171 protein-coding genes, 3 tRNA genes, 3 rRNA genes, 2 pseudogenes and 1 riboswitch (2 of these 180 cut by a window edge) are annotated in these 230,686 nt (G+C 69.1%); of the genes and pseudogenes, 73 read left to right on the plus strand and 106 right to left on the minus strand.

The window, feature by feature from the left end; translation table 11 throughout:
- From HW274_RS11165 to HW274_RS11175, 3 genes and pseudogenes are all read left to right on the plus strand, one after another.
- Positions 1-71, plus strand: a pseudogene (locus HW274_RS11165) (IS110 family transposase); it begins 1,150 nt to the left of the window's first position.
- A 362-nt stretch (positions 72-433) separates the two neighbouring features.
- Positions 434-2,545: a protease PrsW gene (locus HW274_RS11170; protein ID WP_185988820.1), complete on the plus strand. Its 2,112-nt coding sequence runs from the start codon at positions 434-436 to the stop codon at positions 2,543-2,545.
- Positions 2,542-2,913: a hypothetical protein gene (locus HW274_RS11175; protein ID WP_144020856.1), complete on the plus strand. Its 372-nt coding sequence runs from the start codon at positions 2,542-2,544 to the stop codon at positions 2,911-2,913. Before HW274_RS11170 ends, HW274_RS11175 begins: the two co-directional genes overlap by 4 nt.
- Positions 2,914-3,061: 148 nt before the next feature.
- Here the strand turns inward: HW274_RS11175 and HW274_RS11180 are convergent, their stop codons facing one another.
- Positions 3,062-4,114 carry a glycosyltransferase family 2 protein gene (locus tag HW274_RS11180; RefSeq protein WP_075255302.1) on the minus strand — a complete coding sequence of 351 codons (1,053 nt, stop codon included), beginning with the start codon at positions 4,112-4,114 and terminating at the stop codon, positions 3,062-3,064.
- A complete protein-coding gene (locus HW274_RS11185) occupies positions 4,111-5,166 on the minus strand; it encodes a glycosyltransferase family 2 protein (RefSeq protein ID WP_075255303.1) in 1,056 nt (351 codons plus the stop codon). The genes HW274_RS11180 and HW274_RS11185 overlap by 4 nt, the downstream gene beginning before the upstream one ends.
- Before the next feature lie 142 nt (positions 5,167-5,308).
- On the opposite strand from HW274_RS11185, the gene HW274_RS11190 reads away from it, so the two are divergent.
- Positions 5,309-6,388: a glycosyltransferase family 2 protein gene (locus HW274_RS11190; RefSeq protein WP_075255304.1), complete on the plus strand. Its 1,080-nt coding sequence runs from the start codon at positions 5,309-5,311 to the stop codon at positions 6,386-6,388.
- Between the two features lie 72 nt (positions 6,389-6,460).
- Here HW274_RS11190 and HW274_RS11195 read toward each other — a convergent pair whose 3' ends face one another.
- From HW274_RS11195 to HW274_RS11210, 4 genes are all read right to left on the minus strand, one after another.
- Positions 6,461-7,432 (minus strand): diaminopimelate dehydrogenase, encoded by a 972-nt coding sequence (locus HW274_RS11195; RefSeq protein WP_075255305.1) that lies wholly within the window; start codon positions 7,430-7,432, stop codon positions 6,461-6,463.
- A gap of 182 nt (positions 7,433-7,614) precedes the next feature.
- Positions 7,615-10,701, minus strand: a complete 3,087-nt coding sequence (locus HW274_RS11200) for a LamG domain-containing protein (protein WP_075255306.1) — start codon at positions 10,699-10,701, stop codon at positions 7,615-7,617.
- 453 nt (positions 10,702-11,154) lie between these two features.
- Complete coding sequence (locus HW274_RS11205; protein ID WP_256692578.1) at positions 11,155-11,838, minus strand: hypothetical protein; 684 nt, start codon at positions 11,836-11,838, stop codon at positions 11,155-11,157.
- Positions 11,839-11,984: 146 nt separating this feature from the next.
- The gene (locus HW274_RS11210; protein WP_185988821.1) at positions 11,985-13,526 is read right to left on the minus strand and encodes a hypothetical protein; all 1,542 of its coding nucleotides are present in this window, start codon (positions 13,524-13,526) and stop codon (positions 11,985-11,987) included.
- Positions 13,527-14,233: 707 nt separating this feature from the next.
- On the opposite strand from HW274_RS11210, the gene HW274_RS11215 reads away from it, so the two are divergent.
- The gene (locus HW274_RS11215; protein ID WP_075255310.1) at positions 14,234-15,367 is read left to right on the plus strand and encodes a DUF1972 domain-containing protein; all 1,134 of its coding nucleotides are present in this window, start codon (positions 14,234-14,236) and stop codon (positions 15,365-15,367) included.
- Positions 15,364-16,539, plus strand: coding sequence for a glycosyltransferase family 4 protein (locus HW274_RS11220; protein WP_075255309.1), 1,176 nt, complete (start codon positions 15,364-15,366; stop codon positions 16,537-16,539). Before HW274_RS11215 ends, HW274_RS11220 begins: the two co-directional genes overlap by 4 nt.
- A gap of 72 nt (positions 16,540-16,611) precedes the next feature.
- Here the strand turns inward: HW274_RS11220 and HW274_RS11225 are convergent, their stop codons facing one another.
- The 3 genes from HW274_RS11225 to HW274_RS11235 all read right to left on the minus strand — a co-directional run bounded on the left by HW274_RS11225 (position 16,612) and on the right by HW274_RS11235 (position 19,804).
- Complete coding sequence (locus HW274_RS11225; RefSeq protein WP_075255000.1) at positions 16,612-17,517, minus strand: NodZ family protein; 906 nt, start codon at positions 17,515-17,517, stop codon at positions 16,612-16,614.
- 123 nt (positions 17,518-17,640) lie between these two features.
- Complete coding sequence (locus HW274_RS11230; protein ID WP_065362626.1) at positions 17,641-18,375, minus strand: CDP-alcohol phosphatidyltransferase family protein; 735 nt, start codon at positions 18,373-18,375, stop codon at positions 17,641-17,643.
- A 169-nt stretch (positions 18,376-18,544) separates the two neighbouring features.
- Positions 18,545-19,804, minus strand: coding sequence for an oligosaccharide flippase family protein (locus tag HW274_RS11235; protein WP_075255001.1), 1,260 nt, complete (start codon positions 19,802-19,804; stop codon positions 18,545-18,547).
- Positions 19,805-20,522: 718 nt separating this feature from the next.
- On the opposite strand from HW274_RS11235, the gene HW274_RS11240 reads away from it, so the two are divergent.
- The 7 genes from HW274_RS11240 to HW274_RS11270 all read left to right on the plus strand — a co-directional run bounded on the left by HW274_RS11240 (position 20,523) and on the right by HW274_RS11270 (position 37,082).
- Positions 20,523-21,977, plus strand: coding sequence for a sugar transferase (locus HW274_RS11240; RefSeq protein ID WP_003787575.1), 1,455 nt, complete (start codon positions 20,523-20,525; stop codon positions 21,975-21,977).
- Positions 21,977-22,417 (plus strand): adenylyltransferase/cytidyltransferase family protein, encoded by a 441-nt coding sequence (locus HW274_RS11245; protein ID WP_021606967.1) that lies wholly within the window; start codon positions 21,977-21,979, stop codon positions 22,415-22,417. Before HW274_RS11240 ends, HW274_RS11245 begins: the two co-directional genes overlap by 1 nt.
- The gene (locus HW274_RS11250; RefSeq protein WP_081376294.1) at positions 22,414-28,701 is read left to right on the plus strand and encodes an Ig-like domain-containing protein; all 6,288 of its coding nucleotides are present in this window, start codon (positions 22,414-22,416) and stop codon (positions 28,699-28,701) included. The genes HW274_RS11245 and HW274_RS11250 overlap by 4 nt, the downstream gene beginning before the upstream one ends.
- 80 nt (positions 28,702-28,781) lie before the next feature.
- Positions 28,782-29,747 (plus strand): MoxR family ATPase, encoded by a 966-nt coding sequence (locus tag HW274_RS11255; protein ID WP_075254965.1) that lies wholly within the window; start codon positions 28,782-28,784, stop codon positions 29,745-29,747.
- 5 nt (positions 29,748-29,752) lie between these two features.
- Entirely contained in the window at positions 29,753-31,132 is a 1,380-nt protein-coding gene (locus tag HW274_RS11260) for a DUF58 domain-containing protein (RefSeq protein WP_075254964.1), read from the plus strand.
- Complete coding sequence (locus tag HW274_RS11265; RefSeq protein WP_185988822.1) at positions 31,129-33,714, plus strand: transglutaminase family protein; 2,586 nt, start codon at positions 31,129-31,131, stop codon at positions 33,712-33,714. Before HW274_RS11260 ends, HW274_RS11265 begins: the two co-directional genes overlap by 4 nt.
- Complete coding sequence (locus tag HW274_RS11270) at positions 33,711-37,082, plus strand: RDD family protein (RefSeq protein WP_185988823.1); 3,372 nt, start codon at positions 33,711-33,713, stop codon at positions 37,080-37,082. The genes HW274_RS11265 and HW274_RS11270 overlap by 4 nt, the downstream gene beginning before the upstream one ends.
- 129 nt (positions 37,083-37,211) lie before the next feature.
- On the opposite strand, the gene HW274_RS11275 is transcribed toward HW274_RS11270, so the two are convergent.
- The 3 genes from HW274_RS11275 to HW274_RS11285 are packed head-to-tail and all read right to left on the minus strand — an operon-like array spanning position 37,212 to position 41,703.
- Positions 37,212-38,678: a serine/threonine-protein kinase gene (locus tag HW274_RS11275; RefSeq protein ID WP_185988824.1), complete on the minus strand. Its 1,467-nt coding sequence runs from the start codon at positions 38,676-38,678 to the stop codon at positions 37,212-37,214.
- Positions 38,678-40,840: an FHA domain-containing protein gene (locus tag HW274_RS11280; RefSeq protein WP_185988825.1), complete on the minus strand. Its 2,163-nt coding sequence runs from the start codon at positions 40,838-40,840 to the stop codon at positions 38,678-38,680. The genes HW274_RS11275 and HW274_RS11280 overlap by 1 nt, the downstream gene beginning before the upstream one ends.
- Positions 40,841-40,848: 8 nt before the next feature.
- Positions 40,849-41,703 (minus strand): FHA domain-containing protein, encoded by an 855-nt coding sequence (locus HW274_RS11285; protein ID WP_313902159.1) that lies wholly within the window; start codon positions 41,701-41,703, stop codon positions 40,849-40,851.
- Here HW274_RS11285 and HW274_RS11290 point away from each other — a divergent pair.
- Positions 41,660-42,205, plus strand: a complete 546-nt coding sequence (locus HW274_RS11290) for a hypothetical protein (RefSeq protein ID WP_003780678.1) — start codon at positions 41,660-41,662, stop codon at positions 42,203-42,205. The two genes, HW274_RS11285 and HW274_RS11290, sit on opposite strands and share 44 nt — an antisense overlap.
- 132 nt (positions 42,206-42,337) lie before the next feature.
- Here the strand turns inward: HW274_RS11290 and HW274_RS11295 are convergent, their stop codons facing one another.
- From HW274_RS11295 to metG, 7 genes are all read right to left on the minus strand, one after another.
- Entirely contained in the window at positions 42,338-44,245 is a 1,908-nt protein-coding gene (locus tag HW274_RS11295) for an ABC-F family ATP-binding cassette domain-containing protein (protein ID WP_185988826.1), read from the minus strand.
- Positions 44,245-45,231: a 4-(cytidine 5'-diphospho)-2-C-methyl-D-erythritol kinase gene (locus HW274_RS11300; RefSeq protein WP_075254957.1), complete on the minus strand. Its 987-nt coding sequence runs from the start codon at positions 45,229-45,231 to the stop codon at positions 44,245-44,247. Before HW274_RS11300 ends, HW274_RS11295 begins: the two co-directional genes overlap by 1 nt.
- A complete protein-coding gene (gene rsmA / locus HW274_RS11305; protein ID WP_075254956.1) occupies positions 45,228-46,322 on the minus strand; it encodes a 16S rRNA (adenine(1518)-N(6)/adenine(1519)-N(6))-dimethyltransferase RsmA in 1,095 nt (364 codons plus the stop codon). The genes HW274_RS11300 and rsmA overlap by 4 nt, the downstream gene beginning before the upstream one ends.
- 118 nt (positions 46,323-46,440) lie before the next feature.
- Positions 46,441-47,385: a resuscitation-promoting factor gene (locus HW274_RS11310; RefSeq protein ID WP_075254955.1), complete on the minus strand. Its 945-nt coding sequence runs from the start codon at positions 47,383-47,385 to the stop codon at positions 46,441-46,443.
- Between the two features lie 169 nt (positions 47,386-47,554).
- Positions 47,555-48,568: a G5 domain-containing protein gene (locus HW274_RS11315; RefSeq protein WP_185988827.1), complete on the minus strand. Its 1,014-nt coding sequence runs from the start codon at positions 48,566-48,568 to the stop codon at positions 47,555-47,557.
- A gap of 320 nt (positions 48,569-48,888) precedes the next feature.
- On the minus strand, positions 48,889-49,815 hold the full coding sequence (locus HW274_RS11320) for a TatD family hydrolase (protein ID WP_075254953.1): 927 nt from the start codon (positions 49,813-49,815) through the stop codon (positions 48,889-48,891).
- Positions 49,816-49,821: 6 nt separating this feature from the next.
- A complete protein-coding gene (gene metG / locus HW274_RS11325; protein ID WP_075254952.1) occupies positions 49,822-51,669 on the minus strand; it encodes a methionine--tRNA ligase in 1,848 nt (615 codons plus the stop codon).
- Between the two features lie 258 nt (positions 51,670-51,927).
- On the opposite strand from metG, the gene HW274_RS11330 reads away from it, so the two are divergent.
- Positions 51,928-52,998 carry a hypothetical protein gene (locus tag HW274_RS11330; RefSeq protein ID WP_075254951.1) on the plus strand — a complete coding sequence of 357 codons (1,071 nt, stop codon included), beginning with the start codon at positions 51,928-51,930 and terminating at the stop codon, positions 52,996-52,998.
- A gap of 120 nt (positions 52,999-53,118) precedes the next feature.
- On the opposite strand, the gene HW274_RS11335 is transcribed toward HW274_RS11330, so the two are convergent.
- Together HW274_RS11335 and rsmI are read right to left on the minus strand one after the other, a co-directional pair.
- Entirely contained in the window at positions 53,119-53,721 is a 603-nt protein-coding gene (locus HW274_RS11335; protein ID WP_185988828.1) for an isochorismatase family protein, read from the minus strand.
- A 44-nt stretch (positions 53,722-53,765) separates the two neighbouring features.
- Positions 53,766-54,707 carry a 16S rRNA (cytidine(1402)-2'-O)-methyltransferase gene (rsmI, locus tag HW274_RS11340; RefSeq protein ID WP_185988829.1) on the minus strand — a complete coding sequence of 314 codons (942 nt, stop codon included), beginning with the start codon at positions 54,705-54,707 and terminating at the stop codon, positions 53,766-53,768.
- A 53-nt stretch (positions 54,708-54,760) separates the two neighbouring features.
- On the opposite strand from rsmI, the gene HW274_RS11345 reads away from it, so the two are divergent.
- A complete protein-coding gene (locus HW274_RS11345; protein WP_185988830.1) occupies positions 54,761-56,956 on the plus strand; it encodes a dolichyl-phosphate-mannose--protein mannosyltransferase in 2,196 nt (731 codons plus the stop codon).
- Here HW274_RS11345 and HW274_RS11350 read toward each other — a convergent pair.
- Both HW274_RS11350 and HW274_RS11355 read right to left on the minus strand, forming a co-directional pair.
- A complete protein-coding gene (locus tag HW274_RS11350) occupies positions 56,942-57,601 on the minus strand; it encodes an NAD(P)-dependent oxidoreductase (RefSeq protein ID WP_185988831.1) in 660 nt (219 codons plus the stop codon). The two genes, HW274_RS11345 and HW274_RS11350, sit on opposite strands and share 15 nt — an antisense overlap.
- Entirely contained in the window at positions 57,598-58,560 is a 963-nt protein-coding gene (locus HW274_RS11355) for an EamA family transporter (protein ID WP_185988832.1), read from the minus strand. Before HW274_RS11355 ends, HW274_RS11350 begins: the two co-directional genes overlap by 4 nt.
- Before the next feature lie 78 nt (positions 58,561-58,638).
- Between HW274_RS11355 and HW274_RS11360 the strand changes: the two genes are divergently transcribed.
- Positions 58,639-59,526 carry a LysR family transcriptional regulator gene (locus tag HW274_RS11360; RefSeq protein WP_185988833.1) on the plus strand — a complete coding sequence of 296 codons (888 nt, stop codon included), beginning with the start codon at positions 58,639-58,641 and terminating at the stop codon, positions 59,524-59,526.
- Between the two features lie 145 nt (positions 59,527-59,671).
- Here HW274_RS11360 and rrf read toward each other — a convergent pair.
- From rrf to HW274_RS11410, 10 genes are all read right to left on the minus strand, one after another.
- Positions 59,672-59,788: ribosomal RNA gene (gene rrf / locus HW274_RS11365) — 5S ribosomal RNA — on the minus strand.
- A 202-nt stretch (positions 59,789-59,990) separates the two neighbouring features.
- A 23S ribosomal RNA gene (locus tag HW274_RS11370) occupies positions 59,991-63,172 on the minus strand.
- A gap of 425 nt (positions 63,173-63,597) precedes the next feature.
- Positions 63,598-65,139, minus strand: a 16S ribosomal RNA gene (locus HW274_RS11375).
- The 16S, 23S and 5S rRNA genes sit together here, the layout of an rRNA operon.
- 582 nt (positions 65,140-65,721) lie before the next feature.
- Positions 65,722-66,462, minus strand: a complete 741-nt coding sequence (locus tag HW274_RS11380; protein WP_185988834.1) for a response regulator transcription factor — start codon at positions 66,460-66,462, stop codon at positions 65,722-65,724.
- The gene (locus tag HW274_RS11385; RefSeq protein ID WP_003788996.1) at positions 66,459-67,868 is read right to left on the minus strand and encodes a sensor histidine kinase; all 1,410 of its coding nucleotides are present in this window, start codon (positions 67,866-67,868) and stop codon (positions 66,459-66,461) included. Before HW274_RS11385 ends, HW274_RS11380 begins: the two co-directional genes overlap by 4 nt.
- 56 nt (positions 67,869-67,924) lie before the next feature.
- Complete coding sequence (locus HW274_RS11390; RefSeq protein ID WP_260679081.1) at positions 67,925-69,202, minus strand: serine hydrolase; 1,278 nt, start codon at positions 69,200-69,202, stop codon at positions 67,925-67,927.
- A 260-nt stretch (positions 69,203-69,462) separates the two neighbouring features.
- Positions 69,463-70,773, minus strand: coding sequence for a serine hydrolase (locus HW274_RS11395; RefSeq protein ID WP_003788995.1), 1,311 nt, complete (start codon positions 70,771-70,773; stop codon positions 69,463-69,465).
- Between the two features lie 56 nt (positions 70,774-70,829).
- Positions 70,830-71,603 (minus strand): polyphosphate--glucose phosphotransferase, encoded by a 774-nt coding sequence (gene ppgK, locus HW274_RS11400; RefSeq protein ID WP_003788994.1) that lies wholly within the window; start codon positions 71,601-71,603, stop codon positions 70,830-70,832.
- A 114-nt stretch (positions 71,604-71,717) separates the two neighbouring features.
- On the minus strand, positions 71,718-73,712 hold the full coding sequence (locus tag HW274_RS11405) for an OPT family oligopeptide transporter (protein WP_185988835.1): 1,995 nt from the start codon (positions 73,710-73,712) through the stop codon (positions 71,718-71,720).
- Between the two features lie 209 nt (positions 73,713-73,921).
- Entirely contained in the window at positions 73,922-75,151 is a 1,230-nt protein-coding gene (locus HW274_RS11410; RefSeq protein WP_185988836.1) for an MFS transporter, read from the minus strand.
- Positions 75,152-75,278: 127 nt separating this feature from the next.
- Between HW274_RS11410 and HW274_RS11415 the strand changes: the two genes are divergently transcribed.
- The gene (locus tag HW274_RS11415; protein WP_075405664.1) at positions 75,279-75,605 is read left to right on the plus strand and encodes a helix-turn-helix transcriptional regulator; all 327 of its coding nucleotides are present in this window, start codon (positions 75,279-75,281) and stop codon (positions 75,603-75,605) included.
- 176 nt (positions 75,606-75,781) lie between these two features.
- On the opposite strand, the gene HW274_RS11420 is transcribed toward HW274_RS11415, so the two are convergent.
- From HW274_RS11420 to glp, 6 genes are all read right to left on the minus strand, one after another.
- Positions 75,782-77,317, minus strand: a complete 1,536-nt coding sequence (locus tag HW274_RS11420; RefSeq protein WP_185988837.1) for a glycosyltransferase — start codon at positions 77,315-77,317, stop codon at positions 75,782-75,784.
- 55 nt (positions 77,318-77,372) lie between these two features.
- On the minus strand, positions 77,373-78,638 hold the full coding sequence (locus HW274_RS11425; RefSeq protein ID WP_185988838.1) for a polysaccharide deacetylase family protein: 1,266 nt from the start codon (positions 78,636-78,638) through the stop codon (positions 77,373-77,375).
- 298 nt (positions 78,639-78,936) lie between these two features.
- Positions 78,937-79,012, minus strand: a tRNA-Ala gene (locus tag HW274_RS11430).
- A 110-nt stretch (positions 79,013-79,122) separates the two neighbouring features.
- The gene (locus HW274_RS11435; RefSeq protein WP_260679082.1) at positions 79,123-80,739 is read right to left on the minus strand and encodes a hypothetical protein; all 1,617 of its coding nucleotides are present in this window, start codon (positions 80,737-80,739) and stop codon (positions 79,123-79,125) included.
- 252 nt (positions 80,740-80,991) lie between these two features.
- The gene (locus HW274_RS11440; protein WP_075254885.1) at positions 80,992-81,738 is read right to left on the minus strand and encodes a GNAT family N-acetyltransferase; all 747 of its coding nucleotides are present in this window, start codon (positions 81,736-81,738) and stop codon (positions 80,992-80,994) included.
- A complete protein-coding gene (gene glp / locus HW274_RS11445; RefSeq protein WP_185988840.1) occupies positions 81,738-82,949 on the minus strand; it encodes a gephyrin-like molybdotransferase Glp in 1,212 nt (403 codons plus the stop codon). Before glp ends, HW274_RS11440 begins: the two co-directional genes overlap by 1 nt.
- A gap of 95 nt (positions 82,950-83,044) precedes the next feature.
- On the opposite strand from glp, the gene HW274_RS11450 reads away from it, so the two are divergent.
- The 3 genes from HW274_RS11450 (at position 83,045) to mscL (ending at position 85,336) form a co-directional block, all read left to right on the plus strand.
- Positions 83,045-83,707 carry a 5-formyltetrahydrofolate cyclo-ligase gene (locus tag HW274_RS11450; RefSeq protein WP_185988841.1) on the plus strand — a complete coding sequence of 221 codons (663 nt, stop codon included), beginning with the start codon at positions 83,045-83,047 and terminating at the stop codon, positions 83,705-83,707.
- Between the two features lie 300 nt (positions 83,708-84,007).
- Entirely contained in the window at positions 84,008-84,793 is a 786-nt protein-coding gene (locus HW274_RS11455; protein ID WP_185989617.1) for an SAF domain-containing protein, read from the plus strand.
- 102 nt (positions 84,794-84,895) lie between these two features.
- Complete coding sequence (gene mscL / locus HW274_RS11460) at positions 84,896-85,336, plus strand: large conductance mechanosensitive channel protein MscL (protein ID WP_185988842.1); 441 nt, start codon at positions 84,896-84,898, stop codon at positions 85,334-85,336.
- Between the two features lie 693 nt (positions 85,337-86,029).
- On the opposite strand, the gene HW274_RS11465 is transcribed toward mscL, so the two are convergent.
- From HW274_RS11465 to HW274_RS11495, 7 genes are all read right to left on the minus strand, one after another.
- Positions 86,030-86,356 carry a hypothetical protein gene (locus tag HW274_RS11465; RefSeq protein ID WP_260679083.1) on the minus strand — a complete coding sequence of 109 codons (327 nt, stop codon included), beginning with the start codon at positions 86,354-86,356 and terminating at the stop codon, positions 86,030-86,032.
- A gap of 70 nt (positions 86,357-86,426) precedes the next feature.
- Positions 86,427-90,740: a DNA helicase gene (locus HW274_RS11470; RefSeq protein ID WP_185988844.1), complete on the minus strand. Its 4,314-nt coding sequence runs from the start codon at positions 90,738-90,740 to the stop codon at positions 86,427-86,429.
- Positions 90,741-90,959: 219 nt separating this feature from the next.
- A tRNA-Arg gene (locus HW274_RS11475) sits at positions 90,960-91,032 on the minus strand.
- A 101-nt stretch (positions 91,033-91,133) separates the two neighbouring features.
- The gene (locus HW274_RS11480; RefSeq protein ID WP_009407622.1) at positions 91,134-92,072 is read right to left on the minus strand and encodes a universal stress protein; all 939 of its coding nucleotides are present in this window, start codon (positions 92,070-92,072) and stop codon (positions 91,134-91,136) included.
- 226 nt (positions 92,073-92,298) lie between these two features.
- Complete coding sequence (locus HW274_RS11485) at positions 92,299-93,117, minus strand: C40 family peptidase (RefSeq protein ID WP_185988845.1); 819 nt, start codon at positions 93,115-93,117, stop codon at positions 92,299-92,301.
- Between the two features lie 3 nt (positions 93,118-93,120).
- Positions 93,121-93,283: riboswitch (cyclic di-AMP (ydaO/yuaA leader) on the minus strand.
- Positions 93,284-93,732: 449 nt separating this feature from the next.
- Positions 93,733-94,404: a metal-dependent transcriptional regulator gene (locus HW274_RS11490; RefSeq protein ID WP_075254892.1), complete on the minus strand. Its 672-nt coding sequence runs from the start codon at positions 94,402-94,404 to the stop codon at positions 93,733-93,735.
- A 222-nt stretch (positions 94,405-94,626) separates the two neighbouring features.
- The gene (locus HW274_RS11495; protein ID WP_396027377.1) at positions 94,627-96,012 is read right to left on the minus strand and encodes an MFS transporter; all 1,386 of its coding nucleotides are present in this window, start codon (positions 96,010-96,012) and stop codon (positions 94,627-94,629) included.
- 776 nt (positions 96,013-96,788) lie between these two features.
- Between HW274_RS11495 and HW274_RS11500 the strand changes: the two genes are divergently transcribed.
- The gene (locus HW274_RS11500; RefSeq protein ID WP_260679085.1) at positions 96,789-99,047 is read left to right on the plus strand and encodes a restriction endonuclease fold toxin 5 domain-containing protein; all 2,259 of its coding nucleotides are present in this window, start codon (positions 96,789-96,791) and stop codon (positions 99,045-99,047) included.
- A gap of 52 nt (positions 99,048-99,099) precedes the next feature.
- Positions 99,100-99,729: a hypothetical protein gene (locus HW274_RS11505; protein ID WP_075253992.1), complete on the plus strand. Its 630-nt coding sequence runs from the start codon at positions 99,100-99,102 to the stop codon at positions 99,727-99,729.
- Positions 99,730-99,868: 139 nt separating this feature from the next.
- On the opposite strand, the gene HW274_RS11510 is transcribed toward HW274_RS11505, so the two are convergent.
- On the minus strand, positions 99,869-101,077 hold the full coding sequence (locus tag HW274_RS11510) for an IS110 family transposase (RefSeq protein ID WP_185988432.1): 1,209 nt from the start codon (positions 101,075-101,077) through the stop codon (positions 99,869-99,871).
- Positions 101,078-101,437: 360 nt separating this feature from the next.
- On the opposite strand from HW274_RS11510, the gene HW274_RS11515 reads away from it, so the two are divergent.
- The 4 genes and pseudogenes from HW274_RS11515 (at position 101,438) to HW274_RS11530 (ending at position 103,749) form a co-directional block, all read left to right on the plus strand.
- The gene (locus HW274_RS11515; RefSeq protein ID WP_256692461.1) at positions 101,438-101,788 is read left to right on the plus strand and encodes a Tox-REase-5 domain-containing protein; all 351 of its coding nucleotides are present in this window, start codon (positions 101,438-101,440) and stop codon (positions 101,786-101,788) included.
- A 41-nt stretch (positions 101,789-101,829) separates the two neighbouring features.
- Positions 101,830-102,459: a hypothetical protein gene (locus HW274_RS11520; RefSeq protein ID WP_075253993.1), complete on the plus strand. Its 630-nt coding sequence runs from the start codon at positions 101,830-101,832 to the stop codon at positions 102,457-102,459.
- Between the two features lie 241 nt (positions 102,460-102,700).
- Positions 102,701-103,066 (plus strand): annotated as a pseudogene (locus tag HW274_RS11525) (Tox-REase-5 domain-containing protein); the annotation flags it as partial.
- A gap of 41 nt (positions 103,067-103,107) precedes the next feature.
- Positions 103,108-103,749 (plus strand): hypothetical protein, encoded by a 642-nt coding sequence (locus HW274_RS11530; RefSeq protein ID WP_075253994.1) that lies wholly within the window; start codon positions 103,108-103,110, stop codon positions 103,747-103,749.
- Between the two features lie 337 nt (positions 103,750-104,086).
- On the opposite strand, the gene HW274_RS11535 is transcribed toward HW274_RS11530, so the two are convergent.
- On the minus strand, positions 104,087-105,577 hold the full coding sequence (locus HW274_RS11535; RefSeq protein ID WP_178384998.1) for an NCS2 family permease: 1,491 nt from the start codon (positions 105,575-105,577) through the stop codon (positions 104,087-104,089).
- A gap of 155 nt (positions 105,578-105,732) precedes the next feature.
- Here HW274_RS11535 and HW274_RS11540 point away from each other — a divergent pair, with 155 nt between their 5' ends.
- Entirely contained in the window at positions 105,733-106,569 is an 837-nt protein-coding gene (locus HW274_RS11540) for a uracil-DNA glycosylase (protein WP_075253995.1), read from the plus strand.
- A 24-nt stretch (positions 106,570-106,593) separates the two neighbouring features.
- On the opposite strand, the gene HW274_RS11545 is transcribed toward HW274_RS11540, so the two are convergent.
- The 3 genes from HW274_RS11545 to HW274_RS11555 all read right to left on the minus strand — a co-directional run bounded on the left by HW274_RS11545 (position 106,594) and on the right by HW274_RS11555 (position 111,386).
- Positions 106,594-108,291: a DUF3027 domain-containing protein gene (locus HW274_RS11545; protein ID WP_260679086.1), complete on the minus strand. Its 1,698-nt coding sequence runs from the start codon at positions 108,289-108,291 to the stop codon at positions 106,594-106,596.
- 152 nt (positions 108,292-108,443) lie between these two features.
- A complete protein-coding gene (locus HW274_RS11550; RefSeq protein WP_260679087.1) occupies positions 108,444-111,002 on the minus strand; it encodes a helicase-associated domain-containing protein in 2,559 nt (852 codons plus the stop codon).
- Positions 111,003-111,086: 84 nt separating this feature from the next.
- Positions 111,087-111,386, minus strand: a complete 300-nt coding sequence (locus tag HW274_RS11555) for a hypothetical protein (protein WP_075377911.1) — start codon at positions 111,384-111,386, stop codon at positions 111,087-111,089.
- 483 nt (positions 111,387-111,869) lie between these two features.
- Here HW274_RS11555 and HW274_RS11560 point away from each other — a divergent pair, with 483 nt between their 5' ends.
- On the plus strand, positions 111,870-113,564 hold the full coding sequence (locus HW274_RS11560) for a DNA repair helicase XPB (RefSeq protein WP_185988848.1): 1,695 nt from the start codon (positions 111,870-111,872) through the stop codon (positions 113,562-113,564).
- A gap of 77 nt (positions 113,565-113,641) precedes the next feature.
- Here HW274_RS11560 and HW274_RS11565 read toward each other — a convergent pair whose 3' ends face one another.
- The gene (locus tag HW274_RS11565) at positions 113,642-114,550 is read right to left on the minus strand and encodes a type 1 glutamine amidotransferase (RefSeq protein ID WP_185988849.1); all 909 of its coding nucleotides are present in this window, start codon (positions 114,548-114,550) and stop codon (positions 113,642-113,644) included.
- Positions 114,551-114,661: 111 nt separating this feature from the next.
- Between HW274_RS11565 and HW274_RS11570 the strand changes: the two genes are divergently transcribed.
- From HW274_RS11570 to HW274_RS11600, 7 genes are all read left to right on the plus strand, one after another.
- Positions 114,662-116,872, plus strand: a complete 2,211-nt coding sequence (locus HW274_RS11570; RefSeq protein WP_185988850.1) for a TPM domain-containing protein — start codon at positions 114,662-114,664, stop codon at positions 116,870-116,872.
- 220 nt (positions 116,873-117,092) lie between these two features.
- Positions 117,093-117,941 (plus strand): PspA/IM30 family protein, encoded by an 849-nt coding sequence (locus HW274_RS11575; protein ID WP_081093096.1) that lies wholly within the window; start codon positions 117,093-117,095, stop codon positions 117,939-117,941.
- A 384-nt stretch (positions 117,942-118,325) separates the two neighbouring features.
- Entirely contained in the window at positions 118,326-118,928 is a 603-nt protein-coding gene (locus tag HW274_RS11580) for an NYN domain-containing protein (protein ID WP_185988851.1), read from the plus strand.
- A 252-nt stretch (positions 118,929-119,180) separates the two neighbouring features.
- Entirely contained in the window at positions 119,181-119,918 is a 738-nt protein-coding gene (locus tag HW274_RS11585) for a response regulator transcription factor (protein ID WP_009407606.1), read from the plus strand.
- Positions 119,918-121,516 (plus strand): cell wall metabolism sensor histidine kinase WalK, encoded by a 1,599-nt coding sequence (locus tag HW274_RS11590; RefSeq protein WP_185988852.1) that lies wholly within the window; start codon positions 119,918-119,920, stop codon positions 121,514-121,516. Before HW274_RS11585 ends, HW274_RS11590 begins: the two co-directional genes overlap by 1 nt.
- Before the next feature lie 141 nt (positions 121,517-121,657).
- Positions 121,658-123,067 (plus strand): hypothetical protein, encoded by a 1,410-nt coding sequence (locus HW274_RS11595; protein ID WP_185988853.1) that lies wholly within the window; start codon positions 121,658-121,660, stop codon positions 123,065-123,067.
- 205 nt (positions 123,068-123,272) lie between these two features.
- A complete protein-coding gene (locus HW274_RS11600) occupies positions 123,273-123,632 on the plus strand; it encodes a WXG100 family type VII secretion target (RefSeq protein ID WP_020992166.1) in 360 nt (119 codons plus the stop codon).
- Positions 123,633-123,862: 230 nt separating this feature from the next.
- On the opposite strand, the gene groL is transcribed toward HW274_RS11600, so the two are convergent.
- The 3 genes from groL to HW274_RS11615 form a co-directional block, all read right to left on the minus strand.
- Positions 123,863-125,485 carry a chaperonin GroEL gene (gene groL, locus HW274_RS11605; RefSeq protein ID WP_065361822.1) on the minus strand — a complete coding sequence of 541 codons (1,623 nt, stop codon included), beginning with the start codon at positions 125,483-125,485 and terminating at the stop codon, positions 123,863-123,865.
- A 316-nt stretch (positions 125,486-125,801) separates the two neighbouring features.
- A complete protein-coding gene (locus tag HW274_RS11610; RefSeq protein WP_075254005.1) occupies positions 125,802-127,289 on the minus strand; it encodes a glycoside hydrolase family 15 in 1,488 nt (495 codons plus the stop codon).
- 6 nt (positions 127,290-127,295) lie between these two features.
- Positions 127,296-127,934 carry a LytR C-terminal domain-containing protein gene (locus tag HW274_RS11615; RefSeq protein WP_081376212.1) on the minus strand — a complete coding sequence of 213 codons (639 nt, stop codon included), beginning with the start codon at positions 127,932-127,934 and terminating at the stop codon, positions 127,296-127,298.
- 118 nt (positions 127,935-128,052) lie between these two features.
- On the opposite strand from HW274_RS11615, the gene HW274_RS11620 reads away from it, so the two are divergent.
- From HW274_RS11620 to HW274_RS11640, 5 genes are all read left to right on the plus strand, one after another.
- The gene (locus tag HW274_RS11620) at positions 128,053-128,730 is read left to right on the plus strand and encodes a uracil-DNA glycosylase (protein WP_075254006.1); all 678 of its coding nucleotides are present in this window, start codon (positions 128,053-128,055) and stop codon (positions 128,728-128,730) included.
- Positions 128,731-129,143: 413 nt separating this feature from the next.
- The gene (ispF, locus tag HW274_RS11625; RefSeq protein WP_260679233.1) at positions 129,144-129,782 is read left to right on the plus strand and encodes a 2-C-methyl-D-erythritol 2,4-cyclodiphosphate synthase; all 639 of its coding nucleotides are present in this window, start codon (positions 129,144-129,146) and stop codon (positions 129,780-129,782) included.
- A gap of 125 nt (positions 129,783-129,907) precedes the next feature.
- Complete coding sequence (gene cysS, locus HW274_RS11630; protein WP_185988854.1) at positions 129,908-131,491, plus strand: cysteine--tRNA ligase; 1,584 nt, start codon at positions 129,908-129,910, stop codon at positions 131,489-131,491.
- A 63-nt stretch (positions 131,492-131,554) separates the two neighbouring features.
- Positions 131,555-132,553 carry a 23S rRNA (guanosine(2251)-2'-O)-methyltransferase RlmB gene (rlmB, locus tag HW274_RS11635; RefSeq protein WP_185988855.1) on the plus strand — a complete coding sequence of 333 codons (999 nt, stop codon included), beginning with the start codon at positions 131,555-131,557 and terminating at the stop codon, positions 132,551-132,553.
- A gap of 160 nt (positions 132,554-132,713) precedes the next feature.
- Positions 132,714-133,955 carry a hypothetical protein gene (locus HW274_RS11640; RefSeq protein WP_075254008.1) on the plus strand — a complete coding sequence of 414 codons (1,242 nt, stop codon included), beginning with the start codon at positions 132,714-132,716 and terminating at the stop codon, positions 133,953-133,955.
- A 26-nt stretch (positions 133,956-133,981) separates the two neighbouring features.
- Here HW274_RS11640 and HW274_RS11645 read toward each other — a convergent pair whose 3' ends face one another.
- Positions 133,982-134,530 (minus strand): TetR/AcrR family transcriptional regulator, encoded by a 549-nt coding sequence (locus HW274_RS11645; protein WP_185988856.1) that lies wholly within the window; start codon positions 134,528-134,530, stop codon positions 133,982-133,984.
- Between the two features lie 55 nt (positions 134,531-134,585).
- Between HW274_RS11645 and HW274_RS11650 the strand changes: the two genes are divergently transcribed.
- Complete coding sequence (locus HW274_RS11650) at positions 134,586-135,380, plus strand: SDR family oxidoreductase (protein WP_260679088.1); 795 nt, start codon at positions 134,586-134,588, stop codon at positions 135,378-135,380.
- A 310-nt stretch (positions 135,381-135,690) separates the two neighbouring features.
- On the opposite strand, the gene HW274_RS11655 is transcribed toward HW274_RS11650, so the two are convergent.
- From HW274_RS11655 to HW274_RS11665, 3 genes are all read right to left on the minus strand, one after another.
- Positions 135,691-136,146: a hypothetical protein gene (locus tag HW274_RS11655; protein WP_185988857.1), complete on the minus strand. Its 456-nt coding sequence runs from the start codon at positions 136,144-136,146 to the stop codon at positions 135,691-135,693.
- A gap of 111 nt (positions 136,147-136,257) precedes the next feature.
- A complete protein-coding gene (locus HW274_RS11660; RefSeq protein WP_185988858.1) occupies positions 136,258-137,634 on the minus strand; it encodes a DUF4032 domain-containing protein in 1,377 nt (458 codons plus the stop codon).
- 179 nt (positions 137,635-137,813) lie between these two features.
- Positions 137,814-138,941: an ABC transporter ATP-binding protein gene (locus HW274_RS11665; RefSeq protein WP_003788927.1), complete on the minus strand. Its 1,128-nt coding sequence runs from the start codon at positions 138,939-138,941 to the stop codon at positions 137,814-137,816.
- A 354-nt stretch (positions 138,942-139,295) separates the two neighbouring features.
- On the opposite strand from HW274_RS11665, the gene HW274_RS11670 reads away from it, so the two are divergent.
- On the plus strand, positions 139,296-141,347 hold the full coding sequence (locus tag HW274_RS11670; RefSeq protein ID WP_185988859.1) for a serine/threonine-protein kinase: 2,052 nt from the start codon (positions 139,296-139,298) through the stop codon (positions 141,345-141,347).
- 101 nt (positions 141,348-141,448) lie between these two features.
- Here the strand turns inward: HW274_RS11670 and HW274_RS11675 are convergent, their stop codons facing one another.
- The gene (locus HW274_RS11675; protein WP_260679089.1) at positions 141,449-141,847 is read right to left on the minus strand and encodes a hypothetical protein; all 399 of its coding nucleotides are present in this window, start codon (positions 141,845-141,847) and stop codon (positions 141,449-141,451) included.
- Between the two features lie 434 nt (positions 141,848-142,281).
- A complete protein-coding gene (locus HW274_RS11680) occupies positions 142,282-142,737 on the minus strand; it encodes a hypothetical protein (protein WP_185989623.1) in 456 nt (151 codons plus the stop codon).
- Positions 142,738-142,978: 241 nt separating this feature from the next.
- Between HW274_RS11680 and HW274_RS11685 the strand changes: the two genes are divergently transcribed.
- The 3 genes from HW274_RS11685 (at position 142,979) to HW274_RS11695 (ending at position 145,420) form a co-directional block, all read left to right on the plus strand.
- The gene (locus HW274_RS11685) at positions 142,979-143,908 is read left to right on the plus strand and encodes a thioredoxin domain-containing protein (protein ID WP_185988860.1); all 930 of its coding nucleotides are present in this window, start codon (positions 142,979-142,981) and stop codon (positions 143,906-143,908) included.
- A 121-nt stretch (positions 143,909-144,029) separates the two neighbouring features.
- Positions 144,030-144,105: transfer RNA gene (locus HW274_RS11690), tRNA-Thr, on the plus strand.
- Positions 144,106-144,193: 88 nt separating this feature from the next.
- The gene (locus HW274_RS11695; RefSeq protein ID WP_185988861.1) at positions 144,194-145,420 is read left to right on the plus strand and encodes a methyltransferase domain-containing protein; all 1,227 of its coding nucleotides are present in this window, start codon (positions 144,194-144,196) and stop codon (positions 145,418-145,420) included.
- 8 nt (positions 145,421-145,428) lie between these two features.
- Here HW274_RS11695 and HW274_RS11700 read toward each other — a convergent pair whose 3' ends face one another.
- Positions 145,429-146,793, minus strand: coding sequence for a chemotaxis protein (locus HW274_RS11700; protein ID WP_185988862.1), 1,365 nt, complete (start codon positions 146,791-146,793; stop codon positions 145,429-145,431).
- Positions 146,794-147,115: 322 nt separating this feature from the next.
- On the opposite strand from HW274_RS11700, the gene HW274_RS11705 reads away from it, so the two are divergent.
- Complete coding sequence (locus HW274_RS11705) at positions 147,116-148,459, plus strand: serpin family protein (protein ID WP_185989624.1); 1,344 nt, start codon at positions 147,116-147,118, stop codon at positions 148,457-148,459.
- A 170-nt stretch (positions 148,460-148,629) separates the two neighbouring features.
- Complete coding sequence (locus HW274_RS11710) at positions 148,630-149,076, plus strand: N-acetyltransferase (RefSeq protein ID WP_075405701.1); 447 nt, start codon at positions 148,630-148,632, stop codon at positions 149,074-149,076.
- A 214-nt stretch (positions 149,077-149,290) separates the two neighbouring features.
- On the opposite strand, the gene HW274_RS11715 is transcribed toward HW274_RS11710, so the two are convergent.
- From HW274_RS11715 to HW274_RS11760, 10 genes are all read right to left on the minus strand, one after another.
- Positions 149,291-150,094, minus strand: coding sequence for an HAD family hydrolase (locus tag HW274_RS11715; RefSeq protein ID WP_260679091.1), 804 nt, complete (start codon positions 150,092-150,094; stop codon positions 149,291-149,293).
- A gap of 174 nt (positions 150,095-150,268) precedes the next feature.
- Positions 150,269-151,180: an HAD-IIB family hydrolase gene (locus HW274_RS11720; protein ID WP_185988864.1), complete on the minus strand. Its 912-nt coding sequence runs from the start codon at positions 151,178-151,180 to the stop codon at positions 150,269-150,271.
- An 82-nt stretch (positions 151,181-151,262) separates the two neighbouring features.
- The gene (locus tag HW274_RS11725; protein ID WP_185988865.1) at positions 151,263-151,862 is read right to left on the minus strand and encodes a hypothetical protein; all 600 of its coding nucleotides are present in this window, start codon (positions 151,860-151,862) and stop codon (positions 151,263-151,265) included.
- A complete protein-coding gene (locus tag HW274_RS11730; protein ID WP_185988866.1) occupies positions 151,855-152,637 on the minus strand; it encodes an HAD family hydrolase in 783 nt (260 codons plus the stop codon). The genes HW274_RS11725 and HW274_RS11730 overlap by 8 nt, the downstream gene beginning before the upstream one ends.
- Positions 152,638-152,860: 223 nt before the next feature.
- A complete protein-coding gene (locus tag HW274_RS11735) occupies positions 152,861-153,718 on the minus strand; it encodes a PTS system mannose/fructose/sorbose family transporter subunit IID (protein WP_185988867.1) in 858 nt (285 codons plus the stop codon).
- Between the two features lie 21 nt (positions 153,719-153,739).
- Positions 153,740-154,672 carry a PTS mannose/fructose/sorbose transporter subunit IIC gene (locus HW274_RS11740; RefSeq protein ID WP_075254025.1) on the minus strand — a complete coding sequence of 311 codons (933 nt, stop codon included), beginning with the start codon at positions 154,670-154,672 and terminating at the stop codon, positions 153,740-153,742.
- A gap of 109 nt (positions 154,673-154,781) precedes the next feature.
- The gene (locus HW274_RS11745; RefSeq protein WP_009407462.1) at positions 154,782-155,273 is read right to left on the minus strand and encodes a PTS sugar transporter subunit IIB; all 492 of its coding nucleotides are present in this window, start codon (positions 155,271-155,273) and stop codon (positions 154,782-154,784) included.
- Complete coding sequence (locus HW274_RS11750; RefSeq protein WP_009407652.1) at positions 155,273-155,713, minus strand: PTS sugar transporter subunit IIA; 441 nt, start codon at positions 155,711-155,713, stop codon at positions 155,273-155,275. The genes HW274_RS11745 and HW274_RS11750 overlap by 1 nt, the downstream gene beginning before the upstream one ends.
- Positions 155,714-156,015: 302 nt before the next feature.
- Positions 156,016-158,250: an NAD(+) synthase gene (locus HW274_RS11755; protein ID WP_075254027.1), complete on the minus strand. Its 2,235-nt coding sequence runs from the start codon at positions 158,248-158,250 to the stop codon at positions 156,016-156,018.
- Between the two features lie 470 nt (positions 158,251-158,720).
- Entirely contained in the window at positions 158,721-159,017 is a 297-nt protein-coding gene (locus HW274_RS11760; protein WP_075254028.1) for a PspC domain-containing protein, read from the minus strand.
- A gap of 246 nt (positions 159,018-159,263) precedes the next feature.
- Here HW274_RS11760 and HW274_RS11765 point away from each other — a divergent pair, with 246 nt between their 5' ends.
- Positions 159,264-162,095: a GH32 C-terminal domain-containing protein gene (locus HW274_RS11765; protein ID WP_221935775.1), complete on the plus strand. Its 2,832-nt coding sequence runs from the start codon at positions 159,264-159,266 to the stop codon at positions 162,093-162,095.
- Between the two features lie 251 nt (positions 162,096-162,346).
- Here HW274_RS11765 and HW274_RS11770 read toward each other — a convergent pair whose 3' ends face one another.
- Positions 162,347-163,357: a LacI family DNA-binding transcriptional regulator gene (locus HW274_RS11770; RefSeq protein WP_081376213.1), complete on the minus strand. Its 1,011-nt coding sequence runs from the start codon at positions 163,355-163,357 to the stop codon at positions 162,347-162,349.
- A 198-nt stretch (positions 163,358-163,555) separates the two neighbouring features.
- On the opposite strand from HW274_RS11770, the gene HW274_RS11775 reads away from it, so the two are divergent.
- Positions 163,556-164,236 (plus strand): HAD family phosphatase, encoded by a 681-nt coding sequence (locus HW274_RS11775; protein ID WP_075254030.1) that lies wholly within the window; start codon positions 163,556-163,558, stop codon positions 164,234-164,236.
- A gap of 155 nt (positions 164,237-164,391) precedes the next feature.
- Here HW274_RS11775 and HW274_RS11780 read toward each other — a convergent pair whose 3' ends face one another.
- Positions 164,392-165,195 (minus strand): TetR/AcrR family transcriptional regulator, encoded by an 804-nt coding sequence (locus tag HW274_RS11780; RefSeq protein ID WP_239653355.1) that lies wholly within the window; start codon positions 165,193-165,195, stop codon positions 164,392-164,394.
- A gap of 532 nt (positions 165,196-165,727) precedes the next feature.
- Here HW274_RS11780 and HW274_RS11785 point away from each other — a divergent pair.
- On the plus strand, positions 165,728-166,747 hold the full coding sequence (locus HW274_RS11785) for a DUF3152 domain-containing protein (protein WP_075254032.1): 1,020 nt from the start codon (positions 165,728-165,730) through the stop codon (positions 166,745-166,747).
- A 150-nt stretch (positions 166,748-166,897) separates the two neighbouring features.
- Here the strand turns inward: HW274_RS11785 and clpB are convergent, their stop codons facing one another.
- Complete coding sequence (gene clpB, locus HW274_RS11790) at positions 166,898-169,579, minus strand: ATP-dependent chaperone ClpB (protein ID WP_185988868.1); 2,682 nt, start codon at positions 169,577-169,579, stop codon at positions 166,898-166,900.
- 245 nt (positions 169,580-169,824) lie between these two features.
- On the opposite strand from clpB, the gene HW274_RS11795 reads away from it, so the two are divergent.
- From HW274_RS11795 to HW274_RS11810, 4 genes are all read left to right on the plus strand, one after another.
- Positions 169,825-170,511 (plus strand): hypothetical protein, encoded by a 687-nt coding sequence (locus HW274_RS11795; RefSeq protein ID WP_075254034.1) that lies wholly within the window; start codon positions 169,825-169,827, stop codon positions 170,509-170,511.
- A 142-nt stretch (positions 170,512-170,653) separates the two neighbouring features.
- A complete protein-coding gene (locus HW274_RS11800; RefSeq protein ID WP_075254035.1) occupies positions 170,654-171,358 on the plus strand; it encodes a hypothetical protein in 705 nt (234 codons plus the stop codon).
- Positions 171,359-171,529: 171 nt separating this feature from the next.
- Positions 171,530-172,003, plus strand: coding sequence for an MmcQ/YjbR family DNA-binding protein (locus tag HW274_RS11805; RefSeq protein ID WP_075254036.1), 474 nt, complete (start codon positions 171,530-171,532; stop codon positions 172,001-172,003).
- Between the two features lie 245 nt (positions 172,004-172,248).
- Positions 172,249-172,431, plus strand: a complete 183-nt coding sequence (locus HW274_RS11810) for an Rv0909 family putative TA system antitoxin (RefSeq protein WP_009407609.1) — start codon at positions 172,249-172,251, stop codon at positions 172,429-172,431.
- 220 nt (positions 172,432-172,651) lie between these two features.
- Here HW274_RS11810 and HW274_RS11815 read toward each other — a convergent pair whose 3' ends face one another.
- The 4 genes from HW274_RS11815 to HW274_RS11830 form a co-directional block, all read right to left on the minus strand.
- Positions 172,652-173,905 carry an ABC transporter permease gene (locus tag HW274_RS11815; RefSeq protein ID WP_081376215.1) on the minus strand — a complete coding sequence of 418 codons (1,254 nt, stop codon included), beginning with the start codon at positions 173,903-173,905 and terminating at the stop codon, positions 172,652-172,654.
- Positions 173,880-174,593: an ABC transporter ATP-binding protein gene (locus HW274_RS11820; protein WP_075254037.1), complete on the minus strand. Its 714-nt coding sequence runs from the start codon at positions 174,591-174,593 to the stop codon at positions 173,880-173,882. Before HW274_RS11820 ends, HW274_RS11815 begins: the two co-directional genes overlap by 26 nt.
- Positions 174,590-175,765, minus strand: a complete 1,176-nt coding sequence (locus HW274_RS11825) for a peptidoglycan-binding protein (protein ID WP_075254038.1) — start codon at positions 175,763-175,765, stop codon at positions 174,590-174,592. The genes HW274_RS11820 and HW274_RS11825 overlap by 4 nt, the downstream gene beginning before the upstream one ends.
- Before the next feature lie 83 nt (positions 175,766-175,848).
- Complete coding sequence (locus tag HW274_RS11830) at positions 175,849-176,316, minus strand: hypothetical protein (protein WP_075254039.1); 468 nt, start codon at positions 176,314-176,316, stop codon at positions 175,849-175,851.
- A 178-nt stretch (positions 176,317-176,494) separates the two neighbouring features.
- On the opposite strand from HW274_RS11830, the gene HW274_RS11835 reads away from it, so the two are divergent.
- Together HW274_RS11835 and HW274_RS11840 are read left to right on the plus strand one after the other, a co-directional pair.
- On the plus strand, positions 176,495-177,154 hold the full coding sequence (locus HW274_RS11835; RefSeq protein ID WP_003788865.1) for a response regulator transcription factor: 660 nt from the start codon (positions 176,495-176,497) through the stop codon (positions 177,152-177,154).
- Entirely contained in the window at positions 177,151-178,434 is a 1,284-nt protein-coding gene (locus tag HW274_RS11840) for a cell wall metabolism sensor histidine kinase WalK (RefSeq protein ID WP_260679093.1), read from the plus strand. The genes HW274_RS11835 and HW274_RS11840 overlap by 4 nt, the downstream gene beginning before the upstream one ends.
- Positions 178,435-178,514: 80 nt before the next feature.
- Here the strand turns inward: HW274_RS11840 and HW274_RS11845 are convergent, their stop codons facing one another.
- The 8 genes from HW274_RS11845 to dnaK form a co-directional block, all read right to left on the minus strand.
- A complete protein-coding gene (locus tag HW274_RS11845; protein WP_075254040.1) occupies positions 178,515-178,979 on the minus strand; it encodes a hypothetical protein in 465 nt (154 codons plus the stop codon).
- Positions 178,980-179,237: 258 nt separating this feature from the next.
- Entirely contained in the window at positions 179,238-180,566 is a 1,329-nt protein-coding gene (locus tag HW274_RS11850; protein ID WP_075254041.1) for a DUF418 domain-containing protein, read from the minus strand.
- A 160-nt stretch (positions 180,567-180,726) separates the two neighbouring features.
- Positions 180,727-182,097 carry a DUF418 domain-containing protein gene (locus HW274_RS11855; protein ID WP_185988869.1) on the minus strand — a complete coding sequence of 457 codons (1,371 nt, stop codon included), beginning with the start codon at positions 182,095-182,097 and terminating at the stop codon, positions 180,727-180,729.
- Between the two features lie 124 nt (positions 182,098-182,221).
- On the minus strand, positions 182,222-183,556 hold the full coding sequence (locus HW274_RS11860) for a DUF418 domain-containing protein (protein WP_185988870.1): 1,335 nt from the start codon (positions 183,554-183,556) through the stop codon (positions 182,222-182,224).
- Between the two features lie 206 nt (positions 183,557-183,762).
- Positions 183,763-184,260 carry a heat shock protein transcriptional repressor HspR gene (locus tag HW274_RS11865; protein ID WP_075254044.1) on the minus strand — a complete coding sequence of 166 codons (498 nt, stop codon included), beginning with the start codon at positions 184,258-184,260 and terminating at the stop codon, positions 183,763-183,765.
- Entirely contained in the window at positions 184,257-185,300 is a 1,044-nt protein-coding gene (locus HW274_RS11870) for a DnaJ C-terminal domain-containing protein (protein ID WP_075254045.1), read from the minus strand. Before HW274_RS11870 ends, HW274_RS11865 begins: the two co-directional genes overlap by 4 nt.
- Before the next feature lie 192 nt (positions 185,301-185,492).
- A complete protein-coding gene (locus HW274_RS11875; protein WP_075254046.1) occupies positions 185,493-186,122 on the minus strand; it encodes a nucleotide exchange factor GrpE in 630 nt (209 codons plus the stop codon).
- On the minus strand, positions 186,119-187,978 hold the full coding sequence (gene dnaK, locus HW274_RS11880; RefSeq protein ID WP_075254047.1) for a molecular chaperone DnaK: 1,860 nt from the start codon (positions 187,976-187,978) through the stop codon (positions 186,119-186,121). Before dnaK ends, HW274_RS11875 begins: the two co-directional genes overlap by 4 nt.
- Positions 187,979-188,657: 679 nt before the next feature.
- Here dnaK and HW274_RS11885 point away from each other — a divergent pair.
- A complete protein-coding gene (locus HW274_RS11885) occupies positions 188,658-189,071 on the plus strand; it encodes a serine/threonine protein phosphatase (RefSeq protein ID WP_075254048.1) in 414 nt (137 codons plus the stop codon).
- Positions 189,072-189,145: 74 nt separating this feature from the next.
- Here HW274_RS11885 and HW274_RS11890 read toward each other — a convergent pair whose 3' ends face one another.
- Complete coding sequence (locus HW274_RS11890) at positions 189,146-190,402, minus strand: multidrug effflux MFS transporter (protein WP_075254049.1); 1,257 nt, start codon at positions 190,400-190,402, stop codon at positions 189,146-189,148.
- Positions 190,403-190,531: 129 nt separating this feature from the next.
- On the opposite strand from HW274_RS11890, the gene HW274_RS11895 reads away from it, so the two are divergent.
- A complete protein-coding gene (locus HW274_RS11895) occupies positions 190,532-191,932 on the plus strand; it encodes a 26S protease regulatory subunit (protein ID WP_075254050.1) in 1,401 nt (466 codons plus the stop codon).
- A gap of 5 nt (positions 191,933-191,937) precedes the next feature.
- Positions 191,938-193,035, plus strand: coding sequence for a tetratricopeptide repeat protein (locus tag HW274_RS11900; RefSeq protein WP_178384997.1), 1,098 nt, complete (start codon positions 191,938-191,940; stop codon positions 193,033-193,035).
- A 13-nt stretch (positions 193,036-193,048) separates the two neighbouring features.
- On the opposite strand, the gene HW274_RS11905 is transcribed toward HW274_RS11900, so the two are convergent.
- From HW274_RS11905 to HW274_RS11930, 6 genes are all read right to left on the minus strand, one after another.
- Complete coding sequence (locus tag HW274_RS11905) at positions 193,049-193,807, minus strand: ABC transporter ATP-binding protein (RefSeq protein WP_075254052.1); 759 nt, start codon at positions 193,805-193,807, stop codon at positions 193,049-193,051.
- Complete coding sequence (locus tag HW274_RS11910) at positions 193,804-194,979, minus strand: iron ABC transporter permease (RefSeq protein WP_081376216.1); 1,176 nt, start codon at positions 194,977-194,979, stop codon at positions 193,804-193,806. The genes HW274_RS11905 and HW274_RS11910 overlap by 4 nt, the downstream gene beginning before the upstream one ends.
- Positions 194,979-196,151 carry an ABC transporter substrate-binding protein gene (locus tag HW274_RS11915; protein ID WP_075254053.1) on the minus strand — a complete coding sequence of 391 codons (1,173 nt, stop codon included), beginning with the start codon at positions 196,149-196,151 and terminating at the stop codon, positions 194,979-194,981. The genes HW274_RS11910 and HW274_RS11915 overlap by 1 nt, the downstream gene beginning before the upstream one ends.
- Positions 196,152-196,331: 180 nt before the next feature.
- Positions 196,332-197,471, minus strand: coding sequence for a hypothetical protein (locus HW274_RS11920; protein ID WP_185988871.1), 1,140 nt, complete (start codon positions 197,469-197,471; stop codon positions 196,332-196,334).
- A complete protein-coding gene (locus tag HW274_RS11925) occupies positions 197,446-198,162 on the minus strand; it encodes an ATP-binding cassette domain-containing protein (protein ID WP_185988872.1) in 717 nt (238 codons plus the stop codon). The genes HW274_RS11920 and HW274_RS11925 overlap by 26 nt, the downstream gene beginning before the upstream one ends.
- Complete coding sequence (locus tag HW274_RS11930) at positions 198,159-198,362, minus strand: hypothetical protein (RefSeq protein WP_185988873.1); 204 nt, start codon at positions 198,360-198,362, stop codon at positions 198,159-198,161. Before HW274_RS11930 ends, HW274_RS11925 begins: the two co-directional genes overlap by 4 nt.
- A 247-nt stretch (positions 198,363-198,609) precedes the next feature.
- Here HW274_RS11930 and HW274_RS11935 point away from each other — a divergent pair, with 247 nt between their 5' ends.
- The gene (locus HW274_RS11935; protein WP_185988874.1) at positions 198,610-199,641 is read left to right on the plus strand and encodes a phosphodiester glycosidase family protein; all 1,032 of its coding nucleotides are present in this window, start codon (positions 198,610-198,612) and stop codon (positions 199,639-199,641) included.
- 1 nt (position 199,642) lies between these two features.
- On the plus strand, positions 199,643-200,821 hold the full coding sequence (locus HW274_RS11940; RefSeq protein WP_185988875.1) for a bifunctional glycosyltransferase family 2/GtrA family protein: 1,179 nt from the start codon (positions 199,643-199,645) through the stop codon (positions 200,819-200,821).
- 138 nt (positions 200,822-200,959) lie between these two features.
- Here HW274_RS11940 and HW274_RS11945 read toward each other — a convergent pair whose 3' ends face one another.
- Together HW274_RS11945 and HW274_RS11950 are read right to left on the minus strand one after the other, a co-directional pair.
- Positions 200,960-201,691 carry a response regulator transcription factor gene (locus tag HW274_RS11945; RefSeq protein ID WP_185988876.1) on the minus strand — a complete coding sequence of 244 codons (732 nt, stop codon included), beginning with the start codon at positions 201,689-201,691 and terminating at the stop codon, positions 200,960-200,962.
- Positions 201,688-202,749 (minus strand): sensor histidine kinase, encoded by a 1,062-nt coding sequence (locus tag HW274_RS11950; protein WP_185988877.1) that lies wholly within the window; start codon positions 202,747-202,749, stop codon positions 201,688-201,690. The genes HW274_RS11945 and HW274_RS11950 overlap by 4 nt, the downstream gene beginning before the upstream one ends.
- A 130-nt stretch (positions 202,750-202,879) precedes the next feature.
- Between HW274_RS11950 and HW274_RS11955 the strand changes: the two genes are divergently transcribed.
- The 3 genes from HW274_RS11955 to HW274_RS11965 are packed head-to-tail and all read left to right on the plus strand — an operon-like array spanning position 202,880 to position 205,226.
- Positions 202,880-203,680: an ABC transporter ATP-binding protein gene (locus HW274_RS11955; RefSeq protein ID WP_185988878.1), complete on the plus strand. Its 801-nt coding sequence runs from the start codon at positions 202,880-202,882 to the stop codon at positions 203,678-203,680.
- Complete coding sequence (locus HW274_RS11960) at positions 203,677-204,486, plus strand: ABC transporter (protein ID WP_185988879.1); 810 nt, start codon at positions 203,677-203,679, stop codon at positions 204,484-204,486. The genes HW274_RS11955 and HW274_RS11960 overlap by 4 nt, the downstream gene beginning before the upstream one ends.
- A complete protein-coding gene (locus HW274_RS11965) occupies positions 204,483-205,226 on the plus strand; it encodes a cupin (RefSeq protein ID WP_185988880.1) in 744 nt (247 codons plus the stop codon). The genes HW274_RS11960 and HW274_RS11965 overlap by 4 nt, the downstream gene beginning before the upstream one ends.
- A 17-nt stretch (positions 205,227-205,243) precedes the next feature.
- Here the strand turns inward: HW274_RS11965 and HW274_RS11970 are convergent, their stop codons facing one another.
- The 3 genes from HW274_RS11970 to HW274_RS12880 form a co-directional block, all read right to left on the minus strand.
- The gene (locus HW274_RS11970; RefSeq protein ID WP_221935776.1) at positions 205,244-208,360 is read right to left on the minus strand and encodes a DUF3427 domain-containing protein; all 3,117 of its coding nucleotides are present in this window, start codon (positions 208,358-208,360) and stop codon (positions 205,244-205,246) included.
- A gap of 87 nt (positions 208,361-208,447) precedes the next feature.
- Entirely contained in the window at positions 208,448-208,690 is a 243-nt protein-coding gene (locus HW274_RS12685) for a hypothetical protein (protein WP_221935777.1), read from the minus strand.
- Between the two features lie 335 nt (positions 208,691-209,025).
- Positions 209,026-209,148 (minus strand): excalibur calcium-binding domain-containing protein, encoded by a 123-nt coding sequence (locus HW274_RS12880; protein WP_233431648.1) that lies wholly within the window; start codon positions 209,146-209,148, stop codon positions 209,026-209,028.
- A gap of 830 nt (positions 209,149-209,978) precedes the next feature.
- On the opposite strand from HW274_RS12880, the gene HW274_RS11985 reads away from it, so the two are divergent.
- Both HW274_RS11985 and HW274_RS11990 read left to right on the plus strand, forming a co-directional pair.
- Positions 209,979-210,764, plus strand: a complete 786-nt coding sequence (locus HW274_RS11985; protein ID WP_185988882.1) for a CPBP family intramembrane glutamic endopeptidase — start codon at positions 209,979-209,981, stop codon at positions 210,762-210,764.
- Between the two features lie 457 nt (positions 210,765-211,221).
- Positions 211,222-211,860 carry a malonic semialdehyde reductase gene (locus HW274_RS11990; protein WP_185988883.1) on the plus strand — a complete coding sequence of 213 codons (639 nt, stop codon included), beginning with the start codon at positions 211,222-211,224 and terminating at the stop codon, positions 211,858-211,860.
- On the opposite strand, the gene HW274_RS11995 is transcribed toward HW274_RS11990, so the two are convergent.
- The 7 genes from HW274_RS11995 to HW274_RS12025 all read right to left on the minus strand — a co-directional run bounded on the left by HW274_RS11995 (position 211,855) and on the right by HW274_RS12025 (position 219,799).
- Positions 211,855-212,256: a PIN domain-containing protein gene (locus HW274_RS11995; RefSeq protein ID WP_185988884.1), complete on the minus strand. Its 402-nt coding sequence runs from the start codon at positions 212,254-212,256 to the stop codon at positions 211,855-211,857. The genes HW274_RS11990 and HW274_RS11995 overlap by 6 nt on opposite strands.
- Positions 212,253-212,564, minus strand: coding sequence for a type II toxin-antitoxin system Phd/YefM family antitoxin (locus HW274_RS12000; RefSeq protein WP_185988885.1), 312 nt, complete (start codon positions 212,562-212,564; stop codon positions 212,253-212,255). Before HW274_RS12000 ends, HW274_RS11995 begins: the two co-directional genes overlap by 4 nt.
- Before the next feature lie 111 nt (positions 212,565-212,675).
- On the minus strand, positions 212,676-213,062 hold the full coding sequence (locus tag HW274_RS12005) for a hypothetical protein (RefSeq protein ID WP_003788794.1): 387 nt from the start codon (positions 213,060-213,062) through the stop codon (positions 212,676-212,678).
- Positions 213,063-213,187: 125 nt separating this feature from the next.
- Entirely contained in the window at positions 213,188-214,819 is a 1,632-nt protein-coding gene (locus HW274_RS12010; protein WP_185989628.1) for a catalase, read from the minus strand.
- A 416-nt stretch (positions 214,820-215,235) separates the two neighbouring features.
- Entirely contained in the window at positions 215,236-215,946 is a 711-nt protein-coding gene (locus HW274_RS12015; protein WP_185989629.1) for an anaerobic ribonucleoside-triphosphate reductase activating protein, read from the minus strand.
- 366 nt (positions 215,947-216,312) lie between these two features.
- Positions 216,313-218,226, minus strand: a complete 1,914-nt coding sequence (locus tag HW274_RS12020; protein ID WP_396027395.1) for a ribonucleoside triphosphate reductase — start codon at positions 218,224-218,226, stop codon at positions 216,313-216,315.
- Positions 218,227-218,896: 670 nt separating this feature from the next.
- Entirely contained in the window at positions 218,897-219,799 is a 903-nt protein-coding gene (locus HW274_RS12025; RefSeq protein ID WP_185988886.1) for a hypothetical protein, read from the minus strand.
- A 506-nt stretch (positions 219,800-220,305) separates the two neighbouring features.
- Here HW274_RS12025 and HW274_RS12030 point away from each other — a divergent pair.
- From HW274_RS12030 to HW274_RS12055, 6 genes are all read left to right on the plus strand, one after another.
- A complete protein-coding gene (locus HW274_RS12030) occupies positions 220,306-221,898 on the plus strand; it encodes a serine hydrolase (protein ID WP_185988887.1) in 1,593 nt (530 codons plus the stop codon).
- A gap of 143 nt (positions 221,899-222,041) precedes the next feature.
- Entirely contained in the window at positions 222,042-223,832 is a 1,791-nt protein-coding gene (locus HW274_RS12035; protein WP_185988888.1) for a M20/M25/M40 family metallo-hydrolase, read from the plus strand.
- A gap of 791 nt (positions 223,833-224,623) precedes the next feature.
- Complete coding sequence (locus HW274_RS12040) at positions 224,624-225,262, plus strand: DUF6318 family protein (protein ID WP_185989631.1); 639 nt, start codon at positions 224,624-224,626, stop codon at positions 225,260-225,262.
- A gap of 200 nt (positions 225,263-225,462) precedes the next feature.
- Complete coding sequence (locus tag HW274_RS12045; protein WP_260679096.1) at positions 225,463-226,080, plus strand: zinc transporter; 618 nt, start codon at positions 225,463-225,465, stop codon at positions 226,078-226,080.
- A gap of 402 nt (positions 226,081-226,482) precedes the next feature.
- Positions 226,483-229,284 carry a DEAD/DEAH box helicase gene (locus HW274_RS12050; RefSeq protein ID WP_075254773.1) on the plus strand — a complete coding sequence of 934 codons (2,802 nt, stop codon included), beginning with the start codon at positions 226,483-226,485 and terminating at the stop codon, positions 229,282-229,284.
- A gap of 18 nt (positions 229,285-229,302) precedes the next feature.
- A protein-coding gene (locus tag HW274_RS12055) for an ABC transporter ATP-binding protein (protein ID WP_075254774.1) crosses the window boundary here: on the plus strand, positions 229,303-230,686 show its 5' portion. It continues 350 nt past the right edge of the window; 1,384 of the gene's 1,734 nt are visible here — the first part of the coding sequence; its start codon is at positions 229,303-229,305; its stop codon lies beyond the right edge, outside the window.

Raw genomic sequence — 230,686 nt, forward strand, 5'->3', positions numbered from 1 at the left:
TGCACGCCATGATCCGAGATGGAGCCCTCTACGACCCACAACCAGCCACGAAACTACCTGCCGCCGCTTGACACACCACATAGGGGCACCCCCCTGATCCCCTGGCTGAGACTGAGACTCGGCGGGGCAATGAGCCCTTTCGCTACTTCTGTAGCACATCTACGGCTCAAGCCTCGTTTCCACGGCTCGCCCCTGCGCCACTGACGTTGGTCAGGGTGGTGACGCGGGGTCGTAGATAACAGGATGATTACGTTCTTGTGGCTTTGGGTGGGTGTTTGCTCACTATTGGTGGTGTGAGAGGGTTTTGGTGGGTTTTCATAGTGCTCCGGGTGCTTTTGGTGTTGTCTCCCCGTTGGTGTGGGGGCGGCCGGCGGGGTCCTTACAGTTTCCGCCGGAGGCCTGGCAGCGGGTGCAGTGGGCCTGGCAGAGGTGGTTGAGCCGTCACGAGGGGCTGGCCCGGGGGCTGTTACGGCTGTCTCGGATCAGTCAGCGCATCACGATCGTGTTGCTGGTGGTGGCTGTGCTGGTGGTGCCGCGCCTGGCTGCTGCGATGGTGCCGACGCTCTGGATGCTGGCCTGTCTGGGGGTGATGGTGCTGCTGTCACGCACTCGCACCATCTCGTGGCGGGCGGTGAGTGTCATGTTCTCGGTGAGTGTGCCGTGGGCGCTGGTGGTGGCTAAGGCTACGGAGCTGGTTGCCGCCAGTGGCGGGATGTCGACGAGTGACGACGGAACGAGCATTGCTCTGGCGGCCTTTGTGGAGGAGCCGGGCAAGCTGGTGCCGCTGGTGGTGGTGGCTTTGGTGGCACCGGGGCGGGCGCGGCGCCTGGCGGCGGTGGACTGGGCGTTGCTGGGTTACGCGGCCGGGGCGGGTTTCACTGCGGCTGAGGACGGCGCCAGGCGTCTAGCGCCTCAGGGGATGCTGGCTTCTTTGCTGGGTGGTGATAAGGGTCTGGACTACTCGCTCAACGCCTGGACGGCCGGGTCCTTCCGCCTGTGGAACAGTGACGGCCTGTTAGGTCGGTTCATGGCCGGCGGGGGGCCGAGCCCGCTGGCGGTGGGTCATCACGTGTCCACGATGACGGTGGCGATGGCGGTCGGCTTGGGGATCGTCCTGTGGCGCACCGGCAGGCCGTTGGGGCGGGTGGTGGCCTGGGTGCTGCCTGCCGTAGCGCTGGTGCAGGTGGTGGTGGATCACGCGGCCTACAACGCCTCGGTGGCCTCCTTGACCTCGGTGTCCTGGCTGGACTCGGACGACCCGGCCGTCTACTGGCTGGGTGCGGTGTGGCAGGTCTCGGGGCGGGGCAACAATGCGATCGCCTACTCGGTGGTGCTGTTCGGCCTGTGCCTGCTGGCCGATGCCCGCAGGCGCCTGCGCACCGGAGCCCTGGGGGTCACTGCTGGCGAGGCGCCCAGGGCGCCCTCCGTGACGGCGATCGGGGGACCGGCTTTTGTGCGGGCTCCGATCGAGGCCGTCGCGGCGCTGGTGGCCTACTCCTACAGCGATCTGGTCGTTATCGCCCGTGGCTACGCCGACCGGCGCATGACCCGCTCCCAGCGCATGATCGAGGGCCGTCTGACCGCTGCCCAGGTGATGGAAACGCGCCGTGACGCCATGGCGGCCACCACCCCCGGGTTCGAACCCGCGGCACGCCGCGTCTTCGCTCTCATCACAATCGTGGTCTCGGCCCTCATAGGGCTGGTGTGTCTGTGGTGCGGTGTGGTGGTTGCTCAGGCGATTGGCTCGTCGCTGCTGTTCGGCGGCAGTGACTCTGGGTTCTTCGCCGGCCTGCTCGACGAGCTGGCGACGTGGTGGGACTCCCTGGGCCCCATGGGTCAGCTCCTGGTCACGGCGCTGGGTGTGATGCTGCTGATGTCAGCCGGTTCCACCTTCGCCCTGGCTATGGGAGCCGTCGGAGTCCTGACCTGGGCCGCGGCCCACGGCCACGGCCTAGCCTCCTTCATCCACAACCCTGCAGCGGCGACCTCCTCATACCTCAGCAACGTCACCGCAGGCCAGCTAGCCTGGGACCTGTTCGACTTCGCTCTGACCTTCATCCCAGGCTCAGTACTCGGGGCCGGCGCCCACACCATCGCCCGCACCACCGCCAGGGACATGGCCGCCACCCGCACCGCCCTGAGACAAGGAGGCAAGAAAACAGCCCAAGCCACCGAACAAGCAACAGCCAGAACCGAAGCCAGATCAGCCGCCGCAGGCAGTAGAGGCACCCCACCAAAGAGAAACGGAAGACAAGGTAGCGGCGGAAAGCCACGCCCCGGAGGCCCGTTCCCCGACGTTCAGAGCGTTCGGGGACTTTCAAAGGAGGAGGCACTCAAAATCATTCCTGAGGACTGGATCAGAGATATACCGCGAAAGGAACCCAATGGAATGAGATTCAGAAACCCTCACGTCAAGGGAGAAGTGATTATATATGAACCAGGCAGCCCAACAGCGAGGGACCCACTTCACGGAGGCCCCTACCTCCGCGTATCGGAAAGTGGAGAAACTTACAGAATTCCCCTGAAAGGAAATCCAGCACTATGATTGATCCTACTGTTCTAGAAGTGCTTTTTATGGGATTCGAAGGGGAAACGAGCGCTTTTGAGGCATTCAATGCAGTACGAAAAATGGAGAACCTCGACACCAACTCGGCTACCATAAGAACCTGCGAAATCCTAACGCAACTAACCGCGCTCAACTGGATTAACCTATGGCTAGGAAATCCCTACACAAGGGCCCCAGAGCCTCATCCTGGCGACCCAAACGGGACCGACATAGTCACCAGCGAGAGAGTGCGTTCCATGGACGACCCAGATGGCCGCATGCTGGTGTATGACATTACTGCTGACGGCGAAGTTATCATTGGAGAAGAAATGGGCGTTAAACGCAGCCGCACAACCCCCTCCGAATAAACCGTCTTTTAGGTTGACAATTTAACGGAAAGAGATTTTTCGACACGGACCGCCATCCCTAAAAGCTTCACTCACTCCAATTCACCTTCATCCGTTGGCTTTGCCGCCCCTTGATTCACCTTTCGACACCGATTCACTCGGCACCGCCTCAGTGGTCGTACTCGCGGTGGACGCCGCCTCCGACGCTGGCCGCCAGGATGCCGCGGCCACGGGCCAACAGCCGAGCTCCCTTAGCAGCATGCTGAGGACTGCCGATGAGGGTTCCGCCGGCGGTTCGCAGGCCGCCGACGACGATGCGCACCAGGCCACCGGCCGCGGCCTTGGCCCGGATGGCCGGCTGAGCCCCGCCACCGGCCAGCGCCAGCTCCACGCGCACCGAGGTGGCGGCATGGGAGCGCTGCCGTCGCAGGATCCAGGGGCGGGTGAGGCGCGAGGCCGGCACGTGGTCGCGCACGCGCGCCTCATCGCACCAGCGGATGACTCCGCCGGCGGCGCTCAGCCGGCGGGTGAAGAGCGTGTCCTCTCCCCCAGTGGCGCCGAAGGCCTCATCGAAGCGCAGCCCGGCCCGGCGCACGAAACCCAGGTCCAGCAGCAGGCAGTTGGAGGCCGCCACTGGGCGGACCGTGCCGGTGGGCCAGGTCCTGCGCACGAAGAACTCGCCCTGACGCACCCACGCCTCGGGCTCGACCTCGTAGGCGGGGATGACGGGTCCGGCCACCGCCTGGCAGCCGGTCGAGGCCCACAGCCCCACGAGGGCGGCGAGCCAGCCGGGCTCGGGCTCCTCGTCGTCGTCGATGAAGACGAGCAGGTCGCGCCCACCGGTCTCGTCCAGGGCGCGGTTGCGCACCGCCGCCACACCGGGCCTCTCCTCGATGACGTAGCGCAGGCCCACGCCCCCGGGCTCCTCCGAGCCCTCCGCTGAGGAACGCACCGGTACCCCGGCGTCGGCCGCTGCGGCGAGGGCGGCCTCGTGCCCGGTGCCCTGGGCGTCGTTGTCGATGACGAGGACCTCGACGTCGCTCACGCCCCTCCCGGCTCCTCCATCCACGTCCGCCGCACCCGCGGCATCGCCCTCGGGTTCTCGGGCCTCGGCACCCACGCCGCCGACCAGCGCACCGGCCTGCTCCAGGACCCCGCTGACGGCCCGTTTGAGGTCCTGCGGGCGGCGGAAGGTGGGGATGGCGATCGTCAGCCGGTTCATGCGCTCCTCCTGCCGGGGCGTGCTGTGCTCCTCCGGCGCCGGGGGCGTCCGTACTCGCGCACGTGGACACCCAGAGCGCCCACCACCATGCCCAGTCCCCCGCGCGAGGAGACCTCGTAGCGGGCCTGGGCGGGCACGTCACCGCGGATGCGGGCCACGCCGGCCCGTGCCCCGTCGATTCCGGCCTTGGCCAGCCCCTTGGCGCCGTAGCCCAGGCGCAGCCTGAGGCGCGCGAGCCTGCCAGAGGCACCGCCGTCGGCGGGCCCGGCCGTGTCGATGCGCACCCGGGCCCAGGACGAGCCCGAGCGCAGGGAGCGCTCCAGCACCCAGGTGCGCCGGGCGCGGGCCGCGGGCACGCGCTTGGTGACCACCGCCCCGGCCGCGAAGCGGATGACGCCGCCGGCGCGGGTGAGCTGGCGGGTGAACAGGGAGTCCTCACCGCCGGTGAGCCCGTAGCGCGGGTCGAAGCGCAGCCCCAGGTTTTCGACGACGGCCAGATCCAGGAGCAGGTTGCCGGTGTCGGCGCTGCGGACCTGGGCCCCGTCGGCGGCCTCCCAGGAGTCGAAGGCGCCTGAGGCGACCACCCACGCCGAGGGGTCGACCTCGAAGGTCGGCGGCGTGGGGCCGGTGACGGCGGCGCAGCCCTGGGCGCGCCAGGTGCTCACGAGGGCCTTGAGCCAGCCCGGTGAGGGGATCTCGTCGTCGTCGATGAAGACGAGGGCGTCAGAGCCGTGGGCCTGGCTGAGGGCCCGGTTGCGGCCGGCCACGATGCCCGGCTCGGGCTCGTGAACGTAGACCAGCCGCGACGTCACCGCCGCGTCCAAGTCAGCCGCCCCAGACGATTCCACCGCCTCCGACTGCTCGCCAGCCAGCGCCGCCCGGGCGGCCTCGACGACGGCCCTCGCCCCGGCCTGCGGGTCGTTGTCCACAATGAGCACGCTCGCCGTCGTCTGCGCATCACAGACGTCGTCGGTCTGCGCCAGCAGCTCGGGGATCACCTGCGCGAGGTAGTCGTTGCGGCGGTAGGTGAGCATCGCGATGGTCAGGTGCACGTCCAGCCCGTCCTTCCTCCCGCCTGCCGGCGGATCGCGGCCTCATATCAGGGTCTAACGGTACTATCACGAAGCGGGTGCGCCCCACGGTGGGAGCACCCGAGCCACGACGTCGTCCCGCACCCGGAAGGCTCCTGCTCCGATGACCTCCACCCCTGACCCCGCCCAGGGCGCCGAGACCCCCGAGGCCGCCGATCCGACCGGCCCCGCCACCGGCGCCCCCGCCCAGGCCGTCGAGATCACCGAGGCCTCCGAGGCTCTCTCCGGCGGCGAACTGCTTTCGCGCACGGCGGTCATCGTCGTCAGCTACGACTCGGCGGCGCTGCTGGAGCGCACGCTGGCGCGTGTGGTCGAGGACTCCCCCGAGGCCCGCATCATCGTCGTCGACAACTACTCCACGCCCGCCGCCCGCGAAGAACTGGTGGCACTGGCCTCCTCGCGGGGCTGGGAGGCGGTCCTGCCGGAGACGAACACCGGCTTCGGCGGCGGCATGAACCTGGGGGCGGCCCGGGCGCGCGAGCTCGGCGCCGACCTGCTGGTCCTGCTCAATCCCGACGCCGTCATCGCCCGGGCCGACCTCATCCGCCTGGCGGCCAGGGCGCACGCGGACCGGCTCGCCCTGGTGGCACCGGTGCTCAAGGACTCCAGTGGCCGCATCGTCTCCGACGGGATCGTCGTGTGCCTGGCCGACGGCTCGATGCGCTCGCGCCGCTCACCGCGCCCGATTCCCCCCGGCGGCACCCAGCCGTGGCTCTCGGGGGCCTGCCTGGCGCTGTCGGCGGACCTGTTCGAGGCCGCCGGCGGCCTGGACGCGCGCTACTTCCTGTACTGGGAGGACGTGGACTTCTCCGCCCGGGTGCTGGCGGCCGGGGGCAGCCTGGCCCTGGTGCGCGACGCCGTGGCCGTCCACGATGAGGGCGGCACCCACTCCGAGGACGACCAGTCCGACCGCGCCAAGTCGGACATCTACTACTACTACAACGTGCGCAACCGGCTGCTGTACGCGGGGCTGCACCTGGATCGGGCCACGCAACGCCGGTGGGTGGCCACGGCGGGCCGGGCCGCCCGAGAGATCGTCCTGCGCGGCGGCAGGCGCCAGCTCCTGAGTACTCGCCGCCCGCTCATCACAGCGGCGCAGGCCACCCGTGACGGGATGAGGCTCCTGCGTGCCGCCCGCCGCGGAGAGCTGCCCGACGTCGATGTCCCCCTCATCCGCGACTGACTCAGCCGGAGCCGAGGCGTCCCGCTGCCGGCGCGATGCCGACGGCGGGAGGCCTCGGTCTGTCCGCCCGCCTCACAGGTAGTGGGCGCGCAGCTCCTCAGGGCTCGTCGGGGACAGGTCGGCGAGCGTCACGTCGAAGACGGTGCGCGCACCGGTCTCACCGCGGGCGGCCATCCTGGCCACCGCTCGCGCCGTGGCGACCAGGACCGAGCCGGTGAACTCCGGGTTGGAGTCGAGCTGGAGCTCGAAGCTCACGGTCTCGGCCACGCCCTCGGAGGTGTGCCCGCGGCGGATGACGGAGCCGCCGTGCGGGATCCCGGCGTGCTCGGCTGCCAGCTCCTCGGCGGTGATGAAGGTGACGGTGGTGTCGTAGTCGGCGAAGTAGTTGGGCATCTCCACGATCTCCCGCTCGATGCGGGCCCGGTCGGCACCCTCCTCGGCCACCACGTAGCAGTCGCGCGTGTGCATGGAGCGGGTGGTCAGCTCGACGTCGTCGCCGGCCTTGACGGCGGCAACGGTGGCCTCCACCGGGCGGGTGTATTGCTTGGCGTCGACGACGCCCTCGATGCGGCGCAGGGCATCGGAGTGCCCCTGGGAGACACCGGGCCCCCAGAAGGTGGTGGTGGCGCCGTCGGGCAGGACGGCCTCGCCCAGGACCCGCAGCATGGAGAACAGGCCCGGGTCCCAGCCGGCGGAGATCAGGGCGACGTGGCCCGAGGCCTTGGCGGCGGCGTCGACAGCGGCGAAGTGCTCGGGGATGCGGGCGTGGGTGTCGAAGGAGTCGACCGTGTTGAACAGGGTGGCGGCGGCCGGGGTCTGCTCGATCAGGTCAGTGGCCGAGCCTCCGCAGTTCAGGCAGACATCGACCTTGTCGGCCCAGGCGGCCATGTCGTCGACGTGGGCGACGGGCGCCCCCTGGGTGGTGACGCTGTCCGGGTCACGCCGGGTGAAGACGACGGCGACCTCCATGTCCGCGTTCTTGGTGATGGCCTGCTCGACACCGCGGCCGAGGTTGCCGTATCCGTTGATCGCTACCCTGAGCATGGTTCCTCCTAGTGGGTTCTCACTACAAGGATGATCCTAGGGACGCTCCGTGTTGCCTGCGTGTGACATGTCGGGAAGTGGCCGTCTCCTGGACGCCTCCTCGCGGCAGGCAGCGAAACGGGGCGGGCCGGGAAGATCAGCTCTTCCCGGCCCGCCCCGTATGCGCGCTGCGCTCGACGGCGTCAGTGCTGCTTGATGGTGACCTTGTCGACCGACAGGGTGACGGTCTCAGGCCCGGCCGAGCCGGACATGTAGGTGGTCAGCCCCACGGTTCCGGCCTCGTTGAGGGTCTTGTCGTTGTCGACGGCCTCGATCCCCCACTCGGCGGGCTCGGCATCTCCGGCCCAGAGCTTGGTCTGGATGTTGGTCGACTCCGCGCCGTCAACCACCATGCGCAGGTGGAGCGGCTGACCGGCCGTGTAGGGCTGCTTCATCACGTAGGAGCCCAGGGAGGTCTCCTTGCCCTTGACCACGCGCGAGACCGTGACCACCGGGTTGCCGGTGCTGCCGATGCGGACCGTGGCCTGGTACTGGCCGGCCTTGGTGGTGCGGGCGGCGTAGGAGATGAAGGCTCCGTTTCCGGTGGGCACCGCGTCCAGGGAGAAGTCCACGACGGCGTCGGTGGAGGTCGACTTGACCGGGTCGGAGATGATGGAGGCCGAGGAGCGCGGACCGGCCATGGCGATGCGGCCGCTGGTGCCGTCGACGGAGAATGCCGCGGCGTTCCAGGTGGTCTTCCACTCACCGCCGGCCTGGGCCTTGCCCCAGCCGCCGTTCACACTGCGCTCGAAGGAGTCGTCCAGCAGGGCCTTGCCCTCGGGCTGCTTGCCCTTGTCCTTACCGGCGTTGTCCTTGCCGTTGCCCTTGTCCTTGCCGGCGTTGTCCTTACCCTTGTCGTCGCCCTTGTCCGGCTCGACCTGCTTGCCGGTGGCGGCGGTGTAGTGCTCGCCGATCTGGCGCGCCGACAGCGGGGTGCTGTAGACGGCGGCCTCGTCGATGTCGGCCTGGATGTTGGTGTTGGAGGGCTGGCCGTTGACACCGCTGAGGGCGTCCCCGCCGATGCGCCAGTAACCGGAGTAGCTCTGCCCCGCGGTCATGGCGCCGTCGAAGGCGGCAAGGTTGCCGTCCACGTAGAGCATGGCGCCGGCGGTCGGGCTCAGAGAGGCCACGATGTGGTGCCACTGCCCGTCGTTGTAGCTCTTGGGAGTGGTGATGGTGGTCAGCTTGCCCGGGTAGAGCATGAAGCTGAGCGTGCCGTCATTGCGCATGTACACCATGCGGTCACGGCTCCACGACTGGTTGGCCGCGGAGGAGCCGTAGCCCATGATCTCTCCGCCCGAGGTCGAGGTCGTGCGGACCCATGCCTCCATGGAGAAGGCGGTGGGGGCCTGGGAGGCGACGCGCGTCGCGGCGTGCGACTTGTTGGCGCTGTCCGAGGTCAGGCCGAGCGAGGCGCCCGAGCCCAGGACGGACCCGGCTCCGCGCTTGTAGGCCTTGCCGCGAATCGTCAGGTTGCGCTGGGCCACGAAGTCCTCGGCCTTGTCGCCGCTGGTCTCGTCGAAGGACCAGTAGTGGGCGGCGCCGTCGGCCAGGACACGGGCGCCGTACTTGCTCAGCCCCTGGCCCTCAGCGGCCTTGACCGTCACCCAGTCCGAGACGGTGGAGGCCCCCCACTGGTCGGTCACCTGGACCCGGTAGCGGTGCGTGCTTCCGGGCTCGACGACGTCGGTGGCGCTCAGGTCGGAGCGCTCCCAGAAGCCGGCGGTCGCGGTCTGACTGGTGACCGGCTGACCGTTCATGGCGTCACGGTAGACGTTGTAGGTCAGGGTCTTGTCGTCCCGGTCCCAGTTGGCCTTGAAGGACAGGGAGACGACCCCGGCGCGCGGCGAAGTGCCGGAGACCTTGAAGGCACCGCCCTTGTCCATGGGCCCCTGCTTGTTCGGGGCGATGTCGCGGCGGGCGAAGCGCACCAGTCCCTGCTGGGCGGTGCCATTGACGGCCAGGAACTCGCCGCCGTAGACGACGTACTTGTCGTTGCCCTCAACGGTCCAGGTCGCCTGGATGGCGCCGGAGATCTTGCCCGGCGTGAAGTCGGGGTAGAAGTTGAGGTTCGTGGTGGCGTTCTGGCCGGCGTAGTTCTTGTAGCCCGCGCCGTGGTTGTCCTCCACGGTTCCAGTGGCGGCGTTCGTATAGGCCACCGCGTTGTGGTAGTGGTACGAGACGTCCGGGAAGCCACCGATGTTGGAGCAGTCGTGGGAGTGGCTGGCGGCGTAGACGACGTCGCCGGCGGGCAGGACGTCATAGGAGTCGCCGTGGCAGTCGGCCATGTAGTCGATGTCGCCGGTGACCCAGTTCAGGCGCATGACGCCCTCGAAGGTGCCCAGCCGGGAGTAGCTCGCCGCGTACAGGCCGTGCTCATCGGCCTTGACGCTCATGACGGAGGCCTCGGCGCCGGCGCCGCGAACCACGCTGGAGGCGTTGTTCTTGCGCAGGCTGCCGTCCTTCTCGAAGATGGCGATCCCGTGACCGGGCTTGTCGCTGCCACCGACGGACTCGAAGGCGCCACCGATGGCCACGGCCGAGCCGTCAACAGCCTCGACGATGCTGCGCACGTAGTAGTTGTCGATCTTCGGTGCGAAGTTCGTCAGCTGCTGGCTGCCCAGGTTGAGTGCCGCGACGCGCTGACGGGCCGAGGAGTTGATCTGGGTGAAGGCGCCACCGATGTAGAGGGTCTGTCCGTCGGGGGAGACGCTCAGGGCCTTGACGCTGCCGTTGGCCGCGGCGCCCAGCGGGGCGCGCTGACCGTCGGAGGCCCTGACCGCGCCAACGCGCCATGCGGTCTGGTTGTTCAGTGTGGTGAACTCCCCGCCCAGGTAGAGGGTCTGGCCGTCAGCGGAGGCGGCAATGGCGTTGATGGTGCCGTTGGTGGTGGGGGCCCAGTTGAGGATCTCACCGGTGTTGATGTTGTAGGCCATCGCGTTGCTGCGCGGGGACTCGTTCTGGCCGGCCGGCGATCCTGCCGGCCTGACCGCGGAGAACTTCCCGACGGCGTAGACGATGTCGCCGACCACGACCTGGTCCCAGACGATGCCATTGATCTGGGCGGTGGGCAGGGCGTCGGCGGAGACGGTGCTGGGAGTACCGGCGGCGCCGGCTGGGGCAGGGGCCGGGTCCGCGGCGGCAGGGGAGGCCGGAGCGAGCGTAACGGCACCGAGGGGAACGAGAGCCGCGGCCAGCAGGCCGCTCAGGAGTCGGCGGGGGAGCTTCACAGGTATTCCATTCAGAACATACTCAGATCACGGACACGCAACCTTACGAATGGCTGGTATTCCGCGCCCGGCACGGGTCGACGGGCGCGCTCATCGTACACCGTCGACAACTTACGCACCCCCGTTTTGGTGCACACCACAGAGCAGAACAAATCCGCCAGACACTGACCCTTCGTTCAAATCCCGCCACACTCCGAGCATTTCAAGGACTGCGGGGCACTCATAAGTACCCACCATTGGAGTCACCTTCTATATAGACGCGACTCAGGTTGCCTTCGGCGCCAGCTCGTCTCATGTCACAGCGAAGCAACGACGCAGACCCCAGAGCCGAGCCGCCCGAACGGACCATCCCGCACGCCGAGGCGCCGTCCGGCACTCACTTTCATGAGTGCCGGACGGCGCCTGGAGCAGACCCGTGGAAGAGGAGTCAAGCCTTCGAGGGCCTACCCCCGATCAGCCAGCGGACCCCCGGAAGGTGGCGGCCCCACGGCCCGCCCCCAGGTCCACGACGACCTTGACATTTCCGCGCCCATCCGCCGGAATGACGAAGGCTCGATTAACAGTCACCGTCTGACCGGCCGCGAGCGTGGCAGGGACCGCGTCCGAGGCCGATACGATCTCACTGGCGGGCGTACCAGCACCCTCACCGTAGTTGACGGTAGTGGACAGCACACTGGCCAGCGGCAGGTCCTGGCCGGACTTGTTCGTCACCGTCACCGGAACCAGGACTCCAGCACCTCCCACCTCGCCGGGCCCGCTGGCGAAGTCCTTCGCCTGCATCTGCCCCAGGGAGATCACCAGGTCTCCGTCAACACGGACGGACTTGTCCAGGCCCACCTCGGGGTACTCATCCTTCGACAGATCACCGGTCTCGACGGCCTTGGGGTCGATCGAGGATGCGTCCGGAGTGGAGACATCCTCCGAGGGGGAGGCAGGCGCCGCCGTCGGCTTCGCGGTCTGGACCGTCGGGGTGGCGACGTTCGTGGGGGCGGCCTCAGCGGAGGCCGAGCCACTGGCAGAGGCTGCGGCCGAGGCGGAGGGACTGGCAGTGCTCTGAGACTTTCCGCCTCCGCAGGCGGCCAGTCCCAGACCCAGCACCAGGACAGCGGGAAGGATCAGCATTCGAGTTCGTGACACGTGCCGAAGCGTACGACCTCCGTCGCGCGCTGCAACGCCCTCAGGGGCCACTGAGTTGGGAAGCACACCACCACCGACGATAGAACCGGAGGATTCAGGAGATACGCCGTGCGGGTCCGCAGACCGAACGGTTCTCATGGCCATCATCACCACTCATCGTCCTGGTTGTCCCAGCCGCCCTGGCCCCAGCCGCGCTGGTTGTTGCCCCAGCCGCCCTGGCCCCAGCCGTCCTGGTTGTCCCAGTCGTCCTGGTTGTCCCAGTCGTCCTGCTTCTTCTTGTCCTTCTTGTCCTTGCCGTTGTCACCGTCATCGTTGTTGCCGTTGTTACCGTTATTGCCGTTGTTGGCATCCTCGTTACCGGGCTCAGCGGCGTTGGCGTCGCCCCCACTAGCGGCGAAGCGCACGAGCCCCTGCTGCTTGGTGCCGCTGACCGCGAGGAACTCACCGCCGTAGACGATGTACTGGCTGTTGCCCTCAACGGTCCACACGGCCTGGCTCAGACCGCTGTACTCGCCGATCTGGAACCCGGGCAGGAAGCCGCTGTACTGCGTGGGGGCGGGCATTCCCGAGTAGTCGCTGTAGCCGCGAGCCGTGTTGGAGCGCACGGTACCCGTCGCCGTGCTTGAGAAGCCGACGGCGTGATGGTAGGTACCACTCTGCTCCCCATCGGAGAAGCCACCGATGTTGCTGCAGTCGTGAGTGTGGCTGGCGATGTAGACGACGTCGTTGGTGGGCAGCACGTCATAGGTGTCGCCGTGGCAGTCGGCCATGAGGTCGATGTCCCCGGTGGTCCAGCTGGCGCGGAACATCCCCTCGAAGGTCCCCTCCTGGGAGTATCCGGTGCCGTAAAGGCCTCGGGAGTCCGACTTGAGGCTCATGATGCCGGAGTTCGAACCCGCGTTGCGGATGACGCTGGAGATGTTGGTGTGCCGCAGAGAACCATCCTTCTCCAGAACGGCGATTCCATAGGCGTCGGACGATCCGTCCACCGAGGTGAAGGAGCCGCCGATCGCCACAGCGGAGTTGTCAGCGGCCACCGTGATGGAACGAACCAGGGAGTCGTCGACCTGGGGGGCGAAGCTGGTGACCTTGTTCGTCTTGAGATCCACAGCGCCGGCGCGCTGTCTCGCCGAGGAGTTGATCTGGGTGAAGGAACCGCCCAGGTACAGGGTGGAACCGTCGGGAGACAGCTCCAGATCCATGACCGTACCGTTGGCCGAGGCCCCCAGCGGCTTGCGCTTGCCTGCAGCGTCCACCGCCGCCACCCGGTAGACGGACTCATCGTTGACGGAGGTGAAGTTGCCGCCGAGGTAGATGGTGGAGCCGTCGGCCGAGGCCTCGACCGCATTGATCTTGCCATTGACCTTGGGCGCCCAGTCCAGCAGCGCACCGGTCGTGATGTCGAAGGCCATGGCGTTGTAACGAGGAGACTCGTTCTCGCCGGCTGCCGCCCCTGCCGGGCGGGCGTTCTTGAACTCCCCGACGACGTAGACGGTATTGCCCACCACCGCCTGGTCCAGAACGATGCCGTCCATCTGAGCCGTGGGCAGAGGCTGCGGGGAGGCGAGAGCGACCTGCCCCGCGGCAGCGGCCGGGGGCGCAACAGTAGGGGCGACGAGCGCACCAAGGGCGAGGGGGAGGGCGGTCAGGACCGCCCCCACACTGGAGGCAGCACGGAAAGGATGCACGAGTGCTCCGTTCTTAAGACGTGAGGGAACGTGGGTAAGTGGCGCGGACAGACGGGGCGGCCTCACCGCAGCGAGGCCGGCGCCGGTCACGAGAGTATTACAGCGATAACGCTTTGATAACGACTCCGGGATCCTTTCTTCCAGGTCCCGTTGTGCAATCAATCACTCCTCGCGCGAGGGGGTGCGCCCCACCCACCTTTCTCACAGATAGACTCTCATTAACCGCCGCGCGGTTCCACACCCGATTCTTGGCTGGAATGCTCAGCGCTTGCCCAGGTGGTGTGGACCAGTCGAAGGCGATCCCTCCACCATGGTTCTAGCGCATCACCAGCGCGGCACCCCGAACCCGCACTCCAGGGCACCAGAGGTATTCACGTGACGCCCCTTCGGCGCATGCCGGCGGTCGCCTGCCCCTAGACTGCTGACAGGGTGTACCGGGCAGGCGCGGTACCACGAGCCCGTAGGCGCTCCGCGGGAACCCCTGCGAACTCAAGGGCAAGAGCCCAAGCCCGCCTCCTCGCCCATTGCCTCATCGCCATCACCACCACCATCACCGCCTCCCCATCCGCCTCGTCGATGATCCTCCGCCGTCACCGTGACCGGCAGTCGCATCGAAGAGGACCTTTAGTTCCCATCCCTGAGCGGCCCCGCCGCCCTTCGAAAGGACTCCGTTGACTGCTGTGAACCCGGACAGGCTCCGTATCGCCATGATCGGGACGCGAGGCGTCCCCGCCCGCTACGGAGGTTTCGAGACCGCCATCGAGGAGGTCGGCCGGCGCCTGGCCGACCGCGGCCACCAGGTCCTCGTCTACTGCCGCAACCCCGAGCCGGACACCCCGCTGCCCAACACCTACCTGGGGATGCGACTGGTTGAGCTGCCCTCGGTGAAGAACCGCAGCCTGGAGACCCTGTCACACACGGCCCTGTCAGTGGCCCACATGCTGCGCCGCACCCACCCGGACGCGGCCTTCGTCTTCAACGCCGCCAACTCCCCCTTCCTGCCGGCTCTGCGCGCCGCACGCATTCCGGTGGCCACGCATGTCGACGGTCTGGAGTGGCGCCGCGGCAAGTGGGGCCCCACCGGCAAGCGCTACTACCGCGCCGCCGAGGCCCTGGCGGTGCGTTACTCCGACGCACTCATCGCCGACGCCCAGGGCATCGCCGACTACTACACCGAGGAGTTCAACGCCCCCACCGACCTTCTCGCCTACGGGGCGCCCCGCATCAGCGCCGACACCTCGCGCCTGGCCGAGCTGGACCTGAACCCCAAGGGCTTCCACCTGGTGGTGGCCCGCTTCGAGGTGGAGAACCACGTCGACGTCATCGTGGAGGGCTACGTGCGCTCCGGGGCGACGCTGCCCCTGGTTGTCGTCGGCTCGGCCCCCTACGCCGACGACTACACCACCCGCATCGAGTCCCTGGCCGACGGCCGGGTTCGCCTGCTCGGCGGCCTGTGGGACCAGGATCTGCTCGACGCCCTCTACTCCGGCGCCCTGGTCTACTACCACGGCCACTCCGTGGGCGGCACGAACCCATCCCTCCTGCGCGCCATCGGCGCCGGGGCCGCGGTGGACGCCTTCGACGTCTCCTTCAACCGCGAGGTCCTGGGCGAGGCCGGCCGCTACTGGACCACGCCCGACGACGTGGCCGCCCTGGTCGTCTCCGCCGAGTCCGACGTGGAGGCCCAAACCGCGCGCGGCGAGGAGTCCCGCAAGCGTGCGGCCCTCTACGACTGGGACGAGGTGGCCTCCGGCTATGAGGCCCTTGCCCGACGCCTCGCGCTCGAGGGCCCGGTCCGCCGTCGTCCCTCCGGACGCCGCACCGGGAAGGCGGGCTGGTGAGCCGGGGCGGGGCGGCCAGCGCCCGCAGCAGTGCCGCCCGAGTCCTCGTGGCCCATCCCTCCCCCGACCTGTACGGCTCGGACTGGCAGCTGGTGGAGACCATTCACGGACTCATCGAGACCGGCCACGAGGTCCTCGTGGCCCTGCCCCAGGACGGCCCCCTGGTGGCAGTGCTGCGCAACGCCGGCGCCCGCGTGGCCGTCATGCCCTTCACGGTCCTGCGCAAGGCCCTGCTGAGCCCCACCGGTCTGGCGAGGCTCTCCGCTCAGGCCGCCCCGGAGATCGCCCGCCTGCGGTCGGTCATCCGTGCCAGCCGCGCCGACGTGGTTCTCAGCAACACGGTGACCATCCCCTGGTGGCCAGTGGCCGCGAGCGCAGCCGGCGTGCCGGTGCTGGCCCACGTGCATGAGGCCGAGGACACCCAGCGCCGGATCATCCGCGCCGGGCTCAACGCCCCGCTGCTGGCGGCCTCCCGAATCGTGGCGAACTCCGGGGCGGCCCGCGACGCACTCCTGGACGCCCAGCCGCGACTGGCCTCACGCACGGAAGTGGTCCACAACGGGGTCGCCGGACCCGACCGGCCTCTGGAGCCCCTGCGCCCCAGGCAGCCCGGGGACTCATTCCGGGTCGCCATGGTAGGGCGCCTGTCCCCGCGCAAGGGTGTGGACGTGGCTCTCGACGCCGTCGGGCTGCTGCGCAGCTCTGGAGTGGATGCCTCCTTGAGCGTGTGCGGCTCGGTCTTCCCCGGTTACGAGTGGTACGAGGCCGAGCTGCGTGAGCGCGCCGGTCGGGCGGACCTGGAGGGGCACGTCGAGCTGCTGGGTTACGTGCACCCCACCTGGCCGGTGCTGGAGGCCGCCGACGCCGTCGTCGTGCCCTCCCGGGCGGAGCCCTTCGGGAACACGGCAGTCGAGGCGATGCACGCGGCCCGGCCGCTGGTGGCCTCCCGGGTCCAGGGTCTGGCCGAGGTCGTCACCGATTCGGCCACCGGCCTGCTCGTGCCCGCCGACGACGCTCAGGCCCTGGCTGATGCCCTGGGCTCCCTGGCGGCCGACCCGAACCTGGCGGCCCGGCTCGCCGAACAGGGTGAGCGCGAGGCCGCCGAGCGCTTTTCCGTGGCCGGGTATCGCGCCACGATGACGCGGATCGTTGACGATCTCGTCAGGCGCTGAGTCCCTGGTTCGCCGGGTCGGGCGGGAGCACCCATCCCGCCCGACCCCGCCGGCTGACCGACCGGAGGGCCGTCAGCGCTGGGCGGGGCGCAGCGGGTCCTCGGCCAGCCCCAGGGAGAGGCTGAACTCGCCGTCGAGGGGCTGGTCGGGCCGTTCGAAGGGGACGACGCCGTTGCACAGGAAGACGGCCATCTCCACGAAGCTGGAGAAGGAGGCCCCGATGAGGTGCTGGGAGCTGGCCAGCAGGTAGAGGTCGACCAGGCCCGAGCGCACGCCCTTGACGGTGTTGTATCCGCCTTTGTCTGTCAGGAAGACGCAGCCGTCGAACTCTCCGGCCAGCTGCTTCTGGGCCTCGGGGGTGTCGCAGGACAGGAAGAAGGGGACGTCGGGGTGGTCGGCGCGGATCTGGCGCATCCGGTTGGCGAACCACTCCACCGGTGAGGACTCGATGGTCTTGGCGTGGGAGACCGCGTGGGTGCGCACCTGGATGCCGACGTAGGGGCGTCCCCGCAGGTGGGCGTCGTAGAGGGAGCGGACTTCATCGGCGATCTCGTCGACGGGGGTGAGCTCGCGCAGCCGCTCGGTCCAGGGGCGCGGCCCGGCGGACGCCGTCCCCTCCGAAGCGCTCCCCTTCCAGGCCGGGTCCTCCCAGGTGACGGGCAGGCCGTGGGAGTGGATCTGCCACAGGTGGCGGCGGCGCAGGTCGGAAGTGATCCGAACGCCCTTGGGCTGGCGGTACCGGGCCACGGGCAGGAGCGCCCGGGAGGTCAGGCGCGATGCGGAACTGCCCCCTTCGAATCGCCACAGCTCATCCATCCGAGGGCCGAAGTACTCATCGGTGCTCCACACGTAGTAGAGGTCGCGGTCCTCGACCCGGGCGAGCTCCTGGGCAGACAGCAGCGCACGCACACGGTTGCCCAACCCGTCCTTGCGTCCCGTATAGACCAGTAGCGCCTTGCGGCCGGTTAGCAGAGCCATAAGATTCCTTAACAGATATGAGGGGGAATAGATGGAGATCTCAGCGGGAGTGCCGGTGATCGGTTCGCCGTAGTCCGTCACGGGCCGACCGCACCAGGCCCGATGAGGGCCGACGACGAAGGGCTACTGGAGGTCGTTGCGCAGGTCGCGGTACCACTTGGGCAGGGCCAGCGCCACGTAGCCCGCGTAGCCCAGGAGCATGATGCCGTACACCCACAGGAAGACCGTGGGCGCGAAGCGGGTCATGAGCACGAAGCACATGAGGCCGTAGTCCGTCGGAGCCGACAGAACCGACTTGAGGATGCCCGGTCGGGACTCATCCTTGGCCAAGGGAGTCCCGCCGTGATAACGCAGCTGATACGTCAGGATGTAACTGAAGAAGTGAATATTTTGAACCGCCCCGAATGCCAGCGGAATAAGCAGGACCGAGGGAGGCAATTCCGCAAAACGGAACAGCGAGATCGCAATAGCGCCGTGAATTGTCGAGAGCTTAATAACGTCAGCGACATGGTCGAGCCATTCACCGGCTTTGGATCCGCCGTTGCGCAGTCTCGCCAGCTGTCCGTCAGCGGCGTCGAGGGCGTATCCGAACATGAGCAGCAGGGCGGTCGCCACGGCGGACACGACTGTGGGACGCCACAGGGCGATGAGGGCGATGCCACTGTAGGTGCACAGCGCCGACAGGACCGTCACCTGGTCCGGGGTCGCGCCCAGCCGGTGGGCGATCGCGGCCAGAACCCGCCCCGCGGGACGGTTGATGATGCGGGAGTAGAGGGGGGCACCGGCCTTGGACTTCTGAGCCCGGGACAGGGCCCTGATGTTCTCGGCAATGGTGGGGGAACCAGCAGGGGAGCTCATGAGGCTTCTCCTTGAGCGGGGCCCGGGGAACCGGGCCGGGTGTTGGACAGATGAGGAACGGCGAGATGAGGGAGTCGGGGGACGTGGGGCAGCGGTCGGGCGTGGGGGCGCGGCGCCGGCTCCCGGGCTGCGCGAGCCGGCTCAGCACCGGCGGCCGACGAGGAGGGGCTCACTGCTGGGCCAGTTCTCGACGACGCCTGGCCACGTCCCGGCGCACCCACCAGGCATACGGGAGGATCTGGCACAGGACCACCGAGATCACCGAGCCCAGGATAGGCCCGGCGGCGTCGAAGGGCCCAATGAGGACCCAGGAGATGGCGAGATTCATCGGCACCAGGATGAGCACCGGAATGACCTGGAACTGCAGGCCGCGCGGGTCGGTCATGTACATGCCCAGCGGCTGCTTGCCAGCCTCGACGGCGACGTAGGCGGCGAAGGCCCACACGAGCACGGAGGGCAGAACGACCTCTCCTCCAGACATGACCCGAGCGGCCCAGGGCGTGATGGCGACGAGGACAAGAGCCAGGAGGAAGCCACCCCCGCTGAAGGCGATGGCCGGTTTGAAGGGACTCTCGACGCGCTTGTCAGCCCGGGCTCTGGCGAACATGGGCCACATGGCGACACCGGCCGCCATGACGGTCTGGGTGAGCATGTTGAACAGCCTGTTGGCCAGGCCGTACTCAGCCAGGGCCTGGGATTGCCCCAGGTGGGACAGAAGGAGCTGGTCGGTCTGGAAGGCGATCGGGATGGCCAGGGACTGCAGCAGCTGGGGGCCCGCGGTGTTGACGATGCGCACGCCGCGCACGCTGCGCAGCCGCGGCACATCCTTGAGAGCCTCCCTGAACAGGGGGCGGGTGGCACGCCAGGCGACGACGATGCAGATGACCGACACCAGGGCGTTGGCGATGTAGGAGTAAATGGACACGGCGTTGCCGCGCCCCAGGCCGGTGACAATGGCCAGCAGCAGGAAGCAGGACATGGCCGGCGAGACGACCCCCTGACTGATGACCTGCGTGGCCGAGCGCCCCAGCCCGATGATGACCCGCTGCCCCACGGACAGCGGCAGGGCCGCGGCGTAGATGATGAGACAGACGGTGGCGGTGGGCCCGCCACCCTCCATGAGCTTGCCCCCCAGCAGCCCGGGCCAGGCACCCAGCAGCATGACAACGATGCCGACGGTGCTGATGACCAGGGCGGAGCCGAGCAGTACCCGGACGGCGGTGGTGATCGTGCGCCGCACGGTCGAGTCGTGGGCCGGGTCGTTCGAGCTCGCCACCGTGTTGAGGATGACCGCGCCGATGCCCAGGTCGGTGAAGGGCATGAGGGTGGGGAAGGTGGCCAGCAGGTTGTACTGGGCGAAGGCGTCGGCCCCGAAGTGCCTGATGATGAGGCTGCTGTTGACCAGGCCGAAGACGCCGGACACCCCCATGACCACCACCTTGGCCACGGCTGTGGTTCCCACAGACGACCAGCTGGCGCCCGACGACGACCCCCGCCTGAGGACCCCGCCGAGCCGCCGCAGCGGAAAACACCGAGAGCCGCGGGACACGGCCGCTCCATCACTCACCTCGACCGCCGAGATGCCTGCGGCGACTGAGCTATCGGCAGGTCGCCCACACTCAGCGGCGCCCGTCGGGGCAGCACCGTCCGCCGACTGCGCCTCGGCCGGCCCGGAAGCCGACCGGGGTGCCGAAGAACTCGACTGGGTCACGTAGCACTCCTGATGTTGTAGGAAGGTCACAATCCGGCATCGGAAAGACACCTGAAGACAGGCACGAGAGTAGACGCATCAAGGCCGGCGACCTGGTATCTTTTGTTTATCGTCTTGTGACATAGACGGTCCCCCACCCACCCCCCTTGGCACAACCCCAGCATACCGGCCCTGACCTGCAACAACGCTGCCTGCTGGAAGAACCCTGAAAGGTCCCTCAGAGGCGCATTGACACCTCCATATCGTTGCGCACCTGTAACATACAGACATCTCAGAAACCTCTCGACTCCTCATCTTGCCCCTGCGATCTTGGCCACTTCCCACAAATAACGTCCGCAAGACTTAGTAGCATTCTAAAACGCTGCTGTTCACGACGTCCCGTCAGCACTAGCCGACCAGTTATTGCCCACCCACGATCATCCCTGCGGAGTCCACCTTGTCTAGTTCGACCCTGACACTGCCCCAGCGCGAGCAGCACCGGCGTCCCTCGACAGCAGCAGCCGACGCCACCTCCCCCACCGCTCCGCGCAGTCCTTGGGCACGCACGCGCCATGACCTCGTCATCTGGCTCGTCCTGTCCGACCTCTTCGCCGTCGCCGTCCCCTTCTGGCTCGCCCTCCTGGGCGGCCACCTGCCACTGGTCTGGTCCGCGACCACCGTGGGCATCACGATGGTGCTCATCGCCTGGTTCCTGGGAGCGCTCGGTATCGACGCCGTCGAGCAGGCCGGCCCCGGTACGGGCCGCTTCGTCGCCGCGGCCGCCGTGAGCGTCCCGGTGGCCCTGCTGCTGGCCGACCTGTCCGGAGTCGCCCGGACCACCCTGCTGGCCACTCTGGCGGCTCAGCTCCTCCTGGCCGTCACCGGACGCTCCATCGAGGCCGGGTGGCTGCGTCGCCGCCGCCTCGAGGGGCACGCCCTGCGTCGCACCCTCATCGTCATGGGCTCGGGCTCCCAGCCCATGCTCACCCAGCTGCGCCGCCACCCCATGGACGGCTTCCTCATCGTGGGCTACCTGTCCTCCGGGCAGGACCGGGCCTTCCACTCCGCTGAGCCCGTGCGCAGCCCCCAGCACATCGCCCAGACCCTGCACGCCGAGCGCATCGACGCCGTCATGACGGTCGGCTCGGTCATCCCCGAGGACCTGGTCACCCTCATGCGCGGACTGGAGGGCACCCAGGTGCGCCTCGTCGTCGCCCCCGGGCTGCAGGACGTCGTGCCCGGGCGCATGCGGGCCCTGACCGTCACGCACGGCTGGACCGGTCTCATCGCTGTCAAGACCCGCCGCACCCGCGCCGCGGGCAAGGCCCTGTTCGACCGGCTCGCCGGTGCCATCGGGCTGGCCCTCATCTCGCCGCTGCTGGCGGCCACCGCGCTCGCCATCCGCCTCGACTCCCCCGGTCCGGTCTTCTACACCCAGACCCGCGTGGGCCAGGACGGCAAGCCCTTCACCATGTGGAAGTTCCGCTCCATGTACATCGACTCCGACGCGCGCCGCGCCTCGGTGGTCAAGGCCGGCGGCGACGCCGGCAACGAGGTCATGTTCAAGGACCGTCAGGACCCGCGCATCACCCGCGTGGGCCGCTGGATCCGCCGCCTGTCGATTGACGAGCTCCCCCAGCTCATCAACGTCGTGCGCGGGGACATGAGCCTGGTGGGGCCCCGCCCCGCACTTCCCGTCGAGGTCGCCAAGTACGACGCCGAGGCACTGCGTCGTCTCCTGGTCAAGCCCGGGCTGACCGGCCTGTGGCAGATCTCCGGACGCTCGGACCTGTCCTGGGCCTCGACCGTGGCCCTCGACCGTCACTACGTGGAGAACCGGGGCGGAGCCCTGGACGCGAAGATCTTCGCCGGAACGCTGCGCGCGGTCATCGGCGGAAAGGGAGCCTACTGATGATTACCGGCTACGTCCCCGGCGGCTTCGACATGCTGCATGTGGGGCACCTCAACATCCTCACCGAGGCCGCCAAGCGCTGCGACCGCCTCATCGCGGGCGTCGCCACCGACGAGTCGCTGGAGCGGATGAAGGGACGCGGACCCATCGTGCCCCTGGCCGAGCGCATGGCCATGGTGGCCGCCCTGCGCATGGTGGACTCCGTGGTCCCCGACTATGACCAGGACAAGCGCCTGGCCTGGAAGCGCTCCCCCTTCGACGTGCTGTTCAAGGGCACTGACTGGGAGGGCACCGACAAGGGCCGCCGTCTGGAGGCCGAGATGGCCGAGGTCGGGGCCTCGGTGATCTACCTGCCCTACACACCCACCACCTCCTCGACGATGCTGCGCCGCACCCTCGTCCAGGAGGTCGCATCCCGTAGTCCCCAAGGGGCCAAGTGACCACTTCACGTAACGACTTCGAGACGCCCGACACCCCGTCGAGCGGCATCGACTCCGCCGCAGCCACCTCCGGTGCCGGTGACGGCGGAAGCAACCGATCCGACTCCGGCACCGCTCAGACCGAACCGTCCACCGCGGACCGTCCCGGTCTGCTCACCCGTGCCGCCGGTGCCCTGCGCCCCCGGCGGCGCAGCCGGGCCTCCCGGTCCGACGACGTCCAGGACGTCGGCTCGGGCCTGACCTCCGGCACCACCACCTCCCGGCTGGCCGCGACCTTCCGCATCCCCCAGTCGCGCGCCCAGCGGGTGCGGCTGCGCAAGCGCCTGTCGACGCTGGCCGCCGTCGTCTGCGTCATCGCCCTGGGAACGGCCGCCTGGCTCCACGAGGGCGTGGCCCAGGCCGACCTGCATCTCAATGACGGCGGCGTGTGGGTCACCTCCACCTCCAAGCACCTGGTGGCCCGCCTCAACTACCCCTCCCGCGAGGTCGACGGCGCGATCCGCACCTCCTCGTCCTCCTTCGACGTCACCCAGAACGCCGAGGACGTCCTGGTCCCCGACTCCGGCGACGCCTCCGTCTCCTCGGTCGACCCCTCCCAGGTCGCCTTCTCCGGGCGAACCCAGCTCACCAAGGGCGTGACCATCGCCCAGGGCGGGGACCGGGTCATGGCGGTCGACAAGGTCCAGGGCACCATCCGCGCCGCCAAGACCAAGGAGGCCGGCTCCCTGACCGCGGCCGCCCCCGTGGTCACCGGCATGCCCGACGTCGTGGCCGCCATCGGCAAGGACGGCGCCATCCACGCCGTCTCGGCCACCAGCAAGTCGCTGGTCTCCCTGGAGACCAGCGACAAGGGCTGGAAGGAGGCCACGAACACCTCCCTGAAGCTGACCGCCGGCACCGATCTGGCCATCACCGCCGTCGGCGACCAGCCCGTGGTCCTGGAGCGCGGCACCGGCATCCTCCACCTGCCCGAGGGCAAGTCCATCAGCCTGGGGACCTCGGGCCTGGTGCTCCAGCAGCCCGGCCCCGATGCCGACTCGGTCCTGGTCGCCTCCCGCAACGAGCTCATCTCCGTCCCCCTGGACGGGGGCAAGGTCACCAGGACGCCGTCGGCCAAGGAGGGCTCCGCCCCCGAGGGCGTGCCCGCCCAGCCGGTGCGCCTGGGCAAGTGCGTCTACGCGGCCTGGTCCGGCTCGGGCCAGTTCGTGCGCAGCTGCTCGGGACTGTTCGGCGGCGGCACCGACACCGCCCACGACGACAAGCTCGCCGCCTCCTCCGCCCCGGTCTTCAGGGTCAACCGCGATGCCATCGTGCTCAACGACCTGGACACAGGCTCGGTGTGGCTGCCCAACGAGGACCTCGTCCTCATCGACGACTGGACGGACAAGACCGCCCAGACCGACGACAACGCCGATCAGAAGGACGACTCGGCCAACACCTCGGACTCCCAGACCCCGCCGGAGCGCACCGAGGAGAACCATCCCCCCAAGGCGGTCGACGACAGCTTCGGCGTGCGCCCGGGCCGTTCCGCCCTCCTGCCGGTGCTGGCCAACGACTCCGATCCCGACGGCGACGTCCTCACCGCCACCCCCCAGGACAACGGAGGCTCGCTCAAGGCCACCAAGGCCCAGGGCGGACTGGCTCTGCGCATGGACGTTCCGGACAACGCCTCCGGCAGTTTCTCCGTGCCCTACACGGCCGACGACGGCCGCGGTATGAGCGACTCCGCCGTCGCCACCGTTGACGTCCACGGCTGGGACGTCAACGGCGCCCCGAAGCAGATCACCACCCCCACCCTGACCGTTGCCGAGAAGGCCTCCGGCTCCCTGGACGTGCTGGGCCACTGGCTGGACCCCGACGGGGACGACCTCTACCTGGTCTCCGCCCAGGGTGAGGGTCTGGACACCAAGGTCTCCAACGAGGGCACCGTCACGGTGCGCGAGCTGGGCGCCGGCACCGGTACCCGCGACCTGACCGTCACCGTCTCCGACGGCCGGGAGACCACCTCCGGCGTGGTCAAGGTCGACGTGCAGCCGGCCCAGTCGGCCAAGCCGATCGCCAATGCCGACCACGTGCGTGTCGTCGCCGGCTCCAAGGCCGTCGTCTCACCACTGGACAACGACACCTCCCCCTCCGGGGGGACCCTGCGCCTGGCCGCGGTGCAGGAGGCCCCGGCCGGGACCTCGATCAGCGTCGACCAGCAGGCCGGTGTCTTCACCTTCTCCACCGAGCCCAACGCCCAGGCCCAGACCTACTACCTCACCTACGACGTCATGGACGGGGCCAACACGGCCCAGGGCATCGTGCGCGTGGACGTCACGCCCAAGGCCGACGCCACCGTGCCCCCCGAGGTCGAGAACGACACCGCCCTGCTGCGCAACGGCGGCTCGACGACCATCGCCCCGCTCACCAACGACTTCGACCCCTCCGGGGGGATCCTGGTCCTGCAGTCGGTCAAGACCCCGCCGGACTCCGGGGTCACTGTCACGGTCGTGGACCACTCCCTGCTGCAGATCAGCGCGGCCAGCACCGTGCCGGCCAACCTGACGGTGGAGTACACGGTCACCAACGGCACCTCCAGCGCCACCGGGAAGGTCGCCATCGTCCCGGTGACCCAGTCCCAGCCCCAGCCGCCGGTGGTCACCAACGACACCGCCGTCGTGCGAGCCGGCGACGTCGTCACCGCCTCCGTCCTGGACAACGACTCCTCCCCCGCCGGTCTCAACCTGTCGGTGGACTCCCAGGTCAGCCTGGTGGGCGACGAGCTGGGCACCGCCTGGGTCAGCGAGAACACCGTGCGCTTCCGCGCCGGCAACCGGCCCGGCCGCACCTCCTACGCCTACACGGCCAAGGACGACCAGGGCCAGACCGCCTCGGGCGTCCTCACCGTGGAGGTGCGCGCCCAGGACGCCGAGCACAACTCCGCGCCCTCACCGCGCAACCTGGAGGCCCGCACCCTGGCCGGCTCGGCCACGAACATCACCGTGCCCCTGGACGGCATCGACCCCGACGGCGACTCGGTGAGCCTCGTGGGCCTCAATCAGGCTCCCTCCCTGGGCTCGGTGGAGATCAACTCCTCGTGGCTGACCTACACGCCCTCCGAGGGGGCCACCGGCACCGACACCTTCACCTACGTCGTCGAGGACCGCTTCGGGGCCCAGGCCACCGGCACGGTCCGGGTGGGCGTGGCCCAGGCATCACCGCTCAACGTGGCCCCGGTGGCCACCGACGACCTGGTCGTGGCCAAGCCCGGGCGCACCGTGGCCGTGGACGTGCTGTCCAACGACCTGGACACCGACGGCGACAGCCTGTCCCTGGAGGGCGACCCGGTCTCCAGCGACCCCTCCCTGGGCGTGTCCACCCGCGCCGGCCGCCTGGTGCTCGACCTGCCGGAGAAGGAGGGCAACCACTCGGTCACCTACACCGTCTCCGACGGACGCGGCGGCACCGACACCGGCACCGTCACCGTCCAGGTCTCGAGCAACGCCCCCCTGGCCAACCCGGTGGGCGTGGACGACTACGTCACCGTCGACCAGGTCGACGCCAACGGCAAGGTCACCGTCCCGGTCCTGGACAACGACAAGGACACCGACGGCTCGCCGTGGGACCTCAAGCTGTCCTCCTCCGACCCCGACGTCGAGGTGGGCAAGGACTCCCTGAGCCTCACGGTGGGCGAGACCCAGCGGCTCGTGCTCTACACGATCACCGACGCCGACGGGCTGACCGGCCACGCCGTCGTCGTGGTGCCGGCCCGCTCGGCCCTGCGGCCCCGCATCAACCCCTCGGCCGTGCCCGCCCGGGTGCTAGCGGACAAGACCACCGACATCAACCTGTCCTCCTACATCCTCACCCGTGAGGGCACCAAGCCCGTCATCACGGACACCTCCTCCATCCACATGGCCAAGGGCACTAAGGACGCCAAGGTCGCCTCGGGCGGGTCGGCGCTGTCCTTCACCCCCGACTCGGGCTTCACCGGGCAGACCTCGGTGACCTTCACCGTGGCCGACGGCACCGGCTCCGACGCCCTGAGCTCGACGCTCACGCTGCCGATCATCGTGGACTCCTCGACGAACCGGCCGCCGACCTTCACCCCCACCGAGATGACGGTTGCCCCCGGCGAGGGGGCCGTGACGGCCAACCTGGCCGCCATGGCCACCGACCCCGACCCGAGTGACAAGCTCTCCTTCCAGGCCGGTCCCGCCCCCGCGGGATTCGAGATCTCCCTGAGCGGCTCGACGCTGTCGGTCAAGGCCTCCGACAAGACCGCCGAGGGCACCACGGGCTCCATCCCGATCACGGTCTCCGACGGCGTCAACCCGCCGGTGAGCGCCTCCCTGCCGGTGCGGGTCAGTGCCTCCAACAAGCCCCTCATGACCACCGCCCCGATCAACCTGGAGTCCCGCAACGGCGAGGCGGTCAGCACCGACGTGTCCAAGGCGGTGAGCAACCCCTTCCCGGACAAGCCGATCACCCTGTCCGGCACCCCGACGATCACCTCCGGCCAAGGCTCGATCAGCGCCTCGGGAACGACCGTGACGATCACGCCCAACAACGGGTTCCACGGCACCATCACCGCGCAGTACAAGGTGCTGGACTCCACCGGCTCGGAGTCCCGGGCCGTCACCGGCACCATCACCGTCCAGGTCGGTGGGGTGGCGCCCGCAGCCCCCTCCGGGGTGAGCGTGACCCCCGTGGACGCCGACTCGGCGCGCGTGTCCTGGACCGACGGCTCCGCCAACGGCTCCCCCATCACCGGCTACAAGGTCAGTGTCAACGGCTCCGAGCAGTCCTGCTCGACCTCGAACTGCCTCATCAGTGGTCTGGCGCCCGGTCAGAGCTACAGCATCCAGGTCGTATCCACCAACAAGTACGGCGACTCCGAGGCCACGACGGTGTCCTACCAGCACAACGCCACCGCCAAGACCCCGGCTGCGCCCACGCTGACGGCCGGCTCGGGCAAGGTCACCGCCGCCTGGACCGAGGTGGACGACCCCTTCGGGGGCACGGCGACCTATGACGTGCGCCTTTCCGACGGCACCGTGCAGTCGGGCATCTCCGGGGGCTCGGCCTCCTTCGACGTCTCCCCGGGACGCGCCTACACCGCTCAGGTGCGCGCCAGGTCCAGCCAGGGGACGGTCTCGGAGTGGTCCTCCCCGTCCAACTCGGTGACGCCCTACGGCGAGCCCGGCACCCCCGGGACCCCCGTCATCACCCCCAACGGGGACACGGTCACCATCGGCTGGCAGGCCGCCAACGGCAACGGCAGCCCCGTGAGCTACACGCTGCACTACTCCAACGGGCACACCAGCGACTCCAAGAACGTGGGAGGGGCCACCTCCACCACGGTGTCGGTCTCGCGCGGAACCTGGACCTTCTGGGTCGAGGCCGACAACGGTCACGGCTCCAAGACCTCGGGCCAGGCCAGCTACACCTACAAGCCGACCCCGCTGACGCCGTCGACCCCCGCGGTCAAGGCCACCGGCAACAGCGGCGAGCTGTCCGTGAGCTCCTCACCCCGGGCCGGCAACGGCTGGAGCGTGGGCGAGCTGACGGTGGAGTACTCCGTGGACCAGGTCACCTGGACCAGCTCCTCGACCATCCGGGGACTGAACGACGGGCAGGCCTACACCGTCTACGCCCGCGCCAACGGCGGCGGGCAGTACTCCGACGTCGTCGCCTCCTCGCCGGTGGCGCCCTACGGTCCGCCGTCGGCTCCCTCGGTCAGCTGCGAGCTCACCGGGAAGAAGCAGAAGAAGGTCTCCTGCTCCTGGAGCCCCGGGGCCAACAACGGCGCCAGCGCCGAGTACGAGCAGACCGACGACGGCGGCAAGTCCGTGGAGGACGTCGAGATCGGTGACACCTATGACGGCAAGCTCAAGCGCGGCGAGTCGCTCACCTGGTGCGTGCGGGCCAGGACCAACGCCGGCACCTCCGAGTGGGGCTGCGACACCGTCACCCGGCCGTCCAAGCCCGACAACGATGATGACGACGACGATGACAAGAAGCAGGCCTACCCGGTCGGCACCGAGCAGCGGTTCTACGTGGACTACACGCAGAGGTGTCACCCCTTTGGCCCCTGGGGCACCTGCTTCCAGATGGTCTTCGACATCACCGGAAACCCCAACAGCACCGTCTCCTGCGGCTACTGGTACTGGGACACCTGGAACTGGCAGCCCGCCTGGAACGAGGAGGAGATCGCCCTCGATAAGAACGGCTACGCCCGGCACAAGTTCCCCCACAGGACGCCGAACTGGGACCAGACCATCACCTGCACCCAGCAATAACCGGTTCATTAACCGGATCGATGCCCAGTACGCAACATGTCACACACCCACTTCTCTCCACCCGAAGGATCATTGATTCCATGCCGATGACTCCCGAGAACGCGACATGGTTCGCTGACGCCTTCTCCACCATTGTCAACAACGTCAGTCAGGCGCTGCTCGACAAGGAGGACGTAATCAAGCTGGCCCTGACCACCATGCTCTCCGAGGGCCACCTCCTGCTCGAGGACGCCCCCGGCACCGGCAAGACCGCCCTGGCCCGGGCCCTGGCGGCCTCGGTGCAGGGGACGCACTCGCGCATCCAGTTCACCCCCGACCTGCTGCCCAGCGACATCACGGGCGTGACGATCTACGACCAGAAGACCGGCACCTGGGACTTCCACGCCGGCCCGATCTTCTCCTCCATCGTCCTGGCCGACGAGATCAACCGGGCCAGCCCCAAGACCCAGTCGGCCCTCCTGGAGGTCATGGAGGAGTCCCAGGTGACGGTCGACGGCGTGCGCCACACGACCGAGCGTCCCTTCATGGTCATCGCCACCCAGAACCCCATCGAGCAGGCCGGCACCTACCGCCTGCCCGAGGCCCAGCTCGACCGCTTCCTGATGAAGACCTCCGTGGGCTACCCCAACCGGGAGGCGCTCACCCGGATCCTGTCGAGCTCGGCCCATCCGGATCGCTCCAAGAGCCTGTCCGCGGTCGTGGCCTCCTCCGTGGTGGCCTCCATGGCCGACCTGGCCGCGGAGAACCACATCGAGAACTCGGTGCTGGACTACATCGGGGCGCTGGTGGAGGCCACGCGTGCAGCCGACGAGACCCGCATGGGCGTGTCCACCCGTGGCGCCATCGGCATGGCTCGGGCCGCCCGGGTGTGGGCGGCCTCCCAGGGCCGCAGTTACGTCCTGCCCGACGACGTCAAGGACCTCGCCGAGGTCGTGTGGGCCCACCGCCTGGTCATGGACCCCGACGCCGAGTTCACCGGCGCCACCGCCTCCGGCGTCATCACCGCCGCCCTGGCGCAGGTCCCCGCCCCCACGACGCGCGACTGAGCCGCATGACGCCTCAGACGACGTCGCAGAAACCTGCCCGCCAGGCCCGTCCGGGCTCGGCGGGCGGGTCCGGCGCATCCGCCTCCTCCACCGCAGCCCCCACGTCCTCGGGGGCGCCGGCCTCCGCGCAGCCCGCGGCACCGGCTGCGTCGTCGACCTCCACGAACGAGTCCCTGACCGCCAGGCCCTCGCAGTCCCGACTGGCCGCAGCGGCCGCGGTGGCGCTGCGGCCGCTGCGCTGGCTGCTGCACACCGTGACCCCGATCGGATGGGGCAGCCTGGTGCTGCTGGCGGCCTGCGGACTGACCGGGGCCGTCATGGGCTGGCAGGAGGCGTGGAGCGCCGCGGCCGCCGTCGGCATCGTCGCGGTGAGCGCATGGCTGTGGCTCATCCCCCGCCGCGGCTACTCGGTCAACCACAACCTGCTCGAGTCCCGCGTCACCGTGGGCGACCACGCCCTCATCCGCCTGACCGTCACCAACCCCCGTACCCGGCCGCTGCTGCCCTCGCGCATGGAGATGCCGGTGGGGCCGGGGCGCGCCGTCTTCGTCGTCCCCACCCTGACCCCCGGGGCCGTCCACGAGCGCGGCTTCGTCCTGCCCACGCAGCGCCGCGGCATCGTCACCGTCGGTCCGGTCCTGGCGGTCCAGCGCGACCCGGTGGGGCTGCTCCAGCGCGAGCGCTCCCTGAGCACCCCGCAGCACATCCACATCCACCCGCGCACCGTGCGCCTGGGCACAGTCCTGCACGGTGTCCTGCGGGACATCGAGGGCGCCGTCACCCAGGACCTGTCCAGCTCCGACGTCGCCTTCCACGCCCTGCGCGAGTACGTCCCCGGCGATGACCGGCGCAACGTCCACTGGCGCACCACGGCCCGCACCGGCCGGCTCATGGTGCGGCAGTTCGAGGAGACCCGCCGCTCCAGCCTGCTCGTCCTGCTGTCCACCCGCCACGACGACTACGCCGGTGAGGAGGACTTCGAGACCGCGGTGTCCATCGCCTGCTCGCTGGCCATGGACGCGATCCAGGACGGGCGCGAGGTCCGCTTCATCACCCAGATCGGGGCCCTGCCCACCTCCTCCGCCCTGCGGATGCTGGACACGTCCTGCCTGCTGAGCACCGGTGAGGACGACTACGGCTGCGACCTCCTGGTGCGACACGCCTGCACGGCGCACCCCGATGCCTCTATCGTCGTCCTCGTCACCGGCCAGCAGGTCGACCGCGCCGTGCTGGCCCGGGCCCGCGGCTTCGCCCCGCTGCCCATGGTGACCGTTGCCCTGCGCGCCGGCCAGCGCGGTCTGTCGCGCCACCACGCCGGAACGATGCCGGTCGTGGACATGGACCGTCTTGAGCAGCTTCCCACCGCCCTGAGGCGAGCACTATGACCCCCACGACAACCCTCACCACCACATCCCCCCGCACCGCGGGCTCCCCGATCTCGGGCGCCTCGCCGGCCGGGGCGCCCTCTCCGGCCGAGGCCCCCTCGCAGGTCACCGCTGCGCCCTCCGGAGGCTCGGACGGGTCGCCCTCCTCCTGGTCGACGGCGACGTCGTCGCGCACGCGCAGCCTCTACAGCAACGAGACGACTCGTCAGGCCCGCTCGATCACCGGCGCCGGACCGCTCCTGTCGCGCCCCTCTCGGCCGGCGCTCTCCGCCCGCCGCTTCCTGCCTCCCCGGCGCGGCGCCAAGCCGCCCACGCCGGCGGCCGCCGCCCTCGAGCTGGTCCTCATGGCCGGGATCCTCGCCATCGGCGCGGTCCCCTTCCTGCCGATCTTCGCCTCCGTGGTCGGTTGCCTCGCCGTCGGCTACGGCGCGCTCATCGGCGCCCTGACCTCCATGCTCTGCTCGCGCCTGCGCCTGTCGGTGCTGCCGAGCATGGCGGCCCTGGCGCTGGTCCACGTCCTGGTGGCCCCGTGGCTGCTGACCGACGTCGGCTCCGGGACCGCGGCGATCAAGACGGTGCTGGGCTCCACGATCACCGTGTGGCGCGACGCCTTGACCGTGCCGATGCCGCTGAGCTCCTTCAGCGGCATGACGGTGCTGCCCTGGATGACCGGGCTGGTGGTCTCGGCGCTGGCGACCCGCCTCATCCTGGCGGGCCGTGAGGTCCTGGCCGGCCTGACCCTGACCTGCCTGCCCGCCGTCGGCATCGGCTGGGGCGGGCAGGAGACCGTGCGCCCGACCGTGCTGGGCGTCCTGTTCGTCGTCGGGATCCTGGCCCTGTGGACCTGCGGCTCCCTGCGGCAGCGGCGCAGCCACGTCGTCGAGGCCCTGGACCTGAGCTCCTTCTCGACAACCTCGGGCGCCACGAGCGCCCGCTCCACCGGGGACCTGGGGCGGGCGGCCCTGCGCGGAACGGTCATCGCCGCCGTGCTGCTGCTGGTCACCTCCCTGGCCGCCATGGTCCTCACCCCCGCCGCCCCCGCCTCCCGGACGGTGGTGCGCGACCTGTTCCAGCCGCCGCTGGACGTGACCGAGTACGCCAGCCCCCTGTCCCTGGTGCGCACCCTGGAGACGGACAAGGCCCACACCCGGCTCATGAAGCCGATCAATCTGCCCTCGGGGGGACGCATCCGCATCGCCGCCCTGGACTCCTACGACGGTCTGTCGGCCCACATCGGTCAGAACGAGAACGGCCAGTCGCGCTTCGAGCGCATCGGCGACAAGACCCAGCTGACGGCCAACCGGCTCGACGGACGCAAGCAGACCTCCTCCCTGACCATCGAGGACTACAGCTTCCCCTGGGTGCCCACCATGCCCGAGACGATCCGCATCGAGTCCTCCGGGCCGCGTCAGTCGGCCCTGCGCGAGGGCATGTACTACGACAAGTTCTCCTCCACCGGGATCGCCACCAGCGGCCTGGCCTCGGGTGACGTCCTCACCGAGCGGGTCGCCCCCTACACCGCGCCCTCCGAGGCCGCCCTCAACAAGGCCTCGCTGGCGCAGACCTCGCTGGGACCGGTCGAGCAGGTACCGTCGTCAGTGGCCTCCCTGGCCAAGGAGATCGTCGGGGCCGAGTCCAACCCCATCGCGCAGGTCCGGGCGCTTCAGCAGCGCCTGCGCACGAGCTACTACTCCGACGGCACCAAGAGCCCCTCCCAGCCCGGGCACGGGGCCGCCCGCATCGCCTCCATGGTGGAGGCCGACTCCCTCATCGGCGACGACGAGCAGTACTCGGTGCTCATGATGCTCATGTGCCGCTCGCTCAACATCCCGGCCCGCGTCGTCATGGGCTTCGACCCGGCCACTGACGGCGACGCCAAGACCGTCACCGGCGAGGACGTCAAGGCCTGGGTGGAGATCCCCTTCGAGGGACTGGGCTGGGTGTCCTTCGACGTCACGCCGGACCGCGACCAGGTTCCCCAGCAGCAGACCACCCAGAAGGTCTCCAACCCCGAGCCCAACGTCCTCCAGCCCCCGCTGCCCAATGAGGACCCGGCCCAGCTGCCCCCCAACTACGAGGACCCGCAGCGCGACGACCCCCAGGACAAGGACAAGGGCGGTCTGCCGACGGCGGTCATCGCCGTCGGAGGCTCCGTCCTGGCGATCGCGATGATCGTGGGCTCGGTCCTGGGGTGGAAGGCCTGGCGGCGCCGACGCCGACGCGCACGCACCGGCGTCGGCAAGGCCCTGGGAGCCTGGGAGGAGATTCTTGACCGGGCCCGCGACCTGGGGCGCTACCCCGGGTGGGGGGCCACTCGGAGGGAGGCAGCCGCGCAGCTGGCCCCTCACTTCCCGCAGGTCGATCTGCCTCGATTCGCCGGAGCAGTTGACACCCAGGTCTTCAGCTCCGGGGAGCCGCCATCGTACGCTCTAGGGGAGTTGTGGGAATCCTCAGATGCGATCGTCCGCTGCATGGGGGCGGACCGCTCGCGCCTGGGACGGGTATGGGCCCGTTTGTCCCCGCGCTCCCTCGTCCATCCCGCCGACAGGCGGTCACGTCGACCCAGGAGGTTGCGGTCATGACGATCACTGCTGACGCCCGTAGCAGCGCCTCGACCGCTGCGGGCCGACCGACGTCCTCCCGTCCGTCCGATGACGCGCCGCGCACCGACGTCGTCAGTCCGTACGGCATGGCGCCGAGCGCCCCCGGTGATCCGCACGGCGGAGCGCAGACGGCCGACTCCCGGGGCCCGGAGCCCAACGCGGCCCGGGCCGGCGCGCACACGCCCTCAGCTGTGCATCGCCGCCTCCCCCCGGCCCTGGTGCGGGCACGTGTCGTCGCCGGGGTCATCGACCTCGTCATCGGTTCGCTTCTGGTCGGGGGCCTGACCACGGTCATCTGGCAGGTGGGCGGCCGCCCGGCCCTGACCAGCGGGCTCATCGCCTTCGGTCTGGTCGTCGGGGCACGCTGGCTGGCCATCGCCGCCACCGGCTGGTCCCTGGGCGGGCGCCTGCTCAGGATCCGCATGCTGGGGGCCCGCAACCAGACCCCCTCACCACTGGGCTCGTTCCTCCACGCCGATCTCATCCTGGCCGTCAGCATCACCACGCTCGGCCTGGGCACCATCGCGCTCATGCGCACGGCGGCCGCCGACCCCGAGGGGCGCGGCTGGCACGACAAGCTCTCCGGGATGGCGCTGCTCAACGCCCGCAGGCCGAGGCGTCCCGCACGACCTGCTCCCTCAGAGGCCGGGTCGGCACACCGCCCAGCCACCGAGCCCGCCTCCCTCGGCCCCCGGGCCGACGCCGGTGCCGTGGCGCCGGAGGAGCCCGAGACGTCCTCCGCTCAGGACATCGGTGAGGCCTGGGACGCCGCCAGGCGCGCGTCTCTCTCCTCCCCCGCCGAGCGCAGCGCCGCGGGCCAGGAACCCGCCGCGGAACTGTCCACTCAGGCCCCCGAGGAGTCAGGCGAGTCCGCCCCCCGCACTCGGCCCTCCGAGCGAGCCGAGCGCAAAACCGAGAAGAAGGCGGGCAAGACGGCACGGGGCAAGAAGCCCAGGAAACGCGGCCCCCGTCCGGGCTCGACGCGCGCCAGGGCCGGCCAGGAGACGGCACAGGAGACCCAGCAGGCCGCCACCGCGGGCGCCCAGAGCGCCACCGAGGCCGGCATCACCGACTCCTCCGGCAGGAACGCGCACCCGACGACGTCGGATCCGGTCTCCTCCTCGATCCGTCGGCCCCGTCCGGCCCGGCCCGCGCGCCATGCCGGTCGCGCCCTGAAGGCCGGTTCCCCCGATGGCTACGCGCCTGTGGTCTCAGGAGGCTCCGCCGCGGGCCAGGCCGCGAGCACGGATGCCGCAACGATCGCAGCCGCGCCTCAGGTCAGCGTCAAGGCCACCAAGGCGGCGACCGTGTCATCGTCCGCCTCCGCGAAGTCGGCGGCGGAGGCCGGTCCGGCCATTGTGGACACCGACGCCGAGGCCGTCGCCGTCGCTTCGGCCACCCCCATGGATCCTCAGGCATCCGCTGCCATGGCCGCGGCCCGGGCCGACTCACGGCCGGCCGTGGCAGGAGCATCGATACCCTCGACGGGGCCGGCCGACGAGGACACCGTCTCAACCGCCCCCGAGGCAGCGGAGGACGCCGCTCCCCCGGCTCACCAGCACACGGAGCCGGCACCGCTCGCCCCCGCCGAGGCCACCGAGCCGGAGGCGGACGACGCCGCCCCGGCCGCATCATCGCAGCCGGCCGGCCCAGCACCGACCGAGGAGACGGCCGAAGAAACGGCAGGGGAAGCTGAGGAGGCGGTTGACGAGCACGCCGTGGAACCGGTCGAGGAACCGGCTGCGGACGTCGAGGAACCATCCGGCGAGCCGTCCGAGGCGGACGCCGAGGAGCCGCCGGCGGCCGCATCGTCCGACTCCGACGACGCCCCGACGCAGCAGCCCTCGCAGACGGAATCCGAAACCGCTACGCTCGACATCGTGGAGGACGCGCCGTCTCAGTCCACGGATGCCACCGACGGCCAGGGTGACGAGGCCGAGAAGCCCTCGTCCCACGCGCCGCCCTCATATCAGCACCCGGCCGATCAGCAGCAGTCCGAAGCGACGACGCCCTCAGCGGAATCCTCCAAAACTGCTGCCGATTCCGAGGCATCAGAGTCCTCCACGTCGCACGATGCGACTTCCACACCACAAGTCCCGCGCTCGAAAGCCACAAAACCCGTAACATCACAAACGATGGAACCACGACACGCCCACGCCCAGCGCTGGAGGATTCAGCCCGGTCACACCGGCAAGAAGACCTCCGGCTCGTCTGCTGCACCCGCCGAGGATCAGCGAGAGTCGGTGTCACAGCCCGGCGTTCCTCGTCGCGAGAGCCTCTTCGCCTCCGATCGGCAGCGCTTCGCTGCCGGAGCAGGCCCCGTCCCGGAGGTGGCGCACACCTTCGACACCTCCAGCATCCTGCCCTCAGGGGACCGCAACACGCAGGCCCTCATCGACTCGGTGCCCTGGTCCTCGGTTCCCACCTCGGTCGATGCCGCCACGGTGGACTCCCTGCCGGAAGGAGTCATCGTCTCCGACGACGGCCTGCCGCAGCAGCCGAAGACGGTTTCGGCGCCTGCGCAGCACGCGTCCCCGATGGACCTGACCAACCCGGCCACCGTTCCCGGTGGTGTGCCGGCATCCTCCGAGGGGAACACACACCCGACCGTGCGCAGTCACCGCAGCCACGCTCGGACCTCTGCCGGCAGCGCGGCGAGCGCGGCCGCCTCCGAGGCGAGCTCCGCACGCCGGTCCCACGCCTCGCACCGCTTCTCGGGGCCGGGTATCCCCTCGCCCGCGGATGAACGCGCCGTCCCCGGTGAGTCCCGCAGCGATGCCCCCGCCGCGGAGGCCGGCGCCACTCGTCACGAGCGCTCCGCCTCCGTCCAGGCGCCGGCGCAGCCTCACACCGGCACGTCCAGGCACGGTGCCGGCAGCAAGCCGGGGGCGGCCGCACCTGCCTCCGCTGCCCCCGCTGCGGGCGTCTCTCTGCCCCCACTCACCCCGGTTCCCGCCGCAAGCGCCCAGACCGCCACACCGTCGCTGCCGTCGGCCTCCTCGGCCACCCCGGCCCTATCGGTGCGTCTTGTCCCGCTGCTGGGCGGCAACCCGATCGTTATCCACGAGCCCACGGTGGTGGGCCGCGACCCCGACAACATCTCGGCCTACCCCGGGGCGGAGCGCGTGGCTCTCGACGATCCCACACGCTCGGTGTCCAAGACGCACGCGGCGATCTTCCCGCTGCTGGACGGGGTGTGGGTCACCGACCTGCACTCCACCAACGGGACGCGGGTGGAGTACCGCGACGGGCGCACCGTCGAGGCCGTACCGGACAAGGCACTGTCCGCCCTGGAGGGCAGCACGATCTTCTTCGGCCGCATCGCCTTCAAGGTGGAGGTCGTCTGAGCTCTGTACCGGTTCCCTCAAGCGCTGGGGCCCGAACTCCTGTCCAGGAGTGCGGGCCCCAGTGGTTATGGGTCTCGACGGCGCTCACTCAACGACGCCTCGAGCGTGATCCTCTCTCGGGGCGTGACCTCAGGGAGTGTCAACGCAGGCGGTCTTGGCCGGCGATGCCTTACCGTCCGAGCGCACCGCGGTGACCTCCAGGCAGGTGCGCGCCGGCTGGGCGTTGACGGTGACCTCGTTGGTGCGGGTGGAGTCCACCTCGGTCTCCTCGTCAGGCAGCTTGACCCGGTAGAGGTAGCTGCCGGACCAGTTCGTCTCCGGCTCACCCCAGCTGAACTTCACCGTGCCGTCTCCCTGAGCCTCACCGACGATGTCGCCCACCATGGGCACCGAGGCCTGCAGGGGGTTGGCATCGGGCTGCGGGGCGATCGTGGCAATGGGGTTGTTGGGCTTCTTCTGCTTGTCCTGGTTCTGGGAGACGACGATCGCGGCGACGACGGCGGCGACCATGGCCACGACCAGCAGACCGGTCAGTACGGCCCGCATGCGGTTGGGGCGGCTCGACTCACCGGCCTCCGAGTCCGACGACGAGCCCTTGTCCTCGCTGTCGGGCTCCACCCGCATAGCGATGTGCTCGCTGGTGACGTCGACCTGGTTGAAGACCCCCATCTTCGTGGCGGTATCGGCCTCGTCGGGGTTGGGGCGCCGGGCGGACTTCGCGGCCTTGTCCGGCTCCTGGAACAGGTCGACCGTCGTGATCGGCAGGTCGAGCTCGGCCTGGACCTGCTGGAGTGCCCGGGCGAAGGCCAGCGCCGTCGGGTAGCGCGAGTCCGGGTTCTTGTCCATCGCCACCGACAGCACGCGGTGCAATGACGGCGGGGCGTCCTGACGCCCCAGCGGCGGCAGGGGGTCCTTGACGATACGGCGCGAGAGTTCGTAGACGTCCGGGATGCCGTCGGTCTCGAAGGGGCTGCGCCCCGTGAGCATCGCGAAGGTGGTCGCGCCCAGGGAGTAGATGTCGGAGGCCGGATTGGCCGAGCGCATCCCCACCAGCTGCTCGGGGGGAGCCCAGGGCACGCTCATCCCCCGCAGCTCCTCGGCCCCCTCCGGGCCGCTCATGGCGGAGATGCCGAAGTCGGAGAGCACCGGACGGCGGTAGGTGGTGAACAGGATGTTGGCGGGCTTGATGTCCCGGTGGACGATGCCGGCCCGGTGAGCGGTCTCCACCGCTCCGGCGATCTGAATCGCCGTGGACAGGGTCTCAGCGACATTGAGGGGACCCTGGCGCAAGATGGCGCCCAGCTGCGGCGGCGGGCAGTACTCCATGACCAGGAAGGGGTGGCCATCGGCGGAGACGCCCGCGCCGTAGATGGACAGGATGGCCGGGTGGGAGGAGACCCGCGCCATGAGGTTCGCCTCCGACTCGAAGCGGGAGGCGGTCTTGTCCTCCACGTCAGCGTTCATGACCTTGACCGCGACCTCGCGGCGGGGCATGTGCTGCTCGAAGAGGTAGACCGTGGAGTAGCCTCCCGCTCCGAGTCTCTCCAGGTACGTGAACCCGGAGATGACCGGAGGCGGTCCCTTGTGATCCAGCATCAGGGGAGGTTCTCAAAGGCGAGGGTCTGGCCATCGCCGAGGTCGAGGACGTCTCCACTGCGCAGGAGCACCGGATTCGCCGAGGACAGGCGCACGGGCGCCTCGTTCTGGCGGTTGAGAACAGTGCCATTGCAGTTGCCCAGGTCCTGGGCCAGAACGCTCCACGCATCCAGGTCGATGAGGATGTGGTTGCGGGAGACGAGCTGGTTGGGGCTGGCGACAGTCAGCGGACGGAGGGGGACCTCCGCGACGCTGGCGATGTCGTCGGCCACAGGGTTGCGACCCACCAGGAGGGGACGGTTGAGCTCGATGCTCTCGCCGCCGGAGGTGACCACGCGCCCCAGAGGAGGGCAGGCCACCGACTTGGCCGGACGGTTGAGCTCAGCTCCGCAGACGCGGCACACGGTGTAGTTCGTGGGGTTGGGGTGGCCCTGGGGGCACACCGCCGACAGCACGATCCGGATGGCGTCGGGTTCGCTGGGAGAGCTCGCCGAGACCGGGGACGCCGGGCTGGTGGGCCCGGTTCCCACGAGGGAGACGAGCTCGCCGACCAGGTCCTCGGGCAGACCGTTGATGGTCTGTCCGTCGTGGTCCCCGCGACCGAGCTCGGCAGTCGCCGGCTCGCCGCCGGAGGGCTGCACGAACTCGACCATTGCGGCATCCACGGCCGCGGATTCGGGCGACTCGACAACCTCCGCCGACTGGCTCGGCTCCAGGGGACCGAGCCCCTGGTTGAGCAGCTCGGCGCGCAGCTCCTGGGAGAGGTCGTCGGGCAGACTGTTGATGGTCTGTCCGTCGTGGTCCCCGGAGCGTACGGGCTCTTCCTCGGCGTGCGCCTGCGCGGCGGCCTCGGCAACAGCAGTGGCCTCCGCGACCACGGCGGCCTCGGCGGCCTCAACGGGCACGAAGTCGGCCGGGGTCTGGGCGACCTCGGTGACCTCGGCGGCAGCGTCCTTGATACCAGCAGCCTCAAGATCCTCGCTCGACGGGGGCGGAGGGGGCGGGATCATGGCCTCTGCCTCCTGAGCGGAGGGGATCGGCAGGGCCGGGATATCGAAGACGGGGGCGATCAGCAGATCCTCATCGGAGGTCTCCGGTGAGGACTCTGTGGCGACCTCGACGGCCTCAGGGGTCTGGGCGTCCGGGGTCTCGTCGGGAGTCTCGGAGGACTCGGGCAGCTCGGGCGACGGCGTCACCTCAGTCGCCTCAGGGGCCTCGGAGATGCCGGCCACGACGGCCAGCAGGTCAGCGGGTCCCTCGGAGTCGGCGATCAGGGCCGACTCCTCAGCAGCATCGGAGTCCTCAGCGGAGTCCTCCGACTGACCGGCAGCTTCAGCGGCCTCGGCGCTCTCGAGGGACGCGGCGAGCTCGGCACCATCGAGGGCCTGCTGCTCGGCGTTGTCCTGCGCGATCTCGATGAGGTCGTCGACGGCGTCGGCGGATTCAGCGGCCTCGGCAGGCGCCCCTTCAGACGAGTCGTCCTGCTCCGAGTGGTCCGACGAGGCGGACTGACGGTGCGAGGCGCGACGCGATGCCCGACGGGAGGACCGAGAGGTCCTCACGGCAGCAGCGGGGGTTCCGGCGGAACCGGCAGAAGCGGTGGAGTAGTCAGGACCAGCCGGGTCAGGGTCATCGTCGTCGGAGTCACCGGACCCCTTCGACGATGCACGGCTGGGGGACGGGGTCCCGCTCGACTTCTCCGATCCACGGAGCACCAGGTGGCCGGTGCTCACGACGGCGTCGACCGCCGGGCGGCGCACCTGTCCGGCGCCGTCGGGCGCGCTGACGATGACCGAGTTGGGGGCGGTCACCGTCGTCTCGAACCAGGTGGTGACCGCGGAGGCGTCCAGCGCCTTGCCGTCGACCTCCATCTGCGGGGCACCGCGCAGCGCCACATGGAAGACGTCCTCGGGCGCCGAGACGGCGAGCACGAAGTCCGGGATCGCACCCAGACGTCCGCCCATCCCCATCACGAGCTCATCCAGGGCCCGCGTCAGCGAGGCCTCCTCACTGCGCAGCAGCCGCCACAGGCGCTCGGTGAGGTCCTGCGGCACCGACGGGGGCAGGATCATCACAGCACGTGGCGTGACCACGCCTGTCCACGAACCCTCGGTCCACCAGACCTCGTTGTTCGCGCTGCTGTTCGGGCTGTTTGTCATCATTTTTCTCCTCAACGGACGATACAGACACCGTCACCCAAGTATGCCTGCCGTCCCCGGTGCACGTACTCCGGTCGGCCGGGTGAGAGTCGGTGAACGCCCTCCTCGTCCTCGATGTGGGTTCCGTTCGTCGAGCCCAGATCTGTGACGAGTACCCCATCCGAAGCGGGCACGAACAGGGCGTGCGTCTTGGACACGGAGTCCTCCGAACGGAGCACCGCGACGAGCTGCGCATCGGGGTGGGACTCGATCGGGGCCGGCCGGCGCCCGAGAACAATCGGCCCCAGAACTGGGATTACTGAGCCCTCAACCACCAGGGAGCAGGCCGTCACCGAGGTCGGCCTGGCGCTGAGAAGAACCGTTCCGGCCAGTCGGTCGAACCAGGTGCGCTGTTCAGCACGCCATAGTGAGAGGATCCACAACACCAGGGGGGCCAGACCTGCGGTTGCCACCAAAGAGAGGCCTAAAAATGCGACGTAAATCACCGCAGAGCGTCCAGGGGGACCGTTGGTGTCCGCTACCCTCCGCAGCCGGACCCCCGTCACCAGCCCGCCGGGTGTGGCGCCTGTCATTGCCATCATGGCAGTCATCACAGCAATAAGCAGCACAACCGCCCCGACAGCGAATAAGATTCCACAGCAGCGCTCCGTGACGGCACACAGTGCGATGATGAGCCCCGCATCCACCAGCACGCGGACCACACGTCGGCGTGCGGATGCAGGCATAATTGTCGTATGTCGCTCTCGGGTCCTCATAGGACAGACATGGTAGGCGCCCGGCCCACTGCCTCGCAGTCGGACGAGGTCTCGGAAGGAACACACAGTGCAGATCGCGGTCACTCCTGATCCCCAGCGATGGGTGATCATCCCGCCCTTCCCACCGCCGGGATGGGCGCGGGAGGAGGCCAGGCACCGCAGCGCCCACCTGGGAGTGACCGGGCCGCAGTGGCGCTCCGAGCTGGAGTCCCTGCTCAACGAGCTGCAGGCCATGGAGCGCCAGGGCCGCTTCGCCCGTCTCATGCATATCGACGACGTCGCCCACCCGCCCTTCGTCATCGACCTCAGCCTGGAGATCGCCAAGGATGACGGCTCCAAGGAGGGACGCCGCGCCACCCAGCGCCAGATCGTCGCTGCGCTCCTGCCCGAGGCCGAGCTGGTGCGCCTGCGGCCGGGCCCGGACATGGTGGGGTTCTCCGCCTTCTACGAGTCCAACGGCCCCACCCAGGGCGTCGTCGTCCTGAGGCTGGCGGGACTGCCCACGGTCCCGGTGGACCTGGTCATGCGCCTGTGGGGCGCCGCCGCTGAGGATATCGCCCCCAACCTGGATCATCTCGTCGAGCTGGCCCGCCAGGTCGCCCCCGTCGTCTGATCGGCGCAGACGGCCCGGGCGTTCGTGCGCAACGACGTCACCGCTGACCTCCCCGATCCCTCTCCCCGAGCCCCGTTCTCTCCCCACCGCTTCCAGCGACGAGGCACCGCCAGGGCGCGGAGGCACCGTCCCTCAGGCCTCCAGCGCCTCCGCTACCTCGAGCCACTGCTCCTCCAGATCGGCGTGGGTCGCCTCGGCGGCCACGAGCTCACGACCGAGCTCGGCCAGCTCCCCCACCCGGTTCGGATCGGCCGAGACCTCCTCCATGCGCGCGTGCAGAGCGGCGAGAGACTGAGCCGCCCGCTCCATCTTCCGCTCAATGCGCCCCAGGGCCTTGCGAGCCTCGTGCCGACGGGCCCCGCTGGTGGCGCTGCGCTCAGACGTGGGCTCTGCCGCCCGCGTCGCCGCGGATGCCGCAGCGCCCGCTGAGGCTCTGGGACTCCCGGCGGCGCCCATGGCCTCGCGGCGCATCTGGAGGTACTGCTCGACCCCGCCGGGCAGATCACGCACACTGCCGCCGCCCAGCAGCGCCACCTGGTGGTCGGTCACCCGTTCCAGGAGGTAGCGGTCGTGGGAGACGACCACGAGGGTGCCGGGGAAGGAGTCGAGGATGTCCTCGACGGCGGCCAGGGTGTCGGTGTCCAGGTCGTTGGTGGGCTCGTCGAGCAGGAGCACATTGGGCTCGGTCATGAGCAGGCGCAGGAGCTGGAGCCGGCGGCGCTCCCCGCCGCTGACCTCCCCCACCCGGGTCCAGGCCCGCTGACGGGTGAAGCCCAGGCGCTCGACGAGCTGGGCCGCGGTCATCTCCTTGTCCCCGACGACGACCCTCTCCCCCACCATGGCCACGGCCTCGACGACGCGCAGGTCCGCGAGCGCGTCGAGCTCGTGGGTGGACTGGGACAGGGTGGCCACCTGGACGGTCTTGCCACGGGCGACGCGGCCTTCAGTTGGCTCCTGGACGCCTTCGAGCAGGCGCAGCAGGGTGGTCTTGCCGGCTCCGTTGACGCCGACGACGCCGACGCGCTCACCGGGGGCGAGCCGCCAGGTGACTCGGCGCAGGACCTCCCGCTGGGTCGCCTCGCCGGTGTCGGTGGGCGGCCCGGGGTAGCGCACGGTGACGTCCTCCAGGTCGAGGACCTTCTTGCCCAGGCGGGCCGTGGCCATGGCGGTCAGGGCCACGGTGTCGCGCGGGGGCGGCACGTCGGCGATGAGGGCCTCGGCGGCATCGATGCGGAAGCGGGGCTTAGAGGTTCGGGCGGGGGCGCCGCGGCGCAGCCAGGCCAGCTCCTTGCGCAGGAGGTTCTCCCGCTTGACGGCGGCCACGGCGGCCTGGCGGGCGCGCTCGGCCCGAGCCAGGACATAGGCGGCGTAGCCGCCGTCGTAGGTCTCGATGCGGCCGGCCACCTGGGGGCGCCCGCCGCCGGGATCGACACCGGGGACGACCTCCCACACGTTGGTGCAGATGGCGTCCAGGAACCAGCGGTCGTGGGTGACGGTCACCAGGGCGCCGGAGGCCCGGCCACCCGGGCCGTTGAAGCGGGCCCGCAGGTGACGGGCGAGCCAGTCCACGCCCTCGACATCGAGGTGGTTGGTGGGCTCATCGAGGATGACGACGTCGGCGCGGCGGGTGAGGACCGCGGCCAGGGCGACGCGGCGGCGCTGGCCCCCGGAGAGGGTGGCGACGTCGGCGGACAGGTCGAGGTCGGCGATGAGTCCGGCGTGGATGTCACGCACGGCCGGGTCGGAGGCCCACTCGTGCTCGGGGGCCCGGCCGTGGACGGCGGTGCGCACGGTGGCGCCCGGCGGCAGGTCGTCAGCCTGGCTCAGGACCGCCACGCTCACGCCGCCGGTGCGGGTGACGCGGCCGCCGTCGGGCTCGCGCCGACCGGCCAGGGCCGCCAGGAAGGTGGACTTGCCGGCGCCGTTGGGGCCCAGGACGCCGACGCGGGTGCCGTCCTCCAGCCCGAGGGTGACCTCGTCCAGGAGCAGGCGGGAGCCGACCGTCAGGCGCAGGTTCTCCACGCCGAGCAGGTGCGCCATCAGCCCACCACCCGGGCGCCGGCCACGGGGGCGTCGGCGCGCAGGACGTCGGCGACCTGGCCCGAGGCCTTCAGTGCGCGCGAGACCCGTTGGGCACTGCCGGGGTCCTCGACGAGGGCGGCGATGGTGGGGCCGGAGCCGGAGACGATGGCGCGCAGGGCCCCGGCCTCCTCGGCCACGGCGATGACCTCGGCCAGCTCGGGGCGCAGGTCGAGGGCGGCGGCCTGGAGGTCGTTGTGGAGGGAGGCGGCCAGGGCGCGGGCGTCCCCGGCGCGCAGGGCGGCGGTGAGGGCCTCGGGCACGTCGCGCACGGCGGGCTGCCCGCCACCGGTCAGCTCATCGAAGCGCCGGAAGACCGCCGGGGTGGACAGGCCCTCCTCGGCCAGGGCGAAGACCCAGTGGTAGACGCCCCGGGTCATGATCGGGGTGACCAGGTCGCCGCGGCCGCTCCCGACGGCGGTGGCCCCGGTCAGGGGAAAGGGGACGTCGGCCCCCAGGCGCGCGGCCAGGGCGGACAGCTCGGGCAGGGACAGGCCCGTGCCCCACAGGGCGTTGCAGGCCACGAGGGCGGCGGCGGCGTCGGCGGATCCTCCGGCCATCCCGCCGGCGACGGGGACGCGCTTGCGCAGCAGGAGGTCGACGCCCTCGCTGACGCCGGTGGTCTGCGCCAGGAGCGTGGCGGCCCGCACGGCCAGGTTGGACTCGTCCACCGGCACGTCGGCGTCGGGCTCCTCAAGGGTGAGGGTGACGGTGCCGTGGTCCTGGGCGGACTGCCTGCGGGCAGTGACGGTCTCGATGAGGCGGACCGCCTGGAAGACCGTGGTGAGCGGGTGGTAGCCGTCTGGGCCGGGGGCGCCGACGGACAGGAAGAGGTTGACCTTGCCGGGGGCCTCGACGCGCACCGAGCTGGCCGAGCCGCTGCGGGGCGGCGCGGCGGACTCGCGCGGACCGGTGGGGCCGTCGGGGACGGCACGCAGATGGCTCATGACTGCTCCTGTGAGGTGGGAGGCGTTGGCGCAGCGGTCTCATCGGCGACGACGGGCTGCAGCACCTCGGCCAGGGCGGCGAAGGCGGTGATGTCGAGGGTCTCGCCGCGCCGGGTCGGGTCGATGCCGGCGGCGCGCAGGGCGGACTCGGCTGCGTCGGCCCCTCCGGCGAGCCTGGCCAGGGCTTTGCGCAGGGTCTTGCGGCGCTGGGCGAAGGCGGCATCGACCACGGCGAAGACCTGCTCGCGGGTGGCGCGCGTGGTGGGGGGCCGGCGGCGCACGAGCTCGACGAGGGCGGAGTCGACGTTGGGCACGGGCCAGAAGACGTGCCGGGAGATGGTCAGGGTGCGACGGGCCTCGGCGTACCAGGCGGCCTTGACGCTGGGGACGCCGTAGGTCCGCGAGCCGGGTTCGGCGGCGAGGCGGTCGGCGACCTCGGCCTGGACCATGACGGTGACGCTCTCCAGGCTGGGCAGGGCCTCCAGCGCGGTGAGCAGGACGGGGACGGCCACGTTGTAGGGCAGGTTCGCCACGAGGCGGGTGGGCGGAGGCTCGGCCTCGCCCAGCGAGTCCGGGCCGGTGATACTCAGCGCGTCGGCCTGGATGAGCGTCAGGCGGCCGGCGGCCTGCGGCATGCGGTCGGCGACGGTGACGGGCAGTGCCCGGGCCAGGGCGGGGTCGATCTCGACGGCGATCACTCGCGCCCCGGTCTCCAGCAGGGCCAGGGTCAGGGAGCCCAGGCCCGGCCCGATCTCCAGGACCGTGTCCTGGGGACGCACGCCCGCACTCCTGACGATGCGGCGCACCGTGCCCGCGTCGTGGACGAAGTTCTGCCCCAGCGTCTTGGTGGGGCGGATGCCCAGCGCCTGGCACAGGCCACGGACCTCCGTGGGGCCCAGGAGACCGGCGGCACGGGAGCCCGGAGAGGCGCCATGATCCTGAGGATCCCGGGGGCCCGAGTGGGGGTGCTCCGCGCGGGCCGCATCGGCGGGGGTCTCAGAGGTGGCCTCACAGGCTCCTGCAGGGTCGGGCCCGTCGGTGGGGGCGGCTCCTGCCGGGGGCACCTGTGAATCGGGGACCGGCAACGTCATGAGGACACAGTAACCGGCGCCCGCCTTTTGTCACTGTGAGATATCTGGGAACATGCCGCACGGTCTCTGCATCATCCACTCCGGGATCTGCGCGGCACCCCGGTGCGGCTCGGGCCGCTCAGCGCAGGCCGAGCTTGTCGGCGCAGCCGGGCCACTGCCCCCAGCCGGCCTGGGCCTGAAGCTTCTTGGCCATGGCGGTCTGGGTGGCGGCGTCGGCCTCGTAGGGGTAGCCGGTTCCACCCAGGGACTGCCAGGTCTCCAGGGTGAACTGGTACATGCCGTAAAAGCCGTTGCCGGTGTTGGTGGCCGGGTTGCCGCCGGACTCGCACTGGGCGAGCTTGGCCCAGACGTCGTCCCCGACCGAACCGTCATTCCCGCCGGCACTGCCGCCCGACGCCGAACCGCCAGAACCTCCGGCGGACTCCGACGACGCCGACGGAGCGGGAGCCTGCCCCTGAGACTGGGACTGGCCTTGAGACTGTCCCTGCCCCCGGGACTGAGACTGTTCCGGCTTGTTCTCCTGCTTCTTGGCCGCACCGGTGCCGACCAGGACGACCTCATCGACCTTCTGGGTAACGACGACCTGAGCGACGGGAGTGCGGGAGACCTCCTTGCCGCCCACGGTGGTGACTTCGTAGGTGGTGCGCACGACGCCGTCGACGCCGGCCATGGCCACCTTGGTCTCGCCTTCGGACAGATCGCCGCTCTCCTGCTGGACCGAGCCGTGGGGATCGGTGGCGTCGACCGTCTCGGTGGTCACCTTCTGGGTGCTCGGCGTGACCGAGACCCGGCTGCGACCGCCTTCAGCCCCCAGGCCATCGGTGCCCTTCGCGGCCGCCTCGACACCGGAGGTGCGTGAGGGCTCCCCCGCGCGAACAGCGGCGTACGCAGCCCCGGAGACCGCGACTGACAGGGCCAGGGCCGCCACACCGGCGCGCAGCGCGATGGTGCGCATGCTGCGCTGCCCATGTTGCCCGTGTTCCCCATGGGCCGTCTCCTGCGGGACCGGCGCCTGCGGCTCCTCCGGCAGGGCGTGGGCGTGGGAACGGGCGAGGGGAGTCATGGGGAGACGTCCTTCCAGTTGACGGCGAGTGCCACGGTAGTGGAAGCGTCACGGCGGCGACAATTAGCCACCTCACTCCTGCGTGACCTGCGTCCCATGACAATGGCGACGGCGCCAGTCTCGCTGAGAGACGGGCGCCGTCGACGACGTTCCGGGCGGCTGCTTCGGCTCAGTACCAGCCGACGGACTCGGAGTGGGCCCAGGCCGAGCAGGGGGTGCCGTAGCGGCCCGAGATGTAGTTCAAGCCCCAGGTGATCTGGGTGCTGGGGTTGGTGGCCCAATCGTCGGCGACCTCGCTCATCTTGGTGCCGGGCAGCGCCTGGGGGATGCCGTAGGCGCCCGAGGAGGCGTTCTCGGCCTGGTAGTTCCAGCTGGACTCACGGGTCCACAGGCTCTCCAGGCAGGAGAACTCGGAGTCCCCCCAGCCGTGGCTGGCCATCATGGAGCGGGCAATGGCCTTGGCGCTGTCGGGGTCGGTCCCCGCGCCGGGGTTGGCCGCAGGAGCCGGAGTGCTGCTGTTCGAGCCCTCACTGCCCCCGTTGGCCTGGGCGGCCTGCCCATCACCGGCGGACTGGGCCTGCTGAGCGGCCTCCTGCTGGGCCTGCTGCGCCTGCTGCTCCCCAGTACCCACCAGGACGACCTCGTCCACCTTCTTGGTGACGACGACCTGCGCGACCGGGGTGCGGGAGACCTCCTTGCCGTCCTGGGTGGTCACCTCGTAGGTGGTGCGCACGAGACCGTCAACGCCGGCGGTCTCAACCTTGGTCTCACCCTTGGGCAGGGAGTCGGTCTCCTTCTTCACCGTGCTGTGAACCTGCGGCTCGTCGACGGTGGTGGTGGAGGTCTGGGCGCTGGCGATCTTGCCGGAACCGGCCTTCGGGGTGGCAGCCGCCTTGGCCTGCCCGTCCGACTCACCACCGATCAGCCCGAAGGAACCGCCCGAGGAGGAACTCCCCTCGTCATCCCCCGCGGAGATGGCCGCGTAGGCGGCACCGGAGACCGCCAGGGAGAAGGCCGCGGCAGCGCCCCCCGCCTTGAACAGCATGGGGGTCAGGGAGGTCTTGGCAGGCCCCTCGGCGCGACGACGGCCGTGGCTTGCCGAGTCGGCCCGCTTCTTGGAGGCCAAGGACCCGAGGCCGGCGAGTGTAGTACTCAGGGAGCTGGTCTGGGAGTGACGACCCACGATAGAACTTCCTTCGTTTTGACGACTGCGTGTCACCGTAACCGATGACCCAGGGGCGTGCCAATGCACCTGCTCACACCCTGTGGGCTTGTGATGGAACCGTGCAGACAGGCCCTGATTCCAACCTGTCTCCCACCTGGGACACCCCTGGACGAACGGTGGCAACCTGGGAGGCATCGTCCGGACAAAATCGGCCATACCGGGACCGCCTCGGGGTCTTTTCCTTTCCCTCCGATGGCGGGCATCCTCCCCGCAGGACGTCAGGGTCCATAGGTCTGAGTCTCAGACGGATCCCGTCGGCCCTCGGCGGCCGACGGCGATCACCAGCTCCCGTAGACCGCCTCGGTGGTGGCCTGCAGACGCCGGCAGAGGTCTTCCTCACTCAGGCCCCGCTGCTCAGCCAGGAAGCGGACCGTGTCGCCCAGCAGGTAGGAGGCGTTGGGGCGGCCGCGCCAGCGCTTGGGCGGGAGGTAGGGGGCGTCGGTCTCCACCAGGAGCAGCGACTCGGGCAGGGTGGCGACCGCCTCCCGCAGGGTGTCGTTGGCTGGGTAGGTCAGCGGGCCGGCGATGGAGGCATACCAGCCGTGCTCGGCGCAGGCGGCGGCCAGCTGCGGCCCGCCTGAGAAGCAGTGGAAGACGGTGCGCGCGGGGGCGCCGTCGGCCTTGAGGACCTCCACGCAGGCGGCGTGCGCGTCACGGTCGTGGATCTGCAGGGGCAGGTCGAGGTCCTTGGCCAGGGCGATGTGCGCCCGGAAGGCCTCACGCTGGGCGACGGCCCCCTTTTCACCGGTGCGGAAGAAATCCAGGCCGCTCTCCCCGACGGCGACGACGACGTCGGCGTTCGCCCTGAGCGTCTCCTCGAGGCGGACCATGACCTCCTCGAGCGGCTCGGCATGATGCTCCTGAGCCCGAGGTGCGAGCCCGTCGGGGCCGGTCTCGCGCACCCCGGCGTGGAGGACGGCCTCGTTGGGGTGCACGGCCAGGGCCACACGCACGCCAGGCAGCTCTCGGGCCAGGGCCAGGCTCTCCTGCCAGGTGGTGACCTCGCAGGCGGAGGTCACCATGCGGGTCACGCCCACGGCGGCGGCGCGCTCGACCAGCTCGGCGGCACTCAGCGGCGCCTCGGAGCCGGGGCCGCCGGCGTCCGCCGCGACCGGCAGGTGCGTGTGGTTGTCGGTGACCGGGGCCGCCAGGGGGGCGACGGCGTCGGCCGGCGGCCAGGAGCGGTCCCGCTTCCTCGATCCCATGCGCCCTCAGGAGCCGGTGACGTCGTCGGGCACGGAGCCGGCGTAACGGGCCAGCTCGGCGTCGACGATCGACTCGTCCAGCTTGGTGAACACCGGGGTCGGCTTGGCCACGGGAGTGCCGACGGTCACCGGGTGGCGTCCCCAGGTCGGGGCGTCCTGGTAGTCGCCGGTGATGATCGGGTAGCCGGTGCGGCCGTCGAAGGCCTCGGGCAGGTACTCGGGGTCGAGCTCGGCGACCTCCTCGATGCGGGGCATCGGGGCGATCCGGCCGGACCCGCCCAGGACCCGGTCGACGTCGTTGGCGGCGTGCGGCAGGAAGGGCGAGAGCATGAGGTTGAGGTCGGTGACCGCCTGGGCCAGTGTGTGCAGGACCGTGGCCAGGCGGGCCTGGGTGGCGGGGTCCTCGCCCTTGAGCTTGAAGGGCTGGGTGTCGGCGACGTACTTGTTGGCCTCGCCGACCAGGCGCATCGCCTCCCCCAGGGCGGCCTTCTGGCGGTGCTGGGCGATGAGGTCGCCCACGGAGGCGAAGCCGGCCTCGACGGCGTCGAGCAGGGCCCGGTCGATGTCCTCCAGCTCGGCGGGCTGGGGGATCTGCCCGAAGCGCTTGTGGATCATGGAGGCGGTGCGGTTGACCAGGTTGCCCCAGCCGGCCACGAGCTCGCCGTTGGTGCGCCGCACGAACTCCGCCCAGGTGAAGTCCGCGTCCGCGGTCTCCGGGCCGGCCGCGCAGATGAAGTAGCGCAGGGCGTCGGCCTGGTAGCGCTCGAGGAAGTCGCGCACGTAGATGACGATGCCGTGGGAGGAGGAGAACTTCTTGCCCTCCATGGTGAGGAACTCGCTGGAGACGACCTCGGTGGGCAGGTTGAGCACGCCCAGGCACCCGGGCTCGCCGCCGGCCGCGCCCTGACCGTTGTAGCCCAGGAGCTCGGCGGGCCAGATCTGGGAGTGGAAGACGATGTTGTCCTTGCCCATGAAGTAGTAGGACAGGGCCTGCGGGTCGTTCCACCAGGCACGCCACGCCTCGGGGTCGCCGCTGCGGCGCGCCCACTCCACGGAGGCGGACAGGTAGCCGATGACGGCGTCGAACCAGACGTAGAGCCGCTTGGTGGGCTGGTCCTCCCAGCCGGGAACCGGGATGCCCCAGTCGATGTCCCGGGTCATGGCGCGCGGGCGGATGTCCCCCAGGAGGTTCTGGGAGAACTTGATGACGTTGGGCCGCCAGGTACCGGAGGCCTCGCGCTCGTCGAGCCAGGCGCCCAGGGCCTGAGCCAGTGCGGGCAGGTCCAGGAACCAGTGGGTGGTCTCCACGAACTCGGGGGTCTCGCCGTTGATCCGCGAGCGCGGGTTGATGAGGTCGGTGGGGTCGAGCTGATTGCCGCAGGTGTCGCACTGGTCCCCGCGGGCACCCTCGGCGCCGCAGATCGGGCAGGTGCCCTCGATGTAGCGGTCGGGCAGGGTGCGCCCGGTGGAGGGGGAGATCGCCGAGCGGGTCACCTGCTGAACCATGTAGCCGTTGTCCCGCACGGTGGTGAACATGTCCTGGACCACGTGGTAGTGGTTGCCGGCGGTGGTGCGGGTGAACAGGTCGTAGGACAAACCCAGGGCCACGAGGTCCTCGACAATGAGCCGATTGTTGCGGTCGGCGAGCTCACGGGCGCTGAGACCCTCCTCGTCGGCGGCGACGAGGATCGGGGTGCCGTGCTCATCGGTGCCCGAGACCATGAGGACGTCATGACCGGCCATGCGCATGTAGCGCGAGAAGACGTCAGAGGGGACACCGAAGCCGGCGACGTGGCCGATGTGACGCGGGCCGTTGGCGTACGGCCAGGCGACTGCGGACAGGATGTGGGTCATGGAGGTCAGCCTATCGGGTTCCCGACCGATTCAGTCCACGGCCACGGATCTGGTCCACCGCCTGCGGGGATGCACCGCCACCCGGTAGTCTGTCCGAGTCGTGCGGCTCCCGCCCGGTGATTGTTCCGACATATCGACACCTCCTGTGAGGTCTCGGGTGCGCTGCGGGCTTCCGGCATCACCATGCTGCCGTGCACGCCGTCATGACGTGTTCCCACGCGCCTCTCACACGGACACGATGGACCAGAAAGGCCAGTTATGTCCCAGTACCCCGGCTCCCAGTACCCAGCGAGCCCAGCCGGCTGGTCGGCCAATGGCTACGACCCGGCTCTAGCCGGTGCTCAGTCGTCGCAGTACCCGCCGGCCGCACCGTTCCAGACGCCTCAGGGTGGATACTCAGGTGCCGCGAGCCAGCCGGCGACGTCCAGGAGCCTGGCCGCCCCGACGGCCTTGGCGGTGGCCGGCCTGGCCATCCTCCTGATCGCCATCATCGGCGGAATCGGCTCGGCAGTCACCCGCGGCCAGTTCAACGCCACCGTCTCCAACCTGCCGGATGACCAGGCCGCCACGGTGGAGCTGGACAAGGGCAGCACCTACGGGCTGTTCTACAGCGACGGCGACGACGCGCCGGAGTGCTCGGTGACCTCTCCCGATGGCGACGACGTCGACACGAAGTCCAGCTCGTCGTCCACGAAGGTCAAGGGCGGCAAACTCTTCTCGACCTTCTCCTCCAAGAAGTCGGGCGCCTACACCGTTGACTGCAACAGCACTGCGGGAGTCTCCGTCGGTGAGATCGTCGCCCCCTCGTCGGCGACGGCCACCCTGCTGTCACTGTTCGGGGCCGTCGGCGCGATCATCATGGCGGTCGTGGGTCTGGCGATGGGCGCCGGCGGCATGGCCTGGCGCTCCAAGCTGGCCGCCGCCGGTAGCGCTCCGGCGGCGACGGGTGAGGCCTTCAGCACAACGGCCGGCGCAGCGCCCGGCACCCCAACCGTCTACACCCAGGGGGCCTGGCAGTCCGACCAGCAGCCGCAGGCGGCGCAGTACGCCCAGCAGCCCCAGTACCAGCAGCCGGAGCCGGCCCCCCAGCAGGCGCCTTACGCGGCTTCGGCCGCGGGGGCGGGAGCCCAGCCCCAGTACTCACAGGTCGCCCCGACCGCCCAGTTCGGGTGGACGGGTCAGCAACCGGCTCAACAACCTGCGCAGCAGCAGGCTCAGCAGCCCGCGCAGCCCTCGGTGTTCACCCAGCCCGTGCAGCAGGGGCAGCAGCAGGCTCAGCCCGGGCAGCCGGGCCCGTACCAGCAGCCCGGCGGCTGGCCGGCCCAGTAGCCCTCCTCAGGCAACGCATGGGTGCCCTCACCGAGGCGATCGGTGAGGGCACCCATGGTGTTCGGGGCGATTCGGGCCCGACCCCGGTGACCGGCCCGGCTGGCCGGTGCGAGCAGACCTTCAGTGGGAGGGCACCAGCTCAATGCCGGCGGCACTCATGTCGGCGCGGGCGGCGCGGCCCAGCTCGGGGCTGACCGGTTCGGTCAGATCGGTCAGGACCCGCACCCGGTAGCCCTGCCGGACCGCGTCTAGGGCAGTGTCCTTGACGCAGTGGGACTCGGCCAGGCCGACGACGTCGACGCCCTCGATTCCAGCGGCACTGAGGATGTTGGCCAGGCTGCGCCCGTCCTCGTCAACGCCCTCGAAGCCGGAGTAGGCGGCGGCGTACTGGCCCTTCTTCACGGCGGCGTCGGCCTCCAGAGCGCTCAGGGCGGGGTGGATCTGGGCCTCGGCGGAGTCGGCCACGCCGTGAACGGGCCAGGTGTCGATGAAGTCGGGTTCACTGGAGAAGTGCTCACCGGGGTCGATGTGCCAGTCCTGGGTGGTGACCACCAGGTCGTAGTCCCCCCGGTGGGAGGACAGGTGGGCGGCGATGCGCTCGGCGACGGCGTTGCCGCCGGTCACCGGCAGGGCGCCTCCTTCGCAGAAGGTGGGCTGGACGTCGACGATGATGAGGGCCCGCCGAGCGGGGGCCTGGGAACCGGTGCGGTGCTCGGAGTTCATGACCCGACCATAGCGGGATCGGCCCCGCCAGGAGCCCGGTCGGTTCAGTTTGCAGTGTCACGCAGCTCCAGGGACACGCGGTAGACCTCGTTGGGGCGCAGACCGGCCTCACCGGCCGCCTGGGCCGCGGCCGCCTTGAGGCGCATACCGGCCTCGGCCAGCGTTAGGGCCTTGCGCGCGGCGGCCTCGGGGCTGGCGGCGACAGGCTCGGCTCCGGCGACCACGAGGACCACCTCCCCCAGGACGCCGTCGGCCGTGACCCGGGCCAGCTCGGCCAAGGGGGCCCGCAGCACCTGCTCATGGGTCTTGGTCAGCTCCCGGCACAGTGCCGCGGGGCGTTCGCCGCCAAGAACCTCGGCCATGGCGACCAGGGAGTCGTGGACGCGGCGGGGGGACTCCAGGAAGATCATGGTGCGCTCCTGGGTGGCCAGGGACTCCAGGGCCCGGCGCCGCTCCCCCGGCCTGCGCGGCAGGAACCCCTCGAAGCAGAAGCGGTCGGAGGCCAGCCCGGACAGGGCCAGGGCGGTCAGCACCGCCGAGGGGCCCGGTGCGACCGTGACGGGCACCTGCTCGCGCACCGCCGCCTGGACGAGCCGGTACCCGGGGTCGGAGACCGATGGCATGCCGGCGTCGGAGACGACCAGGACGCGCAGGCCGGCGCGGGCGGCCTCGAGCAGCTCGGCGGCGCGCTCGCGCTCATTGTGCTCGTGGAAGGCGATGACGCGCCCTCGGGGCTCGACGTCGAGGCGCTGGGCCAGGGACCGCAGCCGGCGGGTGTCCTCGGCGGCGATGAGGTCGGCCTGCTCCAGGGCGCGACGCAGCCGCAGCGAGGCGTCGGAGACATTGCCGATCGGGGTGGCGGCCAGGGTGATCGTCCCGCCGCGCAGGTCCGGGCTGTGGGCGGCGGGAGCATCGGCGGCATCGACGTCGTCGGTGGCATCGACGGCGACGGGTGCGGCGGGTGCGGGCGGGCTGCTCTCAGTCATAGGACACAGTATGTCGGTGCGCCCTCGATGAAGCCTCCGCCTACACTCGGGGTGTGACGACTCCGAGCGCGCTGTCTCCCGAACAGTCCCCCGAGCAGTCCCGCGACGGTTCCCCCGGCCCGGACGCGGAGCAGGAACGAGCACAGGAAGCCGCCCCGGCGCTGGACGAGGCCACGGACCCCGCGCCGGTCGAGGCCGCCGTCGCCGAGCCGGTCATCACCGAGCGCGACACCGAGCCTGCCGCCGAGCGCACCGAGGCCGAGCTGCGCACCATGCTCGGGCTGGGCCCGGTGGGTGCCGTGATGCCCCTCGGCGTGAGGGCCCGCGGGTGGATCGTCACCGGCGTCGTCGGCGTCATCGCCGCCCTGCTGCGCCTCATCGGGCTGAACCACCCCAAGACACTCATGTTCGATGAGATCTACTACGTCAAGGACGCCTACTCCCTGTGGCACCTGGGCTATGAGGCCGCCTGGGACGACAAGGCCGGCTCGGCTGACGCGGCCTTCGCCATGGGGGACTTCTCCAAGCTCACCGACAGCGCCGCCTACGTCGTCCACCCGCAGCTGGGCAAGTGGCTCATCGGTGCCGGCATGGAGATCTTCGGGCCGGAGTCGCCCTTCGGTTGGCGGTTCATGCCGGCCGTCGCCGGGATCCTCACGGTGATGCTGCTGGCGCGTCTGACGATGCGCCTGACGCGCTCACCGCTGCTGGCGGGCCTGGCCGGACTGCTCCTGGCGATCGACGGCGTGGCCCTGACCGAGTCCCGCATCGGGTTGCTGGACGTGTTCATCGGTTTCTTCGCCACCTTGTCCCTGTACTGCCTGGTCCGCGACCGGGAGTGGTCGCGGGCGCGACTGGCCCGCAAGATGGCGGGGACCACGCCCGGGGCGCGCGCCCCGCACGCCACCATCCGTCCCTGGCTGCTCGCCGCCGGCATCGCGCTGGGGCTGACCTGCTCCATCAAGTGGTCGGGTCTCTACCTCGTCGCGGTGTGCGGCATCGCCGTCGTCACCTGGGACACTCTGGCGCTGCGGCAAGTGCGCGCACGGGCCTGGTTCCTGGAGGGGACGGTCGCCCAGGGCGTGAGCGACTTCCTGCAGGCGATTCCGGTGGTCATCGTGGTCTACGTCGGCTGCTGGTGGTCCTGGTTCACCCACCTGGGCGCCTTCAAGCACGGCTGGACGGCCGAGCAGATCAAGCAGGGGCTGCCGGTTCCCGCCCCCTGGCTGTCCGGTTACGTCGACAACTCGGTGTTCGAGAAGATCAACGACTTCATCGCCTACCACCAGCAGATGTACGAGTTCCACGTGGGCCTGGACGCCCCGCACACGTACCAGTCGAAGCCCTCGGGCTGGCTGCTGCAGACCCGCCCGACCTCCTTCTTCTGGGAGGACAAGGCTCAAGTGCCGCAGACCTGCGGGGGCGGGGACTGCATTCAGGCCATCACCTCGATCGGGAACATCGTCATCTGGTGGTCGGCCGTGGTGGCGCTGGTGGCCGTGGTCATCATCGGGGTCAAGAACCGCGACTGGCGGGCCTGGGTGCCGCTCATCGGCTACCTGGGCCTGTACGTGCCCTGGTTCCAATACCGGGATCGCACCATCTTCACCTTCTACACGGTGGCCTTCGTGCCCTGCGTCGTGCTCGTCCTCGTGCTGGCGCTGGGCATGGCCTCCGGGCTGCTGCCACCGCTGCCGGGCTCGGCGAGCGCCGACACCCAGTTGGAGGCCCTCCTCAGGCGGCAGATCGGCCCGGGCATCCGGCCGTGGCGCGGCATGGGCGCCAGATTCCTGGGTTTCGGCCCGCAGTTCGCGCGTACACCCGTGTGGACGCCGCCGATGGAGGAGACCGACCCCGGCATCTACCGCATCAACCCGACTCTGGCCGACACCGACGACGACCTCGAGCCCGGCGACCCCCTCACCGACCCGCGCACCGATGCGGCCCTGGTGCGCGGCTACGACGAGCTGACCGGCTACCCGGCCCCGTCGACGTCGGAGGACGCCACCAAGCCGGCATGGTCCGACGGCGGAGTACCACGGCTGGCTGGCCGCCGTAGGCCGTGGGCCTCCTTGGCGAAGTGGACGATGGCGCCCACGTGGCAGATCCGCACCGAGGGCATCGGCCTCATCATCGTGGTCACGCTCCTGGCCTGCGCGGCGGCAGCCTTCTGGTGGCCGATCTGGACCGGGCAGACGGTCTCACGCTCCTTCTGGGTCTCGCATATGTTCCTGTCATCCTGGATCTGAGTCGCGTGGCTCCGCGGCGACGACGGTGATGTGCTGCTCGCCGCCGGGGTGCTCCAGCTCGTCGACGACGGCGAGCGCCAGGTCCTCAGGGCTGATGCGGGACTGCCCGCAGGCGTCCCGCAGAAGCGTGGCGGTTCCGCGGCGGTAGGAACCGGTGACGTCGCCTGGAGCGAAGATCGCCGGAGGGCTGAGATAGACCCAGCCCTCGTAGTTGTGCGCCTGGCACGCCCGGAACTGATCGAGGCTCGCCTGGGCCACGTCTCTCCAGACCGGCGGCACAATGGTGGGGTCGTCAATGGCGAAGGTGCCGGGATCACCGGGCGAGCGCAGCGGAGCCGCGCCCCCGATGATGAGCAGGGGCGTTCTGCTCCTGGAGGCGGCGTCCAGGACGGCCGTCGTCAGTCGGGCCAGGTCGCTCTCATGACCCGCGGGCGGACGGAGTGCGACCACAGCGGCGTCACTGTCGCGCAGGAGACCGGCCACACTCTCGCCGTCGGTGACGTCCAGCAGGCACGAGGTGAGGCGGGCGCCGGCCCGATGGCGTCGCCGCCGGGATACGGCGGTCACCTCGTGATCGCGGCTGAGCGCCTCGTTGACGACGGCTGTCCCGGCCATGCCGGTGGCACCAAGGACGGTGATTCTCATGAGGGGGCCTTTCGAGAGGAGGATCGGGAAGAGGGAGAGGCTAGCTGGCCCACGCTCATCGCGGTCAGAGCGAGCCCGAACCCCAGGAACTGGAAGGGTGTGAGTGCCTCATCGGCGATGACGTGCCCGAGGAGCGCCGCGGTCAGTGGTGAGAGCAGGCCCAGCAGCGCCGTCGGCGTGACCGGTAGGCGGCGGATGCCCGCGAACCACAGGGCGTAGGCGGCCAGCCCTCCTACGAGCCCGAGCCAGGCGTATCCCGCCACAGCCGCCGTGTCGATTCCGGTCGGGAGGCCGTCGATGACGAGGGTGGGCACAGTCAGCAGGAGGCCGGCACCGGTGAGCTGCCAGCCGGCCAGGTCGAGGGCACTGACGCCGTCGGGCCGGCCCCACCGTTTCGTGAGGACGACTCCCAGGCCCATCGAGACGGCCCCGCCCAGGCCGGCTGCCACCCCGAGGGCGTCGAGCTGCGCCTGCGGTCCCAGGACAACGAGAGCGATACCGACGACGCCGGCCACGCCCCACATCAGCCTCCATGCCGATAGGCGCTCACCAAGGACGGTGACGGCAAGGCCCGCGACGATGATCGGTTGCGCAGCCCCAAGTGTCGCGGCCACCCCTCCGGGCAGGCGCTGCGCGGCGACGAAAAGGAGGGGGAAGAAACAGGCCATGTTGAGGGCACCGAGGACGATGCTCTTCCACCACCATGTTCCGCGTGGCAGCTGCCGGGAGGCGAGGAGGGCGAGGACGCCCGCAGGGAACGTCCGCATCAGTGCCGCGAAGACCGGATGCCCCGGAGGAAGGGCATGCGTGGTGACGATGTACGTCGTCCCCCACACGGCCGGGGCCAGGGATGTCAGAGTGATCCAGGCGATTCTCGACCGGCCGCCTGACGTGGTGCCGTCGGGTGTGGCCGACCGGGAGTCGCACCTGGCGTTCGAGGGTTCGGCACGAGTCGTCATGCGTCCACCCTGAGGCGCGAGCATCGATCCGTCGATGACATAGATGGAATGACAGCGATGCTCGTTTAAGATTGATGGATGGAGTTGCAGCAGTTGAGGTACGCCGTGGCCATCGCCGAGGAACAGAGCTTCACGCGCGCGGCTGAGAGGTGCTTCGTGGTGCAGTCGGCCCTGAGCCGGCAGATCAAGTCCTTGGAGGGCGAACTCGGGGTGAGGCTGTTCGCGCGCACGAGCCGCAAGGTGGAGGCGACGCCCGCCGGCGAGGCGTTCGTGGAGCAGGCACGGTTGTGCCTCCGGGCAGCGGAGCGCGCGAAGGTTGCGGCGGCAGCTGCGCACGGAGACATCCGGGGGTCACTGACCATCGGGGTGATCCCGACCGTGACAGCAGTGGATGTTGCGGCGGTGCTGGGCGCATTCCGTCGCAGCTACCCCGAGGTGGGCGTGCACGTGCGCACTGGCGGCAGTGATGAGTTCCTGCGTCGTATTGCGGCTGGGGAGCTCGACGTGGGCTTCCTCGGCCTGGCGGAAGGCGTGACTCCGCAGGGCGTGCAGATGCGAGAGCTCTCCCGGGAACGCCTAGTGGCGGTGCTGTCAGAGAGGCACCGATTGGCGGGTCGGCACCGGCTCCGCCTGGAGGACCTGGCAGACGAGCCGTTCGTGGACTTTCCGGAGGGCTCGTCGGGACGTGAGCAGTCCGATCAGGCCTTCGACAGAGCCGGGCTCCGCCGTGAGGTGAGCTTCGAGGTAAACACGGCTGACTTACTCACTGGACTGGTGCGTCAGGGACTGGGGACGACTCTCGTTGCTCCCGGCCTGGCCCACGATGTGCCTGGCTGCGTGTGCATCCCCGTCAGCGACGGTCCGGTGCGGGTGGAGTACCTGGCGTGGGACTCATTCAACCCGAGCCCGGCGGCACAGGCCCTCGTTGACTCCATCCCCGCACGCCCAGCTCACCGCCCCTGTTAGCGACGACAGGTCTCATATGCGGGACGGCAGCCTTCGTGATGCCTCCGCCTGCGTTGTGGGGTGGTGTTGAGTGTGTTGTTGGTACGAGAACATAAGTAACTGGCCCGGAGCCGCTCGTGGCGGTTCCGGGCCAGTTGTGGTGTGTGCTCGGTGGTGTCCTACTCTCCCGCACCCTGGCGGGTGCAGTACCATCGGCGCTGTCAGGCTTAGCTTCCGGGTTCGGGATGGGGCCGGGCGTTTCCCTGTCGCTGTGACCACCGAGACGACTACATGGGCAGTGCGTCAGTGTTCCTGTGATTCTGTTATCAGGCTGCCTGCCGACACACGCACACGCACGCGTATGTTGTGTGTGTGGTTGGTGGACTGGGTTGGGTGTGGACCGTATAGTGGACGCTTCGCTCTTACCGTATCGCTCACCCCCGGGCTTCCCACGCACGCTAGGTGTGTGGTGTGTGTTTGGGGGTGTTGTTGTTTGTGTTGGCCTATTAGTACCAGTCAGCTCTAAACCGTTGCCGGTCTTCCACTTCTGGCCTATCAACCCAGTAGTCTGCTGGGGGCCTACCAAAAAGGACAAGTCCTTCTTGTGGAGACCTTATCTTGAAGATGGTTTCCCGCTTAGATGCTTTCAGCGGTTACCCTTCCCGAACGTAGCCAACCAGCCGTGCCCCGGGCGGGACAACTGGCACACCAGAGGTTCGTCCGTCCCGGTCCTCTCGTACTAGGGACAGGCCTTCTCAAGTCTCCTGCGCGCGCAGAGGATAGGGACCGAACTGTCTCACGACGTTCTAAACCCAGCTCGCGTACCGCTTTAATGGGCGAACAGCCCAACCCTTGGGACCTGCTCCAGCCCCAGGATGCGACGAGCCGACATCGAGGTGCCAAACCATGCCGTCGATATGGACTCTTGGGCAGGATCAGCCTGTTATCCCCGGGGTACCTTTTATCCGTTGAGCGACGACCCACCCACACGGGATCGCCGGATCACTAGTTCCTACTTTCGTACCTGCTCGACCCGTCGGTCTCACAGTCAAGCTCCCTTGTGCACTTGCACTCAACACCTGGTTGCCGACCAGGCTGAGGGAACCTTTGAGCGCCTCCGTTACACTTTAGGAGGCAACCGCCCCAGTTAAACTACCCACCAGGCACTGTCCCTAACCCGGATCACGGGCCCAGGTTCAGGCGCACGCCATAACCAGAGTGGTATTTCAAGGACGACTCCACCGCCACTGGCGTAACGGCTTCACAGTCTCCCACCTATCCTGCACAAGCTATAGCGGGCGCCAATACCAAGCTGTAGTAAAGGTCCCGGGGTCTTTCCGTCCTTCTGCGCGAAACGAGCATCTTTACTCGTACTGCAATTTCGCCGAGCTCATGGTTGAGACAGCGGGGAAGTCGTTACGCCATTCGTGCAGGTCGGAACTTACCCGACAAGGAATTTCGCTACCTTAGGATGGTTATAGTTACCACCGCCGTTTACTGGGGCTTAAATTCACCACTTCACCCGAGGGTTGATGGTTCCTCTTAACCTTCCAGCACCGGGCAGGCGTCAGTCCGTATACATCGCCTTACGGCTTCGCACGGACCTGTGTTTTTAGTAAACAGTCGCTTCCCCCTGGCCTCTGCGACCCTCCCCCCTAGCCCGCAAACGGGGCTTCAGGGATCAGGCCCCCCTTCTCCCGAAGTTACGGGGGCATTTTGCCGAGTTCCTTAACCATGATTCACTCGTGCGCCTAGGCATACTCTGCCCGACCACCTGTGTCGGTTTAGGGTACGGGCGGCTGGCACCATCGCGTCGAGGCTTTTCTCGGCACCCCAGGATCACCCTGTTATCCCCCACCAAAGTAGGGTCACCATCACGCCTCACCCTCACCTCTCAAGGAGGCAGTCACTCCGGATTTACCTGGAGGACGGGCTGCGCGCTTGAACGGACCAAGCCATCAGGTCCGCCGGGCTACCACTGTGCGTCACCCCTGTTAACACGCTTGCCTACCTGCACGGAGGATCCCCAGACCCCACCACCACAACCACACCACCCCCCGAAAGGAGTAGGCGCGGCTGAATTTGGTGGCTGGGCGTGGGTTAGCACCCGCGCGTCAGCATGGGCGGTGCTTCGCCGGTACGGGAATATCAACCCGTCATCCATCGACTACGCCTGTCGGCCTCGCCTTAGGTCCCGACTCACCCAGGGCGGACTAGCCTGGCCCTGGAACCCTTGGTCATTCGGCGCTAGGGCTTCTCACCCTAGTATCGCTACTCATGCCTGCATTCTCACTCCCGCACCGTCCACCAACAGTCACCCACAGGCTTCCCCCGGTGCAGGACGCTCCCCTACCACCCACAACCCCTGCCACCACACGCACAAGGCGCACGATGAAGGGAACACGTCATGGGTCCGCGGCTTCGGCGGTGTGCTTGAGCCCCGCTACATTGTCGGCGCACGATCACTTGACCAGTGAGCTATTACGCACTCTTTCAAGGATGGCTGCTTCTAAGCCAACCTCCTGGTTGTCTGCGCGACCGCACATCCTTTCCCACTTAGCACACGCTTAGGGGCCTTAGCCGGCGATCTGGGCTGTTTCCCTCTCGACCACGGAGCTTATCCCCCGCGGTCTCACTGCCACGCTACAACCCGACGGCATTCGGAGTTTGGTTGACGTCAGTAACCCTGTGGGGCCCATCAGCCACCCAGTAGCTCTACCTCCGCCGGGCAACACGCGACGCTGCACCTAAATGCATTTCGGGGAGAACCAGCTATCACGGAGTTTGATTGGCCTTTCACCCCTACCCACAGCTCATCCCCCCAGTTTTCAACCTAGGTGGGTTCGGTCCTCCACACGCTCTTACACGTGCTTCAACCTGGCCATGGGTAGATCACCCCGCTTCGGGTCCAGAACGCGCCACTACACATCGCCCTATTCGGACTCGCTCTCGCTACGGCTACCCCACACGGGTTAACCTCGCGACACGCCACTGACTCGCAGGCTCATTCTTCAAAAGGCACGCCACCACCCCCACACCAAAAGCATGAAGGCTCTGACGGCTTGTAAGCGCCCGGTTTCAGGTACTATTTCACTCCCCTCCCGGGGTACTTTTCACCATTCCCTCACGGTACTATCCACTATCGGTCATCAGGAGGTATTCAGGCAGCCAAGTGGTCTTGGCAGATTCACACAGGATTCCACGAGCCCCGTGCTACTCGGGCACCATCCCAGACACGCACCAACCAGTTCCGCCTACGGGGGTATCACCCACTACGCCACGCCTTCCCAGACGATTCAGCTACCAGCCAGCACACGCGCCCCCTCTCCGGCAGAAGAGGAACAGAACAGCCCCACAACCCCGCACACGCAACCCCTGCCGAGTATCACACGCACACGGTTTAACCATCATCCGCTTTCGCTCGCCACTACTCACGGAATATCTTCTCCTACGGGTACTGAGATGTTTCACTTCCCCGCGTCACCCCCCACACCCTATACAATTCAGATGCAGGTGACACGACATAACTCGTGCCGGGTCCCCCCATTCGGAAACCCTCGGATCACAGCCCGCCAGCCGGCTCCCCGAGGAATATCGCAGGCCACCACGTCCTTCATCGGCCCCTGATGCCAAGGCATCCACCGAACGCTCAAAAAAACAAACAACAAAGACACACGAACAAAACAAAAACATTTGTCGCAGAAATCTTACAGTAAGATGCTCGCGTCCACTATACAGTTCACAACCAACCCACCCACACCCACCCAAAACCCCCAACAACCAGGAGCCCCAGACAGGCCAGGCAACCAGGGCGCACTGCCCCAGAACCCCGACAGCATGCCACCCCCACACACGCAGGGGCACCCACCACACCCCAACTCCCCACACAAGCAGGAAGCAGAAGCACGACGGGCGTGTTTCCTACACCAAGAACCAGACAACCAACCACCCCAGCCCCCACCACACAGGCAGGAAACCAGAGCACCAGCCGCCCGGCCTTCCGCGAGGAGCAGCCCCCGGCCGGCCCAGACCCATACAACGGCCCAGACAACAACGACCAGGAAGCCACCCCCACACAACATCAATCCTTAGAAAGGAGGTGATCCAGCCGCACCTTCCGGTACGGCTACCTTGTTACGACTTCGTCCCAATCACCAGCCCCACCTTCGACCGCTCCCCGTAGGGCCACGGGCTTCGGGTGTTGCCGACTTTCATGACGTGACGGGCGGTGTGTACAAGGCCCGAGAACGTATTCACCGCAGCGTTGCTGATCTGCGATTACTAGCGACTCCAACTTCACGGTGTCGAGTTGCAGACACCGATCCGAACTGAGACCGGCTTTAAGGGATTCGCTCCACCTCACGGTATCGCAGCCCTCTGTACCGGCCATTGTAGCATGCGTGAAGCCCAAGACATAAGGGGCATGATGATTTGACGTCATCCCCACCTTCCTCCGAGTTGACCCCGGCAGTCTCCCGCGAGTCCCCACCACAACGTGCTGGCAACACGGGACAAGGGTTGCGCTCGTTGCGGGACTTAACCCAACATCTCACGACACGAGCTGACGACAACCATGCACCACCTGTGAACCGGCCCCACAAGGAGGAAGCCCCGTCTCCGGAGCCGACCGGCACATGTCAAGCCTTGGTAAGGTTCTTCGCGTTGCATCGAATTAATCCGCATGCTCCGCCGCTTGTGCGGGCCCCCGTCAATTCCTTTGAGTTTTAGCCTTGCGGCCGTACTCCCCAGGCGGGGCACTTAATGCGTTAGCTACGGCGCGGAAGACCCGGAAAAGGTCCCCCACACCTAGTGCCCAACGTTTACGGCGTGGACTACCAGGGTATCTAATCCTGTTCGCTCCCCACGCTTTCGCTCCTCAGCGTCAGTAACGGCCCAGAGACCCGCCTTCGCCACCGGTGTTCTTCCTGATATCTGCGCATTCCACCGCTACACCAGGAGTTCCAGTCTCCCCTACCGCACTCAAGCCGGCCCGTACCCACCGCAAGCCCCCAGTTAAGCCAGAGGATTTCACGACAGACGCGACCAGCCGCCTACGAGCTCTTTACGCCCAATAATTCCGGACAACGCTCGCGCCCTACGTATTACCGCGGCTGCTGGCACGTAGTTAGCCGGCGCTTCTTATCCAGCTACCGTCAACCCACCCACAAGGAGCAGGCCTGCTTCACTGGCGAAAGAGGTTTACAACCCGAAGGCCTCCATCCCTCACGCGGCGTCGCTGCATCAGGCTTGCGCCCATTGTGCAATATTCCCCACTGCTGCCTCCCGTAGGAGTCTGGGCCGTGTCTCAGTCCCAGTGTGACCGTCCACCCTCTCAGGCCGGCTACCCGTCACCGCCTTGGTAGGCCATCACCCCACCAACAAGCTGATAGGCCGCGAGCCCATCCCCCACCGAAACAATATCTTTCCCGGGCCCATCATGCGACAGACCCAGAATATCCCGTATTAGCCACACTTTCATGCGGTTATCCAGAAGAAGGGGGCAGGTTACTCACGTGTTACTCACCCGTTCGCCACTCATCCAGAACCAGCAAGCTGGTCCCTTCACCGTTCGACTTGCATGTGTTAAGCACGCCGCCAGCGTTCGTCCTGAGCCAGGATCAAACTCTCCAAACAAAACCAACAAAAACAAGCCCCAACCAACCACAAACAGCCAGCCAGAACCCACAGTCAGTACAACAGTCCAGAAAACCAGACCAGGCCCAACCCAACCCCACAACAAAGAAGGGCCAGGCAAACCAAAACAAAACAAACCCCAAAAAACCACACACAACCAAAATCATGCGCAGCCCCCAGGGCCATGGCATAAAAAACATGACACACTATCGAGTTCTCAAACAACACACCCACCGAGATTTGAGACCAGGAAGAATTCCTTGCTTGCCTCTCGAAGGCGACCGGACTAGCATAAGCAGGTTGTCGTTCGGGAATCAAATTCGGATCGCGTGACCCTGATCTCTGAACTATTCCGCTTTTTCCGTGCCGGTAGGATCACTCCTTCCGACTCGGCGTTTCCGCCGTCCGGTGCCGGCGTCGAACCGTGCGGTTGCGTCGGCAGCGAGGAGTACTATAGCCAGACTAGGCCGCCGGCTGTCAAACAGCTTTTCTGCGACCTGCATCACACTCATGGTCCCTGAAGGACAGGCGCGCTCTTCCCTACGCCGGTGTCTCCTGTCGTACGTCCCCCATCACGGCTTCTCAGGGCTGTACCAGGCCAGCGCGAATCCCCCAGAGCACCGTTTGCAGGCGGTCTCGAGACCCGGTTTTCTGCATGAGTCCCGTCAGGTGGTACTTGATTGTCGTCGGCTCCACATATAGGTGTGTTGCCATCTCACCATTGGACATTCCCTGAGCCAACAGTCTGAGCACTTCCAGCTCCCGAGAGGTCAAGGCGACGTCCACGGAAGCGGCTCCGGCGAACGACGCATGCCCGGATACACCGCCAGCATCCGCAGCTCTGTCGGTGTACTGATGCTGGGCCCCGGTGTCAGGTCGGGCGAGCACGCCTCGGGAGCCTCGCCTGGAGAGCTCACGCAGGATCCTGCGGGTGACACGCTGGTCCAAGGTTCCCTCCCCTGCTGCGACGGAGCGGACCGCTCCCAGAAGAGTGTCCTCATCGGCACCCTTGAGGAGAAATCCCGCGGCACCGGCCTCGAGGGAGGCCAGGACGTCGTCGTCGACATCGAAGGTGGTCAGAATGAGTACGTCCACGTCCAGATCGGGGTCGGAGACGATCGCCCGCGTTGCCGCGATGCCGTCGGTCCCGGGCATGCGGATGTCCATGCACACGACGTCGGGGCGTAGTTCACGAGCCAGCGCTATCGCCTCGGCGCCGTCTGCCGCCTCACCCACGACCTCAATGTCCTCTTCAGCTCCGAGGATGACGCTCAACCCGGCACGGACCACGGCCTGATCGTCAGCGATGACGAGTCGAATCATGAGATGACCGCTTCCTCCTCGGTACGGGACCCATCGGCGCCGGCCGGCGGAACGGGGATGACAAGGCGGTTGCGCCAGCCGCCGTCGGGGTCGGGTCCGGTGATCAGCTCAGCACCCACCAGGGCCGCCCGCTCAGCCATGCCGGACAGGCCGTAGCCACCGCCCTTACTACCTGCACCTGCCTGACATGCCTCCGCATTCGGCGGACGTCGGTTGCTCACCACGATCTCCACGCACCCCTGCTGATAGGTGATCCGCACCTGGCAAGGGGCTCCTGGCGCATGCCGCGCGCAGTTGGCAAGCGACTCCTGAACCATGCGGTAGGCAGCGGTATCCGCCAGCGGGCTCAGGGGACATGGCCGGCCGTTGACTGCGTACCCGACCCGCTGTTGACGACGACGTGACTCCTCAACGAGGTGAGGCACAGCCTCCAGCGAGGGCAGGAGCACCGGCTCCCTTGCCATCCGGGAATCCGTCACGGCCGCCGGCTCGGCTGTCGCCTCGGTGCTCGACGACGTCAATTCGCTCTGTTGACCATCCGTCACCTGCCCTCCACGCTGAGAGTCACTCCTGTCCTCGCTGCGCAGGAGACCGACGACCTGACGCAGATCGGCCAGAGCGGTTCGGGCACTATCCTGCACCGTCTGGAGCATCTGGTCGGAACGCTCTGGGTCCTTGTGCCGCAAAGCCGCGGCCGCCTGGGCGCTGACGATGACGCCGGAGAGGTGGTGGCCGGCGATGTCGTGGAGATCGCGGGCCAGGGCATTGCGGCTTGCCCGCAACTCGCGCGCGGCCCGCTCGCGCTCCTCGCGCTCGAGCAGCTGCTTCTCCCGTTCAAGGAGCTCGGCCTTGTCGCGCAGCGCCTGGTGGAGTCGCTCACGCCCCAACATGTACTCCGCCGCCACTACCGGGAGCAGGTAGCGCTGCAGCAGGTGAGCCGACAGGAAGACGATGACGGCAGCCGGCCCGCGCTCACCGGAATACACCTCTCGGATGAGGAAGACCAAATTAAAGACGATAATGTTGGTAAACAGCGCGACCTGCCAGCCTGGGACGCGGTGACGCACCAGGTACCAGATGACGACCATGACTGCGGTGGATCCGACTGACGATCGATCGCTGGCGATGAGGATGGTGAGATCGGCAACGGCCACTACAGCAAGCACCCGGTATGGAAAACGATCCGTCACCGTCACAGCCACCACCTGGAGGATGATAGCCAGAACGATGACGAGAATCGCCCGGGGAATCAGACTGATTTCTCCATATCTGATGACGTGCTCGGGATCGACCAGCAGCGTGCCGAAATAGGACAGCACGCCGAGCAGGTAGAGCGCCACCGCGGTCCGGGGCAGGCGCGGTGGACTCTGCACCTGGGCGGCGGAATCGGGCACGCGGCTGGGCACGCTCCGAGTCAAGCACATGCGCAGCCGCGAGGTGCCCGAGTCCGTCTCCGAGCCCATCACTTGTGGCACAGGGTGGCGTCGACGGCGTCCTTGTTCCGCTGGTACTTCTCCTTGGCGGAGCTCTCCAAGTTGCTCTGGTCCGCGATGGCTGTAGGCAGGGCGGTCACGGCGACGGTGACGGCGGTGCCGTCAGGTCCGACGGCGTTGTCGGTCTGGTACCCGGGGATCGTCCCGCCGTGGCCCCAGGCAGTGCCCCCACAGGACAACGACCTACCGATCAGGCCCAGCCCGTACACCGTCCCCGATCCAAGGTACGAGCTGGCGTCAACCGCCCCGTTCTTCATCTCGTCGATGCTGGCCTGGGTCAGCAGCCTGCCGTCGAAGACGGCCTGGAAGAAGGTGTTGAGCTCGCTCGGGGTCGAGACCATCGCACCAGCCGCCCACCCCCAAGTCGGATCCATCTCGGTAATATCCTCCAACTTGCCCTCACCGTTGAGGTGGTACCCCCGAGGGTGAGTACCACGAATCTTCTCCTCCCCCGGAGCCGGGAAGTAGGTGTGGGACAGCCCCAGCTTCTTGACGATGCGCTCATCGATCTGCTCCCCCACCGGCCGCTGAGACACCCGCTCAACAAGCATCCCCAGCACGATGTAGTTCGTATTGGTGTACTTCCACTGCGTACCCGGCTCGAAGGCCGCCGGCTTACTCAGAGCCGTGTCCAGCAGGTCCCGCGGTTGCGCGTAGTGATCCTTGATCTGGAAGATATCGCCGCTACCGGGAGTGGTGTCGGCGTACTCGGGCAGGCCGCTGGTGTGCTGGAGGAGCTGACGCACCGTGATCCTCGAGGCGTCAATACCCTCACCCTTGATGAGGCCGGGCAGGTAGGTCTCGATCGGCTCATCAAGCCCGACCTTGCCCTCCTGGACCATCTGCATGACCACCACGGCCACGAAGGTCTTCGTGTTCGACCCGATCCTCACCTCGCCGTCCATCGGCGGAGCCTGCCCCGTCTCCAGGCTGCCCTTGCCCACAGCCACACCCGCCGACTCGCCCTTGCTGTCGCTCACCGCCGCCAGAGCCGCCGGATAACCGGCCTCCACCAGCCCCTGGGCCCGGGACTTCAAACTCTCAGCCTCCCCCTTCGACGGCGCCGCCGACGCCGCACCCCCGACAGCACCCAACGCGATCGCCGCCGCCACAGGCACCGCCAACACCCGCCACACCACCGACCCACGACGATGGCCGGGCCGGGCGCCGGCAGCCTCCAGGGCCTCAGGGTTCTCGGGCGTGGTGACATCGGAACGGATAGGACTGAACTTCTCTGCTTTACCCATGCCTCCAGTGTCACGAGCCCGCAGGCCGACCACCCCCACCTACAGCACAGCACCCACTGTCCATATGGACAGTCCAACTTGGAACGCCTTCACTCGACACAGCCCCGATCGAGAAATGGCCAACAAACACGGCGCCACCGCGGCTCGTGGGAGCCTCGGTGGCGACTGCACCTGGACGGCGGAATCGGGCACGCGGCTGGGCACGCTCTGAGTCAAGCACACACGCAACCGTGAAGTGCCCGAGTCCGTTTCCGAACCCATCACTTGTGGCACAGGGAGATATCGACGGCTTCAGCGATCTTGCCGGCCTTCTCCTTGGCGGAGTTCTCCAAGTTGCTCTGGTCCGCGATGGCTGTGGGCAGGGCGGTCACGGCGACGGTGACGGCGGTGCCGTCAGGGCCGACTCCACCTCTCGTGTGATAGCCCGCGATGTCACCTCCGTGGCCCCAGGCAGTACCCCCACAGGACAGCGGAGTACCGATGAGGCCCAGCCCGTAGACTCGTCCTCCTGATCCGATATCGACGCCTTTCTTCATCTCGTCGATGCTGGCCTGGGTCAGCAGCCTGCCGTCGAAGACGGCCTGGAAGAAGGTGTTGAGCTCACTGGGGGTCGAGACCATCGCACCAGCCGCCCACCCCCAAGTCGGATCCATCTCGGTAATATCCTCCAACTTGCCCTCACCGTTGAGGTGGTACCCCCGAGGATGGGTGCCACGAATCTTCTCCTCCCCCGGAGCCGGGAAGTAGGTGTGGGACAGCCCCAGCTTCTTGACGATGCGCTCATCGATCTGCTCCCCCACCGGCCGCTGAGACACCCGCTCAACAAGCATCCCCAGCACGATGTAGTTCGTATTGGTGTACTTCCACTGCGTACCCGGCTCAAACTGCGCCGGCTTGCTCAGAGCACTGTCAAGGACATCTCTCGGGGTGACATAGTGGTATCGGTATTGAAAGACATCTGTCGTACCGAAAAGTGTCTCGTCGAAGTCAGGTAGGCCGCTGGTGTGCTGGAGGAGCTGACGCACCGTGATCCTCGAGGCGTCAATACCCTCACCCTTGATGAGGCCGGGCAGGTAGGTCTCGATCGGCTCATCAAGCCCGACCTTACCCTCCTGAACCATCTGCATAACCACCACGGCCACGAAGGTCTTCGTGTTCGACCCGACCCTCACCTCACCGTCCATCGGCGGAGCCTGCCCCGTCTCCAGGCTGCCCTTGCCCACAGCCACACCCGCCGACTCGCCCTTGCTGTCGCTCACCGCCGCCAGAGCCGCCGGATAACCGGCCTCCACCAGCCCCTGGGCCCGGGACTTCAAACTCTCAGCCTCCCCCTTCGACGGCGCCGCCGACGCCGCACCCCCGACAGCACCCAACGCGATCGCCGCCGCCACAGGCACCGCCAACACCCGCCACACCACCGAACGACGACGGCCGGCTCGGGTCCCGGCGGCCCCTACTGCTTCGGGGCTGTCAGGAGTAACTGCATCGGAACGGACAGGACTGAACTTCTCTGCTTTACCCATGCCTCCAGTGTCACGAGCCAGCAGGCCGAATACCCCCGCCGAGGGCACAGCCCCTGCTGTCCATGTGGACAGTGCCAGGCCCGCTCTGCTCCCAGTCGGACCGTTCAGATCGTGACGGCCCGGGAGGCCTGGTAGGCGGCCCCGACAATGCCGGCCGTGTTGAGCAGCTGGGCCGGGACGATCGGGGTCTTGAGGTCGAGCAGCGGCAGGTACTTCTCGTGCTTGCGGGAGACTCCCCCGCCCACAACGAACAGGTCCGGGGAGAAAAGCATCTCCACGTGGGAGTAGTAGCGCTGGAGGCGCTTGGCCCACTTCTTCCAGGACAGGTCCTGGGCGGTGCGCTGGCCGGCGGAGGCCCGACTCTCGGCGTCGTAGCCGTCAATCTCCAGGTGCCCGAGCTCGGTATTGGGAACCAGCGTTCCGTCGACGATGACGGCCGAGCCGATACCGGTGCCCAGGGTGGTGACGATGATGGTCCCGGGGACGTCCTTGGCAGCGCCGAAGGCGACCTCCGCCAAGCCTGCGGCGTCGGCATCATTAAGCCCGGTCACCGGCCTGCCCAGGTGCTCGCGCATGAGCTCGGTGAGGTTGACGCCCGTCCAGGACTTGTCGAGATTGGCGATGAAGGGGACGGTGCCGTGGACGATCGGAGCGGGCAGGGCCACACCGACCGGGACGTCGTCGCCCACCTCGAGCTGTTCGAGGAGCTCGCGGCAGACCTCGGCGACAGCCGCGGGAGTGGACTCCTCGGGGGTGTCGATGCGGACGCGCTCACCGATGAACGTACCGGTGGCCAGGTCGACCAGTGCGCTCTTGACGCCCGATCCGCCGATGTCGATCCCGCATGCCACGGAAACTGCTGGTGCTGTCGAAGTCATGAGGTCCTCCTGGTACTACGCGTCCTCGCGGCCGCTGCCCAGCCTAGTGCAGGGACAGCGACCGCGAGGACGGACGGAGGAAACGGTGGCGGCCGCAGGCCGCAGCAGCGACACTCAGTCGCGAGAGCTCTCCTGGCGGGCGCCCCGGTAGAGGTACCACAGCGTGCCGACGAACAGCACCACCCCCACCCAGGGGGCGATGCCGGCGAAGCCCTCGGGCATGATAGCCAGCGGGTCCGCCTTGCCACCGAAGGCCACGACGATTCCGGCATAGACCACCCCGGCGAGGCTCTCACCGACGATGAGGCCGGTCGCCATGAGCGTGCCCATGCGCTTGGCCCGCTCCGGGTTGGCGGTGCGCTCGGCCCAGCGGTCGTAGAGGTGACCGAGGGCGGCACCGATCGGGATCATGACGGTGACGGCCGTGGGCAGGTACATGCCCATGCCGACGGCGAGCGGCGGCAGGGAGTATTTGCTAGTGCGGCGCAGGATCTCGTCGATGGCGATGACGACGGCGCCGATGAGGGCGCCCAGCCCCAGCAGGCTCCAGTTGAGGTCCCCGCCGAGGACGCCCTGAACCAGGTGCTTGATGAGGTTCGCCTGAGGTGCGGCCAGAGCGTCGTCACCGGCGTCGGGAGCGCCGGCGAAGCCGAAGGCGCCCTGCATGAGGCTGAGCACCGGCGGAATGACGATGGCGCCGAAGACAACGCCGATGACGAGGGCCACCTGCTGCTTCCACGGGGTGGAGTCGACGAGCTGGCCGGTCTTGAGATCCTGGAGGTTGTCGTTCGAGATGGTGGCCACGCCGAAGACGACCGCGGTGACGAACAGGGTGTAGGCCACCAGGGTGCGGACGTCGTCGGGCGAGGAGGTGGTGGCGATGGTGCGAACCAGCGCGGCCGCGGTGACCGCCACGAGGATGCCGACGCCGGAGATCGGCGAGTTGGACGAGCCGATGAGGCCGGCCATGTAGCCGCACACCGAGGCGACGACCAGGCCGGTCAGCAGGATGAAGAGGATGGAGACGATGATGAGGCCCGTCGCGTGGTGAGCCACGGATGTCCCGTGCAGGAACAGCCACAGGAGCACGCCGATGGGGAGCATGGAGCCGACGGTGACGCCGATGACCGTCTTCATCGACAGGTCGCGCTCGGTCAGAGGGATCTTCTCGCCGGCGTCGCGCTTGGCGCTGGAGGCCAGGGACTCGCGGATACCGGTGACGATGGGGCCGAGAATCTTCAGGAAGGTCCAGATGGCGGCGATGGCGATGGAGCCGGCACCGACGATCCGCACCTCGCTGGCGAAGGTGGCGCCCACGAAGTCGGCGAGGTCCTTGTCGGCGACCGCCGTGCCCCAAGTGCGCATCGGGAGCAGCACCCCGTAGGAGATGAGCAGGCCGACGATCATCGCGATGCCGACGCCGATGCCGACCAGGTGGCCCACGCCGGCCAGCGCCAGTGACAGGGAGGTACCCGCCATCGTGGCGCCGGCACCGACCCGGAAGACCCCGGAGATGTCAACGCTGATGGCCTTGAGGGCGTTGAGGAAGTACAGGGCCGCCGAGGCGATCGAGCCCCGCACGATGACACCCAGTCCACGGCTGGACTCCTCGGCCCCCTCGCTGGTGTCGCCCACGCGCAGGACCTCGGCGCCGGCCACGCCCTCGGGGTAGGGCAGGTCGGAGTTGGTCACGAGCGCGCGCCGCAACGGGATGGAGTAGGTGACGCCGAGGATGCCGCCCAGGATGATGACCAGGACCGTCTGGAGGTAGGGGAATCCGGTCCACCAGCCCACGATGATGAGTCCGGGCAGCACGAAGATGATGGCGGACAGCGTCCCGGCCGCCGAGGCGATCGTCTGGACGATGTTGTTCTCCTGGATCGTGTGATCGGAGAAGCGGCGCAGGATCGCCATGGAGATGACGGCGGCCGGGATCGAGGTGGCGAAGGTGAGCCCCACCTTGAGGCCGAGGTAGACGTTCGCCGCGGTGAAGATGAGCGTGATGATGCCGCCGATGACGATGCCGCGGGCAGTCAGCTCCTTGACCGGGCCGGAGCCGGCACTGGACGGCTTCGCCGCAGCGGAGCCGCGTGAGGTTGTTGTGGACATGGTGAGATCTCTCGAGGTCGGGATGATTCCGGGGTGAGAGTAGCACCGTGTCCGAAAACGATCGTTAACAGCTCATTCGATGCACAACGGATCAGCTCCGCCGTCGTCGACCTCAACACTTCGACCGAATCTTCAGAAACGACGCGGCTCCGGGTCTTTTATGAAGTTTTGGTCGAAGTGTCGAGAAGCGATGCCATGCAGCACCCGGTTCACTCGGAGGCCAGGGCGCCGGCGATCCTGTACAGGGCGACGGCCAGGAGGAATGCGAAGGCAGTCATGAGGCTGGGGCCCCAGAAGCCGGGGAGTCGAGTGAGAAGGTCTCCGCCGACGGCGCCGGCAATCGTGGCACCGAGGTACATCGCCGTGTTGGATAGCGAGGAGACGGTTCCTCGCGCCTGGCCGGCGTGAGCCTGCAGCTGCCCCATGAGAACCGGTAGAAGGAAGCCGGCGACCACAAGGGCTGCAGCGAAGGCGATGACGGCACCCCACATGGTGTGCGCAATGAGGGGCATCGCCGCAGCCAGGAGGTAGAACGCGCCCTGGACGAGAATGCCGACCCACAGCGACCGCCGCTCACCGCCCCTTGCAACGAGTCGCGGACCGAGGATCGACCCCAGCGCAGTCCCCAGTCCGATCATCATCATGGCCTTCCCGATAGCGGTCTGCGAGGCTCCGAAGTCCTTGGCCAGCCAGGAGCCGATGAAGGAGAACGAGGCGTAGTTGCCGGCCTGGAATACGAGGTAGGCGAGGAGCGACCACCGCAACACCCGAGAGCCGAGGACCCTCCGGTAGGAGCCGACGACGTCGACGGACTCCCCCACCGGCCGCACATGCGGGAACGCGAGGAAGAGAAGTCCCCACAGGACGACGCTGACCGCCGCGACCACGAAGAACGGCAGCTGCCATCCTCTGACTGACAGGTAGGAGCCGATTGGCACGCCGGCCACCTGAGCAACCGCCAGTCCCGCGGTCGCGTACCCCATGACCGTGATGATGGATCGCCGGGGCACCGTCATTGGGATGGAGGCCCAAATCTGGGAGCTGACGAAGGCGGCGCTCACGCCGGCCAGGAAGCGAGCGGCGACCATGCTCCAGAAGCTCCAGGCCAGACCGCACGCGCAGGTGAGGACGGCGAAGGCCGCCAGGCCGGAGAGGATGACCCGACGTCGGTCGTGGCGGTCGGAGACGGGGCCGGCCACGAGGGCGAACAGCGCGTACCCCAAGGCGTAGGCGGAGACCAGCCAGCCTGCGCGGGACAGGGGGACGTCGAGCTCGCGCTGAAGCAGGGGCAGCAAGGGCGCGACGAGGAAGGTGTCGGTCCCGATGGCGAACATGGTGAAGAAGGACAGCCACCCCATGGTGGAGACGCGAGCACTCTTCGACGGCACCCTCTCGTCATCCGCGGACGCACGCGTTGAGACACGAGCTTCTTCAGTCATCTCAAACCTCCCTAGTTCGATGTTTGACGTACTAAGAATTATTCGAGACGCTATCGTTGTCAACCCCGTTCCGGCGCGCGCCAGGACGGCGGTCGGAACAGACGGGACAGAAAGGCAGGGACGACCCGTGAAAGACAGGGAGCTCTTCCACCCCGAGGCGGCCGACATCTCCCTGGACGCGATCCTGGGCGCCCTGTCCGACCCCATCCGCCGAGACGTCCTGCGCCGGATCGCCAGTGAAGGCGCCCTGTACTGCGGTGACCTGAGCTACGACGTCGTCAAGTCCACGATGTCGCACCACTTCCGGGTGCTGCGCGAGTCCGGGCTCATGCACACCGAACGAGAGGGCAAGCACCGGCGCATCACCCGGCGCGACGACGCCATCGAGCAACGCTTTCCGGGACTGCTGGCAGCCGTCGGCCTGCCCGCAGGCAAGGGGCAGTGGCCAGACTGACGACCGCCCGAGCGAGCACTCTCACTGCGCCAGGACAAGCCACCGTCGTCAGCCTCAACACTTCGACCGACTCTTCAGAAACGACGCGGCTCCGGGTCTTCTCTGAAGATTCGGTCGAAGTGTTAGTGGGCACGGGGCGAAGTCAGAGTCAGACGTGAACAGCAGGCGCGGCCGCCTCACTGCGAGGTCACCTCGACCTGCTGGCGGGTGTTCCACCCCATCTTGGCGCTGGTGACCATCCCCCAGACCCGCAGGGGACGCAGGATCAGCGCGGACCACAGCGTCGCCACCGGGGACAGGAGGAGGCTGGCGTACCTCTGGGGGCCGGTGGTGTCCGAGCGCCATACGGAGATGTACCGCGAGCCCTGCGCCAGCCCGATCGCCAAAGGCACCAGCACCACCGTCGGCGGCACACCGCTGCCCAGGACGAGCGGGCGCCACAGCAGCAGGTAGACGAAGACCGAGATCACCAGCCAGATCTGCATCCACCCAGTGGCCTGGCGCCACCAGCCCCACGAGAGAACCGGCAGGAAGCGAATGCGCCAGAGCCCGCGGATGAAGGAGCCACGGAACCAGCGCTCCTGCTGGCGGTAGTGGTGGCTCCAGCGATCGGGCATCCATGCGAAGGCGAAGGCCGAGGGCTGCTGGACGGTCCTGCCGTGCAGCAGGGCGAAGAGAGTCAGCATAGAGTCGTCGGAGAACTCCACATGCCGCCCCAGATAGCTCTCGCTCAGGTAGGTGTCGATGTTCTCGGCCAGGATGGAGCACCGGTAGGCGGCCAGGCCGCCGGAGTTGACCATGACCGAGCCGAGCTGAGACATGAAGGAGCGGTCGATGAGCTGCTGGCCGACGAAGATCACGTCAGTGACCCGGGCGAGCAAGTTCTCCCGGTTGTTGATCGCCAGGATGACGCCGGCCACCGACATGACCCGGGAGTCACTGAAGGGCTGGACGATCTCATGGAGGGCCTCAGCGTCGAGCATGGAGTCGGAGTCGACGGTCACGAACAGGTCGGCGTCACGGATCTTCCTGAAACCGTGCACCTGCGCGTGGCGCTTGCCCTCATTGGGGGTGCGCTGCCAGCTGGCGTAGATGCCGGTCAGCGCCGCCTGCCGAATGAACCAGTCCCGCTCCTCCACGTAGGCGCCCTGGGTGGAGCCGTCGTCGACGACGTGAATCTCGGCCGGCGGTGCGCTCTGGTGCAGCAGGGCGGAGAGCATCCGCACCACGACGTCGGGATCCTCGTTGTAGAGCGGTACGAGCACGGCGACCCGATGCGCCTCGCCGCGGCCGATCACACGCCCCTCGAAGCCGGCCACCACGAGCTGCACGGCCACGATCACGAAGAGCACGTCGAAGGTCCACACGATCCACGCGTCCAGGACGTGGTGTCGGCTGACCAGCACGCGCCAGCAGAGCCACCCCACCACACCGAGGGCCACGACGACGGCGGGCAGCGGCCCACCGGCCCGCATGAGCGCCCGGGGCAGCCCGGTGGCGTCGGCCGATCGTTGAGCCTCGTCCGGCGTCGTCACCGGGGTGCGCACAGTGACCACCCCGCCGCGCCCCGTACCCCGCCCCTCGCCGTGTCCCTCTCTTCTGTGGACCGCCCGGAGCCGTGTCCCGCGCTTGAACAGCAGCTTGACCGCGAAGCAGGCCAACAGGATGACCAGGCAGATCAGCAGCACGAGCGGGCCGAAGGACCAGGTCATAGCGTCAGTCTTTCCGTGTCGGGATGCCGGTTCCGCTCCAGGAGGCGACGGCACCTCAGGCCAGGGCGGGCGACTGGCTGCGCATGACCTCGGGAACCGTCTTGACGGGCACGCTGGAGTCAGCCACTCGCCTCATGAAGCGCTCAAATCTGTCCGCCCTGATCGACTCGGGGGCGCCGTCGGTCTGCTCATCGATGCGGTGGAAGACCATATGGGTCCAGCAGCGGTGCTCCTGACAGCGGGCCAGCGCCTTCTCGACCTGGGACTCGGTGGTGTAGGAGCCGCAGTAGAAGACGCGCAGCCGGAACGGGTCCCCCGGCGCGAGGGTCTCCGGGGCGTTCTCGATGGTGCGCATCGAGGTGAAGTAGTCCTGGGAGGTGCGCAGCACCAGGTCGTTGTACCGCCCCATGGGTAGGGCGAAGTGGGCGGCGCCCTCGGGGTAGCCGTGCTCGAGAAGGAAGGACCTGATGGTCTCCAGCTCCCGGCGCACCCCCGCCTCGTCCAGCGTGGTGAGATCGGTCGAGGCGTGGGCGGCGATGTCCCAGCCGTGAACCTCGCGCATCTCGGCGAGCTGGTTGGTGCTCATGCGGCCGGGCAGCCCGACCTTGTCGGCGATGACGTACGAGGTTGCTGCGCCGATGCCGCAGTCCTGCAGGATCGCCCGGGCCGTCTTGTAGTCGCTGTCGTAGCCGTCGTCGAAGGAGATGGAGACGATGCCGCTGGCGGCCGAGGGCAGGGTGGCCAGGTAGCCGAGCCACAGGCGACTCGGCGCCGAGTCGGAGGCCGACACGATCTTCAGGCGCACTCGCGTCACCCGGTCCAGCCGAGGATGGCCGACGACGGCGCGCTCGGCGGCACGGTTGACGGTCACCCGGCACCAGGTACCGGTGCGCAGCGTGCGCATGTCGGGAGCCACGTCCAGGCGCAGGCAGTCCTCGCCTTCCCCGCCGAGCTCGAGCTGGATGCTCTCGATCTGCCGGTAGTCCTCGGCGCGCAGCCACAGGTCCCACTGGCAATCGGTCATGTCAACGCCCGACAGGGCCAGATCCGCACTGGTGGGGCGGCCGGAGTCACCGGTGGTGGTGATCTCCAGCGACTGGTTCCCATGGGAGTGGGTGGAGGTATCGGGGCGGATGGAGCCGTCCCGGGAGGAGAGAGCCCAGGCGCGCGGGTCCTGCATATCCGAAAGCACCTGCGAGGGCGCCGCGGCAGGGCCTGCGGCCGGGGCCGGGGAGGCGTGAGCCGCCGTCTGCAGCTCAGGTAGAAGAGTGCTCGAGGCGGCCAGGGCGAGACCGCCCATGAGAAAGCTGCGACGCCTCATCCGTTCATGCTGCGGCAAGGTTCTTCTCCCATTAACAGTCCACTCGGTTGGTTTCCTCTCCAGGATAAGCACGAGATCGCCGTCACCGCAGACGAAAGTCGCACACACTCACCCTCGACAACCTGCCATATCGCGCCAGCCGCCCTCCAGGACCCCGCAGACCCGCACAAATCCGCGCATCTCCACCGACCAGCACCGATCATGCGTGAGGGAGATCACCTCCGCACCGTCTTCGCTCACGTCAGCAACGACAAAAGGTCTGCCCCGCCAGTTTCCTGGCGGGGCAGACCTTTCGAGGTGGTGGAGCTAGGGGGATTCGAACCCCCGACCTTCTCATTGCGAACGAGACGCGCTACCAACTGCGCCATAGCCCCAAGTGCGGACCGATCCTAGCATCGCCGCCGGGAGTCCTGGCAAGTTCGGTGGCGGTGAGCCCGCCCACCGCCACCGGAGCCGTCCGGCGACGTGCCGCGGGAGCCCAGCGCTACTCGCCGGCTGCGCGCCGCCCCTCGAGGATGGCATCGAGGTCGATGGGATGGAAGAGCTCCTCCTCGTCCTCCACCGGAGCCGGGATGTAAGCGCGGGCCGACTGCGGGCGCGCGGGCACCGGTGCGGAGGTGCCCGGGTCAACAACCGGGTCGGCGTAGGAGCGCCGGGGGGCCCGGGCCGCCAGCGTGTAGGTCGGGGCCGGGACGTGGACCGGTCGCCAGCCCTGGGGCGGGGTCGACGTCGTCGCCTCCTCCTTGACGACTCCCTCCGCCGCAGCCGGGGCAGCGGCGGGGGCCTGCGGGCGGGCGGCCGGACGGGCCGGCTCTGAGGCAGTCTGGGGGGCGGACTGGGCGGAGGCCGTGGCGGTGCGCCGGGCCGGCTCAACGGCGACCTGCGGGGAGGGGGCCGCAGCGGCACGCTCCTGAGCCTCCTGCTCAATGGCACTCGCCTCGGCGAAGAGCTTGCCCCAACCGGGCCGGCCACGGGAGGCTGAGGCAGGCAGGGAGGCGACGAAGTCCTTGGTGCGCGGCGAGCTCTCCTCGTCGCCGTCGCGGGAGACCGCCTCGCGCACGCCCATGTCCCGCGTGACCCGGCCGGCATGGCGGGAGGGCACGTAGACCGAGGCGCGGCGGGCCGCCTCGCGCTCAGCGGCCACCGCTGCGGCGGTCTCGTCATCGAGGTCGGCGTCGAGCCTGGCCAGACGCTCCTCCTCGGAGTCGACGGCTCGGGAGGGACGGCCAGCAGCGGTGCCGGTCGCCTCAGCGGGGCTACCGGCGGCGGTCTCAGCGGACACCGCGGACTCGGCGGACTCGGCGGACTCGGCGGACGCAGTGCGCACGGTCGACCGCTGGGCGCCCTCGCGGGCGAGGCGCTCGATGAAGGAGTCCTGCGCGCCGGAGTCGCCGGCAGCCTCGACAGACTCGGCCGACACCGCCGACACGGCGGGTGAGGCCGCACTGGCGCTGACAGCACTGACCGAACCGCTGGAGGCGCTGCGAGGGCCGTCGACGACGGAGCGGGGCGCGGCCACGACCGACGCCGAGGAGCGCCGACCGGTCAGGGTCACCAGGGTCTGCTCGAGCTCGGCGATGCGGCGGCGCTCACGGCGGTCCGCTGCGGCCGAGGCCAGAGCGGCGCGGCGCCCGGCCACCATCGAGGCTCCCAGCAGGGCGGAGGGCAGCAGGGCGGGCCACCACGGCAGCGCGGTGGCCAGGCCCAGCACCCAGGCGCCCAGCGAGACTCCGAGCAGGACTCCGGCGACGATCCCGCGGTGCGAGGCGGCGACCCGACGGCGCTCACGCCCCTGGGCGTGAACCTGGCGGGCACGGTCAAGCTCACGCTCGGTGCGCAGGGCGCGCACATTCCTCACGGCGGGCCTGTTCATCACCCTCACCTCCGGTCGACGTCGAAAGAGCTCCGCATGCCCACTGTTCGCGCAGGTGTCGTCGCGTTCGACGGCGGCCGCACCCGTGGCCAGGACCCGCAGCTCAGCCGAGTAGCGGTCCTGGACGTTGGAGCGGCGAGCCATCTCGCGGCGCCCCACTAAAAGCGGAAGGAGGTACACGGAGAGAACCGTGATGAGGGCGATGACTGCCCAGATCTCGATTCCCACACCGCAACCGTAAGTGCGCCCACCCTCGTCCCCTCGCAGGAACACTCCGACTTTCCTTCGAAATACCTGGGATTCACGATGTCACACCGTCAGCACGACACCTCTGTCGCCACATGAATCACACGCGTTTCTTCTGTCTCGCTGGCCACGCCGCGACGGGCCGTCAGACATCCTGCGCGAACGCGCCGTCAGCACCCCCGTCACTCCCCCGCGAGCGCTCACCTTCACCGCAGGGGGTACCGTGAAAATACGTCACCCGCGCGCGAGTCGCTGCTCGAATCCGGCACCTTCGGGCCCGTGGGTCTCCTCGGCGAGGGCCGCAAAGGAGACGTGGTCGGCCCAGGCGCCGTTGATGTGCATGTAGCCGCGGCGCAGCCCCTCCTCGCGCAGCCCGAGACCGCGGCACAGGGCCAGGCTGCGCTCATTATCGGGGCGCACGTTGATCTCCACGCGGTGCAGCCCCACCGGCCCCAGCAGGTGGTCCAGGACGAGGGCCACCGCCAGGCGCATGATCCCGCGCCCCTGCCAGGCCGAGCCGATCCAGTAGCCGACCTGGGCGCTGCGCGTGGCACCCCAGATGATCGGGTCGACAGCGATCTGCCCGGCGAAGGCGCCGTCGACCTCGACGACGAAGGGCATCGCCTCGGCGAGCCTGGCCCGGCGCGTCTGGCGGCGCAGGAAGACGGGGAAGGTGCTCAGCGTCTCCCCGCCGCCGGCGGGCAGAGTGGCCTCCCAGAGGGCGAGTCGGTCGTTCTCCGCCAGTCGCAGCGCCTTCCAGGGCCCCTCATCCTCGGCTCGCAGCTCACGCACGACGACCCGAGGACACCCGGGCGACGGCACGGCACCAGACGCCAGCCCCTCCTGGGCACCTTCGGGCTCGAGGCGCACCGGCCAGGTGAAGCGCGCCGGCGTCCCAGCCCCGAGCAGTAGGCCGGCGACGGCCCGCCGCAGCTCCCCGCCGAGGGAGTCGGCTGGCGTCGTCGAGGCCGAGTCGGACATCAGGCGTCCAGCAGGAGGCAGTGGAGGGTGTCGCCGGCCACCACGGTGCTCGTGTCCTCGGGCACGACGGCGATGGCGTTGGCCTCGGACAGGCCGTGCAGTCGGACCGTGCCCGGCGGCGTCGTCGGCTCGGCGCGGTATCCGCGGGAGGGCGAGCCGCTGACGTGCACGGGGACGAACTCGCGCTTGCCACTCGGGGAGTGCCAGCCCTCGGAGATGGTGGCCGGCAGGCTGGAGCGGTGCAGGGAGGTGCGTCCGGCGATCTGGCGCAGGACCGGGCGCACGAAGGTCTCGAAGGCGATCTGGGCGCTGACCGGGTCGCCGGGCAGGCAGAAGATCGGGGTGCCCTCGACCGTCCCGACTCCGAGCTGGCGGCCCGGGGACATGGCGACGGCGTCGAAGCGCACCGAGCCCAGGGGGGCCAGAACGTCTTTGACGGTGTCGCCCTGCCCGACGCTCAAGCCCCCGGTGGTGATGAGGACGTCGGCGCGCACCAGCTGGTCCTCGATGGTGTCGGCCAGGGCGCGCAGCTCGTCGGGGACGGCAGCCACACGGAAGGCCTGGCCGCCGGCGTCGGTGACCGCGCAGGCCAGGGCGTGGCCGTTGGCGTCGAAGACGTCCCCGGCCTCGCGGGACTGGCCGGGCTCGACGAGCTCGTCCCCGATGGAGACCACGACGACGCGTGGGGCGGGGCGCACGCGTACCCGATGCAGCCCGAGGCCCGCCAGGAGGGCCACATGGCGGGCGCTGATGCGCGAGCCCCGGGTGAGGACGGTCGTTCCGGACTTCACGTCCTCGGCGCGGCGACGGACGTTGTCGCCGGCCGCGACGGCGTGGTGGATGGTGACTCGGGACTCGCCACGGTCGGTGTCGGCCCAGGGGATGACGGCGTCGGCTCCCAGCGGCATGGGGGCGCCGGAGTCGATGAGGACGGCGGCTCCGGAGACGAGGTGGCAGGGGCGCATGTCACCGGCGCGCACCGCGTCGACGACGTCGAGCACGAGCGGGTTGTTGCGATCGGCCTCGGCGACGTCCTTGGCAATGACCGCATAGCCGTCCTGTCCGGCCAGGTCCACGGCCGGCAGGTCGATTCCGGCGACGACGTCCTGGGCCAGGACGCATCCGACGGCGTCGGGGAGGACCACGTCGAGGGGTGCTGCCGCCTGGGCGATCTCCAGGCAGGCGGCCAGGTGCTCGGCCACTGTTCTCATGGCACTCAGGTTACCGTCAGGTTGACGACATGCGCCGTGCCCCGCCGGGACGAACGGTTCAGGCACGACGCGTCATCACCTGCGAGGATGGGGCCATGACGACCGGCGCGCTGGACCTTCCCGACACGGGCCGACTCGAGCTCGACGACGCCAAGGACGAGTTGCGCAAGGTGCTGCGGGCGCACCGACGCGCCCATCACCACCACCCGGCCCAGGGCCACACGGCGGCCTGCGAGGCACTGACCGAGCACGCCCTGGAGGCGGTGGCCGGCGCACAGAGGGTGGCGGCCTTCGTGTCCGTGGGGGCAGAGCCCTGTACCCGACTGCTGCTGGAGCGGCTTCACGAGGGCGGCGTCCAGGTCCTGCTGCCGGTGCTCGGCCCCCGTCTGGCACGCTGCTGGGGGCTGTTCCAGGGAAGTGAGGACCTGGCGGAGCGGGCGCCAAGGCGCCCCCCGGAGCCCAGTGGCCCCACCCTGCCGGCCGAGGCGGTCGGCCAGGTCGACGCCCTCATCATTCCGGCACTGGCCGTGGACAGTGCCGGGCGCCGCCTGGGACAGGGCGGCGGCTGGTACGACCGCATGCTGCCCCTGCGCTCCCCTGAGGCCCACACCTTCGCCATCCTCCACCCCGAGGAGCTGGTGCCCGGGCCATTGCCGATGGAGGAGCACGACGAGCCCGTGGACGCTGTCATCACTGCCCAGGAGTGGTTCCTGCTGGCTGCTGGCTCGCCGGCGCACGCCATGTCACCGGAGTCCTGAGCCCACCGACGCCGCGGACCTCCGGGGGCCACAGGCTCGCGGGGGAGCCCCCTGTCCACAGCGCCGAGGAGCGGGCGTGCCAGGCCGCCGCCGGCCACCGACCCTGGTGGCATGAGAGCTCGCCATGGACTGCCCCGCCGCCCCTCCCTCAGCGCCTCGCAGGAGCCTCACGATCCCCGAGGAGGGTCGCCTCGCTCCTTCGCGTCCGAATCCCGGTCGGCACGCCCGCCCCGTTCGGGCCGGCTGGTCGGGCGGGCCGGGGGCCGCCCCTCGCTCCTGCTGTGGCGCCACCGCCACCTCGTGGTGGCCCTCTGCCTGGGAACCGCGGTCCTGGTGGCCCTCAGCGTGCTACGACCCGGCCCCCAACGTGGGCAACAGGTTCTTGTCGCCTCGCACGCGATCAGTGCCGGGGCGATCCTCACCGACCGGGACGTCTCGATCAGCACGCTTCCGACCGGAGCTCTCCCCCAGTCCCCGTTGACCTCCACGGAGCAGGCGGTGGGGAACCGGGCGGCCATCTCCCTGGAGAAGGGCACGGTACTGACGGCCTCGATGACCAGCGGCTCCCTGGCCCAGCAACTGGGAGACGACGAGCGACTGGTGCAGGTGGCCATCGACGTCGGCGCCGAGCTGGCCCGCCCCGGCGCGCGGGTGGACGTCATTGGGCAGGTCCCCGAGGGCTGGACACCGCCGGGGCAGGACGACGCCTCTCAGGGCGGGACGACGCAGAGTCCCGGAGAGCAGTCCGAGTCCCCCACCGCACCGAAAGACCCGGGGAACACCTCGACAACGAGTCCTACTGGAAGCCCCGACGCGCCTTCTTCACCAACCGACCAGGAATCACCAGGATTTCAAGAGTCTTCTCTGAGCATTTCCCAAGGAATACCGGCTGGACCTTTTGGAACGCACAGCACGGTTCTCTGTTCCGGAGCTCGCGTCGTGATGATTCAGCAGGTCGGAGAGGGCGGACAATGGACAGGAAACAAGAAAGTAACACTTATCACACTGGCTATTCCCGCAAGTAGCACTACTCTGGTAGTTGGCGCGGCAACGAATAGCACGCTCGGCATTGCGCTGAGCCCGTAATGCCGCTGCGACGTCTTACGCGAACGACAAGACACTCTCACTTCCAGCCCCCGATGGCGCACCCCCGGCAGACGTCTGCCCGCGCCGCTAGAAAGGATCGCCATGATTAAGGGATTCAAGGAGTTCATTGCCCAGGGCAACGCCCTCGAGCTCGCCGTCGCCGTCATCATCGGTGGAGCGTTCAAGCCGATCGTTGACTCCATTACCAAGGTCATCATGACCATCCTCGGTCAGCTCATTGGCCAGCCGAACTTCGACTCACTGGGAGCGTTCTCCCTGTACCAGAACGGCAGCTACACCTTCCACCTGGCCACCGCCAAGGAGCTCGCCGACAACCCTGACGGCTTCGTGATGCCCGGTACGATCGTCACCACCATCATCAACTTCCTTCTCATCGCCATCGCCGTCTACTTCGCCATTGTCATGCCGATAAACAAGGTCAAGGAGCGCATGGCCAAGCAGAAGGCCGCCGAGGAGGCCAAGGAGGTCACCGACGTCGAGCTGCTCACCGAGATCCGCGACCTGCTCGCCACCAAGCGCTGAGTCCCGCAGCGATCTGAGCATCGCCTTATCGCATCACCGGAAGGCCCCGCCGATCCTCCTGATCGGCGGGGCCTTCCGCTCTCCTGCACCGCAGCGTCATGCGCTGCTCATGGCTGCTGGAGCTTTCGGGTGTCACGACATCCGGGGCAGAGGCCGGACGCTCATTCCTGAGATCGCTTGCTCACCTCAGCCCGAGCGGACGTGTTCGTTCATCGATACTTCGGTGGTGTTCTGCGTGTACTGCACGAGGGTGGGGTGCTACTGGAGGAGGGTCGGGGGTACTGCAGGTAGGCGGGGCCCTCGTGCAGTACGCACAACCCTCGGCCAGTAGAACCCAACCCTCGTGGAGTAGACCGACCCGGTGCAGGATGGGGGCCGGACCCGGAACTGGGCGTCGAACCATGACCTTCCAGTCCCACGCAGACATCAGAAGGGGCTAGGCAGGAAAGGCAAGGCCGGCCCCGAGATGAGGACATCCGGCCCCGCCCCCAACCCCACGGAGTCAGTCCCGACGCAGTCCAGTGTCCACAGCGCTGACATCAACGATCCCGCCATCGAAACGCCCAGTGAGAATCGTTGGAATGCTGCGGTTTGTCTTCGGCGTGCAGCGCCGACGCAGGGTTGATGTCAGCACCATGGACACCGGCGAGCCGACAGGCCTCCCCCACCGGCCCACCATCACCTCCAGGACGATCAGCCCCAGTGAGGGGGCACGTCGCGTCGGAGGCGGGCGTCATTGGAGCCCGCACCGCCGGGAGCAGGGGCGTCGAGGCCCTCTGCGGGGCCGCTGAGGGCGTCATGCTCGTAGTCCGCCCGCGCCAGGTCCTCCGGCCTCTGACCTCGGGCCACACGTTCCTGGTCCCGGGGCGAGAGGGCCACCACCCGACGACGACGACGCGTACTGCCCCGCTCAGACGTCACGCCTCTGTCTGCGGCAGGTTCCGTCTCCGCGGCCCGCACGCGGCCCGATCCACCGGTCACGGCGGCGTCATTCACGATGTTGTTAACACCGTCACTCACGGCATCACTCGCGGCATCACCCACAGCAATACGGTCGTTCACTGCGTCACCCAGTACCGCTCGGGCGGCTTCAGCGGGTGCGTCGCACGGCGTTGGCCAGGACCGCGTCGATCCCCGAGCCGCGGCGGCGCAGAGCCAGTGCGCTTCTCAGCTCCTCGACCTCCCCGGCCTCGGAGCGATTCACGCCGTCGGAGCGGATCCAGGCCATGAGGTCATCGAGCTGGTCGTCGGAGTAGGCCTGCAGCGGCAGTCCCTGGGCGATGCGGGGGCGCTCGGAGCGCTCGTGGGCCTCGGTGGCCTGCGGAGCGGGCGCCTCGGTGACGGCGCGCACTGCGTCATCGACGCGCTCGGGCACGGCCTCCATGTCCGGTGCGGCCTCACCCTGACGCTCCACCAGGACGGCCAGGACGAGCTCCTCAACAGCTCTCGCCTCAGCCTCCGGGTCCACGAAGACCCCGGCGGAGAAGGCCATGTGGACGCGCCACCCGCGCCGCTCGAGGCGTTCGACGCGGTGCCGGTCGCGCCGGCGCAGGCTGGGCTCGCTGATGTAGTCGACGTCGTCGGTCAGGACCGCCACGAGCAGCTCGTCGGGGTAGTCGGGGTGGCCGATGGCCAGCGGGATGCGCACGCCGCCGTCGGTCCCGTAGCGAGGCACGACCGACAGGCCCTTGCGCCACAGGTGCTCGGCCAGGTCCACCAGGAGCCGGTCGGGCACCTTGCCCGCGGAGTTTCCGGACTGGGAGGAGTCCTCGGCCCGGGCCAGGACCTCGCGCAGCAGGCGGGCCCCAGGGGCGCGCAGCCGGTCGCGGTCAATGTCTGCGGCCGCCAGGCAGGAGACCACCTGGGTGCTGCCCCGTGAGGCGCACAGGGCTTCGACGAGCCCCACCATGCCGCTGTGGTCCGAGACGGGCCCGAAGTTGTGGATGGTGCGCCCGTGCGGGGTCTTGGCGTAACCCACCGAGATGATGATGTGGTCGCGCTGCAGGGCACGGGCCTCAGCCAGCTCGACGACGGTGAAGGGCTCGGCCGCCCCGGGGGCGAAGAACTCCTCCAGTGCGGGGGCGCCGGCGGCCGCCCGGGTGATGGCCGAGCGCAGGGCGTCGGCGTGCAGGCGGTTGAGGGCGATGACGGCCAGGGACTCCTCGGGCCGGGTCAGGGCCCGGTCGATGACCATGTCGACGACGCGGGAGACCTCGGCCTCCACTGTCTCGACCGCCGTCTGCCCGGGGGCCGGCATGCCCCGCCCGTCCACGAGCTCCAGGGTCAGGGAGGTGTCCCCCGGCGGGGAGGGCACGGCCTCGACGACCCCCTCATAGCCGTTGGCCGCCAGGAAGGAGGCGATGCCGGCGTCGAGGCTGTTGCGGGCCGTCGGCAGGGTCCGCGAGGGCAGGAGCGGGCCGAGCTCGGCGGCCAAGCCGGTCGTGGCGCGCCGGGAGTCACCGACGACAAGCACCTGCTCGGCGCGCACGAAGGCGGGCAGCACCTGTGGGACGGGCATGGGCGTGGAGGCGTCCAGCACGGCCAGGTCCACAACCGCGGTGGGCGAGAAGATCTGGGGCACGAGCGTGGGCGGGACGATCCAGATCGGCCGGGCCAGCAGAGCCATGGGGTGGGCGTCGATGATCTCCCGCAGCGGGACGCCGTCCTCACGGGCCAGCGCGATGTACAGCGCGCGGGCGTCGGCCTTGTCCTGCTCGACGGCGGCCCGCACCCGCCGAGCGCAGGCCTGGGCCACGGGACCGGACAGGGAACGCGTGTGGGCGGCGTCGAGCTCGCGCAGCGAGACGGCCATCTGGGACAGGGCACGCGCGTCAAGGCCGCCGAGGTCGGGGTCGGCGGCAAGGGTCTGCGCCAGCAGGGAGGACCACCAGCAGTAGGTGAGCTCGGGCTCGAGCTGGTCCACCTCGACGCCGCGGGCAGCCATGTCGGCCACAAAGTCGTTCAGCCCCAGGGCCTCGAGCTCGGTGCGGATGCGGTTGACCTCGGGAAGCTTCTGGGCGGTGAGGTCGTCGGCAGCCAGGGAGCGGGCCAGCTCCAGGAGATCCTCCAGGGGCATCTCCATGAGCACCGGGGAGTCCTGGGCGCGCCCCAGCAGCGGCTGCACCTCGGTCACGGCGCCGCGGGCCCGGCCGGCGGTGCGCCGCATCTCGTCCAGGCCCTGGGGCAGGCGGGGCCAGCCACCGTCAGGGTCGTGGCGGCGCCACACCTCGCGGCGGCGCTGGACCTTGACCAGCTCGGCGTGTAGGTCGTCAACAACGCGGCCCGGACGCACCAGGTCATTGGCTTGCCGGGTGAAGCGCCGGCGCCGCGAGCCGTCCATGTGGATGCCCCGGTCGTCGCGCCAGCGCTTGGAGGCGGTGGCGATGACCATGTCGGCGGCGGAGCGCTCGAAGACCTCGGGCAGGAAGACGTCCAGGGACTCGCGCACGCCGTCGAACATGTCGAGCTGCTCGATCCACTGGCCCAGGTTGCGGGCCCGGCTCAGGCCGGTGGTGCGGGCGACCACGGCCGTGTGCTCCTGGATGGTGGGCAGCAGGTCGTTGGCCAGGGCGCGCAGGTGGACGAGCGCGTCGGTGGCCTCATCCATGTCCTCCACCGGGATCCCGTTCCAGGCGCTGGAGGAGACCTCCGGGGTGAACAGTCCCAGGGTGTGCCCGCGACGCAGGAGGGTCAGGGCCTGCTCCCGACCGTCCTCGTCGAGGCGCCCCAGGTGCTCGGCGTCGATGCGGGCCCGGGTGGTCGCCCGGTCGCGACGGCTGGTGAGCTCGGCGAGCTTCTGCAGCGCCTCGTAGGCGGAGACCGACCAGGGCTCGCGGGGCCGGTGCAGGGCACGCACGTAGCGGTCCAGGCGGGAGCGGACCGAGGTGAGGCGGTCGCGTGAGGCAATGATCCCGGCGACGTCGAGCTGGGGCGGCTGGACGCCCAGGCTCTCGCGGATGCCCTCGGAGGCGTGCTGGCGCCAGGCGGCGTCCTCGGTGAGGTCCAGGACCATGGAGCCCAGGCCCTCCTCACGCAGGGCGGCCGCGACGGCGTGCCCGTCGGCGCTGGTGGCGGGCACGTGCAGCACGGTTCGCCCCGATGCGGCGGCGTCGGCGAAGACGGCGGCCAGGGTGCCGGCGACGTCGGAGCCGGGGGGCGCGTCGATGAGGAAACTCGCCCCGGTGCCCACCGCCTCGATGACGTCGAGCTGGGCGGGCTCCAGGTCGCCCACGCCGCGCTCGGCGCCGGGGACCCGGTCGGTGGGGACGGCGGGGGGAAGCTCGACGCTGAGGGCCTCGCGGGCCCCCTCGTCCCCGGCGATGGCGGCGACCAGGGCCGAGGTGCGCGAGCGCTCCAGGACGGCGTCGAAGTCCTCCACCAGGGCCTGGCCGGGGTGGACGAAGGCGCCGACGACGAGGCGCTCGTGAATCTCGAAGCCGGGCAGGAACTGCCGGCCCAGGGCACCGATGCGGGCCAGGGCCGCGCGCGGCGTGAAGCCCGCCGAGGACAGGGCGGCGCGGGCGATGTCCCCGATATCGGTGGTGCACTGGTAGCGGCGCAGGGCGCGGGTGAGGACCGGGTTGACCTCGATGGTGGGGTCCAGGGTGAGGGTGGCGTCCGCGGTGGCGGTGGTCAGGCGCACGGGGCGCAGCAGGACCGGGGCGTTGACCGTGCGCACGCGCGGGGCCGAGGGGGCCTCCGGGACGGTCAGGCCGGCGGCGGCCAAGGCGTTGCGGGCGGCGTGCTCGGCGGCGATGCGTTCGACGTGCGGGATCTGGGCGGTCAGGTCCGCCTCCGGTGAGGCGCCGTCGGCCAGGTGGATGCTGCCGTCCTCCTCGCCGTCCTCGGGGACCGTCTCGTTCCAGGTGGCCACCCCGATGGCCAAGTAGACCGGGGCGACGCCGAACTGGCGGGCCAGGACGTCGGTGCGCGCCGAGACCTCGCGCAGGGACTGGCGGGCCTCGCCCAGGGCGTTGCGCTCGCGCACGATGCTGGACAGGTTGGTGGGGCGGCCGGCGTAGAGCTGGGCCAGGCCGGAGGGGTGGGCGGCAGTGAGGTCGACGACGCCGTCGAGCAGGGAGATGTCATCCAGGCTGGCCACGCCCCCCAGGTCCACGAGCTGGCTGCGCCAGGTGGACAGGGCCGTGTCAATGCGCTCGCGCCGCTCCACGTCCGCCGCGCTCAGCGGCGGTGCGGGCGCGGGGCGAGCGGGGGCGGGAGGCTCCGGTGCGGGGGCGGGCTCGGGCTGGCGCGGTGCGGCGGCCACAGCCCCCAGATCCGCGGCGAAACGCCGTCGGCTCGCGGTTTGATCCGAGCCGGCCGAGGATCGGGCACCCTTGCGTTCATCCTCCCGCAGGGCAGCATCGCGCCGTTTGCGGCCGAAGGAGAAGAACGAAGGCGTCATATGCTCAAGATATAGGCCGATCGACTCTTGGGCGTGGAGACGCACCGCGGCGTGGCACGCCCCATGGGCCGGCGCCGACCGGCGCCCGCCAGCACCAGTATCTGCCGGCCGACATCGGCCGACGCGCAGTGCGCCTGCCACTGGCGTGCGGGGACGCCGGGTGGAATCGATCGGGTCCGTCGGGCGGCGAGGCCTGCCGAGCGGACCCGGTGGTGTCAGTGCCCTCGATTGGATTCGAACCAACGACACCCGCTTTAGGAGAGCGGTGCTCTATCCCCTGAGCTACGAGGGCCTGGGGGGAAGACTACCAGCGGATCGCCCCAGCCATGACCACACGGGCCACGGGGTGGCGCCGCGGCGAGCGGAGGTGTGCTCGCCGCGGCGGGCGGGGCCTCAGGCCCGGCCCCACGGGGTGGAGGTGCGCGAGGTGCGCCGCTCCCCCTTGGCGTGGTGCGTCGGCGCGACCAGCACGGGGCAGGAGGCGTGGGACAGGACGGCCTGGCTGGTGGAGCCCAGCAGGAGACCGGAGAAGCCCCCGCGCCCACGCGAGCCGACGACGATGAGGTCCACGGCGGTGGAGAACTCGGCCAGGAGCTCGGCCGGGTTGCCGTCCAGGGCGTGGCGGCGCACCGTAACGCCCTCGTGGCCCTCGAGGGCCTCATTGATGGCGCGGTCGAGTCCAGAACGGACATCGGCCAGGACCTGCTCGCGGTCGACGGCGGCCGGCAGCCAGGCCAGCGCCCCGGCCCCGGAGGCCATCGGGACGGCGGCGATGGCGGTGAGCTCGGCGCCCCACGCCTCAGCCTCGGTCACGGCCCACTTGAGGGCCCGGCGGGCCGAGGAGGAGCCGTCCACCCCGACGACGATGCGGCGTACCGGCGTGTAGTCGGCTCCCTCGTTGTGCTGGGGCACGACGACGGCCGGGCAGTGGCTGTGCGCGGGAAGGGCCGAGGAGACGGTTCCCAGGAGCCGGTCGGCGAAGCCGCCACCGCCCCGGGTGCCAACGACGGCCAGCGTCGCCTCCTCGGAGAGGTCGACGAGGACCCCGGCCGGGTCCCCGGTCTCCAGGGAGGAGGTGACCGCGACGCCGGACTTCTTGACGCGCTCGACGGCCTCATCGATGACCGCCTGGGCGCCGGACCTGATGGCCGAGTCATCGAGCGCCGCGTAGCCGCCGTCGAGAGAGGCAGTGGTGAAGGAGGGCAGGGAGTAGGCACACAGGATGTGGACGCGCCAGCCCTGGCACTCAGCTCGCGCCACGGCCCAGTCCACTGCCGCCAGGGACTCCGGTGAACCATCGACTCCAACGAGGACGACATTGTCATCAGTCATGGGATCTGCCCTTTCTCGAGATCACGGTCTACGACCCTAGGAACATTCTGCCCCGAAAAGGGGTGTGGGGACCACCACATGAAGGGCCTGTCCTCGTTTTGCTCCCTTGAGACGCCCCGTTGACCGGCATTGACCAGTATCGGCCGGCTCCCACCCTCCTGACACGCCGTGAGGGGTGAGCGCCATCAGGCGCTCACCCCTCACGGTGAAGACTTCAGCGTCTGTATCAGCCGACGCGGACGAAGCTCGGGGAGCCCCAGATCTCGCGGTAGACCACACCGGTGGACTCGTCACCGGCGTCGATGACCTTGCCGTCACCGGCGTAGATGCCGACGTGACCGGGCCAGGTGACGAGGTCGCCGGGCTGGGCCTCAGCGGCGGACACCTGGGTGCCGGCCACGGCCTGCTCGCCGGAGGTACGGGGCAGGCTGATGCCGACCTGGGCGTACACGTAGGAGGTGAAGCCGGAGCAGTCGAAGGCGCTCGGGCCGGAGGCGCCCCACACGTAGGGGGAACCGACGTACTGCATGGCGATGGCCACGACAGAGGAGTTGGAGGTGCTGGCGGGCGCAGCGGCCGGGGTGGCCTGAGCGGCCTGCGTGTCGGCAGCAGCGGAGTCAGTGCTCTGGTCAGCAGCAGCCGGGGCGGCGGCCTCGGAGGAGGTCTGCTCGGCCTGGGCAGCGGGGGCCTCGGGAGCGGCGGGCGCCTGAGGAGCCGCAGGGGCGGGGGCAACGGCCTCCACCTCAGGAGCAGCCTCGGTGACCCAGTTGACCTGAGACATGGTGACCTGCTGGCGGGCGGCCAGGGCCTCGCGAGCGTTGGCGGCGAAGATGCCGACCCCGGGGGTCACACCGGAAGCCTCAATGGTGCCGGAGGAGGTGACCTCGGTGTGGCCGGCGGCGTTGGCTCCCGAAGCCATCATGGTCAGGGCGAGGCCGGACGAAGCGGCGACAGCCAGACCGCGGCGCGCGGTGGGAGCAAAGTCATCCAGTGGGGTAAGGGCGCGGGTGGCTTTGCGGTGACGTGCGGTGGTGCGTGAGGACATGAATGCTTTCTCCTGTTGAGCCGACGAGGTGAGCTGTCGGGTTCGGACTGGAGACGTCCGGCCCGCAGATGCGGGCTTCACCCCAAGGCCGCTTCGGCTGTTCGCCTGGGCGACCGGTAGTTGGTTCCCCCGTTCCTGCCACTTGAGTTGTTGGTTCCACGAGCCTCAGACCGAGCGGCAGGACTAAGCCCCGATCCGAGACGTCACCGAGACGGTTGTCTGCGGCAACGACCTGAACGCTACATGACAGACCCGCGCTTCGTCACGGCCAGGTGTCACACACTCTTGTGAGCCGAAGCACTATGAAGCGCTTCTCGCTTTTATCCATATTGCCCCAGGGACCTCAGTCCATCGACGCGCTCGCAACCAGAACCGGAAAAGCGCGAGATTCTGCGGAAAAATTGCACAGGCCCTGACGGAACCCCGACATGGCCCCCTACCCCCAACACCTATGGGACCTCACAGCGAAGGAGCTCGGGCGGCCGTCGAGCCGTCACCGAGACGACCCCCACATATCTCACTTCCTGAGACAAGAAACGTCCTCAAATCCCCTGCCTGCACAGGGTGTTTTCAGGCTCTCTTGAGGGGGCTGACAGACAGGTCGAGCGTCGGCGCTCAGCGCCGCACGAAGAGGTGGCGGGCGACGTCGTCGGCCAGGACGACGGGATCACCGGAGGACCCGACGAGGCGCACTCCGCCGGCACTGACACGCAGCTCCACCTCGGCACCGGCGACGATCTGTGCGTCCTCGAGCCCGGCAAGGATCTCCGCGTCGGCCTGAATCGGCTCCCCGATGCGACTGACGACGGCCGTGACGGTGTCGCGTCCGGCGAAGCGGTCGGCACTGACCTCATCGGCAGAGGGCCGCGGGTGCTCCGCGGTCCGCGACGGGACGGGGTTGCCGAAGGGGTCGGTGGAGACGTCATCGAGAATGTCGGCGAGACGCTCCTCGACCTGCTCGCTCATGACGTGCTCCCAGCGGCAGGCCTCGTCGTGGACGAATCGGCGCTCGATGCCGATGACGTCCAGCAGCAGTCTTTCAGCGAGCCGATGCTTGCGGATCACGTCGGTGGCACGCCTGCGGCCCTCATCGGTGAGCTCCAGGGAGCGATCCTCGGCGACCTTGATGAGGCCGTCGCGCTCCATGCGCGCCACCGTCTGGGACACCGTGGGACCCGAGTGGTCGAGACGCTCGACGATGCGGGCACGCAGCGGCGGAACGCCGTCCTCCTCAAGCTCATAGACGGTCTTGAGGTACATCTCGGTGGTGTCGATCAGCTCGGTCATGGGGTGGGCTCCTGCTTGAGGTGGGTTACCGCGGACATTCGATGCCTTCGGAAGGGCTCGCTCACCGAACCGCGTTCCTCGCCAGGATAGGCGCCACCCTGTGATGTAGGCCAGTACCACCTGAAAGCGCGCCGATCCTCGGCTGGGGAGGATTCCCCAGTGCCGGGGAGATGCGCCACGGGTAGCGTACGTATTACTCGTTCGGTGACCCGAGGGTCCTGGTCAGCGGTGGTCGGGCGGCATGGGCCGGCGTCCGGTGGGTGGCAGTCGGCGCTCATCGGCGTCGTCAGCGCGGGTCTGCTGCGGGGTCTGCGGCGACGTCGGTAGCGGCGGCGACTTCGGCGCGGCCCGGAGGTAGGGGCGGGTGGAGGAGTAGTGCAGGGACAGGTTCCAGTGCCTGTAGCTCCAGGCGGCGGCGACCAGCGCGGTGAGGACGGCGCTCAGACCGCCGACCGCGATCGCCATGCGCGGCCCCCAGGTGTCGGCCACCCAGCCGATGAGCGGGGAGCCGAGCGGCGTCGACCCCAGGAAGAACATCATGTAGATGCTCAGGACCCGCCCGCGCATGGAGGGCTCGGTGGTCATCTGCACGGTCTGGTTGGCGCTGGTCAGGAGGGTCAGGACGCACAGACCCACCGGGATCGTCATGACCATGAAGGTCGGGTAGGTGGGCATGATGGCCAGCAGGAGGGTGAACACCCCCAGGGCGAGGGCCGCCAGCACGACGGTGCGGGGGCGGGGGTTGCGACGTCGGGCCGCCCACAGGGCACCGGAGAGGGAACCGACGGCGAAGACTGAGGAGACGGTGCCGTAGGCGTCGGACTCCAGGTGGAAGACGGTGCGCACCATCGCGGCCATGGTGACCTGGAAGTTGAGGGTGAGCATGGAGACGACGGCGACGACGGCGATGATGACGACGAGGTCGGTGCGGCCGCGCAGGTAGGTCAGGCCCTCACGGAGCTGGCCGGCGGCGCGGCGGGCGCGGGGCATGTCCACCAGCTCGCTCACGCGCATGGCGACCAGTGCCACGGCCGGGAAGACGAAGGTGGCGGCGTTGACGGCGAAGACCCAGCCGGCGCCGACCCAGGTGATGACGACGCCGGCGAGGGCCGGCCCCAGGAGGCGGGCGGCGTTGAAGGAGGCCGAGTTGAGGCCCACGGCGTTGGACAGGTGCTCGGCGGGCACCATCCGGGCCACGAAGGTCTGGCGGGCGGGGGCGTCGTAGGCGGCGGCGACACCGGTGAGGAAGGCGGCCAGATAGACGTGCCACAGGTGGGCGGTGCCGGCTAGGACGTCAACGGCGAGGACGGCGGAGACTAGGCCCATGGCGCTCTGGGTGAGGATGAGGAACCTTCGCTGATCGACCCGGTCGGCGACGAGGCCCGCATGGGCGGACAGCAGCAGCATGGGGAGGAACTGCAGGGCCGTGGTCAGGCCGGTGGCGGAGGCGGAGTCGTCAGTGAGGACGCGCAGCACCAGCCAGTCCTGAGCCACGCGCTGCATCCAGGTCCCGGTGTTGGCCACGAGGGCGGACAGGAACCAGATCCGGTAGTTGTGGAATCTCAAGGAGGCGAAGATGCCACCGCCGGGGCGGCGCGGTGAGGTCATGCGGGTCATGTCCTGACGTGGTGACGACGTGGGGCGGGTTGACGAGTGTCAGGGGTGGTGCCGACAGGTATGAGGCGGGCGACGAAGGCCCCGTCTGAGAAGAGTAGACCCCGGCGTACCAACGATTCTCTTGGACGTGCCCAACTGCCTCCGTGGCACCGAAGACACCAAAGACACCGGAACCGCCGTGCCAGTCACCCGAAAGTCACAAAATGATTACGGAATCAGACGGTGTTCCTGGAGAGGCGCGAACGGTGAGCGGTGACGGCTATGGCTATGTGCCGGAATCGAGCCCCGAAGAGTCTCGTCGGATGGAGCCTCCCCGGATCTGGCCGGCGGCCCGGCGCCGGCCGAGCCGTACGGAGCAGGAGAGGCGTACGACGTCGGGAGAATCGGCATCGGGTTACGGCTACGTCCCCACGGCGACATACGGGGTCATGTCCTCCACGCCCCACGGGGGTGCTCCAGCCACGACCTATGGGGCAATACGGCCAGACGATCGTTCGGTCGACCGAGCGAAGGCGGCTGCCCATGGCCGCATGCCGGTCTCCAGCGGAGCTTCCGAACCGCGGCCCGCCCAGGGGACCGCCCGGTCGCCTCAGCCTGTAACGGCACCTGTTCACCCGAGCGCTGTGACCATGACGAGCTCGGCGACACCGAGGCCGAGGCCCACAGCCGGACCGGGACCGGGGGCAGACGCACCGCCGAGGCAGGAGTGGTGGGAGCGGCTGCGAGACCGTACGTCGCGGTCCCGGATCTTCCTGGCGCTGCGCCGAGTGCGGGCCGTTGCGACCTGGTTCGCGCTGCTGGTCCTCGTTGTGGCCGTGGTGGTCTCGCCGACGCTCCGTACCGCGCTGGGGGCCTGGATCGGGTGCCTGTGGCTGGTGGTGTGCTGGTTCGCCCTGGCTCGGGCCAAGACCGTCTCCTGGGCACTGACCTCGGGGGTGCTCGCCACCGGGATGCCGTTGGCGCTGCTGATCGGCATGGTGAGTCTGTGGGTCTGCAGCGCCGCCGGCGTCACCCCGTCCGATACAGCCGCATCCATAGTGGTCGCCTCCGTGGTGGAGGAGGTTCTCAAGCTGACGCCGTTGGCGGTTCTCGCCTTGGCGGCTCCGGGGCGGGTGCGCCGCTTCCTGGTGAGTGACTGGATCGTTCTCGGAGTGGCGGCGGGCGCCGCCTTCGAGGCGGTCGAGGAGGTCACCCGCCGTATCAGGCTCCTAACCAGTGGCGGTAGCCTCCTAGATAGCCTCCTCTGCCCCGAGGGCGGGGTAAGACAGCTGAAGTGCAACGGCGCCACGACCTATTCCCTGAGTCCGTTCTCCGGGGCTGCCGGGAACGTCTTCCCCTACGCCGGGCACGCGGTTGTCACCGGGCTGGTGGCCGGGGCGATCGGGCTGGGGATCGCCCTGTGGCGCCGTGGTCGGGTGCATCGTGGTGGATACAGGGCCGCGTTGCAGATCCTCGCCCCGGTGGTGCCGCTATGGACCTGGTGGGTGGCGGTGGTCGACCACATGGGACGCAACGCCTCCGACTACGTACTGTGGTTGCAGACGGGAGGCGAGGCGCCGTGGTGGCCCATCGAGGTGACGGCATCGATCACCGGCTACGGGCACGGACGCGGCGTCATTCTTCTGCTGATGCTGACTCTGGCGTGGGTCATCGATAGCCGCACACTGTGGGGCGGTGGGTACGTGAGCACCCTTGAGAGCGACAACTACGGGAACCGCTGGGGCCCGTGGCGGTGGCGCGTCTGGGCCGGAGTGCCGCGCAATGCCTTCGGGCGATTCCTGGCCGACGGCGCCTGCCTGGTCTCCGTCGTCGGGGTGGAGTGGCGGTGGGCGTGGATGACGCTTATGGAGGCGGCCGCGTTCCGCGAGCCGAGGCTGCTGCTGGCAACTCCCGCGAAGCTGCGGATCGCGCGGGAGGAGGCGGCGCGCGCCGAGCTCGATCCGGCGCCGGAGCAGTGGTGGAGGGTACGGCTCACAGGGCTGTGCGCGGTGGTGGCCGGCTTACTCGTCATTGCCATGGTTCCCGGGCTCACGCAGAGCATGGCCGATAGCCTGGGCGAGGGGTCGGCGCACTGGTTGGCGGGGCTTCTTGATGCGTTGGGGGCGGCGTGGGAGTCGCTGAGCTGGGAGCAGAAGCTCGGGCTGATGCTCTTTGCCGGGGCCATGATCCTGTTCACCGGGGGTACGCTCGGTCTGGCCTTCGAGGTCGGTATGGGCGTGGCCACCGTGTTCGGGGCCGCTCGCGGGGCGGCGGCCCTCATGCGCGACCCGCGGGGCACGACGGCCCGCTACCTGTCCACCCACACCCCAGCCGAGATCGCCCTGGACCTGGCGGCAGCCGCCTTGACCACGGTCGGCGGCGGAGCCGCCAGCGCCATGGGCGGGCAAATGGCCCGCGGCGCCTACGCCGCCACCCGTGAGGCCCGGTATGCCTCCTGGCTGTGGCGCACCGACCGAACCGCATGGCGCCACTATGTCCGAAACGCACGCCGCAGACTCATCCACGATGAGACCGGCGCAGCCAGCACCTCCATGTGGAGCCCACGCAACGGCCTTCACTACCCCGGGCTGCGCACCCCCAGACCCGGGCGATCCGACGGCGGCCCCGGCCTGTGGGGTAAGGGAAAGAACTACGGCTCGGCCCGCTCCCAACTCTACGAGGAGCAGATCACCAGAGTCCCCATCGAGCAGTCCTACATCGTCAACGGCGTCGAGTTCGACGGCTTCGACGGCTTCGCCCTCATCGACGCCAAAGGACCCGGCTACGCCAACCCCATCAAAGGCAGCTGGTCGAACGAACCAAAAAGCACCTACAAGACCGACCCAGACACAGGCGAGGTGAAACGCGTCAAAAAAGGACTGCTCCAGATCGGAAAAGACCAGGTCAAGGCCGTACGCGCCACCGGCACCGACACCCCCATCCAATGGCACATCGCCGAAAAAGAAACCTTCGACGAACTCTGGCGTCAACAGAACAAGGGAAAATTTCCACCTGAAATCGAATTGATACTTACTCCCCCGAACTAAATTAAACATAAGGTTCAACATCAAACACTAGCCGTTAGAGAGGACACTGCTCATGAGATGGGATTTTAGTCTTAGGTGGCGGGCGCTTGGTGACCCGGTATCGGAGGGGCGCCGGGTGTGGGAGTGGATCCAGCAGGTCAGGCCCCTGCACCCCTCCCTGGCCCTGTGGCGCCCCACCGCCGAAAGCCGTGAAGAGGCCGAACAGTCCCCACCCATCACCCAGGACTACCTCCTCCACTTAATCCACGGCGTACAAGCCATCTCCGACGACCCCGACTTCGGCCTAACCCCAGCCTTCTCCGGACAGATCGACCAGGGCAACAAGCTCATGCTGAGCTTCAACATGCCCAACCCCGGAGACGCCAGCGTGGACCTGATGGTCGGTGAGGCCCTCGGGGCCGCCCTGGACGCCAGTGAGGACCTGGCCGACGCTCTCATGCACACCACCGCAAGCATCTTCACCCCCGGCGCCATAGGAGCCCTGACCCGTGAAGACATCCCAGTCACCCCAACTCCACCGCCTTACAGGTACCTGCCTGGCTGGAAGATGTTCTTCGCCTCCGACTCACCCCACTACCAACGAGCCACCCAGCTAGCCACCCGAACCGCTCCCGTGGCCAACGGCGCCATCTTCACCTTCGGCACCCCCAACACCTACCCCACCATCCTCAACCAATGGTGAACACCCAACCACCCACACCAGACCCCACAACACCACCATCAAGACAAGCCTCCTGACAACAGCCCCTCAACCACCCCTCACCACAACCTGGCCGACAGGAATTCTTGATGCACCGGGGGGGGTGCCCCTATGTGGTGTGTCAAGCGGCGGCGGGTAGTTTCGTGGCTGGTTGTGGGTCGTAGAGGGCTCCATCTCGGATCATGGCGTGCAGGGTCAGGATGCGGCGGTGGGCCAGGGCGAGGACGGCCTGGTTATGGCGTTTGCCTTGGTCTCGTTTGCGCTGGTAGTAGGCCCGGGAGACGGGGTCGGAGCGCAGGGAGGCGAAGGCGGACAGGAACATGGCGCGCTTGAGCCTCTTGTTGCCGCCGTGGGAGACGTGCTCGCCACGGATCGATGAGCCGGAGCGGCGTGTGACGGGAGCGAGCCCGGCGTAGGAGGCCAGCTGGGCGCCGGTGTCGAAGGTCTTGCCCAGGGTCTCGGCCAGGAAGACGGCGGCGGTCCTGACCCCGATCCCGGGCATGGAGATCAGGACCTCATAAAGAGGGTGGGCCTCCACTAGGGCCTCGACCTGGGCGGCGACATCGGCCCGCTGAGCGTGCAGGGAGATGAGCTGCCTGGCCAGGTGAGGAAGCACCACTGCGGCGGCGTCGGTGCCGGCGACCACCACGCTCTGGTGCTCCAAGGCCGAGACGATCTGGCCGGCCCAGGTGGCGTGCCGCCTGCACCCGTGCTTCTTGAGCCTGGCGTCGATCCTTGCCTTGCCCGCTCGCTTCAGGTCGGCTGGGGTGGGCCAGGCGGCGATGACCTCCAGGACGGCGTCGTGCTCCAGCCAGGGCCCCAGCACCTGCTCGAGGGTGGGGTGGATCTGGGTGTACAGGCCCCGGATCCGGTTAGCGCTCTGGTTGACCTGGCGGGCCAGGTCCAGGTCGAATCCCGTGAGCATCGACAAGGCGGCCGCGTCCTCGTCCGAGGCGTTGATGGCTCTCAGGGTGTGGGGCATGCTCCTGGCCGCGCCGGCGATGACGGCCGCGTCCTTGGCGTCGGTCTTGGCGCTGCCCGGTGTCAGGTCGGCGATGCGCCGCATCGACAGTCCGGGCAGATAGCCCACGGTGATGCCCATGTCCTGAGCCACTGCCACGGCCAGGGCCCCGATGGTGGCGGGCTGGTCTACTACCACCAGCAGGTGTCCGTGATCGGCCAGCTTCTTGTAGAGAGCACGCAGGCGCTCCTCGTCGTTGGGCAGGGCCTTGTCGAAGACCTTCCGCCCTTCCCGGCTCAGGGCCGTAGCCCAGTGCTCGCTCTTACCGACGTCGATGCCGATGAAGACCTCGATGTCCTCGGTATTCATCTTCGTGCCGCCTCTCGCTGCATGGGTGTGGGGCCAGCCGGTGGACGACCGGTTCCGCACCCACGTTACGAAAGACCTCACACTCGATGGGTCGTTCCCCTTATCAGCGGTCACCAGTGCCCGGCTGCTGCGGGTGACAACACCCCCCGGATCATCTAAGGACAGGGGCAAGACATCATGCCCACAGCAGCTGGCCCAGCCCCGGACGACCCGGGACCACCAACAAGGTAACGGGCGGCGAGGGAGTCGCCGGGCAGAAAGCAGAAGTCGGGGCTGAAGCTCCTGGCTGGAGACCCCTTGGACCTAACCCTCTAGACCACCACGCTTGGCTCCGCCCGCTCCCAACTCTACGAGGAGCAGATCACCAGAGTCCCCATCGAGCAGTCCTACATCGTCAACGGCGTCGAGTTCGACGGCTTCGCCCTCATCGACGCCAAAGGCCCCGGCTACGCCGACCCCATCAAAGGACAGTGGTCGAACGAACCAAAGAGCACCTACAAAACCGACCCAGTGACAGGCGAGGTGAAACGCATCAAGAAAGGACTCATCGAGACCGCCGAGGACCAGGTCAAGGCCGTACGCGCCACCGGCACCGACACCCCCATCCAATGGCACATCGCCGAAAAAGAAACCTTCGACGTCCTCAGAGACAAGCAGGATTTGGGCAAGTTTCCTGCCGAGATCGAGCTCATCCACACACCACCCAACTAACATCTCAGTCAATCAGCACCACGAGGAAAGGAACCACGACCATGGAATGGCGACTAAGCATGAGGTGGCGGGCTCTTGGTGACCCGGTATCGGAGGGGCGTCGGGCGTGGGAGTGGATTCAGCGGGTCAGGTCCCTGCACCCCTCCCTGGACCTATGGCGCCCCACCGCCAACAGCCCCCAGGAAGCCGAACAGGCACCACCCATCACCCAGGACTACCTCCTCCAAGAGATCCACCAGACCCAAATCGACTGGGAAAGCGACAGCTTCGGCGTCGCCCCAGCCTTCTCCGGCCAAATCAACCAGGGCAGCAAACTCGAACTGTACTTCAACATGCCCAACCCCGGAGACGCCAGCATCGGACTCGCGATCAGTGAGGCGCTCGGGGCCGCCCTGGACGCCAGCGAGGCATTCGCTGACACCCTCATGCACACCACCGCCAGCATATTCACCCCCAACATCATCGGAGCCCTGACCCGCGAAGACATCCCAATTACGCCAACTCCGCCTCCCTATAGATACCTGCCGGGCTGGAAGATGTTCTTCGCCTCCGACTCACCCCACTACCAACGAGCCACCCAGCTAGCCACCCGAACCGCTCCCGTGGCCAACGGAGCCATCTTCACCTTCGGCACCCCCGACACCTACCCCACCATCCTCAACCAATGGTGAACACCCAACCACCCACACCAAACCCACAACACCACCATCAAGACAAGCCACCTCAACCACCCCTCACCACAACCTGACCAACAGGAACTCTCAATGCACTTGGGGCTACGCGGAAGTCTCTGAGCTGGGAGCAGAAGCTCGGGCTAACGCTCCCGGCCGAGACCATCACCCCCTGTCCGGAGCACACTCGACCTGGTCTTAAGACCACACACTCGGATCCGCCCGCGCCCAGCGCTACGAGGAGCAGATCACCAGAGTCCCCATCGAGCATTCCTACATCGTCAACGGCGTCGAGTTCGATGGCTACGACGGCTTCGCCCTCATCGACGCCAAAGGACCCGGCTACGCCAACCCCATCAAAGGCAGCTGGTCGAACGAACCAAAAAGCACCTACAAAACCGACCCAGACACAGGCGAGGTGAAACGCATCAAGAAAGGACTCATCGAGACCGCCGAGGACCAGGTAAAAGCCGTGCGAGCCACCGGCACCGACACCCCCATCCAATGGCACATCGCCGAAAAAGAAACCTTCGACGTCCTCAGAGACAAGCAGGATTTGGGCAAGTTTCCTGCCGAGATCGAGCTCATCTACACGCCACCCAACTAGCATCTCAGTCAATCAGCACCACAAGGAAAGGAACCACGACCATGGAATGGAGTCTTGCATTTGACTGGAGGGCGCTTGGCGACCCGGTATCGGAGGGGCGCCGGGTGTGGGAGTGGATCCAGCAGGTCAGGCCCCTGCACCCCTCCCTGGACCTGTGGCGCCCCACCGCCGACAGCCCCCAGGAAGCCGAACAGTCCCCACCCATCACCCAGGACTACCTCCTCCACTTAATCCACGGCGTACAAGCCATCTCCGACGACCCCAAGTTCGGCCTCACCCCAGGCTTCTCCGGACAGATCAACCAGGGCAATAAGCTCGAGCTGAACTTCAACATGCCCAACCCCGGAGACGCCAGCATCGGACTCATGATCGGAGAAGCACTCGGGGCCGCCCTGGACGCCAGCGAGGACCTGGCCGACGCCCTCATGCACACCACCGCCAGCACCTTCACACCCAACACCATCGGAGGACTGTCACGAAGCGATCACCCCACCAGAAACCTCAACCGGGACGGCCCCTACCCCTTCTACTACGTCCCAGGCTGGAAGATGTTCTTCGCCTCCGACTCACCCCACTACCAACGAGCCACCCAGCTAGCCACCCGAACCACTCCCGTGGCCAACGGCACCATCTTCACCTTCGGCACCCCCGACACCTACCCCACCATCCTCAACCAATGGTGAACACCCAACCGCTGCGCGCGACCCGCTTCAGTCAACAAGCAGAACCGTCGGCTCCGCCCCTCGTCGGCCTCCGAAACACGTAAAACGCCCCCTTGGCTGGGGGCGTGAGGCGCGGGTGATGAGGAGCGGAATGCCGCCCACAGGCGCCGAGTGTCCATATCTGCAGCAAAGGGGACTCAGCGCCGCCCACCCCACCAGCAGGAACCGCGGAATCATGCGGTTTGCCTCCGAAGGAACGAGGCCGTTCGCAGCCTTTGCTGCAGATATGGACACTGACACCGTCATCACCCAATGAGGGACGGCCTCCGGCGCTTCCGTCGGAGGCCGCCGGCCCTCGTCAGGAGACGCCGAGGATCGCCTTGATGGGCGCGAGGGTGAAGTAGACGACGAACATCGCGCAGGCCACCCACATGAGCGGGTGGATCTTCCGTGCCCGGCCCTGAGCGACCTCGATGACCAGGTAGGACACGAAGCCGGCCCCGATCCCGTTGGTGATCGAGTAGGAGAAGGGCATCATGATGATGGTCAGGAAGGCCGGCAGCGCGATCTCCGGGGACTTCCAGTCGATGTCGGTCACCTGCATCATCATGAGGAAACCGACCACCACGAGTGCCGGGGTGGCTGCCTCGTAGGGGACCATCTTGACCAACGGCGCGAAGAACATGGACAGGGCGAACATGCAGCCGGTGACCACTGAGGCCAGGCCCGTGCGGGCCCCCTCCCCCACGCCCGCGGCGGACTCCACGTAGGAGGTGTTGGAGGAGACGCCCCCGAGACCACCGGCGATGGCGGCCAGGGAGTCGACGACGAGGATCTCGCGCGTCTTGGGCGGGTTGCCGTGCTCGTCGAGCAGGTCGCCCTCGGCACCGATGGCGACCATGGTGCCCATCGTGTCGAAGAAGTCGGCCAGCAGCAGGGAGAAGACCAGGAGGATCACCGAGACGATCCCGACCTTGTGGACGCTACCCAGCAGGCTGAAGTGGCCCAGCGTCGACAGGCTCGGCAGGTCCACCGGGAAGCCGTCCAGGCGCGGCTCGGACAGGGACCAGCCGGTGAGGTTGTCGGGACCGGGCATCGTCTCGTCGTTGTAGGGGCCCAGGTGGGTGACGGCGTCGATGATGATGGCCAGGACGGTGGCCGAGGCGATGCCGATGAGGATGGCGCCGCGAACCTTGCGCACGTGGAGCACCACCATGAGGAAGAGCCCGAAGAGGAAGACGAGGACCGGCCAGCCCTGGAGGGAGCCGCCCAGGCCCAGTTCCAGGGGGGTGCCGCCGCGGCGCACCATCTTGGCGTCCACCAGGCCGATGAGCGCGATGAACAGGCCGATGCCCACGGAGATCGCGGTCTTGAGCTGGTCGGGGACGGCCTTGAAGACGGCCTCCCGGAAACCGGTGAGCACCAGGACGAGGATGATGATGCCCTCGATGACGATGAGGCCCATGGCGTCGGCGTAGGTCATGCCCTGGGTGCCCACGAGGGTGTAGGCGACCATCGCATTGATCCCCAGGCCCGCGGCCAGGGCCATCGGGTAGTTGGCGACGACGCCCATGAGGATCGTCATGACCGCGGCGACGAAGGCGGTGCCGGCGGCGAGCTGGGCCTCGGTTCCCGGGGGGCTCGCCTTGGACAGGATCGCGGGATTGAGGACGAGGATGTAGCTCATCGAGAAGAAGGTGACGATGCCGCCACGGATCTCTCGGGAGACGCTCGAACCGCGTTCAGTGATCTGGAAGAACCGATCCAGTCGGGAGACCTGACTGGGCGAGGACGAAGATGAGGCTTTCGTCGGGGTACGTGTGCTCACGGCGGCATTCTTCCAGATCATCACGCGCTGAGCGAAACCGGCTGACACCAGTGGCTTCTCCGCCCAGATGCGGCTCGCCGGCGGCACCTCCGGGGCCACCTGGCGATGAGTGGGCCGACTCCTCACCGGTGACGGAAGCCGGCCCACGGTGCGCTCCACACGCTCACAATGAGGACATGGCTGACCCGCACCCCGTCACCGGAGCGTTCTTCGACTCCCCAGTCCCTCCCGGGACCGGATGGCCCGATGACCCCGCTACTGCCGCCACACCCGTAGCCCGCTCGGCCGCCGACGTGGCGCGCCTGGCCGGTGCATCGTCGGAACTGTCCGCGCTCGATGCCCAGGTCACGGTGTGCCGTGCCTGCGACCGACTCGTGGCCTGGCGTGAGGAGGTGGCCCGGACCGGTCGTCGCGCCTCCTTCGCCCACGAACCGTACTGGGGGCGACCGGTGGCGAGTGTCGGGCCGGCGGATGCCCGCATCTACGTCGTCGGGCTGGCGCCCGCGGCCAATGGGGCGAACCGCACCGGCCGGATGTTCACCGGGGACCGCTCCGGGGACTGGCTGTGGGCGGCCTTCCACCGGGCGGGCCTGGCGACGTCCCCCACCTCGACGGCGGCAGGTGACGGGCAGCGGCTCACCGGGGCGCGCATGGGCGCTGCCGTGCGGTGCGCCCCGCCGGCCAACAAGCCGACGACTGTCGAGCGGGCCACCTGCGCGCCGTGGCTCGCCCGCGAGATCGCCCTCATGCCCGAGGTCAAGGTGCTGCTGGCGCTGGGCGGGATCGGATGGGGCGCGGTGCTGCGGGTCACCCGCGAGGCGGGGTGGACTCTCCCCCGCCCCCAGCCGCGCTTCGGCCACGGGGCGACGGCGGAGCTGACGACGCCCGATGGCAGGGCGGTGACACTGCTCGGCAGCTACCACCCCAGCCAGCAGAACACGTTCACCGGTCGGCTCACCGAGGCGATGCTCGATGACGTGCTGGCGACCGCCAAGCGCCTCGCTGAGACATGATGACGGGCTGCGGCTGACACGCAATCAGGAGCGGTTGGGCAGGATGGCCTCGAGCTCGGCGAGGGTCCGCGGCGACTGCTCCGCGGGGACGTCGGACTCGGCGTCCTCAGTGTCGTCGGTGGCCGCGTCGTCCTGGGGCATGTCGATCCCGAGGGCCAGGGACAGATCGGCGACGGCTGCGCGGGCCGAGGCGGCCCGCTCGCTGGGCGTGTCACTGGACTCGGCTCCGGCGGGGGCCGGTGAAGGCCGATCCGCTGTTGCCTCAAGAGACTCGGCGGCGCTCGCAGCATCGGGGGCTGAGGAGGCCGACGCCGCGGCGGTCGCCCGCTCGAGTTCTCCCAGGTCGAGCCCCACCAGGCGGCTGCTGCGTTCCTCGGAGGCTTCCTCGGGAGAGTCGGCCGTGCGACGGCGGCGCGTCGAGGTGGCCGCGCGGCGGGAACGCTTCGCGGCGGGCTTCTGCTCGGACGCGGCGGACTTCTTGGTGGTCTTCGTCCCGGGCTCCTCCGTCTGCTCCTCGGCCGCGGGCACGGCGGCATCCGTGCCGGCGGCGCCGTCCTCGGCTTGAGCCTCCTGGGCGTCGGAGTCAGTGGTGGTCTTCGCAGCGTCGGCCGAGGCGTCGGCATCCTGAGCAGGCGACTCCGCACCGGCTCCCTGACCGGCCGTGTCGGCCGAGTCCTCGGCGCGGGCACCACCCGGCTCGGCGTCGACGTCGTCGCCCCGCTCGGCGGCGAGCTCGGCGATACTGCGGCCCTCACGCAGGTCGAGCCCATTGGTGCTCAGCGGCACCATGAGGTGGTCGTCGACCCGCGAGGGGTTGATGGGCCACTCCGGACCCTGGTCGGGCAGATCGGTCTCGGAGTGGGCGCCGCAGCCGTGGTCCAGGGAGACGACGCTGCCGTCGTCGGCGGCCCACTCGTTGGCGCACACGCCGAAGATGGCGCGCAGGGCCCCGGCCATCGGCACGAAGAAGCCGCAGGTGGAGCAGGTGGCGTGGGCCTTGCGGACACCCTCGGCGTCGGGGCCGTGGTCGCCGCCGTACCAGCGCTCGGCGGCACTGGCGACGCCCTGGGCGCTCAGGACTCGGGGACGGCCCAGGTCGAGCTCGTCCAGGGCGACGGCGTCGGCGTCCTCACCAGTGGCCTCCCACCCGGGCTCGAGGCGCTCGTCGGTCTCCTTGCGGGGCAGGCGGTCGGAGCGGGTGATGTCACCGGGTTCGAGGCGCTCGGCCCACGGGACCCAGGCGGGTGCGAGGAGGGCCTCCTCTCCGGGGAGGAGCTCCACCTCGCAAACGGTGGCGGTACGGCTGCGCGGGACGCGACTGAGGGTGACCGCCCAGCGCCAGCCACGGTAGCCGCTCAGGGTGCAGTCGAACAGGTGGGTGACGAGGCGCTCGGCGTCGGGCGCGGCGGCCACGTACTCGCCGACGGTGATGGGGTCGGTGACCTCCTCCAGCGCGTGGCGGGCCAGCTCGATGGCCGCCGGGGAGGTGAGGGTCTTGTCCTTGGCGGCCAGGGCCTGCTCAGCGGGGGTCGGCAGGGCGCCGGCGCGCGGCACGGCGGCAGGCGTCGGAGAGGGCGAGGCCGCACTCGGTGCCGGGGCCGGGCGCTCCAGGGTCGCCGTGGAGGTACGCACCCCGGTGGCGGCGCCCGCCGGTGAACCCGAGTCGGTCCCGGTTGTGGGCTCGCCTGAGGCGTCGGTGTGAGGGTCGATCGTGTCGGTCACTCGGCCAGTGTAGGGGAGGCTCCTGGAACTGCCCCGGCCCGCACGGGTTGGCCTGGGCACACCACCCCGTTCGCCCACACTTCGACCGAATCTTCACAATCGACACAGATACGCGTCGATTGTGAAGATTTTGTCGGTAAGTGAGAGAACCGTCAGCTCGCCTCGACCGAGACGATGCGGTGGACGGCCACGGTCAGCTCGGTCTCACGCACGACGTCGCGCAGGCGCACCCGCCCGGGCTCCACGGCCATGACCCGCACCTGCCGCTCCTGCACGGCGCCGTCGGGGCCGGCCAGGCTCAGCCGCAGCCGCGAGCGCGAGGACTGGGCCTGGCGCAGCACCGCCAGGGCGTGCACCGGGTCGGTGGCCACAGCCGTCTCTCCGGCGGCCTGTAACGCCTCCTGCCCCACACGCAGCCGCCCTACAAGAGTCGTCAGCTCGCGCCTCCCGGGCCGACGTCGTCGCACCGAGTGCTCGCTGCCGGGGCGCGTCGGCTCGGGGGCCCGGCGGGCCTGCTGCGCGGTGGCCGGCCCGACCACCAGGTGGCCGCTGGCGTCCTCGGTCACCGGCGCCAGCCCGGTGGCGCGCAGCTCGCGCAGTACCTGCCCGGCGCTGGCCGTGGCCACGAGGATCCCCGGAGCCACCTGGTCCAGGCCGAGGTCCTTCAATCGCGGCTCGGCCAGGAGCCCGGCGGCCGTGGCCTCGTCGCCGATCCGCAGCAGCGCGGACACGGCCCGCACGCGCACCGCCCCGTGGTGGCGGGCAGCGTCCTGGATGAGCACACTGAGCGAGTCCGGCAGGGGTGTGGGACTGTAGCGGCCGATCTCCTGGGTGATCTCCTCGGCCCGGTAGCCGACGTCGAGCGCGCCGCGCACCGACTCGGGCGTGAAGCGCACCGTGAGCGCTCCGCCGCGCGACTCGACGACGCTCGTGCGTTCCAGCAGCGCGGCCAGCTCGGGGGAGGGGCGGCCCGGCACGATGGCGGTGAGGTCGGACTGGACGAGGATCATCTCGACGGCGGCCGGCAGGTCTGCGGCGAGCGCCGCCTCCAGGGCGGTGAGGGCCTGGTCGTCCGACAGCGGCTCGGCGTGTGCCTCACCGCCCGCCTCCTCGGCGCGGCCTGCGTCTCCGGGGTCGGTGGGGCCACCGCTGAGTCCGGGGGCCTGCTCGTCGAGGCTCGCCGCAGCACGTCGGGCGAGGATCCTGCCGGCCTCGGTCAGCGCCCCACCGCCGGTGATCCCGAGGGTCTCGGCCTCGGCCAGGACCGCGGAGATGGCCCCACCGGGAATGAGGCGCCGGGGGCTCTGCCAGGTCAGGGCCGCCCGCACGAAGGCGGGGGTCGCACTGGCGCCTGGCGGGAGATCACCCAGGAGGGCGAGCACCCGAGCGCGCAGTCGCGCCGCCCACCCGGCCTCCAGGTCCGGGCCGAGAACGGCGCGCAGAGTCCCGTCGTCATCGCGGGTGCCCGTCAGCCAGGGGGTGCGGGCGCTGCCCGACCAGGCCAGGGCGAGCGGCGCCCAGCGCTGCGGGAGGCTGTCGGTGAGCCAACCGGCGGCCTGGGAGGAGGGCACCCAGGCGGCGCCGTCCTCGTCGAGCCCCAGGAGCCCGGCGGCCGCGGCGATCTCGATGATGCGGGCGGCGGCGTCGGCCTCCAGGTCGAGCGCATCGGCAGTGCGGGCCAGAGCGCGCGCGCTCACTCCACCGGTGCGGCGAATCGTCCCACCCTCGCGGCCCCACTCCTCCAGGAGGGCGGCCACAAGCCGGACGGTCTCCTCAGCGTGGAAGGAGGCCTCGGAGGCGACGACGTCGGCTCCCACCGTCTCCAGGTCGCCGGCCTCGGGGGCGGTCAGGGGCTCGCGGGTCAGGCGGCCGCCGCGCAGGGCGAGAGCGACCTGGCGCGGCAGGATGAAGCGGGTGCGCCCGTGGGCATCGCTGCTGCGCTCCAGCCAGCCGCGTTCGATGAGCAGGGCCGCACCCGGTGCGGTACCGCCCGCGCGCAGGGTGCCAGCGGGCGGCCCCCAGGTGAGGGCCTGGAGCATCTCCACGGAGGCCACCGGGATAATCGGCTTGCCGCCTCCGCCGGCGGTGTCCTCGCTCAGCTCCTCCAGGGTGGGTGGCAGCTGCTCTGCGCTCAGGGACTCAGCGGCCCAGGGCCCCAGGCCGAAGGGGTGTGGCCCGAAGGCGGTCTCGAGCGCGGCCACGGGCCTGCCCTCGATGACGAGCGCCAGCCGGCCCAGGTGCTCCAGCGCATCGGTGACCTGCTCAGCAGGCAGCGGGAGGTGGGCGGCGACCAGCCCAGCCAGGTCAACACTGTCCGGGTCGGCCGGGGTGGCCGGGGTGGCCGGATGGTCTGCGGGACAGCCGAGAGGCTCGCCGCCGGCCGGTTCGCCGCTGGCCCCACCGGCACCGCCGACCCGCCTGTTCCCGACCACCTCGGCAACCTCGGTCGGCCCGGCCCCGCCCGCCCGGCCCGACTCATCGGGCCGGCTGAGTGCCACCACCGCCTCGGCCACGGCCAACGTCGGGGCATCCAGCCCGGCCAGGGCGTGCTCGATGCTGCCGGGAGCCCCGGCGCGGGTCGCCAGCGCCAGGAAGGAGGAGGACGGCGGCGCGGCCAGGTCCGGGCGCGCCACCAACAGGGCGGCGACCTCGCGGTCCGGCAGCGCCGTCAGGTGCACGGCGAGGTCCTGGGTGGAGGCGGAAGGGCTCATCCGCACCAAAATACGCCCCCGCCCCAGTCACGGACAGAGCCGGGCGGGCCTGAGAACGGGACCAGCGCCGATCGTCAGTGCCGGCTACTCGTCCTCCGTCCCCTCGGAAGACTCCGAGTCCTCCCTCGTCTTGAAGGCGGTTCCGAGGGCCAGGCCCATCGCCCACCCCACCGGAAGCCACAAGAACCAGGGGCCGGGTGCCGCCACCCCCATCGCGACTCCCAGCATGGTGCCGTAGACCATGGGCCAGAACCACGGCGTCGCCGGCCCCTGATCCGCCTTGAAGGCCTCCTCGATCACCTCCGACCAGCCAGCCCTGCGACCGCGCTGACCGGCGCAGGAGTCCTCGTGGTCGCCTCCAGTCTGATTGAGTTCATGTTTCATACCACCACCCTAAACAGACCACCTGATTGGATACCTCATCCTATGGAAGGAGACTCGGCCGGGCCTCGGGGAGGGCATCGATGTCCACATCGGATACAAAGGGACCGCACCACCCCTGAGGCCAGCAACACGAACCGCAGAATCATGCGGTTTTCTTTCGCAGGCTGAAGTCCGTCTCGCGCCTTTGTCACCGATTTGGACACGACCCCGCAGATGTCCCCCTTCCTGGTCCCTTGTCGCGCCTCCCGACCCGCGTCCGGGGCTCGGGCCCGCACCCCACGGCTCGCACGCCACCGCGGCAGCTCAGGATCCGGGCCATCCGGCACGCGCGGATGAGCTGAATGTTGACGTGACGTCACTGTCGGTAGCACTGTCAGCCACGCGCACCCGGGCACGATGCCTGCAGGACCGCCCCTCCCGCTGGAAGAGGAACGTCTCCTCCGTCACGGCGGCGCGCTGCCCCGGCTTGGGATACTCCCGCCCATGTCCGCTACGCCCAGCGATCCTGCGTCCCCGGCGCCGTCGGCCCCCGACGGCCCGCTCATCGTCCAGTCTGACAAGTCCGTCCTCCTGGAGGTCGCCCACCCCCAGGCCGGGCAGGCCCGCCGCGCCATCGCCGCCTTCGCCGAGCTGGAGCGCGCCCCCGAGCACATCCACACCTACCGGATCACGCCGCTGGCCCTGTGGAACGCGCGCGCCGCGGGCCTGGACGCGGAGACGGTCGTCCACACCCTCATCACCTACTCGCGTTTCCCGGTGCCGCACGCCCTGCTCACCGAGATCGCCGAGACGATGAGCCGCTACGGCCGCCTCCAGCTCCTCACCGACCCCGCCCACGGCCTGGTCCTGCACGCCACCGACGTGCCGGTCCTGGAGGAGGTCATGCGCTCCAAGCGCACCAAGGGCCTGCTGGGGACCCGGCTCGGGGAGGCCGACGTCGTCGTCCACCCCTCCGAGCGCGGTCACCTCAAGCAGGTGCTCATCAAGCTGGGCTGGCCGGCCGAGGACCTGGCCGGCTACGTCGACGGCGAGGCCCACCCCATCACCCTGACCGACTCCCCCGACACCTTCCAGCTGCGCCCCTACCAGTGCGAGGCGGTGGAGAGCTTCTGGGCGGGAGGCTCGGGTGTGGTCGTCCTACCGTGCGGGGCCGGCAAGACCCTCGTGGGCGCGGCCTCCATGGCCAAGAGCTCGACGACGACGCTCATCCTGGTCACCAACGCGGTCTCGGCGCGTCAGTGGAAGGAGGAGCTCATCCGCTTCACCACCCTGACCGAGGAGGAGATCGGCGAGTACTCCGGCTCGCGCAAGGAGGTCCGCCCCGTCACGATCGCCACTTACCAGGTGCTCACCACTCGCCGCAAGGGCGTCTACCCGCACCTGGACCTGCTGGACTCCCATGACTGGGGGCTCATCGTCTATGACGAGGTCCATCTCCTGCCAGCCCCGATCTTCCGCATGACCGCGGACCTGCAGGCGCGCCGCCGCCTGGGCCTGACGGCGACCCTCGTGCGCGAGGACGGCCGCGAGGACGAGGTCTTCAGCCTCATCGGCCCCAAGCGCTACGACGCCCCTTGGAAGGATCTGGAGAACCAGGGTTGGATCGCCCCGGCGATCTGCACCGAGGTGCGCCTGACCCTCGACGCCGGTGAGCGCATGGCCTATGCGACCGCCGAGCCCGAGGAGCGCTACCGCCTGGCCGCCTGCTCACCGCGCAAGCTGCCGATCATCGAGGCCCTCCTGGCCCGCCACGAGGGCGAGTCGGCCCTGGTCATCGGCCAGTACGTGGACCAGCTCACCGAGATCGCCGAGCACCTGGACGCCCCCGTCATCACCGGGGCGACGACGGTGCGCGAGCGCCAGCGCCTCTACGACGCCTTCCGCTGCGGAGAGATCCGCACGCTCGTGGTCTCCAAGGTCGCGAACTTCTCCATCGACCTGCCCGGGGCGAGCGTGGCGATCCAGGTCTCGGGCTCCTTCGGCTCACGCCAGGAGGAGGCCCAGCGGCTCGGGCGGATCGTGCGCCCCAAGGAGGACGGTCGCCAGGCCCACTTCTACACGGTCGTCGCCCGCGACACCGCCGACCAGGAGTACGCCGCCCACCGGCAGCGCTTCCTGGCCGAGCAGGGCTACGCCTACGCCATCCTCGACGCCGAGGACCTCACCGCGAACAGCTGAGCCCGGCCCGACGGCGAACGAGGCTCAGCCGGACGAACCGGCCGGGCCGGCTGGACCAGCGAGGGCCGGCAGCCCGGTCAGCGCGCCAGACGGCGGGCGCGCACGTTGCGCACGAGGACGCGGGCCAGGCTGCGGCCGAAGGCCTGGATGGCGGGGTCGACCCTCTCGGCCTGCTCACGGGCAGCGGCCCCGGCGCTGGCGGCCGCCTCGGGCAGGTCGGCGGCCGTGGCCCCGTGGGTTCCGGCGGCGCCCGGCGCGGCGCTCCGACCGGCGGCCACCTCCAGGGCGTCGCGGGCAGCCTGGAGGGAGGCCGCGTCCATGCTTCCGGCCAGGTCGTTGAGGGCGTCGCGGGTGCGCCAGTAGGCCACGCGCGCCGGGTCGGACTCGGGGTGGTGCTGGAAGGCCAGGAGTCGCCCGGCCCGCCAGGTGTGAACCGGGGAGCGGTCGGAGGAGGCCAGCAGGGTGGCGGCCTCGGGCAGGTGGGTGACGGCGTCGTGATGGGAGACGATGACGGGCAGGCGGGTGCCGTCGGAGGTGGGGATTCCGGCGCGGTGGGCGGCGCGGATGGCCTCGGCGGCGACGGCCCCGAAGACCGGGTCGCTCTCGCCGGCGGCCGTGATGGTCAGCTCGACGACGCCGACCTCGTCGTTACCCAGCGCCGGCACGGCCGTGGAGCCCCCGAGGGCCTCGGCGGCCACCTGGGCACCCAGGCAGATGGCGATGGCGGGGACGTCGTCGGCGACGACGCCGCGCAGCAGCTCACGCAGGTCCTCCAGCCAGGGGTGCTCGCCCTCGTCGTGGGCACTCATGGAGCCGCCCAGCACGACCAGGCCGTCGCCGATCTCGTCCAAGGAAGGGATGGGCTCGCCCCGCCAGGGACGCACCATGCGCAGCGCGGCGCCCTCCGCGAAGAGCCACTCGCCCAGGCGCCCCACGGGCGCGAGCTCCTCGGGCTCGATGACGGTGATCGTGAGCGTGTCAGTCATGGGCACATTCTGCCGCCGGTTCGGTTGCCTGCGCGCGGTGACAGGCGCAGGCGTGCCGCCTGAGGCGAAACGACTTGCTCACACCCTCACCCGGCGGGGACGATGTCCCGGATGAAGAACCAGCAGCCCCCACTCCCCCGTCCTTGGCACCAGATGGCCCTTTCCGGCGTCGCGACGGCGGCCGCCCTGGGGCTGCTGGGGCTCTCGGCAAGCGCCACGGCGGCGCCGACGACGCCCGGCTCCGCACCCCTGGCCCTGGCCTCCTCCGCGCAGACCTCGGCCGCCTCGGTGGGCGTGCCCCGGGCCCTCCCGGCGGCGTCGACCACCCTGACCGAGCACGTCACCGATGAGCTCGGGATCCTGGATGCCTCCAAGGCCCAGCAGGCCGTGGACACCATGTCCTCCAAGTACGGCGTGGGCCTGTGGGTGCTGACCGTCTCCGACTCCAGCCAGAAGGCCTCCGCCATCGCCGCGCAGACCTTCAAGGACACGAAGCTGGGACGCGACGACATGCTCCTGGTCATCAACATCCCCTCCGACGGCTCGGCCTCGAAGAGCTACAAGCTGCAGGCGCACAGCAACTCCTCGAAGTTCTCCGAGTCCGACTACAAGCGGATCGACTCGGCCATCAAGAAGCAGCTCAGCGCGGGCAACTACGACGACGCCGTGGCCGCCATCCCGGACAACATGTCCGGCTCATCGGGCTCGGGCAGCTCGGGTGACTCGGGCTCCTCGGCGCTTCCGCTCCTGCTGGGCGGGGGCGCGGTGGCGGCCGGTGGGGCGGCCGCCTGGACGGTGTACAAGCGCAGGAAGAACAAGGAGAACGACGACATGCTGTTCGGCAAGCGCAAGAAGCAGGCCGCCTCGGGCGGCACACCGGCGGCCCAGGCATCAGGGCCCGCCGCGATGACGGTGGAGCAGCTGCGCACGCAGGCCGGCAGCGCCCTGGTCCAGGCCGATGACACGGTGCGCGCCGCCGCCGAGGAGCTGTCCTACGCGCAGGCGCAGTTCGGCCTGTCCGCCACGGACGCCTTCACCGCCGCCCTGGACAGCGCCCGCAAGCACCTATCGCGGTGCTTCGAGCTGCGCAAGATCCTCGACGACGACATCCCTGAGACCGAGCCGCAGCAGCGCCAGATGTACACCGAGATCCTCCAGCACTGCTCGGAGGCGGTCGGTGAGATCCGCGCACAGGAGGAGGCCTTCAACAAGCGGCGCGGCATCGAGGCGAACCTGCCGACGTCGATCGCCGAGACCGCCCAGCGCGCCGACGAGACCGAGCAGGCCATCGTCATGGCCGAGACGATCCTGGTGACGCTCAGCGCCGCCTACCCCGCCTCCTCCCTGACCAGTGTGGCCCAGGCCCCCGAGCAGGCCCGCCGCCTGCTGGCCGCCGGGCGCACCGCCCTGGACCAGGCCCGCGCCAGCGTCGAGGCCTCCCAGGAGGCGACGGCGGTCGAGCAGGTCCGCATCGCCCAGGGCTCCATCGCCCAGGCCGGCCAGTTGGCCGCACAGGTCACCGGGGCCCGCGAGCGCCTCCAGAGCGCGGCCAAGGACCTGGAGGCGGCCATCGCCTCGATCTCCTCGGACCTGGTGGACGCCAAGCGCCTGGAGGGCGCGGTGCCGGCGGCGACCCTGGCCCCGCTCGTGGCCGACGCCGAGGCCGCCGTCGCCGAGGGTCATCAGGCCAGCGGCGCCAACCCGAGCGGCGACCCACTGGCCGCCCTGGACCACCTGGCCCGGGCAGAGGCCGCCATCGACGCCGCCCTGGCCCCGGCCCGCGAGCGCGAGGAGAACGACTCGCGCGCCCGGGCCTCCCTGGGCTCGCGCCTGGCCCGCCTCAACTCCCAGGTGGAGTCCGTGACCTCCTACATCACCACCTATCGCGGAGCGGTGGGCCCCTCGGCACGCACCGCGCTCAGTGAGGCCGCCCGTCATGCCACGGCCGCCACCACCGTCCAGACCACCGACCCGGTGGCCGCCCTGGCGGAGGTCGCGGCGGCCGAGCCGCTCGTGGCCCAGGCCCAGGCCCTGGCCGAGGCCGACGTGCGCGGGTCGTCGAGCTCATGGAGCCCGCGCTCTGGTGAGAGCTACTCCTACTCCCGCGATTACGGCCGCTCGGGCGGCGGGCTCGACCTGGGCTCGCTCCTGCTGGGCGGCCTGCTGCTGGGCGGCGGCCACAACTACGGCGGCTGGAGCTCCCACCACCACGACAATGACAGGGGCGGTGGCTTCTTCAGCGGAGGAGGCGACTTCCTCGACGGGGTCGGCGACTTCTTCGACGGGGTCGGCGACTTCTTCGACGGGGGCGGCGACTTCTGAGCCGCGCCCTCCCCACGGCCCGCCCCACTCGCCCACCAGTCATGCCCTGAGCGATGCGGTCCTCGCCCGCATGACGCCGAGGGCCGGGACCTGCGATCATGACGCCTGATTCGCCTGGCCCACCGGCCACCACCTGGCGACCGCCCGGCGGGCGCCGGGTCCATACTTGCCCACAATCTGCCCACACCGACGTCGCAGCTCGACGGAAGGACGAACAACCATGGCTGAGAAGCAGTCGATTCTGGGGCGCATCGCCCAGCTCACCCGCGCCAACATCAACGCGCTCCTGGACCGCGCCGAGGATCCGGAGAAGATGCTCAACCAGCTGGTGCGGGACTACACGGCGTCCATCGCCGAGGCCCGTGACGCCGTCGCCCAGACGATCGGCAACCTGCGCCTGGCGGAGAAGGACCACGACGCCGACGTCGCCGAGGCCAAGGACTGGGGCAACAAGGCCCTGGCCGCCTCCCGCAAGGCCGACCAGCTGCGCTCCGGTGGTGACACGGCCGGCGCGGACAAGTGGGACTCGCTGGCCAAGATCGCGCTGACCAAGCAGATCACGGCGGAGAACGAGGCCAAGGCCGCCGAGCCGATGATCGCCTCCCAGCGTCAGGTCGTCGAGCAGCTCAAGACCGGCCTGCAGCAGATGGAGGTCAAGCTCGGCGAGCTGCGCTCCAAGCGCGACCAGCTCATCGCCCGCCAGAAGACCGCCGAGGCCCAGGTCAAGGTGCAGGGCGCCATCCGCTCCATCAACGTCCTGGACCCCACCAGCGAGCTGTCTCGCTACGAGGACCAGGTGCGTCGGGTTGAGGCCCAGGCCGCCGGGCAGATGGAGCTGGCCGGCTCCTCCCTGGAGTCCCAGTTCGCCGAGCTCGAGGCCTCCGGGGCCAGCCTGGAGGCCGAGGCCCGGCTGGCGGCCCTGAAGTCCGGGCAGAACCCGGCCCTTCCGGGCGCCCAGCAGCAGGCCCCCGCCCAGATCACCGACGGTGACGACGACGCGATCAACGCCGCCTTCGCGGCCCTGAAGAACCAGGGTCAGCCGGCCGGCGAGGAGACGTCCTCCTACTGAGTTGAGCTGAACTGAGCTGACCTCGCCGCATTACCTAGGCGCTTCAGCCCCGTAGACCGCCCGGTACTCATCATCCCGATGAGTACCGGGCGGCTTCGTGCGCCTCGACGTCGGCCGACGCCCGCCGACACAGGCCGACCCGGGCCGCCCCGGGCCGACACGGGCCCCGGTCGAGGACACTCCACTCCGGCCGGGGACATCTCACGCCTGCGGGGACAGGACTTCCGCACCCGACGGCGTCGAATGCCCCCGCCAGGCGAGCTTTGTCCCCGACCGCGCAGACCGCACCCATCGGCGTCACGGACATCAAGAGGCCGGTATCGGTGCGGTGTCTTTGAGCGTCGCCGGAGGCTACTGGACGCCGTGACCGGTAGCATGAGCCCCATGAGCGTACCGACTTATCTTCTCGTCGATGGCGAGAACATTGACGCCACTCTCGGCATGAGTGTGCTGGGGCGGCGTCCCGAACCTGAGGAGCGGCCCCGCTGGGACCGAGTCCTCGCATACTGCGATGAACTGTCCTCCGCCGGCACCGCCGAGGGCGAGGGGAACGAGGCCCGCGCCCTGTTCTTCCTCAACGCCACCAGCGGCCATATGCCCATGAGCTTCATCCAGGCCCTCCTGGCCATGGACTACCGCCCCGTGCCACTGGCCGGGTCCGGCAGCAACGACGAGAAGGTCGTCGACATCGGTATTCAGCGCACCCTGGAGGCACTGGCCGAGCGAGTCGAGGCCGGTCAGGACGCCCACGTCCTGCTGGGCAGCCACGACGGCGACTACATCCCCCACATCGAACGGCTCCTGCAGGCCGGCGCCACGGTGGGGATCCTGTGCTTCCGAGAGTTCCTCAACGCCCAGCTGGCCGCCCTGGAGGGCGAGGGCCTGACGGTCTACGACCTGGAGAGTGACGTCAAGGCCTTCACCATCCCGCTGCCACGCGTATGCATCATCCCGCTGGAGGACTTCGACCCTCTCGCCTTCCTCTGATTTCTCTGACCCGACGGCGGGGCGGCGACACATGTCGTCGCCCCGTCTCATGTCACAGCCCGACTTACCGAGGAGTCGCCGGCGATCGCCCCGCTTCAACCGACAACCACACAGTTCCCCCGTTTTGTGGGAACTGCAAGACTCCCTGGGTCTACAATTGGAACGAGGTCACACCAACCACTTGACCTATCAACAGCGACCATTCGGACGTCGTTCAGGAAACGACCAGAAACTGAAGGAATGGTGAGACTCATGGAGCGTTCCCAGCAGTCCCGCACCGAAGCTCACCTCCTTGTCGTCGACGATGAACCCAACATCCGCGACCTGCTGGCCTCGTCCCTGCGCTTCGCAGGCTTCGAGGTCTCGATCGCAGGCGACGGCAACGGCGCGCTGAAGACGGTGGAGAAGACATCCCCCGACCTGGTGGTCCTCGATGTCATGCTGCCCGACATGGACGGCTTCACCGTGGCCCGGCGCCTGCGCGAGCGTGACGTGACCACCCCGATCCTCTTCCTGACCGCCCGCGATGACATGGCGGACAAGGTCCAGGGCCTGACCGTCGGCGGCGATGACTACGTCACCAAGCCCTTCGGGCTGGAGGAGGTCATCGCCCGCATCCGCGCCATCCTGCGCCGCACCCACGCCATTGAGAACCAGGACGACGGCGTCGTGCGCGTGGCCGACCTGGTCCTGGACGAGGACGCCCACGAGGTGTACCGCGCCGAGGTCGAGGTGGATCTGTCGCCCACCGAGTTCAAGCTCCTGCGCTACCTCATGCTCAACGCCGGGCGCGTCGTGTCCAAGGCCCAGATCCTCGACCACGTCTGGGAGTACGACTGGAACGGTGACGCCGCGATCGTGGAGTCCTACATCTCCTACCTGCGCCGCAAGGTGGACCAGATCCAGGGCGCTGACGGCCAGCCCGTCACCCCGCTCATCCAGACTCGTCGCGGAGTCGGCTACATGCTCCGCGAACCCAAGGCCGAGTGATGGCGGCGGCGCGTGGGGGGAGCACGCGCCCGGCCAAGTCGTCCGGTAAGCAGCACCGCCCGATCAAACGGGGCCGATGGCACCCGATCACCGCGATTCAGCGGCCGTGGCAGGCGATGCCACTGCGCACGCGCCTGACCCTCATGACCACCGGCCTGCTGGCCATCGGGCTCATCGTCGTCTCCTTCGTGGTGACCTCACTGCTCTACAGCCACATGATGGGCCAGATCGACAGCCAGCTGCGCACCACCTCGGTGGCCATCGGAAGCCAAGGACTGGCCCAGATCCGCGAGGGAGGGACCAGCAGCACCACCTTCCCCTCGAACTACTACGTCAAGGCCGAGTACCTCGACCCCAGCCGCAACGGGGAGTGGATCTCCCCGGACACCGCCGCCACCTACGGCCGCCCCCAGATCAAGGGCCTGGACTACCGGCGCGCCCTGGCCCACGCGGACAAGAACGACTTCCCGATCACGACGGTCAACTCCGATCAGCCCGGCCACCAGTGGCGGATGATCACCCTGCTCATCAGGGACCAGAACACCGGCGAGTACACCGGCGCCGTGGCCCTGGCCCTCCCGCTGAGCGACGTCATGGAGACCGTCGAGCGCACCCGCCTCGTGGTGGCCCTGGCTGACGTCTCGATCATCTCGGTGGGCGCCGTCTTCGCCACCTACCTGGTTCACCGCTCGTTCCGCTCCCTGCGCCAGATCGAGGGCGTGGCCGCCCGGATCGCCCACGGCGACCTGTCCGCCCGCATCCTGGTCACCGAGCCGCGCACCACGGAGGTCGGCTCCCTGCAGCGGGCGATCAACACGATGCTCACCCAGAACGAGAGCTCCTTCGCCGCCCAGGTCGTGGCCCAGGAGCGGATGACGCGCTTCGTCTCCGACGCCTCCCACGAGCTGCGCACACCCCTGGCCGCCATCCGCGGCTACGGCGAGCTCTACCGGATGGGCGGGGTGCCGGCGAACAAGACCGGTGAGGTCATGGGGCGCATCGAGACCGAGTCCAACCGGATGGGGCGCCTCGTCGATGACCTCCTCCAGCTGGCCCGGATCGACGAGGGTCGGGAAATGTCCATGGAGCCGGTCAACCTCACCGACCTGGCCGCCGGGGCCCTGAGCGACATGATGGTGCTGGCCCCCGAGCGCGACTGCGGCCTCATCCCCCTCGACCCCCGCGACGAGGCCGCCGGCAAGGAGGCCCCCTCGCTCCAGGTCATCGGTGACCGCGACCGCCTCTCCCAGATCCTCACCAACCTGCTGGGCAACGTGGTGCGCCACACCCCCTCCGGGACGCCGGTGGAGATCGCCATCGGCATGGCGCCCCCGCGCGCCAACCCGACGGCGCAGCCAGTCGTCGTCGTCGAGGTCCGCGACCACGGCCACGGCGTGCCACCGGAGGCGGCCGAGAAGGTCTTCCAGCGCTTCTACCGCTCGGACACCTCCCGCAACCGGGAGACCGGAGGCTCCGGCCTGGGCCTGGCGATCGTGCTGGGGATCGTGGCCGCTCACAAAGGCACCGTCCAGATGCTCCAGACCCCCGGCGGCGGCGCCACCGTCCACATCGAGCTGCCGCCCGCGCCGGCCTGGTAGGCCTCGCCGCCGCACCTCAGGCAGCGCTGGCGGGCCTCGATCACGATAAGAGTGGCACGCCAGACACTGTGTCACGTCGACGTCACGGCGAGGACAGTCCTACGATGGCACGCGTTCCATTTCCAACACGGAGACTGACCCATGGGTGTTATCGAAGCACCGCAATGGCTTCTGCCCGCCTTCACCCGCTCGGTGAAGGCGATCGGCGCCACGCAGCCCCCAGAGGCGATCGGCTCCGCCGGCGAGCTCCTCATCGAGCGCTGGTCCACACCGGATCGTCGCTTCCACAATCTTCGCCACCTCATCAACATGCTCGCGCGGGTCGATGAGCTGGCCGAGGAGTCGCACGACCCGGACATCATGCGGGTCGCCTGCTGGTACCACGGCTGCGTCTTCTCCTCCGACGTCGAGGAGGTCATCCGCGGCAACGGCGGCGAGGACGAGACCGCCTCGGCCGCCTTCGCCGAGGCCGACCTGCGTCACCTGGGTGTCCCGATGGAGACGGTCAAGCGGGTGTGCAGCCTCATCGTCAACCTCAAGCGACACATGCTCGCCGATGACGACATCGACGCCCAGGCCCTCATCGACGCCGACCTGGGCACCCTGGCCGTGGACCCCCAGACCTACACCGAGTACGTGCGGCTTCTGCGCGAGGAGTACTCCCACATCCCCGTGGAGGAATACCTGCGCGGCCGCCTGACGATCGTCTCCCGCCTGCTGGATCGCGATCATCTCTTCCACTCCCCGCTGGGCCAGCGCTGGGAGCACCCGGCCCGCGAGAACCTGGCGGCCGAGCAGCGACGTCTCCACGAGAAGCTCGCCAAGCTCACCGATGAGCAGGGAGCGCAGGCCGTTCCGGCGGCCCCGGAGGCCGGGGCCGCTCAGGAACCGGCGCGTCCCGCACCGGCCGCCCCCGTGGGCGATCCTGCCGGCGCCACCGCCCCCGTTCCCGGGCAGCTGGGCGAGGCCGCCGAACGCGCCCCTCGCACCCCTCCGCTGGGCCTCCAGGCGCTGCCCGCCGAGGACCCCCTGGCCGGCCCCGCCCAGGACGGCGACACCCTGCGTCTGAATCCCACCGAGCTCAGGGCCCTGCGGGCCACGGTCCCTCCGTCGAGCGCAACGACACCCGCCACCCCGACCACCACGGCGTCCTCAGGATCGCCGGCGGCTCCGGCATCATCCTCCTCCCCGTCGAGCGCCTCCTCGCCACGCACCCCCGCCCGCGGGATCCCGGCCGTGGCCTCGGCACGCCGCCCCGTCGAGGCGCCCGCTGAGCGCGGCGAGGGGCGCGAGGACAAGGACGGCGAGGAGGCGATGACGCACACCGCCTCCATGGAGTCGTGCATCGCGGACCTGGACCTGCTCATGTGCTCACGCAACCGCTCCGACGACGGCGAGGACCGCCGCACCAGGGTCCAGGCCGAGCGGGACAAGCTCACCGAGAAGCTGCGGGCCAAGACCCAGGAGGCCAAGGAGCTGCGCGAGGCCCGTACCGGCGAGATCGCCCCCATCACCGAGGAGATCATCGACGACGGCGCCGGGGACCTCTGAGGCCCCGCCCTCCCCTTCCGACAGGGACCGCCTGCCGTCTGCGGGGCCACAGGCCACGATCTGCAGGCCCCCTCCACAGGGCCGGATCCTTGCCCGGTACGCCGCCGGCCGGGCCCCTACCGTGAGAGGCACAGCGCGCACCTCGGTGCACCACCAGCACACCGCGCACGGCCCCCGGGCCGCCTCTCACGAAAGGACGCCCCTCATGCCCACCTACTCCGTCGATACTGCCGCGGTGGCCGACACCGCCGCCCGGACCCGTACCCGCATCGCGACGATCCAGACCGAGGTCGATGGCATGCGGGGAGACATCGGCCTGCTCCAGTCCTGTTGGACCGGGACGGCGTCAGACTCCATGGCCGCCTGCGCGGCCGACTGGCACCTCACCCAGATCCAGGTGCAGTCCAACCTCGATCAGATCAGCCTGGCCCTGGACAACGCCGCTGTCTGCTACGACGACGCCGAGACCTCCAACCAGGGCCGTTTCGCCGGCTCGACGCCGGCTCCTGCGCCCGCACCGGCTCCCGCACCGGCCGCGGGCTCGGCGCCCTTGGGCGCCTGGTAGGAGCCGCCGACGGCGAGGCTCGCTCAGGACCGCGCCGCCTCTCGCCTCAGCGTGTGCGCCACACGGCCTGCCAGCACAGGCCGAGCCGACCCGCCCAGTACGGGACAGGTACGGATACGGCGGCGGGCCGCCCCTCACGTGTGTGAGAGACGGCCCGCCGCGGTTCCGGGGCCGGCCGACGTCGCGGCCGGGTTACCGGGTGATGACTGGCTCGCAGGCAGTCGCGTCGATCAGTACATGCCACCCATGTCGCCGGCGCCACCGTCGGCCGGGGCGGCCGGGGGCTCGGGCTTGTCGGCCACGACGGCCTCGGTGGTCAGGAACAGACCGGCGATGGAACCGGCGTTCTGCAGGGCGGAGCGGGTCACCTTGACCGGGTCGGCGATGCCGGCGGCCAGCAGGTTGACGTACTCGCCGGTGGCGGCGTTGAGGCCCTCACCGGTGGGCAGGTTGCGCACGCGGTCCACGACCACGCCGCCCTCGAGGCCGGCGTTGGCAGCGATCTGCTTGAGCGGGGCCTCCACGGCGACCTTGACGATCGCGGCACCGGTGGCCTCGTCGCCCTCGAGCTTGAGGGTGTCGAGGACCTCGGCGGCCTGGAGCAGGGCGACGCCACCACCGGCGACGATGCCCTCCTCGACGGCGGCCTTGGCGTTGCGCACGGCGTCCTCGATGCGGTGCTTGCGCTCCTTGAGCTCCACCTCGGTGGCGGCACCGGACTTGAGGACGGCCACGCCGCCGGCCAGCTTGGCCAGACGCTCGGAGAGCTTCTCGCGGTCGTAGTCGGAGTCGGAGTTCTCGATCTCCATGCGGATCTGGGCGGTGCGGGCCTCGATGGCCTCCTTGTCGCCGGCGCCCTCGACCAGGGTGGTGTCGTCCTTGGTGACGACGACCTTGCGGGCCTGACCCAGGTCCTCCAGGGTGGCGTTCTCGAGCTTGAGGCCGACGGTCTCGGAGATGACCGTACCGCCGGTGAGGATGGCCATGTCCTGCAGCATCGCCTTGCGGCGGTCACCGAAGCCGGGGGCCTTGACGGCCACGGACTTGAAGGTGCCGCGGATGCGGTTGACGACGAGGGTGGCCAGGGCCTCGGCCTCGACGTCCTCGGCGATGATGGCCAGCGGCTTGCCGGTCTGCATGACCTTCTCCAGCAGCGGGAGCAGGTCCTTGACGTTGGAGATCTTGGACTCGACCAGCAGGACGTAGGCGTCCTCCAGGACGGCCTCCTGGCGGTCGGGGTCGGTGACGAAGTAGGGGGAGATGAAGCCCTTGTCGAAGCGCATACCCTCGGTGACCTCGAGCTCGAGGCCGAAGGTGTTGGACTCCTCGACGGTGACGACACCCTCGTGGCCGACCTTCTCCAGAGCCTCGGCGATGAAGGCACCGATCTGCTCGTCGGCGGCGGAGATGGAGGCGGTGGCCGCGATCTCCTCCTGGGTCTCGACCTCCTTGGCGTCGGCCAGCAGGCGCTCGACGACGGCCGCGACGGCCTTCTCGATACCGCGGCGAACGGCGATCGGGTTGGCGCCGGCGGCGACGTTGCGCAGGCCCTCGCGCACCAGGGCCTGGGCCAGGACGGTGGCGGTGGTGGTGCCGTCGCCCGCGACGTCGTCGGTCTTCTTGGCGACCTCCTTGACGAGCTCGGCGCCGATCTTCTCGTAGGGCTCCTCGAGCTCGATCTCCTTGGCGATAGTCACGCCGTCGTTGGTGATCGTGGGGGCGCCCCACTTCTTGTCGAGCACGACGTTACGGCCCTTGGGGCCCAGGGTGACCTTGACGGTGTCGGCGAGGGTGTTGAGGCCGCGCTCCATGCCGCGGCGGGCCTCCTCGTCGAAGGCGATGATCTTGGACATTGAGTTTCCTCCACTGCGTGGTAGGGGCGGCCGGTTCGTGCCCGCGACGGACGGATCGGTTCCGGGCGTTCACGTCACGCCCGACGCCGGCCCTCACGTTCCAGCCTGGATGAACTTGGTGCATTCAAGGATGCTTTGTCACTCGAGGTGCCCGAGTGCTAACCGCAATGCTGGCACTCTCAGCCCTTGAGTGCAAGGAGCTCAGTTCTCATCGGCACTGAATCCTCCGACGGCGAAGCAGGGAATCCTGCCGGGCCTGCGGGTGGGCCGGCGGGAGGTCCCACAGCCGGTCGTGCCCTCGGGGCCGCTGTCCGGGTCAGAAGGACGGATCCTCGGCCCGTGAGGAGGTGGCCAGCAGGATGAGTGCGCAGGTCCAGGCCAGGGGCGCGGGCCCCGCCGGGGAGCCATCGGCCAGGACCTTCTCCGGCAGGGCGCCGGCAGCGGTGCGGTGCGCCTCGAGCCAGGCCAGCAGCCGGGTCCCTTCCTCCTCCATCCCCAGGGACAGGGCCGACCAGGCCATGAGGGCGGTCTCCGGCGTCCAGGAGACACCGTCATCGCGCCAGCCCGCTCCCGGGGCGAGGCCCCCGGTGGGGCGGTGCATGCGTGCGGCCGCCGTCTGCCGCACCGTTCGGGCCCCGGCCAGCGGCCGGGTGAAGGGAGGCAGGACCAGGGCGATGGCGGCGTCGACGTCGTCGCGTCGCAGGTGGCGGCCCCAGGCGGGGGCGAAGTTGCGCTCCATGGCGCTGCGCACCGCTGTCACCCGTTCAGCCAGGGCCTGAGCGGGGGCGCCGAGCTCGAGCCCGGCCCGGGCCAGCGCCGTGGCCGCCTCCAGCCCCAGGAGCACCGGAGCGGCCGTCCCCAGGGTGAGGACCGTCTCGGCGACCTCCCAGTAGTCGGGCGAGGCAGCCGGCAGGTGGGAGGGCGTGTCCGTGATTGTCAGGAGCCGGGAGGCGGCGCGCTCCAGGGGTGCGCCCAGGCGGTCACGCAGATCGGCGGCGGGCGCGCCGTCGGCCAGGAGCCGGCCCGCGGCCCACAGGAACCATCCGGCGCCGTCGGCCTGGGCGGGGCGGTTGTCCGGCACGCGGCCGCTGCTGGTGTAGCGGGCCTCGAAGCCGCCGTCGGCCCGCTGCCAGGAGGCCAGGTTGCCCAGAACGCCCAGCGCCTCATCGGCCAGGTTCACCGCGCTGAGGGCGGCCGCGGCGAAGGCGGCGTCCCGGGGCCAGACGTAGCGCCAGATGCTCATGGGCGCCGCCACGACCGCACCCGGGGGGAAGACTTCGGCCCCCGGCGGCAGGGCTTCGCGCGAGTCGCGCCCCTCCCGCCCGGTGCCCCCGGCGGAGGTGGGAGTCGGGGCCGGCGTCGGCCCGGCGGACGGTTCGACAGACGGGTCAGCAGGGCCGGCGGGGTTCATCGGGCCCGGCATGAGTGCCGGTCCGGTCAGGGCCAGCAGGTCGGTCAGGGCGCCGTCGGCCAGGCCCGCCCACCGGCCTTGAGGAAGGCGGGCAGCCTGGCGGCGGGCGAGCGCCTGACGGGCCAGGGCGCTCTGCTGCGAGGTCGTCAGGCCCCACGGTTCGGGGGCCCGAGGCAGGCGCGTCCCCGGGACGTAGGCAACGGTGTCACCCGGGGCCAGGGGGTAGAGGACGCCTCCCCCGCCCACGACGAGCCCGCCGCTCAGCAGCGTCGGGGCGCGGCGGCCGAGGCTCACCAGGCGCGAGCCGCCCCAGAGGACCGCGGCGGCGGTGAGCGGGACCGCCGCGGCGAGAGTCAGGAAACGACGACGCCCGGGAAGCGCCAGTGGCCTCATGCCCCTTTACTGAGGCTTGTAGTCGTCACGCAGGATGACGGCAATCGTGGCGCCCTGGGTGCTCTCCGCGGTGCCCTCCACCACGTTGCTGATCCCGAGGCGCTTGCCGACCTCCTCGGCCGCGGGCCGGGCCTGCGGGGAGCTGAAGTAGACCGTCGACTGGGCCGGCTCGGCGTTATCGTAAATCCCGGGGATGACCTCCACCGCGGTGAAGCCGCCGTTGGTGAGCTTCTCGCTGGCCCCCTTGGCCAGGCCGTCGGTGTTCGTCCCGTTGGCAACCGAGACCCCGGTGTTGAAGTCCACGTTGCCGGAGGCGCTGGCCGAGGCACTGGGTTTGGCCGAGGCGGCGCCGCCCTTGTCGCCCTTATCGCCCTTGCTGTCCGCGTTCTTGTTGCCACCGGCCTGTCCGCCCTGGGCGGGCTGAGAGGAGGAGACCGCGTCCGACGAGCCGGAGCCTCCCGAGCTGTTGAGGAACAGCGTCACCGCGCCCCAGGCGAGCGCCGGGACAATGATGATGATCGCCAGCAGCGGCACCCAGCTGCGCCACCTGGGCACCTGGGCACGGTGCACGCCCACAGGAACCGGGCCGTCATCATCGCCGACGTCGAACTCGTCCTCGGGGTAGTCATAGTTGCTCACGCTCACAAGATACCGGTCCGAGCGTCATTCGTCGGGTATTGCTCACCACGTCCGGCTCACAAGGCGGTGACATGGGCCCGGCAGATTCCTGCGGGTATGGCAGGTGGGCCGTTAGGCTCGCGGCGTGACATCCGCCAAGCCCCTGTCCGAGATCATCGATCCCTCCTGGGCGCACGCCCTGGCCCCCGTGGAGCCCACGGTCCATGAGATCGGGGAGCGGCTGCGCCAGGAGGTGGCCTCCGGCGTCGGGTACCTCCCGGCGGGCACCGACGTGCTACGCGCCTTCACCTACCCGATGGAGGACATGCGCGTCCTCATCGTCGGACAGGACCCCTACCCCACCCCGGGTCACCCCATGGGGCTGAGCTTCTCGGTGGCGCCCGGCGTCAAGCCCCCGCGCAGCCTGGAGAACATCTTCCGCGAGCTGGTCAGTGACCTGGGCGTGCCCAGGCCGACGTCGGGGGACCTGACGCCGTGGTGCCAGCAGGGCGTCATGCTGCTCAACCGGGTGCTCACCGTTCGCCCGGGGGCGCCGGCCTCGCACAAGGGCTGGGGCTGGGAGAAGGTGACGCAGCGGGCGATCGAGGCCCTGGTGGAGCGCGGCGGCCCGCTCGTGGCGATCCTGTGGGGGCGGCCGGCGCAGTCGCTGACCCCGATGCTGGGGCAGACCCCCATCATCGCCTCACCGCACCCATCCCCGCTGTCGGCCTCGCGCGGGTTCTTCGGCTCGCGCCCCTTCAGCCGCGCCAACGCGATCCTCACCGAGATGGGGGCCGCGCCCGTGGACTGGCGCCTGCCCTGAGCGTCGGGGGTCGGCCCGCTCAGCGCAGGTCAGCCCCCTCGGTGGAATCGCGCCCGTGAGGGCTGCTCAGCCGGCAATGAGCGAACAGAGCACTGCGAATCACCCTACTCCACGAGGGTCGGGATCCACTGGCCAAGGGTTATCCATACTGCACGAACCCCCGACCCCCATGCAGTACACCCAACCCTCCCCCTGTAGCACCCCAACCTCGTGCAGTACACCACCCACCGGCCTCACACCCCACCGGGAAGCGGCATCAGCCTCGTCCCTCGCGCAGAAAACGTCCCTTCATCACCGCCGGAGGCTCGACGGCGCTCAAGCCGGCCCGCTCGGAACACGGCCGGGCCCCATCTGGTAGACACGGCCCCATGTCCGCACGCCAGTCAGACCAGTCATCCCACGCTGCTCAGCCCATGGACGCCGTCGCCACCGGCACCGTCTCCGGTGACGCCACCCACACCGCCCCCAACTCGCAGGCACCGGCACCGTCACGGGCCCGCCACGCCGCCGGCCCGGCCACGATCGACCTGAACCAGATCGCCCAGTTCCTGCCGCGCACCGGCATCGGCACCGACGTGCACGCCTTCGCCGCCCCCGACTCGGGCACCCCCATGCGCCTGGCCTGCCTGGAGTGGCCCGGCGAAGTGGGCCTGGCCGGTCACTCCGACGGCGACGTCGTCGCCCATGCCTGCTGCGACGCCCTGTTCTCGGCCGCCGGCCTGGGCGACCTGGGCTCGAACTTCGGCACCGCCGAGCCCCAGTGGAAGGGGGCCTCCGGGACTGCGCTCCTGAGCGAGGCCGCCCGCCGGGTGCGCGAGGCCGGCTTCGAGATCGGCAACATCGCCGTCCAGCTCGTGGGCGAGCGCCCGCGCGTGGCCGCCCGCTCCGCCGAGGCCTCCCAGGCGCTGTCCGAGGCCGCCTCCGCCCGGGTCTCCTTCTCCGCCACCACCACCGACCACTTGGGTTTCCTGGGCCGCACCGAAGGCCTGCTCGCCGTCGCCACCGCCCTGGCCTACCCGGTCCCCGACGCCGTTCGCCCGGTCGTACCTTAGTCCTCGAGGTCGTACCCCTCACCCTCGACTGCGCGGACTAAGGTACGACCGCGACGTCGGGCACCTCGGGAAAAAGTCCTGGTCCTGGTAGACACCGGTGGCGGGCGGCCAGGTAGCCTGTGCCCGTGAGCATCACCCCCACTGAGTCCCCTGAGTCCGCGGGCCCCACCGACTCCGCCGCCCGAGCGGGCGCGCCGGCCCTGCGTCTGTACGATTCCGCCGCCCGCGCGATCGTGCCGTTGGCCCCCACGGCCACCCCTGGCCTGGTGACGATCTACCTGTGTGGTGCCACCGTCCAGGGCTCGCCCCATATCGGTCACATGCGCAGCGGGATCGCCTTCGACGTCCTGCGCCGCTGGCTGGAGCGCTGCGGCCAGGAGGTCCGCCTCATCCGCAACGTCACCGACATTGACGACAAGATCCTCAGCAAGTCGGCCGCCGCCGAGCCGCCGGTGCCGTGGTGGGCCTGGGCCCAGCGCTTCGAGCGGGAGTTCGACGCCGCCTATCGCGCCCTGGGCGTGGCCGCCCCCACCTACGAGCCGCGCGCCACCGGCCACATCCCCGAGATGATCGACCTGGTCCAGCGCCTGCTGGACGCCGGCCACGCCTACGTCGGCGAGTCCGGCAACGTCTACTACGACGTGCGCTCCCTACCCGGCTACGGCTCCCTCACCAACCAGCGCCTGGAGGACCTGGCCACCACCGAGGACGAATCCCAGCTCGATGACGACGTCGAGGCCGACAAGCGCGACCCGCGCGACTTCGCCCTGTGGAAGGCCGCCAAGCCCACTGAGCCGGCCGACGCCGCCTGGGACGCCCCCTGGGGCCGGGGCCGGCCCGGCTGGCACCTGGAGTGCTCGACCATGTCCCGCCGCTACCTGGGCGAGACCTTCGACATCCACGGCGGCGGCATCGACCTGCGCTTCCCGCACCACGAGAACGAGCAGGCCCAGTCCCACGGCGCCGGCTGGGGCTTCGCGCGCCACTGGGTCCACAACGCCTGGGTGACCATCAAGGGCGAGAAGATGAGCAAGTCGCTGGGCAACTCCCTGGTGGTGGCCGAACTGCTCAAGCGCTACGACGCGGCCGTGCTGCGCCTGGCCCTGGGTACCGTCCACCACCGCTCCACCGTGGAGTTCTCCGAGGAGACTCTGGCCGACGCCGCGGCCCTGTGGGAGCGCCTGTCCGGCGCGATCCTGCGGGCCTACGAGTTCTGCGACGGCGGGGACACCAACCCTGTTGATGCCCCCGCCGAGCAGGTGCGCGCCCGAGCCCTGCCGGCCGAGTTCACCGCCGCCATGGATGAGGACCTCAACCTGGCCGGCGCCATGGCGGTCGTCCACGCCACCCTCAAGGCCCTCAACGTGGCCCTCACCCAGGCCGCCCCGAGCGGCGGCCAGGGGGCCGACGACGACCTGCGCACCTCGGTGACCGGCCTCGCCCTGGACCTGCGCTCCCAGCTCGACGTCCTGGGCCTGGACCCGCTGGCTGAGCCCTGGCGCACCCGGGTGCTCGACGGCGCCGGCTCCTCCCAGGGCGGCGCCGCCATGGAGGCCCTCGACCGTCTCATCCGCCACGACCTGGAGGAACGGGCCCAGGCCCGCGCCGCCAAGGACTGGGCGCGCGCTGACGCCCTGCGCGACAAGCTGACCGAGGCCGGCGTCGTCGTCGAGGACTCCCCCTCGGGCGCCCGCTGGCACCTGGCCTGAGCGGCCCGCCCACCACCCACGACTCTTTCGCATCAACTCGCATCGTCACGAACAGGAGGCCGGATGCCCGGCAACGAGCAGTACCCCGGCGCCAAGCGCCGCCCCGGCTCGAAGAAGGGCCCCACGAAGGGCTCGGGCGGTCAGCGCCGCAAGGGCCTGGAGGGCAAGGGCCCCACCCCGCGCGCGGAGAACCGCGTCGGCCACCCCAAGGCCCGGGCGAAGGCCCGCGCCGAGTCCCGGGCCGCCCAGCCCACCCGCGCCAAGCAGCTGGAGAAGATCAAGCGCCGCTTCGACGTGCCCGAGGACCACGAGATCCTGTGCGGGCGCAACGCCGTGGCCGAGGCCGCCTACGCCTCGGTGCCCATCACCCGGGTCTTCATGGCGGTCTCCGCCCAGTCTGACGAGCGCCTGGGCACCGTGGTGCGCCGCGCCGCCCTGCTGGGCGCCCCGGTGCTGGAGACCACCAAGCTGGACCTGGATGCCCTGACCGACTCCGCCACCCACCAGGGCGTGGCCATCGAGGTGCCCGCCTACGAGTACACCACCGCCCGCGACCTGCTGGAGCGCGCCCGCGCCCTGGGCCACACGCCGCTGCTCGTGGCCCTGGACCAGGTGACCGACCCCCACAACCTCGGCGCGGTCCTACGCAGCGCCGGGGCCTTCGGGGCCGACGGCGTCATCATCCCCGAGCGCCGCTCGGTGGGCGTCAACGCCACCGTGTGGAAGGTGTCGGCCGGTGCCGTCGCCCGGGTGCGCGTGGCCCGCGAGACGAACCTCGTGCGCACCCTGGAGCAACTGAAGAAGGAGGGCTGCTTCGTCGTCGGTCTGGACGGCTCGGGCAGCACCGCCGTCGAGGACCTCACCCTGGCCGACTCACCCCTAGTGCTGGTCACCGGCGCGGAGGGCGCGGGCCTGTCCCGCCTGGTGCGCGAGACCTGCGACGTGCTGGCCTCGGTACCGATCAGCCGCAGCGTGGAGTCCCTCAACGCGGCCGTGGCCACGGGTATCAGCCTCTACGAGGTCGACCGCCTGCGGCGTCGGGCCGCCGGCGCCGGCAGCTGACCCCCGCCGCTCAGGGCCGGCCGGCTCCCGACGGAGGCAGCCGAGCCGGCCAATCCGACTGATCCGGCCGCCCCCGGCAGCAAATGCGCCCGGTTTACACTTCCCCATGACGGCCCCGTTGCTGACACAATGGGCCGCATCCGATCCACAGGAGGTCCCCATGGCCCAGGACGCTTCGCAGCGCTGGAACCGCACCGACGGCGTGCTCATCGCGCCGGGCACGACGCCGGAGGCGGTCGCCGACGCCTTCGCCGAGCGCGGGGTGGTCGTGCGCCTGGAGTGGTTCCCGGCCACCACCCACCTGCTGAGCCTGACCCTCATGACCGACGTCGAGGGCCGGGTCGCGGTGACGCCGCCCTCGCGCGGGGGCGTTGTGCCCGGCCCGAGCGTCAGTGAGCTCGTGGAGTCCCTGGCCCGGCAGTTCACGGCCGATGTCGCCGTGGGCCCGGCGGCCTTCAACGCCCTGCCCGACGACGTCGAGCTGCCCTCGATCTCCCATCACGGCTCGGCCAGTGCCCGCACCGTGGTGATCTCCCCGATGAGCGCCTACATGGTGCCGCTGCAGGCCACTCTGCTGGAGCGGCCCCTGGCGGTGGCCTCGACGCCGAGCCTGGACCGCCGCATCGTCATGTACTCCGGTGAGGGCACCGAGCTGGGCACCTTCGGCTGGGACGAGGAGTCCCTGCCGGCCCTGGTGCTGACCTCCGACTCCGAGGACATGTCCATCCGCGCCATCCCCACTGGGGACCCGGAGGACGACGCCGTCTTCTCCTGGGGCATGACGTCGCGCTACGTGTGGGGCGGGGTCAAGGAGCCCGGCCCGGCCCTGAGGTCCCTGGTGGATGAGCTCCTGGCGGACCTGACCGATGCGTCGGGGATCGTCGCCGCCGTCCCGGGCGCGGACCTGGAGGCCGCGGCCGCCGCCATCGTCAAGCCCGGCATTGACGGATTCGCGGCCATGCTTGAGGCCCTGGGCCTGCCCGACTGGGTGCTGGAGGTCCTCACCGGCCGCCTGGCGCCGGTGGAGGTTCCCGGCGTCGTCGTGCACGAGCCGCGAGGGCTGTCCAACGCGGTGGGCCGCAGCGTGGGCCTGCTGCTGGCCGACCCCTCCACCCCGGGCTCGGCCTTCTGGCAGGGCTATGTGCGCACGGTGACGGACAAGCCGTGGGCGGTGCGGGGTGCCGCGCTGCTCGAGGCGGGTCTGGGCGGGGCCCTCGTGGGGGCCGCCGTGCGCCGTCGTCGCTCCACCGGCAGCATCCCGGGCGGGATGGCGGCCGTGGGGGCCTTCCTGCTGGTGGACGCCATCACCGAGGTCTCGCTGGCGTCCTGGACGCGTCACCGCGAGCTGCGCCGCCGCGCCGACGAGGAGATGGCCCTGGTCGCCGAGGAGCTCGGCGCCTAGAAGCGTCACGCCGCAGGGCGGGCCGGTCAGTCAAGCCCCTCGAGGTAGGCCCTCAGCACCCTGCGGGCGTTCACGGGCGCCGCCTTGGCCGCCTGGTACATGAGCAGGGCATCCACCAGCCCCACCAGGTCGGGAGCGTGAGCAGATGCCTGGTTGACACCCGCAGCAAGGAGTACCCGCTCGGCCAGATGCGTCAGCGGCTGCCTGACCGGTGCTTCCGCCGTGAGCAACTCCCGGAGCTCGACGTCGTCGCGCAGCTCGAACAGCAGAGCCCCACGCGCGGCCTGGGCGTCCGCACGCCGCGCCATATGCTCCAGGACGCCGACGACGATCTCGGCGGCCTCCTGCCGGCTGACGGACGCGGGGATCTCAAGGTCGTCGATGTCAGCCTGTGAGCCCTCGGAGAGGCGGTTGACCACGAGCGCCAGCAGATCACGGCGGGTCCGGGCGTAGTAGGAGGTCGACCCGCGGGGCAGTCCCGCCTCCGCGTCGACCTGCAGATGAGTGAGGGCATGCACCCCGTCACGGGCGATGAGCCCGACCCCGGCGTCGCCGATCTGCTCCCTGCGCCCCATCGTGCCTGCTCCTTGCCTTCCGACCACTCCGACCTCTACGATCATAGAACACTCTATGATCGTAGAGGTCTACGCGACGGCCGGATCGAGCCATGAGGAGGCGACCGCGGTGAAGGTGGCAGTTGTCGGAGCAGGTGACTCAGGGAAAGCCATCAAGCGAGCCCTGCAGGCGACCGGGGCGCAGGTGACGCTGCACTCGCGCCGTACCGGCTTCGACGTCCTGCGCGATGACGGAGCTGCCGCACTGTCCGGCGCGGACGTCATCGTGGAGGCCACTGGACGGTTCACCACCAGCAAGAGGGTCGCCACCGACTTCTTCACGCGCTCGACCCGCGCCGTGTCCGCGGCCGCGAACGCCCTGGGCGCCAGGCACGTCCTGCTGTCGATCGTCAACTGCGACCTTCCGGAGGTGCAGGGCTACGGCTACTTCGCGGGCAAGTGCGCGCAGGAGCGGCTTGCTCAAGACTTGAGCAAGCGCATGTCGCTGGTTCGCTCGACCCAGTGGTTCGAGTTCGCCGAGCAGAACATGGAGCGCATGCGCTACGGCCCCGTCTCGCTCGTTCCCTCGATGAGGATGCGGCCGGTCAGCCTCGATTCCGTCGCCGAGACGGTGGCCCAGGCGGCCCTGAGTGAGACCGACGGCCAGACCTACCAGGTCGCAGGACCGGAGGTCATGACGCTGTGGGAGATGACCGCACAGCTACCGAGCCTCGTGGCGAGGCCAGTTCCCCTGGTGGTGCCCACCGGCTGGGGACTCGCCTTCCGTCGCGGCGCACTGGTTCCCGGCGACGACGTCCCTGCAGTGGGCCCCACCTACACGCAGTGGCTACAAGAACGGCGCCGCCTCTAGCCAACAGGATCAACGGTGGAGGCAGGCACGCTCACCCTGGTGGGGCGACGTGTACTGCGCGCCGTTGGGCTATTGCCCCGGAGACTGGAGGCCAGTGGATCACCCGCACCTCCCGGGCGGGATGGCGACCATGGGGGCCTTCCACGTGTCCGGGGACATTTTTCTGCGGCCGGGGACCTTCGACGCCGTCGGGGACGGAAATCCTGTCCCCGGACGCGCGAGGCGTCCCCCTCCGGGACGGAATGCACCCTGCCGCGCGCAATGTCCCCGCCCGTAATCCCAGCCCGCAAGCCGCAGGTGCGCCGACCGACTACTCAGGCATCCCCCGGCTCAAGATAATCAACAACGGCACCACGCCGGCGATGAGGATATGCAACAGCACCACCAGCACGAAGATCAGCGACCCCTTCTCGGTTCGGGACATGCCGCGGTGCTTTCCTATGCTCAGCGCCCCCGGGTCTCCACGAATGATCGAGGCGCGGTAGAACACCGGGACCACCTGGCCGGGCTGCGCGACGAACTCAAGACGCGGCTTGGGACTGAGGAAGGCCGCGAAGTGGTAGGAGACGACTTTCACCGGCCCCGGCGGCACCGCGATCCTCACGAACTGGCCCGCGGAAAGGCGCATCGACCAGCCATTGATCGTGATGGACACGGTGCTCTTGCCCGACAGTGAGATGGACGGGTCGAAGTACAGGTCGATGAAGGTGCTGTTGTCCGGCGTGGCCCCGGGCAGGGCCTGGAATGCGGGCGCGTCCTGGCTCATATCCCCGTCACGGCCCTTCTCATTGCCGCAGCTGATGGAGGCCAGACTATCAACCGGCCAGACGTTACCGGGCGCCAACGACGACGCACCGCCCGGTCTGCGAGGAGCGCCCTACTCCCCCTTGAACTTCATACCGGCGGTGAAGCCATAGGGGTTGGCGGCATAGTCGGCCAGGGTCTGCTCGTCGCGGGCGGCGAACTCGGCGTCGTCCTCGGGCATCGGCTCATCGGTGTCGTCGTCGACGACAATCGCCTCCATCTCCTGGGTGTCGCCGACCCCCAGGTAGGCCCGCTCGTCGCGGTGCTGGGGCAGCACCGTGGCCACATAGTCCTCCACCGCCTCCTGTGTGGTGACGTAGCGCTCCTGGGCCTCGGACATGTACCAGCGGTGCTCGAGGATCTCGTGGAAGATCTCCGCGGGCTCCAACTTGCGGCGCATCTCGACGGGGACGGAGTGAATGGTGGGCTCGAAGACCTCCGCCAGCCAGGAGTGGGCCACCAGCTCAATCGGGTCCTCGCTGCGGCCGGTGATGGCCCGGTAGGCCTCGAGGTCGTTGAGCATGCGCTGGCCCTGACGCTCCTGGACGTCCAGGCCGGTCAGTCGCATCACCTGGCGGTGGTAGTGGCCGGCGTCGACAACCTTGGGCTGAATGGTGATGTGGTTGCCGTCGGAGTCGGTGTTCATGGCGAGCTCGGCGACGTCGTAGCCCATCTCGTTGAGCTTCTCGACCCGGCGGCGCAGGCGCCAGCGCTCATCCATGGAGAAGGACTCCTTGGCGGTGAGCACGTCCCACAGCTCGGTGTAGCGGCTGACGATCCGGTCCCCCACCTCAATGGTGTCCACGGTCGGCTCCAGCAGGGCGCCGGCCTGGAGGTCCATGAGCTCGCCGATGATGTTGGTGCGGGCCACGTCGATGTCGTAGAGGCGCTTGCCGTCCGTGAGTCCCTCGGGGTAGAGCTCCCCGGTCTCGGCGTCCACCAGGTAGGCGGCGAAGGCCCCTGCGTCGCGGCGGAAGAGCGTGTTGGACAGGGACACGTCCCCCCAGTAGAAGCCCAGCAGGTGCAGACGCACCAGCAGCACGGCGAGGGCGTCGATGAGTCGGGTGGCGGTCTCAGGCCGCATGTACTGGCTGAACAGCGCCCGGTAGGGCAGGGAGTAGGACAGGTGCTCAGTGACGAGCACCGAGTTGAGCTCCTCACCGGTGACGCTGCTGCGGCCGGTGATGACCGCCGTCGGATGCACGCAGGGCGCCCCCAGGCGCAGCAGGTCGCGCAGGAGCTCGTACTCGCGGTGGGCCACGGACTCGCCGATCTCCTTGACCGCGATGACGCGCTCGGAGAGGTTGACGAAGCGCACGATGTGGCGGGACAGACCACGGGGCAGCGCGGCGAGGACCTCGGTGGGCCACTCCTCCAGCGGCGTCTCCCAGGGGAGGTCGAGCAGCGCCGGATCAATGGTCGCCGCCGTGATCTTCATGGACTGGGACATGGAGTCATTCTTTCAGGCCAGAACCCAATTTGCTTTCCGAGACATGAGCCGCCGACCACACTTCTTACAGTGCCGGCCGCTGAACCTCCCGTCGGGCGCGTGGGCCAGCGGCCCCCGCGGTGAGCGCGGCGACGGCGCCGCCCCCGGGAAGGGGAACGGCGCCGTCGCGCTCAGCATCCTCAGGCGGGCAGGCGCTTGCCGGTGGAGGCGGAGAAGATGTGCTCCTGACCGGGGCGGATCCGCACGTAGACGGTCTCACCCGGCTCGGGGGCGGTACGCGGAGGCACGCGCACGATGATCTGGCTGGAGTCCTCACCAGACCCGAGCTTGGCCTCGGATTCCTCGGCGCCGACGAGCTCACCATAGATGTAGGCGTCGGAGCCCAGCTCCTCCACGAAGGACAGGCGCACCGGGATGGAGTGCTCGTCCTGGGCGGAGACGACGTCGAGCGACTCGGGGCGGAACCCGATGGTCACCTTGCCGCCGTCCTCGGGGGTGATGGCGTCCAGGGTCGCCTTGGACAGCTGGATCTTGGCGGCGCCGACGGTGGCGACATCCCCCTTGACCGTGAACTGCCCCAGGTTCATGGCCGGCGAGCCGATGAAGCCGGCAACGAAATCGTTGGCGGGGTGGTCGTACATCTCGCGCGGGGTGCCGACCTGCTGGAGCACGCCGTCCTTGAGGACCGCGATGCGGTCACCCATGGTGAGGGCCTCAGTCTGGTCGTGGGTGACGTAGACCGTGGTGACACCCAGCGAGCGCTGGAGCGAGGCGATCTGGGTGCGGGTCTGCACACGGAGCTTGGCGTCCAGGTTGGACAGCGGCTCGTCCATGAGGAAGACCTTGGGCTTACGCACGATGGCGCGGCCCATGGCCACACGCTGACGCTGACCACCGGAGAGGGCCTTGGGCTTGCGGTCCAGGTACTCGGTCAGACCGAGGATCTTGGCAGCCTCGCGCACGCGCTTGTCGATCTCGGCCTTGGGGGTGCCGGCGATCTTGAGGGCGAAGCCCATGTTGTCGTGCACGGTCATGTGTGGGTAGAGCGCGTAGTTCTGGAAGACCATGGCGATGTCACGGTCCTTGGGCTGAACGTCGGTGACGTCGCGGTCACCGATGAGGATACGACCGGCGTTGACGTCCTCCAGGCCCGCGAGCATGCGCAGGGAGGTGGACTTACCGCAGCCGGAGGGGCCAACGAGTACGAGGAACTCGCCATCGGCGATCTCGAGGTTGAGAGCGTCAACACTGGGGCGGTCATTGCCCGGGTAGATACGTGTGGCGTTCTCGAAAGTCACAGTTGCCATGAGTGGTGCTATCCCTTCACCGGCAGGTACGTGCCGGACGATCCGTCGTGAAAGGTGCCGATGCGTGTCCGCATTGACACGTGCCGCGATTAGCCGTTCGACCGCGGACGGGCTCATCTTGACACAGGTTTCCCACTTTGACCAGAGATTCTCAGCAATCAGTCAGCCCGGTCCTCGACGGCGATGGCGGACGGTGGAGACCTCCCCATCCCCGCCGTCGGAAACCGCCCGACCCGATACCGGCAATCCGGCTCCACCACTGGCTTTACTCCCGCGACATGGCCCACAGTCGGGCGAAGAGCCCCACAGGTTCGGGGCGCCCACGAGCGAATCCGGGCCGGTACTGTGGGGGCCATGACGCAGAACTTCGACGCGCACCCGGGCGAGCCGGTCACCCTGAGCAAACTGCGCGCCGGCACCTCAGTGGGGGGATACCGGCTTCTGCGTCGCCTGGGCGCCGGCGGCATGGGCGTGGTGTGGGAGGCCACCGACGAGGGTGGGCGCCACGTGGCCATGAAGATCCTCCACCCGCAGATCGCCGCGGACCCCACGGCTCGGCGCCGCCTGGACCGGGAGGCCAGCGTCCTGGCCCGGGTGAGGGACACGCGCGTGGCGCGCATCCTGGACATCGAGACCGGGGACGGCTCCCAGGGCATCACCTTCGTCATCACCGAGCTCATCGAGGGCCCCACCCTGCAGCACGAGGTGGAGCACGAGGGCGTCTACGACCTGACCACTGACGCCCGTGACCTGGCCGACCTGGCCCATGGGCTGGTCGACTCACTGCGCGCGGTGCACGCCGCCGGTGTCATCCACCGCGACCTCAAGCCCTCCAATGTCATGCTCGGCGCGCAGGGGCCGGTTCTCATCGACTTCGGCATCGCCCAGGTGGCCGACGACGTCCGCCTCACGCAGACCGGCCAGGTCACGGGTACGCCGGGGTTCATCCCTCCAGAGATGCTCGACGGCGGGGAGCCGAATGCCGACGTCGACTGGTATGCCTGCGCGGGCGTGCTCCTGTTCACCGTCACCGGTCTGGCGCCCTTCGGTTCGGGCGCCTGGCAGGTGGTCTTCCGGCGCGTCTACGGGGGCACCCCGGAGCTGGGCAACCTGGAGGAGGAGTGCCCGGCGCTGGCGCGGGCCTTCACTGCGGCGCTCGCCCCTGAGGCGGAGAACCGCCTGAGCCCGGACGGCCTGCTCGAGGTGCTCGATGAGATCGCTGAGGGCGGGACCGGGCAGGAGGCGGTCGACCGGCTCCTGGGACCCGAGGACGAGGAGCCGGAGTTCAGCGAGCTGGAGCGAAGCACCAGTACGTTCACCCCTGGTTACGGTTCGACCCCGGGGTCGCCTCGGGATGCTCGCAGTGCGACCTCGGCCTCCCCGGCCACTTACGGCAGTCCCGTCTCCGCGCCCTCCGGCGCGGAGGGAGGGTACGGCTACTCGGCGCCGTCGGCCGCCTCCGGCGCTTCCACCCAGCCCCCACCGGCCATCCCGCCTCGCCAGTGGTACCAGAACAGTTCGGCGATGCCCTCACGGGGGGCGCAGTCGATGCAGTACGGCGTGGGCGCTCCTGCACCTGCGGCCGCCTCGGGGGCGTACCCGCGGCCGGCACCGTCGGGGCAGGTGCCGATGTTCCCCTATTCGGGTCAGCATCCGACGGCGTATCAGCCCGGCTACTCCCAGGCCGTCGCCGGTCCGACGGCTGCGCCATCGGCGGGAGCGATGGCAGGACCGATGGCAGCCGGCGCCCGGAGGGCGCAGATCAGCCAGGGCAACGCTCCCAGACGTCCGGGGGAGCTGCCTCAGTGGGCGCAGGAGCCGGTGCGTCACCCGATAGCGATGCTGGCCCTGTGGTTCATGCTGTCCGCGGCCGGGATCTTCAGACCGGTTTGGATGGCGATCATCGCGGCGATTCTGACGGTGGTGGCCGGCGCTGTGGGCCGGGCCCAGGACGCTCGACGTTGGAACCGGCTTCAGCGGGGCGGTACCTCGCCGTCGGACGACTCCCGCATGTGGGCCATGACCCCCTGGTACCTGGTGCGTTCGGCGATCTCTGTTGGCTTCGCTTTTCTTCTGGCCTCAGGGACTGCGTTCCTCTTCCTCATGGCTATTTTCTCATCGGATCTGGGGCAGGAAAAATCCGAGACTTTTGGATCGATCCCGCTACCTGTTCGTTTCTACACCATCTTCCTCTTGGGGGTCGCCCTGGACCTTCTCATCCTGTGGCTGGCGCCATGGGGTGCAGCGACGCGACGCGGTGGCGCACATATCCTCAATTCCGTCGCCCCCAGTGACAATGCCCGAAGGAACCTAGTCATGGCCATGTTGGGTATTGGGGCCGTGATATTGATTCTGTCCTTTGCTGGGCTGATGCCGATTCCAAGGATGAGCCCTTACGGGACCTGAGATGCCGCCTCGGCGGCGGGCGCCATGGTTGCTCGGCGACTTCCACCTCAGGGGCCCGGTGCGCTGGGCTCAATGCTGGCCCCGTGCGGGTGCGGGCCTGGTCAGCGGAAGAAGGGGAAGCCTCCGAAGCGGAGGGTCTTGCCGCGGTAGGCCCGGATCGCCTGGACGGAGCACACCAGCACATGGACCCCGACCATGACCAGCGCCATGATGATCGGGGTGCCCCACGGGATGAAAGGCAGCGATTCATAGAAATCGTCCGCGATGGTGAACACGGCGATCTGGATGACCACCAGAGCCAGCTCCACCAGCAGCAGCGTCAGTCCCCAGCTCGCCGCCAGACGGCGATTCGTCCGGGCCGGTTCACGAAGGTCCTTCTTGTTCCACAGGCCGACCACCATCATCGCCACCATGGCGAGCAGCACATCGAGGATCGGCAGAGGCGCCAGCAGCCCGAACAGCCCCGCACACCAGGCCTCAGCACCCGACGGAGCAGGCACCTTCACAGGCACCGGAGCCATCATCGGCGCAGGCACCACCCCAGGGGCCAGCGCACCCGGATCCCCAGGCGCAGGGAAGGCACCGTAGCCCGGCACAGACCGCCTCGCTGGGTCGACCTCCGGCGCCGACTCCTGCACCGTGTAGTAACCACCCCAGGACGCTACGATCTCTGGATCCCGCGTCTCACTCACGCCATCCCCCCGCTCACTCAATATCAGAGCGGCCGACTCTACCCGAATCAGGCTCACCAGTACCATTGCCCTCAGTCAGCCGACCACGCAGCAACACCTCACACTTCGAGACCACCGGATTTCCCCGGCCCCTCTGAGTACTTGACGTCAACTCACTCTCCCGCACTCTTACTGCGGCACGTTTTGATGCGGCCGCGAACCTTTTGCTCCTGCTGCATCCCTCCGAGCCGGTTCTTCTGCCTTCAGATCCCGATCTTCATCCAGTCGGGGATCGCACCGGGGTCACGGGGGAAGACCTCCAGCTCCTTGGCGCAGTCCTCCGCCGTGTAGGGCGGGTCTAGGACCGGCTCGCGGTCGTAGTCGAAGTCGGAGATGAGCTTGTAGCCCTCGCTGCTCTTCATGGACAGCGCCGCCCAGGTCCAGGTTCCACCACGGGGGTGGGCCATGAGCGCCCGCAGGCGCACGGCCTCACGGACCAGCTCAACGGGCATCTCGTTCTCAGCCCACTGGGCACGGCGCAGAATGCCACGGGGCCGGAGCACGCGGCTCGTCACGGCGGCGCGAGCCCCCACCCCCTCGACCTCCACCACGACCTCCTGGGCACCCAAGGACTGCATCCAACGGCCCCACTCAGTCGACATGTTCTGGAGCAGGACCATCTGCTCCTCCATCTGACCGCCCATAGGCCCATCCATCATGGTCACAATCCCCTCCACCCGGTCACTCTCGGACCGCTCGGTCTGATTCCCCCCGATTCTGCCCGACCCCGACTGCACGCGCCGCGCCAACGACGACCGATGCGTCACAATCTGCCACCGGCAGACACCAGGCGTGGTTTCCTCCAGGATCCTCGGGCAGAATGTCGTCACAACAGCCATCACTCGTTGACCATTCGTCTTCCTGGTCGTCCGCTCGTCACCGCACCACAAGGAGCACCGCGTGTCCAGTAACCAGCCCCGCCAGACCAAGGCCCAGCGCCGTGAGGCCGCGCGCCTCAAGGCCAAGGAGCTGCGCGAGGCCTCAGCCCGCCGCGAGCGCCGCAACATGATCGCCCGCCGCAGTTTCATCGGGGTCGCGGGCCTGGGAGTGACCGGCGGACTCGGCTACCTCGTCTACCGCGGCATCGAGGCCAAGAACGGCACCAAGGACAACAAGGCGTCGTCGAAGTTCCCCGCACCGAGCGAGGGCCTGGCCACCGCGAAGGCGAACCAGAGTGGTATCCCCAAGCAGGTCCTCTCCGATGCCTCCTGGACCTACGGTGAGGGCCCCGCCCTCGACACCGTCGCCGCCTCGGCCCCCGTCCTGGACATCTACTTCGACTACTCCTGCTCTCACTGCGCCCAGTTCGAGGGCCTCCACACCCAGGAGATCAACCAGCTCCTGAGCGAGAAGAAGATCACCCTGGCCCTCCACCCCTGCAAGCTCCTCGAGCAGGAGTGGACCAGCGTCGTCATGAACGCGATGGGTGTGGTGCTCGATGAGGCCCCGGCCCAGTCCCTGAGCTTCCACAACGCCGCCTTCGAGATCTTCTCCCAGGCCATTCAGACCAAGAACCAGAGCAACATGACGGTGGAGGGCCTGGTGGCCGCCGCCACCAAGGTGAACGTCCCCAAGGAGGTCTCCGGCAAGTTCAAGGCGGCCGTCGACTCCGACAAGTACGGCAAGTGGGTCAAGCTCGGCGATGAGGCCTTCAAGGCCCGGGAGCTGGAGGGCACCCCCACCGTCTTCTTCAAGGGCGAGAAGGTCGACCTGAACAAGCTTCAGACTCCGACCTCTCTGACCGAGCTCGTCGCCGCCGCCACCCCGACGGCGCAGCCCAGCCAGCAGGCCTCTCAGCAGCCCAGCCCGCAGCCGACTCAGCAGGGCTGACCGGGGCCCGTCGCGCCGGCCCGGGTGGCGACGGGCGCAGCACCGCCTCCCACGGTTTCCCGCCGTGGGGCGGTCTGTGACAGACTGTCCCACGCACCTGCGGCCGCCTGGCCGGCCGCGCGCCGCTTTAGCTCAGTTGGTAGAGCAGCTGTCTTGTAAACAGCAGGTCGTCGGTTCGAGTCCGACAAGCGGCTCCACTCATCGCCCGCAGCCGTCCGGGGCCCGGCCGCTCCTGTCGCAGCCCCACCCCACGGCCCGGCCACGAGCGCACCACCGGGAGGGGACATGTCGGTGACCGCAGCACCCGCGGCGTCCTGCGCCCTCCACGACACCGGCACCTGTCGCTCCTGCCCCCACCTGTCCCTGCCGATGCCCAACCAGCTGGCCGTCAAGCAGTCCCGCGTTGCCGCCCTCCTGGCCGAGCACGTCCCGGCCGAGCTGTGGCAGGCACCGGCCGCGAGCGCCCCCACCGGCTTCCGCAACAAGGCGAAGATGGCTGTGGCCGGGACCGCCGCCCACCCCACCCTGGGGATCCTCGATGGCGCCGGCTGCGGCGTCGACCTGCGCACCTGCCCGCTGCACGTGCCTGCCATCGAGGCGGCCCTGCCGGTGCTGGCCGACCTCGTCACCGAGCTGGGCCTGCGCCCCTACGACGTGCCCTCGCGCCGCGGCGAGCTCAAGTACATCCTCGTGACCGCCTCGCCCGACGACGACCTCATGGTGCGCTTCGTCCTGCGTTCCCGCCGTTACCTGGAGCGGCTGCGCGCCGCCGTGCCGGATCTGCACCGGCGCCTGCCCCAGCTGGCGGTGGCCGCCGTCAACATCCAGAGCGTCCACCAGGCCGTCATCGAGGGGCCCGAGGAGATCGTCCTGACCGACGAGGACCGCCTCCTCATGCGCCTGAGCCTGCCATCACCGGGGCACAATGGCCGGGTCGGCCGGCGCGCCGAGCGCGTCGAGCTGCCCCTCTACCTACCCACCCGTTCCTTCTTCCAGACCAACACGGCCGTGGCCGAGGCGCTCTACGCCACCGCCCGCAACTGGGCCGAGCAGGCCGAGCCGGCCCGGGTGTGGGACCTGTTCTGCGGCGTCGGCGGCTTCGCCCTGGCCCTGGCGGCGCCCGACCGCCGGGTGCTGGGGGTGGAGGTCTCGGCGTCGGCCATTGACGGGGCGCGCGCGGCCGCCGACCTCATGGGCCTGGACCCGGCCCTGGTGCGCTTCGAGGCCGGGGACGCCCGTGTCTTGGACCCGGCCGCTGGGGAGCGCGCCGGCGGGGCGCAGCGCCCGGACCTGCTCGTGGTCAACCCGCCCCGGCGCGGGATCGGGGAACAGCTGGCCACTCGGATCGAGGCCTCCGGCGTGGAGCGGGTGCTCTACTCCTCCTGCAACCCGCGCACGCTGGCGACGGACCTGGCGCACCTGCCCTCGATGCGGGTGGTGCGCTCGCGCCTGTTCGACATGTTCCCGCACACCGAGCACGCCGAGGTGCTCGTGGAGCTGGTGCGGGACTGAGCCCGCGGCTAGCCGAGCTCGGCCAGGGCGGCGCGCACGTCGGCCAGGGCGCTGTTGATGGCCTCGGCCTCGAAGGGGACCTCGAGGTCACGCAGACGCACGGCCAGGTCGGCCAGGTCCCGGGCCTCGCCGAAGCCCTGCTCAGCCAGGGCGCGGGCGGTGGTCACGGAGTCGGCCTGCCCGGCGCCGGCGGCCGCGGCCGCCTCGAGAACCTCCAGGATCGGGCCCTGGATGACGCCGAGGTCCTCGGCCACAACATCCAGCTCACCGCCCACCAGCTCGCGGCGCGCGTCGAGCAGGCCGACGCGCTGGGTCAGGTTATCGGCGCCGTCGCTCAGCGCCGAGCACAGCTCGGTGAGGCTGCCGACGGCGTCGTTGGCGTCCACCTCGTCCTGACCCTGGAGGATCTGCAGGGCGAAGAGCCCGGCGGCCAGGTTGTGCAGGCGGGCCAGCGCGATGCGGAAGCTCACCGAGTCCAGGTCGCCGCGCAGCGCCTCGATCTGGCTGCTCAGCGGGTGGAGCTGCTCGGAGCACTCCAGGACCAGGGCGTCGACCTGCTGGCAGCGCGCGGCGACGTCGTCAGCCTGCTCGCCGTGGCCCAGGACCTCGACGTCGGTGCCTACGGCGCGCATGGCCTCGCGCAGGGTGCCCAGGCGGGTCGAGAGGGCCTCGATCTCGCCGGCCCTCTCGCGCAGGAGGTCGGCGAGCCGCTGGCCCTCCTGGAGGATGCCGACCAGCCCGGCGGTCTCGGCCTCGATCTGGCCCATGGCGCCCAGGATCCGGGCCACGGGGCCCTCGCTCTGCGGGCTGTCGGGGATGCCGACGCCGTGGGTGAGCAGCTCGCCGACCTCGGCGACCAGCACCCGGCGGGTGAAGTCGATGGCGTCGGCGTAGCCCAGGGCCTGCAGCTCGGCCTGGAGGGCGGCCTGCCCGGCAGCGGCCACCTCCCGGCGGGTGGAGCCGGCCGCGGCGGAGGCCTCCTCGACGTCGCGGACCCGGGCGTAGGCGGCCTCGATGTCATCGCGCAGGCCGGTGAGCATCGGCAGGGTGCGCACAGACAGGTAGCCGGAGCCGGAGGGCACGATGGTGGCGAAGACGCGGTAGTGGCCGTCGTCAGAGGAGCGGTTCGTGATGTAGGCGCTGGCGGCCCGCCCCTCCTCGATGGCGTCCCAGATGGAGCGGAACAGGCCGGCGGGCATGTCCGCGTGCCGCACCACGTTGTGGGCCCGCCCCACCAGGGCGCCGCGCGGGTAGCCGGACAGGCGCATGAAGGTGGAGTTGGCACGGCGGATGCGCCCACCGGAGTCCGTGGTGGAGAAGAAGAGCTCGTCGGCGGCGAAGACGTGCTCGACGTGAGCTGCGGACTCGACCATGAGTGACCTTCCTAGTGACCTTCCTGGGGGCGGCGCAGGCGCACGGCGTCGGAGCTGCGGTGGCTGCGGGGCGTTGTGGGACCTTGGTCGGGAGCCTACTCTTGACCGGCTTTCGAGGCGGCCGATCCCGCAGGGAGAGCATGTCACCGTGGTCTCGGCGCGATGGGGCCGTTTACTGCCGATCGAGTGGTCGCTGGCGCAGACTGCTGCGGCCCGCCCGCCACCGGCCCGGGGATGATTCCCCATGGTGGGAGCGTGCCAAGGCGCTGACAGGGCCGGGCGGGCTCCCTAACCTGACGCCATGACCCCGCGTGATCCCCTGATGAGCCTGTCCGCCTCCGACCACTGCGGCTTGGCCCGCCGTCAGGTGCTGGCACTGGGCGCCCTGGTCCCCGCAGCAGTGGCGCTGCTGGGCGGCTGCTCCCTGGCCTCGGGCACGCAGCTGACCTCCAAGGTCGCCCACGAGAAGGTCAGTCTCTCCGACGTCGCCTCCCAGGTGACCAAGGCCGCCACCGCCTGCGACCAGCTCGGGGGCAAGCTCCTGGCCCGCTACCTCAAGGAGGACTCGGCCGCGACGGCGTTGGCCTCCCCGCTCAGTCTCGCCTTTGTCCTGGCAATCCTGGCCGACGGCGCCACGGATGCCTCCACCCAGGGCTATGACGCGCTCCTGGGGCTCTCGGGTGAAGACCGCGACCGGGCCTGGTCAGCCATCCAGAACTCCCTGAACCGCTACGACAGTGACCTCAAGGGCTTCGACCCGGACAAGGCCCCCGACAAGCCTCTCATTCACCTGGCCAACCACGTCCTCATCTCCGACGACAAGACGTTCAAGGTCAAGCAGACCTACCTCGATACGGTGCTGCGCTGGTTCTCCACTGAGATCGAGCAGGTCGGCGTGAGCTCCATGAAGGAGAACCTCGATGCCTGGGCCTCACGCAACACGGCCGGCCTCATCCCGGAAAGCGGCATCGATGTCACCCAGGACACCCGCCTGGTGGTGCAGAACGCGCTGCTCTTCGCGGCCCAGTGGGAATCCCCCTTCGAGGCTGGGAGCACCTCGCAGAGGAACTTCACGCTGGCCGGGGGCAAGGCCGTCAAGGCCGACCTCATGCATGACACGCGCTCCATCCCCCACGCCACCGGAAAGGGCTGGGCAGCAGTGCGCCTGGCCTACGCCGGCGGACAGGACGGTGGGGACTCCGACCTCGCTCTCGACGTCGTCCTGCCCGACGCCGGAACCCTACCGAGCGCCATGGATGCCGGAACGTGGGCCGAGGCATCCAAGGCCCTGGACAAGGTGCGCCCCCGAGAGGTGGAGCTGGCACTGCCCAAGCTGGACCTCACATCCGAGCCCAAAGAGCTCCTCGACTTCCTCAAGGAGCAGGGGCTCAAGCCCGAGGGCCTGGACAAGATCGCGCCCGAGCTGGCACTGACCCAGGTGGTCCAGCAGATACGCCTCATCCTGGATGAGGAGGGCACCGTCGCAGCCGCTTTGAGCGAGGGCCAGGCGGCGGCGATGGCGGCGCCGGCGGAGCAGACTAAGCCAATCACGTTCACGGTGGACCACCCCTACGTGCTGCGACTGCGGGACCTGACCAGCGGCGCCTCCCTGCTCGAGGCCGCCATCATGGATCCCACCGTCAAGGAGATCAGCGGCTCGGCCTGACCTGGCCCGCTGGCGGCCGGCCGAGACTCTCCGCCAGATTCTTCCGGTCGGTGGGGCATCTCGCCGCTCGGAGCGCTCCCAGGCGGTAGGCTCCAGGGCTGACAGGAAGCCGTTGCGGGACCAGCCCGTCTCGGCCCGCCGCCTCTTTTCAATCAGCAGGAGAACTCCTCATGACCGTTGAGCTCGTCACCACCTCCAGCCCGGAGATCGTCGAGGCCATGGAGCGCCTCATCCCGCAGCTCTCCCGCAGCGCCCCGGCGCTGACTGCCGAGCAGTGCGAGGCCCTCATCGCTCAGGAGGGGGTCTTCCTCTTCGTCTTCCGGCCCGAGGCCGAGGCCGGCCAGAGCGCACCGATCCTGGGCATGCTCACCCTGGCGACCTTCACGATCCCCACGGGCCTGCGCGCCTGGGTGGAGGACGTCGTCGTCGACGGTGAGGCCCGCGGCCAGGGTGCCGGTCAGGCCCTCGTGGAGGCCGCCGTCGAGCACGCCGGGAAGCTGGGCGCGCGCACCGTGGACCTCACCTCCCGCCCCTCGCGCGAGGCCGCCAACCGCCTCTACCGCCGCGCCGGCTTCGAGCTGCGGGAGACCAACGTCTACCGCTACGCCCAGGCCTGAGCAGCGCTCCCCCGCAGGCCCTCGACGGCCGCCTCCTCACCGCGGCTGGCAATACCGCCGCTGGCACCAACCACCGCCATCACTTCGACCAAATCTTCAGAAACGACCCGGAGCCGCGTCGTTTTTGAAGATTCGGTCGATGTGTGGGCGCGCCGAACCAGTCGGTGCTCAGGCGGGCGGACGGGAGGTGCCGGTGAAGTGAGCAGGCCCATCTTCAGCCCAGTAGGGCGTCGATGAAGGCGGCCACGCTCGGGGTGGTGCGCCCGCCGGCGGCCTCAACGACCTCACCCGGGGCGCCAGCCATCGCGCAGGGGACGTCGGCCCGCTCGAACATCGAGATGTCATTCCACGAGTCGCCCACGGCGGCCACCTCACTGACCTCCACGCCCCGCTCGGCCAGGAGCTCGGCGAGCCGGCCCAGGCCCGCCCCCTTCGACTCCCCCGCGGCCGTGACGTCCACGAAGCCGGTCGAGCGGGTGCAGCTGATGCCGTCCACCGTCTCCTCCAGGCCACGGGCCAGCGCCGCGGCGGCCCGAACGTCGGGGATGTGCAGCGGCATGGAGGTCACTCCCAGGCCCGCGACCTGCGCCAGGGGCGCCGCGGTGAAGCGGTCCGGCGGCGTGCGCTGGTCGGTGGACAGGCCGATCGGGTCGTCCAGCACGTAGTCGCGCTCAAGGGTCGAGGCGAACACGGAGACGGGGGCCTGGGCGACATCGCCGATCGCCCGCACGACCGCCCGCACCTGGTCGGCCTCAAGCGTCCGGGTGCGGTGCACCTGACCGACGGCGTCGATAACGGTCGTACCCGTGGCGCACACGGCGTAGTCGTAGTCCAGGCCGATGGACGTCGAGGACCGGGCCACCTCGACGGCGTGCTGCACCAGCCGCAACGAGCGCCCCGTGGCCAGTACCAGGAGGTTGCCGACCGCCCGCCAGCGCACGAGGGCCTCGGCGTCGGCCTGCCCGACGGCGTGGTGGAAGACGAGGGTGCCGTCGAGATCCGTGGCGAGCAGACGCATGCCGGCGAGCATAGCCCGCGCTCCCCGCTCCCGCCGCGCGCCACAACACTTCAGCCCGCCGGCGCATCAGCGCACCAGCGCACCAACGCTGCGACGCCGCAACACTTCGAACGAATCTTCAAAAAAGACCCGGAGCCGCGTCGATTCTGAAGCTTCTGTCGAAGTGTGTGGGGGTTAGAGCGTCGGTCGCCCCATGAGGGAGTCGATGAGGTCGGCCAGGCTGGAGACCGTGCCGTCGCACTGGGCCACCACCTCCGGCGGGGACCAGGGCAGGGCGTAGGAGTGGTCGGCGGCGGCGTGCATGGAGATGTCGTTCCAGGAGTCCCCGATGGACCAGGTCTCCACCGGCTCCGGTGGGAGCGATTCGACGCCGAGCCCCGCCGAGCCACCGACCGGCATCTCGCTCGCCTCGTCGGTCGGAGCCGCCCCGGCCCCGCTGGCCGAGCCCGTCCCGGACACCCTGTCCGCCTCCCCGGCGGGCGGCTCGGCCAGGCTCGCCACCAGCCGCCTGAGGCCCTCCCCCTTGGAGGCCGAGGCGGGCACGACGTCGATGAAGTCCTGGTTGCGGAAGCCCACCGCCTGCCCCTCCCAGCGCCGGCGCAGGTAGGTCTCGGTGCGCGCAGCCATCTCCGGATCGGTGAAGCGCATCGGCACCCCGATGACCTCACGCCCGTCCAGCTCACGCCGGGTGGCTGGCCGGAACAGGGTCAGCAGCTCGGAGCCAGAGCCGATCGTGTCGTAGATGAGCAGGTCCTCGTCCAGTCCGGTGGTGAAGACGGTGACGCCCGGCGCCCCTTCGACGAAGTCGAGGATGTCCTCGACGACGCCGGCCGGCAGCGCCGTGGAGCACTGCACCCGGATGTCCGCATCCACAATGGCGGCCCCCGTGTAGAGGATTGCGTTGTCGAACTCCAGGCCCATGGGTACCACGACGTGCTCCAGCGCCGAGACCGACCTGCCGGTGTTGATGACCAGGAGGTTGCCGGCCGCCCGCCACCGGGCCATTGCCTCGCGGTCACGCAGCGAGATCGTCCCGTTGAAGACGATGGTGCCGTCCAGGTCGGTGGAGATGAGCCTGCGTGGCATGGGAGTCCTTTCCGTTCCGGTCCTGCCGGTCTCCAGCCGCCTCGCAGCGGCCTGCGGGCGGCCCGCGAGCCGCCCAGGATCGCTAGGAGCCGTCAGCAGCCTTATTCTCCTCATTCCTCGCCGCAGCGTCAGCGGACTCGTCAGACTCGTGACCCGCTCCCTCCCGACGAGCCCTCTTCTCCTCCTTGCGGGCCTTCTTGGCCTGCTTCTTATCCTCGCGCTCCAGGCGCTCGTGGGCCCACTGGGCGTAGTCCTGGAGGAGACTGCGCGAGTCGGGGGTGAGGATCTTGTTGTCCTCGAGCAGCCCCTCGGCGCGCAGGGTCATGAACCGCAGGTACTCAGCGTTGCGGGTGAGCCCCCACTGGCGCTTGGCCTCCTCCAGGTCGGAGATGTCGCGGCGCACCTGCCGCTCGATCATGGCCCGTCCACCCATGAGGAAGATAGCCACGAGCAGGGCCAGGATCGAGCCGATGCCCCGGGTGAAGGGGTAGAGGATGCAGGCGATGACCATGAGCCAGGTGACGTACTTGCCCATGGAGTGGGTGTAGCCGCGCCAGCGGCCGTCGTCCCCGGTGGCCCAGGCGCGCAGCTTGGCGCGCCCGTCGGGATCCCCGCCGTTGAACCAGTCGCGCACCCGAGTACCCAGGGTCTGCGCGCCGTCGGTCTTGCTGTTCTCACTCATGCCGGTCGCCTTCCAGGATCGTGGTGATGAGCTCGGCCATGGAGCCCACGGTCGTCTCGCACGCGGCCGTCACCTCCGGCGGGGACCAGGGCAGGGCAACGGCGTGGTCGGCGACGGCGTGCATGTCCAGGTCGTTCCACGAGTCGCCGATGGTCCAGACCTCGATGTCCTGCCCCGCCAACGGCCCGTCCAGGAGGGCGCGCAGTCCCGCGCCCTTGGTGGCGCCGGCGGGCACGACGTCGAGGAACTCCTGGTTGCGGTGGCAGTCCAGGGCACCCTCCCAGCGCCCGGTGAGGTCGTGGTAGAGGCGCTCGCGCAGGGCGTCGTCAGTGACGCGCAGGGGCACGCCGATAAAGCGGTGGGCATCCATCTCCTCCAGGCTCAGGTGCTCGAAGACCGCGAGGATGGAGGAGATCTCCTCGTTGTTGTCGGCCAGGATGTAGTCGGTCTCGATGGTGGTGGCGTAGGTGGTCACCCCCGGCAGGTCAACGGTGCGGGTCGCCACGTCGCGGGCGACGCCGTCGGGCAGGTAGCGGGCCGAGAGGACCCGGTAGCCGCCGTCGATGAGGACCGCCCCGGTGAAGACGACGCCGTAGTCGAAGTCGACGCCCAGGGGCGCCAGGACGTCACGGGTGGCGAAGGAGGACTTGCCGGTGTCCACGGCCAGGAGGTTGCCGGCGGCCCGCCAGCGGGCCATGGCCTCACGGTCGGCAGGTGACACGGAGCGGTCGAAGACGATGGTGGCGTCCAGGTCGGTGACGAGGAGTCGGGTCACGCGGGTTCCTTGCTGCAGGGGGCGGAGGACGGGGACGACGTCGGAGCGGCGCGGGAGGAGGAGAGCCGGGACAAGGCATCGGCGGACCCGGTGGAGCACTGATGGCGCGCCGGGAGAGCCAGCGCCGGCCCCGCGCATTCTACCGAATACACGGAACGGGGAGGGGGCTGGAAGCAAGTCCTGCGCCCCCTCCCCGCTCAGAGACGGGAAGCGGATGCCGTCGTCAGACTCCCAGGAAGCCGGTCCAGCGGCCCAGGATGCCGACGGCGAACATGCCCAGGATGATCCACAGGGCATTGACCTTCTTATTGAGCAACCACATGCACAGGAAGGTCAGGCCCAGCGCCGCCAGACCGGGCAGCAGCTGGTCGAGGATGCTCTGGACAGTCGTCACCTTGACGATCTGGGTGTCGGGGTCGGCCACCTTGGAGACCACGGTCGGGAACTTGATGGTGGTCCACTTGGAGACCAGGGCGCCCATGACGAACAGCCCCATGATGGCGGCCATCTGGGTGATCTTCTTCAGCTGCCCGCCGCCGACCTCGGTGACCATCTCGGTCCCGCGCTCGTAGCCGAACTTCAGGCCGTACCAGCGGGTGAGCACACGCAGGAGGTTGATGCCGACGAAGAACAGCAGCGGGCCCACGATCGAGCCGTTGAGGGCCAGGGAGGCGCCCAGCGCCGCCAGGACGGGGCGAGCGGTCCCCCAGAAGATGGGGTCGCCGACGCCGGCCAGCGGCCCCATGAGGCCGACCTTGACCGAGGTGATGGTCTCCTCGGAGATCTCCTCGCCCTTGGCCTTCTGCTCCTCCATGGCGGCGGTGACGCCGAAGACGACCGAGGAGACCCAGGGGTGGGTGTTGTAGAACTCCAGGTGCCGCTTGAGAGCGGCGGCCTGGGCACTCTTGTCGTCGCGGTAGAACTTCCGGATGGCGGGCATGAGCGTGTAGCAGAAACCCATGGCCTGCATGCGCTCGAAGTTGAAGGAGCCGAGCAGGAAGGTGGAGCGCCAGTACATCCGGCGCAGGTCACGAGTGGTGAGCATCTTCTCCGAGGTGGTCGGAGCGGTTTCAGTAGTCATGAGAGTCTTCCTTCTTCCAGCTCAGTCGAGCTCGTCGTCGAGGTCGTCATCCAGGTCGCTGCTGGAGCCGCCGCTGGCCGCGGGGGAGGCGGCGGCGGGCAGGCGCACGGAGTCGTGGAACTCAGGGTTGAGCTGGACGTAGATGACGGCCAGGCAGGCCCCCAGAATGCCCAGCGCCACGAGGGTGGCGCCGTTGGGAGCGAGGTCGATGACCCACTTGTCGATGCCCTTGCTGTGGTCACCGATCGAGGCCGAGCCGCCCACGGTGGTGGCGAAGGTGGCGAAGATGAAGCCCAGGAAGAAGAAGGGCATGAGCTTGCGCGCCTTCATCATGTTGATGACCATGGCGTAACCGACGACGACGATGAAGCCTCCGGCGATGCCCAGGCCCTCGGTGATGACCTTCGGAATGGCGTCGAGGGCGTGCTTGACCGTGTCGCCCGAAGCCAGTGCGGCAACCGCAGCGGTCGGGATGGCGACGCGCAGTCCCTGCAGACCCAGGGTCGTGAAGTGCATGATGGCGATACCCCGGTAGTTGGCCTGCTCGGCGAAGCGGTCGGCCTGGTGGGCGAAGAAGATGGCGATCGTTCGCACGAAGATCGTCAGGGCCTGGCCGGCGACGGCCAGCGGGACGGCCACACCGATGGCGGCCGCGATGGCGCCCTTGGTGGAGGAGGCGTCACCGACCGAGGCCACGGCGATGATGGTGGAGACGGTGGACGCCAGGGCGGAGTCGGGGGCCATGGCGGCACCGACGTTCATCCAGCCCAGGGCGATCAGCTCCAGGGAGCCACCGACCATGATGCCGACGGCGGGGTTGCCCAGGGCGATACCGGTCAGGGTGCAGGCGACGAGCGGGCGGTGGAACTGCCGCTCGTCCAGGACGCTGGCCATACCCGCGACGAACGCCACGAGCGTGACCAGAATGATCTGGATCAGATTGATGTCATGCACGGTATGTCTCTCTCATGTGAGGGTTGACAGCACACTCCTGCTGAGCCCGCCACCGAAGGGTGACGGGATGGAGGTGTGCGAGGGAGGTGTGGGGACGAAAGCCGCGCCCTTAGAGCAGGCCCTTCTCCTTGAGGGCCCCCATGAGGTCGGAGCTCGCGGTGGAGGGCACCTGCTGGATGTACTGCTTGATGCCGCGCGAGTCGATCTCCTTGAAGGCCTCGACGTCGGCAGGGCTGGCGTAGACGGCCTGGGAGACCTGGCTGGTGCCCTGCTTGAAGGTCATGCCGCCGACGTTGACCTCCTTGGCCTCCACGCCCAGGTCGAGCAGGCGCACGATGTCAGCCGGGGTCTCGACGACGATGACGGCCTTGAGGGTCTCGTACTTGGGGTTCTTGTAGACGCGCGCGGCCTTCTCCACGCCCAGCACGTGGACCTTCACCTTGCCGCCGCCGGTCTGCAGCATGAGGGTCTTGCGCAGCTCGTCGTTGGCGGCGCCGTCGGAGACGGCGAGGATGGCCTCGGCGCCCAGGGATCCGGCCCAGTTGTTGGCGACCTGTCCGTGAACCAGGCGGGAATCAATACGCAGGAGCTTGACGTCCATCAGAGCTCGTCTCCTTCATCATCGGAAGTGGTGGTGGGGGCAGGGGTGAAGACTTCGGAGAGGACCTTGACGCCGTCGACGGCGGAGGTGCGGGCGGCCTCCACGAGCTCGGCGAGACCAGCGCCGGTGAGACGTCGGGACAGGACCTCGATGACCATGGGCAGGTTGACCCCGGTGACGACGTCGGCATCGTCGCGTCCCGCCGCGAACCGGGCGGCGGCGTTGTAGGGGCTGCCGCCGAAGAGGTCGACGAGGATGAGGTACTCCTGGCTGGAGGAGGCCTCGACCGCGGCGGCGTACTTCGCCAGCAGGTCATCGGGACCCTCGGAGGGCTCGAAGGTGACGGCGACGACGTCGTCACTGGGACCGACGATCATCGCTGAGGAGGCGACGAGACCTTCAGCCAGATGTCCGTGCGCGGCTACGACCAGGCAGACCATGGGCGGGGACCTTTCCCATCCGGGCTGCCGCCGAGGGTGTGTATGGCCTGGGCAACAGCAACGTGTGTGACATGGCGACGATAAAAAGGATCAGCGTGATCGCCACCACTCAGATGTCCACCACTTTCACACAGAAGCACACAAAACCAATGCTGATAACGCGCGTTACCAGAACATCACCGTAACTTTTCGCCGTAAATATGCGCTTTGCTTAAATCAATCTCGAACAACGCAAGCCTCAGGAGCCACATTGTGTTGTGCCTCACATCATAGGACAATAGTCCCGGTTCTTCACGGGAGCCTCACACCCGCGGCACGTTGCGCTCAAGCTCGGCCAGCCAGGCGGTCGCGGCGGCGTCGGAGGGCATGCGCCAGTCCCCGCGGGGCGACAGCGAGCCGCCGGCCACCACCTTGGGCCCGTTGGGCAGGGTGGAGCGCTTGAACTGGTTGGTGAAGAAGCGCCGGTGGAACAGCTCGAGCCAGCGCCGAATCTCGGGCAGGTCGTAGGCGACCCTCTCGGCCTGCGGCAGCCCCTCGGGCCAGTCCCCGGCATCGGCGTCGCGCCAGGCCAGCAGCGCCAGGAAGGCGATGCGGCTGGGGCGCGAGCCGCGGCGCAGCACGTGCCACAGGGTGAAGTCCTGTAGGGCGTAGGGGCCGATCTTGGCCTGGGTGGACTGGATGGCGCCACCGGCCCCGGCCGGCACCAGCTCGGGGCTGATCTCGGTGTCCAGGATGGACAGCAGCGTGCGGCCGACGGCGTCGTCGAACAGCTCCTCGGCAACCACCCAGCGGATGAGGTGCTGGATGAGGGTCTTGGGGATGCCGGCGTTGACGCCGTAGTGGGCCATCTGGTCGCCCACCCCGAAGGTGCACCAGCCCAGGGCGAGCTCGGAGAGGTCCCCGGTGCCCAGGACGATGCCGCCGCGGTGGTTGGCGATGCGGAAGAGGAAGTCGGTGCGCAGGCCCGCCTGGACGTTCTCGAAGGTGACGTCGTAGAGGTCCCGCTCGCTCGCTCCCTCGGGCAGGACCCCGGTGCGGGCGTACTCGCCGTAGGGGTGACCCATCTCGGTGAGCATCTGGGTGGCGGTGGCCCGGATGTCGAGCTCCTCGAAGGTGCAGCCCAGGCCGACGGCGAGGTCCTCGGCGTTGCGGCGCGTGCCGGCGCTCGTGGCGAAGCCGGGCATGGTGATGGCGTGGATGTCCGAGCGCGGCCGACCCAGGCGGTCCATGGCGCGGGCGGCCACGATGAGGGCGTGGGTGGAGTCCAGGCCGCCGCTGACGCCGATGACGATCTTGGGGTTGCCGATGGCCCCCAGGCGCTGGACGAGGGCGGCCACCTGGATGTTGTAGGCCTCGTAGCAGTCCTGGGCGAGTCGGGCCGGGTCGTCGGGCACGAAGGGGAAGCGGTCCACGCGGCGGCGCAGGCCGATGTCCGTGCGCGGGGCGGCCAGGTCGGCGGCGCTGATCCGGATGCGCCGGAAGGCCGCCGGATCGGTGAAGGTAGTGGCCGGGGCCGGTCCGCCGGCGACCGGGGAGCTCAGGGTGCGGGCGTTGTCAGCGAAGGTCCCCTGGCGTAGGCGCTCGGCGCGCAGGCCCTCGATGTCGACGTCGACGACGGTGGCGCGCGGCCCGTCGGGGAAGCGCTCGGTGGTGCCGAGCAGCTCGCCGTTCTCGTAGACGAGGGTCTGACCGTCCCAGGCCAGGTCCGTGGAGGACTCGCCCTGCCCGGCGGCGGCGTAGACGTAGGCGGCCAGCCCCCGAGCCGAGGAGGAGCGGGCCAGCAGCTCACGGTCCTCGGCCCGCCCCACCGTGATGGGCGAGCCGGAGAGGTTGACCAGGACCGTCGCCCCGGCCAGCGCCGCGAGCGACGACGGAGGGACGGGCACCCACATGTCCTCGCAGACCTCGACGTGGAAGGTCAGGCCGGGAACGTCCTCGACCTCGAACAGGAGGTTCGCCCCGAAGGGGACCCGGGCGACCGGCTCCGTATCACCGGAGCCGTCGGCGCTCTCGGTCCTCTCAGCGCCGTCGGAACCGCTGCGCACGCCGGGCAGCTCGATGCTCTCCACCCCGGCGGGCAGGGCGTCGCCGGGGGCGAAGTGCCGTTTCTCGTAGAACTCCCGGTAGGTGGGCAGATAGGACTTGGGGGCGACGCCGCGCACCCGCCCGCCCTGGATGACCAGGGCACAGTTGTAGAGGCGGTCGCCCAGGCGCAGGGGCGCGCCGACGACGAGGGCGGGCAGGAGGTCGGCGCTGGCGGCGCGCAGGGTCTCGATGGCGGCGAGCACATCGGACAGCAGGACGTCGGACAGCAGGAGGTCGTCGATGGCGTAGCCCGTCAGGCACAGCTCGGGGAAGGCGGCCAGGCAGACGCCATCCTCGGCCAGGGCGCGGGCCTGCTCGATGATGGCGGCGGCGTTGGCGGCCGGGTCGACGGGCACCACCGGCAGGGTGACGGCGGCGACGCGGGCAAAGCCCTGGTCGTAGGCGGAGAGGAACTCGATGTCGGTCGCTGCGGCATTCACGGTGTCGGTCACGGCTCGATCCTCCCATCGACGGCGCCTTCCCGCGAAGCCGCCGCCCTCATTTCGCGACCGGGGCACTCGATGCGTGCAGGAGCAGGAGCTCTGCCCCCGCATGCGTCGACGACCCCCACTCAGCAGCACGCTGCGCCCGCCGCGTCACCCGTGGAACCGGGGGTGGCGAGGCGGGCGCAGCCCATCGCTCACGCGTGGCCCCGAGGCGCCGCCTGGAACCGATGGCAGCAGGGACGGGCATGCGTCAGGAGAAAACGAGTGATGGACAGACGGCAGGAGAGAAGCATTGAGGAGAGCGAAGAGACAGCCATTACCTTTCTTTCTACGGGGCCGAAGACGTCGACGTCCTCAGCCGATATCGGTAGTCGTGAGTCTGGTACGGGTCGTGTTACCGAAGCGCTAAAGGTCTCCGGACGACTGTCACGGCCCGGGCCAGTCGGCTCGGACCCGCCCGGGCAGGCTGAGAACAGTCAGTACTGGGCGGGGGCGGGCTCGTCGAGCATGAGGCACCAGGCTCCGACATAGACCAGGAACATGGGGCCGGGCAGGAAGCTGGCCAGGATCACCCCGACGCGCACCGCGGTGACAGGCATGTTCCAGGCCTCGGCCAGCCCCCCGCAGACACCACCGAGAATGCGGTGCTCGCGGGAGCGGCGGGGCAGGGAGTCGCGGAAACGGAAGAACTCGCCCGTCCGACCGGAGGCGGCGCCCGCGCCCTCGGAGCGGGCGGACTGGCTGAACTGACCGGGGTACTGCTGCTGCGTCATGGCAAACAGTCTGGGCGACAAAGCCCGCCACCGACTATCGGGGAGCACCCTGAGACGTCCCCGATGTTGATCGGGAATGACCCCCGGGTGCTTGCTCAGCTTCGAGGGTCCGCGTAATTTAGTACCGGCGTTAACGCGCGTTATCGGATCGGCATAGGAAACGGGGCGACAGCCCCTCGATACACCTCCGCCCCGCAACGGCGCCCGCCCTCGTTCACGCCGAGCCCGCTTCCCGGAGGACAGCACATGAGTCGGACCGCCCGAGCACTCAGCGCCCTGACCGCCTTCTGCCTGCTGGCGGCCGCCTCTACGCTGACCTCCATGCCCGCAGCCGCCTCTACCCAGGCCCGACCGGCCTCCGCCGCACCGAACGCACCGGCCGCACCGGCGCCGCCGAAGGCCGACCAGTCCGGTGAGCGGTGGCGCCCGCAGAGTCACTACACTCCCCAGAAGAACTGGATGAACGACCCCAACGGACTCGTCTACTACGACGGCGAGTACCACATGTTCTACCAGTACAACCCCGAGGGCTCGGACTGGGGCAACATGTCCTGGGGCCACGCCGTCTCCAAGGACCTGGTGCACTGGCAGGAGCTGGGGGTGGCGATCCCGTACACCTCGCAGTACGGGGTGTTCTCCGGTTCGGCGGTCATCGACACCAAGAACACCTCCGGCCTGGGCAGCCCGGACAACCCGGCCATGGTCGCGGTGTGGACGCGGGCCGACGTCGGCGGCAACCAGTCCCAGTCCCTGGCCTACTCCACGGACAAGGGCCGCACCTGGAACCTGTACAACAACGGGGACCCGGTCCTGGACATCGGCTCCAAGGAGTTCCGCGACCCGAAGGTGTTCTGGGACCAGACCTCCGGACGCTGGACCATGGTGGTCTCCCACGCCACCGAGCACCGGGTCTCCTTCTACTCCTCCCCCGACCTCATCCACTGGACCGAGCAGTCCAGCTTCGGCGGGGAGGGCATCACCTCGGCCGTGTGGGAGTGCCCAGACTTCTTCCCGCTGCCGGTCGACGGCAGCTCCAAGGAGGTCAAGTGGGTCCTGGTAGTCACGGTGGCCGACTCCGCCCAGTACTTCGTGGGCAGTTGGGACGGCACCACCTTCACCCCCGACGAGATCCCCCACTACACCGGTGAGGAGGGCACGACCCTGGCCGACTTCGAGAACGGCTACGCCGGCTGGAAGGCCGACGGCGCCGCCTTCGGCTCGGGCCCGGCCACCGGGGACCTGCCCGGACACCAGGGCAAGGCCTACGTGGACTCCTTCGGCAGCGGCGACGCCGACACCGGCACGCTGACCTCGGATGAGTTCACGGTCTCCTCGTCCTACATCAACCTGCGCACCGCCGGCGGCAAGCACCCCTACAACCCGCAGGCCACCGGCGACAACGGCGGCGGCAGGCTCCTGGCCGGCTTCGACGGCTCCTGGGAGGGCTGGACCGTGGAGGGCAGTGCCTTCGGGGCCACGCCACCTCAGGGCGCCACCCCCGGACAGCAGCCGCTGGTCAACCACTCCAGCGCCGGGCTGCTCAACACCTATCTCGACGCCTCCACCGGGCAAGGCTCGGATGCCACCACCGGCACCGCGACCTCGCCGACCTTCACCATCGACTCCACCTACCTCAACCTCCTCATGGGCGGCGGCAACAACCCGCGCCCCGAGGGCGGCGCCAACGGGGGCTCCGGGGTGAGCGTCGTCGAGCTGATCGTTGACGGCAAGGTGGTGCGCTCGGCCACCGGCCGCAACCTGGAGGAGCTCAACTGGCAGAGCTGGGACGTCAGCGACCTCAAGGGCAAGTCCGCCCAGATCGTCGTGACCGACACGGCCACCGGCCCCTGGGGACACATCCTCCTGGACGAGGTGCGCGCCTCGGACAAGAAGGCCTCCCCCATCGCGGACAACACCTCCGTCAACCTCGTCGTGGACGGCAAAGTCGTCGCCTCCGCCACCGGCAACAACTCCGGGACCCTGGAGTGGACGAGCATGAACGTGGCGGCCTACAAGGGCCGCAAGGCCCGCCTCGTCATCGAGGACCACAACGGCAACGCCGAGGACTGGGGCCACCTCATGGTCGACCAGATCCTCCAGTCGGACACGAAGGCCTTCTCCGGGGCCGACGTCGTCCCGCGCCTGGACTACGGCAAGGACTACTACGCCGCCGTCACCTGGGACAACGTCCCCAACGGCAAGCGCTACCAGGTGGGCTGGATGAGCAACTGGGCCTACGTGCGCGACCTGCCCACCACCACCTGGCGCACCGCCATGTCGACGGTGCGCGAGATGGGACTGACCCGGGTGAACGGCACGCTGCGCCTGACCGCTCAGCCCGTCACCGCCCTGGACTCCCTGCGCACCGGCCAGGAGCTCACCCGGAAGGACACCGACATCCCGGTGGGCGAGACCTCTCTGGGCAAGGCCGCTCAGGGCACCTCTCTGGACATCAGCATGGACCTGAGCCCCGGCGCCTCCTCCTTCGCCGGTCTCAAGGTGCTCGACAACGGCGAGCAGTACACGCTCATCGGCTACGACTCCAAGGCCAAGCAGCTCGTCGTGGACCGCACCCACTCCGGGGGCACCGACTTCTCCCCGAAGTTCCCAGCCCGGTCCACCGCACCCCTGTCACCGGACAGCAAGGGACAGGTCCACCTGCGCATCGTCGTTGATGCGCACTCCGTGGAGGTCTTCGCGGCCGACGGCACTCCCGTCATCACCCAGACCGTCTACCCCGAACAAGACGCCACGGGGGTCTCGCTCTACGCCGAGGGCGGCCCGGCTCATCTGGGTTCCCTGAGCCTGTGGCACCTGGGTTCCGTTCAGGACGCCGGTGCCCCGGCCGAGGGCCCCGACTCCCCCGGGGCCGGCAAGCCCGCCGTCCAGGGGCCGGCCCGTGGCCAGGCGAAGGCGGCATCGGCGTCGGCGAGCCCCACCGCCGCTGCGGCCGGTAAGAGTGTCTCCGCCCGCTTCCCGCTGGCCCGCACCGGCACCTCCCTGACCCTGGGCGCCCTGGGGGCGGCCGCCGCCGCGACCGGCGCCTACGCACTGCGCCTGCGCCGTCGGCGCTCCTGAGCGGCAGAGCCTCCCTCACGGCCGGGGACATACCCCTGCGGCCGGGGACATTCGACGCCGTCGGGGACCGGAATCCTGTCCCCGACGGCGCAGCATGTCCCCGCCGGGAAGGTTGCGCACCCGTACGCGCACAATGTCCCCGGCCGCGGACCCGGCCGACTACGTCAGGCAGCACCGGGCCGGCTGCGTCAGGCGATACCCGGCCGGCCGCATCGGGCAGTACCCGAGCGCAGAGGCGGTGCGAGGCGCCGTCAGGCCGAGGAGCGACGGATGATCGTGCCCGGCAGGAGCGTCTCAGCGGGCACTTCCTCACCCTCCATGAGGGCCAGCAGGTGGGAGACGGCCACCTGCCCCATCTCCTCGAAGGGCAGCGCGACCGTCGTCAGGGCCGGATGAACCTGGTCGGCGATGAGCTCCTGGTCGTCAATCCCGATGACGGCCACGTCCTCACGCACCCTCAGCCCCTGTTCACGGATCGCGGCATAGGCGCCCATCGCCATGCAGTCGTTGCCGCACACCAGCCCGGTCAGCCAGGGATGGTCCGTCAGGAGACGGGAGGCGGCCGCATACCCGTCTCGGGCGGTACCGTGGCCGACAGCCACGTGCACGGTGCTCCAGGGGATGCCGGCCTGCTCCAGGTAGGTCCGGCAGCCGACGCGCCGCCCCGGAGCGGCCTCACCGTCGTTGGGGTCGAGCTCGATGACACCGATATCGCGGTGATGGCCCTCCAAGAGCGCCTGCGCAGCCAGGCGCCCCATCTGCTCCTCGTCAGGGCGCACGCAGGGAAGACCGGAGACCGGGTCGACGCAGTGGACCAGGACAGTGGGGATCTCGCGGGCCTGCGCCGGCATGCGAACCCGGCAGTTCCAGCCGGTGGCGTAGATGATCCCCTCGACCCGGGACTTCAGCAGCGTCTCGAAGGCCTCGCCATCCACGGTGGCCTCCGTCGAGGTCGGCACGATGAACAGGGTGTAGCCGGCGGCCCGGACGCTGTCCTGGATCCCGCGGATCGTGGCGGCGGCAAAGGGACTGGTGACGATCTCGGAGACCAGGCCGATGAGGGAGGACCGGCGCGAGGCCAGGGCCCGTGCCCCGCCGTGCGGGCGGTAGCCGAGCTCGGCAGCCACCTGCTTGACGCGCTCACGGGTCTGCGATGGGATACGAGCCCCGTCGCGGTTGTTGAGCACGAAGGACACCGTGGTGCGCGAGACGCCGGCCGCCTTGGCCACGTCCGCCATCGTGGTCCTGTAGGTGTCGCCCACCCGCTCTCCTTCCGGCCCCTCCGGCTGCACCGCCACCTGCACACCCCGTTGGGTTCCGGCACGTGCACCACCTGGCGTCCTGACGGCAGTCTGCCAGGACGACGACGCAGCGCATAACCCCGAGCGCCGGCAGGCGGGTCATGAGGCAGCGCGCCCGACCCCAGTGCGCCACGACACCCTCCGGTTAGGCTATTTCTCATGACGCCATCCCCCACTCCCAACTTCACGGTGCGCGCTGTCCTGTGGGACATGGACGGCACTCTCATGGACTCCCAGCCCTTCTGGGACGAGGCTTTCATCCACCACTGCCAGGCCCTGGGCGGCGACCCGCGCCCCGAGCTCGTCGCCCAGATGACGGGAGCCTCGATCCGTCAGGCCCGCGAGCTCATTGCCGCCACCGGCGCCACCCGCTCCTGGGATGATCCGGCCACACAGGAGGTCTTCGAGGCGATCGCGCACGACGTCGAGGCCTCCGTGAGCGCCGCCCCTCCCCTGCTGCCCGGGGCGCTGCGGATCACCTCGGCGCTGTCGGAGGTGGGGCTGGCCCAGGGAATCGTCTCGGCCTCACCGCGCCGGATCGTCGAGAAGGTGGCCTCCGCGCTCGGGGACGTCTTCGCCGTCCTGGTCACCGGTGACGACGGTGTCGGTGCCAAACCGGATCCGCTGCCCTACGCCACCGCGGTCGAGCGTCTCGACCTGCGCCCCCAGGACTGCGTCGTCGTCGAGGACTCCCCCACGGGGGCGGCCTCGGCCCGGGGCAACGGGATCCACGTCGTGCAGATCGGGGCGACCAAGCACTTCCCGGCCGACCCCGGCCTCGTTGTCGTCCCGGACCTGGCCTCGATCACCCCGCACCTGCTGCTGTGGGCGGACCGCTGAATCAGGTCGGAATCAAGCGGGCCCCACTCACCACCAGCACCCGAGGACAGGACCGGCTCGGGAACACGAGGTTCCCGAGCCGGATGGGATGGATAGGGATTCTGATGAGGATTCGTGGAGGCGCCGAGCCCAGGGCGACGCAGTGCCTCTGACCGTCAGGCGGCCTTGGGGCGCTGAGGGGTCTCTGGAGTCTCCTGGACCTCCCACTGGCTGCGCAGGCAGTCGGCGTAGAGGCGGATCTCCGCCACCAGGTCAGTGGACAGGGACTCCGCAGCGGCCGTCCCGGGCGTCGTCGAGCACAGCCACTGCAGCTGGAGGCCATCGATGAGGGCGACCAGGCTGCGCGCCACGAGGCGCGAGGGCATCTTCGGGTCCACGAGCCCAGCGGTCTTGCCGGCCTCGAAGCTGGACTCGAAGCGCTCGACGGCGCTGTTGAGGTGGTTGGCCATCCACCGGTGCGCGGGGTGCTCGGCATCGAGGACCGAGACCGCCGTCGCAGTGTAGATCGCCGTGAGGTCCCGGTGGGCGACGTTGCGCTCGAGCAGCTCGATGTAGCGCTCCAGCAGAGCCCAGGGGTTGCCGTCCAGGTCGGAGGCACCCGCGACGTCGAGGGTGTCCAGGTTGCCGATGGTGTCGACGGGAGCCTCAACGGTGTCGCCCTCGCCGGCCGGGGACTCCACGAGAATGCTCAGGGCGTCCTCGCGGTCGCGGCGCTCCAGCACCTTGCAGAAGAGCTCGTCCTTGGAGGAGAAGTGGTGCAGGAGTCCGGCCTTGGAAATGTCTGCCGCGTTGGCGATGTCGGCCAGGGAGGTGCCGGCATACCCGTGCTCTCCGAAGAGAACCACGGCTTCATTGAGGATGCGTGCTCGCTTGTCCTCGCTGCCCGCTCGGGGGCGCCCGGGTCCGCGCCGCCTAGCCGGGGCAGCTTGGGGCGAAGTCGGGGTACTGACAGTGTTCATGGCCGCATCATGGCACCTTCCAGTAAGGGAATTGCAAGGCAGAAAGGCCCTCATCGGAATAATCCGCTCAAGTGTGACCTCCACGTGCCCTCCCCGTGACGTGAGTGACGACTTGGTCTCGGTTTTCACACAATTAACCGGCTCCTACCAGCACAGAGTTCCCCGACCACGCGGTCTGTTGGGGCTGCTGGGATTGCTGGCCGCCACGACCTCCCGTCGCCACCCAGGCTCTTTTGTGATTTCATCCAGGTTCGCAGTGCAGCACCCCGATGGTCACAGTTGCATAACACTTGTGAGATTCTTGTTTCCGGTTCAAATACATTCCGCGAACCTCTCCAACGACGAGCACGATCCACCCCGCTCTGACCTCCTTCGCACCCACCGTCACCCGGCGGCGCGCGGCCGGAGGCACCGAGAAGCCCGCTGGACGCCGACCATGAGGCCTGCCGGCGCCCCGACGCCGCGTGTGACCTTGGGCGCGCAGGGGTGCCTCCCGGCGGGTTGGTCGGGCGTGCGCCCCTACGATGGTCGTATGCGTCCCTCGACCCCGCAGCCGCCGCGGCGCGCCTCCCGCCCCGGCCGCGCCTCGTCGTCGGCATCTGGACGCCGTCGAACGCCCGCCGGTCATCGACGCAGCCCCGAGGGCCGGCCCTCCCCGCAGAGCCCTTCGTCGGACGCACCCGATCCCGCCAGCCGGCGAGCCCTCACCATCGCCCACCGGGAGCGACGTCGACGTCGCGCCCGCAACCGACTCCTGTACGGCACGACCTTCGTCGTGGCGCTGGCCCTGATCGTCGTCGGACTGCGGGTCTGGGGGCTCCACCCCGGTTTCGCCCTGCCGCTGGGCTCCTCCGCACGCCAGTCCTCAACCCCGGCCAAGGCCACGACCCAGTCCTCCGCTCGGGCGTCCGCCACCCGCGCGGCCTCGGCCGCCCCCTCCGCCTCACCGACGCCGTCGGCCTCGGCGCTGCCGTCCCCGCAGCTGGACTCCGAGGGCTTCGCGCACTCCGGCGCCGTCGGCAACGGCAGCTGGACCATCGCACCGGCCGTGCCCGTCTCCCGGCCCGCGGCCGCCACTGTCTACCGCTACGTGCTGCGGGTCGAGGGCGGCACGCATGTCGACGCCGCGACGGCGGCCCCCATCGTGGAGCGCATCCTCAATGACGAGCGCGGCTGGCCCACCGCGCAGAACACCTCCTTCCAGCCGGTGGCCGACCCCGCGAGCGCGGACTTCACCTTCAACATCGCCACGCCGCCCAGCGCCGACGCCCTGTGCTCACCACTGGACACCGGCGGCATGTGGAGCTGCCGCAACGGGGACAACGTGGTCATCAACTCCGACCGGTGGAACTGGGGCGCCGTGACCTACCCCGACGTCGACTCCTACCGCACCTACGTCACCAACCACGAGGTGGGCCACTTCCTCGGCCACGAGCACGAGTTCTGCGCCGGGGCCGGCCTCAAGGCCCCGCTCATGGCTCAGCAGAGCCACGACCTGGCCGGAGGCTGCGTGTACAACGCCTGGCCCACCCAGGACAACCAACCCGGCTGAGGCGCGCGACGCCGCCGGCAGCATGAGCCGGCAGCACGCAGCACGAAGGGGCGGGCCCACCACTCAGGCGGGCCCGCCCCCTCATCATTGGCCTGTCACTGGCGTGTCACAGCCTGCGCTTCAGGCGGTCGGGTCAGTCGGATTCCGGGCTCAGGCCGGCGACGCCGCCGAGGAGGCCGACGGCAGATGCGCCTCGCCCTCGGCCCGCAGCGTGAGCCCCTCGGAGCCGTCAACCTTGTCGACGACGACCTTCTGCCCGTCGAGGACCTCCCCAGCCAGCAGCATGCGGGCCAGGCGGTCGCCGATCTCGCGCTGGACGAGGCGGCGCAACGGCCGGGCCCCGTAGGCGGGGTCGTAGCCCTCGTCGGCCAGCCAGCTGCGGGCGGCGTCGGTGACCTCCAGGTTCAGGCGCCGGTCCGTCAGGCGCTTGGCGATGCGCGCCAGCTGGATCTCGACGATCTCACCCAGCTCCTCCTTGGAGAGGGCCTCGAAGATGATGATGTCGTCGAGGCGGTTGAGGAACTCCGGCTTGAAGGAGGCCTGAACCACGCTCATGACCTCGTTGCGCTTCTCCTCGGGACTGGTGAGCGGGTCGGTGAGGAACTGGCTGCCCAGGTTCGAGGTGAGCACGAGGATGACGTTGCGGAAGTCGACCGTGCGCCCCTGGCCGTCGGTGAGGCGGCCGTCGTCGAGCACCTGCAGGAGGATGTCGAAGACCTCGGGGTGGGCCTTCTCGACCTCGTCGAGCAGGACCACGGAGTAGGGCCGACGCCGCACGGCCTCGGTGAGCTGGCCGCCCTCCTCGTAGCCGACGTACCCGGGAGGGGCACCCACGAGGCGCGCCACGGAGTGCTTCTCGGAGTACTCGGACATGTCGATGCGCACGATGGCGCGCTCGTCGTCGAAGAGGAACTCGGCCAGGGCCTTGGCCAGCTCGGTCTTGCCCACGCCCGTGGGGCCCAGGAAGAGGAAGGAGCCGGTGGGGCGGTCAGGGTCGGAGATGCCGGCCCGCGAGCGGCGCACCGCGTCGGCCACGGCAGCCACGGCGGCCTTCTGCCCGATGAGGCGCTCGCCGATGACGTCCTCCATGGTCAGGAGCTTCTCGGTCTCCCCCTGGAGGAGCTTGCCCACGGGGATGCCGGTCCAGGAACCCACGACCTCGGCGATCTCGGGGGCGCCGACCTGCTCGGCGATCATCGGCTCACCGGCGGTCTGCTCGGCGGCGTCGTCGGCGGCCTCGGCCTCGCGGATCTGGCGCTCCAGGGCGGGCATGTCGCCGTAGCGCAGGCGGCCGGCCTCCTCGAAGTTGCCCTCGCGCTCGGCCAGGTCGGCGCGGGTGCGCATCTCGTCCAGGGCGGCGCGCAGCTCACCGACCTTGTTGTGGCCGGCCTTCTCGGCCTCCCACCGGGCGTTGAGCGAGGCCAGCTCCTCGGAGGCGTCGGCCAGCTCGGCGCGCAGGCGCTCGAGGCGCTCGACGTCTGCGGGGTCGGCCTTGGTCACGTCCTCGATGGACTCGTCCAGGTAGGCCTCCTCCATGCGCATGCGGTCCACGCGGCGGCGCAGCTCGTCGATCTCGACGGGGCTGGAGTCGAGCTCCATGCGCAGCCGGGAGGCGGCCTCATCGACCAGGTCGATGGCCTTGTCGGGCAGCTGGCGACCGGTGATGTAGCGGTCGGAGAGGGTCGCGGCCGCCACGAGGGCTCCGTCGGAGATGGTCACCTGGTGGTGGGCCTCGTACTTGGGGGCGATGCCGCGCAGGATGGCCACGGTGTCCTCGACACTGGGCTCACCGACGAAGACCTGCTGGAAGCGGCGCTCCAGGGCGGGGTCCTTCTCGATGTTCTCGCGGTACTCGTCCAGGGTGGTGGCGCCCACCATGCGCAGCTCGCCGCGGGCCAGCATGGGCTTGAGCATGTTGCCGGCGTCCATGGCGCCCTCGGAGCCGCCGCCGGCGCCGACGACGGTGTGCAGCTCGTCGATGAAGGTGATGACCTCGCCGTCGGAGTCCTTGATCTCCTTCAGGACCGCCTTGAGGCGCTCCTCGAACTCACCGCGGTACCTGGCGCCGGCCACCATCCCGGACAGGTCCAGGGAGATGAGGCGCTTGTCGCGCAGGGACTCGGGGACGTCACCGGCAACAATGCGCTGGGCCAGGCCCTCGACGACGGCGGTCTTGCCCACGCCGGGCTCACCGATGAGGACGGGGTTGTTCTTGGTGCGCCGGGACAGGACCTGCACGACGCGGCGGATCTCGGCGTCGCGGCCGATGACCGGGTCGAGGCGGCCCTCGCGGGCGGCCTCAGTGAGGTCGGTGCCGTACTTCTCGAGGGTCTTGTAGGTGCCCTCGGGGTTGGCGGAGGTGACGCGGGAGGAGCCGCGGACCTGGGGCAGGGCCTCGATGAGGGCCTCCGGGGTGGCGCCGGCGTCGGCCAGGATGCGGGCCACGGTGGGGGCGGATCCGGAGGTGTCGCCCTTGGCCAGGCCGATGAGCAGGTGCTCGGTGGAGATGTACTCGTCAGACAGCTCCTTGGCGACCGTCGAGGCGGCCTCCAGGGCGGCCAGCAAGGAGCGCGAGGGCTGAGGCTGGGTCATGGAGGAGCCCGAGGAGGCGGGCAGCTGGGTGAGGATGCGGCGCGCGGAGGCGCCGACGGCCTGGCGGGCCGCCGCGTCGGGGCAGACCGCGGCCAGGAGTCCGGCTGCGACGCCGTCGGGCTGGGAGAGGAGCTCAACGAGCAGGTGCGCGGGCTCGATCTGGGGGTTGCCGGCCGCGGCGGCGGCCTGCATCGCGCCGGAGATCGCCTCCTGCGACTTGGTGGTGTAGTTGGTGTCCATACGGTTCTCCTTCAAGAGGTAGTGACGTGTTGCGTCTTCTGGTCACCAGAACCTTCGCAGAGTTGAGTCTATTCCACTCAACTTCTGGGACCGACAGTGACGTGGGCTACTCCTTGGGGTACTGCCGGTGACATTCCACCGGTCATCGCGCCAACCCGCAACATGCCAACCAACCGCTTGAAACACCATTGTTCCATGACACCGCTATGGTCGCGTCACGACCCCGTCCTCACCCCGGAGACATCATGAGAACCACGCGCGCTATCCTGGCTCTGGCCACCACTCTCATCCTGGCGGGTTGCTCGCAGACCAGCCCCTCGTCGACGGGCTCGGCCGCAGCGACAGCGACCGGCTCGGGCCCCTCGGCCGCGGCGACGTCGTCGAGCGGGGGCGGCGCGAGCGCCTCCGGCAGCGCCTCCCCCTCCATCCCGGCGGGGCACCAGGCGGTCACCGCACCGACATCCGGCCTCACCTTCGCGATCCCCGAGGACTGGGAGGACCTCAACGCCCTTCCCGAGGCCCAGAAGGCGCTGCTCGCCCGGGCTCAGGGCGTGGATCCGTCCACTCTCACCCAGCGCCTGAGCAGCACCGACGCCTTCTACGGCCGGTTCTCGCAGAGCGGTGGACTGTCCTTCAACAGCGTTGCGGTCGCCAAGGAGGCCGAGACCTCCTCCACGCCCCCGTCCCAGGCGAGCCTGGATGAGATCATCACTCGGCAGGGAGGCACACCGACGGGGTACTCCACCAAGCCGTCCACCTACGGGCAGGCCGCCGTTGACACCTCCACCGCACAGGTTCAGGGCACCCAGACGGCCGGTGCAGTCATCGCCGTTCCGACGTCGTCGGGCACCTACGTGCGCCTCGCCGTAACGGCCGGCAGTGCTGAGGAGGTCGACACCATCGTGTCCACCATCCTCTCAACGGCCCACTGACGGGCAGAGGCGACAGCGGGCCTGTCACAGCCCAGTGGCGCGAGCCCTCCTTCAGTCCACGATGGGGAAGCATCCCCATCGTGCGTTCCCACCAGAACGTGATGCCCTAGGGATCACACTCGCACTCACACACTGGAGCATCATGAAACCCGTACGCACCGCTGCGACCCTGCTGGCCGGCCTCGCCCTGACAGCCACCCCCATTCTGACCGCCTGCTCTCAGAGCACTGAGGGCTCCGACTCCTCCAAGTCAGCCGCTTCTGACAGCTCAGCAGAATCAGACAAGGGCGACAACAAGGACAGCAAGAAGGACGCCGAGGCGGACAAGACCGACAAGGGTGACGACAAGGCCTCCGCCAGCGCCTCGGCCAGTGCCACGCAGAGCGACCTGCCCAAGGCGACGCCCGCGGGCTACCAGGAGATCACCGCCCCCACCGCCGGCGTCTCCTTCGCAGTGCCCGAGGGCTGGCAGGCCACCCCCCTCGACGCTACATCCGACGTCTACTACAAGGCCCCCGACGACGGCTTCACTCCTTACCTCGGCAACGCCAACGTCTCCAAGACCACCATTCCCGCCACCAAGCCCTTGACCGAGGCCGAGCTGAGCCCTGCCCTCACCTCGATCCCCGGTGCGACCTCGACCGGCTACTCCACCGAGCAGACCGCCAATGGCGAGGCGGCCGTGCTCAACTACACCGCGAACATCGGGGGCCAGACGATCAACGGCTCCCTCATCGCAGCCCCCACCAAGGAGAAGGGGAAGTACGCCATCATCTCCGTCAATGCCGGTTCCAGCGGTCAGTCCATCGATGAGCTGAAGACAACCATCCTCGAGACGATCCACTGAGCACCGCGCGTGTCACTCCGGCCGGGGGCACTCCACGCGGCCGGGGGCATTCGACGCCGTCGGGGACAGCAATCCCGTCCCCGCACGCGCAGGATGTCCCCGGCCGGACATTTCCGCACCCGCACGCGCAGGATGTCCCCCAGCCGTGGGGAGCACGTAGGCTCGACGTCGATGACCACACCGCTCCGTCGCAGCCCTCACCCCGACGGGTCCTCCACGCGCGTCGACGAGGCCGCCGTGGCTGCCCGTCGCGACGAGCTCCTGGCCAAGGCGGCCACGCTGCCCGGCGCCTGGGCGGGGCACAAGCCCGAGTGGGACATCCCTGTCGCCTCGGTGGGCCCCCGCCTCTTCCTGCTGCTCATCCCCCACACCGACGGCCGCCTCCTGGCCAATGTCAAGCTCGACCCCGAGGACGTCGTCGCCGTGCGGGCCACCTTCGAGTGGGTGGAGCCGGGCTTCCACCAGTCCAAGCGGCACTGGGTGAGCATCAACCTCACCAGCCCCGACTACCAAGCGGACGAGGCCACCGCCATGGTCGAGGACTCCTACCGACTCGTCCTGTCCCTCCTGACCCGCCGCGTGCGCGAGGCAGTCCTGCTGGCCGACGCCGCAGGCTCCCCCGCCCGCCCCACCTGGCAATGGTGAAGCCCGGTACCGCTGACACCACCCAGAACAGCCGGGGACATTGCGCGCGTCGGGGTGCGGATACTTCCCTACGGGGGCGTCCTGCGCGTGCGGGGACAGGATTCCGGTCCCCGACGGCGTCGGATGCCCCCGGCCGCACCCCAGGGGCCGAGCCGCCCTCAGATGACGCGGGTGCGCAAACCTGGCACTATTCAGGCGAGGCCGTCGTCATCCGACGTCTGGCCACCCGACGGAAGGAGACACAGATGGGACTTGATGACCTGGCGAAGAAGGCCGGTGACGCTCTCAGCTCCGACAAGGCCGAGGCAATCAGCGACAAGGCGCTGGACGCCGCAGCCGGTGCTGCCAAGAAGGCGACCGGCGGCAAGTACGACGACAAGATCGACGCCGCCCGCGACGCCGTCGACGGCAAGCTCGGCACGGAGTGACCCGGCTGAGAGCCTGCCTACCCACAGGCACCGCGGTCTTCTGATCGCAGGAGTGAGGGCCCCGCACCGTTCAGTGCGGGGCCCTCACGCGTTCCCGGTCAGCTGGGCTCTCCCCATCTCTTTCAAGCACCGGCCGCCACAGTCCGGTGCCGCCACCGCGGGGCCCAGCCGTCTCCCACCGGGACGTCTCATCGGCCTCCCCTCGGGCCAGCGGGGCCGCCTACTGCGCGTTGAGCGCGGCGGTCGGAGGAGTGCGGGAGGCCCGAACGGCCGGGTACACGCCGGCCAGGGCACCGATGGCGATGGTGACTCCCAGCCCGCCGACGACGGCGATCACTGGCAGGGTGAAGGGCCAACCGTTGGCGGCCGACATCCCGGCGGTCACCCCGATCCCGATGATGCAGCCCAGGGCACCGCCCAGGGAGGCCAGCAGCAGCGCCTCGGTCATGAACTGCACGAGGATGTGTCCGCGCATCGCCCCCAGGGACCGCCTCAGTCCGATCTCCCGACGGCGCTCGAGCACCGAGATAATCATCGTGTTGGCCACCCCGATGCCGCCGACGAGCAGGGCGATCGAGCCCACGCCCAGCAGCAGACCGGTGAAGGCCTTGTCGGCCGCGTTCTTGGCCTCCAGCGCGTCCGAGGGGCGCGAGACCTTGACCTCATTGGGGGCCTGCGGCGAGATCGACGGCGCCAGCAGCTTGCGCACCGTGGGGACGGCGGCGTCCTGGCTGCGCGTGTAGACGGTCGTCGGCTTGGCGTCGTGCCCCAGCAGATCGCTGGCCACGCCCTGACCGATGAGGGCGGCGTTGTTGAGCTCGGGAGCCAGCACCACCGGCTTGAGGATGCCGACCACGGTGAACCAGTTCCCGCCGATCCACACCTTGGTTCCCGGCGAGACGACACCGAGGCGCTGGGCCGCCGTCTGCCCCAGGACCGTGGCCGGGTACTTGCTGGTGGCCTCGTTGAGCCAGGTGCCCTTGTCCACCTGTCCGGCCACCACGTCGAGCAGCGACTTGTCCGCGGCCAGGGTGGTGATGCCGCCGGAGGCGTTCTTGTCGATGAGCGGAGTGCGGTAGACCAGCGAGTTCTTGACCAGCCCGGTGCTCGAGGCGCTCTGGACGTTGTCGATGAGGCGGACCTTGCCGACGCTGTCCTGCGGCAGGGAGGAGGAGTTTCCGAACAGGTCCTGGCCGGCGGTGGCCGTCAGCAGGTTGGTCCCCAGCGAGTCGAGCTGGGCGGAGAGCTGGGCGCGGCTGGAGGCCGAGATGCCGACCACCGAGATCATGGCGGCGATACCGATGGCGATCCCCAGTGCGGACAGGAAGGCGCGGGTGGGGCGGGCCTTGATGCCGGTGCCCCCCAGGCGCAGCACGTCGGCCAGACGCAGCCGCGAGCGCTGGATCCGCCGGGCCGGGGCGCGGGCGGCCCGCTCGGCCGCGGACCGGTCACGCCGGAGCGTAGACGTCGTCATGGACGATCTCCTTCAGGCTTGAGTCCCCCACGATGCGGCCGTCGCGGATGGCGATCTGCCTCGGGAGCTGGGCGGCCAGCTCGTTGTCGTGGGTGATGACGATGATCGTGGTGCCTTGGGCGTGGAGCTCGTGGAGGAGCTCGACGATCGAGGCCCCGGAAGTGGAGTCGAGGTTCCCGGTGGGCTCGTCGGCCAGCAGCAGCGGGGGCTCGCCGACGACGGCCCGCGCGATGGCCACCCGCTGACGCTCGCCGCCGCTCATCTGGTGGGGGCGGTGGTCGAGCCGGTGGGCCAGGCCGACACGCTCCAGGGCGGCCCTGGCGCGCCGGCGCCGCTCAGAGCGGGGGATCCCGCTGTAGAGCAGGCCGTCAGCGACGTTGTCGACCGCGTTGACGCCGTCTGCCAGGTGGAACTGCTGGAAGACGAAGCCGATGCGGCTGGCCCGCAGGGCCGAGAGCTTGGCGTCGGACAGGGAGCCGACGTCGACGCCGTCGATCTCGACGGTGCCGGAGCTGGGCCGGTCCAGGGTGCCGATGAGGTTGAGGAGCGTGGACTTGCCCGAGCCCGAGGGGCCGACGATGGCGACGAACTCGCCGTAGTCGATCTCCAGGCTCACGCCCGCGCAGGCGGCCACGGGCGGCTCCCCGTAGGTGCGCTTCACGTCGCGCAGGGACAGGATGCGGCTCATGTCTGCGGCACCACCACTCGCTGTCCCTCGGAGATGTCCTTGCCGGAGATCTCCACGCGCCCGCCGGCGAACAGCCCGATGGTGACCGGCACCTTGCGGGTGGTGCCGCCGGCCTCGACGATCTCGACGCCGTACTGGTCGGCGCTCAGGGCCAGCAGGGCCCCGACCGGCACCGACAGGACGCCCGTGCGCTTCTCGCTGGGCAGGTCGACGGTGACGGAGACCTCCTGGAAGTTGGTGGTCGCCGAGGCGTCGGTGAGGGTGACGGTGATGGGGATGACTCGCTCCTTGGACTCACCCGAGCCGGAGCCGGCGCCGGACCCGGAGCCGGAGGACTTCTCGGTGGGGGTGCCCACGGAGGTGATCTTCCCGGCGGTCTTCTTGGCGTCGGGCAGCTTGATGGTCACGGCGGTGCCGGCGACGGCGAGCTTCTGGTCGGAGAGCTTGATGTTGGCGTCGACCACCTGGGTGGTGGAGGTGACGTCGAAGAGCTCGGTGTCGGCGGCGATGCGGTCCCCCACGCGGGCGGTGACCGTCCCCACGCGCAGGTCCCCGGGGGTGAAGACGATCCGTCCCAGTGGGAGGGTCCCGGTCCGGGGCAGGTCGAGGTCCTTCTGCCACTTCATGATGGCGCTGGTGGTGGCCCAGCTGAAGTGGTCGTCGGGCTCGTAGTCGAAGTACCCCAGGTCCCTCAGGGCCGTCTCGAGCTGGCGGATGTCCTCGCCGTCCTCCATGCCGGCCTCGAAACTGCGCCAGGCGGGCAGGTTGCCGCGCATGAGGTAGGCGGTCTCGTTGCCGGTGCGGTAGAGGACGTCGCCCTGGGTCAGGACGGCCCCCGAGGCCGGCACCTGGATGAGAACGCCCTCGAAGCCCGACTTGAACTTGCGCGAGTCGGAGTAGCGCAGGGTCCCGGACACCGAGGTCTGACCCTGGAGGTCGCCCTTGGTGATGGTGTCGGTGGCGCCGCTGAAGGTCGACGTCGTCGGCTTGGCCTTGGCCGCGAAGGGGCCCGACCTGGAGGCGAAGGCGCCCGCACCAGCGCCCGCCGCCAGGATCGCGGCGGCCCCCATGGCCAGGAAGGCCCGGCGTCGGGTGCGGTGGGCCGTGCTCGGCTTGTCCGCGGTGCCGGTCGAACCGTCGTCGGCCTGCGTGGAGGTGGTGGTCTGATCCATATGTCTGCCTGTCTGAGTGTGTGTCTGCGCGGCGGTCCGGCCGCACGAGCCTGTGGTCTGGTGGCGCCCGCAAGGGCGCGGCGTTACTTGCCCCCGACCTGGGAGAAGCACTTGTTCATGACGTCCTGGGGGATGTCACCGTTGATCTGGATGCCCTTGCCGGCCTCGGGGTCGGGCACGTCGTAGCCCTCCTTGCGCAGGCACTCGGCGGCCTTGACCAGGTCCTGCTGCGTCTCGGGCTTGGCGAGGTCCTCGGTGCCGGGGGCGGGGCCGACGATCTGCTCGCACTCCTGGGCGGCCTTGGTGGCGGCCTCGTTGTCGGGGAACTGCACGTTGCCGTTGGCGTCGGGGTCGGAGACGTCGATGCCCTTGTCGCGCATGCACTTGGCCATCTTGAGCAGGTAGTCGTCCCCACTGGTGGCGGAGGCGGAGGCGGCCGAGTCCGCCTTCGAGCCCTGGGAGCATCCGGTCATGAGGCCGACGGCGCACACGGCGCAGGTCAGCACCGTGGCGGCGCGGGTGAGGATCCGGGTGTTGAGGGGCTGCTTCATGGGAGAGGGTCCTTTCGGCTTACGTGGGTCGGGGCGCGGTGGCGTCCGTTCGTTCGGGGAACAGCCAACCGGGAGCGGTGTTGCCACGGGGTTCACAAATTCGCTTATGTTGTGGCAACACGGGGGCTGGTTCGCTGAGGGACCAGCCGAAAGAATCCACAGTGAAGGAGGCAGGGCGATGCGCGTGCTCGTCGTGGAGGATGAGGAGTACCTGGCTGAGGCCATCGCCACCGGGCTGCGGCGTGAGGCGATGGCCGTGGACGTCGTCGGCGACGGGGCCAGCGCCCTGGAGCAGGTGGCGGTCAACGACTACGACATCATCGTCCTGGACCGGGACCTGCCCGTGGTCCACGGCGACGAGGTCTGCCGGCGGGTGGTGCGCGACCACCCCAGCACGCGGGTCCTCATGCTCACTGCGTCCCGGACGCTGGACGCGCGTGTGGGCGGTTTCGAGCTGGGGGCGGACGACTACCTCACCAAGCCCTTCGAGTTCCCCGAGCTGGTGGCTCGGCTGCGGGCCCTGGGGCGACGCAGCCAGCCGGCGCGCACCCCGGTCCTCGAGGCCCACGGGGTGCGCCTGGATCCCTTCCGCCGGGAGGTCTACCGGGACGGGCACTTCATTCACCTCAGCCCCAAGGAGTTCGCGGTCCTTCAGGTCCTCATGGAGGCCGAGGGCGGGGTGCTCAGCGCCGAGACGCTTCTGGAGAAGGCCTGGGACGCCAACGCCGACCCCTTCACCAACTCCACGCGGGTGACGATCTCCCACCTGCGTCGCAAGCTCGGTGAGCCACGGGTGATCCAGACGGTCCCCGGCGCGGGCTACAGGTTCAGCGCATGAGCGGGCAGGGGGCTGCGGGGACCCGGGCCGACGACGCGGCGCGGCCCAGCACCGACAGTAAGACCCCCGGCGGCCGTGAGGCCCACGGCGTCCGGCCTAACCGCACGGAGCACATGCGTCGCGCCCGGCACCTGAGTATCCGGGCCCGTCTGACCCTGACCTACGCCGGGATGGTGACGGCCGCCGGCGTGGTCCTCATCGCCCTGGTCTACTTCTACACGCGCTACGTCACGCTGAGCATCCAGATCGGCGACCCGGTCGGGCAGACCGCCGCCGTGCCGGTCTCGCAGGTCGGCGAGGCCGCCAAGGTGGACACGAACCTGTTCGATCTGCTCAGCAGCATCATGCGCTCGGCCGTCGGCGCGCTGGCGCTGCTCGTGGTGCTCTCCGGGACCGTCGGCTGGATCCTGGCGGGGCGGATGCTGCAGCCGCTGTCCTCGATGAATGCGGCCGCCAAGCGCGCCGCCTCGGGCGACCTCAGTCAGCGGCTGGACTTGTCCGGCCCGCGCGACGAGATCCACGACCTGGCGGACACCTTCGACAACATGCTGGCCTCCCTGGAGCGGTCCTTCTCCGTCCACCGCCGGTTCGCGGCCAACGCCTCCCACGAGCTGCGCACTCCCCTGGCCACCACGCAGACGATGATCGACGTCGCCCTGTCCGACCCGCAGGCCTCGGCCGAGGACCTGCGCCGGGTGCTGACCCGGGTCCTGGAGACCAACCGCGCCAACCGGGAGACGATCGACGCCCTGCTGGACCTGGCCGACGCCCAGTCCGGCAAGCTGGCCCACGAGGACGTGGACATGGAGGCCACGGTCCGTGACGCCCTGGGCCTCATCGCTCCGGAGGTCGCCGAGCACCGCCTTCACGTCTCCACCCACCTGCTGCCCGCCCGGGTCCCCGGGGATCCGGTGCTGCTGCGCCAGAGCGTCTCCAACCTGCTGCGCAATGCGGCCCGCTACAACGTCGAGGGCGGCCGCATCACCGTGGGCATGGCGCGTCTGGACGACGGCGTGCGCCTGACGATCCGCAACGAGGGCCCCATCGTGGCGGCCGAGAGCGTGGAGTCCCTGCGCGAGCCCTTCGTGCGCGGCGAGGGACGGGGGCGGACCCGGGGCTCCGGTCACGGACTGGGCCTGGCCATCGTCACGGCCGTGGCCACCGCGCACGGCGGCGAGCTGCGTCTGAGCGCCAATCCCGACGGCGGGCTGACGGCCGTCCTCGAGCTGCCGGTGGGAGGGGGCAAGGACGACTCGGGCGCAGCCGGCTCCAACGACTGACGGTCGCAGGCCACGAGGGCCGGCGACCGTCAGGGTCAAGCAGTTGGCTGCGGCGGAGACGAGACTCCGCCGGGCAGTGGCTAGTTCTTCTTGCCGGAGTTGATGACCAGCTCGATGAAGAGGCGGACCAGACCGATCTGGGCGAAGGTCCACAGCGAGTTGAAAACCAGATAGAGAACGAAGGTTCCAAACGCAAAGGAGCGCTTGCCCGACTCGTAGTCGATGTCACCGGCCAGAGAACCGGCGTTGTAGGCGTTGTACAACCACAGCGCGATCAGACCGCCGGCAACGATGTAGAAGAACACCTTGCCGAACTTCTCGGCGAAGGGCTTGGCGGTGTCGAAGAGGTTGCCCATGAAGCTGTCCCCCGCCGGAGCCTGCGGGAAGGGCTGGCCGGGGGCGCCAGGCGCACCAGGAGCGGCAGGGGCACCGGGAGCGCCCTGGAACTGCTGCTGGGGCGGGTAGGGCTGCCCCGGGGCCGGAGCCGAGGGCGCCGAGGGCTGCTGCTGGTAGAAGGGCTGACCAGGGTTGGGGGGCTGAGTCATGAGGACTGTTCGCTTCCTTCAGAGTTGGGGACGCAGGCAGGCTACCGTGTCAACGATGCCCTGTGAAACGCTCAAGTCACCCCTCACGTTCTGCGAGGCGACTCACAGTCCTCAGGACATGGTGCGATGACGCGCCCTGAAGGCGGTCATCGGGCCGTCCCACCATACAGAATCCCTCAAGGCCATGGTGGCACACGCCCTCCGGCCTGCGGGGAAGCCCTCCCCATCGTCCTGGGCTCCTACCTGTGCTCCGGGGTCTCAGCGCACCAGGTCGTAGGTGCTGGAGGTGAGCACCGGTGCGGCCGGGGTCGCAGGGGCAGGAGGGGCCGCCAGCCGGCGTCGGCGCTCACTGCGGGCCACGGCGGTGCGCAGCAGAGTCTCGAAGGGGCCGGCGTGACCGCCGCGCTCCAGGGCGGCGCACAGACCGACTGTCACCAGCCAGACCGCCAGGGCGATCCCGGCGGCCCGGGCCTCGCCCAGGTGCAGCTCGATCCCGGTCAGCGCGGGAAGGGCTAGGAAGATGGTTGCGAAGAGGAAGGTCTGGCTCAGGTAGGCCGTCATGGAGCGGCGCCCCACACTGGATGCCAGCCGGCGCAGCCCCGTCAGCCGGCCATCCGGTCTAGGCCCGCCGGCGTACAGGGACAGCAGCGCCAGCCAGCCGCAGGCCCCGGCCACGCCCGTGAGCGAGTGAAGGGGCATGGTCCAGGCGACCAGGGCGCCGCCCGCGGCCCACACGGCGAACCCGATACCGCCCGCGGCACCGAGCCCCAGACCGCCCAGGCCGACGGCGACCAGGAGCCGGCGGTGGCGCTCGGGGTGGGTGATGAGGTCGGTGTCGGCCAGGCGGGCGCCGAGGAACATCGCCGGAACGATCATGGAGAAGAACAGCGCCGAGACCAGGCTTCCGCCCCAGGCCAGGAGTCCGTCGGAGACGTAGGACAGGACCGTATCGGTCGAGGCGCCGGCCCCCTGGTGCGCGCCCGTCGCCGAGGTCGCGCCCTGGGAGGCCAGGAAGCTGCCCATGTTGAGGAAGGCTGTGGTGCCGGCAACAACGACGATGGTGCAGAAGGCCACGGCCCGTTTCCAGTGCTTGCGGGTGATCCAGCCGGCGAAGATGACGGCGACCAAGCCGTAGGGGCCGATGATGTCACCGGAGAAGAGCACGGCGTGCACGGCGCCGAAGAGGACCATCCACAGGCCCCGACGCCGCACCAGTCGACGCGCATCGACGGTGGCCTGCTCACGGGCCCAGGCCGCCTCCTGCGACGTCGGCTCACGGCCGTCCTCCACGCCGGGCAGGGAGCTGAGGTAGGAGGAGGTACCTGAGGCGATGCGCCGGTTGACCATGGTGACCAGTCCGAAGCCGAAGAGCATTGCGAACAGCGGGTAGGCCCGCGAGTCGACCAGGAGGGAGCGCACCCACAGCCATGCCGTGTCGACCGCGTCAGATGGGGCGGAAGCGTGCGTCACATTGGTCCAGAAGGGGATGTTGGCCAGGGCGATGAGCAGGAGCATGAAGCCACGGGCCACATCCGGGGACGGATAGCGCACCCCCCGAGTGCCGGTGAATGACGTCGCGAGTTTCATGCCCTCCACGCTAGGGGGCGGCCGCCAGCGCCACCTCCCCCTGCGGAGCCATCGTGACGGGCTGATCCTCTCCTCCCTGGAGCATGGACCGAGCCCTGGTCCTCCTCCCGGAGGACCAGGGCTCTTCCCTCTTGCGATGGCATCGGGCACCGCCCCGCTCTCAGGCTCCCGCGGTGACCGGGGTGCTCGTCGGCTGGCCGAGGAGCTGGGCCATGCGCTGGGCGGGGACCTGCTGGGGGAACGGGTTCGTGCGGCTGCGCTCGCTGCGGGCGACGGCGATGCGCAGGAGGACCTCGAAGGGACCGGGTATGCCGAGCCGCTCAAGCACCGCGCACAGGACCACGGTCGTCAGCCAGACCATCACCGCCACCGCGGCGGATGCCACCAGCCCCAGCTCCAGGGGTCTCCCGGTCAGCCGCGGCGCGATGACGAAGATGCCGGCGAACATGACCGTCTGGGACAGGTAGGCGGTCATGGAGCGGCGCCCCACGTTGGACAGCAGCCTCCTGAGGCCGGTCAGCCGGTTGTCCGCCATCGGCCCGCCGGCGTAGAGAGCCAGGACGGCGAGCCAGCCGCAGCCCCCGGCCAGGCCCAGGACCATGATCAGGGCGGAGTCGGCCGCCCAGGGCTGAGCGCTGGTGAGCGGGACCAGGAGCTCGTGAAGCGCACCGAGCGCCCCCAGGGCCAGACCACCGATCCCGGCCACCGTCAGCAGGCCGCGGTGGCGCTCGGGGTGGGCGATGAGGTCGGTGTCGGCCAGGCGGGCCCCCAGGAAGGCGGCGGGAAGAATCATCGTGGTGAAGGCCGCACTCAGAGCGGTGAAGAACCACCCGAACACGTTGGTCACGAACCAGGGAAGCGCCGATGCCACGGACTCACCTGCTCCGGTGGGTGCCGCAGCCGCCGGGGCGGGGACCGCCGCGCCGGTGGCGGCCGCTTCACCGCCGGAACCAAAGAGCATGGCCAGGGCCACCGGCACGAACTGGGACAGAAGAACGAGGGCGCATACCGCCAGCTGGCGCTTGTGGTGCTTGTGGGCGAGCCACCCGGCGAAGACGACAGCGACGATGCCGTAGGTGCCGATGATCTCCGAGGGGAAGAAGGCGCCGTGGATGAGCCCGAACAGGACCATCCACAGGCCGCGGCGCCGCACGAGGCGGCGGGCATCGACGGCCGCCTGCTCCCGGGCCTGGTCGAGCTCAGCCGCCGACGGCGCCCGGAGCCCGCCGGTCAGCTGCTGGCAGTAGGCGTCGATGCCCGATGCCATGCGCCGGTTGACCATGGTGGCCAGCCCGAAGCCGAAGAGCAGTGCGAACAGTGGGTAGGCGCGCTGGTCGATGAACAGGGCACGTATGAAGGCCCAGGTCCTGTCAGCGGTCGATGGCGCACGGCCTTCGGGACCCGCCACCCAGGACCCCACATTGGCCAGGGCGATGAGCAGCAGCATGAAGCCGCGGGCGACGTCGGGGGCGGGGTAGCGCAGGCCGCGGAAACCGGTGAATGAGGTCGCGGAGGAAGTCGTCGTGTTCATGACTCGACCGTATGAAAACCACTGGTTCCGCGGCGTCCGCCTTAAGCGCCGAGATCGTGTCCACCGAAAGATGGAGCCTGACGCCCAGCCATTCTTCCGGCGGACGGACCCGGGTCGGTCCGGCTCAGGGAGCCGGCTGCGGTCCCGGCTGAGCCGTTGGCGGCATGCCCGGCTGCATCCCGGGCCAGACGGCGGGCGGGGGCGGCGGCGTCCTCCTACGCTCGCTGCGCGCGACGGCGGTGCGCAGCAGGGTCTCGAAGGGTCCGGCATGACCGCCGCGCTCCAGGGCGACGCACAGGACCACGCTCGCCAGCCAGACGCCCAGGGCGACGAGGGCGGCCGCGGCCTGCCCCATCCACAGGCGCCTGCCCGTCACCAGGAGCGGAACGACGCCGAAGATGATGCCGAACAGGATCGTCTGGCTCAGGTACACGGTCATGGAACGGCGGCCGACGGCGGAGGCCAGTCGGCGCAGCCCTGTCAGCCGCCCATCCGGCCGCGGTCCACCGGCATACAGGGCCAACAGCGCCAACCAACCACAGGCGCCGGCCAGGCCGAAGAACTCCGTCATGGCGAAGTCCCACGGCCAGAGCTGCACCGTCGTCGCGAGCGTCAGCGCACCGTGGAACGCCGCGAGTGCTCCCAGCACCAGACCGCCCAGGCCAACAGAGATCAGCAGACGACGGTGCCGCTCCGGATGGGTGAGGAGGTCGGTGTCGGCCAGGCGGGCGCCAATCACCGCGGCTGGGACGATGAGGGCGATGAGCACCTGCACGACCAGCACCACGGCCCACTGCAGGGCATTGGTGACGACCCAGAGCAGCGCCGCCGTCAGCGAGACCGACTGCTCCCCGGAGGCCGTCAGGGTATCGCCGCCCGACAGAGTCCCGGAGGCCAGATACGTCGCCAGGGCCAGCACGGAGATGATGCCCCCGGTGAGGTAGAGCGCCGAATAGTTCTTGCGGGCCAGCAGGTTGGCCAGGAGGACGGCGACCAGCCCATAGGCGCCGATGATGTCGCCGGGGAAGACGAGACCGTGGACGAATCCGATCAGGAGCATCCACCAGCCGCGGCGTCGCACCAGGCGGTAGGCGTCGATGGTGGCCATCTCGCGGGCCCAGGCCGCCTCATGCGGCATCGGCTCGCGACCCTCCGCAGCGCCGGGAAGGGAGGCGAGGTAGGTCTGGGTCCCGGAGGCGATGCGCCGGTTAATCATGGTCATGAGCCCGAAGCCGAAGAGCATCGCGAACAGCGGGTAGGCCCGGTGGTCCACCACCAGTGTGCGGACGAACATCCACCAGCCGTCAACGGAAGACACGGGAGGCTCGGCCCCGTTCGGCATCTTGTTCCACGACGGAACATTGGCGACCGCGATGAGCAGAAGCATGAAGCCACGGGCCACGTCAGGGGCGGGGTATCGCACACCCCGCGAACCGGTGAAGGAGGTCGTCATCCGCATGAGCGGAACCTTACGGGTGGTTGGAGACCGGCAGCATATCCGCCCGAATAATGATGTGCGGAGGCCGGCCGCCTGTTCCGCCGCAGCGGCCGATGGGGTCAGTGCCGCATCGGTGCCCGCGCCTCAGTGCCCGCTTCCAGGACCCGCCGGCGCTCACCATTGCCCGCCCGCGCGCGTCAGTCCCAGTCAGTGCCAGTCAGTGTCAGTCAGGGCCACAGGCGCACGGGCACGAGCGCAGTGCTCGCGCCTCCCGCTGTACCGGCGGCGTGTGCGCGCTCCGCCTCGTTGTGGCGCGCGGCGGGTCCGCGGCCCTGGCGGCCGGGTGCGACGACCTGGACCTCGCCGTCGGCGGCCGCCGCGAAGATCCGCTGGACGACGGCCTCACGGGTGCGCATGCGGGCGTTGTCGGCCTCCAGCTCCTCCACGCGGGCCTCCAGGGCGAGGATGCGGCGAATGCCCTCGAGGTTGATGCCCTCCTGGGACAGGGACTGGATGCGGCGCAGGCGCTCGACGTCGCGGTGGGAGTAGCGCCGGCCCCGCCCGCGGGTCCGGGCGGGGCTGACTAGTCCGAGCCGGTCGTACTGGCGCAGGGTCTGGGGGTGCATCCCAGCGAGCTCGGCCGCCACCGAGACCACGTACACCGCGCGCTCGGCGGCGTCGTCGGCCAGGTGCCCCAGGCCCTGCCCGGCCCGGTGCCGGCTCACTTCGCCGCCTCCTCCATGAGGGTGGCCCGCGGGTCGGTGTCGCCCATGGCCTCATCGAAGGCCTCGAGGGCCTGCTTGGCGGCCTTGGAGAGCTTCTTGGGCACGGCCACCTGGATGGTCACCAACAGGTCGCCGGTCTTCTTCCCGGTGGTGGCGCCCTTGCCGCGCAGGCGCATGACGGTGCCCGAGGAGGTGCCGGGCTTGATCTTGATCTTGGAGGTGCCGCCGTCGAGCAGCGGGACCTCGACCGTGGCCCCCAGGGCGGCCTCGCGCAGCGTGACCGGCAGGTCCATGCGCAGGTTGGCGCCGTCGACCGGGTCGACCGAGTACACGGGGTGCTTCTTGATGCTGATGGTCACCACCATGTCGCCGTTCTCGCCGCCGTTCAGGCCGGCTCGGCCCTTGCCGCGCAGGCGGATCTTCTGGCCGTCGCGCACACCGGCCGGGATGCGGACCTTCATGGTGCGCCCGTCCGCGGTCAGCTCCACGGTGGTGCCGGCGACGGCGTCACGCAGGTCCAGCGTCGCCGAGGTCAGGACGTCGGAGCCCTTCTGCGGCTGGGGCTGGGAGCCGAAGCCGCCGAAGCCACCGAAGCCGAAGGGGCCGGAGCGGCCACCGGAGCGGGTGGGGCTGGGGGTGCCGCCGAACATGCGCAGCAGGTCGTCAAGGTCGGGCTCGCCGGCCCCGCCGGCGGTCTCGAAGCGAACGTTGCCGCCCTGGCCACCGAACATGGAGGAGAGGATGTCCTCGAAGCCGGCGCCGCCGGTCCCTCCCGGGCCACCGGCCTGGAAGCGGGCGCCGCCTCCGGCCATCGAGCGGATCGCGTCGTACTGCTTGCGCTCGGCCTCGTCGGACAGGACTGCGTAGGCCTCTCCGATCTCCTTGAACTTCTCGGCCGCCGCAGCGTCGTCGGGGTTGCGGTCGGGGTGGTACTTCTTTGCGAGTGTGCGGTAGGCCTTCTTGATTGCGGCGGCGTCGGCGTCCTTACTCACGCCGAGGACCGCGTAGAAGTCCTTCGTCATCCAGTCCTGACTGGCCATGGTCGTCTCACCGCCTCCTTATCCGGGTGATCGTGGGTTTTCCTTACTGAAGCTGAAGATTGTGGGGGGGCGGCTCCGCGGCCCTGGGGCCTGGGGCGCCCTGGTGCACCTACCGGCCCGACGGCGGACTCAGACCCGCCAGAGCTGCTGGCTCAGGTCCGCCGTCGGGCCGGGTGTGTGGTGCGGTGGGTATCAGGCCGGGTTGGCGACCTGGACGCGGGCGGCGCGCACGACGCGCTCACCCAGGCGGTATCCGGGCTGGAGGACCGCAGCGATGGTGGGCTCGGTGACCTCGCTGGACTCGGTGGCCATGAGGGCCTCGTGCAGCGTGGGGTCGAAGACCTCACCCACGGCGCCGAAGCGCTCCAGGGAGTACTTCTCGGTCAGGATCGACTCGAGCTTGCCGGCCGTCGTCTCGAAGGTGCCGGTCAGGTCGCCGTGCTGGCGGGCCAGCTCGATCTCGTCGAGGACCGGGATGAGGGCCTCGACGACGCCGGCGGCACCGGCGTCCCGGTGGGAGGCCGCGCCCTCGCGGGAGCGGCGCACGAACCCCTGGTACTCCTGCTGGAGGTTGTAGAGGTCCGCCCGGGCCCGGGCCAGGTCGTCGGCCGCCTGAGCGGCCTGGGCCTGAGCCTGGGCCAGGGGGTCCTCCCCCGCCGCCTCATCGGAGGCGGCGTCGGCCTGGCCGGCCGCGCCCTCGGGCGAGCCCTGGGCGAGTCCTTCACGGACGCCGTCGGGGACCTCCTCGAAGGCCGACTCGACGGCCGCCTGGAGCTCGGGGTCGATGCCCTCGTTCTCGGGGGTGGGGCCGGCCGAGGTCACTTGGAGTCCTCGTCGTCGACGATCTCGGCGTCCACGATGTCCTCGTCGTCGGAGGACGTGGAGCCGGCCGAGGAGGCGGAGGCGTCACCCGCGGCCTGGGCGGCGGCGTCGGCCTGGTAGAGGGCCTCACCGACCTTCTGGGCCACCGAGTTCAGCTTCTCCTGAGCGGTCTTGACCGGCTCGATGTCGTCACCCTCGAGGGCCTTCTTGAGGTCGGTGACGGCCTCGGAGACCTCGGAGTGGACGTCCTCGGGCAGCTTGTCCTTGTTGTCCTTGAGGAGCTTCTCGATGGAGTAGGCCTGCTGCTCGGCGGAGTTGCGGGTCTCGGCGTCCTCGCGGCGCTTCTTGTCCTCCTCGGCGTGGGCCTCGGCCTCCTTGACCATGCGGTCGATGTCCTCCTTGGGCAGGGCGGAGCCGCCGGAAATGGTCATGGACTGCTCCTTGCCGGTGCCGCGGTCCTTGGCCGAGACGTGCACGATGCCGTTGGCGTCGATGTCGAAGGAGACCTCGATCTGGGGCACGCCGCGGGGGGCCGGGGCGATGCCGGTCAGCTCGAAGGTGCCCAGCGGCTTGTTGTCCCGGGCGAACTCGCGCTCGCCCTGGTAGACCTGGATGAGCACGGAGGGCTGGTTGTCCTCGGCGGTGGAGAAGACCTCGGAGCGCTTGGTCGGGATGGCCGTGTTGCGCTCGATGAGCTTGGTCATGACCCCGCCCTTGGTCTCGATGCCCAGGGACAGCGGCGTGACGTCGATGAGCAGGACATCGCTGCGGTCACCCTGGATGACGCCGGCCTGGAGGGCCGCGCCGATGGCAACGACCTCATCGGGGTTGACGCCCTTGTTGGGGTCCTTGCCGGTCAGCTCGCGCACCACGTCGGCGACGGCGGGCATGCGGGTGGAGCCACCCACGAGGACCACGTGGTCGATGTCGGAGACCTTGACCCCGGCGTCCTTGATGACGTTGTGGAAGGGGATCTTGGTGCGCTCGAGCAGGTCCGCGGTCATCTCCTGGAAGTTGGAGCGGGTGAGCTTCTCATCGAGGTGGATGGGGCCGGACTCGCTCATGGAGAGGTACTGCAGGTTGATGTTCGTGGAGGTCGCCGAGGACAGCTCCTTCTTGGCCTGCTCGGCGGCGTCCTTGAGACGCTGCATGGCGATCTTGTCCTTGGACAGGTCCACGCCGTCCTTGCTCTTGACCTGCTTGACCAGCCAGTCGACGATGCGGGCGTCCCAGTCGTCACCGCCCAGACGGTTGTCACCGTTGGTGGCGCGCACCTGGATGGTGGAGAAGCCGTCCTCGTCCTTGCCGACCTCGAGCAGGGAGACGTCGAAGGTACCGCCACCGAGGTCGAAGACGAGGATGAGCTCGTCCTCCTTGCCCTTGTCCAGGCCGTAGGCCAGGGCCGCGGCGGTGGGCTCGTTGACGATGCGGTCCACGGTCAGGCCCGCGATGGTGCCGGCCTCCTTGGTGGCCTGGCGCTCGGCGTCGTTGAAGTAGGCCGGGACGGTGATGACCGCGTTGGTGACGGGCTCACCCAGGTAGGCCTCGGCGTCAGCCTTGAGCTTGGCCAGGATGCGGGCGCTGATCTCCTGAGCGGTGTACTTCTTGTCGTCGATCTCGACGGACCAGTCAGTGCCCATGTGGCGCTTGACCGAGGAGATGGTGCGGTCCACGTTGGTGACCGCCTGACGCTTGGCGATCTCGCCGACGAGGATCTCGCCGGACTTGGAGAAGGCGACGACGGAGGGGGTGGTGCGACCGCCCTCGGCGTTCGGGATGATGGTGGGCTCGCCACCCTCGAGGACGGCGATAGCAGAGTTGGTGGTACCCAGGTCGATACCGACAGCGCGTGCCATGTGATGTGCTCCTTGTGGTTGCTGGTTTGTGGTCAGTTGATGTCTGTTGTGAGGGCCGGAGGTTCCGGCGCCTTCAGGTTGAGTCGTATGCACTCAGGATTGTGATTGAGCCAAGCTCTGTCAACTTGACTGTATACAACCTTGAGTCTGACTGGCTCAACCTTGTCAGGCCGCAGTCCATTCCCGGAGCTGACAGTGACCTGCAACACAGTGCTGTCACGCGGACACAGCGCTCGCCACCTGCCTGGCGAAGCGCCCTGGCCGCGGCAGCGCGGCGGACGGTTCCGGCTGCGCCAGACGGCGCACTCCAACCGCACACCGAGGACTGCGATGCCCGACGAGGACTGCGATTTCCTGCAGATGACTGAGGTCCCACCCGCGAGTTCTGTGAGAGAACGCAGTCCTCGTCGCGAAAGTACGCTCTCGATCAGCCCACCCAGCCCCACACGCCGCCGACGTGTCACGATTGGCGACTTTTCGGAGTCCACCAGCCTCGACCCGCCACACTCCCCTCCCCGCAACAAACCCTGACCAGCACCAACACCCCAAGTCACCTCTGCGAGGCTGCCTGCCCATGCCGTACCGCCCCCGGAAAAGTCGCCAATCGTGACACCAGTCAGCAGAAGCGACAGGCCTGGACCGATATGGAGGCGTTCACCAGCCCGGTAGCCTGGCACGCATGAGCGCCCCACCACCGGAAGGCCTACCCGACCCCGAGGACGTCTTCGATCATCTGCGTCGCGAGGACGGCGAGCACGTAGGCTATATCGAGATGAGTGCGGACGGCCGGTTCATCCCGTATGACCGGCTGTGGGCCAGGCGCGGCGAGGCCATGGAGCTCGATGAGGCCGAGGCGGTCCTGGATGCGATCGGTCTGCGGCTTCTGGCGGAGGACTGGCTCCTTGAGGAAGAGGATCCGCAGACGGGCGAGGCGAGCTGGATCCGGGTCAGGATCCGCGAGATCCACCGGGACCGCGTCATCGTCGCCAGGGCGATGGAGGACCTGTCGGCCACCAGCGTCGCCAAGTCCGTGGACCTCATCGGTGCCATCGAGCTGCCTCTTCCGACGACGCGGCTGCGTTCAGCCTCCTGAGTACGCGCTGCCGGCCAGAGCCATCACTGGCCCAGGCGCTGCTGTCGGCGCTCGCTCACCTGGGCAGCCAGGCGCTACTTCTCGCCCCTCTCGCGCAGACCGAAGACCGCCAGGACATTGGCGATGGCACCGACGGCCACGATGACGACGCCGAAGGCCACACCGCTGGCCTCACCGGTCAGACCCACCAGCGGGCTGACGAGTCCGCCAACGACGAACTGCAGAAAACCGAGCAGCGCGGAGCCGGTTCCCGCCCACCGGCCGGTGCGGTCGAGCACGAGCGCGGGGGCGTTGCCCATCGACAGCCCCAAACAGGCCACGTGCGCCAGGAAGAGGGCCACGACCGCCACCAGCAGCGGCATCCGCTCCGGCCCGGTCACCGGCTCGCGCAGCCACGTCAGGCAGACCCCGGCGAAGACCGTGTCGACGACCAGCCCCGCGATAAGCCCGCCCCTCACCTGGTGGGCCTGGGAGAAGCGGCGCACGAGGGAGGCCGCCACCGCGATCGTCACCGTGACCGTCGCCCCACACAGCCCGAAGACCGCCGTATAGGCCACCGTCCCCATGCCCAGCACATTGCGAAGCACGAAGGGCGCCGCAGACAGGTAAGCCATGAGCAGCCCGAAGGACAGGGCATTAATGAACAGCAGACGCACGAGGACATGGTCGCGGGCCAGCTCACGGGTGCCGTCGAGCAGTATCCGTAGGCCGCCGTCGTGGCGCCGCTCGGCGGGCAGGGACTCGGGTACCCAGAGAAGGACCATGACCACGAGCAGTCCGGTGAAGGCGGCCACGACCCCCAGGATGCCGCGCCACCCGATGGGCTCGACGAGCACGCCCCCGAGAATCGGCGCCACCACCGGGGCGATCCCCTGAATCGCCATGACGACGCTGAGGGCCCGGGCGGCGGTGATCCCACGGGAACGGTCGGAGATGACTGCCCGACCCAGGACCATCCCAGCCGCTCCCCCGAGCCCCTGGAAGAAGCGGGCGATGAGGAGAACGGACAGGCTCGGAGACAGGGCGGCGCCGATGCTGGCGGCCAGGGCGAGCACGCTGCCCCACAACAGCAGGGGACGCCGGCCGAGGCGGTCGGACAGGACCCCGATGCTCAGCTGGCCGAGCGCGATTCCCACGAGGAACGTGGTCATCGTCAGCTGAACGCTGGAGGCGGAGACGCCCAGATCATCGGCCATCTGGGCGAAGGCCGGAAGGTAGGCGTCGGTGGCCAGAGGAGCGACGGCCGCGAGCGCGGCCAGGGCAATGAGGAGCGTGGCGGGGAAAGCCGTCCTCAGCCCGTGGTCGGACGGAGCGGCCGGCGAAGCTGTCATGCCCTGAGAGTACGGAGATTTCTGACCGAGCCGTCAGTGCGCACGTCCGCGATGCGGTGCACGGAGCAGGCGGGCACACCACCGGATCGCAACAGCACTTGCGTTACTGCACGCCTCTAGACTGACCGGGTGACCGACCTTCTGATTGATTCCCTGATACGTGCCGTGGACACCGCCCCCGACGACGTCCGGCTGCGCACTCACCTGGCTGAGCTTCTTATGGATGCCGGCCGAAGCGCTGAGGCGGTGACTCACTGCGCCATCGCCCTTCAGCACGCTCCCACCGATGACGCCGCCCGCACTCTCATGGCCAGGGCACTCTCGCCGCAAGCCAGGCAGACCCCCGCCGAGCAGGCGGCAAGCATGCTGGAAGAGCCGGCGACCGACGTGTCGTCGTCGGTCGCCGGCGCGCCACAGAAAGAGGAGGCCCAGTCAGAGGCTGTCGCCACCCCGCCGGCGCCCGAGTCACCCAAGGCTCCGGCATTCAACAACTCGACGACGTCGGACGGCACTGGGAACTTCGACTGGCAGCGGGCCGAGGAGGACCTCGGTGGACCGGCTGCACCCTTCGTGTCCTCGAGGCCCTCAGAGCCCTCCGGCTCTGAGGGCCTCTCCGAACCTCGCCCGGTCAGGACCGGCGGCGACCCGGCGGACTGGGAGGTGGAACGGGCCGGTGTGCGCCTGGCCGACGTCGGGGGAATGACCGAGGTCAAGAACCGGCTCGAGGCCTCCTTCCTGGCGCCTATGCGCAATCCCGAACTGCGCAGGCTCTACGGCAAGAGCCTGCGCGGCGGCCTGCTCCTGTACGGTCCGCCGGGGACGGGAAAGACCTTCATCGCCCGTGCCATCGCCGGTGAGATGGGAGCAGGTTTCCTGTCCGTGACGATCTCCGACATCCTCGATCCCTACATCGGCAACTCCGAGGCCAACCTCCATAACGTATTCCAGCAGGCCCGCGACCACGCCCCTTGCGTCCTCTTCCTCGACGAGCTCGACGCTATGGGCATGAAGCGGTCTCTCTCACGCAACTCGAGCATGCGCAGCACCGTCAACCAGCTCCTCGAGGAGCTCGACGGTGTTGGCAGCAACAACGAGGGCGTCTACCTGCTGGCCGCCACCAACGCCCCCTGGGACATCGATCCAGCGCTGCGCCGCCCAGGGAGGCTGGACCGGACACTGCTCGTCCTGCCACCGGACGAGCCAGCACGCGCCGCCATTCTGCACACGCACCTGCGTGAGCGACCCGTGGAGGGAATCGACCTGCAGGCCCTGGCACGGGTGACCGACGGGCTGACCGGGGCCGACCTGTCACACGTGTGTGACTCCGCTGCCGAGAAGGCGCTGATGGACTCGGTGCGTACCGGCCGGCCCCGACTCATGAATATGCAGGACATGGACGCGGCTCTCAAGGAAGTCCGCCCCTCGACCGGCCCCTGGTTCGAGACAGCACGCGCTGTCGTCGAGTACTCCGATGCCTCTGGGGAGTACGAGGATCTGCGCAAGTGGATGAAACGGCACCGCCTACTATGAGTCCTATGGCAGCCCCACCCGGAGGCGGCTCCTTGGAGGATGTTTACGAGCGCGAGCTCACTTGGGCTTTCCAGCTCACCGAGGCCGGGCAGCACGAGCGGGCCATACAGATCCTCACCCGCCTGCTCGCCGACTACCCGGGTAACGCCGGACTCACCTACACGGTCCTGGCGGTCACACACAGCGCCGCAGGTCGGCTCGAGGAGTCCGAGGCCGCGGCCCGACGAGCGATTGCAGCAGCGCCGGACTATCCCGAGGCCCACCGCCTTCTGGCCCACGCCCTGATCTACCAAGGCAAGGAACCAGAGGCGGAGCGCTCACTGAGAACCGCGCTGGAACTGTCCCCCGAGGACTACTCCCTGTTCTCCCTCATGGCGACGGCACTGACCAAGATGGAGCGCACGGAGGAAGCACTCCTGTACGCCCGAGAGGCGCTCAGGGTCGCCCCAGAGAGGGCCGAAAGCTACGCAGCCCTGGCAGCCGTGCAGAGAACAACCGACCCGGAGGCGGCCAGAGCCTCCCTGCAGGAGGCTCTCAGGCTCGACCCTCTGAACGAGGAGGCCCTCCTCCTCCAGTTCCAGATGCTCGATCGCCGCACGAGGCCCCATGCGGCGGCCAAGGCGCTTGCCGCCTACACCGCCCACACCTCCCAACCCGCTATGGCGCGAATTGCGGTCAACTCCTTCATCATAAAGTTCCTGAGCGTTACCCACCTCGGAATGCTCTGGTGCGTGTTGCTCACGACGATACTCCTCGCCCTAGTCAGGACCTCCCACCTAACCAGCGAAATCCTGCTTCTTCCCCTATTTCTGACGGCGGCCCTCACATGCTGGGAAACGCTTGCACGAATCCGAGCTTTTCACCTTTATTTCGCAGGCCGCTGCTGGCGCCTGCTGCGCGCCTGCATTCGACACCATAGGTATCTCATACTGTGGGGGGCAGCGGTTCCTGTGATTTGGCTAATCCTTACCGTCGGCGTCATCCGTGCAATCCAGGGAGACGACGCCGTTCTCTCCAGCACCTTGGGAATTAGCATCGGTCATCTGGTACTCGGTTGGGGTGGCTCTCTGCTGATGCCCTTCATTCAACGTCGGAACACTTGACAGCAGACTCCACTCAAGCCCCCTGCTCGGCCTCGGGGGCGACCATGACGTGGTCGCCGTCGGGCACGATCCGCACCCGCAGCCCGTAGACCTCGGCGAGGATGTCGGGCTGGAGCACCTCGGCGGGCGGCCCCTCGGCTCGGATCGTCCCGCCGGCGAGGATGGCGAGGCGGTCGCAGAAGCGGGCCGCCAGGTTGAGGTCGTGCAGGGCGACGACGGCGAGGCGCCCGGTGTCCCGGTGGCAGATCCGGCGCACGTGGGAGAGCACCGAGACCTGGCGGCGCAGGTCGAGGGCGGAGGTGGGCTCGTCGAGCAGGATGAGTCCGGGCTCGCGCACGAGCGTCTGGGCCAGGGCGACGAGCTGGCGCTGCCCACCGGAGAGCTGGCCCAGCGGGCGGTCGGCCAGCTCGGCCACCCCGAGCTCGTCCAGGGCGCTCCAGGCCAGGTCGATATCGGCTCGGCTCGTGTGCCAGGTCATGCCGCGCCGCGAGGCGGTGAGCACCGACTCCAGGGCGGTCAGGGCGGCGTCGCCGGGCAGGCCCTGCGGCATGTATCCGATCATGCCGCGCAGGTCATGGCCCCGGCGCCCGGCGAAGGTCACCTCCCCCAGGTGGCGGCGCAGCTGGGCCACGCAGGTGACCAGGGTGGACTTGCCGGCGCCGTTGGGGCCGAGCAGCCCGACCGTCTGCCCCGTCTCCCAGGTGGCGTCGACGCCCTGGAGGACGGCCCGCCTGCCGTAGGAGAAGGTGAGGTCGTTCAGGATGAGGCTCATGAACCGCTCCTGACCGCCGAGCGCTGGCGTCCGAAGATGATGGTGAGGAACACCGGCACACCCACCAGGGCGGTCAGGATGCCGACGGGCACGGCGACACCCGGCACGATGAGCTGGCTGGCGGTGTGGGCCGCAGTCAGCAGGGTGGCGCCGCACAGGATGGAGGCGGGCACGAGGAAGCGCTGGTCCTCCCCCACCAGGCCGCGGGCCATGTGCGGCCCCACGAGTCCCACGAATCCGATGATCCCGACGAAGGCCACGGACAGGGCGGCCAGCAACGAGACGCCGACCAGGGTCCACGCGCGCAGGCGCGCCACATTGATGCCCATGGCTGCGGCGCGCGCCTCCCCCAGGGTGACGGCGGTCAGCCGCCAGCCGTTGACCCAGAAGACGGGCGTGGCCACGAGCAGGGCCGCCGAGACGGTGGCCACGGCCGGCCAGGTGGCGCGCATGAGGGAACCCATCGACCAGAAGACGATCTGCTGAAGGCTCTCGGTGGAGGCCCGGTACTGCACGAGCGCCAGGAGCGCCTGACAGCTGAAGACCAGGGCGATGCCCAGCAGAATCGTCATCTCCTTGGTCACCGACGGCAGCCTGGAGACCATCGCAATGGTGAGGGAGGCCGCCAGCCCCGCCGCCATCGCCACGATCGGCAGGGTGGCGCCGGTGGCCACCGGCAGCACGAGGCCCGTGACGATGGCCAGCGCCGCCCCCAGGGCCGAGGCCGCCGAGATTCCCAGGGTGAAGGGCTCGGCCAGCGGGTTGTCGAGGATCGTCTGCATCTGCACGCCGGCCAGGGACAGTGCCCCGCCCACCAGGACCGCGAGCAGCGCCGGAGGCAGGCGCAGGTTGATGACGATGTTGGCGACCCACGGGTCGTAGTCGGCGTCGAAGAGGGCTCCGAGCACCTGGGCCGGGCTGAATCCCAGGGGCCCCACCATGAGGGCCACGAGGAAGACGGCCAGGAGCAGCGTGGCCAGCCCCGTGAGCATCGCGACTCGCCGCGCGGTTCGACGGCGGTAGGAGGCGTAGGCCGACGCCGCCGTGTCCGTGGGCGCATCGGCCGGCCCGTCGGCCTTCGTCATCGACGCCGCACCGTCCGGTACCCGGCCGGTATCGGACTGGTGCGCTGCGACGTCGTCGGAAGGAGCCGTGACGTTGGGGTCCCCCATCAGATGGCGGCGAAGAAGACGCCCTCGGCCTTCCAGGGCATGTGCTGCTCGTGGAAGTCCTTCCAGACCTTGGCGGGGTCGACGTCGGAGAAGGCCTCGGGGTTCTGCCACTTGGCGAAGGTGAGGTAGGCGATGAAGTTGTAGGGGGCGTCGTAGAACTGGTGGTAGATGCCGTAGACGTGCCGGTCGGTGAAGGCCTGGATCTGGTCGTAGCCGGGCTGGTTCTTCAGCTGCTCCAGGCTGGCCTTGGCGGAGGCCTCGTCGGCCTTGTAACCGAGGTGGACGTAGCTGGTCTGGGCGGTGTCCTTGATCTTCTGCTGCTGCCACTCGCCGCCGGTGGCAATGATGTTCTTGGGGTTGGAGGCGATGACCTGCTCGGGGGTGAGCACGCCCTCCTCACCGGACAGGAGGCTGTCGGCGATGTTGGTGCCGCCGGTGGCGGTGACGATCGCACCGAGGTTCGCGGTGGAGTAGGTGGCGCCGGGGTCGTTGACGCCCGGGCCGCGCCACAGGAAGGTGGTGGGCTTGGAGGACAGGGACTTCGCCTTCTCCACGATGGGGTCGACCTGCTTCTTGTAGAAGCTGACGAAGGTCTCAGCCTCCTTGCGCTTGTCGAAGACGGCGCCCATGAGGGTGACCGAGGGGACGGTGTTCTTCACCGGGTCGCGGCGGAAGTCGGTGACGACGTAGGTGATCTTCTGGCCGTCCAGCTTCTCGAGGTAGCCCTTCTCCTTGGCGGAGTTGTAGGCGTCCAGGGTCATGATGAAGACGTCGGGCTTATAGCTCACCAGGGTCTCGATGGGCAGGCCGTCCTTGGCGATGTTGCCGATCTTCGGCAGGTCGGCGGCCTTGGGGGCCACGGAGAGGACCTTCTCGTAGAAGTCGGGGGCGGCCTTCTGGAGGTCCTCGCCCCAGGCGACCACCTTGTCGATGGGGTTGGTCTTGTTGAGGAAGGCCAGGGAGTAGACGTGGCGGGACTCGCTCAGGACGATCCTCTTGGGCTGGGCGCTGAAGGTGACCTTGCGGCCGACGACGTCGGTGACCTCGAAGCCGCCGCCGGAGGCGCCCGCCGAGGCGCCGGCGCTGGAGCCCTTGCCGGCGCGGGAGGCGACTCCGCAGCTGGCAAGGACGGCGGTCAGTGGGAGGGCCATGAGCAGAGTACGACGGCGCATAAGAGTCCTTCGGTGAGGCGAGGGCGAACACGAAGCACCTAGGACCTTAGGGCCACCTCAGTTAATTTGCCAAGGGACGTCATCTAATTTTAGTAAGGTCACACAAATCTTACGGGAGGTATGTAGAGGTTGACACAGGGGCGCCGAGCGCGACGAGTCGCCACGGGCCCTACGAGGCGGTTACGGCGCGAGCGCGTGGACGACCATGACGGCGAGCAGCGCCACAGCCGGCGGGAGGTACTTGCGCGGGTGACGCATGACGTCACGTTCGGACTTCCAGCCCGTCAGCGGCCAGTAGATCTCCAGGAGGACCGCGGTTGACGCCCCGGCAAGCGAGACCACCACTCCGGCTGCAACCACCTCCACAAGACCTCCTCCCAGCCAGACGATCAGTGCACCCACCAGACAGTTGGACGTCATGTACAACAGCGTGAGATCTCGGGCATAAGCGACGAGGACCCGCCTCGATCCGGGGGCGGCCATCACCACGGTGCGAGTGCTGAGGTAGCGGGAGAAGTAGGCGTTCAGTGGCGTGTTGACGACGACGAAGGCCATAGGCAGTGGGATCGTCAGACCGCGGCGGGCCATGGTGTAGGTGAGGAAGAGGCCGACGACGAGCATCATGAGAGTGTTGACCTGCGTGGTGCGCACGGTGGCCAGCTCACCGAGCACCAGGCTGCGGCGACTACGGACGGTTCCCACCTGCGTTCGGCTCACCCGCAACCCATCGGTGCAGCCGAGCATCGCTACGACGCAGACGGCAAAGAGGAGAGCCGAGGCCGCAGGCGCGAGCCACCAGAGGAGCGTTCCGACGGCGAGGGCCCCACCGGCTGCCCAGCGCAGCCCGATCCGCTCTCCCGCCCACAGAGTCAGCCCCAGCGACGAGGCTCCGAGACCGACGACGACCATCTCCACCGCCGTCGTCGCGGCAATACCCGCCTCAGAACTCGGGCCGCCCCTCCCGCCGTCGGCCAGCGTGATGAACAGGGTGATGGGCACAACCGCCTCCAGCAGGATGACGGTGCCGGCCACGAGGCAGGTGGCTCGGGCGAGCTCGTCGCGTCGGAGCGGGAAGCGGGCCAGGTCGTCCCAGCGGCCGGAGCCGATCCAGGTCGAGGCGATGGTGGCCGACAGGCCAACGGGGGCCAGGACCAGTCCGGCGACAGCGATGCGCGGGTTGACGCGGAGGTCGGTCGACGTCCCGAACCAGGCGGCCAGGGCGCACAGGATGACGGCGCTCAAGACGGTCTGACGCCCCAGGAACTGCCCGATCACCGCCTTCAGGGCGGCCCGGCTAACTGACCAGCGCCGCCACGGCATCGGAGTCCTCAGGGGTGGAGAAGGGGCCGGTCATCCGGCCGGCGGAGAGCACGTAGAGGCGCCGGGTGCAGCGGGTGAAGGACTCGGCGATGTGGGAGCTGAGCAGGACCGAGCGGCCGGACGCGACAGCGTCGTTGATGCAGCGGTAGAGGAACTCGGTGGCGGCGAAGTCGAGAAAGTCGACCGGCTCGTCCAGGAAGAGGAGGGGCGGGGTCAGGTAGAAGGCGGCGATGAGGTTGGCCTTCTTCCGTGAACCGCTGGAGAGGCGGGAGAAGGCTGTGGTCCGGTAGCGGCCGTAGTCGAAGCCCTCGATCAGCTCCTCGAGGCGGCCACGGTCCGGGCGCAGGCGATAGGCGTGCTCGAGGAAGCCGATGAAGGCCTCCAGGTTCCAGGTGGGGAAGGAGGAGTCGTCGGCGAGGCTGAGGTAGCGGGCGGCCTTGAATCGCTCGTCGCCCGGGCGCACCTTCCGCCCCCGATAGCGCAGCACATCGAAGCGCGCTCCACGGTGGACGTCGCACAAGGAGGTGAGCATCGTGGTCTTGCCGGCGCCGTTAAGACCGATGAGGCCCACGGCCTCGCCGGCCTCGAGGACGAAGGAGACGTCGGTGAGAACCGGTCGGTCTCGCTCGTACCAGGCGGACAGGCCCTCAACCTCGAGGAGGAGGGCCGGGGCATCACCGACGGCGCTCATGAGCTCGGGGGCGTGCGGTCGTCTCGACCACGGCCCCTACCGTCGGAGGATGAACGGGCCAGCTGGATCAGGAAGAGTACGGCAACAGCAATGGCGATGACCATGGCCGAGGTGTCTCCCCGCCGGAAGGAGACGACGGCCACCATCACGTTGAGCACCACAACCGCAATGCGGAAGATGCGCAGAGTCCGTTCCGACAATACGACCGCCTCCTTTGTCGCAGATTCTCACGGTGGGCACCATCTACCCGTTCTCCCTTCACTGTAGGCCCAGGTCAGGCCCCTTGAAAGGAATTCAGGGACCATCTGCGCGCAGGACTCTCACCCTCCGGGAGTATTGACACCTGACGCGCCGGCATTCTCAGCGTCGTTCCACCAGCCGCGGCTTCACAGGAGACCCACAAGGTCAACCTACGCCTGGCATACGCGGGGCCGACACGGTTGAGTCATGCACAGCTCCGACACCCTCAGCCCGCCCGAGTCCCACCAGTCCGGCCAGGACCACGACTCCGGCCGGCGCGACCGCTCCTCGACGTCCCGTAAGCACCCGCGCCGCCGGTTCCTCCTGGGAGGCGCCGCCGTCCTGGGCCTGGCCGCCACTGGCACCAGCGCCTGGGCGCTCAACCGCTTCGTCATCGAACACGTGGAGGTCGACGACGTCACCGCCCTGGAGGCCAAGGCGCAGAAGGCGGCAGGCTCCTCGGCGACCCCGGCCACGAACGTGACGGTCGGGGACAACTCCTACTCCTCGTCCAACACGAGCATCAAGATTGAGCAGGTCTCCACCGGCTCGGGCAACGACACCGTCACCTACTACGTGGCCGACGTCAAGCTCACCAATGCCACCGACCTGCGCAGCGCCTTCGCCAACAACTCCTACGGCACCAACATCGTCGCCAAGCCCACCACGATGGCCTCCGAACACGACGCGATCCTGGCCATCAACGGCGACTACTACGGCTTCCGCAGCGACGGCATCCTCATCCGCAACGGCGTCATCTACCGCGACAGCGGCACGCGCGACGGCATGGCCTTCTACAGCGACGGGCGCGTGGAGGTCTACGACGAGACCACCACCAAGGCGCAGACGCTCCTGGACGCGGGCGTGTGGAACACGCTGTCCTTCGGGCCGGCGCTGGTCAACAACTCCAAGGTGCTCTCCGGCATCGACCAGGTCGAGGTGGACACCAACGTCGGCAACCACTCCATCCAGGGCAAACAGCCGCGCACCGCCGTGGGGTGGGTGGAGACGAACCACCTCAAGCTCGTCGTCGTCGACGGCCGCAACGAGGGCTACTCACGCGGCGTGACCATGAGCGAGCTCGCCCAGATCATGGCCGACCTGGGGTGCGCCTGCGCCTACAACATCGACGGCGGCGGCTCGTCAGCCATGTACTTCAACGGCTCGATCATCAACCAGCCCTCCAACGGGGGCGAGCGCGACACCTCCGACATCCTCTACATCGCGAACGGAGCCTGAGATGAACGGCACTGACACAGCCCTTCAGACCTCACCGCGCATCCTGCCGCGGGTCATCGCCCCCGCGAACCGGACTGCCGTCAATCGGACTGCGGTCAATCGGACGGTGGGCAACCGGACGGCGGCGCGGGCCGGGGGCGAGCGCCGTCCCCGGGCGGCGGTGACGCTCGTGGTCCTCATCCCGGCCTACAAGCCCGATGAGCGTCTGGCCGTGCTCGTGGCCCGTCTGCGCGGTGCGCGCCGGGACTGCGCGGTGCTGGTCGTCGACGACGGCTCGGGGCCGCAGTACGCGCCCTTCTTCTCCGCCGCCCGCGCCCGAGGCGCCGAAGTCGTCAGCTCCCCGGTCAACCAGGGCAAGGGTCAAGCGCTGCGCACGGGCCTGGCTCACGCGGCCGCCACCTGGCCCGATGCGGACGTGGTGTGCGCCGACGCCGACGGGCAGCACACGCCGTCGGACATTGAGGCCGTGGCCGCGCGGGTGCGCGAGACCGGGCACATGACCCTGGGGGTGCGGCGCTTCACCGGGCCGGTGCCGCTGCGCAGCCGGATCGGTAACGACGTGACCGCCCTGCTGTTCCGGGGCGCGACCGGCTGGAGGCTGGGCGACACCCAGACGGGCCTGCGCGGCTACCCCGCCGGGCGGCTGGCGTGGCTGCAGGAGGTTCCCGGGGACCGCTACGAGTACGAGCTCTCCGCGCTGCTGCGCGCCCACGAGCTGGGGATGGTGGTGGAGCAGGTGGAGATCGCCACGGTCTACGAGCCGGGCAACACCTCCTCCCACTTCCGGCCGGTGCAGGACTCGGCACGGATCTATGCTCCGCTGCTGCGGTTCATGGGGGCGTCGCTGGCGAGCTTCGGGATCGACTGGCTGGGTGTCATGGTCATCTTCGCGATGACGGGCAGCCTGCTGGCGGCGGTCGTGGGGGCGCGGCTGGTGTCCGGAACGGCGAACTTCTTCATGAATCGCCGCGTCTTCCGGGCGCGGCGCGGGACAGTGGTGCGCACGGCGGTGCGCTACGCGGTCCTGGCGGTGAGCCTGCTGGCGGCCAGCTACCTGGTGCTCAAGGCGCTCACGGCGGTCGGGATTCCGCTGGGGATCGCCAAGGTTCTTGGCGACGGGGCCATCTACGTGGCCAGCTATGTGGTGCAGCGCCGGCTGGTGTTCAAGGAGCGGAGGTGAGGTGAGCCCGGGGCAGTTGGTGCGACCAGGGCAGTGCCGGCCTCCGCGAGGTCCTACCGTAGGTCTCGAGGTCGTACCCCTACCCCTCGAACTCACGCCCTAAGGTACGACCTCGATCCAGTTCGCCCCCTGTGGACCTCAGCGGGGGCTGATGAGGCCGGCCTCGTAGGCGGCGATGACGAGCTGGGCGCGGTCGCGGGCGCCCAGTCGGGCCAGGAGCGCGGTGATGTGGCTGCGGCAGGTCGCCCGGGTGATGCCGAGCTCGACCTCGATCTCAGTGTTGGACAGGCCCCGAGCGATGAGCAGGAGGACCTCGCGCTGGCGGGGCGTGAGGGCCTCAACATCACTGGCCCAGGTGCTACGGGAGGTGCCGGTCGACGTCGTGCGCGGCATGCGGGCTACGAGGCGGGAGAGCACCTGGGGGCTGAGCAGCGACTGCCCCTCGTGGACGGTGCGCACGGCGTCGACGAGGGACTGGGGGTCGGCGTCCTTGAGGAGGAAGCCGCAGGCGCCGGCGCGCAGGGCGCCCAGGACGTAGTCGTCAATCTCGAACATGGTGAGGATGAGGACGCGCGTGGCCGCGAGCGCCGGGTCGGCGCAGATCCTTCCGGTGGCCTCGATGCCGGTCAGGCCCGGCATCTGGATGTCCATGAGGACGACGTCGGGGCGCAGCTCGGTGGCCAGGGCGACCGCGCGGGCACCGTCCTCGGCCAGGCCGACGACGCTCATGCCGGGCTCGGCCTCGAGGAGGGCGGCCAGGGTGGTGCGCAGGAGGGCCTGGTCCTCGGCGATGAGGACCCGGATGGGGGCGCCGGGAGCCTCGTCGGTCTTGTCGGTCTTGTCGGTCAGCGCATTGGTGGGATCCGTCATGGGTTGCCCCTGTCGCTCCTGGGGTCGGTATCCGGTGACTCATGGGTGGGTCTGCGTTCCGGGCCCACACTGTCTCCGGAACCCAGGGAGCTGCTGGTGGCCCCGGCCGCGTCGTCGGTGGGAATGGGCAGGATGGCCTCGACGGCGAAGCCGGGGGCGTCGGCGCGGGGGCCTGCGGTCAGGGTTCCACCGAGCGCCGTCAGGCTCTCGTGAAGTCCGCGCAGTCCTTGCCCGGCCCCGGGGTGGGGCTCCCATCCGGTCGCGGGCCCGTCGTCGACGACGGCGATGCGCAGCCGTCCCGGCTCCCGGCGCAGGGTCACGCGGGCGCGCGTGGGGCCGGCGTGGCGGGTGGTGTTGGCCAGGGCCTCGGCCACGACCCGGGTAGCGGCCTGCGCCGTCGGAGCCGGGAGACCGTCAGTCATCGCCGTGGCTTGGGCAGTGCCCACATCTGCGCCGGGGTGCGCTTCGGCGTCGAGATCGACGGTGACACCGGTGCGGCGGGCCCTGCCGATCAGCTCCCGAAGGCTCTCGGCGAGGCTGTTGACGGGGCCGGGGTCGGCTACCGGTGCGTCTCCCGCCGGGATCGCTGCCAGCGCCCCGGGCGTCGGGCGCCTGTTCTCGTCGCGCAGGACGGCGAGCATGCGCCGCAACGCGTCGGTGGCCTCGCGGGAGGCGGTCTCGACGTCGTCGAGTGCGGTCCGCAGCCCGTCGGGGGTGGTCTCGAGGCGCCGGGCCACGGCGCAGCGCACGGTGATGGCTCCGAGGTTGCCGGAGACGGCGTCGTGCAGCTCGCGGGCAATGACGAGGCGGTCCTCGGCGACGGCGCGCGCGGCGGTCTCCTGGGTCAGGCGCCGCTCGTGGGCACGCCGGTCGCGCCGCCGCAGCCACAGGGAGGCGGCGACGAGCCCAGCCATGACGAGCAGCACCGTCATCTGGGCGCGCCGAGAAGGATCCGGGGAGTAGCCGACCAGGGTGCCCAGGCCAAGAACAATCACGGTCAGCCCGGTGATGGCGCGCCCGAGCGGCGAGTGGCGCGGTGGGACGTCTGGGGCTGGCACGCGGCCAGTCTAGGAAGGCGGCTCGGGCGCTTCATCGAACCGGGGTCTGACGGACCTGGGTCTGAGGCGGCGGGACCGCCTCGGCTGGGCGGCCGATGCGCGCTGCCGCTCGGCGCGCTGGAGTTGGCCCATGATCGCTATTGAGAACCTCGTCAAGCGGCACGGGGCGCGGGAGGTGCTTCACGGCGTGAGCCTGGAGGCCCATCCGGGCCGCGTCACCGGATTCGTGGGCCCCAACGGTGCCGGGAAGTCCTCGACCCTGCGGTGCCTGCTAGGGCTGGATCGGGTCGACAGCGGGCGGGCACTTATCGGCGGGCGCACCTACCGCGAGTTGCGTGAGCCGCTGCGCACGGTGGGGGCGGTACTCGACGGCTCGGGCGCGCATCCCTCGCGCACGGCCCGAGGTCACCTGGGTTGGGTGGCCTCGGGTGCGGGAATCAGTCGGCGTCGGGTGGCTGAGGTGCTCGACGTCGTCGGGCTGAGTGAGGCGGCCGGGCGGCGGGTGCGCACCTTCTCCCTGGGAATGGGGCAACGGCTGGGGTTGGCGACGGCGCTGCTGGGTGACCCGGAGGTGCTGGTCCTCGACGAGCCGGTCAATGGCCTGGACCCGGAGGGGATCCGGTGGATTCGCAGGCTGCTTCGGCAGCGGGCTGACGCCGGGGGCACAGTGCTGCTGTCCAGTCATGTTCTGGCCGAGCTGACTGAGGTGGCCGACGACGTCGTCGTCATCGCCGGTGGGCGGGTGCGGGCGGCCGGGACGCTGGAGGAGGTCGCCGCCGGCTACGCGAACCTGGAGGAGGCCTTCTTCTCGCTGACCGCCCCGACCGGGGGCGAGGCCGGCGGTGGGGCCAGTCAGGCTGGCCGGACTGGACGGGCCGACCGGGCGGGCAGGGCGGGCCGGGACGAGCGCGAGGACGGGGGCCGCTCATGAGCGCGGCAACGGCGCTGGTGCGCTCCCTCACGGCGGAGGTGCGCAAGACTGTGGGCCTGCCGGGGGCCTGGCTGGGGGCTGCGTTGGCGGTCGTCCTGCCGCTCCTGATCGAGTACTACACGGATCATGACCTGGCGGCGCGGCTGGCGGCGGGCGACCCGGATGCGCCGGCGCGGCTGGGCGACGTCGGCGTCATCGGACTGTACGTGGGGACGACGGGGATCGTGGTGCTGGCGGTGAGTGTGGTGGTCAGCGAGTACGCGAGTGATCCGCGCACGAGCGGGGCCTCCGGCGCTCCGCGTCAGGTGGCGACGACGATGCTGGTGCAGCCGCGGCGCGGGGCGTCGGTGGCCGCGAAGCTGCTCGTGGTGCTGGGGGCTGCGACGGTGCTGCTGGCGACGGCGTGGGCGGGGACTTTTGCGGTGTGCCGGCACTTGCTGGGGTCGAACCTGCCCTTCGAGTCGGTGCCGTGGTGGATGCTGACGGGGATCCTGACGTGGTGGGTGTTCTCAGCGATGGCGTCGATGGCGCTGGCGATGGTGACGCGCAGCGCGCTGGTGTCGATGACGGTCCTCGTCGCGATGTCGACGATGCTCTCGCCGGGGGTGCTGCTCATCAAGTCCACCGATGCGGCCCGGTTCCTGCCGGACACGGCGGCGGTGCGGCTCATTGCGAACCCGACGACGCTCAACTACGACCGGCTTGTCGAGCTGCTGTCGATCCCGATGGCGGCCGCCGTCTGCGCGGCATGGGCGGGCGGGTGCGCGGCGGTGTGCTGCTGGGTGTGGATAAGGCGGGACGCATGAGCGGAACCGGTGCGACCAGCACGGTGAGGGCCACCGCTGGGGCGGCGACCGCCTGGGGGCGGGCACTGCGCGCGGAGCTGGTGAAAGTGGTGACGCTGCCTGCGATGCGGTGGTCAGCGGCGGTGGCGGGCGCGGCGGCGGCCGCCACGATGATGTCGGTTCTGCGTGACGTGGCGGATGGGCGGGGCCTCGGTTTCGAGGAGGTCGCTCCGGTGTGGGCGCTGGCGGTGCAGATCGGCTTCGTGGCGGCCGGGGTGGCCGCGGCGGGTGCCGAACACTCCACGGCTCAGGGCATGACGAGTCTGCTGGTGACGCCGGTGCGGGGTCGGCTGGCGGCGGCGCGATTCATGGCGCTGGCCGGTATGGGACTGGTGACGGCGAGCGTCCTGGTCGGGGCGAGTCTGGCGGTGTGTCCGGCGATGTCGACGGCGGCGCTGTGGGCCGGCGGAAGGACCGTGGTCTGGTTGACGGCGGTGCTACTGCTGTCGGCTGGTCTCGGTGCGGCGCTGCGCAGCGTTACCGGTGCGTCGACGGCGGCCGTGGTGCTGGTGATTCTGGCACCGCAACTGGCCGCGTTCCTGGGCGACGCCGCCCGCTGGCTCCCGGGCCAGGCGGCCCATATCTGGCTGGCGGCGGACGCATCGCGGGCGGACGTCACTTCTGCCGGACTCATCATCCTGGCCTGGACGACGGCCGCCCAGATGGCCGGCATCGTCCGGCTAGTGCGGGCGGATGGATGACAATCTTTCGCGATGAACTATTGAAGCGTCATCCTGGCGACGATATCTGCAGGAATCGGCGTCCGCAGCTTCCAATCGATCTCGATAGGCCGACTCCCTTGGGCACTCACAAAATCAGCCGTCCCTAAACAGAGATACGGCGCCGCACCACCAAACTCCCCGTTCTTGGTCTCGCGAACGAATATAACGACTTCACTTCCTTTCTCTTTGTGATTGACATACCGCCTCCCCGTCGGTGAGTCGACAGACGTTGTTGACTGAGATTCCCAATGAAGAATTGAAGGTGAAATGATCGCATCTCGATACATCGTTGTTGGAGAGTAGTATCTCTCATTCTTCTTCAAGGTGACTAAAAGCACATCTGTTGATAACTCTCCACTATAGAACACCCCCTCCCTTAACGAATCTGGCCTGCGCTCAAACCCTCCGTAGCGCATCCCCACCACAATCTCTTCTCGGGTATACCTCGCATGAGTCAATATCACCTCGCCTTCCAATCGCCCGTTCATGGGCTTCGCCAAATGAGCGATGCGACTCTCCGCCACATCAAGAATTTCCAAAAACTCAGCAAGCGCAGCCGGCTCCGCCCTCACAACATTAAGAGCCTGTTCCGGACTCGTAAAACCCACACTAGAAGGACGTACCGTAAACAACAACATCGCAGCCAATCGCTGGTGTTCGGGAGACAACTCCGGCCATGGCCCAAGTGTTCCATCCAAGAGTTTTCGGTAAACACTCAAACGGAGCGGATCATCAACATGAGCCAGCGCCTGCCCACGTTTGATAATTTTATCATGCAGTGGCCCCAGGTCGCCGATCGAGAACCCTGCGTCACGCCGCAATGCTGTCCAGTTCTTATCCTTGCTTTTTAGGATATCTGAAAGCTCATAGTCCGCCTCGGAAATAAACTGCAGCAAAGACCCACCTGAGCCATCCATAGCATGCTTTCTGTACTCCGAAACCACCTGTTTCCACGTAGGATTAACCTGACGTTTAAGATTCGCAAGAATCACCTCACGAGAGGCTTCATCTAAACTCACATCACAACCTGGCGGCAAGTAAGAAAATCCCTTCTCAACTCCCTCACGAAGACCTCTTCTTGTAACACCAGTGAGCGCCCGGAACTTCTGGTCAAAACGAAATTCTTGTCTCTGCACACCAACGAAATCTAAAACAGTCAACACAGCTTTTCCATAGGACTTACGGAGCCCTCTTCCCAACTGCTGCAGAAATACGGTGGCAGATTCTGTTGGTCGCAGGAACAGGACAGTATCGACTTCCGGAATATCAATTCCTTCATTATAGAGATCGACAGTAAAGATCGCAACAATTTCGCCCGACCGCAGACGCCTTATCGCATCTGTTCGCTCTTCACTTGTCGAATGCCCTGTCACAGCCAGCGACGACAGGCCTGCCGCCGAAAAAGCGTTCGCCATGTACTGAGCATGCTGGACACTCACGCAGAACCCCAAAGCCCTCATGGACTCCGGATCAGACACCTTATTGTTAAGCTGTTCGATGATAAGCGCAGTTCTAGCATCATTGTTAATGAAGTAATCTGAAAGAACATTATCATCATACTTGCCTCGAACCCACTTAAGCGCAGTTAAGTCAGTATTATCGGAAATACCAAAATAGTGAAACGGGCACAGTAAATCGGTTTCCAATGCATCCCACAAGCGAATAGACGCCGCGGTTTTGTTATCGAAGAATGTGGCAACATCTACTCCGTCAGCGCGTTCTGGCGTTGCTGTCAGACCAACGAGCTCAGTTGGATTCAAGGCCTGAAGAACTTTTCGGTAGGTCGCTGCTTCCGCGTGATGAAATTCATCGATAACAACAACATCGAACTGATCCAGCGAGATCCGATCAAGATTGCGAGACAGAGATTGTATTGTTGCGAAAACATGAGTCCACTTGCGCGGCTCGTATGCCCCTCCTAGAATCTCACCAAAGCTACCTTCTTTAAGAACCGCACGATAGGTGCGCATCGACTGTTCGAGTATTTCAATTCGATGAGCGACAAATAGTAACCTAGGATAACGCCCAGGAGTTGAAAGATTATCCCTATAATCCAGTGCGGCAATGACGGTTTTGCCTGTCCCAGTTGCCGCTACCACGAGATTACGATGATTTCCATGAATACTGCGCTCAACACGAAGTTTCTCCAGGATCTCTTCTTGGTGTGGGTAAGGGCGGACATCGAGACCACCAAGTATGATGGCCGATTCTTTTTGAGTCTTGCCCGACGCTTGCGATAATGCTGAATCGAGCCGCTTTGCGTCTACCTCCGGGTTATACAAACGGTACGACGAGTCAGCCCAGTACGACTCAAACGTGAGCATAAACTTCGATAACAGCTGTCCCGTTTGCTGTTTTGAAAGCCTAACGTTCCATTCGACGCCTTCAGTCATAGCCGGCACTGAGAGATTAGAGGATCCTACGTACGCGGTATCCCACCCACTGTTTCTATGAAAGTACCAAGACTTAGCATGCAGTCGAGTGCTGTTAATTTCATACTGTATTTTTACTTCGGCGCCCAGTTTTTCAACGAGACGATCAAGTGCACGTCGCTCCGTTGCACCGATGTACGTCGTCGTGATGACTCGAAGTTTTCCTCCTCGCTCAGTCAGTGCGCGTAGCTCCGGCTCCAACAGGCTCAGTCCACTCCATTTCACAAAGGCGCACAGCAGGTCAACATTATCGGCCGACGCAATTTCCGAACGAGTTTCGCTAATTAGAGACGGATCTCCTTTGGCATTCGTCAGTAGGGCTGCATCATTTAAAGGAGTCTGCGGTCTAGTTTCCAGGAAGCGGCTATTGTTCACACTTCGTTTCGGAAGCACGGCAGTTAACTCCGTGGGTGGATTAACTGGGGTTTCATCTACATACTTCAAGAGCCCCATAATTTGGCGCACTACTTCTGAACGCTTTTCTAGGGATTCTATTGCTTCTAACCTTCGGGTAACTACTTTACCAACATGCCTTGCGAACCGTTCAGGGACCTCAACTTTATGAATTTCTTGTTTATTGGTTTCAACCTCCTCGGCGTGCTTGTCGAGCGCGTCGGCAAGCCCTTCCGTAAGGAGAATTTGAGTCACACCGTGGGGGATCGGCAGCGCGTCGTTCGTCACGCACAGAAAGCTACCAGGAAGCTACGTCATGCCTGTCAGGCTCTAGGCCGTCCCAACACAGGAAGCGAAGGTTTCTTCATGATCCACTCACGAGACATCACGACTGAAGCCGAGGCGGCGGTGCTTGAACACGCTGATCGCCTCGCCGCCGTCATCGGCAAGCACTGGCATCCCACGGACGACACCGCTCGAGACGACGTCATGCTGCTCGTCGCCGATCTCCTGCGCGCACACGCCGAGACAGGGATCGAGATGCAGACCTGGAGAGCGGCACTCGACGTTGTCTTGGATCATCTCGCCGCCGAGCCGGAAGGAGCCGATCTGCTCCACCGCCTCGGCCGGCCAGCCTGGTTCACCGTCATAGGCACGACCAAGGACGGTCAGAGCGAACCCATCGCCGTCCTCCCGGGACGCCGCCGCCCGGAAGTAGCCATCGGCGCCTGGAGCATGCAGGTTCAGGCACCGACCGCAGCAGACGCCGTCCGAGCAGCGTCACGTGTGGACCGGCCTTCCGCCTGAGGCGGTGTCATTGGAAGTCATGGCCCCACGGGCCGCTCCTAGCCGACGTGCGTCGTTCGCGACGCCTGGACGTTGCGAACGACGCACATGGAGCGAGGGAGACTCTCGTGCCACCGTCACTCCTGATGGCAAGCATCAATGGGACCCTACTTGATCTCGCAGGCGATGCCGTCCCGGTCTCGATCCAGCTCCTCGCGGTATCCAGGATCGCCCCGATACAAGGGAGCTGCTCCCGCCTCCTTCGCCTTCTTGCAGTTGGGAAAGTACATGCTCTCCTGCCTCGGCTCCGGCACGGGCGCGGGAGCCGCCGCACCACCGCCGGCCTGAGTCTCCTCTTCTGGTGTCGACTCTGGCTCAGGCTCTTGCGTCGGCTCAGACTCCTGCATGAGAGGCTGCAACGGAGGCTGCGAGGTCGGGGCCTGCGTCGTCGGAATCGGCGACGGCGTAGGCGCAGGACTCGGGGTCGGGGACGGGGTTGGACTCGGAGTAGGTGACGGAGAGGGAGTCGGAGTGGGTGACGGCGACGGCGAAGCAGTCACCGTCGGCGAGGGAACAGGTGCCGGCGAACCCGCATCGTCAGCCACGGACGGAACCCCGCACCCGGCGATTCCAACGCCAAGAACCAGGGCGAGGAGCACGGGAGCCGAGGTCCTCAGCAGCCCCCGCCGCCTCGACGTCGAGGAAGACACTGATGAAACAGACGAGCGGGACAATATGGGAGAAATAGGGGGCAACATGGGCGTGGTCACGGAAGCCTCGAGTGGCGAGAAGGGATAGTAAACGGCTAGCCGAGAGAATTGAAACACTCCAGGAGTAGCGACAACTCATGCCACCACAAAATGCAATCACATTGATACACGCATTATTTACTCTCGCTGAGAATAGAAATTGAAGTGAGATCGCCTGGCAATTGTCCCTTATTTTTACGATTATGCGTGGCCTTCCACCCCCACGGCAGCCGACCACCCATGCGCTCAGGGAGCTCAGCGAGGCTTAGGGACTCGAACCGGAGTCTGACGAACCAGGGTCTGAGGGGCGCACCGAGGCTCAGCCGCCGGGGCGATGCCGCTCACGGACCGGCCACTCCACACTTCCGGCCATGAGCACCTCCCCCACGTCCCTGTCCCAGCAGACGCCGACCGCCTCCGAAGCACTGGTTCCTGCGCCGTCGGACTCCGCTCCGGTCTCGGCTCCGACCGCGAGCCCCCGGCCCGACCGACTGAGCATCGTCGCGCAGGTCATCTTCACAAGCGTCTACGTCTTCTTCTTCCCGCTCCACCTCGGCCACTTTCTCATCCCCGGGGACGCCGGCCCCGCAACCGGCCTCGCGCTCTACATCGCTCTCTTCGCCGTCGGCTGCGTCGCCTTCCGCCACCCGTCGGCCCGGGCCGCCCGTCAGGTAGCGGCCCGTATGTGGCGGGCCGTCCTTACTCTCATCGTGGGCGGACTCGCCACCTTGGTGATCGAGCTCGTCGGCGGCCTGGCGTCCTCAGCCCTGCTCAACCTCGCCGGCTTGTCCGGAGCAACCCTGCAGAATGACGCCAGCGTTGGCGACGTCACGCGGATGTTCTCGCCGATCGTCATCGTCGTCGTGCTCGGGATCGTGGGGCCGATTGTGGAGGAGATGTTCTTCCGTCAGTTCCTCATTGGGCTCATCGAGCGCTTTGCGCCGACCTGGGTGGCTGTTGTCGTCTCCAGCGTTCTGTTCGGTGCGCTGCACATGCACTCGTTCGAGCTCTCCGAGGTGCTGAACGTCATCCCGCACGCCTTCTTCGGGCTCAGCTGCGGGCTGCTCTATGTCAAGACCGACCGCAACCTGCTCTACCCGGCGAGCATCCACTGCCTCAACAACCTCAGCGCCTTCCTGCCGCTCCTCCTGTACTGAAACGACTCCCCGCCACCCCGCCCGGGCGTTGCGGGAACATAAGCGTTTGCGCCAACACCCTCGCAACATCGGCTCCGGTTGGCTTGCCCTCGACCACTTCACTGCGGACGGCGCTCGACGCGCCTCGTCAGCACGGGACACGAGGAGGAGATACAGACCATCACAATCAGGCCGAGCGCCAGGAGCGGCATTCTCATCCATAACTTCCTGCCTCATTCCCTACGGCGCTCGGCCCGGAGCCTCACCCTCCCATCGAGAAGAACGGCTACTTCTCGAGCAGCAGGACCGTGGCCCTCACAGCGCTCACTCTCCGCCATCGCATGGATCGCCTGCGCGACGGAGACCCGCTGCGACGCCGCACGTCAGGAGGGCGAGGAGAGCAAGGGCGGGGACAGCAAGACTGCCTTGTCGGGACAACATCCGCCCCGGGGGAGACGACGCGTGCTTCAATCGGAGCATGGCAGTCGTCTCCCCCGTTCCGGTTCCGGGCCCCGTGCCCGACGAGTCCATCCTGACCGAGTCCGACGCTTCGCTGCTGTTCAGCGGAGCACGCACCGCCTACACCTTCACCGACGAGCCGGTGACCGACGCCCAGCTGCGGGCGATCCATGAGCTGGCCAAGTGGGCGCCGACGGCGGTCAACGCCCAGCCGTTACGGGTGGTGGCCGTCCGATCGGCGGCAGCCCGGGAGCGCCTGCTGCCCTGCCTTCCCAGCGGCAATCGTGAGCAGGCCGCAGGCGCGCCTCTCACCCTCGTCTGCGCAGCCGACCGCTCCTTCGCCGAGTCCCTGCCGCGGCTGCACCCGCGCGGCGAGCGCTACCAGCGGCTGCTGGAGGAGGGCGGAGCCGAGATGCGGGCGCGTTGGGCACGCGCCTCAGCGCTGATCCAGACGGCCTACGTCATTCAGGCGATTCGCGCCGTCGGACTGGCAGCCGGCCCCATGAACGGAGACGACGCCGAGGCGTTGGCGACCGAGTTCTTCGCCGGTCAGGACGTGGAGGTGCTGCTGGTCATTAACGTCGGTCACCCGGGGCCGGGCGCCTACCAGGAGCGCAACCCGCGCCTGCCCTTCGAGGAGGTCTATCAGGTGCTATGAGTCCAGCGGGTCGATCGCGCCCAGGCCTCGGGACCGGGCGGCATCGGCCAGGCGGGCGTCATGAGTCAGAACCGTGACCGGATGACGAGGATCGTCCAGCAGCATCGCAGTCGCCAGGTGAATGGCATCGAGAGACTTCAGCTCACCAGTCAGGGCGCTGGCACGCGCAATGACATCCGGGCCGATCTCGACGAGCTCCACCCCCGTGATGAACTCATCGACCACGTGGATATCGAAGTGCTCCCGATGCGCCGCCCGAGCCATCTCCACCGTGAGCAGACAGGAGGAGACCAGCCCCTCGGTGGCATGCGCATCCATGATGAGCCGCGCGGCCTCATCGGCTCCGGGCTGGCCGAGGAGGGAGAGCAGCGCCACCGAGGTGTCGAGGTAGATCACCTGTCCTCCTCGCGCTCACCGAGGAGGAACTGCTCCAGGTCGAGACCCTCAGGCGTCCCCCACCGCCTGGCGGGCAGCGCCCAGTCGTCTGCGGCCCGACGGACCTTGCCTTCACGGACCATCCGCCCGTACCAGGTCTCGTCATGGCGGATCGGGACGATCTGGGCGATCGGGCGGCCGCGGTCGGTGACCGTCACAGGCACACCGGTGGACTCGACCTCACGGTAGACCCGCCCGGCCTGCTGATTGACCTCCCGCAGTCCCACAGTCCTGCTCCCCGGAGAAACCGGGACACCCGCTGCACTCATGACACGAGAATACGACAAAGGTTCTACATGTACTACTTTGTGGCTGCGGGGTCGGAGGCGGGATCGAAGGCGAGGCCGAAGGCTCGAGACTCAGCGTCAGCCCCCTCGCCGCTAGGGCCGGAAGATCGAACTGTCCTCGCTGACGTAAGCGACCGCGAGCCGCTGCGTCCAGGCCATCTGGCCGACGATCTTGACCAGCGCGTTCGCGTCTGACCAGCCGACACCGATGTAGATATAGTCCGCGCCGATGGTGTAGTCGGCGACCGGCAGCCCCTGTTCCTCCCGCTCCTCGAGCTCTGCATCACTCAACGCGTCGGGACCGTTGAACGGAGGGAAGGCCCGGATGAGGTCGCGGTAGAAGGCCCTGATCGCCGGGGTAGAGCCCTCGGTGGTGTCGTAGTCGCGCGGCTCCTCCCACCGGGAGACCTGTTCCCACCACTGGGGAAAGTCCTCATCGGTGACCGCGTCCGGCTCGAAGATCAGGATGTCGTAGCTCATACCCCGAGGCTAGAAGTGCACCCCGTCACCAACCATGGACACCGCTCCCCACGGCGACCTCCAACAGCGGCCCACCGCCTCCACTGGGAGGTGGCGGGCCGCCGTCGGATACCTGGACGCAGTGCTCAGAGCACGTAGGGGTCGTTCATCGGATCGGTCAGGGTAGTCGGGTCAGCCACGTTGGTGTCACGGCCGGCCGGGCCGAGGTTCGCGGCCGAGGCGGGGGCGGCGGGCGACGTCGGGACGTCGAGCTCGGCGTTGGCGCGGTTGCGCGCAAGCCACAGCTCGTAGGAGTCGGCGGTAGCGCCGTCGAGGTCCACGCTGTCGATGTCGATGCCCAGCGCCTGGGCCACACCACGGCCGTAGTCGGGGTCCGCCTGGTAGCAGTTGAAGATGTGGCGGTGCTTGATCTGCAGGGTCGAGTCACCCATGGCGCGGGCGGTGTTCTCGCACAGGACGAGCTGCTGCTCGGGCGTCATGGCGCGCCAGAGCATGCCGGGCTGGGTGTAGTAGTTGTGGTCGTCCTCGCGGAAGTCGTACATGGCGACGTCGCCTCCGGCCTGGACGGGCTCGGAGAGCTCGCGCGAGTCCTGCCAGTTGCCGTAGGAGTTGGGCTCGTAGGCGTTCTGGGACCCGGCATTGCCGTCCACCCGCATGGCGCCGTCGCGGTGGAAGCCATGGGGGCAGGCGACGCCGCGCGGGGAGTTGACCGGAATCTGGTGGTGGTTGACACCGAGGCGGTAGCGCTGGGCGTCACCGTAGGAGAAGAGGCGGGCCTGGAGCATCCTGTCCGGCGAGTATCCGATGCCGGGCACGATGTTCTGGGGCGTGAAGCCGGCCTGCTCGACGTCCTGGAAGTAGTTGTCGGGGTTCCTGTTGAGCTCGAGGACGCCGACCTCCTGGAAGGGGAAGTCCGCCTTGGGCCACATCTTCGTCAGGTCGAAGGGGTTGAAGTCGGTCAGGGCCTCGGCCTGTTCAACGGTCATGGTCTGGACGTACATGGTCCAGCGGGGGTACTGGCCCTTCTCGATGGACTCGTACAGGTCGCGCTGGTTGGACTCGCGGTCCTGGGCGATGACGGTGGCGGCCTCCTGGTCCGTGAGGTTGGCGAGACCCTGCTGGGAGCGGAAGTGGAACTTGACCCAGGTGCGCACGCCCTCGGCGTTGATGAAGGAGTAGGCGTGCGAGGAGAAGCCGTGCATGTAGCGGTAGGACAACGGGATGCCGCGGTCGGACATGGTGATGGTCACCTGGAGGAGCGACTCGGGCAGGCTGGTCCAGAAGTCCCAGTTGGTGTTGGGGCTGCGCAGGTTGGTGCGGGGGTCGCGCTTGACGGCGTGGTTGAGGTCAATGAACTTCTTACCGTCACGGAAGAAGAAGACGGGGGTGTTGTTGCCGACGACGTCCCAGTTGCCCTCGGAGGTGAAGAAACGCATGGCGAAGCCGCGGATGTCGCGCTCGGCGTCGGCGGCCCCGCGCTCGCCGGCGACGGTGGAGAAGCGCATGAAGAGCTCGCACTGGTTGCCCTCGGCGGCGAAGATCGCGGCGCGGGTGAGCTCGGGGATGGCGCGGGTGACGGTGAAGGTGCCCCAGGCGCCTGAGCCCTTGGCGTGCATGCGGCGCTCGGGGATGACCTCGCGGTTGAAGTGGGCGTGCTTCTCCAGCAGCCAGGCGTCCTGGAGGGCGACGGGGCCGCGGGGCCCGGCGGTCATGGAGTCCTGGTTGTTGTAGACGGGCGAGCCGTTGGCCATCGTCATGCGGCCCTGGCCGACGGCGTTGTTGCGGCTGGGCAGGTGCTCGCCGAGGCCGGCGCGGGACATGGGACAGCCGGCGGGAGCACTGTCCTGAGGGGTCTCGGGCAGGTTGGTGTCGTTCATGAGTATCTCCTTGCTCGGCCAGCGGGCCGGGGTGTCGCAAGGCGCGAGGTGCGCCTGAGCCGGTCTGGGCGCCGCGGGTACCGCTGACCGCTGTCAGCTGCGACGACGAGATGACCGCCCGTCAGCAACCATAGCCGAACAATAAGGGAATGTCTCAGTAGTTCCCCTACTGAATAGGATCACTAATGTGTAGGTGGGTGACGGGCGCCGCGCAACCTCGCCGACCGCAGCCACCAGCGCATCGGTTGCTGACCAGCAGACACCGACCATGAACACCGCCCTCCACGGCAGCCCCTCTACGCCGGGCGGTAGGTGAAGCGGTCCCAGCCCAGGGCCTCGATGCGCTCGGCCATGCGCTCGCACGCCCCGTCCCAGCCGGGCGCCACGACGTCGAACTCGCCGCTCGTCCCCTCGGCGCGGGCCTGCTGGAGGGCGTAGACCCGCGCCCCCGCCGCGTGCACCCGCCGGGCCACCTCCACGGCGTCGTCGGCCGTCACGTCCCCGGGCACCACAGTGGTACGCACCTCGAAGTCGGGCCCGCCGCGGTCGGCCGCCTCGATGAGTACCTCCAGGCTCTCCCAAGCCTTCGTGGCCGCGTTCGCCCGGCCGACCACCTGCCTGTAGTGCTCAGGCAACGCCTTGATGTCCAGCCCCACCCAGTCGACGAGCCCGGCCTCGATCATGTCGTGCAGCCGCCGCGGGTAGGGCCCGGCCGTGTGCAGCCCCACCCGGAAGCCCATGTCAATGACCTCGCGGGCGGCGTCGGCCAGGGCGTCCTGGCGCAGCGCCTCACCGCCGGTGAGGACGACGCCGTCGAGCAGCCCCCGCCGGCGGCGCAGCAGGGCGCGCACCTCCTCCCACGCCACCTGGCCGGGCGTGCGGGCCGGGATGAGGGCCTGGTTGTGGCAGTAAAAGCAGTTCCAGGGGCAGCCCTGCAGGAAGACGGTCGCGGTCAGGTAGTCGGGCCAGTCGACCGTGCTCATGGGGACGAGCCCGGCGATCACCAGGTCGTCGGCGGGCCGGCGGTCGGGGCCGACGGCGACATCCGCCCGAGGTCCGGTCGCTCCCAGCCCGGTTTCGGGAAGGCCGGGCTCACCTGTTCCGCCGGACCCACCGACGTCGGCACCCACGGACCTCGAGCCGGCGGAGGCGCCCCGGCCCGCACCACCGTCAGTGGTCAGGGCCGGCTGGGCAGTGCGCGAGCCGGTCGGCGGACGTATCTGCGGTGAGGTCACTGCCCCCTCCTTTCGGGACGTCGTCGGAGCTGCCAGGACTGCGGGGCCGACCCGAGGGACGGCGTCGTTGCGACACCGAGCCCGCTGGGCGCCGTCGCCGGATCATCCGACGGCACCCAGCGGTCCCGGCGGGTCCTCTCAGGCGCTAACCGCGCTCAGGCGCGAGACGGCCGGGCCATGGCCGCCGGCGGCGACCTCGGTGAACATCTGCCGCTCGGCGTACTCGCCCTTCTTGCCGATGTTGAAGGAGCGCACCGGGCGGAAGTAGCCCATGACGCGCGTCCACACCTCGCACTCGACCGGCTCGGCCTCGGGATGGAGCTCGGCGCACTTGTCGCAGGTGAGGTGCTCGCCCACGAGGTAGCCGTGGACCGGGCAGATGGAGAAGGTCGGCGTGATGGTGATGTAAGGCGTGCGGAAGGCGGTCAGGGAGCGGCGCACCAGCTCCTTGCAGGCGGCGGCCGAGGAGATGCGCTCGTTCATGTACAAGTGCAGGACGGTGCCGCCGGTGTACTTGGTCTGGAGCTCCTCCTGCATCTCCTGGGCCTCGAAGGGGTCGTCGGTGTAGCCCACCGGGACCTGGGAGGAGTTCGTGTAGTAGGGGTTGGACTCCGTTCCGGCCTGGAGGATGCCGGGGTAGCGCTTGCGGTCCTCCTTGGCGAAGCGGTAGGTGGTGCCCTCGGCCGGGGTAGCCTCGAGGTTGTAGAGGTGGCCGGTGGCCTCCTGGAACTCGACCATCTTGTCGCGCACGTGGTCCAGGAGGCGCACGCACATGGCGTGGCCGCGCGGGTCGGTCAGGTCGTAGGCGTCGTGGGTGAAGTTGCGGACCATCTCGTTCATGCCGTTGACGCCCAGGGTGGAGAAGTGGTTGTCCAGGGTGCCCAGGTAGCGCTTGGTGAAGGGGAACAGGCCGGCGTCGATGTGGTGCTGGATGACGGTGCGCTTGAGCTCCAGGGTGTCGCGGCCGATCTCGAGCAGCTCGTCGAGCCGGGCGGTCAGGGCGGCCTCGTCGTCGGCGTAGAGGTAGCCGAGCCGGGCCATGTTGATGGTGACGACGCCGACCGAGCCGGTCTGTTCGGCCGAGCCGAACAGGCCGTTGCCGCGCTTGAGCAGCTCGCGCAGGTCGAGCTGGAGGCGGCAGCACATGGAGCGGATCATGCCGGGGTCGAGCTCGGAGTTGATGAAGTTCTGGAAGTAGGGCAGGCCGTACTTCGCGGTCATGGTGAACAGCAACTCGGTGTTGGGGGCGTCCCAGTCGAAGTCGCGGGTGATGTTGTAGGTGGGGATGGGGAAGGTGAAGACCCGGTCCTCGGCGTCACCCTCGGTCATGACCTCCATGAAGGCACGGTTGATGAGGTCCATCTCGGCCTGGAGGTCGCCGTAGGCGAAGTCGCAGACGTCGTCGCCGATGAGGGGGTGCTCGTCCGCGAGGTCCGCGGGGCAGGTCCAGTCGAAGGTGAGGTTGGTGAAAGGCGTCTGGGTGCCCCAGCGCGAGGGGACGTTGAGGTTGAAGATGAGCTCCTGCATGCACTGCTTGACCTGGGCGTAGGTCATGTCGTCCAGGCGGACGAAGGGTGCCATGTAGGTGTCGAAGGAGGAGAAGGCCTGGGCGCCGGCCCACTCGTTCTGCAGGGTCCCCAGGAAGTTGACGATCTGCCCGACGGCCGAGGAGAAGTGCTTGGCCGGGCCGGCGGCGATGGCACCGGGGACGCCGTTGAAGCCCTGCTGGAGGAGGTCCTTGAGGGACCAGCCGGCGCAGTAGCCGGCGAACATGTCCAGGTCGTGGATGTGGAGGTCCGCGTTGCGGTGGGCCTGGCCGGCGGCGGCCGGGTAGACCTGGCTGAGCCAGTAGTTGGCGACGACCTTGCCGGAGGTGTTGAGCATCATCCCGCCCAGCGAGTAGCCCTGGTTGGCGTTGGCGTTAACGCGCCAGTCGGAGCGGTCCAGGTACTCGGTGATGGTGGCGATGGCGTCCACGGTGGGGCGCTCGCCGCGGGCGACGGCGGAGTCGGCCGAGCCGGGGGCCACGAGGCGCGGGTCGGTGGCGGGGATGGCGGCTGGGGCGGAGGTGGCGACCGGAGTCGAGGCCGGGCCGTCGAGGGGGCTCGGGGTGGCAGTGTCGGTGGGGGCGGTGTGGTTCTCGAGCACGGGTCTCTCCGATAGTCCTTCTCGTTCCTGTTCACGGCCCCGTCGAGCGTCGACGGGGCCGCTTCTTCCGGGTGCCGTCAGCGGCTGCGCGCTGCCTGCGGGGAGCGGGGCGGTCGGCGGCACCGGTGCCGACCCTACGCCCGCACGTGCGCCAGGAGGCGCATTGGGACACATCATGTTGTGGCTTGATTGTATATAGACCACAACATGTTGCGATAGAGGCGAGGACTTTTGTCCTGATAGGTAGTACTTTCTCGCGCGATCCTGCGGATGCCTCCGAAGCCGGAACGCGAGCCGGCAGGATCGCCTAGAGAGCACATGTGAGGTCCAGATCACTCCTGCTCGGCGTGTTGGGGCGAGGTTGGGAGTGCGCCCCTCATCCCCGAACGCGATCACTCTCCACACGATCGACGCGCTCCGGCATCGTTGCCGCTGGCCACCTGTCATCCCCAGCGAAGTGGCATCACCGGAACTGTGGAAGACCCTCTTAAGGGAGGTTCGTGTCCAAATCGGATACAAAGGAGCCCAACCACTTTTCGTCGGGCCACACGAACCGCGGAATCATGCGGTTCTGTCAGACACACTCAGTACTCGTTGCCGCCTTTGTATCCGATTTGGACACTCCCCACCGCTCCAAGGCCCTCTGTACGTCCGGAACGACCTGATGCGCATAGACATCCTTCCTCGTGAAGCGCAGCGGCAGGAAGCCACGGGCGACAAGCCGGCGGTCGCGCCAGCGATCGAGGCCGAACTGGTACTCGTCGCAGTGGTAGGTGTAGCCGTCGAGCTCCACGACCACCCAACCCTCGATCACCAGATCCACCTCGCCAACGCCCTCGATCTCCACTCCGTCCTCGAAGCTCAGGCCCGCAGCATCAAGGTCCATTCGCGCCAGCGTCTCCAAGGGGGAACGAGCCCGGTCACTGGCACGATCGAGCCGAGCGAGCGCCCGAGCCGAGCCAGGGCCGCGCAGCAAGTCCCGAACCTGATCGGCAGTGACCCGCTCATCGTGAAGTGCCGCGTCGAGCGCGATGAGTGGAGAGTCGTCTTGGACGTGGCAGCGCAGGAAACGAGCCAGCACCTCAGGGAGCGGCTGAACCGGGTAAGAGGTTGGCGATATACGAGTCCGGTACCGGTCTGCATGGAGCACCTCCCGCCCGGCAGTCGAGAATCGCCTGCCGGGCGCAACCACAAGATGAACCTGCTCGGCCCCTTGGGCCACGGGAAGCCCGTAGTAGCGCATAGCGGTCTGGCAAGTGATGAGCCCTCCATGAATGCGCGCCAGAACAACGGCGCGCTCAGCACCCGGGATACCGACAACCCCATGCTCATAGGCGATGAGCTCACCATCCCTCACGAGCGAGGCGATGTGACGGCGCTGGGTGCGAGTCGGCTCCAGGTCCCGCATGCGCACCGCTCCGTAGCAGCCACGAACAACGGCGAGCAGGTCTGTGCCCAAGGTGCTCATGGAGCCCATTGCCGCCCGCCTGCGGAGTGGGCGCAACCCGGCCGCCGACGCCCTGTGGACAACTGGCGCATCCGTCGGCCTGTGGCCTCCAGGACCCATCGAAGTGTCACCGATGCCCTGACACAGAACTGTCACCCATGTCCCGAGACACAACACCCCATAGCCAAGGCATGGTGTCCAAATCGGATACAAAGGAGCCCAACCACTTTTCACCCAGCGACACGAACTGCTGAATCACGCGGTTTTGTCAGGCGCGCTCAGTACTCGTTGCCGCCTTTGTATCCGATTTGGACACTCCCCACCACTCCAGGGCCCTCAGCAGGCCTGGAACCACATGGAAGACCGTTCGCCGGGATCACCGTTACCCACGCTCACCCGGATCCGGACGGGACACCCCACCTCACCCCGCCACCCCGTCCCCCTCGTGGATCAGCATTGTTCTGTCGGGCTGGCCCGACATCGACCGACCAGGTGGCTGGATCGTGTGGGCGATCACGCTCCGACAGCCTGGTCCCATGAGCGCCAACACTTCTCCCTTCCATCGTTCCCGACCCCCATCGCAGCAGGCCAGACCCGCATCTCCCACCCGGCCTCGGGGCTACCTGCCCCGCTGGGCCTGCGCGGTCCTGGCGGCCTGCCTGGCCCTGGCAGTCTTCGCTGTCGGACCGCACGCACTCAAGGCCGACACCTCCTCCATCACGGGCGACAAGGACCTGGCCAAGCAGGTCATCAGCCTTCTGCCCGATGACTACCAGGCCCGAGGCATCCACGTCTCCGTCATCACCGCCGAAGGCGCCCGCCACGCCGGCATCGGAACCTCCGCCTCCGGCCAGCAGTACACATCCACCACCCCCATGGAGATCGGCTCGATCACCAAGACCTTCAACGGCCAGCTCCTGGCCGACGCCATCGCGCGCGGCGAGGTCAAGGCGAGCGACCCGCTGTCCACCCACCTGCCCGAGCTCGCCGGCACCCCGGCGGGCGAGGCCACCCTGGAGGAAGTCGCCTCGCACCGCTCCGGCATCCCGGGCGTCCCCTCGCAGGACCTGACCTGGTTCGTGCTGCGAGGTGACATCCTGGGCCTCAACCCCTTCACCGACAGCACCGACCAGCTCATCGAGAAGACCCGCACCACCAAGATGGGCAAGCGCGGCGAGTTCGCCTACTCCAACCTGGGCATCTCGCTGCTGGGCGAGGCCCTCAGGCGCGCCGCCGGGGCCGAGTCGTGGAAGTCCTACGTCTCGGAGCGGCTCTTCACGCCCCTGGGCATGGAGCACACGACCCTCACCGCCGGCCAGTCGGAGATTCCCGACGGCGCCATCCACGGGGTCCAGACCAACAGGCGCCGCGGCCAGTCGCTCAGCGGACCGGGCTCCAACCCGGCCGGCGCCGGGGTGTGGAGCACCCCGGAGGACATGACCCGTTACGCCCAGGCGGTCCTGACCGACACCGTCCCCGGCGGGGCCGCTCCTCAGGAGGCGCGGTGGCCCGCGGAGGTCTTGGCCGGCTTCCAGCTGCCGGGCAAGAAGATCGGTGATACCTGGTACACCGACGTCGTCGATGGGCACACGATTATCAGCCACGGCGGCACCACGATGGAGTACATGACGCACCTGGCCATCGACAAGGAGTCGGGCAAGGCCGTCATGGTCTACACCGACCAGAACACGGACGGCACCGCCGCCGCGCTCGCCGCGACGCTCCTGACCGACGGGCAGAAAATTCCGACGGCGCGCATTCCTATGCATGCCGAGATGCTGCTTCAGGGCATGATCCTTGGCATCTTCACCATCCTGGCGCTGGTGGTGGGCCTGTACACGGCTGCCCGTGCGGCGAGCGCGCCCAGCCGCATGGCGGTGGTCTGCCGCGTGTCCGCGCTCCTCAGCTGCCTGGCGGCGGCCGCGGCCTCCGGGCCCTGGGCGTATGTGCCCACCTGGATCCTGGCGGCGGTGGCGCTGCCCGGCCTGTACGGGATCGTCCGGGGCATCACGCTGTGGCCGGATCTGCCCGCCCTGCCGCGTCGTCGGGTCTGGCTCGGCTGGACGCAGGTGGCGCTGACTGTCGCCTTCGTCGCCGTCTGCCTGGTCGTCGCCTGGCCCAAGGCCTGAGCGGGCCACGCCTGACGTCGCCTTCGCCCCCCCCACGCCGCACCCCGAGACCCTGTCCTCACCGCCGGCGAGCCGAAGGCGTGAAGGCGATGCCGCCCCTCCTCCCCCATTCACCACCAACTCACGTCCGGAAGGTTGACACCATGACTGATCGCCGTTTCTCCGTACCCGATCTCGCCCGGCGCCTGCTGGCCCCGATCGCCGCCCTACTGGGGCTGGTGGCAGGTCTGAGCGTCCTCATCCTGCCCTCACCCGCACCAACCACCGCCGACCCGACCACGTTCTCCGCCGAGCGCGCCATGGCCTCCATCAACCGCCTCGCCGACGAGCCCCACAGCGTCCTGCGCCGCGAGGCGCACGACCGGGCGCGCGACGACGTCATCGGCATGTTCGCCAACCTGGGTTACACCGCCAACGTGCACTCCGACCCACTGTTCGACTTCAGCATCCCGGAGGACAAGGAGACCTTCGACATGCTGTCCACCGAGCAGCAGGCGGCGGTCAAGGACGCGACGGCCGACACGATCGTCGTCGACGTGCCGGGGAAGTCCGAGCGCACCATGGCGCTCATGGCCCACTACGACTCGGCCACAGTCGAGGGGACTGAAAACGATGAGCAGTCCTACTCCTCCGGGACCTCCCACGGGGCTGCCGACGACGGCTACGGCGTGGCAGCCATCATCGAGACGCTCCGGGCGATCAAAGCCGAGGGGCGCCAGCCGGAGAACTCACTGAAGATCGTCATCACCGACGGCGAGGAGATCGGCCTCGTCGGCGCCCGCAACGAGATGCGCCACCACCGCGCCGACTACGACAACGTCGACCTCTTCCTCAACCTCGAGGCGCGCGGCATGAGCGGCCCGGCATTCATGTTCGAGACCTCCCCGAACAACAGCGCCGTCGCCGGCTACTTCCTCAGCCACGTGAAGCAGCCCGTGAGCAGCTCGCTGCTCCCCTCGCTGTATGCGCGCATGCCCAACACCACTGACATGGCGAAAGTCATCCCCGAGGGCTTCACGGTGCTCAACATCGCGGCGATCGGAGAGGCCGACCACTACCACCACGCCACCGACGCCCCACGCTACGTCAACCACTCGACCCTCCAGCACTACGGCGACCAAGTCCTCGACCTCACCCGGGCCTGGGCCTTCGACGGGCAGACCCCCACGCTGACGGCCAACGGCGACCTCCACTTCTTCCAGCTGTGGCGGGGGATGACAGTGAGCTACCCGGCGACGGTCGGGACGGGGCTGGGCTGCCTGGCCATCATCGCCGCGCTCGGCGTCGTCGTGGTACGGGCCAGGTCGCTGCGCTGGAAGCGAGTCCTGGGGACCGTCTGGGGCCTGACCTGGCGGGCCGCGTCCGTCTCCGCCGCCGCGGGACTGGTGCAGCTCGGCGCCATGGCGATGAAGTGGGCGCCGGAGACCGGGATCGGACCGAACCCGCTACTGCCGTGGATGTTCGCCGGCGGGGCCCTCATCGGGGCCGGGCTCACGGCGCACTTCGTAGTGCGGCGCTGGAAGGAGGGGCTCGGGCAGGAGACCCTCGCCGCAGTGCTGCTCCTGCTGGCAGCCGCCTGCGTCCCGCTCATGGTGCTATTGCCCGGCGCTGCCTACGTCCTGGTCCTCCCCACGCTCACCCTGGCGCTGACCGCCCTGGCGCCACAGCGGGTGCGGCCAGTGGTCGGAGCCCTGGCGGCCTTCATCATGGTGGTGATCTTCGCACCCACGGTTTTGCTCATCCACGAGCTGCTCAGCCTCAGCGCGGTGTGGGTGACCGTGTTCTTCGCGATCGTGCCGGTGGCGCCACTGGCGCTCGTGCTCCTGCAGGCAGGTTCCCGGCGCACCCGAAGCGCCACCGCGCGGACCAGCAGCAGTTCTGACGCCGTTCCCGACGGCGCTGCCACTGCAGGTCGGGCCGCCGCGACAGCGTAGGGCGACGCGCAGGAAGGCGCAGGAAGGAGCCACTGCGAGCACGGCTTCGGGGCCTCGGGACCACTCCTGGTGAGTGACACCGAGGCCCCGGACTGTTGAGCGGGGTGAATTAAGGGCCCGGCCGGGTGCGACGGGACTGGTGCACGAGTCTCTTTTCGAGGTTTTCCACAGGGTGTCCTCGGGGTCTGGTTTGGGGGCGTTGTTGCAGGTAATGTCAATGCACCGTCTGGACGGGCAGTGTTGCCCAGCCGGGCGGGGCATGGAGTTGTTTCGGTGGCGAGGAGGCTTCCGTGTTGAGTGCGTCCCTACGATCCCCTGCGCCCGCGGGCGCCCGGAGGCCAGCGCCTGGCTCCGGTCGCTCAACCCCGCCAATGCAACGTCCCACCGTGCACGACCGTCAGGCCGGACTGCCCCTCGACGGCATCAGCAGGCACGCGGAGCAGGAGGCTCCGGCGGTTAGTCCAGGGCGGCTGGGCAGCCGGCTATTCGCAATGGAGACACGTCTGGCCGAACACGGTCATAGCGGCCAGCGAGAGCTCGAAGTCCCCGGCAAGCACAACATGCAGCTGCCTTCAGGAAGAGGGACGGAGCGCCCAGGTGGCCGGCCAACCGTTCCGGAGTCAGGCTTGGCCGCGCACCTCCGTCACTCCTGCCTAACCCTCGACATTCCCTGTGGTCCCGGAGAGCACTTGGGACGGGCCCTACTGGCAACCGGGTCAGAGCGGCTGAGTAGGGTGCGCAGGGCCCGAGCCAGCTCTCGTTTCGGGCACCGGAGGGGTGTGGCTGGGTTGGTGGCGGTGTGTGTGCTGGCGCTGGGGGTGGCGGCCTGCTCGGTGAAGGACGCTAAGGCTGAGGCCAGTGCGAGCGCCAGTGCCAGCGCGTCGGCGGCTATTGCCCGGGCCGAGAAGGGCATCGCGGATGCCAACGCCTCGGCGACTGCCTCGCGGGAAGCGGCTCTGACTCCTGAGCTGCGCGCCAAGCGCGATGCCGCCCTGGCCGAACCCGCACCGGCCAAGCCCCCGCAGCTGAACGAGGAGAGCGCCGAGGGCGCAGCAGCCAGCGTCGGCTACTTCCTCAACCTCTACCGCTACGCCTTCATGACCGGCAACACCACCGAACTAGCAAAGATGAGCGAAGATCGTTGCGTCTTCTGCAAATCCGTTATCGATGATGCCGTCAAGCTTCACAAAAGTGGTGGCTGGGCTAACAAATGGGAGCAAAATGTTACAAATATCCGCTACTACGAGAAACTTGATGGATATAACTACAACCTCGTCCATGTCTTCATCAACTATGGCCAGATAACATGGTGCTACCCGGGAAAGAATCCGGAGACCGCCGACCCGATCGAGGGACAGGAACTTAAGTTCGGTGTTCGATATGTCAGCGGCCGATGGATGATCGGCGAAGGGGAGGTGATTTCCAAATGAGGAGATTGATTGCTTTGTCAGTGATTTCTGCTTTCTCCTTCCTTCCTGCTGCCGTCGCCACAAGTGACCCTCAGGATCCACCACCTACTGTGGGTGGTAGAAACAATGGAGATAGGTCAGAGGTTACTGGGGAAGCATCACAAGAAGTCCCTTTGCCTGATTCAAGCTCTGGTGAGCCTTCGTCTCAGGGGCGTCCGGTTGTGACGGCTTCGGATCCGTCGTTGTGGGAGGAGCAGTCTCATCGGGAGTGCTCGCCCGAGAAGGACGCCTACGGGCTGGACAAGTACAGGTGCAACCTGGCCACCCTTAACCGCCCCGGCCAGCCCGACCAACCCACCACCGGTGGTAGCCCTCGCACGGTCACGATCACCACCCGCCAGGCCGCCACGCTGATCGCCTCCGGCTCGGGTATCACGCGTCAGCCTCCGGGGTCCAAGGTCATCATCTCCAAGGCCTTCATCGTCTACACCAACCCCAGCCCCCGGTACCAGACCACCACCATCCTGGGCACCTCCATCGAGGTGGAGTTCACCCCCGTCTCCTACACCTGGGGCTGGGGAGACGGCACCACCACGACCACCACCGACCCCGGAGCCCCCTACCCCCACCAGAGCGTGACCCACCACTACCAGCACACCGCCACCGGGGTCACCACCACCCTGACCACGACCTGGACCACCAGGTACCGCCCCGCCGGCGAGAGCCAGTGGCGACCCATCGAAGGCACCATCACCACCACCGAGACCTCCACCCCCTACGACCTGGTCCGCATCATCACCTACCTCACCGACGACGCCGAAGAAGCCCAAGGCCACTAACCCCCACACCCCAGCACACGCCCACACCCCAGACCACCCGGCTCACTCCACAACCGGTGTCACAAACGGCGACTATTAGACGCACCCCTGGCCAAAGGCCGCCGCACTCTGGCGCGTATGCACAGGTCAGAGCCACACAGACCCGGGCACCTCGGCTGACGAACAGCCTAAAAGTCGCCAAACATGACACCAAGGCCACGCAACACACCACTGAGGCCGGTCGCTAAACCTTTAAACGCACGCGTTCGTATGGTAGGTGCCGCGTTCGTACCCTCTACCCCTCGAACGGGAGACATAAGGTACGAACGCGGCTATCGAGGTCGGGCTGTAGGGCAACGAGACACGAACGATCGCGGTGCTGTGCCACAACCGCCCACCCACCGGTGGTGCACACTGTGCCCCATGGCAGACGGGACCGCACGCGACCTCACCGGGCTCCTGGAGTCCATCGGCGGACGCGACGGCCGGCTCGTCCACCTCCAACGCACCCCGGCCCGCCCCGGCCGCCACGCCGACTGGCCCGAGTGGGCGGACCCCGACCTCGTGGCCGCCTACCGCCGCCTGGGCGTTGAGCGCCCCTGGACGCATCAGGTCGCCGCCGCGCAGTCTGCCCACACCGGCCGCCACACGGTCCTGGCCACCGGCACCGGCTCGGGCAAATCCCTGGCGGCCTGGCTGCCGGCGCTCTCCGATGTTCTGGCCGCCCAGTCCCCCGGCGCCGACTCGCGCATCTCCGCCCACACCCGGCGCCCCACCACCCTGTACCTCTCCCCCACCAAGGCGCTCGCCGCCGACCAGGCCGCCGCCCTGGCCCGGCTCGTCGGCGAGCTCGCGGCCGTCCAGCACGAGGCCGGCACGCCCGCAGGCTCCCTGCGCACGGTGCGCACCGGCACCTGCGACGGGGATACACCTTTGCCCGAGCGCGACTGGGTGCGCGCCCACGCCGACGTCGTCCTGACCAACCCCGACTTCCTCCACTTCTCACTGCTGCCGGCCCACGAGCGCTGGAGCCGTCTCCTGCGGGGCCTGCGCTACATCGTCATCGACGAGTGCCACGCCTACCGCGGGATCCTGGGGGCGCACGTCGCCCTCGTGCTGCGCCGGCTCCTGCGGCTCGTGGCGCGCCTGCGCCCGCGCGGCCCGCAGCCGGTGGTCCTATGCGCCTCGGCGACGGCGGCCGAGCCGGCCCTCACCGCGGCCCGGCTTATCGGCGTGGAGCCCGACGACGTCGTGGCCGTCACCGACGACGCCGCACCCGCCGGGGAGCGCACCCTGGCCCTGTGGCAGCCGGCCCTGCGCGACCCCTGGGTGCTGCCGACCCCCGATGAAGGCGGGTCGGCGTCCGCAGGCACCCCGAGCCCTGGCGCACCCATGGACGCCGACTCCTCCTCCAGCGCGCCCCGGCCCGTGCGCACCAACGGCGACGGCCCCTGCGCATCGTCCCCGCAGCGCGCGACGGAAGCCGCACCCCCACCCGGCAGCGTCGAACCGGACTCGGGCGACCCCGGCGAGGACCCCTCGGCGCGACGCAGCGCCGTCGTCGAGGCCGCCGAGCTGCTCGTGGATCTGTTGAGCGTGGGCGCCCGGGCGCTGGTGTTCGTGCGCTCGCGTCGCTCGGCGGAGGTCGTGGCCGAGCGGGCCCGTCACACGCTGGGGCTCTCCCTGCCCGAGCTCGTCGGCACGGTGTCGGCCTACCGCGGCGGCTACCTGCCCGAGGAGCGCCGAGCCCTGGAGGCCGACCTGCGCTCGGGCCGGCTGCGAGCCCTGGCCACCACCAACGCCCTGGAGCTGGGCATCGACGTCACCGGACTGGACGCGGTCCTCATAGCCGGCTGGCCGGGCACGCGCGTCTCGCTGGGGCAGCAGGCGGGCCGGGCCGGACGCGCCGGGACTCGCGGCCTGGCCGTCCTCATCGCCTCCGACAACCCGCTGGACGCCTACCTGGTGCACCACCCCGAGGCGGTCTTCGCCGCCCCGGAGGCCACGGTCTTCGACCCGGCCAACCCCTACGTGCTCGCGCCCCACCTGTGCGCCGCCGCCTCCGAGGCTCCCTTGCGGACCTCGGACCTGGCCCTGTTCGGCCTATCCGACGACGCCCTGCTGCGCGAGCTGGAGGGTCGGGGCGCGCTGCGGCGTCGACCCACGGGCTGGTTCTGGAACGTCAACCTGCCCGGGCGGCCCCAGGACCTGACCTCCCTGCGCGGCGATGGCCCGCCCGAGGTTCCGGTCGTGGAAGCCGACACGGGCGTCGTCATCGGCACGGTCGATGGCGCGGCCACCGACTCCACCGTCCACGAGGGCGCGGTCTACGTCCACCAGGGGCGCGTCTACGTGGTCGAGGAGCTGGCCGACGACGTCGCACTCGTGCGGCAGAAGGCGGCGGTCGGCTACCGTACGCGGGCCCGGTCGCGCTCGAGCGTGCGCATCATTGCCGAGCGCGAGCAGCAGGTCTGGGGACGGCCGGGTCAGACGACGCCGGAGGACCGCCGTGAGCCGTCGGCGCGCGAGCCGGAAGAGCCGGCCGGTCCCGGCGGCGATCCCAGCGGAAGTTCCATTCCGGCCAGCACCGATCCCAATCCGGCCGGCAGCGGGCGGGCCGGATCATCCCCCGGCGACGCCCCAGAGTCCCCGACCACACCCGCCATCACCTGGTCCTTCGGCTCGGTGGAGGTCACCAGTCAGGTGACCGGCTACCAGCGGATGGCGCTGCCGGGCGGGGAGATCGTCTCCCAGCACGCCCTGGAGATGGACGAGCACGTGCTGCCCACCGCCGCCGTGTGGTGGACGATCCCCCAGGAGGTCTGCGAGGCGGCGGGCCTGGAGCCCACCGACCTGCCCGGGGCCCTGCACGCGGCTGAGCACGCGAGCATCGGGATGCTGCCGCTGCTGGCCACCTGCGACCGCTGGGACATCGGCGGGCTGTCAACGGCGATGCACCCGCAGACGGGGGCGCCCACGGTCTTCGTCCACGACGGGCACGCCGGCGGGGCGGGCTTCGCCGAGCGCGGCTACCGGGCCGGGCGCGACTGGCTGGAGGCAACGCTGGCCGTCATCGAGGGCTGCGGCTGCGCGAGCGGCTGCCCCTCCTGCGTGCAGTCGCCCAAGTGCGGCAACAACAACGAGCCTCTGGACAAGGCCGGGGCCGCCGTCGTGCTGCGGCTCCTGCTCGAGGCGGCGCCACCCCCTCGCCCTCACGCTAGGTGAGGCTGATATGTTCCCGGCATGCTCCTTCGATTACTGCGCACGCACCTGCGCCCCTACACGGGGTTGCTGGTGTGCGTTCTGGTGCTTCAGTTCGCTGAGGTGATGGCCTCCCTGTACCTGCCCACTCTCAATGCCGACATCATCGACAAGGGTGTGGCCACCGGGGACACCGGTTATATCTGGCGGATGGGCGCGTTCATGCTGGGGGTGAGCCTGGCCCAGGGCGTGTGCACGGTGCTGGCGACCTACCTCGCTGCGCGCGCGGCGATGAGCATGGGCCGGGACCTGCGCGGCGAGGTCTTCGACCGGGTCAGCGGCTTCTCCGAGCGGGAGATCTCCGCCTTCGGGGCGGGCTCGCTCATCACCCGCAACACCAACGACGTCCAGCAGGTCCAGATGCTGGTGATGATGAGTGCCACGATGCTGGTGACGGCGCCGTTCATGGCGCTGGGCGGAATTTTCATGGCGGTCACGCGCGCCCCGGGCCTGTCGTGGCTGATCGGGGTGTCGGTGCCGATCCTGCTCGTGGCGGTGGGACTCATCGTGGGCCGGATGCTGCCCCTGTTCCGCTCCTACCAGGACAAGCTCGACGCCATCAACCGGGTGATGCGTGAGCAGCTCACCGGCATCCGGGTCATCCGTGCCTTCGTGCGCGAGGAGGCCGAGACCGAGCGCTTCGAGGACGCCAACGGCGACATCGCCCGCGTCGGCGAGCGCGTGGGGCAGCTCTTCGTCCTGCTGTTCCCACTGGTGATGCTGGTGCTGGACGTGACGATCGTCGGCGTCATCTGGTTCGGTGGCCACCGGGTCGGCGATGGCGACGTGGAGGTCGGCACCCTCATTGCCTTCATGTCCTACCTCATGCAGATCCTCATGGGCATCGTCATGGCGAGCTTCATGACGATCATGATCCCGCGCGCCGCGGTGTGCGCCGAGCGCATCAGCGAGGTGCTGGCAACGTCGCCGACCATCACCTCCTCCCCCGACGCCGTCGACACCTTCCCGGCTCCCGGGACGGTCGAGATGCGGGACGTCACCTTCGTCTACCCCGACGCCGACGCCCGCGTCCTGGCGGAGGTGAGCTTCACCGTCCAGCCCGGGACGACGACGGCGATCGTCGGCTCGACGGCGTCGGGTAAGTCCACGGTGGTGCGGCTGCTGGCGAGGCTGCTGGAGGCCAGCAGCGGGCAGGTGCTCATCGGTGGCACCGACGTGCGCGAGGCTGACCCCGAGGCGCTGTGGGCCCAGATGGGGCTCGTGCCCCAGCAGCCCTTCCTGTTCGCCGGGACCGTGGCCTCGAACCTGCGCCTGGGGCGTGAGGAGGCCACCGACGACGAGCTGTGGGAGGCCCTGGAGGTCGCCCAGGCCAAGGACTTCGTCTCCAAGATGGACGGGGGCCTGG

It is taken from the genome of Actinomyces sp. oral taxon 169 (genome assembly GCF_013394715.1).
Classification (GTDB): Bacteria; Actinomycetota; Actinomycetes; order Actinomycetales; family Actinomycetaceae; genus Actinomyces.

Coding starts and splice junctions, on each gene's coding strand:
- HW274_RS12050 (WP_075254773.1), top strand. CDS start 226,483: ATGGCAGACGGGACCGCACGCGACCTCACCGGGCTCCTGGAGTCCATC.
- HW274_RS11490 (WP_075254892.1), bottom strand. CDS start 94,404: ATGACCGAGCTGATCGACACCACCGAGATGTACCTCAAGACCGTCTAT.
- HW274_RS11785 (WP_075254032.1), top strand. CDS start 165,728: ATGCGTCCCTCGACCCCGCAGCCGCCGCGGCGCGCCTCCCGCCCCGGC.
- HW274_RS11510 (WP_185988432.1), bottom strand. CDS start 101,077: ATGAATACCGAGGACATCGAGGTCTTCATCGGCATCGACGTCGGTAAG.
- HW274_RS11920 (WP_185988871.1), bottom strand. CDS start 197,471: ATGCCGTGGCGGCGCTGGTCAGTTAGCCGGGCCGCCCTGAAGGCGGTG.
- HW274_RS11670 (WP_185988859.1), top strand. CDS start 139,296: ATGACGCAGAACTTCGACGCGCACCCGGGCGAGCCGGTCACCCTGAGC.
- HW274_RS11835 (WP_003788865.1), top strand. CDS start 176,495: ATGCGCGTGCTCGTCGTGGAGGATGAGGAGTACCTGGCTGAGGCCATC.
- HW274_RS11190 (WP_075255304.1), top strand. CDS start 5,309: ATGACCTCCACCCCTGACCCCGCCCAGGGCGCCGAGACCCCCGAGGCC.
- HW274_RS11245 (WP_021606967.1), top strand. CDS start 21,977: ATGATTACCGGCTACGTCCCCGGCGGCTTCGACATGCTGCATGTGGGG.
- HW274_RS11255 (WP_075254965.1), top strand. CDS start 28,782: ATGCCGATGACTCCCGAGAACGCGACATGGTTCGCTGACGCCTTCTCC.
- HW274_RS11750 (WP_009407652.1), bottom strand. CDS start 155,713: ATGGTCTGCCTGGTCGTAGCCGCGCACGGACATCTGGCTGAAGGTCTC.
- HW274_RS11850 (WP_075254041.1), bottom strand. CDS start 180,566: ATGAAACTCGCGACGTCATTCACCGGCACTCGGGGGGTGCGCTATCCG.
- HW274_RS11680 (WP_185989623.1), bottom strand. CDS start 142,737: ATGATGGATGGGCCTATGGGCGGTCAGATGGAGGAGCAGATGGTCCTG.
- HW274_RS11470 (WP_185988844.1), bottom strand. CDS start 90,740: ATGACGCCTTCGTTCTTCTCCTTCGGCCGCAAACGGCGCGATGCTGCC.
- HW274_RS11565 (WP_185988849.1), bottom strand. CDS start 114,550: ATGACTGACACGCTCACGATCACCGTCATCGAGCCCGAGGAGCTCGCG.
- ispF (WP_260679233.1), top strand. CDS start 129,144: ATGGACGCCGTCGCCACCGGCACCGTCTCCGGTGACGCCACCCACACC.
- HW274_RS11230 (WP_065362626.1), bottom strand. CDS start 18,375: ATGAGCTCCCCTGCTGGTTCCCCCACCATTGCCGAGAACATCAGGGCC.
- HW274_RS11845 (WP_075254040.1), bottom strand. CDS start 178,979: ATGACTCAGCCCCCCAACCCTGGTCAGCCCTTCTACCAGCAGCAGCCC.
- HW274_RS11310 (WP_075254955.1), bottom strand. CDS start 47,385: ATGACTCCCCTCGCCCGTTCCCACGCCCACGCCCTGCCGGAGGAGCCG.
- HW274_RS11600 (WP_020992166.1), top strand. CDS start 123,273: ATGCCCACCTACTCCGTCGATACTGCCGCGGTGGCCGACACCGCCGCC.
- metG (WP_075254952.1), bottom strand. CDS start 51,669: ATGACCCACATCCTGTCCGCAGTCGCCTGGCCGTACGCCAACGGCCCG.
- HW274_RS11270 (WP_185988823.1), top strand. CDS start 33,711: ATGACGATCACTGCTGACGCCCGTAGCAGCGCCTCGACCGCTGCGGGC.
- HW274_RS11610 (WP_075254005.1), bottom strand. CDS start 127,289: ATGAGGCCACTGGCGCTTCCCGGGCGTCGTCGTTTCCTGACTCTCGCC.
- HW274_RS11810 (WP_009407609.1), top strand. CDS start 172,249: ATGGGACTTGATGACCTGGCGAAGAAGGCCGGTGACGCTCTCAGCTCC.
- HW274_RS11555 (WP_075377911.1), bottom strand. CDS start 111,386: ATGAAACATGAACTCAATCAGACTGGAGGCGACCACGAGGACTCCTGC.
- HW274_RS11360 (WP_185988833.1), top strand. CDS start 58,639: ATGGAGTTGCAGCAGTTGAGGTACGCCGTGGCCATCGCCGAGGAACAG.
- HW274_RS11390 (WP_260679081.1), bottom strand. CDS start 69,202: ATGGGTAAAGCAGAGAAGTTCAGTCCTATCCGTTCCGATGTCACCACG.
- HW274_RS11710 (WP_075405701.1), top strand. CDS start 148,630: ATGACCGTTGAGCTCGTCACCACCTCCAGCCCGGAGATCGTCGAGGCC.
- HW274_RS12880 (WP_233431648.1), bottom strand. CDS start 209,148: ATGTACTTTCCCAACTGCAAGAAGGCGAAGGAGGCGGGAGCAGCTCCC.
- HW274_RS11180 (WP_075255302.1), bottom strand. CDS start 4,114: ATGAACCGGCTGACGATCGCCATCCCCACCTTCCGCCGCCCGCAGGAC.
- HW274_RS11275 (WP_185988824.1), bottom strand. CDS start 38,678: ATGCTGGATCACAAGGGACCGCCTCCGGTCATCTCCGGGTTCACGTAC.
- HW274_RS12000 (WP_185988885.1), bottom strand. CDS start 212,564: ATGAGTGCAGCGGGTGTCCCGGTTTCTCCGGGGAGCAGGACTGTGGGA.
- HW274_RS11695 (WP_185988861.1), top strand. CDS start 144,194: ATGTCGGTGACCGCAGCACCCGCGGCGTCCTGCGCCCTCCACGACACC.
- HW274_RS11450 (WP_185988841.1), top strand. CDS start 83,045: ATGACGACCGGCGCGCTGGACCTTCCCGACACGGGCCGACTCGAGCTC.
- rsmI (WP_185988829.1), bottom strand. CDS start 54,707: ATGACTGAGAGCAGCCCGCCCGCACCCGCCGCACCCGTCGCCGTCGAT.
- HW274_RS11885 (WP_075254048.1), top strand. CDS start 188,658: ATGAGCGCCCCACCACCGGAAGGCCTACCCGACCCCGAGGACGTCTTC.
- HW274_RS11480 (WP_009407622.1), bottom strand. CDS start 92,072: ATGACTGATGACAATGTCGTCCTCGTTGGAGTCGATGGTTCACCGGAG.
- HW274_RS11530 (WP_075253994.1), top strand. CDS start 103,108: ATGGAATGGAGTCTTGCATTTGACTGGAGGGCGCTTGGCGACCCGGTA.
- HW274_RS11925 (WP_185988872.1), bottom strand. CDS start 198,162: ATGAGCGCCGTCGGTGATGCCCCGGCCCTCCTCCTCGAGGTTGAGGGC.
- rlmB (WP_185988855.1), top strand. CDS start 131,555: ATGCCCGGCAACGAGCAGTACCCCGGCGCCAAGCGCCGCCCCGGCTCG.
- clpB (WP_185988868.1), bottom strand. CDS start 169,579: ATGGACACCAACTACACCACCAAGTCGCAGGAGGCGATCTCCGGCGCG.
- HW274_RS11760 (WP_075254028.1), bottom strand. CDS start 159,017: ATGACGCAGCAGCAGTACCCCGGTCAGTTCAGCCAGTCCGCCCGCTCC.
- HW274_RS11335 (WP_185988828.1), bottom strand. CDS start 53,721: ATGAACTCCGAGCACCGCACCGGTTCCCAGGCCCCCGCTCGGCGGGCC.
- HW274_RS11540 (WP_075253995.1), top strand. CDS start 105,733: ATGGCTGACCCGCACCCCGTCACCGGAGCGTTCTTCGACTCCCCAGTC.
- HW274_RS11775 (WP_075254030.1), top strand. CDS start 163,556: ATGACGCCATCCCCCACTCCCAACTTCACGGTGCGCGCTGTCCTGTGG.
- HW274_RS11905 (WP_075254052.1), bottom strand. CDS start 193,807: ATGAGCCTCATCCTGAACGACCTCACCTTCTCCTACGGCAGGCGGGCC.
- HW274_RS11890 (WP_075254049.1), bottom strand. CDS start 190,402: ATGACAGCTTCGCCGGCCGCTCCGTCCGACCACGGGCTGAGGACGGCT.
- HW274_RS11405 (WP_185988835.1), bottom strand. CDS start 73,712: ATGTCCACAACAACCTCACGCGGCTCCGCTGCGGCGAAGCCGTCCAGT.
- HW274_RS11560 (WP_185988848.1), top strand. CDS start 111,870: ATGTCCGCTACGCCCAGCGATCCTGCGTCCCCGGCGCCGTCGGCCCCC.
- HW274_RS11720 (WP_185988864.1), bottom strand. CDS start 151,180: ATGCCACGCAGGCTCATCTCCACCGACCTGGACGGCACCATCGTCTTC.
- groL (WP_065361822.1), bottom strand. CDS start 125,485: ATGTCCAAGATCATCGCCTTCGACGAGGAGGCCCGCCGCGGCATGGAG.
- HW274_RS11535 (WP_178384998.1), bottom strand. CDS start 105,577: ATGATCTGGAAGAATGCCGCCGTGAGCACACGTACCCCGACGAAAGCC.
- HW274_RS11195 (WP_075255305.1), bottom strand. CDS start 7,432: ATGCTCAGGGTAGCGATCAACGGATACGGCAACCTCGGCCGCGGTGTC.
- HW274_RS12005 (WP_003788794.1), bottom strand. CDS start 213,062: ATGAGCTACGACATCCTGATCTTCGAGCCGGACGCGGTCACCGATGAG.
- HW274_RS11550 (WP_260679087.1), bottom strand. CDS start 111,002: ATGAGCCCTTCCGCCTCCACCCAGGACCTCGCCGTGCACCTGACGGCG.
- HW274_RS11965 (WP_185988880.1), top strand. CDS start 204,483: ATGAGCGGAACCGGTGCGACCAGCACGGTGAGGGCCACCGCTGGGGCG.
- HW274_RS11935 (WP_185988874.1), top strand. CDS start 198,610: ATGCACAGCTCCGACACCCTCAGCCCGCCCGAGTCCCACCAGTCCGGC.
- HW274_RS11330 (WP_075254951.1), top strand. CDS start 51,928: ATGTCCCAGTACCCCGGCTCCCAGTACCCAGCGAGCCCAGCCGGCTGG.
- HW274_RS11745 (WP_009407462.1), bottom strand. CDS start 155,273: ATGGACGTCAAGCTCCTGCGTATTGATTCCCGCCTGGTTCACGGACAG.
- HW274_RS11870 (WP_075254045.1), bottom strand. CDS start 185,300: ATGGCCAGTCAGGACTGGATGACGAAGGACTTCTACGCGGTCCTCGGC.
- dnaK (WP_075254047.1), bottom strand. CDS start 187,978: ATGGCACGCGCTGTCGGTATCGACCTGGGTACCACCAACTCTGCTATC.
- HW274_RS11575 (WP_081093096.1), top strand. CDS start 117,093: ATGGCTGAGAAGCAGTCGATTCTGGGGCGCATCGCCCAGCTCACCCGC.
- HW274_RS11855 (WP_185988869.1), bottom strand. CDS start 182,097: ATGAACACGACGACTTCCTCCGCGACCTCATTCACCGGTTTCCGCGGC.
- HW274_RS11800 (WP_075254035.1), top strand. CDS start 170,654: ATGAAACCCGTACGCACCGCTGCGACCCTGCTGGCCGGCCTCGCCCTG.
- HW274_RS11580 (WP_185988851.1), top strand. CDS start 118,326: ATGAGCGTACCGACTTATCTTCTCGTCGATGGCGAGAACATTGACGCC.
- rsmA (WP_075254956.1), bottom strand. CDS start 46,322: ATGACGTTGCCGGTCCCCGATTCACAGGTGCCCCCGGCAGGAGCCGCC.
- HW274_RS11260 (WP_075254964.1), top strand. CDS start 29,753: ATGACGCCTCAGACGACGTCGCAGAAACCTGCCCGCCAGGCCCGTCCG.
- HW274_RS11380 (WP_185988834.1), bottom strand. CDS start 66,462: ATGATTCGACTCGTCATCGCTGACGATCAGGCCGTGGTCCGTGCCGGG.
- HW274_RS11960 (WP_185988879.1), top strand. CDS start 203,677: ATGAGCGCGGCAACGGCGCTGGTGCGCTCCCTCACGGCGGAGGTGCGC.
- HW274_RS11985 (WP_185988882.1), top strand. CDS start 209,979: ATGAGCACCTCCCCCACGTCCCTGTCCCAGCAGACGCCGACCGCCTCC.
- HW274_RS11640 (WP_075254008.1), top strand. CDS start 132,714: ATGGCCCAGGACGCTTCGCAGCGCTGGAACCGCACCGACGGCGTGCTC.
- HW274_RS11235 (WP_075255001.1), bottom strand. CDS start 19,804: ATGGGGGTGTCCGGCGTCTTCGGCCTGGTCAACAGCAGCCTCATCATC.
- HW274_RS11780 (WP_239653355.1), bottom strand. CDS start 165,195: ATGAACACTGTCAGTACCCCGACTTCGCCCCAAGCTGCCCCGGCTAGG.
- HW274_RS11915 (WP_075254053.1), bottom strand. CDS start 196,151: ATGCGCCGTCGTACTCTGCTCATGGCCCTCCCACTGACCGCCGTCCTT.
- HW274_RS11945 (WP_185988876.1), bottom strand. CDS start 201,691: ATGACGGATCCCACCAATGCGCTGACCGACAAGACCGACAAGACCGAC.
- HW274_RS11590 (WP_185988852.1), top strand. CDS start 119,918: ATGGCGGCGGCGCGTGGGGGGAGCACGCGCCCGGCCAAGTCGTCCGGT.
- HW274_RS11595 (WP_185988853.1), top strand. CDS start 121,658: ATGGGTGTTATCGAAGCACCGCAATGGCTTCTGCCCGCCTTCACCCGC.
- HW274_RS11350 (WP_185988831.1), bottom strand. CDS start 57,601: ATGAGAATCACCGTCCTTGGTGCCACCGGCATGGCCGGGACAGCCGTC.
- glp (WP_185988840.1), bottom strand. CDS start 82,949: ATGAGAACAGTGGCCGAGCACCTGGCCGCCTGCCTGGAGATCGCCCAG.
- HW274_RS11815 (WP_081376215.1), bottom strand. CDS start 173,905: ATGACGACGTCTACGCTCCGGCGTGACCGGTCCGCGGCCGAGCGGGCC.
- HW274_RS11285 (WP_313902159.1), bottom strand. CDS start 41,703: ATGATCACCCATCGCTGGGGATCAGGAGTGACCGCGATCTGCACTGTG.
- HW274_RS11420 (WP_185988837.1), bottom strand. CDS start 77,317: ATGACCTGGTCCTTCGGCCCGCTCGTGCTGCTGATCTGCCTGGTCATC.
- HW274_RS11700 (WP_185988862.1), bottom strand. CDS start 146,793: ATGGTCGAGTCCGCAGCTCACGTCGAGCACGTCTTCGCCGCCGACGAG.
- HW274_RS11900 (WP_178384997.1), top strand. CDS start 191,938: ATGGCAGCCCCACCCGGAGGCGGCTCCTTGGAGGATGTTTACGAGCGC.
- HW274_RS11765 (WP_221935775.1), top strand. CDS start 159,264: ATGAGTCGGACCGCCCGAGCACTCAGCGCCCTGACCGCCTTCTGCCTG.
- HW274_RS11495 (WP_396027377.1), bottom strand. CDS start 96,012: ATGACCTCACCGCGCCGCCCCGGCGGTGGCATCTTCGCCTCCTTGAGA.
- HW274_RS11570 (WP_185988850.1), top strand. CDS start 114,662: ATGAAGAACCAGCAGCCCCCACTCCCCCGTCCTTGGCACCAGATGGCC.
- HW274_RS11955 (WP_185988878.1), top strand. CDS start 202,880: ATGATCGCTATTGAGAACCTCGTCAAGCGGCACGGGGCGCGGGAGGTG.
- mscL (WP_185988842.1), top strand. CDS start 84,896: ATGATTAAGGGATTCAAGGAGTTCATTGCCCAGGGCAACGCCCTCGAG.
- HW274_RS11860 (WP_185988870.1), bottom strand. CDS start 183,556: ATGCGGATGACGACCTCCTTCACCGGTTCGCGGGGTGTGCGATACCCC.
- HW274_RS11175 (WP_144020856.1), top strand. CDS start 2,542: ATGATTGATCCTACTGTTCTAGAAGTGCTTTTTATGGGATTCGAAGGG.
- HW274_RS11665 (WP_003788927.1), bottom strand. CDS start 138,941: ATGGCAACTGTGACTTTCGAGAACGCCACACGTATCTACCCGGGCAAT.
- HW274_RS11830 (WP_075254039.1), bottom strand. CDS start 176,316: ATGAAGCAGCCCCTCAACACCCGGATCCTCACCCGCGCCGCCACGGTG.
- HW274_RS11725 (WP_185988865.1), bottom strand. CDS start 151,862: ATGAGTGAGAACAGCAAGACCGACGGCGCGCAGACCCTGGGTACTCGG.
- HW274_RS11735 (WP_185988867.1), bottom strand. CDS start 153,718: ATGACTACTGAAACCGCTCCGACCACCTCGGAGAAGATGCTCACCACT.
- HW274_RS11295 (WP_185988826.1), bottom strand. CDS start 44,245: ATGGCGCACCTGCTCGGCGTGGAGAACCTGCGCCTGACGGTCGGCTCC.
- HW274_RS11795 (WP_075254034.1), top strand. CDS start 169,825: ATGAGAACCACGCGCGCTATCCTGGCTCTGGCCACCACTCTCATCCTG.
- HW274_RS11715 (WP_260679091.1), bottom strand. CDS start 150,094: ATGCGTCTGCTCGCCACGGATCTCGACGGCACCCTCGTCTTCCACCAC.
- HW274_RS11505 (WP_075253992.1), top strand. CDS start 99,100: ATGAGATGGGATTTTAGTCTTAGGTGGCGGGCGCTTGGTGACCCGGTA.
- HW274_RS11660 (WP_185988858.1), bottom strand. CDS start 137,634: ATGTCCCAGTCCATGAAGATCACGGCGGCGACCATTGATCCGGCGCTG.
- HW274_RS11655 (WP_185988857.1), bottom strand. CDS start 136,146: ATGAGCCAGGACGCGCCCGCATTCCAGGCCCTGCCCGGGGCCACGCCG.
- HW274_RS11410 (WP_185988836.1), bottom strand. CDS start 75,151: ATGACTGAAGAAGCTCGTGTCTCAACGCGTGCGTCCGCGGATGACGAG.
- HW274_RS11320 (WP_075254953.1), bottom strand. CDS start 49,815: ATGGGATCGAGGAAGCGGGACCGCTCCTGGCCGCCGGCCGACGCCGTC.
- HW274_RS12010 (WP_185989628.1), bottom strand. CDS start 214,819: ATGACGATGGCCAACGGCTCGCCCGTCTACAACAACCAGGACTCCATG.
- HW274_RS11585 (WP_009407606.1), top strand. CDS start 119,181: ATGGAGCGTTCCCAGCAGTCCCGCACCGAAGCTCACCTCCTTGTCGTC.
- HW274_RS11705 (WP_185989624.1), top strand. CDS start 147,116: ATGAGCCTGTCCGCCTCCGACCACTGCGGCTTGGCCCGCCGTCAGGTG.
- HW274_RS12030 (WP_185988887.1), top strand. CDS start 220,306: ATGAGCGCCAACACTTCTCCCTTCCATCGTTCCCGACCCCCATCGCAG.
- HW274_RS11805 (WP_075254036.1), top strand. CDS start 171,530: ATGACCACACCGCTCCGTCGCAGCCCTCACCCCGACGGGTCCTCCACG.
- HW274_RS11300 (WP_075254957.1), bottom strand. CDS start 45,231: ATGAGCCATCTGCGTGCCGTCCCCGACGGCCCCACCGGTCCGCGCGAG.
- HW274_RS11280 (WP_185988825.1), bottom strand. CDS start 40,840: ATGATGACAAACAGCCCGAACAGCAGCGCGAACAACGAGGTCTGGTGG.
- HW274_RS11825 (WP_075254038.1), bottom strand. CDS start 175,765: ATGGATCAGACCACCACCTCCACGCAGGCCGACGACGGTTCGACCGGC.
- HW274_RS12025 (WP_185988886.1), bottom strand. CDS start 219,799: ATGGGCTCCATGAGCACCTTGGGCACAGACCTGCTCGCCGTTGTTCGT.
- HW274_RS11940 (WP_185988875.1), top strand. CDS start 199,643: ATGAACGGCACTGACACAGCCCTTCAGACCTCACCGCGCATCCTGCCG.
- HW274_RS11225 (WP_075255000.1), bottom strand. CDS start 17,517: ATGGCTCTGCTAACCGGCCGCAAGGCGCTACTGGTCTATACGGGACGC.
- HW274_RS11650 (WP_260679088.1), top strand. CDS start 134,586: ATGATCGTAGAGGTCTACGCGACGGCCGGATCGAGCCATGAGGAGGCG.
- HW274_RS11820 (WP_075254037.1), bottom strand. CDS start 174,593: ATGAGCCGCATCCTGTCCCTGCGCGACGTGAAGCGCACCTACGGGGAG.
- HW274_RS11520 (WP_075253993.1), top strand. CDS start 101,830: ATGGAATGGCGACTAAGCATGAGGTGGCGGGCTCTTGGTGACCCGGTA.
- HW274_RS11355 (WP_185988832.1), bottom strand. CDS start 58,560: ATGACGACTCGTGCCGAACCCTCGAACGCCAGGTGCGACTCCCGGTCG.
- ppgK (WP_003788994.1), bottom strand. CDS start 71,603: ATGACTTCGACAGCACCAGCAGTTTCCGTGGCATGCGGGATCGACATC.
- HW274_RS11265 (WP_185988822.1), top strand. CDS start 31,129: ATGACCCCCACGACAACCCTCACCACCACATCCCCCCGCACCGCGGGC.
- HW274_RS11485 (WP_185988845.1), bottom strand. CDS start 93,117: ATGTCCTCACGCACCACCGCACGTCACCGCAAAGCCACCCGCGCCCTT.
- HW274_RS12035 (WP_185988888.1), top strand. CDS start 222,042: ATGACTGATCGCCGTTTCTCCGTACCCGATCTCGCCCGGCGCCTGCTG.
- HW274_RS11440 (WP_075254885.1), bottom strand. CDS start 81,738: ATGTCCGACTCGGCCTCGACGACGCCAGCCGACTCCCTCGGCGGGGAG.
- HW274_RS11645 (WP_185988856.1), bottom strand. CDS start 134,530: ATGGGGCGCAGGGAGCAGATCGGCGACGCCGGGGTCGGGCTCATCGCC.
- HW274_RS11840 (WP_260679093.1), top strand. CDS start 177,151: ATGAGCGGGCAGGGGGCTGCGGGGACCCGGGCCGACGACGCGGCGCGG.
- HW274_RS11990 (WP_185988883.1), top strand. CDS start 211,222: ATGGCAGTCGTCTCCCCCGTTCCGGTTCCGGGCCCCGTGCCCGACGAG.
- HW274_RS11425 (WP_185988838.1), bottom strand. CDS start 78,638: ATGAGGCGTCGCAGCTTTCTCATGGGCGGTCTCGCCCTGGCCGCCTCG.
- HW274_RS11215 (WP_075255310.1), top strand. CDS start 14,234: ATGATCGGGACGCGAGGCGTCCCCGCCCGCTACGGAGGTTTCGAGACC.
- HW274_RS11910 (WP_081376216.1), bottom strand. CDS start 194,979: ATGGGGGACCCCAACGTCACGGCTCCTTCCGACGACGTCGCAGCGCAC.